Origin of the sequence: Streptomyces sp. NPDC002896, from assembly GCF_040295225.1 — a bacterium.
Taxonomy (GTDB): Bacteria; Actinomycetota; Actinomycetes; order Streptomycetales; family Streptomycetaceae; genus Streptomyces.
Map to the genome: position 1 here is coordinate 171415 of NZ_JBEOVA010000007.1, position 229114 is coordinate 400528.

The 229114-nt window shown below is 70.0% G+C and carries 212 protein-coding genes, 4 tRNA genes and 2 pseudogenes (2 of these 218 running past the window's edge); 53 read left to right on the forward strand and 165 right to left on the reverse strand.

From position 1 onward, the window contains the following. The 5 genes from ABT009_RS14575 to ABT009_RS14595 form a co-directional block, all read right to left on the reverse strand. Nucleotides 1–459, reverse strand: partial view of a serine/threonine-protein kinase gene (locus ABT009_RS14575; protein ID WP_351293322.1) — the 5' portion only. It extends 1428 nt beyond the left edge of the window; 459 of the gene's 1887 nt are visible here — the first part of the coding sequence; its start codon is at nt 457–459; its stop codon lies beyond the left edge, outside the window. Nucleotides 460–463: 4 nt separating this feature from the next. Next, nucleotides 464–2218 (reverse strand): serine/threonine-protein kinase, encoded by a 1755-nt coding sequence (locus tag ABT009_RS14580; RefSeq protein ID WP_351293325.1) that lies wholly within the window; start codon nt 2216–2218, stop codon nt 464–466. Between the two features lie 100 nt (nt 2219–2318). Further along, nucleotides 2319–4010 (reverse strand): serine/threonine-protein kinase, encoded by a 1692-nt coding sequence (locus tag ABT009_RS14585; protein ID WP_351293328.1) that lies wholly within the window; start codon nt 4008–4010, stop codon nt 2319–2321. A gap of 180 nt (nt 4011–4190) precedes the next feature. Then, nucleotides 4191–6995, reverse strand: a complete 2805-nt coding sequence (locus ABT009_RS14590) for a serine/threonine kinase C-terminal domain-containing protein (protein WP_351293331.1) — start codon at nt 6993–6995, stop codon at nt 4191–4193. A 242-nt stretch (nt 6996–7237) separates the two neighbouring features. After that, complete coding sequence (locus tag ABT009_RS14595) at nt 7238–9724, reverse strand: serine/threonine-protein kinase (protein WP_351293334.1); 2487 nt, start codon at nt 9722–9724, stop codon at nt 7238–7240. 112 nt (nt 9725–9836) lie between these two features. Here ABT009_RS14595 and ABT009_RS14600 point away from each other — a divergent pair, with 112 nt between their 5' ends. Further along, complete coding sequence (locus tag ABT009_RS14600; protein ID WP_351293337.1) at nt 9837–10880, forward strand: serine hydrolase domain-containing protein; 1044 nt, start codon at nt 9837–9839, stop codon at nt 10878–10880. Nucleotides 10881–10945: 65 nt separating this feature from the next. On the opposite strand, the gene ABT009_RS14605 is transcribed toward ABT009_RS14600, so the two are convergent. Next, entirely contained in the window at nt 10946–12652 is a 1707-nt protein-coding gene (locus ABT009_RS14605; protein ID WP_351293340.1) for a glycerol-3-phosphate dehydrogenase/oxidase, read from the reverse strand. Nucleotides 12653–12917: 265 nt separating this feature from the next. Here ABT009_RS14605 and ABT009_RS14610 point away from each other — a divergent pair, with 265 nt between their 5' ends. Next, nucleotides 12918–14210, forward strand: a complete 1293-nt coding sequence (locus ABT009_RS14610; protein ID WP_351293342.1) for a nucleotide sugar dehydrogenase — start codon at nt 12918–12920, stop codon at nt 14208–14210. Between the two features lie 88 nt (nt 14211–14298). Here the strand turns inward: ABT009_RS14610 and ABT009_RS14615 are convergent, their stop codons facing one another. From ABT009_RS14615 to ABT009_RS14630, 4 genes are all read right to left on the reverse strand, one after another. Then, nucleotides 14299–15423 carry a GuaB3 family IMP dehydrogenase-related protein gene (locus ABT009_RS14615; RefSeq protein WP_351293345.1) on the reverse strand — a complete coding sequence of 375 codons (1125 nt, stop codon included), beginning with the start codon at nt 15421–15423 and terminating at the stop codon, nt 14299–14301. Between the two features lie 102 nt (nt 15424–15525). Next, a complete protein-coding gene (gene guaB, locus ABT009_RS14620; protein ID WP_351293348.1) occupies nt 15526–17031 on the reverse strand; it encodes an IMP dehydrogenase in 1506 nt (501 codons plus the stop codon). 175 nt (nt 17032–17206) lie between these two features. After that, on the reverse strand, nt 17207–17782 hold the full coding sequence (locus tag ABT009_RS14625; protein WP_281399109.1) for a sigma-70 family RNA polymerase sigma factor: 576 nt from the start codon (nt 17780–17782) through the stop codon (nt 17207–17209). Between the two features lie 290 nt (nt 17783–18072). Then, on the reverse strand, nt 18073–18684 hold the full coding sequence (locus ABT009_RS14630; protein ID WP_003948568.1) for a response regulator transcription factor: 612 nt from the start codon (nt 18682–18684) through the stop codon (nt 18073–18075). A 390-nt stretch (nt 18685–19074) separates the two neighbouring features. On the opposite strand from ABT009_RS14630, the gene ABT009_RS14635 reads away from it, so the two are divergent. After that, nucleotides 19075–19404 (forward strand): WhiB family transcriptional regulator, encoded by a 330-nt coding sequence (locus tag ABT009_RS14635; RefSeq protein WP_351293352.1) that lies wholly within the window; start codon nt 19075–19077, stop codon nt 19402–19404. A 138-nt stretch (nt 19405–19542) separates the two neighbouring features. Here ABT009_RS14635 and ABT009_RS14640 read toward each other — a convergent pair whose 3' ends face one another. Beyond that, a complete protein-coding gene (locus ABT009_RS14640) occupies nt 19543–20439 on the reverse strand; it encodes a LysR family transcriptional regulator (protein WP_351293355.1) in 897 nt (298 codons plus the stop codon). Between the two features lie 81 nt (nt 20440–20520). On the opposite strand from ABT009_RS14640, the gene ABT009_RS14645 reads away from it, so the two are divergent. The 3 genes from ABT009_RS14645 (at nt 20521) to ABT009_RS14655 (ending at nt 22889) form a co-directional block, all read left to right on the forward strand. Next, nucleotides 20521–21189, forward strand: a complete 669-nt coding sequence (locus ABT009_RS14645; RefSeq protein WP_351293358.1) for an MOSC domain-containing protein — start codon at nt 20521–20523, stop codon at nt 21187–21189. A gap of 127 nt (nt 21190–21316) precedes the next feature. Continuing rightward, complete coding sequence (locus ABT009_RS14650; protein ID WP_351293361.1) at nt 21317–22090, forward strand: SDR family NAD(P)-dependent oxidoreductase; 774 nt, start codon at nt 21317–21319, stop codon at nt 22088–22090. Between the two features lie 100 nt (nt 22091–22190). Further along, on the forward strand, nt 22191–22889 hold the full coding sequence (locus tag ABT009_RS14655) for an ester cyclase (protein WP_351293364.1): 699 nt from the start codon (nt 22191–22193) through the stop codon (nt 22887–22889). A gap of 104 nt (nt 22890–22993) precedes the next feature. On the opposite strand, the gene groL is transcribed toward ABT009_RS14655, so the two are convergent. The 3 genes from groL to ABT009_RS14670 form a co-directional block, all read right to left on the reverse strand. After that, a complete protein-coding gene (groL, locus tag ABT009_RS14660; protein WP_351293367.1) occupies nt 22994–24622 on the reverse strand; it encodes a chaperonin GroEL in 1629 nt (542 codons plus the stop codon). 109 nt (nt 24623–24731) lie between these two features. Then, nucleotides 24732–25040 carry a co-chaperone GroES gene (gene groES / locus ABT009_RS14665; protein ID WP_015035628.1) on the reverse strand — a complete coding sequence of 103 codons (309 nt, stop codon included), beginning with the start codon at nt 25038–25040 and terminating at the stop codon, nt 24732–24734. A gap of 260 nt (nt 25041–25300) precedes the next feature. After that, the gene (locus ABT009_RS14670) at nt 25301–26269 is read right to left on the reverse strand and encodes a polysaccharide deacetylase family protein (RefSeq protein WP_351293973.1); all 969 of its coding nucleotides are present in this window, start codon (nt 26267–26269) and stop codon (nt 25301–25303) included. Between the two features lie 573 nt (nt 26270–26842). Here ABT009_RS14670 and ABT009_RS14675 point away from each other — a divergent pair. Further along, entirely contained in the window at nt 26843–28042 is a 1200-nt protein-coding gene (locus ABT009_RS14675) for a class I SAM-dependent methyltransferase (RefSeq protein WP_351293370.1), read from the forward strand. A gap of 84 nt (nt 28043–28126) precedes the next feature. Here the strand turns inward: ABT009_RS14675 and ABT009_RS14680 are convergent, their stop codons facing one another. The 5 genes from ABT009_RS14680 to tsaB all read right to left on the reverse strand — a co-directional run bounded on the left by ABT009_RS14680 (nt 28127) and on the right by tsaB (nt 31944). Continuing rightward, nucleotides 28127–29140: an LCP family protein gene (locus ABT009_RS14680; protein ID WP_351293977.1), complete on the reverse strand. Its 1014-nt coding sequence runs from the start codon at nt 29138–29140 to the stop codon at nt 28127–28129. Between the two features lie 204 nt (nt 29141–29344). Then, on the reverse strand, nt 29345–29605 hold the full coding sequence (locus ABT009_RS14685) for a hypothetical protein (RefSeq protein WP_351293373.1): 261 nt from the start codon (nt 29603–29605) through the stop codon (nt 29345–29347). After that, nucleotides 29602–30714 carry a tRNA (adenosine(37)-N6)-threonylcarbamoyltransferase complex transferase subunit TsaD gene (gene tsaD / locus ABT009_RS14690; RefSeq protein ID WP_351293376.1) on the reverse strand — a complete coding sequence of 371 codons (1113 nt, stop codon included), beginning with the start codon at nt 30712–30714 and terminating at the stop codon, nt 29602–29604. The genes ABT009_RS14685 and tsaD overlap by 4 nt, the downstream gene beginning before the upstream one ends. Then, nucleotides 30707–31294: a ribosomal protein S18-alanine N-acetyltransferase gene (gene rimI / locus ABT009_RS14695; protein ID WP_351293379.1), complete on the reverse strand. Its 588-nt coding sequence runs from the start codon at nt 31292–31294 to the stop codon at nt 30707–30709. The genes tsaD and rimI overlap by 8 nt, the downstream gene beginning before the upstream one ends. Beyond that, nucleotides 31291–31944 carry a tRNA (adenosine(37)-N6)-threonylcarbamoyltransferase complex dimerization subunit type 1 TsaB gene (gene tsaB / locus ABT009_RS14700; RefSeq protein WP_351293382.1) on the reverse strand — a complete coding sequence of 218 codons (654 nt, stop codon included), beginning with the start codon at nt 31942–31944 and terminating at the stop codon, nt 31291–31293. Before tsaB ends, rimI begins: the two co-directional genes overlap by 4 nt. 117 nt (nt 31945–32061) lie before the next feature. Here tsaB and ABT009_RS14705 point away from each other — a divergent pair, with 117 nt between their 5' ends. Continuing rightward, the gene (locus tag ABT009_RS14705; protein WP_351293384.1) at nt 32062–32628 is read left to right on the forward strand and encodes a hypothetical protein; all 567 of its coding nucleotides are present in this window, start codon (nt 32062–32064) and stop codon (nt 32626–32628) included. Between the two features lie 357 nt (nt 32629–32985). On the opposite strand, the gene tsaE is transcribed toward ABT009_RS14705, so the two are convergent. The 7 genes from tsaE to ABT009_RS14740 all read right to left on the reverse strand — a co-directional run bounded on the left by tsaE (nt 32986) and on the right by ABT009_RS14740 (nt 40611). Next, nucleotides 32986–33537 (reverse strand): tRNA (adenosine(37)-N6)-threonylcarbamoyltransferase complex ATPase subunit type 1 TsaE, encoded by a 552-nt coding sequence (tsaE, locus tag ABT009_RS14710; protein ID WP_351293387.1) that lies wholly within the window; start codon nt 33535–33537, stop codon nt 32986–32988. Next, entirely contained in the window at nt 33509–34753 is a 1245-nt protein-coding gene (locus ABT009_RS14715; protein WP_351293390.1) for an alpha/beta fold hydrolase, read from the reverse strand. The genes tsaE and ABT009_RS14715 overlap by 29 nt, the downstream gene beginning before the upstream one ends. 183 nt (nt 34754–34936) lie before the next feature. After that, nucleotides 34937–36187 (reverse strand): alanine racemase, encoded by a 1251-nt coding sequence (gene alr, locus ABT009_RS14720; protein WP_351293393.1) that lies wholly within the window; start codon nt 36185–36187, stop codon nt 34937–34939. Between the two features lie 205 nt (nt 36188–36392). Continuing rightward, entirely contained in the window at nt 36393–37826 is a 1434-nt protein-coding gene (locus ABT009_RS14725) for an NAD(P)H-hydrate dehydratase (RefSeq protein ID WP_351293396.1), read from the reverse strand. A gap of 138 nt (nt 37827–37964) precedes the next feature. Further along, on the reverse strand, nt 37965–38336 hold the full coding sequence (locus tag ABT009_RS14730; RefSeq protein WP_351293980.1) for a holo-ACP synthase: 372 nt from the start codon (nt 38334–38336) through the stop codon (nt 37965–37967). 46 nt (nt 38337–38382) lie between these two features. Continuing rightward, complete coding sequence (gene glmS / locus ABT009_RS14735; RefSeq protein WP_351293399.1) at nt 38383–40230, reverse strand: glutamine--fructose-6-phosphate transaminase (isomerizing); 1848 nt, start codon at nt 40228–40230, stop codon at nt 38383–38385. A gap of 120 nt (nt 40231–40350) precedes the next feature. Further along, complete coding sequence (locus ABT009_RS14740) at nt 40351–40611, reverse strand: hypothetical protein (RefSeq protein ID WP_502989875.1); 261 nt, start codon at nt 40609–40611, stop codon at nt 40351–40353. Nucleotides 40612–40785: 174 nt separating this feature from the next. On the opposite strand from ABT009_RS14740, the gene coaA reads away from it, so the two are divergent. Together coaA and ABT009_RS14750 are read left to right on the forward strand one after the other, a co-directional pair. After that, nucleotides 40786–41775: a type I pantothenate kinase gene (gene coaA, locus ABT009_RS14745; RefSeq protein WP_351293404.1), complete on the forward strand. Its 990-nt coding sequence runs from the start codon at nt 40786–40788 to the stop codon at nt 41773–41775. A gap of 120 nt (nt 41776–41895) precedes the next feature. After that, complete coding sequence (locus tag ABT009_RS14750) at nt 41896–42861, forward strand: DUF389 domain-containing protein (protein ID WP_351293407.1); 966 nt, start codon at nt 41896–41898, stop codon at nt 42859–42861. Nucleotides 42862–42969: 108 nt separating this feature from the next. Here ABT009_RS14750 and glmM read toward each other — a convergent pair whose 3' ends face one another. The 4 genes from glmM to ABT009_RS14770 all read right to left on the reverse strand — a co-directional run bounded on the left by glmM (nt 42970) and on the right by ABT009_RS14770 (nt 46956). Next, nucleotides 42970–44328 carry a phosphoglucosamine mutase gene (gene glmM / locus ABT009_RS14755; protein WP_351293410.1) on the reverse strand — a complete coding sequence of 453 codons (1359 nt, stop codon included), beginning with the start codon at nt 44326–44328 and terminating at the stop codon, nt 42970–42972. 179 nt (nt 44329–44507) lie between these two features. Next, nucleotides 44508–45020: a 30S ribosomal protein S9 gene (rpsI, locus tag ABT009_RS14760; protein WP_351293413.1), complete on the reverse strand. Its 513-nt coding sequence runs from the start codon at nt 45018–45020 to the stop codon at nt 44508–44510. Between the two features lie 42 nt (nt 45021–45062). Continuing rightward, the gene (rplM, locus tag ABT009_RS14765; protein WP_351293416.1) at nt 45063–45506 is read right to left on the reverse strand and encodes a 50S ribosomal protein L13; all 444 of its coding nucleotides are present in this window, start codon (nt 45504–45506) and stop codon (nt 45063–45065) included. A 208-nt stretch (nt 45507–45714) separates the two neighbouring features. Further along, nucleotides 45715–46956, reverse strand: a complete 1242-nt coding sequence (locus ABT009_RS14770) for a glycosyltransferase family 87 protein (RefSeq protein ID WP_351293419.1) — start codon at nt 46954–46956, stop codon at nt 45715–45717. Between the two features lie 112 nt (nt 46957–47068). On the opposite strand from ABT009_RS14770, the gene ABT009_RS14775 reads away from it, so the two are divergent. Then, nucleotides 47069–47944, forward strand: a complete 876-nt coding sequence (locus tag ABT009_RS14775; RefSeq protein WP_351293422.1) for a hypothetical protein — start codon at nt 47069–47071, stop codon at nt 47942–47944. 8 nt (nt 47945–47952) lie between these two features. Here ABT009_RS14775 and ABT009_RS14780 read toward each other — a convergent pair whose 3' ends face one another. From ABT009_RS14780 to ABT009_RS14800, 5 genes are all read right to left on the reverse strand, one after another. Continuing rightward, nucleotides 47953–48666: a polyprenol monophosphomannose synthase gene (locus ABT009_RS14780; RefSeq protein WP_351293983.1), complete on the reverse strand. Its 714-nt coding sequence runs from the start codon at nt 48664–48666 to the stop codon at nt 47953–47955. A gap of 64 nt (nt 48667–48730) precedes the next feature. Then, entirely contained in the window at nt 48731–50047 is a 1317-nt protein-coding gene (locus tag ABT009_RS14785; RefSeq protein WP_351293425.1) for a UDP-glucose dehydrogenase family protein, read from the reverse strand. Nucleotides 50048–50084: 37 nt separating this feature from the next. After that, nucleotides 50085–51899: a glycosyltransferase family 39 protein gene (locus tag ABT009_RS14790; RefSeq protein WP_351293428.1), complete on the reverse strand. Its 1815-nt coding sequence runs from the start codon at nt 51897–51899 to the stop codon at nt 50085–50087. Beyond that, on the reverse strand, nt 51899–52930 hold the full coding sequence (locus tag ABT009_RS14795) for a glycoside hydrolase family 26 protein (RefSeq protein WP_351293431.1): 1032 nt from the start codon (nt 52928–52930) through the stop codon (nt 51899–51901). Before ABT009_RS14795 ends, ABT009_RS14790 begins: the two co-directional genes overlap by 1 nt. Nucleotides 52931–52934: 4 nt before the next feature. Further along, entirely contained in the window at nt 52935–54350 is a 1416-nt protein-coding gene (locus ABT009_RS14800; RefSeq protein WP_351293986.1) for a glycosyltransferase family 2 protein, read from the reverse strand. 351 nt (nt 54351–54701) lie between these two features. On the opposite strand from ABT009_RS14800, the gene ABT009_RS14805 reads away from it, so the two are divergent. After that, on the forward strand, nt 54702–55934 hold the full coding sequence (locus tag ABT009_RS14805; protein ID WP_351293433.1) for a GH12 family glycosyl hydrolase domain-containing protein: 1233 nt from the start codon (nt 54702–54704) through the stop codon (nt 55932–55934). A gap of 104 nt (nt 55935–56038) precedes the next feature. Then, a complete protein-coding gene (locus ABT009_RS14810; protein ID WP_351293435.1) occupies nt 56039–57715 on the forward strand; it encodes an ArnT family glycosyltransferase in 1677 nt (558 codons plus the stop codon). 107 nt (nt 57716–57822) lie between these two features. Here the strand turns inward: ABT009_RS14810 and truA are convergent, their stop codons facing one another. The 37 genes from truA to rpsL form a co-directional block, all read right to left on the reverse strand. Beyond that, a complete protein-coding gene (gene truA, locus ABT009_RS14815) occupies nt 57823–58686 on the reverse strand; it encodes a tRNA pseudouridine(38-40) synthase TruA (protein ID WP_351293438.1) in 864 nt (287 codons plus the stop codon). Between the two features lie 71 nt (nt 58687–58757). Beyond that, nucleotides 58758–59288 carry a 50S ribosomal protein L17 gene (rplQ, locus tag ABT009_RS14820; RefSeq protein ID WP_351293441.1) on the reverse strand — a complete coding sequence of 177 codons (531 nt, stop codon included), beginning with the start codon at nt 59286–59288 and terminating at the stop codon, nt 58758–58760. A gap of 158 nt (nt 59289–59446) precedes the next feature. Further along, entirely contained in the window at nt 59447–60469 is a 1023-nt protein-coding gene (locus ABT009_RS14825) for a DNA-directed RNA polymerase subunit alpha (RefSeq protein ID WP_003966937.1), read from the reverse strand. Nucleotides 60470–60612: 143 nt separating this feature from the next. After that, a complete protein-coding gene (rpsK, locus tag ABT009_RS14830) occupies nt 60613–61017 on the reverse strand; it encodes a 30S ribosomal protein S11 (RefSeq protein WP_351293444.1) in 405 nt (134 codons plus the stop codon). A 65-nt stretch (nt 61018–61082) separates the two neighbouring features. Beyond that, a complete protein-coding gene (gene rpsM, locus ABT009_RS14835) occupies nt 61083–61463 on the reverse strand; it encodes a 30S ribosomal protein S13 (RefSeq protein WP_153289108.1) in 381 nt (126 codons plus the stop codon). A gap of 216 nt (nt 61464–61679) precedes the next feature. After that, complete coding sequence (rpmJ, locus tag ABT009_RS14840; RefSeq protein ID WP_003974245.1) at nt 61680–61793, reverse strand: 50S ribosomal protein L36; 114 nt, start codon at nt 61791–61793, stop codon at nt 61680–61682. A 76-nt stretch (nt 61794–61869) separates the two neighbouring features. Then, entirely contained in the window at nt 61870–62091 is a 222-nt protein-coding gene (gene infA, locus ABT009_RS14845; RefSeq protein ID WP_003948620.1) for a translation initiation factor IF-1, read from the reverse strand. 141 nt (nt 62092–62232) lie between these two features. Further along, entirely contained in the window at nt 62233–63069 is an 837-nt protein-coding gene (gene map / locus ABT009_RS14850; protein ID WP_351293447.1) for a type I methionyl aminopeptidase, read from the reverse strand. Nucleotides 63070–63378: 309 nt separating this feature from the next. Further along, nucleotides 63379–64035, reverse strand: a complete 657-nt coding sequence (locus tag ABT009_RS14855; RefSeq protein WP_351293450.1) for an adenylate kinase — start codon at nt 64033–64035, stop codon at nt 63379–63381. Beyond that, on the reverse strand, nt 64035–65348 hold the full coding sequence (gene secY / locus ABT009_RS14860) for a preprotein translocase subunit SecY (protein WP_351293453.1): 1314 nt from the start codon (nt 65346–65348) through the stop codon (nt 64035–64037). The genes ABT009_RS14855 and secY overlap by 1 nt, the downstream gene beginning before the upstream one ends. Nucleotides 65349–65582: 234 nt before the next feature. Further along, nucleotides 65583–66038, reverse strand: coding sequence for a 50S ribosomal protein L15 (rplO, locus tag ABT009_RS14865; RefSeq protein WP_030745257.1), 456 nt, complete (start codon nt 66036–66038; stop codon nt 65583–65585). Nucleotides 66039–66040: 2 nt separating this feature from the next. After that, nucleotides 66041–66223 carry a 50S ribosomal protein L30 gene (gene rpmD / locus ABT009_RS14870; protein ID WP_181659089.1) on the reverse strand — a complete coding sequence of 61 codons (183 nt, stop codon included), beginning with the start codon at nt 66221–66223 and terminating at the stop codon, nt 66041–66043. After that, entirely contained in the window at nt 66223–66828 is a 606-nt protein-coding gene (gene rpsE / locus ABT009_RS14875; protein WP_016434633.1) for a 30S ribosomal protein S5, read from the reverse strand. The genes rpmD and rpsE overlap by 1 nt, the downstream gene beginning before the upstream one ends. Nucleotides 66829–66871: 43 nt before the next feature. Beyond that, on the reverse strand, nt 66872–67255 hold the full coding sequence (gene rplR / locus ABT009_RS14880; protein ID WP_351293458.1) for a 50S ribosomal protein L18: 384 nt from the start codon (nt 67253–67255) through the stop codon (nt 66872–66874). Between the two features lie 3 nt (nt 67256–67258). Then, on the reverse strand, nt 67259–67798 hold the full coding sequence (gene rplF, locus ABT009_RS14885) for a 50S ribosomal protein L6 (RefSeq protein WP_351293461.1): 540 nt from the start codon (nt 67796–67798) through the stop codon (nt 67259–67261). A 24-nt stretch (nt 67799–67822) separates the two neighbouring features. After that, nucleotides 67823–68221 carry a 30S ribosomal protein S8 gene (gene rpsH, locus ABT009_RS14890; RefSeq protein WP_055706474.1) on the reverse strand — a complete coding sequence of 133 codons (399 nt, stop codon included), beginning with the start codon at nt 68219–68221 and terminating at the stop codon, nt 67823–67825. Nucleotides 68222–68431: 210 nt separating this feature from the next. Further along, entirely contained in the window at nt 68432–68617 is a 186-nt protein-coding gene (locus tag ABT009_RS14895; protein ID WP_003956452.1) for a type Z 30S ribosomal protein S14, read from the reverse strand. A 5-nt stretch (nt 68618–68622) separates the two neighbouring features. Beyond that, nucleotides 68623–69180, reverse strand: coding sequence for a 50S ribosomal protein L5 (rplE, locus tag ABT009_RS14900; protein ID WP_077796752.1), 558 nt, complete (start codon nt 69178–69180; stop codon nt 68623–68625). Then, entirely contained in the window at nt 69180–69503 is a 324-nt protein-coding gene (gene rplX / locus ABT009_RS14905) for a 50S ribosomal protein L24 (protein ID WP_053674523.1), read from the reverse strand. The genes rplE and rplX overlap by 1 nt, the downstream gene beginning before the upstream one ends. Before the next feature lie 2 nt (nt 69504–69505). Continuing rightward, nucleotides 69506–69874, reverse strand: coding sequence for a 50S ribosomal protein L14 (rplN, locus tag ABT009_RS14910; RefSeq protein ID WP_003956455.1), 369 nt, complete (start codon nt 69872–69874; stop codon nt 69506–69508). A gap of 97 nt (nt 69875–69971) precedes the next feature. Further along, nucleotides 69972–70256, reverse strand: coding sequence for a 30S ribosomal protein S17 (gene rpsQ / locus ABT009_RS14915; RefSeq protein WP_181659086.1), 285 nt, complete (start codon nt 70254–70256; stop codon nt 69972–69974). Beyond that, on the reverse strand, nt 70256–70480 hold the full coding sequence (gene rpmC, locus ABT009_RS14920) for a 50S ribosomal protein L29 (RefSeq protein ID WP_010036720.1): 225 nt from the start codon (nt 70478–70480) through the stop codon (nt 70256–70258). Before rpmC ends, rpsQ begins: the two co-directional genes overlap by 1 nt. Beyond that, nucleotides 70480–70899, reverse strand: a complete 420-nt coding sequence (gene rplP, locus ABT009_RS14925) for a 50S ribosomal protein L16 (protein WP_351293468.1) — start codon at nt 70897–70899, stop codon at nt 70480–70482. Before rplP ends, rpmC begins: the two co-directional genes overlap by 1 nt. Nucleotides 70900–70904: 5 nt before the next feature. Further along, complete coding sequence (gene rpsC, locus ABT009_RS14930; protein ID WP_351293471.1) at nt 70905–71741, reverse strand: 30S ribosomal protein S3; 837 nt, start codon at nt 71739–71741, stop codon at nt 70905–70907. Beyond that, nucleotides 71741–72088, reverse strand: coding sequence for a 50S ribosomal protein L22 (gene rplV / locus ABT009_RS14935; protein ID WP_003974262.1), 348 nt, complete (start codon nt 72086–72088; stop codon nt 71741–71743). Before rplV ends, rpsC begins: the two co-directional genes overlap by 1 nt. 42 nt (nt 72089–72130) lie before the next feature. Continuing rightward, nucleotides 72131–72412 (reverse strand): 30S ribosomal protein S19, encoded by a 282-nt coding sequence (gene rpsS / locus ABT009_RS14940; RefSeq protein WP_010986346.1) that lies wholly within the window; start codon nt 72410–72412, stop codon nt 72131–72133. A gap of 12 nt (nt 72413–72424) precedes the next feature. Then, nucleotides 72425–73261, reverse strand: coding sequence for a 50S ribosomal protein L2 (gene rplB / locus ABT009_RS14945; RefSeq protein WP_020132633.1), 837 nt, complete (start codon nt 73259–73261; stop codon nt 72425–72427). A 38-nt stretch (nt 73262–73299) separates the two neighbouring features. Then, nucleotides 73300–73716, reverse strand: coding sequence for a 50S ribosomal protein L23 (gene rplW, locus ABT009_RS14950; protein WP_351293476.1), 417 nt, complete (start codon nt 73714–73716; stop codon nt 73300–73302). After that, the gene (gene rplD, locus ABT009_RS14955; RefSeq protein WP_351293478.1) at nt 73716–74366 is read right to left on the reverse strand and encodes a 50S ribosomal protein L4; all 651 of its coding nucleotides are present in this window, start codon (nt 74364–74366) and stop codon (nt 73716–73718) included. The genes rplW and rplD overlap by 1 nt, the downstream gene beginning before the upstream one ends. A gap of 8 nt (nt 74367–74374) precedes the next feature. Beyond that, a complete protein-coding gene (gene rplC / locus ABT009_RS14960) occupies nt 74375–75019 on the reverse strand; it encodes a 50S ribosomal protein L3 (protein WP_351293481.1) in 645 nt (214 codons plus the stop codon). Nucleotides 75020–75037: 18 nt separating this feature from the next. Continuing rightward, nucleotides 75038–75346 carry a 30S ribosomal protein S10 gene (rpsJ, locus tag ABT009_RS14965; RefSeq protein ID WP_003948644.1) on the reverse strand — a complete coding sequence of 103 codons (309 nt, stop codon included), beginning with the start codon at nt 75344–75346 and terminating at the stop codon, nt 75038–75040. A gap of 472 nt (nt 75347–75818) precedes the next feature. After that, entirely contained in the window at nt 75819–76901 is a 1083-nt protein-coding gene (locus tag ABT009_RS14970; RefSeq protein ID WP_351293484.1) for an endo-1,4-beta-xylanase, read from the reverse strand. A 66-nt stretch (nt 76902–76967) separates the two neighbouring features. Then, nucleotides 76968–80165 carry a glycosyl hydrolase 115 family protein gene (locus tag ABT009_RS14975; protein WP_351293487.1) on the reverse strand — a complete coding sequence of 1066 codons (3198 nt, stop codon included), beginning with the start codon at nt 80163–80165 and terminating at the stop codon, nt 76968–76970. 234 nt (nt 80166–80399) lie between these two features. Beyond that, nucleotides 80400–81593 (reverse strand): elongation factor Tu, encoded by a 1194-nt coding sequence (gene tuf, locus ABT009_RS14980; protein WP_351293490.1) that lies wholly within the window; start codon nt 81591–81593, stop codon nt 80400–80402. A 153-nt stretch (nt 81594–81746) separates the two neighbouring features. After that, nucleotides 81747–83867 carry an elongation factor G gene (gene fusA / locus ABT009_RS14985; protein ID WP_351293493.1) on the reverse strand — a complete coding sequence of 707 codons (2121 nt, stop codon included), beginning with the start codon at nt 83865–83867 and terminating at the stop codon, nt 81747–81749. A gap of 39 nt (nt 83868–83906) precedes the next feature. Then, nucleotides 83907–84377 carry a 30S ribosomal protein S7 gene (gene rpsG / locus ABT009_RS14990; protein ID WP_003992340.1) on the reverse strand — a complete coding sequence of 157 codons (471 nt, stop codon included), beginning with the start codon at nt 84375–84377 and terminating at the stop codon, nt 83907–83909. Nucleotides 84378–84379: 2 nt separating this feature from the next. After that, entirely contained in the window at nt 84380–84751 is a 372-nt protein-coding gene (gene rpsL / locus ABT009_RS14995; RefSeq protein ID WP_003948652.1) for a 30S ribosomal protein S12, read from the reverse strand. Nucleotides 84752–85147: 396 nt separating this feature from the next. Here rpsL and ABT009_RS15000 point away from each other — a divergent pair. Together ABT009_RS15000 and ABT009_RS15005 are read left to right on the forward strand one after the other, a co-directional pair. After that, nucleotides 85148–85383: pseudogene (locus tag ABT009_RS15000) on the forward strand (Crp/Fnr family transcriptional regulator); the annotation flags it as partial. A gap of 193 nt (nt 85384–85576) precedes the next feature. Beyond that, nucleotides 85577–85846: a hypothetical protein gene (locus ABT009_RS15005; protein WP_351293496.1), complete on the forward strand. Its 270-nt coding sequence runs from the start codon at nt 85577–85579 to the stop codon at nt 85844–85846. 215 nt (nt 85847–86061) lie between these two features. Here the strand turns inward: ABT009_RS15005 and ABT009_RS15010 are convergent, their stop codons facing one another. The 10 genes from ABT009_RS15010 to ABT009_RS15055 form a co-directional block, all read right to left on the reverse strand. Next, nucleotides 86062–89961: a DNA-directed RNA polymerase subunit beta' gene (locus tag ABT009_RS15010; RefSeq protein ID WP_351293499.1), complete on the reverse strand. Its 3900-nt coding sequence runs from the start codon at nt 89959–89961 to the stop codon at nt 86062–86064. Nucleotides 89962–90058: 97 nt separating this feature from the next. After that, on the reverse strand, nt 90059–93544 hold the full coding sequence (gene rpoB / locus ABT009_RS15015) for a DNA-directed RNA polymerase subunit beta (RefSeq protein WP_351293502.1): 3486 nt from the start codon (nt 93542–93544) through the stop codon (nt 90059–90061). A gap of 610 nt (nt 93545–94154) precedes the next feature. Then, nucleotides 94155–94541, reverse strand: a complete 387-nt coding sequence (gene rplL, locus ABT009_RS15020; RefSeq protein ID WP_181659077.1) for a 50S ribosomal protein L7/L12 — start codon at nt 94539–94541, stop codon at nt 94155–94157. A gap of 124 nt (nt 94542–94665) precedes the next feature. Further along, nucleotides 94666–95196 carry a 50S ribosomal protein L10 gene (gene rplJ, locus ABT009_RS15025; protein WP_181659076.1) on the reverse strand — a complete coding sequence of 177 codons (531 nt, stop codon included), beginning with the start codon at nt 95194–95196 and terminating at the stop codon, nt 94666–94668. A gap of 327 nt (nt 95197–95523) precedes the next feature. Next, a complete protein-coding gene (locus ABT009_RS15030) occupies nt 95524–96420 on the reverse strand; it encodes an SCO4651 family lipoprotein (protein WP_351293507.1) in 897 nt (298 codons plus the stop codon). Between the two features lie 219 nt (nt 96421–96639). Continuing rightward, nucleotides 96640–97365 carry a 50S ribosomal protein L1 gene (gene rplA / locus ABT009_RS15035; RefSeq protein ID WP_351293510.1) on the reverse strand — a complete coding sequence of 242 codons (726 nt, stop codon included), beginning with the start codon at nt 97363–97365 and terminating at the stop codon, nt 96640–96642. Nucleotides 97366–97440: 75 nt separating this feature from the next. Further along, on the reverse strand, nt 97441–97875 hold the full coding sequence (rplK, locus tag ABT009_RS15040; protein ID WP_067282281.1) for a 50S ribosomal protein L11: 435 nt from the start codon (nt 97873–97875) through the stop codon (nt 97441–97443). A gap of 164 nt (nt 97876–98039) precedes the next feature. After that, a complete protein-coding gene (gene nusG, locus ABT009_RS15045) occupies nt 98040–98894 on the reverse strand; it encodes a transcription termination/antitermination protein NusG (protein ID WP_351293513.1) in 855 nt (284 codons plus the stop codon). 77 nt (nt 98895–98971) lie between these two features. Further along, nucleotides 98972–99259, reverse strand: a complete 288-nt coding sequence (gene secE / locus ABT009_RS15050) for a preprotein translocase subunit SecE (RefSeq protein WP_351293516.1) — start codon at nt 99257–99259, stop codon at nt 98972–98974. A 107-nt stretch (nt 99260–99366) separates the two neighbouring features. Then, nucleotides 99367–99439, reverse strand: a tRNA-Trp gene (locus ABT009_RS15055). A gap of 226 nt (nt 99440–99665) precedes the next feature. Between ABT009_RS15055 and ABT009_RS15060 the strand changes: the two genes are divergently transcribed. From ABT009_RS15060 to ABT009_RS15070, 3 genes are all read left to right on the forward strand, one after another. Next, entirely contained in the window at nt 99666–100892 is a 1227-nt protein-coding gene (locus ABT009_RS15060) for a pyridoxal phosphate-dependent aminotransferase (protein ID WP_351293519.1), read from the forward strand. A 138-nt stretch (nt 100893–101030) separates the two neighbouring features. Beyond that, entirely contained in the window at nt 101031–102053 is a 1023-nt protein-coding gene (locus ABT009_RS15065; RefSeq protein ID WP_351293522.1) for an adenosine deaminase, read from the forward strand. A gap of 28 nt (nt 102054–102081) precedes the next feature. Continuing rightward, complete coding sequence (locus ABT009_RS15070; protein WP_351293525.1) at nt 102082–102714, forward strand: NAD(P)-dependent oxidoreductase; 633 nt, start codon at nt 102082–102084, stop codon at nt 102712–102714. Between the two features lie 52 nt (nt 102715–102766). On the opposite strand, the gene ABT009_RS15075 is transcribed toward ABT009_RS15070, so the two are convergent. From ABT009_RS15075 to ABT009_RS15100, 6 genes are all read right to left on the reverse strand, one after another. After that, entirely contained in the window at nt 102767–103822 is a 1056-nt protein-coding gene (locus ABT009_RS15075; RefSeq protein ID WP_351293527.1) for a UDP-N-acetylmuramate dehydrogenase, read from the reverse strand. Between the two features lie 185 nt (nt 103823–104007). Continuing rightward, nucleotides 104008–104448 carry a MaoC family dehydratase gene (locus tag ABT009_RS15080; RefSeq protein ID WP_351293530.1) on the reverse strand — a complete coding sequence of 147 codons (441 nt, stop codon included), beginning with the start codon at nt 104446–104448 and terminating at the stop codon, nt 104008–104010. Continuing rightward, nucleotides 104445–104897, reverse strand: a complete 453-nt coding sequence (locus ABT009_RS15085) for an FAS1-like dehydratase domain-containing protein (protein WP_351293533.1) — start codon at nt 104895–104897, stop codon at nt 104445–104447. Before ABT009_RS15085 ends, ABT009_RS15080 begins: the two co-directional genes overlap by 4 nt. 157 nt (nt 104898–105054) lie before the next feature. Further along, a complete protein-coding gene (gene rpmG / locus ABT009_RS15090; RefSeq protein WP_003948671.1) occupies nt 105055–105219 on the reverse strand; it encodes a 50S ribosomal protein L33 in 165 nt (54 codons plus the stop codon). An 88-nt stretch (nt 105220–105307) separates the two neighbouring features. After that, nucleotides 105308–105380 (reverse strand) — tRNA-Met (locus ABT009_RS15095). Nucleotides 105381–105426: 46 nt separating this feature from the next. Further along, nucleotides 105427–105499 (reverse strand) — tRNA-Thr (locus ABT009_RS15100). 385 nt (nt 105500–105884) lie between these two features. Between ABT009_RS15100 and ABT009_RS15105 the strand changes: the two genes are divergently transcribed. The 3 genes from ABT009_RS15105 (at nt 105885) to ABT009_RS15115 (ending at nt 108699) form a co-directional block, all read left to right on the forward strand. Further along, nucleotides 105885–107225 carry an amidohydrolase family protein gene (locus tag ABT009_RS15105; RefSeq protein WP_351293536.1) on the forward strand — a complete coding sequence of 447 codons (1341 nt, stop codon included), beginning with the start codon at nt 105885–105887 and terminating at the stop codon, nt 107223–107225. 218 nt (nt 107226–107443) lie between these two features. Continuing rightward, nucleotides 107444–108100, forward strand: coding sequence for an NAD(P)H-binding protein (locus ABT009_RS15110; RefSeq protein WP_351293539.1), 657 nt, complete (start codon nt 107444–107446; stop codon nt 108098–108100). Between the two features lie 170 nt (nt 108101–108270). Continuing rightward, the gene (locus tag ABT009_RS15115; RefSeq protein WP_351293542.1) at nt 108271–108699 is read left to right on the forward strand and encodes a nuclear transport factor 2-like protein; all 429 of its coding nucleotides are present in this window, start codon (nt 108271–108273) and stop codon (nt 108697–108699) included. 114 nt (nt 108700–108813) lie between these two features. On the opposite strand, the gene ABT009_RS15120 is transcribed toward ABT009_RS15115, so the two are convergent. Then, nucleotides 108814–108895, reverse strand: a tRNA-Tyr gene (locus tag ABT009_RS15120). A 190-nt stretch (nt 108896–109085) separates the two neighbouring features. Between ABT009_RS15120 and ABT009_RS15125 the strand changes: the two genes are divergently transcribed. Next, entirely contained in the window at nt 109086–109574 is a 489-nt protein-coding gene (locus ABT009_RS15125) for a YajQ family cyclic di-GMP-binding protein (RefSeq protein WP_351293545.1), read from the forward strand. Between the two features lie 109 nt (nt 109575–109683). Here the strand turns inward: ABT009_RS15125 and ABT009_RS15130 are convergent, their stop codons facing one another. Next, a complete protein-coding gene (locus ABT009_RS15130; protein ID WP_067282302.1) occupies nt 109684–109950 on the reverse strand; it encodes a GlsB/YeaQ/YmgE family stress response membrane protein in 267 nt (88 codons plus the stop codon). Nucleotides 109951–110088: 138 nt separating this feature from the next. Between ABT009_RS15130 and ABT009_RS15135 the strand changes: the two genes are divergently transcribed. After that, nucleotides 110089–111312 carry an APC family permease gene (locus tag ABT009_RS15135; protein WP_351293549.1) on the forward strand — a complete coding sequence of 408 codons (1224 nt, stop codon included), beginning with the start codon at nt 110089–110091 and terminating at the stop codon, nt 111310–111312. 28 nt (nt 111313–111340) lie between these two features. Here ABT009_RS15135 and ABT009_RS15140 read toward each other — a convergent pair whose 3' ends face one another. The 13 genes from ABT009_RS15140 to ABT009_RS15200 all read right to left on the reverse strand — a co-directional run bounded on the left by ABT009_RS15140 (nt 111341) and on the right by ABT009_RS15200 (nt 124497). After that, nucleotides 111341–112480 (reverse strand): barstar family protein, encoded by a 1140-nt coding sequence (locus ABT009_RS15140; protein WP_351293552.1) that lies wholly within the window; start codon nt 112478–112480, stop codon nt 111341–111343. A 14-nt stretch (nt 112481–112494) separates the two neighbouring features. Beyond that, a complete protein-coding gene (locus ABT009_RS15145) occupies nt 112495–112893 on the reverse strand; it encodes a YccF domain-containing protein (RefSeq protein WP_351293555.1) in 399 nt (132 codons plus the stop codon). Further along, on the reverse strand, nt 112890–113753 hold the full coding sequence (htpX, locus tag ABT009_RS15150) for a zinc metalloprotease HtpX (RefSeq protein ID WP_351293558.1): 864 nt from the start codon (nt 113751–113753) through the stop codon (nt 112890–112892). Before htpX ends, ABT009_RS15145 begins: the two co-directional genes overlap by 4 nt. A gap of 204 nt (nt 113754–113957) precedes the next feature. Continuing rightward, nucleotides 113958–115466, reverse strand: a complete 1509-nt coding sequence (locus tag ABT009_RS15155; RefSeq protein WP_351293561.1) for an NADH-quinone oxidoreductase subunit N — start codon at nt 115464–115466, stop codon at nt 113958–113960. Continuing rightward, nucleotides 115463–117037: a complex I subunit 4 family protein gene (locus tag ABT009_RS15160; RefSeq protein ID WP_351293564.1), complete on the reverse strand. Its 1575-nt coding sequence runs from the start codon at nt 117035–117037 to the stop codon at nt 115463–115465. Before ABT009_RS15160 ends, ABT009_RS15155 begins: the two co-directional genes overlap by 4 nt. Nucleotides 117038–117043: 6 nt before the next feature. Next, nucleotides 117044–119026 (reverse strand): NADH-quinone oxidoreductase subunit 5 family protein, encoded by a 1983-nt coding sequence (locus tag ABT009_RS15165; RefSeq protein WP_351293566.1) that lies wholly within the window; start codon nt 119024–119026, stop codon nt 117044–117046. Continuing rightward, nucleotides 119023–119415, reverse strand: coding sequence for an NADH-quinone oxidoreductase subunit NuoK (gene nuoK, locus ABT009_RS15170; protein ID WP_351293569.1), 393 nt, complete (start codon nt 119413–119415; stop codon nt 119023–119025). The genes ABT009_RS15165 and nuoK (ABT009_RS15170) overlap by 4 nt, the downstream gene beginning before the upstream one ends. Further along, nucleotides 119415–120086: an NADH-quinone oxidoreductase subunit J family protein gene (locus tag ABT009_RS15175; RefSeq protein WP_351293571.1), complete on the reverse strand. Its 672-nt coding sequence runs from the start codon at nt 120084–120086 to the stop codon at nt 119415–119417. The genes nuoK (ABT009_RS15170) and ABT009_RS15175 overlap by 1 nt, the downstream gene beginning before the upstream one ends. After that, nucleotides 120083–120769 (reverse strand): 4Fe-4S binding protein, encoded by a 687-nt coding sequence (locus ABT009_RS15180; protein WP_351293574.1) that lies wholly within the window; start codon nt 120767–120769, stop codon nt 120083–120085. The genes ABT009_RS15175 and ABT009_RS15180 overlap by 4 nt, the downstream gene beginning before the upstream one ends. Nucleotides 120770–120771: 2 nt before the next feature. Then, nucleotides 120772–121740 carry a complex I subunit 1/NuoH family protein gene (locus ABT009_RS15185; RefSeq protein WP_351293577.1) on the reverse strand — a complete coding sequence of 323 codons (969 nt, stop codon included), beginning with the start codon at nt 121738–121740 and terminating at the stop codon, nt 120772–120774. Further along, entirely contained in the window at nt 121737–123371 is a 1635-nt protein-coding gene (locus tag ABT009_RS15190) for an NADH-quinone oxidoreductase subunit C (protein ID WP_351293580.1), read from the reverse strand. The genes ABT009_RS15185 and ABT009_RS15190 overlap by 4 nt, the downstream gene beginning before the upstream one ends. Next, nucleotides 123368–124054 carry an NADH-quinone oxidoreductase subunit B gene (locus tag ABT009_RS15195; RefSeq protein ID WP_351293582.1) on the reverse strand — a complete coding sequence of 229 codons (687 nt, stop codon included), beginning with the start codon at nt 124052–124054 and terminating at the stop codon, nt 123368–123370. The genes ABT009_RS15190 and ABT009_RS15195 overlap by 4 nt, the downstream gene beginning before the upstream one ends. Further along, nucleotides 124045–124497 carry an NADH-quinone oxidoreductase subunit A gene (locus ABT009_RS15200; RefSeq protein ID WP_502989876.1) on the reverse strand — a complete coding sequence of 151 codons (453 nt, stop codon included), beginning with the start codon at nt 124495–124497 and terminating at the stop codon, nt 124045–124047. Before ABT009_RS15200 ends, ABT009_RS15195 begins: the two co-directional genes overlap by 10 nt. Before the next feature lie 240 nt (nt 124498–124737). On the opposite strand from ABT009_RS15200, the gene ABT009_RS15205 reads away from it, so the two are divergent. The 5 genes from ABT009_RS15205 (at nt 124738) to ABT009_RS15225 (ending at nt 131786) form a co-directional block, all read left to right on the forward strand. Further along, entirely contained in the window at nt 124738–126012 is a 1275-nt protein-coding gene (locus ABT009_RS15205) for a sensor histidine kinase (protein WP_351293588.1), read from the forward strand. 202 nt (nt 126013–126214) lie between these two features. Beyond that, on the forward strand, nt 126215–127603 hold the full coding sequence (locus ABT009_RS15210) for a sensor histidine kinase (RefSeq protein ID WP_351293591.1): 1389 nt from the start codon (nt 126215–126217) through the stop codon (nt 127601–127603). A gap of 215 nt (nt 127604–127818) precedes the next feature. Then, a complete protein-coding gene (locus tag ABT009_RS15215; RefSeq protein WP_502989882.1) occupies nt 127819–128478 on the forward strand; it encodes a LuxR C-terminal-related transcriptional regulator in 660 nt (219 codons plus the stop codon). 292 nt (nt 128479–128770) lie between these two features. Next, nucleotides 128771–130720 (forward strand): 2-oxoacid:acceptor oxidoreductase subunit alpha, encoded by a 1950-nt coding sequence (locus tag ABT009_RS15220; RefSeq protein ID WP_351293597.1) that lies wholly within the window; start codon nt 128771–128773, stop codon nt 130718–130720. Beyond that, nucleotides 130713–131786 carry a 2-oxoacid:ferredoxin oxidoreductase subunit beta gene (locus ABT009_RS15225; RefSeq protein WP_351293599.1) on the forward strand — a complete coding sequence of 358 codons (1074 nt, stop codon included), beginning with the start codon at nt 130713–130715 and terminating at the stop codon, nt 131784–131786. Before ABT009_RS15220 ends, ABT009_RS15225 begins: the two co-directional genes overlap by 8 nt. 91 nt (nt 131787–131877) lie before the next feature. On the opposite strand, the gene ABT009_RS15230 is transcribed toward ABT009_RS15225, so the two are convergent. After that, on the reverse strand, nt 131878–132258 hold the full coding sequence (locus tag ABT009_RS15230) for a winged helix-turn-helix transcriptional regulator (protein WP_351293602.1): 381 nt from the start codon (nt 132256–132258) through the stop codon (nt 131878–131880). Nucleotides 132259–132348: 90 nt separating this feature from the next. On the opposite strand from ABT009_RS15230, the gene ABT009_RS15235 reads away from it, so the two are divergent. From ABT009_RS15235 to ABT009_RS15245, 3 genes are all read left to right on the forward strand, one after another. Further along, nucleotides 132349–133203 carry an SDR family oxidoreductase gene (locus ABT009_RS15235; RefSeq protein ID WP_351293604.1) on the forward strand — a complete coding sequence of 285 codons (855 nt, stop codon included), beginning with the start codon at nt 132349–132351 and terminating at the stop codon, nt 133201–133203. Nucleotides 133204–133329: 126 nt separating this feature from the next. Beyond that, a complete protein-coding gene (gene rarD / locus ABT009_RS15240) occupies nt 133330–134295 on the forward strand; it encodes an EamA family transporter RarD (protein WP_351293606.1) in 966 nt (321 codons plus the stop codon). Between the two features lie 82 nt (nt 134296–134377). Next, nucleotides 134378–134851 carry a VOC family protein gene (locus tag ABT009_RS15245; protein ID WP_351293608.1) on the forward strand — a complete coding sequence of 158 codons (474 nt, stop codon included), beginning with the start codon at nt 134378–134380 and terminating at the stop codon, nt 134849–134851. 50 nt (nt 134852–134901) lie between these two features. Here ABT009_RS15245 and ABT009_RS15250 read toward each other — a convergent pair whose 3' ends face one another. The 4 genes from ABT009_RS15250 to ABT009_RS15265 all read right to left on the reverse strand — a co-directional run bounded on the left by ABT009_RS15250 (nt 134902) and on the right by ABT009_RS15265 (nt 139402). Then, complete coding sequence (locus tag ABT009_RS15250; RefSeq protein ID WP_351293611.1) at nt 134902–135831, reverse strand: ABC transporter permease; 930 nt, start codon at nt 135829–135831, stop codon at nt 134902–134904. Continuing rightward, nucleotides 135818–136786, reverse strand: a complete 969-nt coding sequence (locus tag ABT009_RS15255; protein WP_351293614.1) for an ABC transporter ATP-binding protein — start codon at nt 136784–136786, stop codon at nt 135818–135820. The genes ABT009_RS15250 and ABT009_RS15255 overlap by 14 nt, the downstream gene beginning before the upstream one ends. Before the next feature lie 43 nt (nt 136787–136829). Then, nucleotides 136830–138086 (reverse strand): LolA family protein, encoded by a 1257-nt coding sequence (locus ABT009_RS15260; protein WP_351293617.1) that lies wholly within the window; start codon nt 138084–138086, stop codon nt 136830–136832. A 305-nt stretch (nt 138087–138391) separates the two neighbouring features. Continuing rightward, nucleotides 138392–139402 (reverse strand): polyprenyl synthetase family protein, encoded by a 1011-nt coding sequence (locus tag ABT009_RS15265; RefSeq protein ID WP_351293620.1) that lies wholly within the window; start codon nt 139400–139402, stop codon nt 138392–138394. A gap of 322 nt (nt 139403–139724) precedes the next feature. Here ABT009_RS15265 and ABT009_RS15270 point away from each other — a divergent pair, with 322 nt between their 5' ends. Further along, nucleotides 139725–141839: a CocE/NonD family hydrolase gene (locus ABT009_RS15270; protein ID WP_351293623.1), complete on the forward strand. Its 2115-nt coding sequence runs from the start codon at nt 139725–139727 to the stop codon at nt 141837–141839. A 76-nt stretch (nt 141840–141915) separates the two neighbouring features. On the opposite strand, the gene ABT009_RS15275 is transcribed toward ABT009_RS15270, so the two are convergent. From ABT009_RS15275 to ABT009_RS15290, 4 genes are all read right to left on the reverse strand, one after another. Then, nucleotides 141916–142443 carry a hypothetical protein gene (locus tag ABT009_RS15275; protein ID WP_351293626.1) on the reverse strand — a complete coding sequence of 176 codons (528 nt, stop codon included), beginning with the start codon at nt 142441–142443 and terminating at the stop codon, nt 141916–141918. A 189-nt stretch (nt 142444–142632) separates the two neighbouring features. Further along, nucleotides 142633–143877 carry an RNA polymerase sigma factor gene (locus ABT009_RS15280; RefSeq protein ID WP_351293629.1) on the reverse strand — a complete coding sequence of 415 codons (1245 nt, stop codon included), beginning with the start codon at nt 143875–143877 and terminating at the stop codon, nt 142633–142635. Nucleotides 143878–144030: 153 nt separating this feature from the next. Next, complete coding sequence (locus ABT009_RS15285; protein ID WP_351293632.1) at nt 144031–144846, reverse strand: HAD family hydrolase; 816 nt, start codon at nt 144844–144846, stop codon at nt 144031–144033. Nucleotides 144847–144944: 98 nt separating this feature from the next. Continuing rightward, on the reverse strand, nt 144945–146402 hold the full coding sequence (locus ABT009_RS15290; protein WP_351293989.1) for an MFS transporter: 1458 nt from the start codon (nt 146400–146402) through the stop codon (nt 144945–144947). 420 nt (nt 146403–146822) lie between these two features. On the opposite strand from ABT009_RS15290, the gene ABT009_RS15295 reads away from it, so the two are divergent. Continuing rightward, nucleotides 146823–148952, forward strand: a complete 2130-nt coding sequence (locus ABT009_RS15295) for a penicillin acylase family protein (RefSeq protein ID WP_351293635.1) — start codon at nt 146823–146825, stop codon at nt 148950–148952. Next, nucleotides 148949–149581, forward strand: coding sequence for a GNAT family N-acetyltransferase (locus tag ABT009_RS15300; protein WP_351293638.1), 633 nt, complete (start codon nt 148949–148951; stop codon nt 149579–149581). Before ABT009_RS15295 ends, ABT009_RS15300 begins: the two co-directional genes overlap by 4 nt. Before the next feature lie 59 nt (nt 149582–149640). Here ABT009_RS15300 and ABT009_RS15305 read toward each other — a convergent pair whose 3' ends face one another. Together ABT009_RS15305 and ABT009_RS15310 are read right to left on the reverse strand one after the other, a co-directional pair. Beyond that, the gene (locus tag ABT009_RS15305; protein ID WP_351293992.1) at nt 149641–150843 is read right to left on the reverse strand and encodes an FAD-dependent oxidoreductase; all 1203 of its coding nucleotides are present in this window, start codon (nt 150841–150843) and stop codon (nt 149641–149643) included. A 102-nt stretch (nt 150844–150945) separates the two neighbouring features. Beyond that, nucleotides 150946–152250 carry a carboxylate--amine ligase gene (locus tag ABT009_RS15310; RefSeq protein ID WP_502989883.1) on the reverse strand — a complete coding sequence of 435 codons (1305 nt, stop codon included), beginning with the start codon at nt 152248–152250 and terminating at the stop codon, nt 150946–150948. A gap of 211 nt (nt 152251–152461) precedes the next feature. Here ABT009_RS15310 and fahA point away from each other — a divergent pair, with 211 nt between their 5' ends. Then, nucleotides 152462–153793, forward strand: coding sequence for a fumarylacetoacetase (fahA, locus tag ABT009_RS15315; protein WP_351293643.1), 1332 nt, complete (start codon nt 152462–152464; stop codon nt 153791–153793). 60 nt (nt 153794–153853) lie between these two features. Here fahA and recQ read toward each other — a convergent pair whose 3' ends face one another. The 15 genes from recQ to ABT009_RS15390 form a co-directional block, all read right to left on the reverse strand. Next, nucleotides 153854–155950 (reverse strand): DNA helicase RecQ, encoded by a 2097-nt coding sequence (gene recQ, locus ABT009_RS15320; RefSeq protein WP_351293646.1) that lies wholly within the window; start codon nt 155948–155950, stop codon nt 153854–153856. Between the two features lie 278 nt (nt 155951–156228). Then, nucleotides 156229–157878: an NADH-quinone oxidoreductase subunit NuoN gene (gene nuoN / locus ABT009_RS15325; RefSeq protein ID WP_351293649.1), complete on the reverse strand. Its 1650-nt coding sequence runs from the start codon at nt 157876–157878 to the stop codon at nt 156229–156231. After that, nucleotides 157875–159464, reverse strand: coding sequence for an NADH-quinone oxidoreductase subunit M (locus tag ABT009_RS15330; RefSeq protein WP_351293651.1), 1590 nt, complete (start codon nt 159462–159464; stop codon nt 157875–157877). The genes nuoN and ABT009_RS15330 overlap by 4 nt, the downstream gene beginning before the upstream one ends. Nucleotides 159465–159469: 5 nt before the next feature. Continuing rightward, the gene (nuoL, locus tag ABT009_RS15335) at nt 159470–161413 is read right to left on the reverse strand and encodes an NADH-quinone oxidoreductase subunit L (RefSeq protein WP_351293654.1); all 1944 of its coding nucleotides are present in this window, start codon (nt 161411–161413) and stop codon (nt 159470–159472) included. 14 nt (nt 161414–161427) lie between these two features. Next, on the reverse strand, nt 161428–161727 hold the full coding sequence (gene nuoK, locus ABT009_RS15340) for an NADH-quinone oxidoreductase subunit NuoK (RefSeq protein WP_055529377.1): 300 nt from the start codon (nt 161725–161727) through the stop codon (nt 161428–161430). Beyond that, entirely contained in the window at nt 161724–162539 is an 816-nt protein-coding gene (locus tag ABT009_RS15345; protein WP_351293656.1) for an NADH-quinone oxidoreductase subunit J, read from the reverse strand. The genes nuoK (ABT009_RS15340) and ABT009_RS15345 overlap by 4 nt, the downstream gene beginning before the upstream one ends. After that, nucleotides 162536–163183, reverse strand: a complete 648-nt coding sequence (nuoI, locus tag ABT009_RS15350) for an NADH-quinone oxidoreductase subunit NuoI (RefSeq protein ID WP_351293659.1) — start codon at nt 163181–163183, stop codon at nt 162536–162538. Before nuoI ends, ABT009_RS15345 begins: the two co-directional genes overlap by 4 nt. Further along, nucleotides 163176–164537, reverse strand: a complete 1362-nt coding sequence (gene nuoH / locus ABT009_RS15355) for an NADH-quinone oxidoreductase subunit NuoH (RefSeq protein ID WP_351293995.1) — start codon at nt 164535–164537, stop codon at nt 163176–163178. The genes nuoI and nuoH overlap by 8 nt, the downstream gene beginning before the upstream one ends. A 26-nt stretch (nt 164538–164563) precedes the next feature. Then, nucleotides 164564–167074 (reverse strand): NADH-quinone oxidoreductase subunit G, encoded by a 2511-nt coding sequence (locus ABT009_RS15360; RefSeq protein WP_351293662.1) that lies wholly within the window; start codon nt 167072–167074, stop codon nt 164564–164566. Further along, a complete protein-coding gene (nuoF, locus tag ABT009_RS15365; protein WP_351293665.1) occupies nt 167071–168447 on the reverse strand; it encodes an NADH-quinone oxidoreductase subunit NuoF in 1377 nt (458 codons plus the stop codon). Before nuoF ends, ABT009_RS15360 begins: the two co-directional genes overlap by 4 nt. After that, complete coding sequence (gene nuoE, locus ABT009_RS15370) at nt 168447–169307, reverse strand: NADH-quinone oxidoreductase subunit NuoE (protein WP_351293668.1); 861 nt, start codon at nt 169305–169307, stop codon at nt 168447–168449. Before nuoE ends, nuoF begins: the two co-directional genes overlap by 1 nt. Then, entirely contained in the window at nt 169304–170626 is a 1323-nt protein-coding gene (locus tag ABT009_RS15375; protein ID WP_351293671.1) for an NADH-quinone oxidoreductase subunit D, read from the reverse strand. Before ABT009_RS15375 ends, nuoE begins: the two co-directional genes overlap by 4 nt. After that, on the reverse strand, nt 170623–171357 hold the full coding sequence (locus ABT009_RS15380; RefSeq protein WP_351293674.1) for an NADH-quinone oxidoreductase subunit C: 735 nt from the start codon (nt 171355–171357) through the stop codon (nt 170623–170625). Before ABT009_RS15380 ends, ABT009_RS15375 begins: the two co-directional genes overlap by 4 nt. Next, nucleotides 171354–171908 carry a NuoB/complex I 20 kDa subunit family protein gene (locus tag ABT009_RS15385; RefSeq protein ID WP_351293677.1) on the reverse strand — a complete coding sequence of 185 codons (555 nt, stop codon included), beginning with the start codon at nt 171906–171908 and terminating at the stop codon, nt 171354–171356. Before ABT009_RS15385 ends, ABT009_RS15380 begins: the two co-directional genes overlap by 4 nt. Nucleotides 171909–171944: 36 nt before the next feature. Then, on the reverse strand, nt 171945–172304 hold the full coding sequence (locus ABT009_RS15390; RefSeq protein ID WP_306321116.1) for an NADH-quinone oxidoreductase subunit A: 360 nt from the start codon (nt 172302–172304) through the stop codon (nt 171945–171947). Between the two features lie 774 nt (nt 172305–173078). Here ABT009_RS15390 and ABT009_RS15395 point away from each other — a divergent pair. Continuing rightward, the gene (locus ABT009_RS15395) at nt 173079–173873 is read left to right on the forward strand and encodes a C40 family peptidase (protein ID WP_351293680.1); all 795 of its coding nucleotides are present in this window, start codon (nt 173079–173081) and stop codon (nt 173871–173873) included. An 83-nt stretch (nt 173874–173956) separates the two neighbouring features. On the opposite strand, the gene ABT009_RS15400 is transcribed toward ABT009_RS15395, so the two are convergent. Together ABT009_RS15400 and ABT009_RS15405 are read right to left on the reverse strand one after the other, a co-directional pair. Further along, nucleotides 173957–175642 carry a hydroxysqualene dehydroxylase gene (locus ABT009_RS15400; RefSeq protein ID WP_351293683.1) on the reverse strand — a complete coding sequence of 562 codons (1686 nt, stop codon included), beginning with the start codon at nt 175640–175642 and terminating at the stop codon, nt 173957–173959. Nucleotides 175643–175929: 287 nt separating this feature from the next. Beyond that, complete coding sequence (locus ABT009_RS15405; protein WP_351293686.1) at nt 175930–177216, reverse strand: geranylgeranyl reductase family protein; 1287 nt, start codon at nt 177214–177216, stop codon at nt 175930–175932. A gap of 97 nt (nt 177217–177313) precedes the next feature. Here ABT009_RS15405 and ABT009_RS15410 point away from each other — a divergent pair, with 97 nt between their 5' ends. Both ABT009_RS15410 and ABT009_RS15415 read left to right on the forward strand, forming a co-directional pair. Beyond that, nucleotides 177314–177829 (forward strand): GNAT family N-acetyltransferase, encoded by a 516-nt coding sequence (locus ABT009_RS15410; protein WP_351293689.1) that lies wholly within the window; start codon nt 177314–177316, stop codon nt 177827–177829. 96 nt (nt 177830–177925) lie between these two features. Next, a complete protein-coding gene (locus ABT009_RS15415) occupies nt 177926–178270 on the forward strand; it encodes a PASTA domain-containing protein (protein WP_351293692.1) in 345 nt (114 codons plus the stop codon). Nucleotides 178271–178371: 101 nt separating this feature from the next. On the opposite strand, the gene ABT009_RS15420 is transcribed toward ABT009_RS15415, so the two are convergent. The 4 genes from ABT009_RS15420 to ABT009_RS15435 all read right to left on the reverse strand — a co-directional run bounded on the left by ABT009_RS15420 (nt 178372) and on the right by ABT009_RS15435 (nt 183149). Continuing rightward, the gene (locus ABT009_RS15420; protein ID WP_351293695.1) at nt 178372–179061 is read right to left on the reverse strand and encodes a demethylmenaquinone methyltransferase; all 690 of its coding nucleotides are present in this window, start codon (nt 179059–179061) and stop codon (nt 178372–178374) included. A gap of 109 nt (nt 179062–179170) precedes the next feature. Further along, nucleotides 179171–180289, reverse strand: coding sequence for an acyltransferase family protein (locus ABT009_RS15425; protein WP_351293697.1), 1119 nt, complete (start codon nt 180287–180289; stop codon nt 179171–179173). Between the two features lie 93 nt (nt 180290–180382). After that, nucleotides 180383–182728 (reverse strand): bifunctional polysaccharide deacetylase/glycosyltransferase family 2 protein, encoded by a 2346-nt coding sequence (locus ABT009_RS15430; RefSeq protein ID WP_351293700.1) that lies wholly within the window; start codon nt 182726–182728, stop codon nt 180383–180385. A gap of 19 nt (nt 182729–182747) precedes the next feature. Next, nucleotides 182748–183149 (reverse strand): hypothetical protein, encoded by a 402-nt coding sequence (locus ABT009_RS15435; protein ID WP_351293703.1) that lies wholly within the window; start codon nt 183147–183149, stop codon nt 182748–182750. 308 nt (nt 183150–183457) lie between these two features. On the opposite strand from ABT009_RS15435, the gene ABT009_RS15440 reads away from it, so the two are divergent. Then, complete coding sequence (locus ABT009_RS15440) at nt 183458–184504, forward strand: chitinase (RefSeq protein WP_351293706.1); 1047 nt, start codon at nt 183458–183460, stop codon at nt 184502–184504. Nucleotides 184505–184586: 82 nt separating this feature from the next. On the opposite strand, the gene ABT009_RS15445 is transcribed toward ABT009_RS15440, so the two are convergent. Both ABT009_RS15445 and mqnC read right to left on the reverse strand, forming a co-directional pair. Then, nucleotides 184587–185033: an imidazolonepropionase-like domain-containing protein gene (locus ABT009_RS15445; RefSeq protein ID WP_351293709.1), complete on the reverse strand. Its 447-nt coding sequence runs from the start codon at nt 185031–185033 to the stop codon at nt 184587–184589. A 28-nt stretch (nt 185034–185061) separates the two neighbouring features. Beyond that, nucleotides 185062–186276, reverse strand: a complete 1215-nt coding sequence (gene mqnC, locus ABT009_RS15450) for a cyclic dehypoxanthinyl futalosine synthase (protein ID WP_351293712.1) — start codon at nt 186274–186276, stop codon at nt 185062–185064. A 317-nt stretch (nt 186277–186593) separates the two neighbouring features. On the opposite strand from mqnC, the gene ABT009_RS15455 reads away from it, so the two are divergent. Then, complete coding sequence (locus ABT009_RS15455) at nt 186594–188549, forward strand: serine/threonine protein kinase (protein WP_351293715.1); 1956 nt, start codon at nt 186594–186596, stop codon at nt 188547–188549. Nucleotides 188550–188564: 15 nt separating this feature from the next. On the opposite strand, the gene ABT009_RS15460 is transcribed toward ABT009_RS15455, so the two are convergent. Continuing rightward, entirely contained in the window at nt 188565–189377 is an 813-nt protein-coding gene (locus tag ABT009_RS15460; protein WP_351293998.1) for a menaquinone biosynthetic enzyme MqnA/MqnD family protein, read from the reverse strand. 384 nt (nt 189378–189761) lie between these two features. Between ABT009_RS15460 and ABT009_RS15465 the strand changes: the two genes are divergently transcribed. Beyond that, nucleotides 189762–189965, forward strand: a complete 204-nt coding sequence (locus ABT009_RS15465; protein ID WP_067282429.1) for a cold-shock protein — start codon at nt 189762–189764, stop codon at nt 189963–189965. Between the two features lie 250 nt (nt 189966–190215). Here the strand turns inward: ABT009_RS15465 and ABT009_RS15470 are convergent, their stop codons facing one another. The 6 genes from ABT009_RS15470 to ABT009_RS15495 are packed head-to-tail and all read right to left on the reverse strand — an operon-like array spanning nt 190216 to nt 196657. Then, entirely contained in the window at nt 190216–191025 is an 810-nt protein-coding gene (locus ABT009_RS15470) for an ABC transporter ATP-binding protein (protein ID WP_502989884.1), read from the reverse strand. A gap of 38 nt (nt 191026–191063) precedes the next feature. Further along, nucleotides 191064–192020 (reverse strand): ABC transporter ATP-binding protein, encoded by a 957-nt coding sequence (locus ABT009_RS15475; RefSeq protein ID WP_351293721.1) that lies wholly within the window; start codon nt 192018–192020, stop codon nt 191064–191066. After that, on the reverse strand, nt 192020–192862 hold the full coding sequence (locus ABT009_RS15480; protein WP_351293724.1) for an ABC transporter permease: 843 nt from the start codon (nt 192860–192862) through the stop codon (nt 192020–192022). The genes ABT009_RS15475 and ABT009_RS15480 overlap by 1 nt, the downstream gene beginning before the upstream one ends. Beyond that, nucleotides 192859–193809: an ABC transporter permease gene (locus ABT009_RS15485; protein WP_351293727.1), complete on the reverse strand. Its 951-nt coding sequence runs from the start codon at nt 193807–193809 to the stop codon at nt 192859–192861. The genes ABT009_RS15480 and ABT009_RS15485 overlap by 4 nt, the downstream gene beginning before the upstream one ends. 6 nt (nt 193810–193815) lie before the next feature. After that, the gene (locus ABT009_RS15490) at nt 193816–195465 is read right to left on the reverse strand and encodes an ABC transporter substrate-binding protein (RefSeq protein WP_351293730.1); all 1650 of its coding nucleotides are present in this window, start codon (nt 195463–195465) and stop codon (nt 193816–193818) included. Nucleotides 195466–195481: 16 nt separating this feature from the next. After that, nucleotides 195482–196657, reverse strand: coding sequence for a C45 family autoproteolytic acyltransferase/hydrolase (locus tag ABT009_RS15495; RefSeq protein ID WP_351293733.1), 1176 nt, complete (start codon nt 196655–196657; stop codon nt 195482–195484). 124 nt (nt 196658–196781) lie between these two features. On the opposite strand from ABT009_RS15495, the gene ABT009_RS15500 reads away from it, so the two are divergent. Beyond that, a complete protein-coding gene (locus tag ABT009_RS15500; protein ID WP_351293735.1) occupies nt 196782–197678 on the forward strand; it encodes a MurR/RpiR family transcriptional regulator in 897 nt (298 codons plus the stop codon). Nucleotides 197679–197788: 110 nt separating this feature from the next. Here ABT009_RS15500 and ABT009_RS15505 read toward each other — a convergent pair whose 3' ends face one another. Together ABT009_RS15505 and ABT009_RS15510 are read right to left on the reverse strand one after the other, a co-directional pair. Next, a complete protein-coding gene (locus ABT009_RS15505; protein ID WP_502989877.1) occupies nt 197789–199696 on the reverse strand; it encodes an AMP-dependent synthetase/ligase in 1908 nt (635 codons plus the stop codon). 41 nt (nt 199697–199737) lie between these two features. Next, entirely contained in the window at nt 199738–201072 is a 1335-nt protein-coding gene (locus tag ABT009_RS15510) for an acetyl-CoA C-acetyltransferase (RefSeq protein WP_351293738.1), read from the reverse strand. Between the two features lie 71 nt (nt 201073–201143). Here ABT009_RS15510 and ABT009_RS15515 point away from each other — a divergent pair, with 71 nt between their 5' ends. Then, nucleotides 201144–202478: a 3-oxoacyl-ACP reductase gene (locus ABT009_RS15515; RefSeq protein WP_351293741.1), complete on the forward strand. Its 1335-nt coding sequence runs from the start codon at nt 201144–201146 to the stop codon at nt 202476–202478. Nucleotides 202479–202531: 53 nt separating this feature from the next. Further along, the gene (locus ABT009_RS15520; protein ID WP_351293744.1) at nt 202532–203407 is read left to right on the forward strand and encodes a MaoC family dehydratase; all 876 of its coding nucleotides are present in this window, start codon (nt 202532–202534) and stop codon (nt 203405–203407) included. A 21-nt stretch (nt 203408–203428) separates the two neighbouring features. Here the strand turns inward: ABT009_RS15520 and ABT009_RS15525 are convergent, their stop codons facing one another. The 8 genes from ABT009_RS15525 to ABT009_RS15560 form a co-directional block, all read right to left on the reverse strand. After that, nucleotides 203429–204121, reverse strand: coding sequence for a TetR/AcrR family transcriptional regulator (locus ABT009_RS15525; protein ID WP_351293747.1), 693 nt, complete (start codon nt 204119–204121; stop codon nt 203429–203431). A gap of 80 nt (nt 204122–204201) precedes the next feature. Continuing rightward, nucleotides 204202–205461: an MFS transporter gene (locus ABT009_RS15530; protein WP_351293750.1), complete on the reverse strand. Its 1260-nt coding sequence runs from the start codon at nt 205459–205461 to the stop codon at nt 204202–204204. A gap of 18 nt (nt 205462–205479) precedes the next feature. After that, entirely contained in the window at nt 205480–205782 is a 303-nt protein-coding gene (locus tag ABT009_RS15535; protein ID WP_351293753.1) for a DUF4229 domain-containing protein, read from the reverse strand. 85 nt (nt 205783–205867) lie between these two features. After that, nucleotides 205868–206461: a GNAT family N-acetyltransferase gene (locus ABT009_RS15540; RefSeq protein ID WP_351293756.1), complete on the reverse strand. Its 594-nt coding sequence runs from the start codon at nt 206459–206461 to the stop codon at nt 205868–205870. Nucleotides 206462–206584: 123 nt separating this feature from the next. Next, nucleotides 206585–207250: a UdgX family uracil-DNA binding protein gene (locus tag ABT009_RS15545; protein ID WP_351293759.1), complete on the reverse strand. Its 666-nt coding sequence runs from the start codon at nt 207248–207250 to the stop codon at nt 206585–206587. 165 nt (nt 207251–207415) lie between these two features. Then, nucleotides 207416–208579, reverse strand: a complete 1164-nt coding sequence (gene mqnE / locus ABT009_RS15550) for an aminofutalosine synthase MqnE (protein WP_351293762.1) — start codon at nt 208577–208579, stop codon at nt 207416–207418. 90 nt (nt 208580–208669) lie between these two features. Further along, nucleotides 208670–209125 carry an Lrp/AsnC family transcriptional regulator gene (locus ABT009_RS15555; protein WP_351293765.1) on the reverse strand — a complete coding sequence of 152 codons (456 nt, stop codon included), beginning with the start codon at nt 209123–209125 and terminating at the stop codon, nt 208670–208672. Nucleotides 209126–209388: 263 nt separating this feature from the next. Further along, a complete protein-coding gene (locus ABT009_RS15560; RefSeq protein WP_351293768.1) occupies nt 209389–210099 on the reverse strand; it encodes a UbiX family flavin prenyltransferase in 711 nt (236 codons plus the stop codon). A 154-nt stretch (nt 210100–210253) separates the two neighbouring features. Between ABT009_RS15560 and ABT009_RS15565 the strand changes: the two genes are divergently transcribed. Continuing rightward, nucleotides 210254–210895 carry a rhomboid family intramembrane serine protease gene (locus ABT009_RS15565; RefSeq protein ID WP_351293771.1) on the forward strand — a complete coding sequence of 214 codons (642 nt, stop codon included), beginning with the start codon at nt 210254–210256 and terminating at the stop codon, nt 210893–210895. 42 nt (nt 210896–210937) lie between these two features. On the opposite strand, the gene mqnP is transcribed toward ABT009_RS15565, so the two are convergent. Both mqnP and ABT009_RS15575 read right to left on the reverse strand, forming a co-directional pair. Continuing rightward, a complete protein-coding gene (gene mqnP, locus ABT009_RS15570) occupies nt 210938–211840 on the reverse strand; it encodes a menaquinone biosynthesis prenyltransferase MqnP (protein ID WP_351293774.1) in 903 nt (300 codons plus the stop codon). A gap of 79 nt (nt 211841–211919) precedes the next feature. Continuing rightward, a complete protein-coding gene (locus ABT009_RS15575) occupies nt 211920–213377 on the reverse strand; it encodes a menaquinone biosynthesis decarboxylase (protein ID WP_351293777.1) in 1458 nt (485 codons plus the stop codon). Between the two features lie 100 nt (nt 213378–213477). Here ABT009_RS15575 and ABT009_RS15580 point away from each other — a divergent pair, with 100 nt between their 5' ends. Then, entirely contained in the window at nt 213478–213888 is a 411-nt protein-coding gene (locus tag ABT009_RS15580) for a PLD nuclease N-terminal domain-containing protein (protein WP_351293780.1), read from the forward strand. Nucleotides 213889–214102: 214 nt separating this feature from the next. Beyond that, nucleotides 214103–215488 carry a purine-cytosine permease family protein gene (locus ABT009_RS15585; RefSeq protein ID WP_351293783.1) on the forward strand — a complete coding sequence of 462 codons (1386 nt, stop codon included), beginning with the start codon at nt 214103–214105 and terminating at the stop codon, nt 215486–215488. 99 nt (nt 215489–215587) lie between these two features. Here the strand turns inward: ABT009_RS15585 and ABT009_RS15590 are convergent, their stop codons facing one another. Then, nucleotides 215588–217354, reverse strand: a complete 1767-nt coding sequence (locus tag ABT009_RS15590) for a serine/threonine-protein kinase (protein ID WP_351293786.1) — start codon at nt 217352–217354, stop codon at nt 215588–215590. A 203-nt stretch (nt 217355–217557) separates the two neighbouring features. On the opposite strand from ABT009_RS15590, the gene ABT009_RS15595 reads away from it, so the two are divergent. Next, the gene (locus tag ABT009_RS15595; protein ID WP_351293789.1) at nt 217558–218160 is read left to right on the forward strand and encodes a TetR/AcrR family transcriptional regulator; all 603 of its coding nucleotides are present in this window, start codon (nt 217558–217560) and stop codon (nt 218158–218160) included. 5 nt (nt 218161–218165) lie between these two features. Then, nucleotides 218166–218240, forward strand: a pseudogene (locus ABT009_RS15600) (short-chain dehydrogenase); the annotation flags it as partial. A 31-nt stretch (nt 218241–218271) separates the two neighbouring features. On the opposite strand, the gene ABT009_RS15605 reads toward ABT009_RS15600, so the two are convergent. Further along, nucleotides 218272–218607, reverse strand: coding sequence for an ArsR/SmtB family transcription factor (locus ABT009_RS15605; protein ID WP_351294004.1), 336 nt, complete (start codon nt 218605–218607; stop codon nt 218272–218274). A gap of 145 nt (nt 218608–218752) precedes the next feature. Between ABT009_RS15605 and ABT009_RS15610 the strand changes: the two genes are divergently transcribed. Further along, nucleotides 218753–219778, forward strand: a complete 1026-nt coding sequence (locus ABT009_RS15610) for a quinone oxidoreductase family protein (protein WP_351293792.1) — start codon at nt 218753–218755, stop codon at nt 219776–219778. A gap of 37 nt (nt 219779–219815) precedes the next feature. Here the strand turns inward: ABT009_RS15610 and ABT009_RS15615 are convergent, their stop codons facing one another. Continuing rightward, nucleotides 219816–220649, reverse strand: coding sequence for a class I SAM-dependent methyltransferase (locus ABT009_RS15615; protein WP_351293795.1), 834 nt, complete (start codon nt 220647–220649; stop codon nt 219816–219818). 344 nt (nt 220650–220993) lie between these two features. On the opposite strand from ABT009_RS15615, the gene ABT009_RS15620 reads away from it, so the two are divergent. Beyond that, on the forward strand, nt 220994–222544 hold the full coding sequence (locus tag ABT009_RS15620) for a hypothetical protein (protein WP_351293798.1): 1551 nt from the start codon (nt 220994–220996) through the stop codon (nt 222542–222544). 16 nt (nt 222545–222560) lie between these two features. On the opposite strand, the gene ABT009_RS15625 is transcribed toward ABT009_RS15620, so the two are convergent. Then, entirely contained in the window at nt 222561–223856 is a 1296-nt protein-coding gene (locus ABT009_RS15625; RefSeq protein ID WP_351293801.1) for a PucR family transcriptional regulator, read from the reverse strand. Nucleotides 223857–223962: 106 nt separating this feature from the next. Here ABT009_RS15625 and ABT009_RS15630 point away from each other — a divergent pair, with 106 nt between their 5' ends. Together ABT009_RS15630 and ABT009_RS15635 are read left to right on the forward strand one after the other, a co-directional pair. Next, on the forward strand, nt 223963–224439 hold the full coding sequence (locus ABT009_RS15630; protein WP_351293804.1) for a nucleoside deaminase: 477 nt from the start codon (nt 223963–223965) through the stop codon (nt 224437–224439). Next, nucleotides 224432–225421 carry an isopenicillin N synthase family dioxygenase gene (locus ABT009_RS15635; RefSeq protein WP_351293807.1) on the forward strand — a complete coding sequence of 330 codons (990 nt, stop codon included), beginning with the start codon at nt 224432–224434 and terminating at the stop codon, nt 225419–225421. The genes ABT009_RS15630 and ABT009_RS15635 overlap by 8 nt, the downstream gene beginning before the upstream one ends. Before the next feature lie 17 nt (nt 225422–225438). Here ABT009_RS15635 and ABT009_RS15640 read toward each other — a convergent pair whose 3' ends face one another. The 5 genes from ABT009_RS15640 to resB form a co-directional block, all read right to left on the reverse strand. After that, complete coding sequence (locus ABT009_RS15640; RefSeq protein ID WP_351293810.1) at nt 225439–225948, reverse strand: SRPBCC domain-containing protein; 510 nt, start codon at nt 225946–225948, stop codon at nt 225439–225441. 38 nt (nt 225949–225986) lie between these two features. Then, nucleotides 225987–226898, reverse strand: coding sequence for a CU044_5270 family protein (locus ABT009_RS15645; RefSeq protein ID WP_502989878.1), 912 nt, complete (start codon nt 226896–226898; stop codon nt 225987–225989). A gap of 92 nt (nt 226899–226990) precedes the next feature. Then, complete coding sequence (locus tag ABT009_RS15650; protein WP_502989879.1) at nt 226991–227617, reverse strand: RNA polymerase sigma factor; 627 nt, start codon at nt 227615–227617, stop codon at nt 226991–226993. Between the two features lie 79 nt (nt 227618–227696). Further along, nucleotides 227697–228779 carry a c-type cytochrome biogenesis protein CcsB gene (gene ccsB, locus ABT009_RS15655; protein WP_351293816.1) on the reverse strand — a complete coding sequence of 361 codons (1083 nt, stop codon included), beginning with the start codon at nt 228777–228779 and terminating at the stop codon, nt 227697–227699. Continuing rightward, a protein-coding gene (gene resB, locus ABT009_RS15660; protein ID WP_351294010.1) for a cytochrome c biogenesis protein ResB crosses the window boundary here: on the reverse strand, nt 228776–229114 show its final stretch. It continues 1326 nt past the right edge of the window; only the last 339 of its 1665 coding nucleotides appear in the window; the start codon falls outside the window, past its right edge; its stop codon occupies nt 228776–228778. Before resB ends, ccsB begins: the two co-directional genes overlap by 4 nt.

Consider the following 229114-nt stretch of genomic DNA (forward strand, 5'->3'; position numbering starts at 1 on the left):
GCCGTGCGGGCCGAGCAGCACGTTCGCGGGCTTCACGTCGCGATGCACGATCCCCTTGGCGTGCGCGGCCGCCAGCGCGCCGACGACCGCGAGGCCGATGCGCGCCGACTCCGCCGGAGACAGGGCGCCCCGCCCCAGCACCTCGTGCAGCGACTCGCCTCGGATCAACTCCATGACGATCCAGGGGAGCCCGTCCTCGGTCACCACGTCGTGGATGGCGACCGCGCCCGGGTGCTCCACCAGCGCGGCGGCCCGCGCCTCGCGCTGCAGCCGCGCGTAGCTCCGCCGGTGCGCCGGATCCCGCGGATCGCCGGGCAGCCGCGGTTCCTTGACGGCGACCTCCCGTCCCACACGCTCGTCGACCGCGCGCCATACGGTGCCCATGCCGCCCGATCCGATGCGCTCGACCAGTCGATAGCGGCCGCCGACGAGCCGGGCCTCCTCCTCCGTGTCACCCATGCGGTCAGAGCTTCTCGAACTTCAGGTTCTCGATGGCCGCCTTCGCGACCTCCCGGCCCCGCTCCGTGAAGTCGCCCTTGCCCGGGTAGTCGATCCACAGCTTGTACAGGTCACCGGACTCGGTCATGTAGTAGAAGACCTTGGCCTCGCGCGGACGGGGCGTGGCCGAGTCGGTCTGGTCGTCGACGTAGGTGACGGTGTTCTCTGCCGCCTTACGCTCCTCGTGCGAGGTCTCCTTGGTGCTCCCCTTGGGCGCGGGCTTGTCCGCCATGAAGGAGAAGTCGCTGTCCTCGGTGTCCTCCATGGAGTCCATGTCGTCGTACGCCTCGGAGATCGCGGAGCCGGCGATCTCGTCGAGGGTGTCCTCGGACTTCTTGTAGAGGGTGAGAGCGACGGAGAGCGAGTAGCTGGGGTCGGTGTAGGTGACCCAGTGCTCCTTGTCGTTGGTGCCGTCCGGCACGGACCTGACGTAGTCCGCCGGCACGGCCAGCGTCGCACCCAGCGCCTTCTCCTTGGGGGTCTTCCAGCCGTCCGGCTGCGATCCCGCGAACGGGTTCGCGATCACGAGATACGCCGTCACGGCCGCGGCCACGACCGCGGCCCCCACGCCCAGCCAGGCCTTGCGGCCGAGTCGGATGCTTCTGCCTCCCGGACCGCCGCCGATCTGGACTACCTGCGTCGGCTGGGGCTGGGGCGGCTGCGCCGCCTGCTCCAGCAGGTGGCGGATCCGGGCGGCAGCGGGCCGGTGCGCGGGGTCCTTCTGGAGCAGCCCGTTGATCGCCTCGGCCAGCGGGCCCTGCGCGGACGCGGGCGCAGCGGGCGTGGCGTTGAGGACCGCCTGCAGCGTCGAGGGCGTGTTGTTGCGGCGGAACGGCGACACGCCCTCCGTCGCCGCGTACAGGACGACACCCAGCGACCATAGGTCGGAGGCCGGTCCCGGGCGCTGGCCCAGGACCCGCTCGGGGGCGATGAACTCGGGCGAGCCGACGAAGTTGCCGGTGTCCGTGAGGCTGGTCTCGCCCTCGATCTGGGCGATGCCGAAGTCGGTGAGGACGACCTTTCCGTACCGCCCGAGCATGACGTTGTCGGGCTTGACGTCGCGGTGCAGGATGCCCGCCTGGTGGGCCGCTTCCAGTGCGCCCAGGACCTCGAGGCCGATACGGGCGGCCTCGAGGGCACCCAGAGTGCCCTCCTTCAGCGCGTCGCCCAGCGACCGGCCCTGCACGAACTCCATGACGATCCACGGCCGTCCGTCCTCGACGGCCACGTCGTGCACGGTGACGACCGCCGGGTGATCGAGCCGGGCCGCGGCGCGCGCCTCGCGACGCATGCGCTCGAAGGCGTTGACGCGCTCCCGCTCGGGCAGGTGCTCGGGAACCCGGGGCTCCTTGACGGCCACCTCGCGGTCGACGGTCTCGTCCTTCGCCCGCCATACGGTGCCCATGCCGCCGTGGCCGAGCTTGGACAGCAGCCGGTAGCGGCCGGCTATCAGGCGGCCGGCGCCCGGGTCCTGCTGCGCCTGCGGGTGCTGGGGGTGCTGCGGCCGAGGGGGCTGCTGCTGGTGGGGCACCTGCTGCGGCTGCTGTTCGGCCGCGGCCTGGGTGGGCGCGGCGTACGGCGCCGCGGGCGGCTGCTCGGCGTACGGGTTGGGCTGCCCGTACCGGGGGTGCTGGGGGTGGGGGACGTTCTGCGGGCCCTGCTGCGGTGGCTGCAGCCCGTAGCTCGTCGGCTCGTTCGGCTGTCCCCCTTGGTTCATCATGGTCACATCCTGGCGAAGTGGAACCGCGGAGACCACCTGGGGCGGGGTTCGGATGCAGCACCGTGACAAACCCGGCTCGCCCGGCAGGGTCCGTCCCTGATCAGCCCCCGCCGGATCCTCCCGTCGCCCGCACGACGAACGAGTCGACCGCGGTGTCGAAATACCGTTTCGCCTGGTCGGAGCGGCCGACCGGCGCCGAGACCCACACGTCGTACATCCGGCCGCCCTCCTCCCAGCACAGGTCGTACGTGTGGCGGGCGCCCTCCGCCTCGGTGAAGCCGTCCCAGGTGAACTGCCAGAGGGCCGCGGGCCGTCCGTTGTGCGCGGTGGCGATGACCTCGCCGTCCCGGTAACCGGGGTTGTTCTCGGGGCCGTCGGCGTCGGAGCGGCGCATCACCTCGAGCGGGCCGCCCTCCTCCGGGTCGGCCACCTTGATGCCGATGCGGAAGGTGCCGCCCGGCGACATGTAGAAGACGCGCGACCCCTGCGGCTTGCGCGTGAAGCCGTCCGGCACGGCGAGCGAGAAGCCCTTCGGGTCCTTGGCGATGCGATAACCGGCCGGTGCCGCGGGCACCGGAGTCGCCGTCGTGGTCTCCGTCTGCTGCCGGGTCACGGTCACCGTCGGGGTGGGTCTGTCCGGGGAACCGGTGGGCGACGGCACCGAGGTGCCGGGCGCCCCCTCCCCCTCGCCGTCCCGGCCCAGGAGCAGCGTGGCCGAGACCCCGGCCCCGGCCACGACCAGGACCAGCACCGCGGCGGCCAGAATCGTACGGGCCGAGCGCCTCGGCCTCGCAGGCCCAACACCTGGCTCAGAACCATGCGGTGGACGCAGCCCAGGCACCTGAGAGCCCTGCCCGTGCATATGCGGCACGTGCGGAAGCGACACATGAGGGCGCGGCATGTGGTGGCGGGGCACATCGCGCTGCGTGGGGACGCGGTCGGTCGGCAGCATGGGGGTGCGGCCGGTCTCGACGTAGGCCCGCAGCATGCGTTCCGCCTCCGCCGCGGTCAGCCGCCGGTCGGGATCGCGCTCCAGCAGCCCGACGACGACCGGCTGCAGCGGAGCGGCCGCGTCCGGGAGCCGGATCTCGTCCATGACGACGGCGTGCAGGACACCGCCCAAGGAGTCGCGGTGGAAAGGGGATTCACCACTGAGCACCGTGCACAGCAGCGCTCCGAGCGACCACAGGTCGGATTCGGGGCCGGTTCGGTCGCCCGACATCCGCTCGGGCGACGTGTACTCGGGCGAGCCGACGAACGACCCGGTCTCGGTGAGCGTCGTCGCCCCCGTGACCTGCGCGATTCCGAAGTCCGTGAGCACGACGCGGCCGGTGCCCACCTCCATGAGGACGTTGGCCGGTTTGAGGTCGCGGTGCAGCACACCCGCCTGGTGCGCCTTCTGCAGAGCGGCCAGCAGCGCGAGGCCGATACGGGCTGCCTCGCCGGCGTCCACCGGTCCGTTCCGGGCGATCCGCTCCGCGAGCGAGCCGCCGTCGATCAACTCCATCACCATGTACGGGCGTTCGTCGTCTTCGACGACATCGTGCACGACGACCACGTTCGGATGGCTGAGCTGAGCGACCGCCCGCGCCTCGCGCAGCGTTCGCTCCCGCTGCAGCCGGGCCCCCTCCGGGGAGAGCGTCTCGTCGAGAGCGAGCTCCTTGACGGCCACCTGACGGCCGAGAAGCTGGTCGGTGGCGCGCCAGACGACGCCCATTCCGCCCCGTCCAAGGCGCGCCTGGAGCCGGTAGCGGCCGGCGATGACGCGGACGTTGTCCCCCTCGGTCCCCATGCGGCCCATCATGCCGCACGCGTGTGCACATGGAAGGTCATCCTCCGGCCGACGTGACCGGATCAGGTGTGCTGGCGGTTTCGCGTCGTTCCGATCCGTACGCAAGAGCGAACAACACCCGGTCGTCCGCGGCCGGACGGCGTCCCGCGACGACCGCCGTGCCGCTGCGACGGCGCCCCCTCAGCCGGTGACCTGATACGTCGCCGAAGCCTGCTCGTACAGCCTCGTGACCTCGTCGCGCTCCGCTTCCGGTCCGCGGACCTGGACGACGTGGTAGCGCCCGTCGATGACCATCGCGAGATTGCGTACGTAGATCTCCCGCCCCTTGGCGTCCTGCCAGGTGAACTGCCCCTCGGCCATGGTCCGGCCGCCCACCTCGATGGTGCGCATTCCGCTGGAGGTGGCCCAGCTGGAGTCGCGGAAGGGCTGCAGTTCCGGCTCCTTCTCGCGTTGGTACGTCATGGGGTCGCTGCCGTACACCGATGTGCTGTCCCGGCCGGATACGACGATCAGCGTGAAGTCGCCGTCCGTGTAGCGGACCTGATCCTGTTCGTCGTCCGGGTGCCGGTCCCAACCTCTGGCCACGGCGACCTGGAAGCCTTCCGGGTCCTTGCGCAGGACGAACCCCGCCGGCAGCTCCGGCCCCGTGGTCTGTGTGTGCTGTGAACCGCCGCTCGGAGAGGCGCCACTCGACTCGAAACCGCCGCTCGAGGCCGCGGAACCCGCCTCACCCGCGGTGCCCGAACGGTCCTGTCCCTGACTTCCGTCGCCGCGCGGCTCGGCCTTCGGCATGAACAGCATCGCGTAGGCGATGGCCGCGGCGAGTCCCAGCAGTATGAGCAGGAGCAGCGTCCGGCCGAGCGACCTCGGTCCTCGCTGCCGCGGCTGCCGGTCCGGCTTGGCCCGTTTGTGCCGGCCGCTGTGCCCGGTGGTGGCGGGCGGCTGGGCACGGCGCTTCCGTACGATCTCGCCGCGGCGGCGTACGACGGGCAGGCGGCCGGCGTCGTACGGCGGTGCTGCCACGACGTTGGCGCCCGCATCCGGCTCCGGCGCCGACCTGACGAGCGAGCGCAGCCAGCCGCGCAGCTCCTCGAAGTCGATCCGCTCGATGGGGTCCTGACGCAGCAGTGACTCGACGACGGGGCGCAGCGGTCCGCACTCCTCCGCGAACGCGGGCGGCTCCGCGCACACGAGCTGCACCAGTTCGGCGGTGGTCTCCTCCGGATACGGCGCGTGTCCCTGCACCGCACGGAACAGCAGCGCGCCCAGCGCCCACAGGTCCGTGGCCGGGCCGACGGGCGGCGCGAGCTGCCAGTTCTCGTGCACGGGGCCGGCCTGTTCCGGGGCCCATCGCTCGGTGACGGGTCCGACCACCACCATGCGGGCCTGCCGGGCGCGCTCGGCGGCCAGCGGCGTGGCGGGGCCGCGGCTTTGGCGACCGGGTGCGACGAGTTCGTTCCAACGCGTACCGGTGTGGGTGGATTTGCTGCCCGATTTGGTGAGTGCTGGTGCTTCGTCGTGGCGCGCCGCCGGGATCATGTCGCTACTGGGCGGGGCTTCAGCTCCGGTGCCTGCTCCGGTTCCGGTGCTTGTCTCGTTTGTGGCTTCGGTTCTGGTCTCGGCTTCAGCCCGGGCCTCGGGGCCGGTTCCCGTCTCGGGTCCGGTTCCGGCTGCGATTTCGCGTCCGTGTTTGTCGGTTCTGTCGGACGCGTCTCGGGTCTCGTCGGCCTGCCCCGCCACCCCGCGGGCTCGCGGAACCGCCCCGTGCCAGTACTGCTCCAGGCGCACTCCATGGGCCTGGTCGGGGCGTGGTGCATACGACTGACCGGGGTGCGGTGCATACGACTGACCGGGGTGCGGTGCATACGACTGACCGGGGTGCGGTGCATACGACTGACCGGGGTGCGGTGCATACGGCTGGTCGGGGTGCGGTGCCTGGTCGGAGCGAGGCGCGGGCAGGGACGGCGTCGCGTCGGGGCGCCGCTCCTGGGTGACCCGCGCGGCGGCCCGCGCACCGGCGCGATAGGCCGCGATGGCTCCGGCACGCGCCGCCCTGACGTCGACGTCACCACCGGCGTCGAGGGCGCGCCGCCCCAGAGCCGTGGTCGGGGACGTGCCGGACGGCGTGGGTGGCGACGTCGGCACCGCCGCCCGGGAGGAGGAGGGGGACGGGCCGATGGCGGGAGCGCCGACGGGCCGCGGGCCACCTGCCCCGCTGCCCCGGCCCGAAGCGCTCGTGTCGAAGTCGCCGGCCGCACTGGCCCCACCGACGTCGCCGGTCCCGCCGAAGTCCGCGGTTCGGCCATCAGCAGCGAAGTGATCGGCACCCGCATCGGCAGCATCGGCATGGGAGAAATCTCCGGCACCGGCGAAGTCTTCGGCCGGCCGAGGATCGTAGCCGCACAGGGCCTCCTCCGCCGCGCCGGCGGCCAGGCCCGTCAGCATCACACGGCCGTCGTCGCAGACCAGGACCGTGCGCGTGGTGATGTTGCCGTGCACCCAGCCATGGGCGTGCAGGGCACGCAGCGCGGTCAGCACGTCCGAGGCGACCTCAGCCGCCCGGTACGGCGTGAGCGGTTTCTCGGCGAGCAGCGCCGCGAGCGGCCGGGCCGCCACCAACTCGCTGACGATCCACAGCGAACCGCCGTCCGCGAACACGTCGAAGACCTGGTCGAGCCGCGGATGGTCGGGGACCTGTGCGGCTGCCTGCGCCGCCTCGATCGCGCGCCGCACCGCCGGGTCCGTGGGCCTGCGCGTCGCGCGACCGGGGGCGCGCCGCGGAGCCGCACCGACGAACCCCTCCGGCAGACCGTCGGCGTCGAGCACCTCCGCCTCGACGACCTCCGGCAACTGCACCTGCCTGACGAGGACTTCCTGCCCGCTGAAGGTGTCGAAGGCCCGCGTCTGCGCCAGTTCGTACTCGTCCGACGGCGGCAGCGGCAGGCGGTAGCGGTCGGCGAGCGCTCGCCCCGCGTAGTCGTCCACGACGCCTCCCCCGTCCCCGCACGGCGGTCAATTCCGTTCGTCTTATATACGTCTTGCGTACGGTTGCGGCCGGATGCGGCTGCGTACCGTCCGCAACCACTCACGATACGTGCCGAAGGCAATCCGCATTGACGGATTCGGGATCTCACGAAACGCGCCGCGAAATCGGACGGGTTGGGACGGGGATGGACGGTCGCGGACGGGATGGACGGGTGCGGACGGGATGGACGGGCTCGGACGGGTCAGGACTTGGGCGTGAACGTCCGGGCGAACGTCTGCCAGGTCTCACGCCTCTGCTCGCCGCTCCAGCCCTTCGCCTTCGCCGTGTACATGAGCGCATAGCCCTGGTGGGAGTTGACGACGAAGCCACGGTCTATCGACCGCCACTTGGTGCCGCCGTCCACATAGGTGAACTCCCAGTCCGCCGTGTTCCAGCCGCGGTAGTCCACCTTCTCGATCCGGATGCGGTGGTACTGGGAACGGGTCATGTACCGCTCCTGGTTCTCCCAGTCGCGCACCGCGTCGTCCTTGGGCGTCGTCGTCCAGCCGACCAGCAGCTTCTGTCCGTCCGGGCCGGTGAAACGCGCACCCGCGGCATCCGTGGAGACGTACTTCCAGCCCTTCGGCAGCCCGATCGAGAACCCCTGCTGGTGCTTGTACGTCGTCACCGCGTCGTACTTCGAGCCCGTGGCGTCGTCGCTGTCGCTCTCGGCGCCCGAGCTCTCTCCGGGGTCCGCACTCTGGCCTGCGGACTCGTTCGAACCGGTGTCCTCGCTCGGGCCCGTCTCCTCGGCGCTGCCCTTGTCCGTACCCGTATCGTTCCCGCTGCCCTTGCCTGCCTCGTCGCTCCCGGCGGTCGCACCGCTGGATGCGGCCTTGTCGCTGCCGTTGCCGTTGCCCTGCGCCGTGCCGCCGTCGTCGCCGCCCAGCGCGAACGCCAGCACGGTGCCCAGTACGGCGAGCGCGACGACCACGGCGACGGCCACGAGCGTGCGCCGCGGCACCACATCGGCGAGCGACGCCTTGGGCTGGGGACGCGGCGGGGTGGCCGGGGGCGTCGGAGTGGCCGGAAGCCCGGAAGCTCCGTGCGCCGCGGCCGGGTCCTCGCCCGCGGCACCCCGGGCTGCGGAGGTCCCACCCGTGCCGACACCAGCGGCGCCCGCAGCACCAGCGGTGCGGGCGGCGCCCGAGCCCGCGTCGGCGGCCGCATTCGAGACGCCGTCCCCGGTGGCGGACGCGGCATCCGCGCCGGTGGCGGCGGCCGTGGACTTGCCTGCGGCCGTTGACTTGCCTGCCGAAGCGTTTGTTCTGGCAGCGTCCGTCCCGGACGCGGTGGTGCGCGCCGCCTCGGGGCCGGCTACTCCAGCTCCACCGCCACGAGCATCCCTGGACGGGCCGGCCGCCCCTCCGGCAGTCCCGAGCGCTTCGGCGGAGTCGGCACGACCGCCCGAGCTCGCGGAACGGGAAGAACCGGCGGTACCAGCGGCGTCGGCAGCACCAGCGGCACCGCCACCGGACCCAGCCGCACCAGCAGCCGCCCCGCCGCCGAGCCCACTCCCAGAGGCCGCATCGGAACGGGTGACGGAATCCGAAGGCGCCGTGGCCGGCTCCGACGCCGCCGACGACGCCGTGGTGGTCTTGCGCGCCGGCCGCAGCGAACGCAGCGCGCCGCGCAGCCGCTCCGCCGCGTCCTCGGCCTTGCGTCCCGCGGAGCCCGCGGCGCCACCGGCCGACGCAGCAGCAGCGGAGGACGCCGCACACCCGGCCGCCGGACCGCCGCCCGACGCACCGCCCGCCTTCGGACCGCCCCTGCGCGGCCGCTTCTCCGGCACGGGCGGCAACGGCACGACCTTCGTGGCGTCGACCGGCTCCGGCTCGGGGGCGTGGATCACGTCGCTCAGCAACGCCCGCGCGCCCGCGTCATCGAGCCGCTGCTCGGGGTCCTTGGCGAGCAGGCCGTAGATGACCTTCTCCAGGGGACCCGCGTTCTTCGGCGGCTCCAGCGGCTCGGTCATCACGGCGGTGAGCGTCGCGATCGCGGAGCCCTTGTCGTACGGCGGGAAGCCCTCCACCGACGCGTACAGCAGACCGCCGAGCGACCACAGGTCGGCCGCGGGCCCGGGCTTGTGCCCGCGCGCCCGCTCTGGCGAGATGTACGAGGGCGCGCCGACGAGCATGCCGGTCGAGGTGATGGACGGGTCGCCCTCGACCTGGGCGATGCCGAAGTCGGTCAGCACGACCCGGCCGTCGTCCGCGATGAGCACGTTGGACGGCTTCACGTCGCGGTGCAGGATCCCCTCGCGGTGCGCCGAGCGGAGGACGTCGAGGATCGCGAGGCCGACCTCGGCCGCACGCTTCGGCGTCAGCAGCCCGTCCTCCCGGATGACCTCGGCGAGCGACTTGCCCTCGACGAGCTCCATCACGATCCACGGCCGGTCGTCCTCGTGGACCACGTCGAACACGGTCACCGCGCTCGTGTTGCGGATCCTCGCGATGGCCTTGGCCTCGCGCAGCGTGCGCGTGACGAGGCGGCGCTTCTCCTCCGCGTCGATGCTCGAGGGGAACCTCAGCTCCTTGACGGCGACCGCACGCCCCAATGTCTCGTCCAGGGCGCGCCAGACCGTGCCCATGCCGCCGCGGCCTAGGACCCCTCCCAGCCGGTAGCGCCCGGCGAGGAGACGTGCACTGTTGTCCTGACGGGCTTCGCCCGCTTGCTCCGCCTCCGACATGCGTCCCCTCTGCAACCCGCCCTGACAGAGCCTTCATTGTCCCTCACCCGGGGACCGGCCGACGCCCAGGGTCCGCCGTCCCGCATGATGGGTCGCACACATGGAGGACCGCATGCCCCTGCCACGGACACAGCTGGCCGTACTGCTGGCCGCGACCCTCCTCTGCCTGTCCACTGGCAGCGCCCCGGCCTCCGCGACACCGCCGGCGGACGCCGCTCTCACTCTGCTCGTCACCCGCGGCAAGGCCCCTGCGGCGGCCCTGCTGGCCCGCGAGGAAAAAGGCTCACGCTTCGCCCGTACGGGTCCCGCCATACGGCGTGCCGACCACTTCCGCGCGGGCAGCATCACCAAGACGTTCATCGCAACAGTAGTGCTGCAGCTCGCAGCCGAACACCGGCTCTCCCTGTCCGATACCGTGGACCGCCATCTCCCCGGCCTGATACGGGGCCACGGCAACGATGGCCGGATGCTGACCCTGCGGGCGCTGCTCACCCACACCAGCGGCCTCTACGACTTCACAGCAGACACCAAGGGCACCATCCCCGTCTCTCCCCTCCAGGCGGTCCGTACCGCGCTTGCGCACTCCCCGTCCCCGCGGGGCAGCTTCGCTTACTCGAACACCAACTACGTGCTGCTCGGCATGGTCATAAGGCAGGTCACCGGCCGTTCCTACGCCGCCGAGGCCGAGCACCGCATCATCACCCCTCTTCGTCTGACAGGCACCTCCTTTCCGGGCGCCCGCACCTCACTTCCCTCGCCGCACGGCCGCTCCTACACCTCCGACGGCACGGACGTCACCGCCCTGGACCCCCGGGTCGCCGGCGCGGCCGGAGAACTCGTCTCCACCCTCGCCGATCTGGGCCGCTTCTACGCCGCCCTGCTCGGCGGGAGGCTGCTCCCGCCCGCCGAACTGCACGAGATGCTCAACACCCGTGCGACGCACGGCCGCTATGGAATGGGCCTCTATCCCGTGCAGCTGCCCTGCGGCACCACGGTGTGGGGCCACAACGGACGCATAGCGGGCAGCTATGTGCGCACCGCGGCCACGCGCGACGGCCGACGCGTGCTCATACTGCGGGTCAACACGGACGCGATAGCGGACCCGAAGCTCGAACCGAGCGTGCTGACCGCCGAATTCTGCCCCCGGGCGCCCTGAGAGCGCTGCTGCCGGTTCTGAGAGCAGCTGCTGCCGGTCACCGGCCGCAGAGGCCCGGTCTCCGGCTACAGCGGCACGATGTCCGGCGCCCCCAGTCGCGCCGCGTCCGCCGTCAGGTCGTCCGGTTGGCGCTGGGACTCGCGCTCGGCCTCGACCCGCTTCTGATAGTGCTCCACCTCGCGCTCGATCTGGTCCTTGTCCCAGCCCAGCACCGGAGCCATCAGCTCCGCGGCCTCCCGGGCGCTGCGCGTGCCCCGGTCGAAGGTCTCTATGGATATCCGGGTGCGCCGCGTGAGGACGTCGTCGAGGTGCCGCGCACCCTCGTGCGAGGCGGCGTAGACGATCTCGGCCCGCAGATAGTCGTCCGCCGCATGGAGCGGCTCGCCCAGCGACGGGTCCGCGGCGATGAGGTCGAGGAGCTCCTCGGTCAGCGCGCCGTAACGGTTCAACAGGTGCTCCACGCGGGCCACATGGATGCCGGTGCGCGCCGCTATCCGTGCCCGCGCGTTCCACAGCGCCCGGTATCCCTCGGCTCCGACGAGCGGGATCTCCTCCGTGACGCAGTCCGCGACGCGCTGGTCGAGGCCGTGCACCGCCTCGTCCACCGCGTCCTTGGCCATCACCCGGTACGTCGTGTACTTGCCGCCCGCCACGACGACGAGACCGGGGGCCGGATGGGCCACCGTGTGCTCGCGGCTGAGCTTGCTCGTGGCCTCCGACTCCCCGGCGAGCAGGGGCCGCAGTCCCGCGTACACCCCCTGGACGTCGTCCTTCGAAAGCGGCACCGCGAGCACCGAGTTGACGTGCTCGAGCAGATAGTCGATGTCGGCGCTCGACGCCGCCGGGTGCGCCTTGTCCAGGTCCCAGTCCGTGTCCGTCGTCCCGATGATCCAGTGCCGCCCCCACGGGATCACGAACAGCACGGACTTCTCGGTCCGCAGGATCAGGCCCGTCGTGGAGTGGATGCGGTCCTTGGGCACGACGAGGTGGATGCCCTTGGAGGCCCTGACGTGGAACTGCCCCCTCTCGCCCACCATCGCCTGGGTGTCGTCCGTCCACACACCGGTGGCGTTGACGACCTGCTGGGCGCGGACCTCGTACTCCCCGCCGGCCTCCACGTCCTGCACCCGGGCGCCGACGACGCGCTCGCCCTCGCGCAGGAAGCCGGTCACCCGGGCGCGGTTGGCGACCTTCGCGCCGTACGCCGCGGCCGTGCGGACCAGGGTCGCCACATAGCGGGCGTCGTCCATCTGCGCGTCGTAGTACTGCAGGGCCCCCACCAGCGCCTCCTTCTTGAGGCACGGCGCGACCCGCAGTGCATGACTCCTGCTCAGGTGCCGGTGCATCGGCAGCCCTCGGCCGTGCCCGCGCGCCATCGACATGCCGTCGTACAGGGCCACGCCCGTTCCTGCGTAGAGCCGCTCCCAGCCCCTGTGCTGGAGCGGATAGAGGAACGGCACCGGCTTGACCAGATGAGGCGCGAGCCGCTCCAGGAGGAGGCCCCGCTCCTTCAGCGCCTCGCGCACCAGCGCGAAGTCGAGCATCTCCAGATAGCGCAGACCGCCATGGATCAGCTTGCTCGACCGGCTCGAGGTGCCGGAAGCCCAGTCCCTCGCTTCGACCAGGCCGGTCGACAGGCCGCGCGTCGCGGCGTCGAGTGCGGTGCCCGCGCCGACCACACCGGCGCCCACGACCAGGACGTCCAGCTCACGCTCGGCCATGCCCGCGAGTGACTCGGCGCGCTCCGCCGGCCCCAGTGTCGCTGTCCTCACTGCTGCCTCCCGTTTTCGTCGCGCTCGCTGCCGCACCCTTCGGGTGTGCCCGGGCCCGCATCCCCCATGCCCAAATTCTGACCGCGCCGCCCGACTTCAGCCACCGCCCACTCCTCAGCCTGTGGACAACACTCGGCGATCATCGGGCCAGCAATGCCGCATAACGGTCATATTTACTCCTAGTCTGACATTGCGCTGGTCCACCTTGTCCACAGGGCTTGCGCGATCCGCCCGCTCCGGTTATTGGGAAGGACGTCCCACCCCCATGCCCGCAGATCTCGCAGTCGTCGGACTCGGCCACATCGGCCTGCCCCTCGCCCAGGCCGCCGTCGCCGCCGGCATCGCCACGCTCGGTTACGATCCCGGCCTCGCCGCCGACCGCCCCGCCGCCCGACTCCCGGCCGACGGCGCGGACACCGGACCCCTGCTGGACCCCGGGGCCCTGGTCGACACCGGCGTCCTCACCGCCGCCGAACTGCGCCGGATGCTCTCGGGGGGCTTCCGGCCCATCACCGACCCCGCCGAGCTGGGCCGGGTCCGCACAGCCGTCATCTGCGCGCCGGTTCCGCAGGGCGCGGACGGCGCACTCGACCTGGGCCCGCTGTCCGGTGCGGCTCGCGCTCTGGCCGCCCGGCTGCGCCCGTACACCACCGTCATCCTCGAATCACCCGTGCCGCCGGGCACCACCGAGGGAGTCCTGCGCACCCTCCTCGAAGAGGGCTCCGGCCTCCGCGCGGGCCGCGACTTCCACCTCGCGTACTCCCCCAGCCGCACCGACCCCGGCAGCCGCACCCACGGCCACGCCAACACCCCCAAGGTCATCGGCGGCCTCACCCCCGCCTGTACCGAATCGGCCGCGGCCTTCTACGGCCGCCTCACCGACAAGGTGGTACGCGCGCGTGGCCTGCGCGAAGCCGAGACGGTCCAGCTCCTCGAGACCAACTACCGGCACGTCAACATCGCCCTGGTCAACGAAATGGCCGTCCTCTGCCACGACTTGGGCATCGACCTGTGGGACGTCATCCGCTGCGCGGAGACCAAGCCGTTCGGTTTCCAGGCCTTCCGGCCGGGGCCCGGCGTCGGCGGCCACAGCGTGCCCCAGGACCTGTCGGGGCCCCCGCACACCGTCCGCCCGCTGCGCATGGTGGAGCTCGCCCAGCAGGTCAACGGCCACATGCCCCGGTACGTCATCCAGCGCACCGCGACCCTCCTCAACGAGCACGGCAAGTCCGTGCGGGGCGCCCGCATCCTGCTGCTGGGCGTCACGTACAAGCCGGACCTCGCCGACCAACACGGCTCCCCCGCCCGTGAGATCGCCACCCGTCTGCTGGAACTGGGCGCCGCGGTCAGCTACCACGATCCGTACGTCGCCGCCTGGAGTGTGCTCGACCGCCCCGTTCCCCGCGCCGACTCGTTCTACGAGGCGGCGGCCGACGCGGACCTGACGCTCCTCCTCCAGCCCCACCGCACGTACGACCTGCAGGGCCTGGCCGTGAAGGCCCAGCTGCTGCTGGACACTCGGGGCGCCACGCCGGCGGGTGCGGCCCACCGGCTCTGAACGCCCCCGCCGTCGTGGGTCGGAAAAACGACCGGGGGCGCCCATCCGAAGAGGGCGCCCCCGAATTCAGCTCAGGCAGCGGCCGGCGTCACCGCTTGTGCTGCGAGTCCGCCACCGTGACCTCGACCCGCTGGAACTCCTTCAGCTCGCTGTAGCCCGTGGTCGCCATGGCGCGGCGCAGGGCGCCGAAGAAGTTCATCGAGCCGTCGGGGGTGTGCGACGGACCGGTGAGGACCTCCTCGATCGTGCCGACCGTGCCGAGGTCCACCTTCTTGCCACGCGGCAGCTCCTCGTTGACGGCCTCCATGCCCCAGTGGTGGCCCTTGCCCGGCGCGTCGGTCGCGCGCGCGAGCGGGGAGCCCATCATCACCGAGTCGGCGCCGCAGGCGATCGCCTTCGGCAGGTCGCCGGACCAGCCCACACCGCCGTCCGCGATCACGTGCACGTAGCGGCCGCCGGACTCGTCCATGTAGTCGCGGCGGGCGGCGGCCACGTCGGCGACCGCGGTCGCCATCGGGACCTGGATGCCGAGGACATTGCGCGTGGTGTGCGCGGCGCCGCCGCCGAAGCCGACCAGCACGCCCGCCGCACCCGTGCGCATCAGATGCAGGGCGGCGGTGTACGTGGCGCAGCCGCCGACGATCACCGGGACGTCCAGCTCGTAGATGAACTGCTTCAGGTTGAGGGGCTCGGCCGCGCCCGACACGTGCTCGGCCGACACCGTCGTACCGCGGATCACGAAGATGTCGACGCCCGCGTCCACGACGGCCTTGGAGAACTGGGCCGTACGCTGCGGCGACAGCGCGGCCGCGGTGACCACGCCGGAGTCGCGCACCTCCTTGATCCGCTGGCCGATCAGCTCCTCCTTGATCGGGGCGGCGTAGATCTCCTGGAGGCGGCGGGTCGCGGTGGCCGGGTCCAGCTCCGCGATCTCGTCGAGCAGCGGCTGCGGGTCCTCGTACCGCGTCCACAGGCCCTCGAGGTTCAGCACGCCCAGGCCACCGAGCTCGCCGATGCGGATCGCGGTGGCCGGGGAGACGACCGAGTCCATGGGGGCTGCCAGGAAGGGCAGCTCGAAGCGGTAGGCGTCGATCTGCCAGGCGATCGAGACCTCCTTCGGGTCCCGCGTGCGCCGGCTGGGGACGACGGCGATGTCGTCGAACGCATACGCCCGGCGGCCGCGCTTGCCGCGCCCGATCTCGATCTCAGTCACGTGTGTGGCCTTTCCCTCTGCGTTTCAGCGTCTTCCAGTATCCCCGACGCACACGACGAGGGCGGCCCCGGAATCTCCGGGACCGCCCTTCACGCGCGTGGCTCAGCCCTTGCGGCTGTAGTTCGGCGCCTCGACCGTCATCTGGATGTCGTGCGGGTGGCTCTCCTTGAGGCCCGCCGACGTGATCCGCACGAACCGGCCGCGCTCCTGCAGTTCGGCAACGGTCCGCCCGCCGACGTAGAACATCGACTGCCGCAGACCGCCGACCAGCTGGTGCACGACCGCCGAGAGCGGACCCCGGTAGGGAACCTGGCCCTCGATGCCCTCCGGAACCAGCTTCTCGTCGGAGGCGACACCCTCCTGGAAGTAGCGGTCCTTGGAGAAGGACTTCCGGTCGCCGCGGGTCTGCATCGCGCCCAGCGAGCCCATGCCGCGGTACGACTTGAACTGCTTGCCGTTGATGAAGAGCAGCTCGCCCGGCGACTCCTCGCAGCCCGCGAGCAGCGAGCCCAGCATCACCGTGTCCGCGCCGGCGACCAGCGCCTTCGCGATGTCACCGGAGTACTGCAGGCCGCCGTCGCCGATGACCGGGACCCCGGCCGCCTTGGCGGCGAGCGCCGCCTCGTAGATGGCCGTGACCTGCGGTACGCCGATGCCGGCGACGACACGGGTCGTGCAGATGGAGCCCGGGCCGACGCCCACCTTGATCGCGTCGACGCCGGAGTCGATGAGCGCCTGCGCACCGTCGCGCGTGGCGATGTTGCCACCGATGACGTCGACGCCGGACGAGTTCGACTTGATCTTGGCGACCATGTCGCCGACGAGTCGCGAGTGGCCGTGCGCGGTGTCGACGACGATGAAGTCGGCGCCCGCCTCGATCAGCGCCTGGGCGCGCTCGAAGGCGTCGCCCGCGACACCGACGGCGGCGCCGACGATGAGCCGCCCCTCCGCGTCCTTGGCGGCGTTCGGGTACTGCTCGGCCTTCACGAAGTCCTTGACGGTGATGAGGCCCTTGAGGACGCCGTTGTCGTCGACCAGCGGCAGCTTCTCGATCTTGTGGCGGCGCAGCAGCTCCATGGCCTCCACGCCGGAGATCCCGACGTTGCCGGTGACCAGCGGCATCGGCGTCATGACCTCGCGCACCTGGCGCGAGCGGTCGTTCTCGAAGGCCATGTCGCGGTTGGTGACGATGCCCAGCAGCTTGCCGGCGGGGTCGGTGACCGGGACGCCGCTGATGCGGAACTTGGCGCAGAGCGCGTCGGCCTCGGCGAGCGTCGCGTCCGGATGCACCGTGATCGGGTCGGCGACCATGCCGGACTCGGACCGCTTCACCAGGTCGACCTGGTTGGCCTGGTCCTCGATGGAGAGGTTGCGGTGCAGCACACCGGCGCCGCCCTGACGGGCCATGGCGATCGCCATGCGCGCCTCGGTGACCTTGTCCATGGCCGCGGACAGCAGCGGGACGTTGATCCGGACGTTCCGGGACAGATACGAGGAGGTGTCGATCTGGTCGGGCGCCATATCGGAAGCGCCCGGCAGCAGCAGCACATCGTCGTAGGTCAGCCCGAGTGTCGCGAATTTGTCGGGCACTCCGTCGATGGCAGTCATGACACCTTCTCCAAATGGCCTTGATCGGTGCGGATGTCCATGCTAACGGGAACCGGAGGCGTCTCATTCCACGAACAAGATCACCGAGCAGCTTTGTACGTTCATACGTGACGGCGGCCCGCTCCGGCGGGAACGGGCTCGAGCACTCCCCGGGGCCCGCCCCGACATGCCGTACCTACTGCTCAGCCAGGGCCCGCAGCCGGCTCAGCGCCCGGTGCTGGGCCACCCGCACCGCTCCCGGCGACATTCCCAGCATCTGCCCGGTCTCCTCGGCCGTGAGTCCGACGGCGATCCTCAGGAGCAGCAGCTCGCGCTGGTTCTCCGGCAGGTTCGCGAGGAGTTTCTTCGCCCACTCGGCATCGCTGCTCAGCACGGCCCGCTCCTCCGGGCCGAGTGAGTCGTCGGGCCGCTCGGGCATCTCGTCCGACGGGACGGCCGTGGAGCCCGGGTGGCGCATGGCGGCGCGCTGCAGGTCGGCGACCTTGTGCGCGGCGATGGCGAAGACGAAGGCCTCGAAGGGGCGCCCCGTGTCCTTGTAGCGCGGCAGGGCCAGCAGCACCGCCACGCACACCTCCTGCGCCAGGTCCTCGACGAAGTGACGGGCATCACCCGGCAGCCGGGACAGGCGCGTACGGCAGTAGCGAAGGGCGAGGGGGTGGACATGGGCGAGCAGGTCATGGGTGGCCTGCTCATCGCCCTCGACGGCACGGTGGACGAGCGCACCGATCACCGTCGTCCCGTCCTCGCGCATCGGTCCATGGTGCCTTGCGGCTGCTCGCTCCGTGGCACCACGTCCGTAGTTGTGCACCGAAGCGTTATGAGCAGGTGCGCCGGAACTCATCTCCTGCGCCCTCCCCTTCCGCTCGACCGACTTGTCCCCGAGGAACTCCACACCTCAAGGATGCGGCATCGGCCGCGAAGCGACATAAGCCGCTGCCGCGGCGGGGACACCAACCGCTGCCATGGCGGGCGGAAGCGGGCATCCGCCGCCCCGCCCACCGTACGGCGGGCGGGGATCGCCGTACCCCCGCGGCGGCACACCTAACGGACCAGGCCCCAGCGGAAACCGAGCGCCACCGCGTGCGCCCGGTCCGAGGCGCCGAGCTTCTTGAACAGCCGCCGGGCATGCGTCTTGACGGTGTCCTCGGAGAGAAAAAGCTCACGGCCGATCTCGGCGTTCGACCGGCCATGGCTCATGCCCTCAAGGACCTGGATCTCACGTGCGGTGAGCGTCGGCGCCGCCCCCATCTCGGCAGAGCGCAGCCTGCGCGGGGCGAGGCGCCAGGTGGGGTCGGCGAGCGCCTGCGTCACGGTGGCACGCAGTTCCGCACGTGAGGCGTCCTTGTGCAGATAGCCGCGGGCACCTGCCGCGACGGCGAGCGCGACGCCGTCCAGGTCCTCGGCGACGGTGAGCATGATGATCCGGGCACCCGGATCGGCGGAGAGCAACCGACGGACGGTCTCCACGCCCCCCAGACCGGGCATGCGTACGTCCATCAGAATCAGGTCCGAGCGGTCGGCCCCCCAGCGGCGGAGGACTTCCTCGCCGTTGGCCGCCGTCGTCACACGCTCGACGCCGGGCACGGTCGCGACCGCGCGGCGCAGCGCCTCTCGGGCAAGCGGGGAGTCGTCGCAGACGAGGACGGATGTCATGGCCGCCCTCCGCAGCTGATGCGCGTCACCTTGAACCTCCAGGCTGGTACGGATCGTCACCTGTGCGGTCGACACTCGAACAGCCGACACTGCCGTCTGCCCGAGCGCTTGTTCTTTCAACCGCTTCCGCAGACTCAACGACGGTCACTCGAAAGAGTTACGGGTCGGTCAGCCACCTTCGGCACTCTACGTGAGGGTACGGATACACCGCAGGTCGCGCGGCTACCGCTCGCAGTTCTGACGCCACCTATGCCCCATTCAGGCGCCTTTTCTTTCCATTTCCTGGTGTCTGCGACTAGATTCGCAAAGAGTCATATTTTCATCTCCTTAGACAGTAGATGTACGGTCGTGGGCACTGTCCGCGTCAGAACGGCTACAAGGGGACAAGCGATGGCAGATTTCTCCCGCCTTCCCGGACCGAACGCAGATCTGTGGGACTGGCAGTTGCTCGCGGCCTGCCGCGGAGTCGACAGTTCGCTCTTCTTCCACCCGGAGGGCGAGCGGGGAGCGGCGCGGAGCGCCCGCGAGAACTCGGCCAAAGAGGTCTGCATGCGATGCCCGGTGCGGGCAGAGTGCGCCGCCCACGCCCTTGCGGTGCGCGAGCCCTACGGCGTGTGGGGCGGGCTGACCGAGGACGAGCGCGAGGAGCTCATGGGTCGCGCGCGCAACAGGCTGGTGCCGGCTTCCACGGCGAGTGGCGGCAGCGCCGGCGAGGGTTGACGCGAAGCGTCAGCAGCTAATCGAAGGATCGTTTTTGCAGGAGGGGGCTCCTGCGAGGGGCACGCGCATGCGTGCCTGTTCTGTTTCCCGCCCTGATTCCCCGCGACCCTCGCGCCTGACGCGCCGCGGACCTGTCTCCTAACGCGCCGCGGCCCGAGCCAGGTGGTCGAGCGTCGCCGCCACCGCCGGTACCTGGGCCAGATCCGGCAGCGTCAGCGCGACGATCTCCCGTCGCACCGGGGGCTCGACCGCCACCGCCCGCACCCCCTTCGGGCGTACGGACTCCAGCGCGAGCTCGGGGAGTACCGCCACCCCGAGACCGGCCCCGACCAGCCCGACCACCGCCGGATAGTCGTCGGTGGCGAAGTCGATGCGGGGTGCGAAGCCCGCACTCTCGCAGACCTCGACCAGCTGTCGCCGGCAGCGCGGGCAGCCCGCGATCCACGGCTCGTCGGCGAGCTCCCCGATGGCGAGCGCGTCCGCCCCGGCGAGTCGGTGACCCTGGGGGACGAGACAGACGAGCCGGTCGGCGAGCAGGGGGCGCACCACCAGGTCGCCCCACTCCTCGGCGCCGGCCGCGCCCTCGTAGCGGAAGGCCAGCGTTACATCGCAGTCGCCCTCGCGGAGCATCTCGACCGAGCGCGGCGGCTCCGCCTCCACCAGCGAGACGCGGGTGCCGGGGTGTGCGGCGCGCAGCGCGGCCAGCGCGGAGGGAACGAGCGTGGAGCTGCCGCTGGGAAAGGAGACGAGCCGGACCCGGCCGGCCCGCAGGCCCGCGATGGCGGCGATCTCCTCCTCGGCCGCGGTGAGGCCGGCGAGGATGGTCGTGGCGTGCCGGACCAGCGCCTCGCCCGCCTGTGTGAGGCGCATCTCGCGGCCCGTGCGGATCAGCAGCGGCGTACCGGTGGAGGCTTCGAGGGCCTTCATCTGCTGGCTGACCGCGGGCTGGGTGCAGCCGAGTTCGCGGGCCGCCGCCGAGAAGGAACCCGTGGCGGCCACGGCACGCAGGACACGGAGATGACGGGCCTCGATCACACTTCGAGCATAAGCGTGTCTTGGGTACGACAGCGAATAATGAGTGGACGCTTTGGCGATCGATTACCTAGCGTTACCGCCATGAGGCTTCTCTCTGTGAATGTGGGCCGCCCCGAGTCCGTCGCGTACACGGATACGGAGAGCGGGCTGACCGGCATCGACAAGCGGCCGGCCGACGGCCCGGTCCGAGTGGTGGCCCCCGGCCCGAAGGGCGTGGGCGGCAGCGGGGTGGTCGGCGACGCGGTCTGCGACATGCGGCACCACGGCGGGGACGACCAGGCGGTGTACGCGTTCGCGCGCGAGGATCTGGACGCCTGGGAGCGCGAGCTCGGACGGCCGCTGCGGTCCGGCGCATTCGGTGAAAACCTCACGACGGAGGGGCTCGACGTGACCGGCGCGAAGATCGGCGAGCGCTGGCAGATCGGTCCCGATCTCGTGCTGGAGGTCACCTCCGGGCGGATCCCCTGCCGTACGTTTCAGGGGCATCTCGGGGAGAGGGGCTGGGTGAAGCGGTTCACGCGGCAGGGCTCCCCCGGTGCGTATCTGCGGGTGATCGAGCCCGGGGAGATACGGGCGGGCGACCCGATCGAGGTAGTGCACCGGCCGGATCACGAGGTGACCGTCGCCTTGCAGTTCCGGGCCGTCACGACCGAGCGTGAGCTGCTGCCGCGACTGCTTGCGGCGGCGGAGGGGCTGCACACGGGGGTGCTCAGGGACGCACGCGACTACGTGGCGAAGTACGGCTCCTGACGCTCCGTCATTGCACGGACCCCTGTCGTCCGTACGGTCTCCGCCACCCGTACGGACGAGGCGCCGCCGTGCGGCAGCGGGCGGACGGGCCCCGGCGCGGAAACCGGCAGTTGACTAGCCTTGATCCATGACAACGGCTCTGATTACGGGATCCACGGCGGGCATCGGCGCCGCCTTCGCGCGGCGCCTCGCCGCAGACGGCCGCAACCTGGTCCTGGTGGCGCGCGACACCAAGCGGCTTCGCGAGCAGGCCACCGAGTTGCACGATCGGCACGGCATCGAGGCGAAGGTGCTGACGGCGGACCTCGCGACGGAGGACGGCATCGAGGCGGTCGTCTCACGACTGAAGGACCGCAAGAGCCCGGTCGACCTGCTGGTCAACAACGCGGGCTTCGGCAACAAGGGCCGTTATCTGGAGGTCTCCATGGCCGACGAGCTGACGATGCTCAAGGTGCACTGCGAGGCCGTGCTCCGGCTGACGTCGGCGGCGGCGGAGGCGATGCGGGAGCGCGGCCGCGGAGCCGTGATCAACGTCGCCTCGGTGGCGGCGTTCGTCCCGCGCGGAACGTACGGGGCGTCGAAGGCGTGGGTCGTGCAGTTCACGCAGGGTGCCGCGAAGGACCTGGCCGGGTCGGGGGTACGGCTGATGGCGCTGTGCCCCGGCTTCGTACGGACGGAGTTCCACCAGCGTGCCGGGATGAGCACGGACAACATCCCCAAGTGGATGTGGCTCGACGCGGACAAGCTGGTCACGGCCGCGCTGGCCGATCTGTCCCGCGGGAAGACGCTGTCGATTCCGGACCCTCGGTACAAGGCGCTGATGGGCCTGGTGAAGGTGACCCCGCGGTCCCTGGTCGGCGGGATCTCGTCGAAGACGGGCCGGAAGTACGGGCCCCAGTGACGTCCAGGCCTCCGGGAATCCCATTGCGTCAAATCGGATGAATCGAATTCTTCACTAAAATGGAGGCATCCCACCGGGCCCGAGCACTTCGGGAGGCGTCATGACGTTCGTCCAGCTCATTGACTGCAAGACGAGCAGATTCGACGAGATGAACCGGCTCATGGACACATGGGTCGAGCAGACCAAGGGCAAGAGGACCGCCTCGCACAGCATCATCGGCAAGGACCGGTCCGACGACTCCCACTTCATCGAGATAGTCGAGTTCCCGTCGTACGAGGACGCGATGAGGAACTCGAACCTCCCGGAGACGGACCGGATCTTCCGGGAGATGGTGGCCCTCTGCGACGAGATGCCGACGTTCACCGACCTGGAGATCGTCCGCGACGAACAGCTCTACAAGGACACGTGCCGAGGGTTCTTCGCGACGATCGCCGCCAAGGGCGACCTTCCGCCGCTCGACGGCTTCCTGGCGGAGAACTACCACGACCACGATCCGGCCAACGACCCGGACAACATCGGGATGGACGCGATGCGCCGCGAGATAGAGATGTGGCGCGGCGGCTTCGATTTCGAGTTCACCATCGACGACCAGCTCGCCGAGGGCGACAGGGTCTGCACCCGCTGGACCTGGAACGCCACTCACACCGGCGAGTTCATGGGGATTCCGGCCAGCAACAAGCAGGTCACCATGACCGGCATCACCATCCACCGGTGCCGCGAGGACGGCAAGATCGTCGAGGGCTGGTGGCAGTACGACAGGCTGGGCCTTATGGGGCAGCTGGAGGCACTGGAGATGTAGCCGCGGTCCCGGCCGCCGACAAGACGTCAACAAGAGGAAGGTCCCCGTTCCCTGAGGGAACGGGGACCTTCCTTCGTCGTCAGCCGACGTGCGCCGACAAGACGTCAGTGCGCGTGGCCGTGGCCGTGACCGTGACCGGCCTCGGCCTCCTCCTCGGCCGGCTTCTCGACGACCAGGGTCTCGGTCGTGAGCAGCAGCGAGGCGATGGACGCGGCGTTCTCCAGGGCGGAGCGGGTGACCTTGACCGGGTCGATGACGCCGGACTTCACCAGGTCGCCGTACTCGCCGGTGGCGGCGTTGTAGCCGTTGCCCTTCTCGAGCTCGGCCACCTTGGAGACGATGACGTAGCCCTCGAGGCCGGCGTTCTCAGCGATCCAGCGCAGCGGCTCGACGGCGGCGCGGCGGACGACCGAGACACCGGTGGCCTCGTCGCCGGTCTTGCCGAGGTTGCCCTCGAGCACCTTCACGGCGTGGACGAGCGCGGAGCCACCACCGGAGACGATGCCCTCCTCGACCGCGGCGCGGGTCGCGGAGATGGCGTCCTCCAGACGGTGCTTCTTCTCCTTCAGCTCCACCTCGGTGGCGGCGCCGACCTTGATCACGCACACGCCGCCGGCCAGCTTCGCGAGGCGCTCCTGGAGCTTCTCGCGGTCCCAGTCGGAGTCGGTGTTCTCGATCTCGGCCTTGATCTGGTTGACGCGGCCCGCGACGTCCTCGGACTTGCCGCCGCCGTCGACGATGGTGGTGTCGTCCTTGGTGACGGTCACGCGGCGGGCGGTGCCGAGCACCTCGAGGCCGACCTGGTCGAGCTTGAGGCCGACCTCCTCGGCGATGACCTGGCCGCCGGTGAGGATCGCGATGTCCTGCAGCATCGCCTTGCGGCGGTCGCCGAAGCCGGGGGCCTTCACCGCGACGGCGTTGAAGGTGCCGCGGATCTTGTTCACGACGAGGGTGGACAGGGCCTCGCCCTCGACGTCCTCGGCGATGATCAGCAGCGGCTTGGAGGCACCGGCCTGGATGACCTTCTCGAGGAGCGGCAGCAGGTCCTGGATGGAGGAGATCTTGCCCTGGTTGATGAGGATGTACGGGTCCTCGAGGACGGCCTCCATGCGCTCCTGGTCCGTCACGAAGTACGGCGACAGGTAGCCCTTGTCGAAGGCCATGCCCTCGGTGAAGTCCAGCTCCAGACCGAAGGTGTTGGACTCCTCGACGGTGATGACACCGTCCTTGCCGACCTTGTCCATCGCCTCGGCGATGAGCTCGCCGACCTGCTGGTCCTGGGCGGACAGCGCGGCGACGGCGGCGATGTCGGACTTCTCGTCGATCGGGCGCGCGGTCGCGAGCAGCTCGTCGGAGACGGCGGCGACGGCGGCGTCGATGCCCTTCTTCAGGGCGGCCGGGGAAGCGCCCGCGGCGACGTTGCGCAGACCCTCCTTGACGAGGGCCTGGGCCAGCACGGTGGCGGTGGTGGTGCCGTCACCCGCGATGTCGTTGGTCTTGGTCGCCACCTCCTTCACCAGCTGGGCGCCGAGGTTCTCGTACGGGTCGTCGATCTCGACCTCACGGGCGATCGTGACACCGTCGTTGGTGATGGTGGGCGCGCCGAACTTCTTGTCGATGACGACGTTGCGGCCCTTGGGGCCGATCGTCACCTTGACCGTGTCGGCGAGCTTGTTGACGCCGCGCTCGAGGGCGCGACGGGCGTCCTCGTCGAACTTCAGGATCTTCGCCATGGGAGCGTTTCAGCCCTCTCGGAACTCGTATGAAAGAACTGCGCCCCTCGCCGCCCGGCTTCAGCGGGGTGGCCAGGGGCGCAGCTCACAAGCAAATCTTGCGGGTGACTTACTTCTCGACGATCGCGAGGACGTCGCGCGCCGAGAGGACGAGGTACTCCTCGCCGTTGTACTTCACCTCGGTGCCGCCGTACTTGCTGTACAGCACGACATCGCCGGTCTTCACGTCGAGCGGAAGGCGCTCGCCGTTCTCGAAGCGGCCCGGACCCACGGCGAGGACGACGCCCTCCTGGGGCTTCTCCTTCGCGGTGTCCGGGATGACCAGGCCAGAGGCCGTGGTCTGCTCGGCGTCCAGCGGCTGGACCACGATGCGGTCCTCGAGCGGCTTGATGGCAACCTTGGAGCTGGTGGTCGTCACGATCCGACCTCCCCCTTCGGAGATCTCACGGGGTTAACTGTCTGAGGTGGCGACCAGGTCGATCCGTCGTCGCGGGTGCCGGACCTGCCCGTCGCGTCTGGCACTCTCCAGGGGGGAGTGCCAGAGCCGAGACTATGACCGCGATTAGCACTCGGTCAAGCGGAGTGCCAACGCGGCGCAGACAACACCGCGAATCGCTCGTGCGGAGTGGTCGCGAGACGTTCGTACGAATCCGGCATACAGGGTCGGCGCAGCTTCCGTCAGAGGTAGTCCTCCAGCCTGGCCACGGCATATCCCTTGTCGGTGATCACCTTCATGACGTTCCGGATCATGTCGGGCATGGCGCCGTTCCACTCATCGCGGCCCCGGAAGTGGGTGAGGATGATGTCGCCGGGGTGGAGGTCGCGGTCCCACTCCCGCCACTCCATGTGGTCCACGAAGGCCTCGGCGTTCCACAGCGGAACGGCCTTGATGCCGCAGGACTTGGCGGCGCGCAGCGTGTCCCGGTTGTAGTTGCCGAAGGGCGGGCGGAAGACCGTGGGGCGCTTGCCGTACTGCTTCTCGATCACGTCCTGCATGCCGCAGATCTCACGCCGCTGCTCGTCGTACGAGAGGCCGGGCAGGTAGGGGTGGTTGAGCGTGTGGTTATTCAGCGTGACGCCGAGCCCCTGCATCTTCTTGAAGTATCCGTAGTCCTTCCTCACCAGGTAGTCGCTGAGGAAGGCGGTGTACGGGATCTTCAGCTCGCTCATCATCCTCAGCAGCGCCGGGTCCTTCTCAGCGCCGTCGTCGATGGTGAGGAAGACGACCTTGTCCTTCGTGGGGACGGTCGTGAAGACGGGCGGCAGGCCGTCGCCGTCCGTGACCTCGAAGCCCTCACGAGTCTCGATCCCCGGCTTGACGGCGGGCGGGGCGGGGGCCTGGAGTGGCGTCCCGGCCAGGCCCCAGCGCTTCGCGGCGGCGACCCGGGCGGCCTGCGAGTCGATCAGGTGCTGCGCGTACTCGTCGAGGGCGCGGGCGGGCGGGGCCTGGGGGTGGCGGCCCGGGCCGGGAAAGGGGCCGGGGCCGGGACCCGGCCGGGAGACGGCCCCCGAGCGGCCACCGGAGGCTTCGCCGCCATCGCCGCAGCCCGAGGCGACGGATGCGACGGCGAGTACGGCGAGACAGACCCGGAGCGGGGCTCGCCGAAGCCGCGTACGCCGCGCCGGCCCGCGCGCCGATCCTCGCAACGGCCCCTGCCCGACCCGCGCCTCGGGCGTGCCCTGCGGCAACCACCGCAGGACTTGCGCGCGTCGGGCCTGCGACTGCCCTGCGACCTGCGACGGCCCCGCGGCCTGCCATGAGCCAGTGGCCTTCGCCCAGCCTGCGACCCTCCCATGACCAGCGGACTTCTCCAGCCCAGGGACCCGCGCCAGCCCCGCGGCCTGCCTGCGCTGGTCGGTTTGCCTGCGCTGATCGGCGCCTCTGCGGCCGGAGGACGCCCCTCGCCGGTCCGCATCTCCTCGCCCGGCGGCCTCCACGCGCCGGTCGAAATACGCTCGCTCAGCGGCCTCCCCCTGCTGGTCGGCCTGCACGCGCCGGTTGACCTGTGCTCGGCCCGCGGCCGGTTCCCGCGCCGGGGTCTCCACCCGGCCGGACTTCGGCTTTCGCGGGCATGCCCTCCGATATCGGGAGCTTCGAGGGATCTTGTCTTTTTGTCGCATTTGACGCATGGCGTCGCATCCTGTCAGCGCCGCCGTTCCGGAACGGGTCGACACCGCCGCCGGACGCGCGCCATCCACCGGCTGGCCCACAATGGGCCGGTGAACGACCGTGCTCCCGCCTCCGCCGATTCCGTATCCGCCTTCTCCGCGCTGCTCACCGACGAGGGCCGCGCCCTCCTCGACGAGGTGCGCGACATCGATCCGGCGCAGGAGCTGACCGTGGCCACGCGGCTGCGCCGCGAGCACCCAGCCGCGCTGGTCTCGGCGGCCATCGGGCAGGCGCGGCTGCGGCAGCGGGCTGCCGCGAAGTTCGGTGCGGCGGACGCCGGGCGGATGTTCTTCACGCCGAACGGCGTGGAGCAGGCGACCCGCGCATCGGTCGCGACGTACCGCGCCGACCGGTTCGCCGCCCTCGGCGTACGCAGCGTCGCCGACCTGTGCTGCGGGATCGGCGGCGACGCGATCGCGCTGGCCCGCGCGGGTATCTCGGTGCTGGCCGTCGACCGCGACCCGCTGACGTGCGCGGTCGCCAGGGCGAATGCCGAGGCGCTCGGCCTCGACGGCCTGATCGAGGTGCGGGAGGCCGACGTGACCGAGGTGGACACCGGGTCGTACGACGCGGTCTTCGTGGACCCTGCGCGGCGCGGCGGACGCGGCCGCGTCTTCGACCCCGAGGCGTACTCGCCGCCGCTCTCCTGGGCCATCGGTGCGGCCCGCACGGCGCCCCGCGCCGCGTTGAAGATCGCTCCGGGCATCCCTCACGAGACGATCCCCGCCGACGCCGCGGCGGAGTGGATCTCGGACCACGGGGACGTGAAGGAGGCGGTGCTGTGGTTCGGCACGGAGCCCGGCACGGTCCGCGCGACGCTGCTGCCCGGCCCGCGCTCGCTGACGGGCCGCGGACTGCCCGATCCGGAGGTACGGCCCGTCGGCCGCTATCTCTACGAGGCGGACGGCGCCGTCATCCGCGCGCACCTGGTCGCCGAGGTCGCCCAGGACGTCGGCGGCGGACTGATCGACGAGACGATCGCGTACGTCACCGCGGACGAGCTGCGCCCCACCGCGTACGCCACCGCCTACGAGATCACCGACCAGCTGCCCTTCAACGTGAAGCGGCTGAAGGCGCTGCTACGGGAACGCGGGGTCGGGATCCTGACCGTCAAGAAGCGAGGGTCCGCCGTCGAGCCGGAGGAGTTGCGGCGGAAGGTGCGGCCGCAGGGGCCGAACTCGGCGACGGTCTTCCTGACGCGGGTGGCGGGGGCGCCGACCATGCTGGTCGGGCGGCCGGCGGCCGCTTAGCGCCCGGGGGCCACTGCTGCCCGCTGGTGGCGGGCAGTCGGCCGCCCTCCCAGTGCGAGGGCCTCTGCGCGAAGAGGCAGCCTCTCAGCGCAGCGACGCCCACAGCTCGCTCGCCTCCGGCTCGTTCGCCACCACCCGGTTGGGGTCGGAGGGGGCCGTCACGACCGGCATGGTGACCGTCTCCAGATCGTCCGCCGAGAAGCCGCTGAGCGCGTCCGCCAGGCCCATCAGCTCGCCGAGCGAGTCGAGGCCCGTGTCCGTCGTGAGGCTCCCCGTGACGGCGTCGGCCACGTCGTACAGCCGGGTCGGACTGGTGAGGAGGTCACTCGCCGTCGCCTCCTCGAGCATCGCCTTGATCAGCTGCTGCTGGAGGCCGATGCGCCCGAGGTCGCTGCCGTCCCCTATGCCGTGCCGGGTCCGGGCCAGCGCCAGGGCCTTCGTCCCGTCGAGGTGATGCGTGCCGGCGGCGAGGTGGAGGTGGCTCTTGTCGTCGTCGATGTCCTCTTTCGTGGTGACCGTGACCCCGCCGAGCGCGTCCACCAGATCCGCGAAACCGGCGAAGTCGATCTCGATGTAGTGGTCCATGCGCACGTCGGTGAGCTGCTCCACCGTCTTGACCGCGCACACCGGACCGCCTATGGAGTACGCGCTGTTGAACATGGCGTTGTACGCGACCGCCGTGCTGCCTCCCGACGCCGTGGGGCACGACGGGCGCGTGACCAGCGTGTCACGCGGGATGCTGACCACCGTCGCCTCGGTCCGGTCCGCGTCGATGTGGACGATCATCGCCGTGTCGGAGCGGGCGCCGGAGCTGTTGCCTCCGCCGAGTTCGGAGTTCCGCTTCCCGCTGCGCGAATCCGAGCCCAGGACAAGGATGTTCAGCGCTCCGGCGGGCAGGGCCGACACGGACGGATACGGGGAAGGGGAGGCGGAGTCGGAGGACGACACCGTGGGGGACGGGGTCGACACCGCCGCCGCCTTCTGCGGCCGGTCGTCGCCGAGCGCGCTGTCGATGTCCACGCTCTGGATGTTGTTGTCCAGTCGCCAGTACACCCAGCCCGCGCCTGCGCCGGTGAGCATGAGGAAGCAGCCGAGCATGACTCCGGCGGTCCTGAGCGCACGGGACCGCCGGCTGGGTCTCCTGCCGCCCGCGTCGCGGCTTCCGCTGCCTCTGTCTTCGGTCACGCGGAAGAACGTAAGTCCGATTTATTTCAACGGATACCGCTTCTCGGGTTTCCTTCGGAAACTCTCAGACTTCATTGAGAATTCTCAGGCGCGCCACGCCTCTTCACCCACGGGCTGCTACGCCTCTTCACCCACCGACTCGAACCGCCACCGATGCACCGCGCGCGTCACCAACTCCCCGGCCGGTTCGGGCAGTTCGGGCAGTTCGGCGTCGTACTCGGCGTCCCACCAGGTGATGACCAGGACCCGGTCCCCAGGTGCGCGGAACGTTTCGCGGCGCAGGGGCCGGCCCGCCAACTCCTGCGCCCGCGCCCAGGCCAGCAGTTCCTCGCCCCGGCCCGCGACCGCCCGCGCCTCCCACATCAAGGCGACCGTCATGAGTACAAGTTGTCCTTCGCGACCTCGTGCACGTGGTCGTGGCCATGTCCATGGGATGTACCGGGCACATGAGGGTCCGTCACCGGAAGCGAGGAGTCGGCGGACAGGTCCCAGTCCGATGCGGCGCGCCCGCGCGCCACCATCTCCGCGCCGAGCGCCGCGACCATCGCGCCGTTGTCGGTGCACAGTTTGGGCCGCGGCACGCGCAGCCGGATACCGGCGGCCTCGCAGCGCTCCTGGGCGAGCACCCGCAGCCGGGAGTTGGCCGCCACGCCGCCGCCGATCATGAGGTGGTCGACGCCCTGGTCCCGGCAGGCCCGGACGGCCTTCCGGGTCAGCACGTCCACGACGGCCTCCTGGAAGGACGCGGCGACATCGCGCACCGGCACCTCCTCGCCCGCCGCCCGCTTCGCCTCGATCCAGCGGGCCACGGCCGTCTTCAGCCCGGAGAACGAGAAGTCGTACGCGGGGTCGCGCGGCCCTGTGAGGCCGCGCGGGAACGCGATCGCCTCCGGGTCGCCCTCCTTCGCGTACCGGTCGATGACCGGGCCGCCCGGGAAGCCCAGGTTCAGCACGCGCGCGATCTTGTCGAAGGCCTCGCCCGCCGCGTCGTCGATGGTCGCGCCCATCGGCCGTACGTCCGAGGTGATGTCGGTGGAGAGCAGCAGCGACGAGTGCCCGCCGGAGACGAGCAGCGCCATCGTCGGCTCGGGCAGCGCGCCGTGCTCCAACTGGTCCACGCAGATGTGCGAGGCCAGATGGTTCACTCCGTAGAGCGGCTTGCCCAGCGCGTACGCGTACGCCTTCGCGGCCGAGACGCCGACCAGCAGCGCACCCGCGAGCCCGGGCCCGGCGGTCACCGCGATGCCGTCCAGGTCGCTGGCGGCGACCCCGGCCTCCTTCAGCGCGCGGTCGATGGTCGGCACCATCGCCTCCAGATGCGCCCGGCTCGCGACCTCCGGCACGACGCCGCCGAAGCGGGCGTGCTCGTCGACGCTCGACGCGACTGCGTCCGCGAGCAGCGTGGTGCCGCGCACGATGCCGACACCGGTCTCGTCGCAGGAGGTCTCGATGCCGAGTACGAGAGGGGCATCGCGTGAGTCAGCCATGGATCCGGTTTCCTTGTACGCCGTTCACGGGGGTGGAGGGATGGTGGGTCGCCGCGTCGGATGCGCCGTCGGCGGACGCGGGGCCAGGAGCGGAGGGGCCTGCCAGCCGCATGACCACGGCGTCGACGTTCCCCGGCTGGTAGTAGCCGCGCCGGAAGCCGATGGGTTCGAAGCCGAAGCGCTCGTAGAGCTTCTGGGCGCGGATGTTGTCGACGCGGCATTCGAGCAGCACCTCGGTGCACTCGAAGGCGGTCGCGGCCCGCAGCAGCTCGGTGAGCAGCCGCGCGCCGAGCCCGGTACCCCACTGGTCGCGGGCCACGGCGATGGTCTGTACGTCACCCACCACCGCGGAGCTCTCGTCGTCACCCGATCCGGTGACCGCGAGTCCCGCATAGCCGATGAGCCGATCGCCGGCCTCGGCCACGACATAGCAGCGTGTCGCGCCCGGGCCGCGCGCATGGGCGAGCTCCGACCAGAACATGCCTCGCGACCAGGCGTCGTCGGGAAACAGATCGCGCTCGAGCTCCAGCACGGGATCGATGTCCCACCAGCGCATCTCGCGCAGTACGAGAGCTGTCACTTCGGGGTGACCACCTTGTAGTTCTTGGGCACCTGAGCGTCAGGGCGCCGCAGGTACAGCGGCCGGGGTGCGGCCGGTTCCTCGCCCGCCTGCAGCTTCTCCACCGCCAGGGAGGCGAGTGCGGCCGCGGACACGTGCTCCGGCTCGTGCGCGTTCGGGAACGTGTCCGGGTAGAGCCGCGCGCCCGCGCCGACCGCCGGCAGCCCGGCGACCTGGTCCGCGATGTCGGCGGGCCGGTCCACGGCCGGCTCCGTGACGCGGGTGCGCCGGTCCGCGTACCGGGCCCAGTAGACCTCCTTGCGCCGGGCGTCCGTCGCCGCGACGAAGGGGCCCTCGAGGCACGAGGCGTACGCGAGGGCGTCGAGCGTGCACAGGCCGTACACGGGCACGCCAAGCACCAGGCCGAAGGTGTCGGCGGTCATCAGGCCGACGCGCAGCCCGGTGTACGGTCCCGGGCCGACGCCGACGGCGATGCCGGTGACCGCGTCGAGCTTCCGTCCGGCCTCGGCCAGCACACGGTCGACGGCCGGCAGCAGCAGCTCACCGTGGCGGCGGGCGTCCACCTGACTCGACGACGCGACGACGGACTCTCCGTCGTGCAGGGCGACAGTGACGGCGGGGGTGGCGGTATCCAGAGCGAGCAAGAGCACGCAAACAGCCTACGGCTTGGCCGCCCGGGGCACGGCCGCCCAGGTGTGCCGCACACCTGCTGCTACCGTCACCGTCAAGGGTCCCAGGACGCGCGTACGTACGAGAGGTGGGCACACGTGGCAAGGAGCAGCTCGGGATTCGTGGCCGGGCTCACCGCTGCGGCCATCGCCGCGGTGGGTTTCCTCGCCGTCCAGGCCGCGGCCAACGTGCCGGACACCCTCGGCAAGGCCGAAGCCTCCGCCTCCCCCACCGTGTCGCAGTCCCCCACGGAGAGCGCGGACAGCGCGAAGAAGAAGGAGTCCGCGACGCCCCCCGACGATTCCGGCACCGGTGAGCGGGTCGTCTACTCGCTGGAGGGCGACCGCGTGTGGCTGGTCGGGGCGGACGGCGAGACGAAGCGGACGTTCGAGGTCACGCCGAGCACGGTCGACCCCGAGGTGGACACCTACAGCGTCACGTCGCGCTCCAGCACGGTGACGGGCTCCGACGGCGTGCCGATCGAGCACGTGGTGCGCTTCACCGACGTCGACGGTGTGGTGATCGGCTTCAGCGCGGCCGTCAACGGCTCGACCCCGAAGCCCGACCCGGAGAAGCAGACGGGCGGCATCCGCGAGTCCCGCGAGGACGGCAACGCAATGTGGGCGTTCGCAACGGTGGGCACGAAGGTCGTAGTGGTGCCGTAACCGCACAATCAGGGGCGCCGCCCCACCGGATGGGGCGCCCAAGGCGGCGTAGAAACCGCAGCGGCCGCCGCACAGGCCGCAAGCAGATCCCGCATCGACGGCGGAGCCGGGCGCACAGACGGCCCCCCGGCCGCCGGAAGAGTCACCGGCCGATCCCCCGACTGCGCAGCAGTCGGCACATCACGTTCAGCAGCCGACATGGACGCCTCCTGGGACTCCCGGAGCAGCCGTGGTTAGGCAGACCTAACCCGTACGCGTGTCCATGTGACCACGCGCACCCCGCACCGCGCAATATCTTCCCGACGGCCTGTCGGTACCTTCGGGTGAACCTACGAGAATCCCCACAGAATCCGCCGGTCAGGCGGCCAGCACGGCCAGATCCGTCGCCGTCCACCGCTCGCCGTAGCCGGTGAGCGTGACCTCACGTACCTCGTCGGTGGTGTCCCCGGTGGCCCGGTGGATGAGGACCTGCAGCCGGTCGTCGGCGAGGCCCTCGACCTTGCCCTCGCCCCACTCCACGACGATCACGGAATCGGGCAGCGACACGTCGAGGTCGAGGTCCTCCATCTCGTCGAGCCCGCCCCCGAGCCGGTACGCGTCCACATGCACCAGCGGCGGTCCGTCGCCGAGCGGCGGGTGGACGCGGGCGATGACGAAGGTCGGCGAGGTGACCGCGCCGCGCACGTCCAGGCCCTCGCCGAGCCCGCGGGTCAGCGTCGTCTTGCCTGCCCCCAGCTCGCCCGTGAGCATCACGAGGTCGCCTGCGCGCAGCAGCTTGGCCAGGCGTCGGCCCAGCTCCTGCATCTGTTCGGGGGAGTTGACGGTGATGCGCACGGTGGTGGGGCTGCTGGTGCTGGTGCGGTCGACCGGCTCGGCCGGTTCAGCCGCCGGGCTGTGCGGTGCTTCCATGAGAGCCCACGTTAGCCCCTGCCGGGACGGCACCGACCTTTGCGAGCAGGTCCGCGAGGCGGTCCGTGACGACCTCGGCGTGCTCCAGCATCACCAGGTGCCCCGCGTCCGGTACGAGCACCAGCTCGGCGTCGGGCAGCAGGTCCGCGATCGCCTCGCTGTGCTCGCTGGGCGTGACCAGGTCCTGGTCTCCGGCCAGGACGAGGACGGGTATGTCGGCCAACCGCTTGAGCGCCTCGGTCTTGTCGTGCTCGTGGAACGCCGGATAGAACTCGGCGACCACGTCGATCGGCGTCCCCTCGATCATCCGCTCGGCGAACCGCGCGACCGCCGGGTCGACGTCCCTGGACGCGAACGAGTAGCGCTTGATGATCCCCGCGAACAGATCGGCCGTCGCGCGCCGCCCCCGCTCCACCAGCTCGGCCTGCTGCCCCAGCGCCTTCAGTACGCCGGGCAGGAAGCGCCGGATCGCGTTGACGCCCGCCACCGGAAGCCCGTAGTTCACCTCGCCGAGCCGCCCCGACGACGTACCGACGAGGGCCACGCCGACGACGCGGTCGCGGATCAGCTCCGGGTAGTGGCCGGCCAGCGCCATTATCGTCATGCCGCCCATGGAGTGGCCGACGAGCACCAGCGGCCCTTCGGGGGCGGCGGCATCTATGACGGCCTTGAGGTCGCGGCCCAGCTGGTCGATGGAGATCGGCACGCCGTCCCCGTCGGCGGTCGGCGCCTGCGCCACGCCGCGCCCGGAGCGGCCGTGGCTGCGCTGGTCCCAGTGCACGGTCCGCACGACCCCGCGCAGCGCGGCGCGTTGGAAGTGCCAGGAGTCCTGGTTGAGGCAGTAGCCGTGGCAGAAGACGACGGTGACGGGTGCCGGGGCCTTGCGGCCGAAGAGCCTCCGGCGGCGCGGCGCCGTCCCGCCGTCCGGCTCGACCTCGTCGATCTCGTAGTACAGCTCGGTGCCGTCGTCCGCGAACGCCTTGCCCGGTTTGCCGCGCAACGTGCCGTAGGGTCCCGTGGAATCCAGGGCGAGCCGGGCCTTCTGCCGCATTCCGCGGCCGACGGTCATCCGCTCGACGGCGACGCCGGCGGCTGCGCCCGCGGCGATCACGCCTATCGCGGTGCCCAGCAGCCCGGCGCGGCGCCAGCTGCCGGCGGCCGAGGCGGCGGCCGCCGTGGCCGCTTCCGCGACAGCCTCCGCGCTGCTCTCGCTCACGTGCCGCTCCTCACTCGGTACTCGGTCGTCGGGGTCGTGCTCGGTCATCGGCTGTGCGTTCGGTGCTGGGTGCCCGTCGTCGGGCATGGTGCTCGGTGCTCGGTACTTGCTGCTCGGTGGTCGGGCTCGGTGCTCGGTCCGCCGGCTCAGGGCCCTGTCGAAGGGCCGGTCGCCGGCACCGGGTCAGTCCGTGCCTGCGCGCCGTCCGCCGCCGGGGCCCGCATCACGGCCGGACCGCTCGCCGTCGCACCGTTCCTCGCCGTCGCACCGCTCGTCGCCCTCGGGCCGCTCGTTCACATAGACGCGTGGAACGCGCGTTCCGATGCGGGTGACGATCTCGTACGCGATGGTCCCCGCGGCCTGCGCCCAGTCCTCGGCGGTCGGTTCGCCCCGGTCGCCCGGCCCGAACAGCACCGCTTCCGCGCCCGCCGGCGGCTCGTCCCCTCCGAGATCCACCACGAACTGGTCCATCGCGATACGTCCCGCGACCGTCCGGAGTTTCCCCCCGACCAGCACAGGGCCGGTACCGGACGCATGACGCGGGATCCCGTCACCGTAGCCGACGGGGATGAGGCCGAGTGTCGTGCCCCCCGCTGTGACGTAGTGATGTCCGTAACTCACGCCGTGGCCCCCGGGTACGTGCTTCACGAGCGCGAGCGACGCGGAGAGCGTCATGACCGGACGCAGCCCGAGGTCCGCGGAGGTGCCGACGGCAGGGCTGGGCGAGATGCCGTACATCGCGATCCCCGGCCGTACGAGATCGAAGTGCGTCTCCGGAAGGGTCAGCGTGCCGGGTGAGTTGGCGATGTGCCGCACCTCCGGGCGCACGCCCCGCTCCTCGGCGTACGTCACCATCTCGCGGAAGAGGGCGAGCTGGGCCTGGATGGACGGGTGCCCCGGCTCGTCGGCGCATGCGAAGTGCGACCAGAGCCCGGTGACTTGGACGAGCCCCTCGGCCTGTGCGGCGAGGGACTCGCCGATCAGCTCGGGCCAGTCGGCGGGCTGGCAGCCGTTGCGCCCGAGGCCGGTGTCGGCCTTCAGCTGGATACGTGCGGGGCGGCCCGCCCGGCGCGCGGCGGCCGTGACCTCCCGCAGGGCCCACATGCCGCTCACCGCGATGTCCAGATCCGCCTCGATACCCTCGCGCCACGGGCCGCCCGGCGTCCAGAGCCAGCACATGACGCGCGCCTGGTCGGGCCCGAACCCGGCGGCGCGCAGCGCGAGCGCCTCCTCGGGCGTCGCGGTACCGAGCCAGGTCGCGCCCGCCTCCAGGGCGGCACGCGCGCAGGGGATCATCCCGTGCCCGTACGCGTCCGCCTTCACGACGGCCATGAACGCGGCCCCGGACGCCAGGGCACGCAGCGTCCGCACGTTGGCCCGCAGGGCGGACAGATCGATCTCGGCGCGTGCGCGCAGGGGGGCAGTCTCATTCATCGCGGACCCAGTGTCTCAGAGCCCCACGACACGGTAGGGCGACCGCCTGGGCAGTCGTGCCGCTCCGCCTGTGGGCAGGCGTTCCGCAGGGCTGGGGGCACCTCCCAGCGGTAGCTGGGGGAGGGTGGGCACAGGCTCACCGCGGCGCCGCACCGCTCCTACAACCCCCGCCCCGGACGGGGCGCGTCCGCCCCCTGGCGGAACGTCACGCAGTGACGTCCCGCCAGGCCCGAGGCAACGCCTCGGCCACCTCCAGCGCCCCCGTGGGCGCCCCGTCCGCCGCGAACCTCCCCGCCAGCCCATGGAGATACGCCGCAACAGACCCGGCGTCGCGCGCCTCCAGCCCCGCCGCGAGCAGCGACCCGGCAAGCCCCGACAGCACATCCCCGCTCCCCGCCGTGGCGAGCCACGGCGTCCCCGTCGGGTTCACCCGCACGGCACCCGCGTCCGGCCCCGCCACCAGCGTGGTCGCACCCTTGAGCAGCACCGTCGCCCCGTACCGCGACGCGAGCTCCCGTACGGACGCCAGCCGCGCGGCCTCCACCTCCGCGCGGTCGACACCGAGCAGCGCGGCCGCCTCGCCCGCGTGCGGCGTGAGCAGGGTCGGCGCGGTACGGCGCCGCACCGCGTCCGGGTCGGCGAGGCGCAGGCCGTCCGCGTCCACCAGCACCGGTACGTCGGCGTCGAGAACCTCCGCCACCGCCTGTGCGTTGTCACCGACGCCCGGTCCGACGACCCAGGCCTGCACGCGGCCCGCCTTCGCGGGTGGCCCGGCGGACACCAGGGTCTCGGGGAAGCGTGCGATCACGGCGTCGCCCGCGGGCCCGACGTATCGCACGGCCCCGGCCCCGCCCCGCAGTGCCCCCGCGACGGCCAGTACCGCCGCGCCGGGATAACGGGCTGACCCGGCGACGATGCCCACGACCCCCCGCCGGTACTTGTCGCTCTCGGCCGCCGGTACCGGCAACAGCCGCTCCACATCGGCGTACTGGAGCGCCTCCAGGTCCGCCTCGGCCGGCAGGCCGAGCCCGATGGGGACCAGCCGGACGGTGCCGGCGTGCTCCCGCGCGGGGTCGATGAGCAGACCCGGCTTGTATGTGCCGAATGTCACGGTCACATCGGCCCATACCGCCTCGCCGCGGACCTCGCCCGTGTCGGGCTCGATGCCGCTGGGCAGGTCGACGGCGACGACGGGCACGCCCGCGTCCCGGACGAGCGCCGCCAGTTGCGCGGCGTCCGGGCGGAGCCCGCCCTTGCCGCCGATGCCCACGATGCCGTCGACGACCAGGTCGGCGCGGTGGATCAGCGCCTCGGCGGCGGGCGGCCGGGCGGTGCTTCCGCCCGCCGCGCGCAGGGCCGCGAGGCCGCCCGGGTGGGTACGGTCCTCGGCCGCCAGCAGTACCGCCGTCACGCCCGCGCCGCGGCGGGCCAGGCGGGCGCCCGCGTACAGGGCGTCGCCGCCGTTGTCGCCACTGCCGATGAGGAGGACGACGCGGGTGGCGTAGACGCGGCCCAGCAACTCCGCGCATGCGGCGGCGAGGCCTGCGGCTGCGCGCTGCATGAGGGTTCCCTCCGGGAGCCTCGCCATGAGGGTGCGCTCGGCTGTCCTTACCGTTTCGACGCTGTACGCGGTACGCATGCCGTTCAGTCTCCCGTAGCAGGGGGTGTCCGTCCCTTTTCGCGGCACCGTAGCGAGTGGGCTGTGCCCACCCTCCCCCAGCTACCGCTGGGAGGTGCCCCCAGCCCTGCGGAACGCCTGCCCACAGCAGTGGGCAGGTCACCCCTCCGCGATCACCACCGCCGAAGCCACCCCCGCGTCATGGCTCAGCGAGACGTGCCAGGAGCGGACGCCGAGTTCGGCTGCGCGGGCGGCGACCGTGCCGCGTACGCGTACGCGTGGCTGGCCGCTGTCCTCCACGTAGACCTCCGCGTCCGTCCAGTGCAGACCGGCCGGGGCGCCGAGGGCCTTGGCGATGGCCTCCTTGGCCGCGAAACGGACGGCCAGTGAGGCTATGCCGCGCCGTTCCCCGCTGGGCAGCAGCAACTCCCGCTCCACGAACAGCCGTCGGGCCATCGCGGGCGTGCGCTCCATGGACTTGCGGAAACGGTCGATCTCGGCCACGTCGATGCCCACCCCGATGATCACGATCCCGCTCCCCCGGCAGCTCCCCCGGTGCCGACAGCGCGCGCCCTCATCACTCCACCGTCACAGACTTCGCAAGGTTGCGCGGCTGGTCCACCTCGTTGCCGCGGGCCGTGGCCAGCTCGCAGGCGAAGACCTGCAGCGGCACGGTGGCGACGAGCGGTTGCAGCAGCGTCGGCGTGGCCGGGATACGGATCAGATGGTCGGCATACGGGACGACCGTCTCGTCGCCCTCCTCCGCGATGACGATCGTGCGGGCACCCCGCGCTCGGATCTCCTGTATGTTCGAAACGATCTTGTCGTGCAAGACCGAGCGCCCGCGCGGCGACGGCACCACGACGACCACCGGCAGGTCGTCCTCGATGAGGGCGATCGGCCCGTGCTTCAGCTCGCCGGCGGCAAAGCCCTCGGCGTGCATGTACGCGAGTTCCTTCAGCTTCAACGCGCCTTCCAGGGCGACGGGGTAGCCCACATGGCGGCCCAGGAAGAGCACCGTGTCCTTGTCGGCGAGCGATCGCGCCAGATCCCGCACCGGTTCCATGGTCTCCAGGACCCGTTCCACCTGGTCGGCGATCTTCGCCAAGTCCCGCACGACGGCGTGGATTTCGTCGCCCCACTTGGTGCCGCGCACCTGGCCCAGATAGAGCGCCACCAGGTAGCAGGCGACGAGCTGCGTCAGGAACGCCTTCGTGGAGGCGACGGCGACCTCGGGACCCGCGTGCGTGTAGAGCACGGCGTCGGACTCGCGCGGGATCGTCGACCCGTTGGTGTTGCAGATCGCCAAGACCCTGGAGCCCTGCTCGCGGGCGTGCCGCAGCGCCATGAGGGTGTCCATGGTCTCGCCGGACTGCGAGATGGCGATGACGAGCGTCTGGGGGTCGAGGATGGGGTCGCGGTAGCGGAACTCGCTGGCGAGCTCCACCTCGCAGGGGATCCGGGTCCAGTGCTCGATGGCGTACTTCGCGATCATGCCGGCGTGGAAGGCCGTGCCGCACGCGATGATGACGACCTTGTCGACCTCCCGCAGCGCCTGGCCCGGGATCCGCACCTCGTCCAGCGTCAGCGAACCGGAGGCGTCGATGCGCCCCAGCAACGTATCGGCGACCGCCTTGGGCTGCTCGGCGATCTCCTTGAGCATGAAGTAGTCATAGCCCCCCTTTTCGGCCGCCTCGGCGTCCCAGTCCACGTGGTACGAGCGCACGTCGGCGGGCCGGCCGTCGAAGTCGGTGACCGTCACCCCGTCCCGCCGCAGTTCGACCACCTGGTCCTGTCCGAGCTCGATCGCCGAGCGCGTGTGGGCGATGAACGCGGCGACGTCCGATGCGAGGAAGGACTCACCCTCCCCAACGCCCACCACCAGCGGCGAGTTCCGCCGCGCGCCGACCACCACGTCGGGGTCGTCCGCGTGCACGGCGACCAGCGTGAACGCGCCCTCCAGACGCCGGCACACCAGCCGCATCGCCTCGGCGAGGTCCGCGCAGCCGGAGAACTCCTCGGCGAGCAGGTGCGCGACGACCTCAGTGTCCGTCTCGGACGCCAGTTCGTGCCCTCGCTCCGCCAGCTCGGCGCGCAGTGCGGCGAAGTTCTCGATGATGCCGTTGTGCACGACGGCGACGCGGCCCGCGTTGTCGAGGTGCGGATGCGCGTTCGCGTCCGTGGGGCCGCCGTGGGTGGCCCAGCGGGTGTGCCCGATGCCGGTGGTGCCGGTCGGCATCGGCCGCTCGACCAGCTCCTTCTCCAGGTTCCCGAGCTTCCCGGCCTTCTTGGCGGCGGCCATCCCGCCGTCGGCGAGCACGGCGACACCGGCCGAGTCGTAGCCCCGGTATTCCAGCCGCTTCAGCCCGGCCAGGACGACATCAAGCGCCGACTGCGAGCCGACGTAACCCACGATTCCGCACATGGCCGCAGCCTACGGCGAGCCCTCACCCCCCACGACTCGAAGGTCGTTTCACCCTCTTCACCGGCCGCGCGTTTCCGGCGGATCCACCCGTTTTGTGCTATGCGCACCACCGACGGGCGATCACTCCCCCCGTTCGATCCGCTCGATCGCCTCCTGCACGAGCTCCAGGTACTCGACCTCCTCGCACCGCGGCTTGCTGCCCATCTCGTAGAGGTCCAAGGCGTCGCCGAGGTTCTCGCCCAGGTCCTCGTCCGGGAGATCCGCGGACAGTTCGCTGCAGACCTTCCCCGCGAAATCCGCTCGCTCACCGGCCCGCACACCCGCCCGCGCACCTCGTAAGGCACCCCGGCGACGGGCGAAAACACGAAGATGTACGGACATCGCGACCCCCAGACCCCCTGCGGTACCGGTACGCGGCTCGGCACCGGGTGGCGGGACCGTATCCCTGCGCGGCACGCAGGTCCAGACCTCGTGCCGCAGACGGCCGGACGCCCGGGTATACCCGCGTGACCGACCCCACGCCCCGTGGCGTTCAAACTCCCGTAACAATGGACTGTGATCTCAACGGTCTTCACGCAGCCGCGGAGCGCCCACCGGTCCAGGCCGGAGGCGACTCCCTACGTCGACCTCACCCGTGCCGAATGGAGCGCCCTGCGCGACAAGACGCCACTGCCGCTGACCGCGCATGAGGTCGAGAAGCTGCGCGGCCTGGGCGACGTCATCGACCTCGACGAAGTGCGGGACATCTATCTGCCGCTGTCCCGGCTGCTCAATCTGTACGTCGGCTCGACCAGCAAGCTCCGCGGCGCACTCAACACCTTTCTCGGCGAGAAGGGCTCCCAGTCGGGCACACCGTTCGTCATAGGGATCGCGGGCTCTGTCGCGGTCGGCAAGTCCACCGTCGCGCGTCTGCTGCAGGCGCTGCTCTCCCGCTGGCCCGAGCACCCGCGCGTCGAACTGGTCACCACGGACGGCTTCCTGCTGCCCACCAAGGAGCTCGAGACGCGCGGCCTGATGTCACGCAAGGGCTTCCCCGAGTCGTACGACCGCCGCGCCCTCACCCGCTTCGTCGCCGACATCAAGGCCGGCAAGGACGAGGTGACGGCCCCCGTCTACTCGCACCTGATCTACGACATCATGCCCGGCCGGAAGCTCACGGTCCGCCGCCCCGACATCCTCATCGTCGAGGGCCTCAACGTCCTGCAGCCCGCGCTGCCCGGCAAGGACGGCCGCACCCGGGTCGGCCTCGCCGACTACTTCGACTTCAGCGTGTACGTGGACGCGCGCACCGAGGACATCGAGAGCTGGTATCTGAACCGCTTCCGCAAGCTGCGCGAGACCGCCTTCCAGAACCCGTCCTCGTACTTCCGCAAGTACACCCAGGTCTCCGAGGAGGAGGCCCTCGACTACGCACGCATGACCTGGCGGACCATCAACAAGCCCAATCTGCTGGAGAACGTGGCGCCCACGCGCGGCCGCGCCACGCTCGTCCTGCGCAAGGGCCCCGACCACAAGGTGCAGCGGCTGAGCCTGCGGAAGCTCTGACTGCTCCCCAGCCTGTGGACCATGCCCGAGCCATGACCGTGCCCGGCCCGTGACCATGCCCGGCCTGTGACCATGCCCAACCCGTGACCGTGCCGCAAACCTGCCGGTTACGCTGCCGCCATGCTGCATCTGCGCCTGATCACCCCGTCGGACCGCACCGACGAGGTGGTGCGCCTCATCGAGAGGACCACCGGCACGACGCATCTCGCCGTGCTGCCCGGCGCGGCCCGCAATCCCCCTGGCGACTTGGTGCTGTGCGACGTAGCCCGGGAGGCGGGCGACGAACTGCTCTCCGGGCTGCAGGCGTTGGGCATCGAGGAGCTCGGCTCGATCGCCGTCGAGAACATCGACCTGTCGCTGTCCAAGCGCGCCGACAAGGCAGAGGAGGAGGCGCCGGGCGAGGCCGCGGACGCGGTGCTGTGGGAGCACCTGACGGACGCGACGCACGAGGAGTCGACGCTCTCCTTCACCTACGTCGCCTTCATCACGCTCGCCACGATGATCGCGGCCTGCGGTGTGGTTCTCGACAACGCGATCCTGATCGTGGGCGCGATGGCCGTCGGCCCCGAGTTCGGGCCCCTCGCCGGGCTCTCGACCGCCCTGGTGCGCCGTGCGCCGCGGCTCGCGCTGCGGTCGCTGACCGCGCTGCTCGTGGGCTTCGCCGTAGCAATGCTGGTGACGGTGGTCTTCAGCTACTTCATGGACGCGGTGCACCTGTTCAGCGCCGAGCAGCTGGACGCCGAGCGTCCGAACACCAACTTCATCTACCGGCCGGACTGGTTCTCGTTCGTCGTGGCCGTCCTCGCGGGCGCCGCGGGCACCCTCTCTCTGACGTCCGCGAAGTCCGGCGCGCTGGTCGGCGTCGCCATCTCGGTGACGACGGTCCCGGCCGCCGCGAACGCCGCCGTCGCCTTCAGCTACGACGAGTACCGCCAGGCGTGGGGCTCCGCGGAACAGCTCCTGCTCAACCTGCTCGGCATCGTCCTCGCCGGCACGCTCACGCTCCTGGCGCAGATGCTCCTGTGGAACGCACAGCGCCGGCGCACCGCCCGCGGCCGGCAGCCGCTCCCGCCTCCGGCGCACTGAGCGCATCCCGCTGCAGCCGTGTGCCGGACCGGATCTGACGCCCCGACAAGACACCGGCGGAGAAACGCAGAGAGGCCACCCCTTGGGGTGGCCTCTCCATCAACAGGCCTAGCCGAGCGCCGACTTCACCACGTCGGCGAGCCGCCCGGCGACCGACCGCGCCTGGTCGATGTCGGCGGCCTCCACCATGACGCGTACCAGCGGCTCGGTGCCGGACGGGCGCAGCAACACACGTCCCGTGGCGCCCAGTTCGCGTTCCGCGTCGGCGACCGCGGTGGTCAGCTCGGCGGAGGTGTGCACCTTTGACTTGTCGACGTCCGGCACGTTGACGAGCACCTGCGGCAGCCGCTCCATGACGGCGGCCAGGTCCGCGAGCGTACGTCCCGTCTCGGCGACCCGCGCCGCAAGCAGCAGGCCGGTCAGCGTGCCGTCGCCGGTCGTGGCGTGGTCGAGGACGATCACGTGCCCGGACTGCTCGCCGCCGAGCGCGTAGCCGTTCTCCTTCATCTCCTCGAGCACATAGCGGTCGCCGACGGCGGTCTGCACGAGGAACAGACCCTCGCGCTCCATGGCGAGCTTGAAGCCCAGGTTGGACATGACCGTCGCGACGACGGTGTCCTCGCGCAGTTCGCCGTGCTCGCGCATCGCCAGGGCCAGCACGGCGAGGATCTGGTCGCCGTCGACCTCGGCTCCCGTGTGGTCCACGGCGAGGCAGCGGTCCGCGTCACCGTCGTGCGCGATGCCGAAGGCGGCGCCGTGCTCGACGACGGCGGCCTTCAGCAGATCCAGATGGGTGGAGCCGCAGCCGTCGTTGATGTTCAGCCCGTCGGGGTCGGTGCCGATCGTGACGACCTCGGCACCGGCCCGCCGGAACGCCTCGGGCGAGACGCCGGCAGCCGCGCCGTGCGCCTCGTCGAGGACGACCTTCAGCCCGTCGAGCCGGTTCGGCAGGACACCGAGGAGATGCGCGACGTACCGCTCGGACCCCTCGTCGTACGACTTGACCCGGCCGACGCCCGCGCCGGTCGGACGGTCCCAGGGAGCGCCGGTGCGGTGCTCCTCGTACACGGCCTCGATCTTGTCCTCGAGCTCGTCGGCGAGCTTGTGGCCGCCGCGGGCGAAGAACTTGACGCCGTTGTCGGGCATCGCGTTGTGGCTCGCGGAGAGCATCACGCCGAGGTCGGCGCCCAGCTCGCCGGTGAGATACGCCACCGCGGGGGTGGGCAGCACGCCGACACGCAGGACGTCGACACCGGCGCTGGCCAGGCCCGCGACCACGGCGGCCTCCAGGAACTCCCCGGACGCGCGCGGATCCCGACCGACCACCGCCACCGGCCGGTGGCCCTCGAAGGTGCCCGCCTCGGCGAGCACGTGCGCCGCCGCGACCGACAGACCGAGCGCGAGCTCAGCCGTCAGATCCGCGTTGGCGACACCGCGCACGCCGTCCGTGCCGAAGAGTCGTCCCACTGGTGTCCTCCGAACTTTCGCAGTCTTCGAAGCGGCTCAGAAGCTTCGGAAAGAGTCCGAACGTACAAGCGGCCTAACGCCCTTGCTCTTATGCCGTTATACGCCGCGTATCTGTGATAAACGAACGCCCCGGCAGCACACTGCGTGCCGCCGGGGCGAACGTGCTGTACAAACAGCGATTAGCGCTTGCTGTACTGCGGAGCCTTGCGGGCCTTCTTCAGACCGGCCTTCTTCCGCTCGACCGCGCGGTCGTCGCGGCGCAGGAAGCCGGCCTTCTTCAGCGCGCCGCGGTTGTTGTCCACGTCGGCCTCGTTCAGGGCACGGGCCACGCCGAGGCGCAGGGCGCCGGCCTGACCGGAGACGCCGCCACCCGCGATACGGGCGATGACGTCGTAGCGGCCCTCGAGCTCGAGCACCTTGAAGGGCTCGTTGACTTCCTGCTGGTGCACCTTGTTCGGGAAGTAGTCCTCGAGGGTGCGACCGTTGATCTTCCACTTGCCGGTGCCCGGAACGATCCGGACGCGGGCGATGGCGTTCTTGCGACGGCCCAGGCCGGCGGCCGGCTGGGGCTCGCCGAAGCGGGAAGCCAGGGACTCGGAGGTGTACTCGCCCTCGACGGGGACCTCGGTCTCGGTGGTGTAGCTCTCGATGTCGATCTCTTCGAGCGGCTGCTCGGCAGTGGTCTCGGCCACGATTCTCCTCAGATTCTCTTCAGTCTTAGGGGGTGGCCGGACTTACTGCGCGACCTGGGTGATCTCGAACGGCACCGGCTGCTGGGCAGCGTGCGGGTGCTGGTCGCCCGAGTAGACCTTCAGCTTGGAGAGCATCTGACGGCCCAGGGTGTTCTTGGGGAGCATGCCCTTGACGGCCTTCTCGATGGCCTTCTCCGGGTTCTTCGCGAGCAGCTCGTCGTAGCGGACGGAGCGCAGACCACCCGGGTAGCCCGAGTGGCGGTACGCCATCTTCTGGGTCCGCTTGTTGCCGGAGAGGTGCACCTTGTCGGCGTTGATGATGACGACGAAGTCACCAGCGTCGACGTGCGGCGCGTAGATCGGCTTGTGCTTGCCCCGCAGAAGGGTGGCGGCAGTCGACGCCAGACGGCCCAGGACAACGTCCTGAGCGTCGATGACGTGCCACTGGCGCGTGACATCGCCGGGCTTGGGGCTGTACGTACGCACGGTTCGTAGCCTTCGCTTCTTCAGTGAGTGGGTCCTGACAAGGCCACCACGGACGATCACGACAGCCCTTGCCGCACGTCGGTGACGCAAACCGAGTGCTTGCCGCTGGTCATCGGCCCGGTGGACCGGTGTAAGGGCCCCTCACGTGAGAATGAGCAAGCCAATACACATAACGAACAGGCAGGATACCTGGGCCAACACGGGCGGGTCAAAACGACCGGTCGCACAGGGACACCTGCCGTGTTTCAGGGTACCCCGGAGGCCTGGACGGCCGGGCACGCGCGCAGTGGACGCCGACAGTCGCCGCCAGGGCGCAGAGCGTGATGAAGTCCTTGAAGGCCCTGCGGGTCGCCCCCTCGAGATACGGCAGGGTGATCCCCTGGACCTGGGGAACGAGAGCGACCCAGAACCACGGGGACCGGGCAGCGGCCCCCGGCTGCAGGACCCCGGCGAGCAGCAGCGGCACGACGACGACCAGGTAGTGGTCGTACGAGGGCCTGGAGACGAGGAAGGCCGCCAGCATCAGCATCACGGCGGTCTCGACCAGCCGGGCAGGCCCCGGATCGCCGCGCCGCCAGCGCCGCCACGCACAGACCACACCTGCCGCCGCGGCCGCTGCCCCCACCACCACCGCCACCGTCTGCGGCACCCCGAGCCGTGGCAGCACCGCGACCGCCGACGCGTCGTAGGGCTGCATGAGGGCGTCCCCGCCGCGCAGCAGGAAGGGCAGCGTCCGGGTCAGGAAGCCGGACGGGTCCGGCATCATCAGCCCCGCGCACACCGAGGCCGCCGCGGGCACCGCCACCATCCAGCCCAGGGCCCGCCACTGCCGCGCGAAGACGAACAGCAACACGATCGGCGCGAGCAGCGGCTTCAGGGCGATGGCCGCCCCGACGACCGCGCCTGCGGCGGGCCAGCGCCCCCGGTCGGCGAGGAGCAGGGCGAGGGGCAGGGCGAGGGCGGCCGTCACGGTCCAGTTCCCGAGGTGGATGAGGTGCTCGAACGGCGCCCAGACCAAAAAGATTCCGAGCAGCCCGAGTGCGGCGAAGCGGCTGCGCCAGGCCACGTCGAAGATCCGCAGCGCGCAGGCCCACCCGGCGGTCAGCGCCGCGACGACGAGCAGCGGCACCACGATCCGTACCACTGACGTGGGCAGCATCGCCTGGGGTGCGGCGGCGATCACCGCACTTGGGAGATAGAGGAAGCGGCGGTCCGCATAGGGCGCTCCGCCGTCCAGCCAGGACGCCGCGGCGCGCACGACGAAGGCGTTGTCCATGCCCCCGCCCGCCGAGACCATGGCCACATATACCGCGCGGGCCACGAGCAGGAGGACGAGCAGAGTTCCGGCGAGCGGTCCGGCGGGCTGCAGCAACCAGTCACGGGCCCGGCACAACGGAACACTGTCCCTCTCGTCCGGTTCACCGGACATGCCGCCCTCGTCCTTGTTCATAACGATCACGCTAGGGCCCGCCGATCCCTGTTCCCGGAACGTGCCCCGGCGTGCCGGGATCGTGTCCCCGCCCGGGTCCTGGGGCGGTGGGCCCACGTCTAAGATTCGCCCCATGAGCTTTGGGCAAGGGGGGCCTCAGTGGGGTCCCGGGGGACCGAATTCGGGTACCCCCAACTGGGGTTCGGGTTCGGCGACACCCGACTGGGCGGCGCTCGCCGAGGCTTCGGAGGCGCGCGCACGCCGCCGCAGGTGGCTGTGGATAGGCGGCAGCGCGCTGGCCACGGTCGTGGTCGGTGCGCTCGTCGCGACGGCGGTCGTCTCCGCCAACAGCGGCGACTCGGCGTCGAACCAGCCCCCGGACAAGCTCCCCACCTCCGCGGACATCCCGAGCGACACGACACAGCCCGGCCCGTCCTTCGCGGAGACCACTCCCCCGCCCCCGCTGGACCCGAAGGACTTCGTCTCCAGCGCCAAGAAGGACACCGCACCCCTCAGCGCCGACACGCTCTTCCCCGGCAGCAGCCTGACGATGGGCGAGCGGGTCTACAAGAAGGGCGCCACCAGCAACACGACCAAGTGCGGCACGGCCGTCCAGGGCGACCTCGCCAAGGTCCTCACCGGCAACGACTGCACCCGCCTGATCCGCGCCACCTATTCCAGGAACGGCGTCGCGGTCACGGTCGGCGTCGCCGTGTTCGACACCGAGGCCAAGGCCACCAAGGCCAAGAACGCGGCGGACAAGGGCAACGTGGCCTCCCTGTCCGGCTCCGGCGTCCCGGCCTTCTGCCGTACGACGGTCTGCCGCACCACGACCAATTCGTACGGGCGCTACGTGTACCTCACCAACGCCGGTTTCACGAGCGGCAAGAACGTGACGCAGAAGGACAGCGCGGTCTTCACCACGGGCGACGACCTCGCCGAGTTCACGTTCCGGCAGATCCGCCGCCGCGGAGAGGCGCAAGCGTCGGCGGCCGCCAACGCCTCGTAACCCGCGGTCTAGCGGCTGTGCTTCATGCGCAGCCGGATCGGCACCACCGCCGACTCCAGCTGCGTACGAAGCGTCATCTTCGACACCCCTTCGGTCCGCTCCTCGAACCGGATCGGGATCTCGACCGCGCTGTGCCCCGCCCGTACCGCCTTGTACTTGAGCTCGACCTGGAAGCTGTAGCCGGCGCTGTCCAGGGAGTGCAGGTCGACGTCACGGAGCGTCTGGGCCGACCAGAGGTTGAAGCCGGCCGTGATGTCGCGGATCTTCGTGCCGAGCACGGTGCGCGCGTAGCGATTGGCGAAGCGGGACAGCAGGACGCGGTGCTTGCCCCACTCCTCGTCCAGCGAGCCGCCCTCGACGTACCGGCTGCCGACGACCAGTCCCACCCCCGAGGCCACGGCCGTGCCGAGCATGCGTGGGACCGCTTCCACCGGGTGGCTGCCGTCGGCGTCCATCTGGACGACGTACTCGGCGCCCTCCGCGAGCGCGGCGCTCATGCCCGCGACGTAGGCCCGCCCGAGGCCGTCCTTCTCGATGCGGTGCAGCACGCTCATGCGGCGGCGTCCGTCCCAGTTGTACTTCTCGGCGAGCTCCTCGGCGATCCGCCCGGTGCCGTCCGGGCTGGAGTCGTCGACGATCTTCAGGTGCAGCCCGTCGATCGGCAGGCTGAGCACCAGCTCGGCCATCCGGGGCAGGTTCGCCGCCTCGTTGTACGTCGGCATCACGATGGTGACCGGTACGCCGGGGTATCTGTCGTAGGCCGTCACGTCTTTCTCTTTCCCTCCCCTAGAGGCCCCGGATGGGCCTCTCCCCGACCGGCGCGGGTCTTCCCAGCGCCTGGAAATGCCAGCCCGCCGCGGTCCAGCGGTCCGCGTCGAGCACCCCCCGGCCGTCCACGATCCGCGGACGGGACACCAGCGACGCAGCCCACTCCGGATCGATCTCCCGGAACTCGGGCCACTCGGTCAGATGCAGCACGAGATCGGCCCCCCGCAGCGCCTCCTCGGCCGACATCGCGTACCCGAGGAGCGGGAATGCCTTGCGAGCGTTGTCCAGCGCCTCGGGGTCGTAGACCGCGACGTCGGCGCCGTCGAGACGCAGCCGCGCGGCCACGTTGAGCGCGGGCGAGTCACGGATGTCGTCGGAGTCGGGCTTGAAGGCCGCTCCGAGTACGGCGATACGGGCCCCCAGCACCGCTCCCCCGCACAGCTCGCGCGCCAGCCCGACAACCTTGTCGCGGCGGCGCATGTTGATCGCGTCCACCTCGCGCAGGAACGCCAGCGAGACCCCCAGCTCGTCGGCGCGGTGCGCGAAGGCGCGGATGTCCTTGGGCAGACAGCCGCCGCCGAAGCCGACGCCGGCGCGGAGGAACTTGCGGCCGATCCGGTCGTCGTAGCCGATCGCCTCGGCGAGGACGCCGACGTCGCCGCCCGCGGCCTCACAGACCTCGGCCATCGCGTTGATGAAGGAGATCTTGGTGGCGAGGAAGGCGTTGGCGGCCGTCTTGACCAGCTCGGCGGTTGGGAAGTCGGCGGTAACCAGCGGCGTCCCGGCGTCGAGGACGGGGGTGTACACCTGTCGGAGGATCGCTTCGGCGCGCTCGGATTGCACGCCGAACACCAGCCGGTCCGGCCGCAGCGTGTCCTCGACGGCGAAGCCCTCCCGCAGGAACTCCGGGTTCCAGGCGACCTCGGCATCAAGAGTTTCGGCCAGCCGGCCGGCCGTGCCGACCGGCACGGTCGACTTGCCGACCAGCAGCGAGCCCTCGGCCGCGTGCTCGGCGATCGCCGCGAAGGCCGCGTCGACGTATGTCAGGTCGGCACCCTCGGAGCCCTTGCGTTGCGGGGTTCCGACGCACACGAAGTGCACCTCGCCGAAGGCCCCGGCCTCCGCGTAGTCGGTCGTGAACCGGAGCCGTCCGCTCGCCGTGTGCTTCGCGATCAGCTCGGGCAGCCCGGGCTCATGGAACGGCACCCGGCCGGCCTGCAGCGCTGCGACCTTGTCGGGGTCCACGTCGACCCCGAGCACCTCGTGTCCGAGCTCCGCCATACAGGCGGCATGGGTGGCACCGAGGTAGCCGGTGCCGATGACAGTGAGCCGCATGGTCAGCGGCACCTCCTTGCGGATGGACCGGTTCGGCCTACTGCTTGACGTAGACCCGGTACACACCGGCCTCGCCGGTGACACGATGGGGCAACTGCGCGATCAGGCGGTAATGGCCGCCGGCGCGAATGGCCTTGGTGATGGCCTTGTCCCGGGCCGTCCCGGCGTCGGACGAGACCGTGTCGAGGACGATCAGGGCGTAGCGGCCCTTCGTGACGTCGCCGACGTGGCCCTCACGGAGGGAGATCCACTGGCCGGGGGTGGTGACGGAGCCCAGGTAGTACTGGGGCAGGCCGTCCACCTCGGTCAGGTACCTGCCCTTGGTGTCGACGTGGGCGCGCAGTACCTCGGCCAGGTTTCCGGAGCTCGCCCAGCTATCGAAGCGCTGGGCCGACTGGGAGATGCCCAGGGCGAGCATCAGGACCCAGACCAGGATGCCCAGTTGGGGGTGGCGGAAGTGGGCGCCGATCATGCGGGTGATGCCGAGCCCGGCCAGCGGCGCGGCCAGCAGCAGACCGAATGCGATGTGCCGGAACATCCCCGCCGACGTGTGCAGGTGGGCCTGGAGCAGCGGTACGAGGGCCGCTGTCGCGCACAGCGTCAGTCCGAGCGCCGCCCGGCGCAGCGGCGAGCCGGGGACGCTGTCCATGTCGACGGCCTCGTTCATCCGCTCCCGCCTGACCCACGCGATCGCCCCGCCACAGGCGAGCAGCAGGAACAAGCCGCTCCACTGGGCGGACGTGCTCAGGATGCTCAGGGAGCTCTCACTGCCCTGGCCGCGGGAGAGCGTTCCCTCCCTGATGGCGGTGAGCGCACCGGTGACCAGCAGCGGAGCAGCGATCCCCGCGCCCAGCACGACACCGCGCAGGATGCCCTTGGCGGGGCCCTTGTACGGCCAGGCCGTGTGTACCGCCAGCAGCAGCAGGGTGGGCAGGACGAGCACCGATGTGTGGTCCACGGCCGCCGCGAGCGCGGCCACCGGAGCCGCCGCCAGCACGACCAGCGCAGGGGCGCGGTCGGTGTAGACGACGATCCACGCCGCGAGGGCGACCAGCATCAGCGCCAGCGCGTCCGGCGACGCGTAGTAGCCCACGACGACGGTGGACTGGAGGACCGCGTACGCGGCGGCCGCACTGCTCGCCACGCGCTCGTTGAACATGCGGCGGGTCAGCGAGTACAGCAGCGCTGTGGCGACCAGGGCGAACAGCAGGCTGAGCAGCCGGGCCCCCGCCAGTCCGTGGAGCTTGTCGGCGGCGCCGGCCAGGACCGGGTACAGCGACGCGGAGCCGGGTACGCGATCCACGAGGTCGGTGGTGACGGCGGTGCCGTTGACCAGGTGGTCGAACTCCTGGCGGCCGACGACCAGGTTCGCGGCCTCCTCGGGGCTCGCGGAGTCGACCAGCCGAAGCGAGAGCAGCGCCTGCATGGCCAGCACGCCGAGCAGCAGGATCCGGCCGATCCAGCGGCGCCGGCGGCTGGGCGCCGCGGACCAGCCGGTCTCGGGGGTCGCGGGTATCTCGTACGCGGGCTTCTCGACGACCGGCGCCTCGTACCGCTCGTCGAACTGGACCTCGTAGTCGAACTGGCCCTCGTACATGTTGCTTTCCGTCCCCGGCACCACGGCCGCCGGGGCCGGCACAGGCCTCATGGCCGGGACTGGGGCCGGAGCCAGACCGCCGCGCGGGGCAGGAATCGGGTCCGGGTAGGCGTAGAAGGGCGGGTGGTCGGCAGGGCTTCGGTACTGGACCTGCTGCATCGCCGGATCGGCGTAGCGGTTCGGGTCGGCCTGCGCGGGATCCCAGTCGGGCGGCGGGCTGGCCGGACTGAACCAGGAATCAGTCTGCTCGTTCACTACTGCTTCCTGATGTCGAAGCCGAAGTCGGGGTCTTGCGCGCGCTTGCGGTACTGGGCGAGGGCGAGCGGGCTGATCTCGATCCGCCAGTCGGCGCGCTTGGGAATGTTGAACCAGATGAAGCCGATCACGTCGTCGCGGGCCTCGACGCCGTCGAAGAGGTCGTTGACGTCGGCCCGTCGGCGCTGCCCTTCCTGCGCGGCCGTCTCCGCTATGAAGATCGGCTTCTTGGTGAAGGTCCTGATCTCCCGCATCGTCGGGCCGTACAGGGTCTTGAAGGTGGTCGCCCCGGTAATGGTGTAGTAGCCGATCATCCCGGCCCAGTCCACGTAGGCGTCGCCGGGGTAGTACTGCTTGAGGTCGACGTTGGGCATCGGGTTGATGACGTTCGGCGTCCACACCCAGATCACGTTGGTCGCGCCCGCGTCCTGGAAGATGTCGTGGATGTGCCGCCAGGCCGCCACGAAGTCGGCGGGCGTGGCCTTGGTTCGACCCCAGGCGTACCAGTCGCCGTTCATCTCGTGCCCGAAGCTGATGGCGATGGGCAGATTGAGGCGCACGATGTCCCGCGCCATGGCCTTGACGTACGCGTCCGACTTGCCGTCCGCGATGGACTTCAGTGAGGGTTTGAAAGGCTCCCAGGCCATGAAGGGCAGCGCGCCCCTCTGGTAGATCCGGCGGACACCGCTGGTGTCGAAACCGTCGCCGAACGCCGCGTAGTACTCCAGAACGTTGGGGTGCTTGCCGATCCTTTTGGTGTACGTGTCGAGTGCCTTCAGCGACCTGGGCACGCCGTCCAGCGCGACCCCGAGGTACTTGTCCTTCGGCTTGAGCAGTGGGGTGACGTCGTAGGGCGTGACGGGAGTCGCGTCGTCGGCGCCGGAGGTTTCGCCCGGCTGGGCTTGCGAGTCGCCGGAGCGTCCGGAGGCGGCGGTGAGACCGCAGCCGGTCATCAGCATGAGGCAGGCCGTCAGCAGGGCCAGCAGCGGCAGAGCGCGCCGGAAGGCGGCGCCGGGATGGTGGGTGAACATCGGGTCACACCGCTTCCCGGCTGCGCGGCTGGACCAGCACACGCCCGACGACGACGGCGTAGAAGAGCCCGGAAGCCAGTACGAGGGCGAAGTCCAGCGGGTTCATGGTGAGCATGCGCCAGGTCGCGGCCCCCACCCAGACCGCGGCCGTGCCGCCGCCCCAGACGATCATGCCGATCCAGAAGCGCCGGGTCTTGTTCTTCTTGGCGCCGCTGGATCCGGTCGGCTGCCAGCCCATGCGGTTCTTGCGGAGGATGTCCCAGATGGCGAACAGATGCGCCCAGCCGTACATCATCCGGGCCGCCCAGGCCTCCAGGCGGTACGGGTTGCGGTGCCAGAGCGGAAAGATCAGCGTGGTGTACACCAGGCTCGGGAGCACCAGGCCCATGTATTCGATCTTCAGCATCTCCGGCATGGCCAGCAGCAGCACGATCGGGATCAGCGGCGAGACGACGGTGAACAGCGCCGTGTGAATGTAGTAGAAGAATCCGGACATGTAGCACAGCCGGGATTCCGGCCGAAGGTTGGCCTTCCAGAACTTCTCGCTGCCCAGCAGGCTCATCGATCCCGAGCACCAGCGGTACTGCTGGTTGAAGAAGGCCCCCGCCGTGTCCGGGCAGACGCCGGTGGACAGCGCGACGGGCACGTAGCGCAGGTCCCAGCCGAGGCCGCGCAGGTCGAACCCGGTGTGGACGTCCTCGGAGTGCTCGATCAGCGTGGTGCCGCCGTTGGTCTCCAGGGCGGCGCGCCGGTAGACGGCGCAGCTGCCGACGCAGATCGCGCCGTCGTTGTTCTGCCGGGAGACCTGGACGGAGCGGTAGAAGAGCTCCTGCACCGCGCCCGCGCCGCGCTCTATCCAGTTCTGCGAGTCGAGGATCCGGAAGAACTGCGGAGACTGGACAATTCCGACATCCGGATCCTTCTCCATGTACGGGAGAAGTTCCTCCAGAAGGTCCTCACGGGGGGCGAAGTCGGCGTCCAGGATGAGGATGTACTCACCGTCGGAGTTCTGGAATCCGAAGTGCAGATTCCCGGCCTTCTTGAACCAGCCCCGATTGCGACGAGTGCCGTACACGAAGCCGAAGTCCACCGCCATCGCCGCGAGTTGGTCGCTCGCCGAGTCGTCGAGGACGTACGGGGTCACCACACCGGGGTAGCGGTCGCGCAGCCGGGCCACATGGGTCCAGGTGTTGTGCAGCACCTCGATCGGCTCGCCGCACACAGGCAGGAACACATCCACGGTCGGGTAGCGCTCCGGCCGCCAGTCCCGCACCAGCTCACGGTGCGCCTTGAGGTCGAAGTCCTTGGTGAAGCCGTTCACCTTGAGGGAGACCAGGTAGTACAGCACCGTGAACAGCAGGAACGGCAGATAGATCCACAGCCACGAGGAGGACTGGGCGAGCGCCACCTGACTGGCCACCAGACAGCAGAAGCTGATGATGGAGCAGCAGGTGAGCACCCACAGGTGCCGGCTCGTGTAGGAGTACTTCTCCTCGTTGTCGGGCGGCTGCGGCAGCAGCCCGTGCAGCCTGCGGGAGGGTTGCCCGCGCCTCAGTCTGCGGTGAGAGGCCGCACCTCTGCTCCCACCCCCCACCGTGGGCCCGTCTATGACGGTCATTCCTATGCCCCCCCGGGCGCTCATGAGTATCCTCATCCGATTGAGTGAAGATAGTACGGTTTTTTTTCGACCTTTCGAGCGGGCTAGTTAAGGAACTGGTGAACAAATCGCCATGCATCCGGCATGGAAATATCTGCGACACAAGGTCGTGACATGCCGTACGGGGTGATCTACCTGTCAGTGAAAGCCTGGTTCCGGACGGTGACGTACTGTGCCGTTCTCACCCTGGTCGCGGGCTGCTCCGGCCATGCGGCCGCTCCCGCCGCGAAGCCCGGCACAAGCCCGTCCACCGCCGCGGCCACCCCCACCGGCGCCGCCACGGTGTGCACCTCCGCCGAGAAGCCGTATCCCCAACGGCTGGTGAAGGGCCACAAGTACAGCATCGAGCCCAACCGCTGGAACGCCTCCGCCGGCACCGTCTGCCTGAACACCCCCGGCGACGCCGGCTTCACCGTCTCCGAAGTGCGCGGTCTCGTCGCCAAGGACGCGAAGGCCCCTCGCGCCTACCCCAACATCGCCACCGTCCCCGGCACGGCGGGACTGCCCGTACCCGTCGCCGAGCTGGGCGACGCGACCAGTGACTGGTCGGCCTGGCCCGCCGCCTCCGGCTCGTACAACTTGGCGTACGACCTCTGGTACGGCCCGAGCAAGAGCGACTGCGACTCCGCCGACAGCGCCGAGCTGATGATCTGGCTGGACGCCACCGACAACGTCGTGCCCGCCGGCAGCCGGATGTCCGGGACGGTGACCCTCGGGGACGCGGCGTACGAGGTGTACAAGGCGCCCATCACCAGCGCCCACAGCGTGATCAGCTATGTCAGGACGAACCCGACCCGCACCGTCCGCGGGCTCAACCTGCGGCTGTTCACGGCGGACGCCCTCCAGCGCGGCTACATCCCGCCGGCGTCCTACCTGTGCAAGGTCGCGGCCGGCTTCGAGATCTGGAGCGGTGGCGTCGGCCTGCGCACCTTCTCCTTCGCCTTCCACAACCGCACCGGTCTGCCGAGCGGGGTCGTACGGTCCGGCGCGACGGGGGTCTGCCTGCGGGCGGACGGCGACGAGGTCGTCACCGGATCCTGTGGCGGCAGCGGCGGGAGAACGACCTGGACGGTGGCCAACGACGGTTCACTGCGTACCGGCGGACGCTGTCTCCAGCCGGGCGGCACCCACCGCGGCGTGACCACGGCGGTGCTGGCCGACTGCACCCGAAGCGTCGCCCAGCGCTGGGCGGCCGGCCCGGGCAACCGGCTCGTGAACTCCGCGTCCGGCCGCTGCCTGGACACCGACAAGGGCTCCTTGGCGGTCGGCATCACGGCGACGCTGCGGCCATGTCACGAGGGAACGTCGCAACGCTGGACGCTGCCCTACAACGGCCTGGCTTCCTGACGATGGCCTATCATCCGCACATCGTCCACACATTTGAGCGATAGACCTTGCGGGGGGGTTCCGTCGGGTCAGGGCTCCGAAGTCCGAGCGAGAGAGACGACCTGATGACGGCAGATGGCACCTGGATCAGACCCGAGGGCACCAGGCCCCGTCCGACGCGCACCCGGCCCGCCGTGGACACCACCATGCCGCTGGGGACGGTCGCCGACGAAGTCGCCGCGCGCCGTACCTCCGAGAGGCTGGCCCGCCGGCGTCTGGAGCCGGTCGCCAAGCCGCCGAAGGCCGCCTTCCGTACGGACTGGCTGCCGCTGCTGGCCGTCCTGCTGGTGCAGGCCGTGCTCGCCTACCGCCTCACCGACGACAACACGGCGTTCGTCGACGAAGGCACGTACATCTACGCCGGTTACAACCAGATCGCGCACCTGTTGCACGGCGATCCCGTCGCCGACTACGCGAGCTTCTTCTCCGGCTCTCCCATGATCTACCCGGTCGTGGTCGCGATGGCCGACATGGTCGGCGGCCTGCTCGGCGCCCGGCTGCTGAGCATGGCCTTCATGCTCACCGCCACCATCGCCCTCCACCTGGCCACCCGGCGGATGTACGGCTCCGTGGCGGCCTTCTTCGCGGCCGCGCTGTTCGTCGCGCTGGGCCCCACCCAGCTCCTCAGCAGCTACTCCACGTACGACGCGATGGCGCTCACGCTGCTGGCCTGGGCGGCCTATTTCACGGTCCGGCTCACCACCGGCGGCGGATACCCCAGCATGCTCGCGGCTGCCGTGATCATGGCTCTGGCCGACTGGACCAAGTACGCCTCCTTGCTGTGGACCCCGGTCGTCATCGGCATCGCGATCTTCGCCGGGCACGGCGGATCCGCCTGGTCGGCGATCCGCATACGGCGAGGGATCGAACTCACCGTCCTCTGGCTCGTCGCCCTCCTGATGCCCGCCGTCACGGCGAAGACCCACGTCGACGGCTTCACGCACACCACCCTCATGCGCAAGCCGGGCACCGATCCCGTCTCATACGTCGCGGGGGAAGCCGCCAAGTGGGTCGGCCCGCTGCTGGTCCTGGCCTTCATCGGGGTACTGGTGACCCTGGTAGCCAGCTGGCGCGGACGGGCCCACAAGGCCGACGTCTGGCTCGCGCTGGTGCTCTTCATCGGCGGTGTGCTCGCACCGGCCAACCAGATCCGCATCCACACCTGGCTGTCGCTGCAGAAGCACGTCGACTTCGGTGCCTGGTTCGCCTGCATCGCGGCCGGGTTGCTGCTCGCCCGGATCTTCGTCGCTCTACGCGACAAACTCCACGTCACCGTCGGTGTCTTGGTCACCGCCCTGGTGGTCGGCCCCCTCGGCTACTTCGGGGCGGGCCAGGCCGCACACATGTACGCCGAGTGGTCCGACTCCTCCGGCCTGGTGTCCGCGCTGCGCCCGTACGTCAAGAAGGGCAAGGAGGAGTACCTCGTCGAGAACTACAACGTCCCGGCGTACTACCTCAGGGCACAGACCAACTGGCCGCAGTGGCAGGACCTCGTCGGCAAGAGCTACACCGACCCGGGGACCAAGAAGACGCTGTCAGGCGCCCCGGCCCTCCAGGCCGCCGTCAAGGACCACTACTACTCGATCGTCGTCCTGGACTTCACCCAGACGCCGGACATCGACGTCGCGCTCCAGCCCACCCTCAAGGAGGCGGGATACCGGGTGCACAAGGTCGTCAAGAGCACCCGGACCGGCGACGGCGTGTACACGATCTACTTTGCGCCGGGCTTCGGGAAGAAGTGACGCGAGGGCCCGGGCAGCGCACCTGCGCGAACCGGGCCCTCGCCGGAATCCGTCAGCCGTGGCGGGTCGGGCGACGATCACCTCCGCACGCCGGCCCCCTGGCGGTCCTAGCCGCAGCACCCACCCCGCGACGGCAGAGACCGCCGATTCCGCGCCTCCTTGTTGCGCGCGGCCAGCAACTCGTCGGCCGGGTAGCCGACTTCTTCCAGCGTCAGCCCGTGCGGCCGCACGACATGCACGGCCGAGTCCCGTACGCCCGCGGCGAGCACTTTCCCAGGCCAGTCGGTCCCCCGATGCCCGTCCCCCACGAACAGCAGCGCGCCGATGAGGGACCGCACCATGTTGTGGCAGAACGCGTCGGCCCGCACGGTGGCGGTGATGATGCCGTCCTCGCCCTTGCGCAGGCTCAGCTCCTGCAGCGTACGAATGGTCGTCGCACCTTCCCGCTTCTTGCAGTAGGCGGCGAAGTCATGCTCCCCCAGCAACCGTTGAGCCGCCTCGTTCATCGCGTCGACGTCGAGCGGCCAGTCGTGCCAGAGGACGTGGTTGCGCAGCAGCGGGTCCACGCCCCCGGGGTTGTCGGTGACGCGATAGGCGTACCGCCGCCAGACGGCCGAGAACCGTGCGTTGAAGCCGCTGGGCGCCTCCCGCAGGGCCCACACCCGTACGTCCCTGGGCAGCCGCCCGGCGAGCCGCTTGAGCAGCTTCGAGTGATGCTCGCCCCAGACGTCCTGCGGCAGATCGACATGGGCGACCTGCCCGCGCGCGTGCACCCCGGCATCCGTCCGTCCCGCCACGGTCAGCTCGTACGTGGTGGCCCCGGAGCGCGTCACGGTCCGCAGGGCGTCCTCGATCTCCCCCTGCACGGTCCGCCGTCCCCCGGCCTGCTTGGCCCACCCGGAGAACTCGGTCCCGTCGTAGGAGAGATCCAACCGCACCCGCACGAACGCGGGCTCCACTTCGTCACTCACACAAAGATCCTCTCAGCAACGCGAAACGGGCCCGCCCCGAAGGGCGGACCCGCTCACAGCCAGGCAGAGCCTCAGGCGTCCTTGGACTCCTCGGCCGGGGCCTCGGCGGCCTCGTCCTTGGCCTCGACGACCTCGTCGGCCTTGGCCTCGGCGGCAGCCGGAGCCTCGTCCTTCTTCAGGGCGTCTTCCTTGACCGCACGCTTCGTCGCGGCCTCGGCCTCACCGGTGGCCTGCTGGGCCACGGTCAGCGCCTCCACCAGCTCGATGACGGCCATGGGCGCGTTGTCGCCACGGCGGTTACCGATCTTGGTGATCCGGGTGTAGCCACCCGGGCGGTTCTCGTACCGCGGGCCGATCTCGGTGAAGAGCGTGTGCACGATGCTCTTGTCCGTGATGACCTGGAGCACCTGACGGCGGTTGTGAAGGTCGCCCTTCTTCGCCTTGGTGACCAGACGCTCAGCGTACGGACGCAGCTTGCGCGCCTTCGCCTCGGTGGTGGTGATACGGCCGTGCTCGAACAGCGACTTCGCGAGGTTCGCGAGGAGCAGCTTCTCGTGCGCGGCGCTGCCGCCCAGACGGGCACCCTTGGTGGGCTTCGGCATGGTGTCTCTCCTAGGTGTCTGCCCCGGCCGTATCAGGTACCGGGGTCAGTATCCGAGCGGGCGGTTGCCCGTCGGAGACCCCGCGCCCCAAAGGGGCGCGGGGAACTGCGCGACCAGCCACAGCGGGCCCGCAGCTAAGAACGGTCCTCGCGGAGCGCTCAGTACTGCTCGGTCTCGACGAAGCCCGCATCCGCGTCGTCGTCGGCGCCGAAGGCGTCGGCCGCAGCGGTCGGGTCGAATCCGGGCGGGCTGTCCTTGAGGGCCAGGCCCATACCGGCCAGCTTCGCCTTGACCTCGTCGATCGACTTCGCACCGAAGTTGCGGATGTCGAGCAGGTCGGCCTCGGAACGAGCCACGAGCTCACCCACGGAGTGGATGCCCTCGCGCTTCAGGCAGTTGTACGAGCGAACGGTGAGCTCGAGCTCCTCGATCGGCAGCGCCAGGTCGGCAGCGAGCGCGGCGTCCGTCGGGGACGGACCCATGTCGATGCCCTCGGCGTCGATGTTGAGCTCGCGCGCCAGACCGAACAGCTCGACCAGGGTCTTACCGGCCGACGCCATGGCGTCACGCGGACGCATGGCCTGCTTGGTCTCGACGTCGACGATCAGCTTGTCGAAGTCGGTGCGCTGCTCGACACGGGTCGCCTCGACCTTGTACGTGACCTTGAGCACCGGCGAGTAGATCGAGTCGACCGGGATACGGCCGATCTCCTGGCCCACCTGCTTGTTCTGCACGGCGGAGACGTAGCCGCGACCGCGCTCGACGGTCAGCTCCATCTCCAGCTTGCCCTTGCCGTTGAGCGTGGCGAGGACGAGGTCGGGGTTGTGCACCTCGACACCGGCCGGCGGCGCGATGTCGGCGGCGGTGACCAGACCCGGGCCCTGCTTGCGCAGGTACATCACGACCGGCTCGTCGTGCTCCGAGGAGACGACCAGCTGCTTGATGTTGAGGATCAGGTCGGTGACGTCCTCCTTGACGCCCGGCACGGTGGTGAACTCGTGCAGGACACCGTCGATACGGATGGACGTGACCGCCGCACCCGGAATCGAGGACAGGAGCGTGCGACGCAGGGAGTTGCCGAGGGTGTAGCCGAAGCCCGGCTCCAGCGGCTCGATCACGAACCGGGAGCGGAACTCGTCGACGACCTCTTCGGTCAACGAGGGACGCTGAGCGATCAGCATGTGTGGATCAGATCCTTCAGTCGTGGGCGCCCGCTATTTGACGCCCGACGGAACCCGCGCGGTCACCCGGCGGGGTACTGCAAGGGTACGGGCGGCACGGCCCGAAGGGGACGTACCGCCCGAATCCTCAAGACAACCGGACCTCAGACGCGGCGGCGCTTGGGCTGACGGCAGCCGTTGTGCGGGGTGGGGGTGACGTCCTGGATGGAGCCGACCTCGAGACCGGTCGCCTGCAGCGAACGGATGGCCGTCTCACGACCCGAGCCCGGGCCCTTGACGAAGACGTCGACCTTGCGCATGCCGTGCTCCTGCGCGCGGCGGGCGGCCGACTCGGCGGCCATCTGCGCGGCGAACGGGGTGGACTTGCGCGAACCCTTGAAGCCGACGTGGCCGGCGGAGGCCCAGGAGATCACGTTGCCGGTCGGGTCGGTGATCGAAACGATGGTGTTGTTGAACGTGCTCTTGATGTGCGCGTGGCCGTGAGCGACGTTCTTCTTTTCCTTGCGGCGCACCTTCTTGGCAGCGCCCTGACGTCCCTTGGGGGGCATGTCTTAACTCCTACGGGAGGTGGTCGGTCCTACAGCGAAGACCGCTGGTGAGCGTCCGCTGTGGACTACTTCTTGCCCGGCTTCTTCTTACCGGCGATGGCGCGACGCGGGCCCTTGCGGGTGCGGGCGTTGGTGCTGGTGCGCTGACCGTGGACGGGCAGGCCACGGCGGTGGCGCAGACCCTGGTAGCAGCCGATCTCGACCTTGCGGCGGATGTCGGCCTGAACCTCACGACGGAGGTCACCCTCGGTCTTCAGGTTGGCGTCCACGTACTCGCGGATCTTGACCAGCTCCTCCTCGGAGAGGTCACGAACGCGGGTGTTCGGGTTCACGCCGGTCTCGGCCAGCGTCTGCTGGGAAAGGGTCCGGCCGATGCCGAACACGTAGGTGAGGGCAACCTCCACGCGCTTTTCGCGCGGGATGTCAACACCGGAAACGCGTGCCATTCAATGGCTCCAGTTGTCTGTCGGAGGTCTTCCGCAGAACCGAATCCCGCCCGCCGTCCTCTTCGCGTCTTTCAAAAAAGCCGCCGAAGAATCGGTACGAACCGGGTCCCCGGCCTCCGACCGGGGGTGTCGGATCACTCGGATCCGGGCCCTGCGTATGTACATATGTGCTTGCGTCGCGCGAGATCTGCGGTGTGCAGAGGGTGCGGTCGTGCGTCAGCCCTGGCGCTGCTTGTGGCGCGGGTTGTCGCAGATGACCATGACCCGGCCGTGACGGCGGATCACCCTGCACTTGTCGCAGATCTTCTTGACGCTCGGCTTGACCTTCATTAGGTGAGGTTCTCCGGGTCAGTGCCACCACCCCGTCCCGGTACCGGGAGGAACCGGGGAGGGGTGCGGGCAAGATCTACTTGTACCGGTAGACGATCCGGCCACGCGTCAGGTCGTACGGAGACAGCTCCACCACGACCCGGTCGTCAGGGAGGATGCGGATGTAGTGCATGCGCATCTTGCCGCTGATGTGTGCCAGGACCTGGTGGCCGTTCTGGAGCTCGACCTTGAACATGGCGTTCGGAAGAGACTCGACGACAGTGCCCTCGATCTCGATGGCACCTTGCTTCTTGGCCACGCTTCGCCCTTCGAATCGACTACCTTGATCGACTCCGCACGAGCGCATGCGGGCATGCGAGTGCACGAGAGCCGACGAGTCAGTCTACGTCAGCGCCCTCTGAAAGACGAATCGACAAAGAATGCCCGCATGGGGTGATCGTTACGCCAAGGGGTCCGGGGCCGCCGTGATCCCGTACTCCGCCAGCTTGGCCTTGCCACCGTCCGGGGCCGTCAGGACCAACGGACCGTCCCCCGTCAGAGCGACGGAGTGCTCCCAGTGGGACGACCAGGTGCCGTCGGTCGTGATGACCGTCCAGTCGTCCTCGAGGACCTGGGTCTTCGGTGTGCCGAGACTCACCATGGGCTCGATCGCGAGGCAGAAGCCGGGGACCAGCTTGGGGCCCTTGCCGCGTCGGCGCTCGACGTAGTTCAGCAGGTGCGGGTCCATGTGCATCTCGGTGCCGATGCCGTGGCCGCCGTAGTCCTCGATGATCCCGTACTTGCCGCCGCCGGGCTTGGGCTGGCGCCGGATGTACGTCTCGATGGCGCGGGAGATGTCCACGAGCCGGTTGCTGTTCTTCATCGCGGCGATCCCGGCCCACATCGACTCCTCGGTCACCCGCGAGAGCTCGATGAGCTCCGGAGCGTGACCGCCGCCCACGAACGCCGTGTACGCCGCGTCTCCGTGCCAGCCGTCGACGATGGCGCCGCAGTCGATGGAGATGATGTCGCCGTCCTTCAGGACGGTCTTGTCGTCCGGGATGCCGTGGACGACGACCTCGTTCACCGAGGTGCAGATGGTGGCGGGGAAGCCGCCGTAGCCCAGGAAGTTCGACTTCGCCCCATGCTCGTCGAGCACCTTGCGAGCGACCTCGTCCAGGTCACGGGTGGTAGCACCCGGCACCGCGGCCTCGCGGGTGGCCGCGTGGATGGCGGCGACGACAAGGCCCGCCGCCCGCATTTTGGCGATCTGCTCGGGGGTCTTGATCTGCACCATCTGCGGCTGACGCCTTTCTGAAGGGGAAGCACGGGCTACGTCAACGATACGGCCCCGTGACAACCCCGCCGCCCCCCGCTGTGGGCACCGGGCTAACCCGCTGTGGGCAATCGTTCCGCAAGGGGCGATGGGGGTCCCCCTGCTCGAGCGAAGCCGAGAGCTTGGGTGCGGGTGGGCACAGCGGAACCCCGCGACGCCGGCCACGCCCGTCGCACCCCGGGCAACCAAGGCCACGGGCACCCCGACATACACGTCGGCCGCGGCACCCCCGAAGGGATTGCCGCGGCCGACGCAACGTAAAGGTACGAACTAGCCCTCGTCGCCCTTCAGCGCGTCCATGGCCCGCTTAGTGACCTCGTCCACCTTCCCAAGCGCCGAGATCGTGATCAGCAGCCCCTGGTTCCGGTAGTAGTCGATGATCGGCTCGGTCTGCGTGTGGTAGACCTCGAGCCGCTTGCGGACGGTCTCCTCGCTGTCGTCGTCACGCTGGTAGAGCTCGCCACCGCAGACGTCGCAGACGCCTTCCTGCTTCGGCGGGCTGTACGTCACGTGGAAGACGTGGCTGGAGTCCTTGCGGCACACGCGGCGGCCGGCAATGCGCTTGACCACCTCGTCCTCGGGGACCTCGAGGTCGAGCACGGCGTCGAGCTTCATGCCCTCGGCCTTGAGCGTCTCGTCGAGCGCCTCGGCCTGGGACACGTTGCGCGGGAAGCCGTCGAGCAGGAAGCCCTGCTCGGCGTCCGGCTGCGACATGCGGTCCTTGGCCATCCCGATGGTGACCTCGTCCGGCACCAGATTGCCGGCGTCCATGTACGCCTTCGCCTGCTTGCCCAGTTCCGTGCCCTGGCTGATGTTGGCTCGGAACAGGTCGCCCGTGGAGATGTGCGGGATCGACAGGTTCTTGGCGAGGAACGCGGCCTGCGTTCCCTTACCCGCACCAGGCGGCCCGACAAGGACGATACGCATCAGCGGAGGAACCCTTCGTAGTTGCGCTGCTGGAGCTGGCTCTCGATCTGCTTCACGGTCTCCAGGCCCACACCCACGATGATGAGGATGCTCGTCCCGCCGAACGGGAAGTTCTGGTTCGCGCCGAAGCCGGCCAATGCCATCGTCGGAACGAGAGCGATCAGGCCCAGATACAGCGAGCCCGGCCAGGTGATCCGGTTGAGTACGTAGCTCAGGTACTCAGCGGTCGGTCGGCCAGCCCGGATGCCCGGGATGAAGCCACCATACTTCTTCATGTTGTCTGCAACTTCCTCGGGGTTGAACGAGATCGCCACGTAGAAGAAGGCGAAGAAGACGATCAACAGGAAGTAGCTGACGATGTAGTACGGGTGGTCACCCTTGGTGAGGTGCTGGTCGATCCACGTTTTCCAGCCCGAGTTCCCTCCGGCGAACTGAGCGATCAGCGCCGGGATGTAGAGCAGCGACGACGCGAAGATGACAGGAATCACACCCGCCTGGTTGACCTTGAGCGGGATGTACGTCGACGTGCCGCCGTACGAACGGCGGCCGATCATGCGCTTCGCGTACTGCACGGGGATACGGCGCTGGGCCTGCTCGACGAAGACCACCAGGGCCACCATGACGAGGCCGACGAGGATCACGATGCCGAACTCGATCCAGCCGTCCGCGAGCTTGCCCGACTTCTTGATGGCCCACATGGCGCTCGGGAAGGTGGCGGCGATCGAGATGAACATCAGGATCGACATGCCGTTGCCGATGCCGCGGTCGGTGATGAGCTCACCGAGCCACATCACGACGGCCGTGCCCGCGGTCATGGTGATGACCATGGTGATGGTCACGAAGATCGACTGGTCGGGGACGATCTGGCTGGCCACCGGGCAGCCCTGGAACAGCGCGCCGCTGCGCGCGGTGGCGACCAGGCCGGTGCCCTGCAGGATCGCGAGCGCCACGGTCAGATAGCGCGTGTACTGCGTGATCTTCGCCGTACCGGCCTGGCCCTCCTTCTTCAGGGCCTCGAGGCGCGGGATCACCACGGTCAGCAGCTGGAGAATGATGCTCGCCGTGATGTACGGCATGATGCCGAGCGCGAAGACCGTGATCTGCAGCAGAGCGCCGCCGCTGAACATGTTCACCAGGCCGAAGAGGCCCTGGTTGGCGTTCGCCTGGTCCATACACTGCTGGACGTTCTTATAGCTGACGCCCGGGATCGGGATGTGCGCCCCGATCCGGTAGACCACGATGATGCCGAGCGTGAAGAGCAGCTTCTTGCGCAGGTCGGGCGTCTTGAACGCCCGGGCGAACGCGGTGAGCACGGTGCCTCCTGCGACCCCCGCGCACATGCGTCAGAGGTGACGGTCTTGAGGTTCGACGAATACGTATCGGTCAAGCCGCCTGGCGCCCCCCTGGAGGCACACCAGGCGAAAAGTTAACAGTGCAGGCCACCTTACCGGCGTCCGTGCTCCCCTGGAACGACCAACCGGGGATACCCCTTTTGTGGAGCATCCCCGGTGGGATCGTTCAGGTCATCAAGCCCGTCGTCCGAAGGATCAGACGAGCTCGGTGACGGTACCGCCGGCGGCGGTGATCTTCTCCTTGGCGGAGCCGGAGACGGCGTCGACCGTCACCTGCAGCGCCACGGAGACCTCGCCCTGGCCGAGGACCTTGACGAGGCTGTTCTTGCGAACGGCACCCTTGGCCACCAGACCCTCGACGGTGACCTCGCCACCCTCGGGGTAGAGCGCGGCCAGCTTGTCGAGGTTCACGACCTGGTACTCGGTCTTGAACGGGTTCTTGAAGCCCTTCAGCTTCGGGAGGCGCATGTGCAGCGGCATCTGGCCACCCTCGAAGCGCTCCGGAACCTGGTAGCGGGCCTTGGTGCCCTTGGTACCACGACCGGCCGTCTTACCCTTCGACGCCTCACCACGACCGACGCGGGTCTTGGCGGTCTTGGCGCCCGGGGCGGGACGGAGGTTGTGGATCTTGAGCGGGTTCTGCTCCGCCATGATCAGTCGACCTCCTCGACCGTCACGAGGTGACGGACATGGCGAACCATGCCGCGGAACTCGGGGCGGTCCTCCTTGACGACCACGTCACCCAGGCGCTTGAGGCCCAGGGTCCGCAGGGTGTCACGGTGGTTCTGCTTGCTGCCGATGTACGACTTCGTCTGCGTGATCTTGAGGCGAGCCATTACGCACCCGCTCCCGCACGCGCACGCAGGAGAGCCGCGGGGGCGACGTCCTCGAGGGGCAGACCGCGGCGGGCCGCGACCTCCTCGGGACGCTGCAGGCCCTTCAGGGCCTCCACGGTCGCGTGCACGATGTTGATCGCGTTGTCGGAGCCGAGCGACTTCGACAGGATGTCGTGGATACCGGCGCACTCGAGCACGGCACGCACCGGACCACCGGCGATAACACCGGTACCCGGGGACGCGGGCTTGAGCAGCACGACGCCGGCAGCCTTCTCACCCTGGATCGGGTGCGGGATGGTGCCCTGGATACGGGGGACCTTGAAGAAGTGCTTCTTGGCCTCCTCAACACCCTTGGCGATGGCGGCCGGCACCTCCTTGGCCTTGCCGTAACCGACACCCACGGTGCCGTCACCGTCGCCCACCACGACCAGCGCGGTGAAGCTGAAGCGACGACCACCCTTCACAACCTTGGCGACGCGGTTGATCGCGACGACGCGCTCAACGTACGCGGTCTTCTCGGCGGCAGCTGCGCCGCCGTCACGGCCCTTCCGGTCCCGCCGCTCGCCGCCACCGGCACCGCTTCCGCGGCGCTGGGGTCCAGCCATTGGAATTACCTCTCTTCGTTTTCCGCTGAGCTACGGAACCGGCTCAGAACTTCAGGCCGGCTTCGCGGGCGGCGTCCGCCAGGGCGGCGATGCGCCCGGCGTACTTGTTGCCACCACGGTCGAACACGACGGCCTCGACACCCGCGGCCTTGGCACGCTCGGCGAGCAGGGCGCCGACCTTGCCGGCGGCCGCGGACTTGTCGCCGTCGCCACCGCGGATCGACGTGTCCAGGGTCGACGCCGACGCCAGGGTGTGACCCTTGATGTCGTCGATGACCTGGGCCACGATGTGGCGGTTCGAGCGCGTCACGACCAGGCGCGGACGCTCGGCCGTACCCGAGATCCTCTTGCGGATGCGGATGTGGCGGCGCTTGATGGCAGTCGCCTTGTAGGCATTGCCCTTGGCGATCTTCACACCGTATGCCATGGCTTACTTACCCGCCTTTCCGACCTTGCGGCGGATGACTTCGCCCTCGTACTTGACGCCCTTGGCCTTGTACGGGTCGGGCTTGCGCAGCTTGCGGATGTTGGCCGCAACCTCGCCGACCTTCTGCTTGTCGATGCCCTCGACGGAGAAGTGGGTCGGGTTCTCGACCTTGAACGAGATGCCCTCGGGCGCCTCGATCAGGATCGGGTGGCTGTAGCCGAGCGAGAACTCGAGGTTCGAGCCCTTCGCCACGACGCGGTAACCGACACCGCTGATCTCGAGCTTCTTCACGTAACCCTGGGTCACGCCGGTGATCATGTTCGCCACCAGCGTGCGGGACAGGCCGTGCAGGGCCTTGTTCTGACGCTCGTCGTTCGGACGGGTGACGTTGAGAACGCCGTCCTCGCCCTTAACGATGTCGATCGGCGCGGCAACGGTGTGAGAGAGGGCGCCCTTGGGGCCCTTCACCTGGACCGTACGGCCGTCGATGGTGACGTCCACGCCGGCGGGAACCGTGATGGGGAGCTTGCCAATACGCGACATAGCTGTTTCCTCCGTTCCCTTCCGCTACCAGACGTAGGCGAGGACTTCCCCACCCACGCCCTTCTTGCCGGCCTGCTTGTCGGTGAGGAGCCCGTGGGACGTGGAGATGATCGCCACGCCGAGGCCGCCGAGCACCTTCGGCAGGTTGGTGGACTTCGCGTACACCCGGAGACCGGGCTTGGAGATCCGCTTGATGCCCGCGATGGAGCGCTCACGGTTCGGGCCGAACTTCAGCTCGAGGACGAGGTTCTTGCCGACCTCGGCGTCCTCGACGCGCCAGCCCGTGATGAAGCCCTCCTGCTGGAGGATCTCCGCGATGTGCGACTTGATCTTGCTGTGCGGCATCGACACCGAGTCGTGGTATGCCGAGTTCGCGTTCCGCAGACGCGTAAGCATGTCTGCGATCGGATCAGTCATGGTCATGAATTGGCCTTCGGCCTCTCTCGCCGGGGTTTCCTGTATGCGCCATCCCTCTCCCCACTCATGGGCGGGACGGGTGCGGCGCGGGGACCTACGGCGTAGTAAGTCGTACGGGCGGCGGGCGCCCAACCCTCCTAGCCTAAGCCATGGAAGGCAGGGCACCCGACGACCCTCTGCTTACCGAGAGACTCCGGTCTCCCCTGAACTAGGGGATTACCAGGAGCTCTTGGTCACGCCCGGCAGCTCGCCGCGGTGAGCCATCTCACGAAGGCACACACGGCACAGGCCGAACTTGCGGTACACGGAGTGCGGACGGCCGCAGCGCTGGCAGCGGGTGTACGCACGCACACCGAACTTGGGCTTGCGAGCAGCCTTGGCAATCAGAGCCTTCTTCGCCATCTCGCTCACGCCTCCTTGAAGGGGAAGCCGAGGTGACGAAGGAGCGCACGGCCCTCAGCGTCGTTGGTCGCCGTGGTCACCACGGTGATGTCCATACCCCGGGTGCGGTCGATCTTGTCCTGGTCGATCTCGTGGAACATGACCTGCTCGGTGAGACCGAAGGTGTAGTTGCCACGGCCGTCGAACTGCTTGGGGGACAGACCACGGAAGTCGCGGATGCGCGGGAGCGCGAGCGACAGGGTGCGGTCCAGGAACTCCCACATGCGGTCGCCACGGAGCGTGACGTGGGCACCGATCGGCTGGCCCTCACGCAGCTTGAACTGCGCGATGGACTTGCGGGCCTTGGTGACGGCCGGCTTCTGGCCCGTGATCGTGGTGAGGTCGCGGATGGCGCCCTCGATCAGCTTGGAGTCGCGGGCGGCGTCGCCCACACCCATGTTGACCACGATCTTGACGAGGCCCGGAACCTGCATGACGTTCTCGTACGAGAACTCCTCACGCAGCTTGCCCGCGATCTCCTCGCGGTACTTCGTCTTGAGACGCGGAGTCGTGGTGGTAGCCATCAGATGTCCTCACCCGTCCGCTTGGCAACGCGGATCTTGTTGCCCTCGTCGTCGAAGCGGTAACCGACGCGAGTGACGACCTTGTTGCCGTCCTTCTCCACGACGAGCTGAACGTTGCTCACGTGGATCGGGGCCTCGGTCGTGACGATGCCGCCGGCCTGGGAGCCGCGGGCCGTCGGGCCGGCCTTGGTGTGCTTCTTGACCCGGTTGACACCCTCGACCAGGACACGCTCGTCGCGCGGGTAAGCGGCAATGACCTTGCCCTGCTTGCCCTTGTCCTTGCCGGTGATGACCTGGACCAGGTCACCCTTCTTGATCTTCATGCTTACAGCACCTCCGGCGCGAGCGAGATGATCTTCATGAACTTCTTCTCGCGCAGCTCACGGCCCACGGGGCCGAAGATACGGGTGCCGCGAGGGTCGCCGTCGTTCTTCAGAATGACGGCGGCGTTCTCGTCGAAGCGGATGTACGAGCCGTCCTGGCGGCGGCGCTCCTTGACGGTGCGAACGATGACCGCCTTGACGACGTCACCCTTCTTCACGTTGCCACCGGGGATCGCGTCCTTGACGGTGGCGACGATGACGTCACCGATGCCCGCGTAGCGGCGACCGGAACCACCGAGAACACGGATGCAAAGGATTTCCTTCGCACCAGTGTTGTCGGCGACGCGCAGTCGCGACTCCTGCTGGATCACGTCTATCTCCTGATCGTCTGCCGGTTCCCCGGGGGCTGTGGTTCACAGCCCCCGGAGCCTGGCGGAACTGGTCCGAGGGGGATGCCCCTCGGAGGGGTTACTTGGCCTTCTCGAGGATCTCGACGATGCGCCAGCGCTTCGTCGAGGACAGCGGCCGGGTCTCCATGAGGAGGACACGGTCGCCGACGCCTGCGGCGTTCTGCTCGTCGTGGGCCTTGAGCTTGCTGGTACGGCGGATGACCTTGCCGTACAGCGCGTGCTTGACGCGGTCCTCGACAGCGACGACGACGGTCTTGTCCATCTTGTCGCTGACGACCAGACCCTCACGGGTCTTGCGGAAACCGCGCTCGGTCTTGTTCTCAGTCACGTTGCTCTCGCTCATCAGGCGCTCTCCACCGTCTCGATGCCGAGCTCGCGCTCACGCATCAGGGTGTAGATCCGGGCGATGTCCTTACGGACCGCCTTCAGACGGCCGTGGTTCTCGAGCTGACCGGTCGCCGCCTGGAAGCGGAGGTTGAACAGCTCTTCCTTGGCCTCGCGGAGCTTGTTGAGGAGCTCCTCGTTGCCCAGCTCGCGCAGCTCGGACGCCTTGGTGCCGGCCGACATCACGCTTCACCTGCCTCGCGCCGCACGATGCGGCACTTCATCGGAAGCTTGTGAGCAGCGCGGGTAAGCGCCTCACGCGCAATCTTCTCGTTCGGGTAGGACAGCTCGAACATCACCCGGCCCGGGTGAACGTTCGCGACCCACCACTCCGGCGAACCCTTACCGGAACCCATGCGGGTCTCGGCAGGCTTCTTGGTCAGCGGGCGGTCCGGGTAGATGTTGATCCAGACCTTGCCGCCACGCTTGATGTGACGGGTCATCGCGATACGAGCCGCCTCGATCTGGCGGTTGGTCACGTACGCCGGCGTGATGGCCTGGATGCCGTACTCGCCGAACGCAACCGTCGTACCGCCCTTGGCCTGACCACGGCGCTTCGGGTGGTGCTGCTTGCGGTGCTTGACCCTACGGGGGATCAGCATGTCGGTCAGGCCTCCGTTCCGGTGCTCTCAGCCGGAGCGGCAGCGGCGGGAGCCTCGGCCTTGGGGGCCTCGGCAGCCGGAGCCGACTGCTGCTGCGGCTTACGACCGCGACCGCCACGCTCGCCACCGCGGCCACCACGGGCCGGGCGGTCGGCGCCGCCACGGGCCGGGCGGTTGCCGGCGCGGGCAGCAGCGTTCTCGGCGCGGACCTCGGCGATGTTCTTGACGTCGCCCTTGTAGATCCAGACCTTCACACCGATGCGGCCGAAGGTCGTCTTGGCCTCGAAGAAGCCGTAGTCGACGTTCGCGCGAAGCGTGTGCAGGGGCACGCGGCCCTCGCGGTAGAACTCCGAGCGGGACATCTCGGCGCCGCCGAGACGGCCACCACACTGGATCTTGATGCCCTTGGCGCCGGCCTTCATCGTGCCCTGCATGCTCTTACGCATGGCGCGACGGAAGGAGACGCGGGAGGACAGCTGCTCGGCAACGGCCTGAGCAACCAGCTGAGCGTCGGTCTCGGGGCTCTTGACCTCGAGGATGTTCAGCTGGACCTGCTTGCCCGTGAGCTTCTCGAGGTCACCGCGGATGCGGTCGGCCTCGGCGCCACGGCGGCCGATGACGATGCCGGGACGCGCGGTGTGGATGTCCACCCGCACGCGGTCACGGGTGCGCTCGATCTCAACCTTCGAGATACCGGCGCGCTCCATGCCGGACGTCATCATCCGACGGATGGCGACGTCTTCCTTGACGTAGTCCTTGTACAGCTTGTCGGCGTACCAGCGGGACTTGAAGTCCGTGGTGATGCCGAGCCGGAACCCATGCGGGTTAACCTTCTGGCCCATTACCGGGTTCCTTCCTTGCTGCTGACGACCACGGTGATGTGGCTGGTCCGCTTGCGGATCCGGTAGGCGCGGCCCTGGGCACGCGGACGGAACCGCTTCAGGGTCGGGCCCTCGTCGACGTACGCCTCGGAGATGAAGAGGCTGTCGGCGTCGGTGTGGTCGTAGTTGTGCGCGGCGTTGGCGATGGCGCTGTCAAGCACCTTGCCGACCGGCACGCTCGCGGCCTGCGGGGCGAAACGCAGGACCGCCTGAGCCTCCGTGGCATCCATGCCACGGATAAGGTCCACCACGCGGCGGGCCTTCATGGGCGTGACGCGGATGTACCGCGCCTGGGCCCTGGCTTCCATGGTTGTCCTTCCAGTGTCTGTCATGGTCATTCCACCCCGCTACTAGCGGCGCTTCGACTTCCGGTCGTCCTTGACGTGACCCCGGAAGGTGCGCGTCGGCGAGAACTCGCCGAGCTTGTGGCCGACCATCGACTCGGTGACAAACACCGGAATGTGGGTCTTGCCGTTGTGCACCGCGATCGTGTGGCCGAGCATGGCCGGGATGATCATCGAGCGACGGGACCAGGTCTTGATGACGTTCTTGGAACCGGCTTCGTTCTGGGCGTCCACCTTCTTGATCAGGTGGTCGTCGACGAAGGGCCCCTTCTTGAGACTGCGCGGCATCTAAACCCGCTCCTAGCGCTTCTTGTTCGTCTTGCGGCGGCGGACGATGTACTTGTTCGAAGCCTTCTTCGGCGAACGAGTACGACCCTCCTTCTGACCCCACGGCGAGACCGGGTGGCGACCACCGGAGGTCTTGCCCTCACCACCACCGTGCGGGTGGTCAACCGGGTTCATCGCCACACCGCGGACGGTCGGGCGGACACCCAGCCAGCGCTTACGACCGGCCTTGCCCCAGTTGATGTTCGACTGCTCGGCGTTGCCGACCTCGCCGACCGTGGCGCGGCAGCGCTGGTCGACCAGGCGGATCTCACCGGAGGGCATGCGGAGGTGGGCCATGGTGCCCTCCTTCGCGAGCAGCTGCACCGAGGCACCGGCGGAGCGGGCGAACTTGGCACCGCCACCGGGACGGATCTCGATCGCGTGGATCGTGGTACCGACCGGGATGTTGCGGAGCGCCAGGTTGTTGCCCGGCTTGATGTCGGCCCCGGGACCGTTCTCGACGCGGTCGCCCTGCGACAGGTTGCGCGGGGCGAGGATGTAGCGCTTCTCGCCGTCCGCGTAGTGCAGCAGCGCGATGCGCGCGGTGCGGTTGGGGTCGTACTCGATGTGCGCGACCTTCGCCGGCACGCCGTCCTTGTCGTGACGACGGAAGTCGATCACTCGGTAGGCGCGCTTGTGTCCGCCACCCTGGTGGCGAACGGTCACACGACCGGCGTTGTTACGGCCGCCCTTGCTGTGCAGCGGGCGGACCAGCGACTTCTCCGGCGTGGACCGCGTGACCTCGACGAAGTCGGCGACGCTGGAGCCACGACGGCCCGGAGTCGTCGGCTTGTACTTGCGGATTCCCATTTCTCAGTCCTCGTCCGATATCGGACCAGGGCGCTCCGTTAGGAGGCCTGGCCGAAGATGTCGATACGGTCGCCCTCGGCGAGGGTCACGATCGCGCGCTTGCTGTCGGCACGCTTGCCGAAGCCGCTCTTGGTCCGCTTGCGCTTGCCCTGGCGGTTGATCGTGTTGACCCCGGTGACCTTGACCGAGAAGACCGCCTGGACGGCCTGCTTGATCTGGGTCTTGTTCGCACGCGGGTCCACGACGAAGGTGTACTTGCCCTCGTCGAGAAGCGCGTAGCTCTTCTCGGAGACGACCGGCTTGAGGAGCACGTCACGGGGGTCCGTGAAGGACTTGCTCAGCGGGGTCTCAACGGTGTTCTTGCCCTCGGTGGCGTGGCGCTTCGCCTTGGCGATGCGCGCGGCCTTCGCGGCCTTGGCGGCCTTGGGGGCAATGCTCGGGTGACGCGTAGCCATCAGGCCTCGCTCCCTTCGGTCTCATCGGCCTTGGGGCCAGACACGAAGGACTCGAAGGCGGCCTGGGTGAAGACCACGTCGTCCGAGACGAGCACGTCGTACGTGTTCAGCTGGCCCGGCTCCAGGATGTGCACCTGGGGCAGGTTGCGGGCGGAGAGCAGCGCGGCCTCGTCGTTGCGCTCGACGACCAGGAGCACGTTCTTGCGCTCGCTGATCTTGCCAAGCAGCGTCTTCGCGGCCTTGGTGGAGATCTCGCCCTCGACCACGCCGGAGACGACGTGGATGCGGTTGTTGCGGGCCCGGTCGGTGAGGGCACCGCGCAGGGCGGCGGCCTTCATCTTCTTCGGGGTCCGCTGCGAGTAGTCACGCGGCTGCGGGCCGTGGACGACGCCACCGCCGGCGAACTGCGGCGCACGGGTCGAGCCCTGACGGGCGCGGCCGGTGCCCTTCTGGCGGTACGGCTTCTTGCCACCGCCGCGGACCTCGCCACGAGTCTTGGTCTTGTGCGTGCCCTGGCGGGCAGCGGCCAGCTGGGCGACGACGACCTGGTGGATCAGCGGAATGCTGACCTTGGCGTCGAAGATCTCCGCGGGGAGCTCGACGGTACCGGCCTTGTCGCCTGCCGGCGAAAGGATGTCAACAGTGCTCATCGGTTACCTCAGGCCCCCTTGGCCGCGGTGCGGACCAGGACGAGGCCGCCGTTCGGACCGGGAACCGCGCCCTTGATGAGCAGCAGACCCTTCTCCGCGTCAACGGCGTGGACGGTCAGGTTCTGGGTGGTGACCCGCTCGTTGCCCATGCGGCCCGCCATGCGGAGGCCCTTGAACACGCGGCCCGGGGTGGCGCAGCCACCGATGGAACCGGGAGAGCGGTGCTTGCGCTGGGTACCGTGCCCGGCGCCGAGGCCACGGAAGTTGTGGCGCTTCATGACACCGGCGAAGCCCTTGCCCTTGCTCTTGCCGGTGACGTCGACCTTCACGCCGGCCTCGAAGGTGTCGGCGCTGACCTCCTGGCCGAGGGTGTACTCGCTGGCGTCAGCGGTACGGATCTCGACGAGGTGGCGACGGGGGGTGACGTCGGCCTTGGCGAAGTGGCCCTTGAGGGGCTTGTTCACCTTGCGCGGGTCGATCTCGCCGAAGGCGATCTGGACCGACTCGTAGCCGTCACTGTCGTTCGTACGGACCTGGGTAACGACGCAGGGGCCGGCCTTGACGACGGTCACCGGGACGACACGGTTGTTCTCGTCCCATACCTGCGTCATGCCGAGCTTCTCGCCCAGGATGCCCTTGATCTGCTTAGCCATCTCTCAGATCACCGCGCCTCAGAGCTTGATCTCGATGTCGACACCGGCCGGGAGGTCGAGTCGCATCAGAGAGTCAACGGTCTTGGGAGTCGGGTCGAGGATGTCGATCAGGCGCTTGTGCGTGCGCATCTCGAAGTGCTCGCGCGAGTCCTTGTACTTGTGCGGCGACTTGATGACGCAGTACACGTTCTTCTCAGTGGGCAGCGGCACCGGGCCCGCGACCGACGCACCAGTACGGGTCACCGTCTCGACGATCTTCTTCGCCGAAGAGTCGATGACCTCGTGGTCGTAGGCCTTGAGCCGGATGCGGATCTTCTGTCCCGCCATGGCTACTTCGTAGTCCTGTCTCTCGAAAACGCTCTGGAACCCGGGGGCCGGCTCGTGAAAGCCGGGCCTCTTCTCCGACCCACGCGGTCGGGCGTGTCGCACCCCCGCTGACACGGATATCCATACGGATTTCCCTGCTAGGGGCTGCGATCGTCAACCGCGGGACGGGGGTGAGACCACCCGCCGGGCGCCTGGCCGGTACCCCGCTGACACTTCCCGGAAGATTCCCGTACTTCCGCCCCTGAGAAGAGGCGACGAGTACTGTGGGACTCGCTTCCGGTCCTCCCGGCGGGAGGCGCGCAGCATCGGCACTCAACCGAGCAACCCCGATAGTCTGCCATACGGGACGGGGCCATCGCCAATCGGGCCGAAGAGAGTACCCGGTGCCGAGCTCAGATCAAACCTTTGGGTGTCACCACACACCGGTGCCCCGGCCGAGCGCGGCCGGGGCACCGGTGTGTGGTCGGCAGGATCAGCGGCCCGAGGCCAGCTCCTCACGCACCGCGAAGTACGCCGGCTTCGGCACGAAGTTCTCGTCCAGCAGGTTCGACGCGCCCTGGCCGGTGAAGACGCCGGGGACCCAGCTGTACTTGTCGGTGTAGCCCCAGACCGTGAAGGACTTGCAGCTGGTCGCGGCGAGGCAGGCGTCGAGCAGGCCGCGGTAGTAGTCGGCCTGCTTCGCGAGCTTCGTGTCGTCCGCGGGCATGATCATCCGGATGTCGACCTCAGTGAAGGCAGTCTCCAGGCCCAGGTCCTCGAAGCGCTTCAGGTTCGCGGCGACATCGCCCGGGAAGCCGTACTGGATGCCGAGGTGGCCCTGGATGCCGAAGCCCTGGACCGGGACGCCCTCGGCGAGCAGCTCGCCGACCAGGTTGTAGTAGGCCGTGGACTTCGCGTTGACGCCCTCGACGTTGTAGTCGTTCACGAACAGCTTCGCCTTGGGGTCGGCCTCGTGGGCCCAGCGGAAGGCGTCGGCGATGTAGGACGGGCCGAGCTTCTGCAGCCAGATCGAGTTGCGCAGGGTGCCGTCGTCGTTGAAGACCTCGTTGACGACGTCCCACTGGTAGATCTTGCCCTTGAAGTGCTCGACCTGGGTGGTGATGTGGTTCTTCAGGATGCCGCGCAGCTCGTCCGCGTCGATCGACCCGTCGGCGACGCCGGAGGTCAGCCACTTCGGCAGCTGGTTGTGCCAGATGAGGGTGTGGCCGCGCACGGCCTGGTCGTTGTCCTTGGCGAAGCGCACGAGGGCGTCGGCCTTGGACCAGTCGTACACCCCGCGCTGCGGCTCTACGGCCTCCCACTTCATGACGTTCTCGGCGGTGAGCGAGGTGAACTCCCTCGCGGTCGTTCTCCTGTATGTCTTGTCCTCGGCCAGGGCCGTCATGTCCACGGCGGTGCCGATGCGTACGTCCGCACGGTCGGCGTACGCCCGGAGCGGGGCACCCGTCGTGGAGGAGGCGGACTCCGAGGCGACAGCGGCCGTCGGCGCCCCGGTGACCACGAGTGTGGCGCCGAGCAGCGCGAGGGCGGTGATGGGCGTGCGGAAACGCGTCATGTTCGTCCTTTGTAGATGCGGGTGGTACGGGTTCGTCGGTACGGGTGGTACGGGCCGTGGTGACCCTCAGCGCACGCGGTGGCTCTCCAGAGGCCCGAGGTACGTGGGCGTGAGGCCCCCGGTGTCGATCACCAGGCGCTGGAGGACGACGGTCGGGTCGACCATCCAGAAGTTGAGGCGGTGCACTCCGGCTTGGGCGAGGCTGTGCCGGGTGGCGGTGAGGTTGACGTTGTCGGAGGTGTTCCGGGCCCACTGGGCGTTCATCACTCCGTCGTCGGCACCGGTCACCGCGGTGATGTCGACGGTCTGGGGGGCGTCGTCGTCGAAGGAGACCGCGTAGCGCAGGCCGCCGGTCGGCAGGGCCGGGTTGCGCGGCGAGAGATACGCCCACACGGTGACCGGCCCTGCGGCGTGCAGGGTCACCTCGTACTCCAGGCGGGGCGAGCTACCGCCGGGCGCCTGGCGGGCGGCGGTGACGGGGACGGGCGTCATGCCGGCTCCCGTACGCCCGATGCGGTCGATGCGCTGCCAGCGGATGTCCCCGGCGCCGACCGCGCGCGTGCGGTGCTCCGCGTCGATCGCGACATAGCCGCCCGCCTCGACGAAACCGCTGAGGCCACGGGCGGACGTGTGCTCGGCGATCGCCTTGACGGTGACGGTGGCGCCGTCCGGCCCGTGCACGGCGATGTCCGCCTCCGTCCGGCCGCGCGGCGCCTTGGACCAGTCCACGGTCACGGTCGCCCGCACCTGCTGCTCGATCCGGCCCTCCGGACGGTCGACCGTGATCCACGGCACGGACGGCGTGATGCGGTAGTCGAAGGGCTCCCTGCCCCGGTTGAAGACCTCGATGTACTGGTCGGGGCGTGTCTGGTACGGGCTGAAGACGGGCAGCACCGCCGGGCCCTCGGCTCCCGGCCACCAGTCGTCGGAGCCGTCGATCGCCACGCCCATGTCCGCGGCGTCCGGCACCTCGATGCGCTTGACCGCCGGGAAGATCTCGTCCGGGAGGGCGACGTTGTTCTTCTCGGGCTGCTGCCAGGAGGCGTTCGGGCCGTAGCGTTCCACGTCGCCGTAGCCGATGTGCGGCTGGGTCTGGAAGCCCTTCCACTTGCCGCCCGCCACCTGGGAGTTGAAGCGGTCGGCGAGCGCGAAGTCCTCGGCGAGCCGGGCCTCGGCCGCAGCCGCCAGATCGTTGGTGGCGGCGCGTCCCTGTCTCGCGTAATGCAGGTTGGTGAACTGGGCCTCGCGCAGGGCGTAGACATTCGCGGTGGCCTGCACCTCGTAGCCGACGAGCTCGAACCAGGCGTCCTGGTCGGCCTCCGGAAGGTGCCGGGCGATCCGGTCGGCGGCCTTGGCGAGCTTGCGCCATTCGTCGGTGACCCGCTCCAGCTCCCGGTGGCCGGTGACCGAGAACGGCGTCGCCTTGTCGTCGAACACGATCGCCGAGGAGTCCTTGGCCGGGTCCTTCGCCGGGTTCAGGGTGATGCGGCGGTTGAGCGACTCGGGCTTGCGGCGCGACTGCAGCTGGGCATACGTGGCGAGCACCTCGGCGATGGCGGAGGTCTGGGCCTCACCGAAGTTCTGCCGGGCGTAGCGGCGCTCCCACTCGGGGATGTCCTCCTGGCCCCATCGGCTGGGGTTCCAGGCGTAGTCGAGGAAGAACTGGGTGGGCAGTTCGTTGCCCTTGAGATCGCCGACGTTGGTGACCCACAGGCCGTGGTTGCCGTAGGCGATGGCCTGGCGCAGCTGGTCCCACATGTTCGGCAGCGAGGTGGTGTCCACCCACTTGTAGTTGCGGCCGGCACCCACGTAGTCGAAGTGGTAGTAGAGGCCGTATCCGCCGCTCCGGGCGGGCTCCGACGGGTCGGGGTGCTTGCGGATGTTGCCCCAGTTGTCGTCGGTCAGGACGACGGTGACGTCGTCGGGGGCTCGCAGGCCGCGGTCCCAGTAGCGCTGGACCTCCTTGTAGAGGGTCCACACCTGCGGGATCGAGGCGGGGTCCTTGCCGGTGACCTCGGCGATGATCTCGCGCTGGGCGGCGATGATCTCCTGCATCAGCCCGATGCCGTCGCCGTCGGGCAGGCTCGTGTCGCCGTTGCCGCGCATGCCGAGGGTGACCACGCCCTCGAAGTCCTGGTCGACCATGCGGCGGATGCCGTCGGTCCAGTACGCCTTGATGGCCTCGGCGTTGCGCCGGAAGGACCATTCGCCGGTGCCGCCGTACGGGTCGTGGCCCGGGGTCGTGATGGTCCCGCTGCTGTCGCGCTTGGCGGCGACGGCATGCCGGTTCCACTCCTCGATGCCGCGCATCATCGGCGCCTCATGAGAGGTGCCCATGACAATCCCGTACTCCTTGGCGCGGGCGTGGTTCTGCGGGTCGTCCTCGGCGAAGGCGCGGCCCCACACCGCCGGCCACAGGTAGTTCGCCTTCAGGCGCAGCAGGACCTCGAAGACCTTGGCGTAGAAGTCGGCGTTGAAGCCGCCCGGGTAGCCCGAGGCCTTGCCGGCGCCGAAGTAGGCGGGCGCCCAGGTGCCGAGGGCCGGGTTCTCGTCGTTGATGAAGATGCCGCGGTACTTCACTGCCGGGGTGCCCTGGGTGTGGCGGCCCGGCAGGACGTACAGCGCGTCGCGGTGGACCGGGCGGACGTCGTCCCACCAGTACCAGGGCGAGACGCCGATCCCGAGCGAGACGTCGTACGCGCCGAAGATCGTGCCGCGCGGGTCGCTGCCCGCGATGACGAACGCCCGGTCGACGCCCGGCAGCGGCTGCTCGACCACGGTCTGCAGGGGCGTCTCCCACTTGCCCTTGATTCCGTCGACGTCGAGCTTGCCGGTCTCGACGAGACGGTCGATCAGCGGGCTGCGCCCGATGGTGCCGATCACGGTGATCTCGCGGGAGCCGCTCGGCACGTCGCCCTTCAGCAGGCGCGGACGCACGCCCGTGACTCGCTCGATGTCGTCCCGCAGGTCACCCACGACGCGCACGACGCCGGTGTGGTCGTCCGCGCTCACCACGAGTGGCACGGCCCGACCGTCGCGTACGAGCGGAAAGGCGCCCGCCTTCGCCGTGAAGGAGACGTAGGACCCGGGATCCGTCGGCCGGATCCCGTCGGCCTCCGCAGGCTCCGCTGAGGCCGCCTGCGCGACGCCGGAAAGCCCCGGAACGGTTCCGAGCCCGGTCAGCGTCAGGGCACCGAGACCGGCACCCGCGCCCGTCCCCAGTACGGCTCTGCGGCTCGGCCGTGGCGGGACAGACCTCTCCATGAAACGCTCCTCCGAGTTGGGGCGGCAGGTGCTTGCGCCGACTGCCGTGCCACATGGTGGAGCGATAATTTCCCGGAAACAATGGGTCTACAAGACCGAAAAGTTTTCAGTCTCCGCTGGCCTTGCAGCCCACCGCCTCGCGGAGACGCGGAAGGGCCCGCACGACCGAAGTCGTACGGGCCCTTCTCGATGCCCCTAGGAGCGCCGGGTCTCCCCGATCAAGAAGTAAGAAACTTACTTCGTGATCTTGGTGACCTGGCCGGCGCCCACGGTCCGGCCACCCTCACGGATGGCGAACTTCAGGCCCTCCTCCATGGCGACGGGCTGGATGAGCTCGACCTTCATCTCAGTGTTGTCGCCCGGCATGACCATCTCCGTGCCCTCGGGGAGGGTCACAACACCGGTCACGTCAGTCGTACGGAAGTAGAACTGCGGACGGTAGTTGTTGAAGAACGGCGTGTGGCGGCCACCCTCGTCCTTGGACAGGATGTAGGCCTGGGCCTCGAACTCGGTGTGCGGGGTGACCGAGCCCGGCTTGATGATGACCTGGCCGCGCTCGACGTCCTCGCGCTTGATGCCGCGGAGCAGCAGACCGACGTTCTCACCGGCCTGGCCCTCGTCGAGCAGCTTGCGGAACATCTCGATGCCGGTGACCGTGGTGGTGGTCTTCTCGGTCTTGATGCCGATGATGTCGACGGTCTCGTTGACCTTGAGGACACCGCGCTCGATACGACCGGTGACGACGGTGCCACGACCGGTGATCGTGAAGACGTCCTCGATCGGCATCAGGAACGGCTTGTCGACGTCGCGCTCGGGCTCCGGGATCGACTCGTCGACGGCCTTCATCAGGTCGAGGACGGTCTGGCCCCACTCCTTGTCGCCCTCAAGGGCCTTCAGAGCGGAGACCTTGACGACCGGAAGGTCGTCGCCCGGGAACTCGTACTCGGAGAGCAGCTCGCGGACCTCGAGCTCGACGAGCTCCAGGATCTCCTCGTCGTCCACCATGTCGGCCTTGTTCAGGGCGACAACGATGTACGGAACGCCGACCTGGCGGGCCAGGAGCACGTGCTCCTTGGTCTGCGGCATCGGGCCGTCGGTGGCGGCGACCACCAGGATGGCGCCGTCCATCTGCGCCGCACCGGTGATCATGTTCTTGATGTAGTCCGCGTGACCGGGGCAGTCGACGTGGGCGTAGTGACGCGTCTCGGTCTGGTACTCGACGTGCGCGATGGAGATGGTGATACCGCGCTGGCGCTCCTCAGGAGCCTTGTCGATCTGGTCGAAGGCCGAGGCCTCGTTCAGGTCCGGGTACGCGTCGTGCAGCACCTTGGTAATGGCGGCCGTGAGGGTCGTCTTACCGTGGTCGATGTGACCGATGGTGCCGATGTTGACGTGCGGCTTAGTCCGCTCGAACTTCGCCTTCGCCACTGGGGTCCTCCTGTGGAGTGGTTCTGTACGCCTTACTTCATCGGCGCCAGGTGATCTTTGCTGGAAAGCCGGGGCCCGGGGCATTCCTCCGCGGTTGCGGCGGAATGCCCCAGCAGGCTCCGGAGTCAAGCCTAAAGCGTGAACTCGGGTGAGTTACTCGCCCTTGGCCTTCGCGATGATCTCCTCGGCGACGTTCCGCGGAACCTCGGCGTAGGAGTCGAACTGCATCGAGTAGCTCGCGCGACCCGACGTCTTGCTGCGGAGGTCGCCGACGTAGCCGAACATCTCCGACAGCGGGACCAGGCCCGTGACGAGCTTGGCACCGTGACGGTCCTCCATGGACTGGATCTGACCGCGACGGGAGTTGATGTCGCCGATGACGTCGCCCATGTAGTCCTCGGGCGTCGTCACCTCGACCTTCATCATCGGCTCGAGCAGGGCCGGGGAGGCCTTGCGCGCGGCCTCCTTGAAGGCCATCGAACCGGCGACCTTGAAGGCCATCTCGGAGGAGTCGACCTCGTGGTAGCCACCGTCGAGAAGGACCACGCGGACACCCGTGAGCGGGTAACCGGCGAGCACACCGAACTCCATGGCCTCCTGGCAGCCCGCGTCCACCGAAGGAATGTATTCCTTCGGGATACGGCCACCGGTGACCTTGTTGACGAACTCGTAGCCGTCGCCCTCGAGAGGCTCGAGCGCGATCTGCACCTTCGCGAACTGACCGGAACCACCGGTCTGCTTCTTGTGGGTGTAGTCGTACCGGTCGACCGTCTTGCGGAGGGTCTCGCGGTACGCGACCTGCGGCTTGCCGACGTTGGCCTCGACCTTGAACTCGCGCTTCATGCGGTCGACCAGCACGTCCAGGTGCAGCTCGCCCATGCCCGCGATGATGGTCTGGCCGGTCTCCTCGTCGGTGTGCACCTTGAAGGAGGGGTCTTCCTCGGCCAGGCGCTGGATCGCGATGCCCAGCTTCTCCTGGTCGCCCTTCGACTTGGGCTCGATGGCGACCTGGATGACCGGGGCCGGGAAGTCCATCGACTCGAGGATCACCGGGTTCGCCGGGTCGCAGAGGGTCTCACCGGTGGTGGTCTGCTTCAGACCCATGACGGCGACGATGTCGCCGGCACCCACCGAGTCGATCTCCTCACGCTTGTTGGCGTGCATCCGGTAGATCTTGCCGATGCGCTCCTTCTTGCCCTTGACGGAGTTCTGCACCTGAGAACCCGCCTCGAGGCGGCCGGAGTACACCCGGACGAAGGTCAGCTTGCCGAGGTGCGGGTCGCTCGCGATCTTGAACGCCAGCGCCGACAGCGGCTCGTCCTCGGAGGGCTTGCGCTTGACGATCTCCTCCGGGTCGTTGACCGCGTGACCCTCGATCGCCTCGATGTCGAGCGGCGAGGGGAGGTAGCGGACAACGGCGTCGAGCAGCGGCTGGACACCCTTGTTCTTGAAGGCAGTGCCACAGAACACGGGGGTGACGGTGGTGCCGCCGCCCTTGCCGGAGCCGATGGTGATGCGACGGATCGCCGCGTACAGCTGCTCCACGGTGGGCTCCTCGCCCTCCAGGTACAGCTCCATCATCTCGTCGTCGTTCTCGGAGACGGTCTCGAGCAGCTTGCCGCGCCACTCGTCGGCGGCCTCGACGTGCGTGGCCGGGATGTCGACGACGTCGTACGCCTCGCCAAGGGCGGTCTCGGCGGACCACACGAGCGCCTTCATCTGGACCAGGTCCACGACGCCCTTGAAGTCGGCCTCAGCGCCGATCGGCAGCTGCATCACGATCGGGGTCGCACCCAGGCGGTCCGTGATCATGTCGACACAGCGGTGGAACTCGGCGCCGGTACGGTCGAGCTTGTTGACGAAGCAGATACGCGGGACGCCGTAGCGGTCCGCCTGACGCCACACGGTCTCGGACTGCGGCTCCACACCGGCGACGCCGTCGAACACCGTCACGGCACCGTCGAGCACGCGCAGCGAGCGCTCCACCTCGACGGTGAAGTCGACGTGGCCCGGGGTGTCGATGATGTTGATCGTGTGGTCGACGTTCTCGAGCGGCCAGTGACAGGTGGTGGCAGCAGACGTGATCGTGATGCCACGCTCCTGCTCCTGCTCCATCCAGTCCATGGTGGCAGCGCCGTCGTGGACCTCACCGATCTTGTACGAGACACCGGTGTAGTACAGGATCCGCTCGGTGGTCGTCGTCTTGCCCGCGTCGATGTGGGCCATGATCCCGATGTTGCGGACCTTGGCCAGGTCAAGTGAAGTGGTAGCCATAAGGCTTCAGTCTTCTCTCGGTTCTCGATGGGGTAGCGACTACCAGCGGTAGTGCGCGAAGGCCTTGTTGGACTCGGCCATCTTGTGGGTGTCCTCGCGCTTCTTCACAGCAGCGCCGAGGCCGTTGGAGGCGTCGAGCAGCTCGTTCAGGAGGCGCTCGGTCATGGTCTTCTCGCGACGGGCACGGGAGTAACCCACGAGCCAGCGGAGCGCGAGCGTGTTGGCGCGGCCGGGCTTGACCTCGATCGGCACCTGGTAGGTCGCGCCACCGACACGGCGGGACTTGACCTCGAGGGTGGGCTTGATGTTCTCAAGCGCACGCTTCAGGGTGATGATCGGGTCGTTGCCGGTCTTCTCGCGCAGGCCCTCCATGGCGCCGTACACGATGCGCTCGGCGGTGGAGCGCTTGCCGTTCAGCAGCACCTTGTTGATGAGGGAGGTCACCAGAGGAGAACCGTAGACCGGGTCGATGATGACCGGGCGCTTCGGGGCGGGGCCCTTACGAGGCATTCTTACTTCTCCTTCTTGGCGCCGTAGCGGCTGCGGGCCTGCTTGCGGTTCTTGACACCCTGGGTGTCGAGGGAGCCGCGGATGATCTTGTAGCGAACACCCGGCAGGTCCTTCACACGGCCGCCACGCACGAGCACGATGGAGTGCTCCTGCAGGTTGTGTCCCTCACCCGGAATGTAAGCAGTGACCTCGATACCGCTGGTCAGACGCACACGCGCGACCTTACGCAGGGCCGAGTTCGGCTTCTTCGGGGTGGTCGTGAACACACGCGTGCAGACGCCACGGCGCTGAGGGGAACCCTCGAGTGCGGGCGTCTTGTTCTTCTCGACCTTGTCCTGCCGGCCCTTCCGGACCAGCTGCTGGATCGTAGGCACTACTTCTCCGGTTTCTGTGTGCCGAATAGTAAAGCTAACCTGGAACTTTGCCGACCCACGCGGTCGGGTGTGTCGAATGCTGCAGACCCCCGCCGCGAGGCGGAAAGGGCGGCAGATTGCGGTGCGGCGCTTACGGCTTCCTCTACGGTTGAAGGCACGCAGGGGAGCCAGGGCACACCCCAGGCACAAGGTCTGAGCGTACCTACCTCATGGACTTCGGTCAAAACAAATGCGACCGGCCCCGACACGCCGGAACCATCCCCTTTGCGACGTCGGTCACCGGCCACGGGGCCGATGGGCGCCCGTTTCTTGCATGCCCCCTTCAAAAACTTCGGCCGTCGTCGAGATCCATGACATCTGTGCAGGTGAACGTGGGGGCGGCGGAATGGTCGGGGCGGCCGTTCCCTGCGTTGTCCGGCGCGGAGCGTGATCATGCGGCAAAACGAGCCATCCGCCCACGCACTGCTCCTACTGCACGGCTGGACCAAGGTCACAGCCATCGCGGCCTACGGTTACGAGACACTCCTCGCCTGCGTGGCCCCGGCGACATCGTCTGCGAGGGCGGGGCACTCAGCGGTCGCCACCGCTCGGCGACCGTGACGGCGCTGGAGCCGGTCGAGGCGGTCGCCGTGACGCCCTCAAGCAGCGGGACGGCGACGGCGTCCTGTGCGTGTCCGACGGCGTCTGTCACGGAGTGGTACGCCACTGCGACGGTGGCCTGGCTGCACGGGGAGCCCGGGTGCGGCGGGCTCCGCTGCGGCCTGCTCCATACGCGATGCCATCGAGCGGTACCACCAGGCCCGGCTACGGACCGCCCGGCACGAGGTGGAGGCCGCTGCCCCGGAGCACCGGGCGTCCCTGCTCCGCGAGCAGTACGAGGCCGAGCACAGGACAATCGACCAGGCCCTGGAGAGCAAACGGCCGGAGGACTACCAGCTCGACGAGCCCCGCCAGCTCATCGCAGAGCGCATGACGGCCATCTTGCGGGCGACGGCGCCCCCGAGGGAGACAAAGCGCCACCTCGGTACCCGGAGTTGCCATCCCGGTCAGCGTCCGACGGGCCAGCAGATGGATCTTCCCGATCCGCACTGCTGAAGGACCGCCCGGAGGCCGACACATGACCCTGGCGGCCATCGGCCCGCGGCGACCGGGCGCTCCACTCCCCCACGTGCTCGCCGGCCTTGGTGTCGTCTTCGTGGCGTCGTACATCGTCAACATGTCTGGCGCGAGGTCACGGGGAGGAGCAGACACTGACACGCCGAAGGGCGGCCACCCCAGGGGGTGACCGCCCTTCAACTCAAGCTGCTCGCTTACTGGTTGTACGGACCGTAGTCGTAGTCCTCCAGCGGAACGGCCTGGCCGGAGCCCGTGCCGAACGGCGAGTAGTCGATGTCGTCGTAGCCCACGGCCGAGTACATCGCGGCCTTGGCCTCCTCGGTCGGCTCGACCCGGATGTTGCGGTAGCGGGACAGGCCCGTACCGGCCGGGATGAGCTTACCGATGATGACGTTCTCCTTGAGGCCGATCAGGGAGTCGGACTTGGCGTTGATCGCCGCGTCCGTGAGGACCCTGGTCGTCTCCTGGAAGGACGCCGCCGACAGCCACGACTCGGTCGCCAGCGAGGCCTTGGTGATACCCATCAGCTGCGGACGGCCGGAGGCCGGGTGGCCGCCTTCCTGGACCACACGACGGTTCTCGGTCTCGAAGCGCGAGCGCTCCACGAGCTCGCCCGGCAGCAGCTCCGCGTCGCCGGACTCGATGATCGTCACACGGCGCAGCATCTGCCGGATGATGATCTCGATGTGCTTGTCGTGGATCGACACACCCTGCGAGTTGTAGACCTTCTGGACCTCGCCGACCAGGTGGACCTGGACGGCACGCTGACCCAGGATGCGCAGCACGTCGTGCGGGTTGGTGGCACCCACGGTGAGCTTCTGGCCCACCTCGACGTGCTCGCCCTCGCTCACGAGGAGTCGGGCACGCTTCGAGATCGGGAAAGCCGTCTCGTCGCTGCCGTCGTCCGGCGTGATGACGATCTTCTTGGTCTTCTCCGTCTCCTCGATGCGGACGCGACCGGCCGCCTCGGAGATCGGCGCGACACCCTTCGGCGTACGGGCCTCGAAGAGCTCGACGACACGCGGCAGACCCTGGGTGATGTCGTCACCGGCCACACCACCGGTGTGGAAGGTACGCATCGTCAGCTGGGTACCGGGCTCACCGATGGACTGGGCGGCGATGATGCCGACCGCCTCACCGATGTCGACCAGCTTGCCGGTGGCCAGCGAGCGGCCGTAGCACATGGCGCAGGTGCCGACGGCGGACTCGCAGGTCAGGACCGAGCGGGTCTTGACCTCCTCGACGCCGTGCTTGACCAGCTCGTCGATGAGGACGTCGCCCAGGTCGGTGTTGGCCGGGGCCAGCACCACGCCGTCGACGACGATGTCCTCGGCCAGCGCACGTGCGTAGACGCTGGTCTCGACGTTGTCCGCCTTGCGCAGGACGCCGTCCGCGCCGCGCTCCGCGATGTGCAGCTTGAGGCCGCGCTCGGTGCCGCAGTCCTCCTCGCGAATGATGACGTCCTGGGAGACGTCGACCAGACGACGCGTGAGGTAACCCGAGTCGGCGGTACGCAGAGCGGTGTCCGCCAGACCCTTACGGGCACCGTGCGTGGAGATGAAGTACTCCAGCACGGACAGACCCTCACGGAACGACGCCTTGATCGGACGCGGAATCGTCTCGTTCTTCGCGTTCGACACCAGACCACGCATACCGGCAATCTGACGCATCTGCATCATGTTGCCTCGTGCACCCGAGTTCACCATCATGAAGATCGGGTTGGTCTTCGGGAAGTTGTCGTTCATCGCCTCGGCGACCTCGTTGGTCGCCTTGGTCCAGATCGCGATGAGTTCCTGCGTGCGCTCGTCCTTGGTGATCAGACCGCGCTCGTACTGCTTCTGGACCTTCTCGTCCTGCGCCTCGTAGCCCTTGACGATCTCCTTCTTCGCCTCGGGAACGACGACGTCGGAGATGGCGACGGTGACGCCGGAACGGGTGGCCCAGTAGAAGCCGGCCGCCTTCAGGTTGTCGAGCGTCGCCGCAACGATGACCTTCGGGTAGCGCTCGGCGAGGTCGTTGACGATCTCGGAGAGCTGCTTCTTGCCGACCTCGTAGTCGACGAACGGGTAGTCCTCGGGCAGCAGCTCGTTGAAGAGCGCACGGCCGAGCGTGGTCTTCAGACGGAAGCTGTCACCCTGCTGCCACTCCGGCTCGCCCTCCTCCTGCGCCGGCGGGGTCCAGCCGCGCGGCGGGATGGTGCCCACCGGGAAGCGGATGTCCACGCGCGACTGCAGCGAAAGCTCGCCGGCGTCGAACGCCATGATCGCCTCGGCCACGGAGGAGAAGGAGCGCTCTTCGCCCTTCACGTTCCGCATCTCGCCGTCCGTGGTCAGGAAGAACAGACCGAGGACCATGTCCTGGGTCGGCATCGTGACCGGGCGGCCGTCGGCCGGCTTGAGGATGTTGTTCGAGGACAGCATCAGGATGCGGGCCTCGGCCTGCGCCTCCGCGGACAGCGGCAGGTGCACGGCCATCTGGTCACCGTCGAAGTCCGCGTTGAACGCGGTGCAGACGAGCGGGTGGATCTGGATGGCCTTGCCCTCGACCAGCTGCGGCTCGAAGGCCTGGATGCCGAGGCGGTGCAGGGTCGGTGCACGGTTCAGCAGCACCGGGTGCTCGGCGATGACCTCTTCGAGCACGTCGTACACGACCGTGCGGCCGCGCTCGACCATGCGCTTCGCCGACTTGATGTTCTGCGCGTGGTTCAGGTCGACCAGGCGCTTCATCACGAACGGCTTGAAGAGCTCCAGCGCCATGGCCTTCGGCAGACCGCACTGGTGCAGCTTGAGCTGCGGGCCGACGACGATGACGGAACGCGCCGAGTAGTCGACTCGCTTACCGAGCAGGTTCTGACGGAAGCGACCCTGCTTGCCCTTCAGCATGTCGCTGAGGGACTTCAGCGGGCGGTTACCCGGACCGGTGACCGGGCGGCCGCGACGACCGTTGTCGAAGAGGGCGTCAACAGCCTCCTGAAGCATGCGCTTCTCGTTGTTGACGATGATCTCCGGGGCACCGAGGTCCAGGAGCCTCTTCAGACGGTTGTTGCGGTTGATCACACGGCGGTACAGGTCGTTCAGGTCGGAGGTCGCGAAGCGGCCACCGTCCAGCTGCACCATCGGACGCAGGTCCGGCGGGATGACCGGCACGCAGTCGAGCACCATGCCCTTGGGGCTGTTGGAGGTCTGCAGGAAGGCAGACACGACCTTCAGCCGCTTCAGCGCACGGGTCTTCTTCTGGCCCTTGCCGGTACGGATGATCTCGCGGAGCTTCTCGGCCTCCTCGTCGAGGTCGAAGGACTCCAGGCGCTTCTGCAGCGCCGCGGCACCCATCGAGCCGTCGAAGTACGTGCCGAAGCGGTCGCGCAGCTCGCGGTAGAGCAGCTCATCGCCCTCGAGGTCCTGGACCTTGAGGTTCTTGAAGCGGTTCCACACCTCGTCGAGACGGTCGATCTCGCGCTGGGCACGGTCGCGCAGCTGCTTCATCTCGCGCTCGGCACCCTCGCGCACCTTGCGGCGCACGTCGGCCTTGGCGCCCTCGGCCTCGAGCTCGGCCAGGTCGGCCTCGAGCTTCTTGGCCCGGGCCTCGAGGTCGGCGTCGCGGCGGTTCTCGACCTGCTGGCGCTCGACGGAGACGTGGGCCTCCAGCGAGGGCAGGTCGCGCGTACGGCGCTCCTCGTCCACGTACGTGATCATGTACGCGGCGAAGTAGATGACCTTCTCGAGGTCCTTCGGGGCGAGGTCGAGCAGGTAGCCCAGACGCGACGGGACGCCCTTGAAGTACCAGATGTGGGTGACGGGAGCGGCAAGCTCGATGTGGCCCATCCGTTCACGGCGCACCTTCGCGCGCGTGACCTCAACGCCACAGCGCTCGCAGATGATGCCCTTGAAGCGGACGCGCTTGTACTTGCCGCAGTAGCACTCCCAGTCCCGGGTCGGACCGAAGATCTTCTCGCAGAAGAGTCCGTCCTTTTCGGGCTTCAGGGTGCGGTAGTTGATGGTCTCCGGCTTCTTGACCTCGCCGTGGGACCACTGTCGGATGTCGTCCGCGGTCGCCAGGCCGATCCGCAGCTCGTCGAAGAAGTTGACGTCGAGCACTTTGTCGTCAATCCCTCTTTCAGGGTCGTGTCTCAATCATGGTCTGTACGGGTCCGGGGACGGTGGGGGCTCCGGGGCGGAGCCCCCACCAGACCCGTCAGACCTCTTCGACGCTGCTCGGCTCGCGCCGGGACAGGTCGATACCGAGCTCCTCCGCGGCGCGGAAGACGTCCTCGTCCGTGTCGCGCATCTCGATGGACATGCCGTCCGAGGACAGCACCTCCACGTTGAGGCACAGGGACTGCATCTCCTTGATGAGCACCTTGAAGGACTCGGGGATGCCGGGCTCGGGGATGTTCTCGCCCTTGACGATGGCCTCGTAGACCTTCACGCGGCCGGTGACGTCGTCGGACTTGATGGTCAGCAGCTCCTGCAGGGCGTAGGCAGCGCCGTAGGCCTCGAGGGCCCACACCTCCATCTCACCGAAGCGCTGGCCACCGAACTGGGCCTTACCACCCAGCGGCTGCTGGGTGATCATCGAGTACGGACCGGTCGAGCGGGCGTGCAGCTTGTCGTCGACCAGGTGGTGCAGCTTGAGGATGTACATGTAGCCGACCGAGATCGGCTCCGGGAACGGCTCGCCGGAGCGGCCGTCGAACAGAGGCGCCTTACCGGTCGGGAGCACCATGCGCTCGCCGTCGCGGTTCGGGATCGTGTGCTGCAGCAGACCCGCGAGCTCGTCCTCACGCGCACCGTCGAAGACGGGGGTGGCGACGTTGGTGCCCGGGGCGACCTGGTCGGCCTCGATGGCCTGCAGGCGCTGCGCCCAGTCGTCCGCGAGGCCGGAGACGTCCCAGCCGCGGCTGGCGAGCCAGCCGAGGTGGATCTCCAGGACCTGTCCCGGGTTCATTCGGGACGGGACACCCAGCGGGTTGAGGATGATGTCGACCGGAGTTCCGTCCTCGAGGAACGGCATGTCCTCGATCGGAAGGATCTTCGAGATGACACCCTTGTTGCCGTGACGGCCGGCGAGCTTGTCACCGTCGGTGATCTTGCGCTTCTGCGCCACGTACACGCGCACCAGCTGGTTCACACCGGGCGGAAGCTCGTCGCCCTCCTCGCGGTCGAAGACGCGGACGCCGATGACCTTGCCGGTCTCGCCGTGCGGCACCTTCAGCGAGGTGTCACGGACCTCACGGGCCTTCTCACCGAAGATCGCGCGCAGCAGGCGCTCTTCGGGGGTCAGCTCGGTCTCACCCTTCGGGGTCACCTTGCCGACGAGGATGTCGCCGGCGATGACCTCGGCACCGATGCGGATGATGCCGCGCTCGTCGAGGTCGGCGAGGACCTCCTCGGAGACGTTCGGGATGTCCCGGGTGATCTCCTCCGGGCCGAGCTTGGTGTCACGGGCGTCGACCTCGTGCTCCTCGATGTGGATCGAGGAGAGGACGTCGTCCTGCACGAGGCGCTGCGACAGGATGATCGCGTCCTCGTAGTTGTGACCCTCCCACGGCATGAACGCCACGAGCAGGTTCTTGCCGAGCGCCATCTCGCCGTTCTCGGTCGCCGGACCGTCGGCCAGCACCTGGCTGGCGACGACCCGGTCGCCCTCGTCCACGACGACCTTCTGGTTGACAGAGGTGCCCTGGTTGGAGCGCGAGAACTTGGCGAGGCGGTACGTGGTGTACGTGCCGTCGTCGTTGGCGGTGGTGATGTAGTCCGCGGAGACCTCCTGGACCACACCGTCCTTCTCGGCCTTCAGCACGTCGCCGGCGTCGACCGCGCAGCGGTACTCCATGCCGGTGCCGACGAGCGGTGCCTCGGACTTGATCAGCGGCACGGCCTGACGCATCATGTTCGCGCCCATGAGGGCACGGTTGGCGTCGTCGTGCTCGAGGAACGGGATCATGGCGGTCGCGACCGACACCATCTGGCGCGGCGAGACGTCCATGTAGTCCACGTCGTCACCGGCGACGTAGTCGACCTCGCCGCCACGGCGGCGGACCAGCACGCGGGACTCGGCGAACCGGAGCTCGTCGGTCAGGGGCGCGTTGGCCTGCGCGATGACGAAGCGGTCTTCCTCGTCGGCGGTCAGGTAGTCGACCTCGTCGGTGACCTGGCCGTCGGTGACCTTGCGGTACGGCGTCTCGACGAAGCCGAACGCGTTGACGCGGCCGTACGAGGCGAGCGAACCGATCAGACCGATGTTCGGGCCTTCGGGGGTCTCGATCGGGCACATACGTCCGTAGTGGGACGGGTGCACGTCTCGGACCTCGAAGCCGGCCCGCTCACGGGAGAGACCACCCGGGCCAAGAGCCGACAGGCGGCGCTTGTGGGTGAGACCCGACAGCGGGTTGTTCTGGTCCATGAACTGGGACAGCTGGCTGGTGCCGAAGAACTCCTTGATGGAGGCGACGACCGGCCGGATGTTGATCAGCGTCTGCGGCGTGATCGCCTCGACGTCCTGAGTCGTCATGCGCTCGCGCACGACGCGCTCCATACGAGCCAGACCCGTGCGGACCTGGTTCTGGATGAGCTCGCCGACGTTGCGCAGACGACGGTTGCCGAAGTGGTCGATGTCGTCGGTCTCGACGACGATCGAGGTGCCGTTGTCGCCAACGGTCTCGGTCTCACCGGCGTGCAGCTTCACCAGGTACTTGATCGTCGAGATGATGTCCTCGACGGTCAGGATCCCGGCGTCCAGCGGAGCGTCGCCGCCCAGCTTCTTGTTGACCTTGTAGCGGCCGACCTTCGCGAGGTCGTAGCGCTTCGGGTTGAAGTAGAGGTTCTCGAGCAGCGTCTGCGCGGCCTCACGGGTCGGGGGCTCGCCCGGACGCAGCTTGCGGTAGATGTCGAGCAGCGCGTCGTCCTGGCCCTGGGTGTGGTCCTTCTCCAGGGTGGCGCGCATGGACTCGTACTCGCCGAACTCCTCGAGGATCTGCTCGGTGGTCCACCCGAGCGCCTTGAGCAGAACGGTCACGGACTGCTTGCGCTTGCGGTCGATGCGCACACCGACCATGTCGCGCTTGTCGATCTCCATCTCCAGCCAGGCACCACGGGACGGGATGACCTTGGCCGAGAAGATGTCCTTGTCGGACGTCTTGTCGATGGAGGAGTCGAAGTAGACACCGGGTGAACGGACCAGCTGCGACACCACGACACGCTCGGTGCCGTTGATGACGAAGGTGCCCTTGTTGGTCATGAGGGGGAAGTCACCCATGAAGACCGTCTGAGACTTGATCTCACCGGTCTCGTTGTTGGTGAATTCCGCAGTGACGAACAGCGGAGCCGCGTAGGTGAAGTCGCGCTCCTTGCACTCGTCGATGGAGTTCTTCGGGGGCTCGAAGCGGTGGTCGCGGAAGGTCAGCGACATCGACCCGGAGAAGTCCTCGATCGGGGAGATCTCCTCGAAGATCTCCTCCAGACCGGACTTGGTGGGGACGTCCTGTCCGCTTTCCAGGGCCGCCTCGACACGAGCCTTCCACGCGTCATTGCCGAGCAGCCAGTCAAAGCTCTCGGTCTGCAGAGCAAGAAGGTTCGGAACCTCGAGGGGCTCCTTGATCTTTGCAAAGGAGATGCGCAGCGGGGCGGTGCTGGCGCCGTTGTTCGTATTCGCGGTCGAGGCGTTGCGCGAGGCGGCCAAGAGGGGGTCCTTCCGAGGGCTCGGACTCACTACGCGCGTACCGGTCCCAGGCTGGGTACAGGGACAGAGAACCCCAGGCGGGGTCGCTTCGGTCCACTGTGCTCATACATGGGCATGCCCCTGGTGACGGGCAGGAGGCAGCTAACAGGCAGCGCAAAGGGTCAGTGTAGCCACTCGGCCCACTGATGTCCAGTGCGGGTTTTGGGAGACCCTCATTGTTCTCAACACCTGCGGCAAGCCACGCCCTCAGTGCACATCGATACTGCCCTCTTCGTCGTCGATCCATGCCTCGGATACGGATCGTTGTGACGACGCGTCCTGAGAATTGCGCGCTGCGTGCAGTTCGTCAAGGCCTTCCAAGCACTGACCGGGTGCTGCGATTGTCACGTGGAGTCCGTCACCCGGCGCCCGGAGGCGCAACGAAGATCACCATACTCGCCGCGGACGACAGTGCAAGGCATCCCTCGCTGGAGGCCGGGAACACCGAAGGGCGACCACCCGGATGGGTGATCGCCCTTCAGTGCGTATGCGTCAACAGCGCATTGACAGCGCTCGCACGCCTGAGCCGAGCCGGTCCCCGCCTAGCGGGGCGTGGCTACGACTCGTCGGGTCACTTGACCTCGACGGAGGCGCCGGCGCCCTTGAGGGACTCGGCGGCCTTCTCGGCGGCGTCCTTGGCGACCTTCTCGAGAACGGGCTTCGGGGCGCCGTCCACGAGGTCCTTGGCCTCCTTCAGGCCCAGGGAGGTCAGCTCGCGCACGACCTTGATGACCTGGATCTTCTTGTCGCCGGCGCCGGTGAGGATGACGTCGAACTCGTCCTTCTCCTCGGCGGCCTCGGCGGCCGGGGCACCCGGGGCGCCGGCGGCGGCAACGGCGACCGGGGCGGCGGCGGTGACGTCGAACTTCTCCTCGAACGCCTTCACGAACTCGGAGAGCTCGATGAGGGTCATCTCCTCGAACTGCGCGAGCAGGTCTTCCTGGCTGAGCTTCGCCATGATGGGCGATCCTTCCACTAATTCGGCTGGTGCCGGATGTACATGTCGGCGGGCGTACGTTGGGCCCGCTTCGACCGTTGCCTCAGGCGTACTGCCTCAGGCGGCGGTCAATGTGCGAGCCGAATTACTCGGCACCGCCCTGCTCGGCCTGCTTGGCGCGAAGCGCGTCCACGGTGCGGACGAGCTTCGACGGCAGCGCCTGGAAGAGCGCGGCAGCCTGGGACTGCTTGCCCTTCATGGCACCGGCCAGCTTGCTGAGCAGAACCTCGCGGGACTCGAGGTCCGCAAGCTTCTTGATCTCGTCGGCGGACAGCGCCTTGCCGTCAAGGACACCGCCCTTGATGACGAGGTTGGGGTTGTCCTTGGCGAAGTCACGAAGACCCTTCGCCGACTCCACCGGGTCACCGGTGATGAAGGCAACCGCCGTCGGACCGTTGAACAGGTCGTCGAGCGTGTTGATCCCGGCCTCGTTGGCCGCAATCTTGGTCAGCGTGTTCTTCACCACGGCGTACTGGGCGTTCTCACCGAGCGAACGACGCAGCGTCTTGAGCTGCGCCACGGTGAGACCCCGGTACTCGGTCAGCACGGCGGCGTTCGAGCTGCGGAACTGGTCCGTCAGCTCGGCTACCGCGGCAGCCTTGTCGGGCCTTGCCATAGAGCGTCGGCCTCCTTCCGGGTGATGAGGACCGCTCAGAAGGAGGCTTAAAACGAAACGCCCCGGCGCAGGCGCACGGGGCGTGAGCTCGACCGAGAACGACATCCGCGAGGGATCCCATCCGGGAGCACTTCCACTGTCACCTGCGCGGGTCGTCCGCAGTTCAGCGGATCCTTCGGCCACCGCACTCTCTTGCGAGGGCACGGCAACGACCAGCGGTCTTTGGCTTCTGGGGAAGAGTACGCGAACGGCTCCCCGTCGAGCAAATCCGACCCCAATGGTGGGGATCGGCCCGGTCCTCGTGGCCGTGGGGATCGCTCCGGGCGCTCAGCTCGCCGGCTGCTCCCGACCGACGAGGTCCCGGAAGTCGGCGGTGTCGGCAGCAGGCGGCTCCTCGGCCGAGACCTGGCTGCCGTAGTCGCTGTAGTACGCCGTGGAGGACACGGTGCCGGTCGTCGTCTCGGCCTTCTCGGTCTTCTTCACCAGCAGGTCCTCGTCGTCGACCCAGATGTCGACCTTCTCCGTGGTGATGCCGGCCTGCTCGAGCTGCCGCTTCAGGTCGGCCAGCTGGTCGTCGTCGAGGTACGAGTCCCCGCCCGCCAGCTCGGTGACGTCGACCGTGCCCGAGTAGTGCGTCGTCGTGGACCCTCGGACCTTCTCCTCGCCGACCTTCCGCACGTCCCCGGAGGCCAGCAGGAGCTTCACTGACTGGTTCGGGGTGGTGTTCTGCATCTGGTCCTTCAGATACGCGCCCGAGCCGCCGGCCAGATCCGCCAGGGCCTCGTACTCGTACTTGATCCAGTGCTTTCCGCCCGCCCGCGCCGCGAACCTGTCGCCCATCCGCGCGTAATAGGCGTCGTGCAGATACCGGGCCTCCATCGAGGTGCTGCCCAGCTGACGCATCGTGTCGGCCACCTGTCCGCCGGTGTACGTGATCGTCAGGGTGCCCTGGAGACCGTCGGCCCAGCCGAGCGCACCGTCCGCCGTCAGGGACATCGTCGTGCCCATGATCGTCGTCGACTCGACCTTGGCGGAATCGGCCTGGTCGGTGGTTCTCGCAACGGTGCGCAGCGCGGCGACGGAGCCTACGTGCGGGCCGCGGCCCTTGTGCCCGGACGCTCTGTCGTCCGCGTCCGAGTCGCCCGAGGAGTCGCAGCCTGCCGTCGTCAGAGCGGCGGACACCGCGACCGAAAGGGCTAAGCACCGCGCAGTCGTGCTCTTCATCCGTCCCGCCCCTCCGACGCTCCTGGTCCCGCACGCTAGCGCAGGCCACTGACACCCGCGTCCGGACAGGCTGACGGGCACAACGGGGACGAGCGAAACAGGCCAAAGGTGAAACAGACAGGTCACGGGCGAAAACGGGGACGGGCCCCGCACCTCGAAAGGTGCGGGGCCCGTCCACTTCAGCCCGTGCGCGACGCGGCTGCCGTGAGCGCTTCAGGCTCAGACGGCGGCCGGGTCCTCCTCGACGAGGAGGTTGCGGGTGCGGTTCGGGTCGAGCGGAATGCCGGGGCCCATCGTGGTGCTGATGGCGGCCTTCTTGATGTAGCGGCCCTTGGCGGCGGACGGCTTCAGACGGAGGATCTCCTCCAGCGCGGCGCCGTAGTTCTCCACCAGCTTGGCCTCCTCGAAGGAGGTCTTGCCGATGATGAAGTGCAGGTTCGAGTGCTTGTCGACGCGGAACTCGATCTTGCCGCCCTTGATGTCGTTGACAGCCTTGACGACGTCCGGGGTCACGGTGCCGGTCTTCGGGTTCGGCATCAGACCACGGGGACCGAGCACGCGGCCGAGGCGGCCGACCTTGCCCATGAGGTCCGGGGTGGCGACGACGGCGTCGAAGTCGAGACGGCCCTTCGAGACCTCGTCGATCAGTTCGTCGGAGCCGACGATGTCGGCGCCCGCGGCACGCGCGGCCTCGGCACGGTCACCGGTCGCGAAGACCAGGACCCGGGCGGTCTTACCGGTGCCGTGCGGAAGGTTCACGGTGCCACGGACCATCTGGTCGGCCTTGCGCGGGTCAACGCCCAGGCGGAAGGCCACCTCGACGGTGCCGTCGAACTTGGTGGTGGAGGTCTCCTTGGCGAGACGGACGGCCTCGAGCGGGGCGTAGAGCTTCTCCCGGTCGATCTTGGCGTCCGCAGCGCGGAGAGTCTTGCTGCGCTTGCTCACTGCTGCTCCTGTGTGTTCTGAGGAGTCGTGGTGTGGGCCGAGCGGGCCCTCCCACGGTTACTACGGAGGTTGGGGTCAGCCCTCGACCGTGATGCCCATGGAACGGGCGGTGCCGGCGATGATCTTCTCGGCGGCGTCCAGGTCGTTGGCGTTGAGGTCGGGCATCTTGGTGGTGGCGATCTCGCGGACCTGGTCACGCGTCAGCTTCGCGACCTTGGTCTTGTGCGGCTCGCCGGAGCCCTTCTCCACGCCCGCGGCCTTGAGGATCATCCTCGACGCCGGCGGAGTCTTGGTGATGAAGGTGAAGGAACGGTCCTCGTAGACCGTGATCTCCACCGGGATGACCCAGCCGCGCTGCGACTCGGTCGCGGCGTTGTAGGCCTTGCAGAACTCCATGATGTTGACGCCGTGCTGGCCCAGCGCGGGGCCGACCGGCGGGGCCGGGTTGGCTGCGCCGGCCTGGATCTGGAGCTTGATGAGCCCCGTGACCTTCTTCTTCTTGGGAGGCATTCCGGGTCCTGTCCTCTTCTGATCTTCCTTGTGCCCGATTGGCCCCGGGCACCAGGCATACCGCACAACGATAACGGGTATGGCTGCGCGGCCTGAAACCGAGCAGGTCAGACAAGCTTTGGCAGCTCGCCTGACCTGGTCGGAGGCAGTTGTTCCAGAAGCTACTAGTTCTTCTGGATCTGGTCGAAGCTGAGCTCGACCGGGGTCTCGCGGCCGAAGATCTCGACGAGGCCCTTGACCTTCTTCGAGTCGGCGTTGATCTCGTTGATGGTCGCCTGCAGCGTCGCGAACGGGCCGTCGGTGACGGTGACCGAGTCGCCGACCTCGAAGTCCAGCACCTGGACCTCGACCTTGCGCTGCGGAGCGGGCTTGCCCTCGGCCTCGGCGGCCTCGCGAGCGGCCTTCTCCTCGGCCTCCGGGGCGAGCATCTTGACGATCTCGTCCAGGGTCAGCGGGTACGGGTCGTAGGCGTTGCCCACGAAGCCGGTGACGCCGGGGGTGTTGCGGACGACGCCCCAGGACTCGTTCGTCAGGTCCATGCGCACCAGCACATAGCCGGGGAGCTTGTTCTGACGGATGGTCTTGCGGTCGCCGTTCTTGATCTGGACGACCTCTTCCTGCGGCACCTCGGCCTGGAAGATGTAGTCCTCGACGTTCAGCGAGACGGCTCGCTGCTCGAGGTTGGTCTTCACGCGGTTCTCGTAGCCCGCGTAGGTGTGGATCACGTACCACTCACCGGGGAGGGTGCGCAGCTCCTCGCGGAGCGCGACGACCGGGTCGACCGGCTCGGTCTCCTCCTCGGCCTCGGCCTCGGCGCCCGCTGCGGGGGCCTCGTCCTCGGCACCGGCCTCGTCCTCGTCCACGACGTGGATGGCGGCCTCTTCGGCGGGCTCTCCGGCAGCGGCGTCGGCAGCCTCGGCCTGGTCCGGGTCCACGGCGTCCGCCGCCTCGACGATGTCGAGCTCGTCCTCAGCGGACTCGACCGGCTCGATCGCCTCGTTCAGGTTCGGGTCAGACACTGTGGCTGCTTCTTCCTGGATACATAGGGGTGGAACACGCGAAATGGGCGCCGAGTACGGCGCCCTCCGCTCTCGGCTCAGCCGAAGACGTACTTGACGGCCTGGTTGAACCCATAGTCAATCACGGTCACCAGGGCGATCATGATGACGACGAAGACAATCACCACTGTGGTGTATGTCGTCAGCTGGCTGCGAGTAGGCCAGACGACCTTGCGGAGTTCCGCGATGACCTGGCGGTAGAAGAGCGCGAGCCGCTTCAGCGGGCCCTTCTTGCCGCGCTTGCCGCCCTTGCGGGTCTTCTTCCTGGACTCCGGCGCCTCGTCCTGGGCATCAGGCATGTCGATGGAGCCCACGGCGTCCGTCACTCGTCCTCACCTGATTCCGGGTCGTGGCCGTGCCGCGCCCGGTGGAGCCGCACGGCGGTGCATTGCAGTACGTACATGCGCACACATCCTGGCGAAGGTGTGTGTAGCAGGGCCGGAGGGACTTGAACCCCCAACCGCTGGTTTTGGAGACCAGTGCTCTACCAATTGAGCTACGACCCTTTGGTTCCCCCAACGTACCGCATCCATCCACATGCACGGAGTGCGTGGGACGAGTACGGCCGGTGAAGGCCAACGGGAAGAGAGTGTACGTGTTCTGGAGCCGGTCGTCGAACAGAAAGCGGCAGGTCCCACTCACTCCCCCGCTGCGCGCCCCGCTCCGTCCCGCAGTGCCCGGTGTGTGAAACCCGTGTGCCGCGCCGGTTTCCGGTCTGGAACGATGGGGTGTATGAGCGCTGCAACTCCTTCCACCGACCGCCGGGTCTCCGCCCGCATCGGCGCGATCTCCGAGTCCGCGACCCTCGCCGTCGACGCCAAGGCCAAGGCCCTCAAGGCCGCCGGCCGTCCGGTGATCGGTTTCGGCGCGGGCGAGCCCGACTTCCCGACCCCGGACTACATCGTCGAGGCGGCTGTCGAAGCCTGCAAGAACCCCAAGTACCACCGCTACACGCCGGCCGGCGGCCTGCCCGAGCTGAAGGCCGCGATCGCCGCGAAGACCCTGCGCGACTCCGGCTACGAGGTCGACCCGTCGCAGATCCTGGTCACCAACGGCGGCAAGCAGGCCATCTACGAAGCCTTCGCCGCGATCCTCGACCCGGGCGACGAGGTCATCGTCCCGGCGCCGTACTGGACGACCTACCCGGAGTCGATCCGGCTGGCCGGCGGTGTGCCGGTCGAGGTCGTCGCCGACGAGACGACCGGTTACCGGGTCTCCGTGGAGCAGCTGGAGGCCGCGCGCACGGAGCGTACGAAGGTCGTGCTGTTCGTGTCGCCGTCGAACCCGACCGGCGCCGTCTACAGCGAGGCCGAGACCGAGGCGATCGGCCGCTGGGCCGTCGAGCACGGCCTGTGGGTGCTGACCGACGAGATCTACGAGCACCTGGTCTACGGCGGCGCGTCCTCCGTGTCGCTGCCGGCGCTGCTGCCCGAGCTGCGCGACAAGTGCATCGTGGTCAACGGTGTGGCGAAGACCTACGCGATGACGGGCTGGCGTGTGGGCTGGATCATCGGCCCGAAGGACGTCGTGAAGGCCGCCACGAACCTGCAGTCGCACGCCACGTCGAACGTCGCGAACGTCTCGCAGGCCGCGGCCCTCGCCGCCGTCTCCGGCGATCTGACGGCCGTGGCGGAGATGCGTGAGGCCTTCGACCGGCGCCGCAAGACGATCGTGCGGATGCTCAACGAGATCGACGGCGTCGTCTGCCCGGAGCCGGAGGGCGCCTTCTACGCGTACCCGTCGGTGAAGGCCCTGATCGGCAAGGAGATCCGCGGCAAGCGCCCGCAGGACACGGTCGAGCTGGCCGCGCTGATCCTGGAGGAGGCCGAGGTCGCGGTGGTGCCGGGCGAGGCGTTCGGCACGCCGGGCTATCTGCGGCTGTCCTACGCGCTGGGCGACGAGGACCTGGTCGAGGGCGTCTCGCGGATCCAGAAGCTGCTCGCCGAGGCCCGCGACTGACGTTCCTTCCGGTTTTCGCGCTCCACGCGCGCGTCCGGGCCGTCTCCCTCCAGGGAGGCGGCCCGTTTCTTCGTTCGGGCAAGCCACGAACGGGGAAAGCCGCTACCGGACGACACCTGCTTGCGGCAAGATCCTTGGATGGAGCGCGTAGTACGTGATGTGAGTCAGCTGCCGAAAGCACATCTGCATCTGCACTTCACCGGGTCGATGCGGCCCACCACCCTGCTCGAACTGGCCGACAAGTACGGCATCCACCTGCCATCCGCGCTGACCGGCGGGGAACCGCCCAAGCTGCGGGCCACCGACGAACGCGGCTGGTTCCGCTTCCAGCGGCTGTACGACGCGGCGCGGGCCTGTCTGCGTGAGCCGGAGGACATCCAGCGGCTGGTGCGCGAGGCTGCCCAGGAGGACCTCAAGGACGGCTCGGAGTGGCTGGAGATCCAGGTCGATCCGACGTCCTACGCGCCACGCCTTGGCGGTCTCATCCCGGCCCTGGAGATCATCCTGGACGCCGTGGACAGCGCCTCGCGCGAGACGGGGCTCGGTATGCGCGTCCTGGTCGCCGCGAACCGTATGAAGCACCCGCTGGACGCCCGGACGCTGGCGCGGCTCGCGGTGCGCTATGCCGATCGCGGCATCGTGGGCTTCGGGCTGTCCAACGACGAGCGGCGGGGCATGGCGCGTGACTTCGACCGTGCCTTCGCCATCGCGCGCGAGGGCGGGCTGCTGTCCGCGCCGCACGGCGGGGAGCTGACCGGCCCGGCGTCCGTGCGTGACTGCCTGGACGACCTGCACGCGCACCGCATCGGGCACGGCGTGCGGGCCGTGGAGGACCCGCGCCTGCTGAAGCGGCTCGCGGACCGCGGAGTGACCTGCGAGGTGTGTCCGGCGTCGAACGTCGCCCTCGGCGTGTACGAGAAGCCCGAGGACGTGCCGCTGCGGACGCTGTTCGAGGCCGGGGTGCCGATGGCGCTGGGCGCCGACGACCCGCTGCTCTTCGGGTCGCGGCTGGCCGCACAGTACGAGATCGCGCGCACGCACCACGGCTTCACGGATGCCGAGCTGGCCGAACTGGCACGGCAGTCGGTCCGCGGCTCGGCCGCCCCCGCGGGCGTACAGGAGAAGATGCTGGCGGGGATCGACGCGTGGCTGGCCGGCTGACCGCATTGGGCCGGCGAGGAGGTGCGCAGTGAGGCTCACGGTGTTCGGCGCCACCGGCGGTGTCGGGCAGGAGATCGTCCGTCAGGGGCTGGCGGCGGGCCACCACGTGACGGCCGTGGTGCGCGATCCCGCGCGGCTCACCGTCACGGGTTCCGGCCTCCAGGTGCACCGCGCGGACCTGACGGACCCGGAGGCGCTGCGCGCCGCTGTGGCGGGGCGGGACGCCGTCCTCTCCGGCCTCGGGGCACGCACGCGTGCGGATGCCGGGATCACGTCGAAGCTGACTCGTTCGGTGCTGCGGGCGCTGGAGGCGGAAGGGACCCTGCGGCTGCTGGTGGTGAGCGCGTCACCGCTCGGACCGATGCCGGACGGCCAGCCGCTGATCGACCGTGCGTTCGTCGGCGTCGTGAACGTCGTATTCAGCAGCGTCTACGCCGATCTGCGGATCATGGAGGAGGAGCTGGCGGACAGCGCCACGGAGTGGACGTCGGTACGCCCGCCGAGGCTGCTGGACAGGCCGCTGACGGGCACGTACAGGACGGTCGTCGGCGGCAATCCGCGCAGCGGCAGGACCATCGGGCGCGCGGACGTCGCACACGCGATGCTGGCGATGACCGGCGATGCGGCGACCGTGCGGCAGGGGGTCGGGGTCGCTTACTGATCGAGGCCGCTCACCCGCGGCCCCTGAGCAGCGGGTCTCGGGTCAAGTCCCCTCAGAGGCTGACGCCCACCGTCACCGGCTCGTTGACCAGTGTGATGCCGAAGGCGTCCCGTACTCCGGCGACGACCTCGCGGGCGAGGGCGAGCAGGTCCTCGGTCGTGGCGGAGCCGCGGTTGGTGAGCGCCAGCGTGTGCTTGGTGGAGATCCGGGCGGGACCGTCGCCGTAGCCCTTGTGGAACCCTGCCTTGTCGATGAGCCAGGCGGCAGAGGTCTTGGTGAAGCCGTCACCCGCGGGATAGGCGGGCGCGGTGACGTCCGGGCCCAGACGCTCCGCCACGCGCGCGTGGAAGGCCGCGAGCTCCTGCGCGGTGAGGATCGGGTTGGTGAAGAACGACCCGGCCGACCAGGTGTCGTGGTCCTCGGGGTCGAGCACCATGCCCTTGCCCGTGCGCAGCTTGAGCACGGTCTCGCGGGCGTCGGCGAGCGGTACGCGGTCGCCGGGCTCCACACCCAGGGCGCGGGCCGTCTCGGCGTACTTGAGCGGAGCGGAGAGCCCTTCGGCGCCCTCCAGCCGGAACCGGACACGCAGCACCACGAACCGTTCGGGATCAGCCTTGAAGCGGCTGTGGCGGTACGAGAAGTCGCACTCGGCGTTCGGAATCGTGACCGTCTCGCGCGCCCTGCGGTCGTACGCGATCACTTCGGTGATCGTCGACGAGACCTCCTGACCGTACGCGCCGACGTTCTGGATGGGCGTCGCACCGGCGGAACCGGGGATTCCGGCCAGGCACTCGATGCCCGCCAGACCTGCCTCGACCGTACGGGCCACCGCGTCGGTCCACACCTCGCCGGCGGCCAGTTCCAGCTCCGGGCCATCGAGTGCGAAGCCGCGCGTCGCGATGCGCAGGGCCGTGCCGGCGAAGCCCTCGTCGCTGATGACCAGGTTCGAACCGCCGCCGATGAGCAGCAGCGGGGTGCCTGCCTCATCGGCCTCGCGGACGGCGGCGACCACCTCGTCGTCAGTGGTCGCCGTGATCAGGCGGCTCGCGGGGCCGCCGAGACGGAAGGTGGTCAGCGGGGCGAGTGGGGCGTCGTGGAGTTCCTGCACGCGCACCAGGGTACGAGAACGGCCCCGCGGGTCAGGGCGGGGCCGTTCGCGGGGCCGTGCTCGCGAGCAGCGGCCCAAGCGTGGAGGCCGTTGCTCGAGGCCGGTAAGGGGCGCCCCGCCATGGAGGACGCCCCTTACCTCTGGTGACACCTGTGTGCTCTACGGCACGAGCCCGCGCCGCTCCTCTAGGCCAGCTGTACGACCGCCCGGGACATGCCCAGCACCTTCTGGCCTCCGGAGGTGGCCGTCAGATCGACGCGTACGCGGTTGTCGTCGAGCTTGGCCGCGACCTTGCCGCTGACCTCGATCACCGCGCCCTCGTCGTCGTTCGGGACGACGACCGGCTTGGTGAACCGCACGCCGTACTCGACGACGGCGCCCGGGTCCCCCACCCAGTCGGTGACAACACGGATTGCCTCGGCCATGGTGAACATGCCGTGCGCGATGACGTCCGGCAGCCCGACCTCCTTGGCGAACTTCTCGTTCCAGTGGATCGGGTTGAAGTCGCCGGAGGCGCCCGCGTACTGCACCAGCGTCGCGCGGGTCACCGGGAAGGTCTGGGCCGGCAGTTCCGTGCCGACCTCGGCGTCGTCGTATGCGATCTTCGCCACGGTGCTCACCGTCATGCCTCCTCCGCCGCACGCGCCACGAGCTTGGTCCACGCCGTCACGACGTGCTCGCCGGCCTCGTCGTGGACCTCGCCGCGGATGTCCAGGATGTCGTTGCCCGCCAGGGACTTGATGGCCTCGATGGTTGAGGTGACCGTCAGCCGGTCGCCCGCACGCACCGGGCGCGTGTATGCGAACTTCTGGTCGCCGTGCACGACGCGGCTGTAGTCCAGGCCGAGCTGCGGGTCGGCGATGACCTGGCCCGCGGCCTTGAAAGTGATGGCGAACACAAAGGTCGGCGGCGCGATCACATCGGCGTGGCCGAGCGCCTTGGCGGCGTCCGGGTCGGTGTACGCGGGGTTGGCGTCTCCCACCGCCTCCGCGAACTCGCGGATCTTCTCCCGGCCGACCTCATAGGGGTCGGTGGGCGGGTAGGACCGCCCGACGAAGGACTGGTCGAGCGCCATGGGCTCGGCACCTCCTGGTTTCCACGGCTTTCACTGGCTCGCACCGGCCGGCTGCCCGGTCAGGGTTCCACGGATGCCCCGGTGGGGACGCGAGGCCACCCCCGGAACGACGCGAGGCCGTCCCCGGAGAGGGGACGGCCTCGCGTACGAGCCTGATTTATCGCGTCTCGCGATGCGCGGTGTGCGCATTGCAACGCGGGCAGTGCTTCTTCATCTCAAGACGGTCCGGGTTGTTGCGCCGGTTCTTCTTGGTGATGTAGTTCCGCTCCTTGCACTCCACGCAGGCCAGCGTGATCTTCGGGCGGACGTCGGTGGCAGCCACGTGAGTGCTCCTTGACGAACGGATGGGTCATTTAACGCAGAAAAGAGTAGCCGATCGAAGGACCGACCCCACAATCGGCTACTAAGAGTAGCGGTGACCGGACTTGAACCGGTGACACAGCGATTATGAGCCGCTTGCTCTACCGACTGAGCTACACCGCTGTGATGTGGAGGGCCTCCCGTCGAGACGAAAAGCCTTACACACCAGAGCCCCAATACGGAATCGAACCGTAGACCTTCTCCTTACCATGGAGACGCTCTGCCGACTGAGCTATTGGGGCGAGCGATGAAGACATTACACGCTCGCCCGCCGATCGCCCAAATCCGTTTCCCCGGCCCTGCCGTGCAGCGGTGAGGATGCCGCCTGCGAACCCCCAGCGGCCCCGCACCAGCGGACTCTCTCTGCGCCCAGGTGTCTCACCAGCCGCTGCCGCCACGCCGCGGGTCCCCCCTGCCTCGCCCGGCCCCGCCGTCGCACCGCAGCTCTTCACACCCGCGTCACGACGCAACGAGCCTCAGCGAGGTCGCACCACGCCGGTACGACTATTGCGCTCCTCCTCGAAGCCGACGAGCCCTCGCCATAGGCTCGACTCACGCTGCGTGATCTTGCGCGCGTCGCCGCGTTCGACATGACGCCTGCAGCCGTCCCCGAGCCCCAGGAGCGCGATGCCCGACAGCCAGCCGCAGCAGCCCGACTCCTCCGGCACCTCGGGCTCAGGGGGCCCGTCGGGCTCCCCGGGATCCGCGGGCTCGTCCGGTTCGTCGGGCCGGTCGGGCAGCGGCAAAGGTGATCGGGCGGTCGGCGACGGCACGGCACTGCTGCTCTGCGGCGCACGCCTGACCGATGGCCGGACGGTGGACGTGCGGCTCGGCGGAGGTCGCATCGAGGCGGTCGGCACGGCGGGCAGCCTGACCGCACCCGCTGCCCGCGTCGACCTGGCCGGATATCTCCTGCTGCCCGCACCCGCGGAGCCGCACGCACACAGCGACACGGCGCTCTCGGCCGAGACGCCAGGGCCGGTCTCGTACGACGTGCAGGACGTGCAGCGGCGGACCACCGAGGCCGCGTTGTTGCAGCTCGGGCACGGCGCGACGGCGCTGCGCTCGCACGTGCGGATCGGTGATGTGCAGGGGCTCGGGCCGATGGAGGCGGTGCTCCAGGCACGCCGGTCGCTGCGCGGACTGGTCGATCTGACGACGGTGGCGGTGCCTCGGCTCCTGACGGGCGTCGCCGGGGCGGACGGGCTCGCGATGCTGCGGGACGCGGTCAAGATGGGCGCCTCCGTGATCGGCGGCTGTCCCGACCTCGACCCCGATCCGGCGGGATACGTGGAGGCGGTACTTGAGGTTGCAGCCGAGCACGGCTGCCCTGTCGATCTGCACACCGACGCGGGCGATCCGGCGCGGCTCTCCCGACTCGCGGCCATGGTCGGCGGGCTGCGGCCCGGAGTGACGATCGGGCCGTGCACCCGGCTCGGGCGGCTGCCCGCCCAGACGGCGTCGCGCAGCGCGGACCAGCTCGCCACGGCCGGAGTGGCCGTGGTGTGCCTCCCGCAGGGCGGGTGCGGGGGCGGTGGCGTGCTGGGGGGCTGCGCGGCTCCGGTACGGCTGCTGCGGGCGGCCGGGGTGCGCGTCGCGGCCGGCAGCGGCGCTCTTCGGGACGTGTCCAATCCGGTCGGGCGCGGAGATCCACTGGAGGCCGCGTATCTGCTCGCCTCGCAGGAGGGGCTGCGACCCGAGGACGCCTACGACACGGTGAGCGCCCGGGCCCGGGCCGTGCTGGGACTGCCCGAGGTGCGTGTGGAAGCGGGTTTTCCGGCCGAGTTGCTGGCTGTCCGGGGAGATCAGCTCGCGGGCGCGCTCTCGCTCGCGTACAGCCGCATCGTGGTACATCGGGGGCGCGTGGTGGCGCGGACCAGCGCGGTGCGCGAGTACTGCGACTCGGCGGCTGCGGTGGCGCTGGACCTGCCGCGCCAGGGGCGCTCGAAGGGCTGCGATTCGCCGTGAGGGCCGCCCGAGTGCCATCCGTGCTGTCTGTGCCGTGAGGGTGCGTCGCGCGGGCGCGTCGTGAGGGCTGTGCTCGGGCGGCCCGGGGCGGGCGGACTGCGAGGCGGTCGTGCGGCCCGGCCGGCTCAACTCGCCGGGCGGGGTGGGCGAGTCGGCGACTGCGGGCGCGCGAACGAGCCGCGCGGCGAACTCGTGCGGCCCGGCGTACGGTCGGAAGCATGCGCATTGTCATTGCTGGAGGGCACGGTCAGATCGCGCTGCGGCTGGAGCGGTTGCTCGCCGCGCGCGGGGACGAGGTCGCGGGGCTCATCCGCAGCGCCGATCAGGCCACCGACCTGGAGGCCGCGGGGGCCGAACCGGTTCTGTGCGACCTCGAGTCCGCTCCCGTGGAGGAGGTTGCGGAGCATCTGCGGGGCGCCGACGCGGCCGTCTTCGCCGCGGGCGCGGGGCCGGGCAGCGGCGCCGCGCGCAAGGACACGGTGGACCGCGCGGCGGCGGTTCTCTTCGCGGACGCGGCGGAACGGGCCGGCGTACGGCGGTATCTGGTGGTCTCGTCGATGGGCGCGGATCCGGCCCACCAGGGCGACGAGGTCTTCGACGCGTACCTGCGGGCCAAGGGCGAGGCCGACGCCGACATCCGCGGGCGGAAGGACCTGGACTGGACGATCCTCCGGCCCGGGATGCTGACGAACGACGCCGGAACCGGTCTCGTACGCCTGGAGGCCCACACCGGGCGTGGGCCGGTCCCGCGGGACGACGTTGCGGCGGTGCTGGCGGAACTGGTCGACACGCCGGCGACGGCGGGCCTGACGCTGGAGCTGATCAGCGGCTCGGCGCCGGTGTCGGTGGCGGTCAAGTCCGTGGCGGGGAACTGAGGTGGCGAGGAACTGAGGCACGGCGAGGGTTCCGTTCGCCTTCGGCGTAAGGCGTTCGCTGTGGACGCAACCCGGAAGGCCCCGGAGAGGGCCGGTGCTTGGCTGAGGCATCCGGCCCTCTCGACGCCACACGTCCGTCACGCCTCTTTCCGAGCGAGGAGCGCCCGCCCATGAGCACCGACGATCCCCTGAGGCAGCAACAGGAAGTACCGGCGCAGCAGGCCGTCCTGCTCCATCGGATGTACGAGGTGTTCAGCACCGATGAGCGCGAGGCGGTCCTGGCCGTCGCGCTCGCCCCGGACGTGGACTGGCCGAACGTCCTCGACGGCGTCCGCCTCCACGGCCACGAGGAGGTACGCGCGTACTGGGCACGCCAGTTCGCCGCCGGAACGCCTCTCGTACGACTGGAGGGGCTGCGGCTCGACGAAAAGGAGCCGGGCGCGGCGGCGTCCCCGGGCGGATCCCGGAAGGTCGTCGGGACAGTCCGGACCGGCATGCGCGACGAGACGGGCGACCACTGGGCCGACGCCCCGGTCGAACACGTCTATTCCTTCACGACGGACGGGCGGGTGAGCAGGATGGATGTACGTCAGCCGTGAGCGGCGGCCACCGGCCACGAGCCCGACGGGACGCGCGGACTCGAGCAGGCCCAGGCATATGAAGAAACCCCCTCCGATCTGCGTAGTCGCAGTCGGAGGGGGTTTCCCTCAGCGTGGCGGCGCCAGGATTCGAACCTGGGAAGGCTGAGCCGGCAGATTTACAGTCTGCTCCCTTTGGCCGCTCGGGCACACCGCCGGGGGATTGCTGCCATTGAGCCGCTTTCGCTGTGCTCCGTGGCAACGACGTAAACGATACCCGATGCACGGGGGTGCTTCGCCACCCTATTGATCAGCACCTGCCCGCGGGCTGGTGGCTAGGCTTTGCTGATGCGGCCAATGGGACCGGCGGCCGCCCCTACGCACCCCGATACAAGGAGCCACAGGACATGGCCGACTCCAGTTTCGACATCGTCTCGAAGGTCGAGCGGCAGGAGGTCGACAACGCCCTCAACCAGGCCGCCAAGGAGATCTCGCAGCGCTACGACTTCAAGAACGTCGGCGCGTCGATCGCCTGGTCCGGCGACAAGATCCTGATGGAGGCGAACTCCGAGGACCGGGTGAAGGCTGTCCTCGACGTCTTCCAGTCCAAGCTGATCAAGCGCGGGATCTCGCTGAAGGCGCTGGATGCGGGCGAGCCGCAGCTGTCCGGCAAGGAGTACAAGATCTTCGCGTCCATCGAGGAGGGCATCTCCCAGGACAACGCGAAGAAGGTGGCGAAGATCATTCGCGATGAGGGCCCGAAGGGCGTGAAGGCACAGGTGCAGGGCGACGAGCTGCGCGTCAGCTCGAAGAGCCGCGACGACCTGCAGGCCGTGATCGCGCTGCTGAAGGGCAAGGACTTCGATTTCGCGCTGCAGTTTGTGAACTATCGGTAGTTCGTTCGATCACTCCTGGTTGATCGCGATGATTGCGGTTGATCCCACAGCGGAGGGCGGCACCCGGAGTTGGGTGCCGCCCTCCGCTGCTGCCGGCTGCGGTCCCGGGTCAGCGGCGGGAGTGCCCGAACAGGAGGCGGTAGGCGATCAGCAGGACGAGGGAGCCGCCGATCGCGGAGGCCCAGGTCGCTCCGTCGTAGAAGTCGTTGACGATCGGGCGGTGGAGGTAGCGGGCGGAGATCCAGCCACCGACGAAGGCGCCTGCGATGCCGATGAGGGTCGTGCCGATGAAGCCACCCGGATCGCGCCCTGGCAACAGAAGTTTGGCGATGGCACCGGCCAGCAACCCCAGAACGATCCAGCTGATGATGCTCATGCCCTGAACCTGCCTTTCCTGCGCGGCGTTCGTGCGCTGTTGTCTGGGATGACGTCTGGGGGCAGCGCCCGGTTGCGGTGATCAGTAGGGTGCGGCACATGACACACGAGCGCGACATATGACACGGGGGCGCGGCGCATGACGCAGGAGCTGCGGAGGACGCTGGGCGTCTTCGACGCCGTGGTCATCGGGCTGGGGTCGATGGTCGGGGCCGGAATCTTCGCGGCTCTCGCGCCGGCGGCGGGCGCGGCCGGATCGGGGCTGATGCTGGGGCTCGGGCTCGCCGCCGTGGTCGCGTACTGCAACGCCATGTCGTCGGCGCGGCTGGCCGCGCTGTATCCGGCCTCCGGTGGGACGTATGTGTACGGCCGGGAGCGGCTGGGCGAGTTCTGGGGGTATCTGGCGGGCTGGTCGTTCGTCGTCGGCAAGTCCGCCTCGTGCGCGGCGATGGCGCTGACCGTCGGAGCGTACGTCTGGCCGGGGCAGGCGCACGCGGTCGCCGTCGCCGCCGTAGTGGCGCTGACCGCCGTGAACTACGGCGGTATGCAGAAGTCCGCGTGGCTGACGCGGGCGATCGTCGCCGTGGTGGTGGCGGTCCTGGCGGCGGTCGCCGTGGTCTGTCTGGGAGCCGGGGAGGCGGGCTTCGGGCGGCTGGACGTCGGTGCCGACGCCACGGCTGCCGGGGTGCTTCAGGCGGCCGGGCTGCTGTTCTTCGCCTTCGCCGGGTACGCGCGTATCGCGACGCTGGGCGAGGAGGTGCGCGATCCGGCGCGCACGATTCCGCGCGCGATCCCGCTGGCTCTCGGTATCGCGCTCTGCATATACGCCGCCGTGGCTGTGGCAGCTCTCTCGGTGCTGGGGTCCGGCGGCCTGGCTGATGCGTCCGCTCCGCTGGTCGACGCGGTACGGGCCGCGGGAGTGCCGGATATGGCGCCCGTGGTGCGGGTGGGCGCGGCGGTGGCGGCGCTCGGGTCGCTGCTCGCGCTGATCCTGGGCGTGTCGCGGACGACGCTCGCTATGGCGCGGGACCGGCATCTGCCGGGCGCTCTGGCCGCCGTGCATCCGCGGTTCCAGGTGCCGCACCGGGCGGAGCTGGCCGTGGGCGGGGTGGTCGCGCTGCTTGCCGCGACGGTCGACGTGCGGGGGGCCATCGGCTTCTCCTCCTTCGGAGTGCTCGTCTACTACGCCATTGCCAACGTCTCGGCCTACACGTTGAGTTCCCGGCGAGCACTCCCCGTAGTCGGCCTGGTGGGCTGCCTCCTGCTGGCCTTCTCCCTGCCGTTCACATCGGTGGCCGCGGGTATCGGGGTACTGGCGGTGGGAACGGTCGCGTACGCGGTGCGGCGCCGGCCGGTGCAGTGAGCGTGCCGGCCCGCGTACCGTCGTCGGCCTAGGCCAGGACCACCTCGACGCCCATCTCGGCCAGACGGCAAAGCAGTTCTTCGAACGTCGGCGGGCGGCCGTGGGCCTGCGGGGTCACCCCGAGGCAGGTGCGGGCGACGTGGGCGTCGTGCCACACGAGGGTGAAGGGCCGCCGGGTGCCGAAGCCGCTGCGCAGGCAGTCGACGAGGGCGTCGAGGTTCCGGCCGAAGTACCCGCCGGGGCCGTTCACCGCCTCGCCGAGCGCGCAGTAGAAGCCGGGCCTGTCGGTGATGTGGCGGCCGTCGAGGTGGTAGGTGGCGCCGGGTGCTGCGTCCGGCCTGCGGCTGTCGTGGCTCGTCAGGGCGGTGCCGAGCCAGAAGTCGCGGCTCGCGGTGTCGCAGTGCGCCCACAGGTTCGGCTCGGCGGGGACGCCGTCCCACCACAGATCCCAGACCGTGCGTGCTGCGCGCGGGGGCCGCTGCGACCAGGGTTCGAGGGTGAGGTCCACCAGTCCGCGTCCGTGCGCCGACGGGATCCACGCGGTGATCTCGCCCTCGACGGCGTACTGGAGCGTGCGCCCTGAGGCGTCGAGACGCAGGACTTGGGCGTGGCCGAGTTCCTCGTCGCCCGCATCGAGGGCGGCGCGTAGGACGCCTCGCGGTGAGCAGCCGAGCAGCCGCAGCGGGGGCTCTTGCTGCTCGGGATACGGCTCGCTGACGTGGGCCAGGTCCCGGCAGCGGCCGTACAGTTCGTCCCGGCCGCCGAGCAGCCGGTAGCCCGGGGACAGCGGGGGTCGTGCCGGGTAGTCGCGCCGGCTGTCGTCCTCGCGCGCCTCCACGGTGATGTCGCGCAGCGAAAGGTCTCGGGCGCAGATGCGGTCGCCGAGGATGCGTACGTCCTCCAGGCACAACTCGTCGACGCGGTTGCCCGCCTCGTCGATGATCTCGAGGACCAGGAGACCGAGCGGTGCGGAGCCCTCGGACCGTGCCTGGGCGAGGGCGGCGCCCAGCTGTCCTTCCGGCGCGCAGCTCAGCAGTTCGAAGTGCACGCGCTCAGGGGGCGGTGGATCGGCGAAGAGGTCCTCCGCTTCCGCGCACAGGGCCCAGATCTGGTCGTGTTCGGGCTTTTCGGCGTCGTACGCGGCCAGGGCGTACTTCGGCGACTGCACCCCCGCGCCGCCCGCTACCAGCTTGTCCGTGCGAACGGCTGGTCGGTGCGTACGATTTCGCGGCCCAGCGGCCACAACGAGACCGGTATCAGCTTGAAGTTGGCTATGCCCAAGGGGATGCCGATGATCGTGAGGCAGAGGGCGATGCCGGTGGTGATGTGGCCGAGCGCGAGCCACCAGCCCGCGAGGACCAGCCAGAGGACGTTGCCGACGCAGGAGGGAGCGCCCACATCCCTGCGCTCGACTGTCGTATAGCCGAAGGGCCACAGGGCGTAGATGCCTATGCGGAAGGCCGCGATGCCGAACGGGATGCCGATGATCGTGATGCAGAGGATCAGGCCCGCGAGCACGTACCCGAGGAACAGCCAGAAGCCGCTCAGCACAAGCCAGATGACGTTCAGGATGGTCTTCACCGGCGTCGACCTGCCATCTGTTCGAGCCGGGCGATGCGCTCCGCCATCGGTGGGTGCGTGGAGAACAGCTTCGACATTCCCTTGCCGGGACCGAACGGGTTGGCGATCATCATGTGGCTCGCCGTCTCGAGGCGGGGCTCGGGCGGCAGCGGCAACTGCTTGGTCCCGGCGTCGAGTTTGCGCAGCGCACTGGCGAGGGCGAGCGGGTCGCCGGTGAGCTGGGCACCGGAGGCGTCCGCCTCGAACTCCCTGGAGCGGCTGATCGCCAGCTGGATGATGCTCGCGGCGAGCGGCCCCAAGAGCATGATCAGCAGCATGCCGAGGATGCCCGGGCCCTCGTCGTTGTCCGAGCGGCCGATCGGGATCAGCCAGGCGAAGTTGACCAGGAACATGATCACGGAGGCGAGGGCGCCCGCGACCGAGGAGATCAGGATGTCGCGGTTGTAGACATGGCTGAGCTCGTGGCCGATAACGGCCCGGAGCTCACGCTCGTCGAGGATCCGGAGGATGCCCTCGGTGACGCAGACGGCGGCGTTGCGCGGGTTGCGTCCGGTGGCGAACGCGTTCGGCGCCTCGGTCGGCGAGATGTACAGCCGGGGCATCGGCTGGCGCGCCTGTGTGGAGAGTTCTCGGACCATGCGGTACAGCGCCGGTGCCTCGAACTCGCTCACCGGGCGCGCACGCATGGCGCGCAGCGCGAGCTTGTCGCTGTTCCAGTACGCGTACGCGTTCGTGCCGATGGCCACGAAGAGCGCGACGATCAGGCCCGTACGCCCGAAGAGGCTGCCGATGACGAGGATGAGTGCGGACAGTCCCCCGAGGAGTACGGCGGTCTTCAGCCCGTTGTGCCGGCGGTGCACGGTACGCCCTCCTGGTGGTGCGGCAGGGGAACCCTCTGCTTTGTTGACGCTCGGGGTGCTTCCACTCTCCAGTGGACGCTCCCGTACGGGTCAACGCCAGGCGGGAAGTACTAGTTCCCTTGTGAGTGCGGCGGCGTGCGCGGGCCGTCCGGGTGACGGACCACGCACGCGTGCCGGTGAAGTCCTACGCGGGTACGCAGATGATCAGAAGAGCCCGGTGTCCGCGAAGCGCAGGACGAGCTGAGGTGCCCCGGAGAGGGCGATGCCGAGGACGGCCGTCAGTGCGATCGCGGCCGTCAGCGGCGCCGGGACGCGGAGCCTCTCGGGCTCTCCCTCGGGGGCACGGAAGAGCAGCGCGGTCCACTGCAGGTAGTAGTAGAGCGCGATCACGACATTGACGGCCATGACCACCGCGAGCCAGCCCAGGCCTGCGTCGACCGCAGCCGAGAAGACCGTGACCTTGGCGAAGAGCCCGATGATGCCCGGCGGCAGTCCGGCGAGGCAGAGCAGGAAGAAGGCGAGCACCAGGGCCGACACCGGCCTGGCGGCGTAGAGGCCGCGGTAGTCGCTGATGCGGTTGAGCGGCTTGGTGCGGGCGACGAGAGCGGCCACGGCGAAGGCGCCGAGGTTCACGGCGGCGTACATCAGGGCGTACGCGACGGTCGAGCCGATGGCCTTCTCCGCGTCCTTGGAGTAGCCGGCGGCAGCGATCGGCACCAGCAGGTAGCCGGCCTGGCCGACGGACGACCAGGCGAGCAGCCGGACAGCGCTGTACGCGCGCGTGGCCTGCTGCCGCAGCGCGCCGGCATTGCCCACCGTCATGGTGAGCGCGGCGAGGACGGCGAGCGCGGGGCCCCACACGTCCGCGTACGAGGGGAAGGCGACGACGGTGACGAGGATCAAACCGGAGAAGCCGACCGCCTTGCCGACGACGGACAGATACGCGGCGACCGGCAGGGGCGCGCCGATGTAGGTGTCGGGCACCCAGAAGTGGAAGGGCACGGCGGCCGTCTTGAAGGCGAAGCCGACGAGGGTGAGGACGACACCGGTCTGGGCGAGCGTGTGGAGCTGCCCGTCGACGTTCTGGAGTGCAGAAGCGATCTCGGTCAGATACAGGCTGCCTGTCGAGGCATAGAGGAAGCTGACGCCCATGAGCGTCACGGCGGTCGCTGCGACGGACGACAGGAAGAACTTCAGCGCCGCTTCGGCGGACCGCTTGTCGCCCCTCTTGAGGCCGACCAGGGCGAAGGCGGGCAGCGAGGCGACCTCGAGGGCGACGACGAGGGTCGCGAGGTCGCGGGATGCGGGTAGCAGGGCGGCGCCCGCCGCGGAGGAGAGCAGCAGGAACCAGAACTCCCCTTCGGGGAGTTCCCTTCCCGAGTCCTTCGCGTCCTTCAGTGTGCTTGCCGACAGCAGGGCCGCGAGCAGGGCTCCGCCGAGGACGAGGAACTGGATGACGAGCGTGAACCGGTCGGCGGTGTAGCTGCACACGGACGCGTCGCCCCGCAGGCAGAAGGTGGAGCGGTGGCCGTCGAGCAGGGGCAGCAGCGACAGCGTGGCCGCGGCCAGTCCCGCGATGGACACCCAGCCGAGGAGGGCCTTCCTGTCGTCGCGTACGAACAGGTCGGCGACCAGCACGAGGAGTCCGACGACCGCGGCGATGGTGGGCGGCGCGATCGCGAGCCAGTCGACGGACTGGACCAGGGAGCTCATCGGGTGCCTCCTGCGAGGAGCTGCTGCACGGCCGGGTCGGTCAGGCCGAGGAGGACCGCGGGCCAGAGTCCGGCGAGGACGGTGAGGGCGACGAGGGGCGTCCAGGCGGCGAACTCGTAGCCCTGGACGTCGATGACCGCTCGCGACTCCTGCTCAGTGGATCCCATGCAGACGCGGCGTACGACGACCAGCATGTACGCGGCGGTGAGCAGCGTGCCGATGCCGGCGAACACCATGAAGGTCAGGAACGCGGGGCGGCTGAGGCCGTCGGCGGGCTGGAACGCGCCGAACAGGGCGAGCATCTCGCCCCAGAACCCGGCGAGGCCCGGCAGGCCGAGCGAGGCGACGGCGCCGAAGGCGAGCAGGCCGCCGAAGCGGGGTGCGCGGCCGTAAAGCGCTGCCCCGGTCTCCTGCGCAAGGCTGTCGAGGTCCGTCGTGCCGGTGCGGTCCTTGAGGGCGCCGACGAGGAAGAACAGCAGGCCGGTGATGAGGCCGTGGGCGATGTTGGCGAACAGCGCGCCGTTGACGCCGGTCGGGGTCATCGTGGCGATGCCGAGCAGCACGAAGCCCATGTGGCCCACGGAGGAGTACGCGATGAGGCGCTTGAGGTCGCCCTTCGCGCCCTGCTTGGCGAGGGCGAGGCAGGCGAGGGATCCGTAGATGATGCCGACGACCGCGAAGGCGGCGAGGTAGGGCGCGAAGGTGTGCATGCCGTCGGGCGTGATCGGCAGCAGGATGCGCACGAACCCGTACGTGCCCATCTTCAGCAGGACGCCGGCGAGCAGGACCGAGCCGACCGTGGGCGCGGCGGTGTGTGCGTCCGGCAGCCAGCTGTGCAGCGGCCACATCGGGGTCTTGACCGCGAGCCCGATGCCGATCGCCAGAACGGCGATGACCTGCACGGATGCGGTGAGCGACCGACCGTTGTCAGTGGCGAGTGCCAGCATGTCGAACGTGCCGGAATTGAGCCCGACGAGGAGGAGGCCCAGCAGCATCACGACGGAGCCGAGCAGCGTGAAGAGGATGAACTTCCAGGCGGCCGGGCCCCGTCCCTCACCGCCCCAGCGGGCGATGAGGAAGTACATCGGGATGAGCACCATCTCGAAGGCGAGGAAGAACAGCAGCAGGTCGAGGACGGCGAAGGTGGCGAGGGTGCCGGACTCGAGGACGAGGAGCAGGGCGACGAATGCCTTGGGGGACGGGCCCGCGGGCATCTTGAAGTAGCTGTACAGCGCGCAGAGAAAGGTCAGCAGCACTGTCATGACGAGGAGGGGGAGCGAGATGCCGTCGATGCCGAGGTGGATCCGCACGTCGAGTGCGGGGATCCAGCTGATGTCGGTCGTGGCCTGCATCTTCGACGGCTGGTCGTGGTCGAAGCCGAGCGCGAGGACGATCGCGGCGGCGAGAACCGCGCCGGTCACGGTCACGCCGTGGCGGAGCACGGCCTGCTCGGGCGACTTCCCCTTCAACCCGGGCGGGGCCGGGAGGAGAGCGGCGGCGGCGCCGATGAGCGGGCCGACGACGACGAACGCAAGAAGGAACTGCATCACGGATTCGCTGATATCGATCACGGCTGCTCACGCTCCCCTGGTGGCGACGAGGACGGCGACGGCCGCCAGGACGGCCGAGCCGGCGAGCAGGACGCTGAGGTAGGTCTGCACATTGCCGGTCTGGGCGCGGCGCACGGCCGTGCCGAGCCAGCGGGGGGCGGTGCCCGCACCGCGTACGTAGGTCTCGACGACCTCGCGGTCGAGGAAGCGGACCAGCTCTGCGGCGGCGCGCACAGGGCGTACGAACAGGGCCGTATAGACGGCGTCGAGGTGGAAGCCGACGGCCGCGTGGCGGTGCAGCGGGCCGAGCAGCAGACGGCCGGGGTCGGGGGCGTAGGCCACGTCTCCGTACGCGGGGGCATGGCTCGCGATGGCTTCCGCCTCGACCACGCCGGCGTCCGCCTCGGGGTGGGCCGCGACCGCGCCGAGGGGGACGCGGGCGGCCAGCGCGGTGGTGTGCCGCCAGGCGCCGTAGGTGACCAGTCCGCCGACCAGGGCCAGGCCCGTGCCGAGAACGGAGGTGGTGAGGGTCGGGGTGAGGGCGTGCCCGTCGAACCAGTCGGGCAGCAGTCCAACGGTGAGCCCGAAGGCGAGGGACGGCACGGCGAGCACCCACAGGACGGCGTTCATGACGACGGGCTGCTTGCCGTGGTCCGGGGCCTCGGCGCCGTGGCCCCGGAAGGCGAAGAGCCACAGCCGGGTGGCGTAGGCGGCGGTGAGCAGGGCCGTGACCAGTCCCGAGACGAGCACGATCCAGCCCGCCGAGTCCGGGATGGCCCCGGCCTCTCCGGCGGCTGCGTGCTCGGCGGCACCCAGCACGGCCTCCTTGGAGAAGAAGCCGGCGAAGGGCGGGATCGCGGCGAGCGCGAGGAGCGCCACGGTCATCGTCCAGTAGGCGTCGGGGACGCGGCTGCGCAGGTCCCGCATGCGGGACATGGCGGCCAGCGAGTTGGTGCCGGCGGCGTGGATGATCACGCCTGCGGCGAGGAACAGCAGCGCCTTGAAGGCGCCGTGCGAGATGAGGTGGAAGACGGCGGCACCGCGGTCGCCGACGGCCAGGGCGCCGGTCATGTAGCCGAGCTGTCCGATGGTCGAGTAGGCGAGGACGCGCTTGATGTCGTCCTGGGCGAGCGCGGCCAGCGCCGAGCCGGTCATCGTGACGGCGGCCATGACGGCGAGGACTACCAGGGCGGCCGCCGAGGCGGCGAAGACGGGGAGGAGCCGGGCGATGAAGTAGACACCGGCGGCGACCATCGTCGCGGCGTGGATCAGCGCGGAGACCGGCGTTGGGCCGGCCATCGCGTCGGGCAGCCAGGTGTGGAGCGGGAACTGCGCGGACTTGCCCGCGACGCCCGCCAGGAGCAGCAGGGCGATCAGCGTCGGGTGGTCGAGCCCGCCGCTCGCGACGGCGCCGAGGACGGTCGTGATGCGGAACGACCCGGCGTCGGCGGCGAGGGCGAACAGGCCGAAAAGGAAGGGGACGTCGCCGAGCTTGGTGACCAGGAAGGCCTTCAGGGATGCGGCCCGCGCCTCAGGCGTCTCCCAGTAGTGGCCGACGAGGAAGTACGAGCAGATGCCCATGATCTCCCAGCCGACCAGCAGCACGATCAGGTCGCCGGAGTAGACGACGAGCAGCATCGCGGAGGTGAAGAGGGAGATGAGCGCCGCGTACGAGGGGTAGCGCGGGTCGTCGCGCAGATAGCCCGTGGAGTAGATCTGCACGCAGGACGCGATCACGCCGACCAGTACGGCGACGAGGACCGCGAAGCCGTCCAGGTGCAGGGCGAGTTCGATGGGGATCGAGCCGGTGGAGGTGAGCTCGGTGGCCGCGTTGATCGCCTGGCCGCCGCCCTGGCGAACGGCGACCAGCACCGCGAGGACCGTCGACAGCAGGGTGGGCAGGACAGCCAGGGGGCGTACGAAGCCCGGGGCGGTGCGGCCGAGCAGGAGGCCGGCCGCGGCACCCAGGAAGGGAAGGAGGGGGACGAGTACGGCAAGGGTGGTGGTCACGCGGCGGCCTCTGTGTTCTCTGCCATGGCGGGGGCGGCCGGTTCGGTGCCGGCGTCCCCGGGGCCGGGGCGCGTCTCGGCGGTGTCGCGGAGCTTGTCGATGTCCGAAGTGCCGCGGGCACGGTAGACGGCCAGCACGATCGCGAGGCCGATGCCGATCTCGGCGGCGGCGATGGTGATGGTGAAGAGGGTGAGCGCCTGGCCGGAGTGCAGGGTGTCGCGGACGGCCTGGCTGAGCCAGACGTCGAAGGCGACGAGGTTGAGGTTGACGGCGTTGAGCATGAGCTCGACGGACATCAGGACCAGGATCGCGTTGCGGCGGGCCAGGACGCCGTACAGGCCGGTGCAGAAAAGGAGGACGGAGAGCACGGCGGGATAGGCGAGGTGCATCAGCGGACCCCTTCCTTGCCGGACGCCGCCTTGTCCTTGGACGGCGCCTTGTCCTTGGACGGCGCTTGGTCGTTGGACGGCGCCTTGTCCGGTGAGCCCTGCGGTCGTTCGCCTTCGGCCGCCGCCTTGCGGGAGAGGACGATGGCGCCGACGAGGGCGGCGAGGAGCAGGACCGAGAGCGCCTCGAAGGGCAGCACCCAGTTCTGGAAGAGGCTGGCGCCGGTCACGGCGGTCGACCCGCCGGACCCGGCGGCCGCGGCTGCCGCGCCGTCCAGGTCGATCCAGGTCGTACGGAAGGCGTCGACGACGACCCAGACCAGGGCGGCTGCCGCGGCGACGGCCACGGTCAGCGCCGCCCACCGGTTGCCGGAGTCGGCGTCCGGGGAGCGGCCGATGGGCGCCCTGGTGAGCATCAGCCCGAACAGGAGGAGGACCACGACGGAACCGACATAGATGAGGACCTGCACCCAGGCGATGAACTCGGCTGTCAGCAGGAGGTACTCGACGGCCAGACCGCCGAGCGCCACCACCAGCCACAGGGCGGCGTGCACCAGCTGCTTGGTGGTGACGGTTATGACCGCCGCGCCGAGCGTGGCGATGCCGACCAGCAGGAAGGCGATCTCGACGCCGGTCGGGGAGAGGAAGCCGTGGCTGCTCGCTGCGAGGGTCACGCGGGTCCCTCCTGCCTGGCGGTGCCGGGAGTGTCGGGAGTGTCAGGGGTTGCGGGCCCACCGGAAGCCGGGCCGGCGGCGGAAGCCTCGGGAGCGCGGGGAGTGCCGGACTCCTCCTGCGCGCCGGGCTCCTGCTGCGCAGCGGCCAGTTTCTCCGCGGCCTTGCGGGCCCCGGCCAGTTCCTTGGGCTCCTCCGCCCCGGGGTCGAGGGCGGGCGGGGCCGGGACCGTCCACATCCACTCGCGGAGCTTGTCGCGCTCGTGGGTGAGGTCGCGGATGTCGGTCTCGGCGTACTCGAACTCCGGGGACCAGAAGAGCGCGTCGAAAGGACACACCTCGATGCAGATACCGCAGTACATGCAGAGCGAGAAGTCGATGGCGAAGCGGTCGAGGACGTTGCGGCTGCGTTCACGCCCCCCGGGCGTGGCAGCCGGGACCGTCTCCTTGTGGGAGTCGATGTAGATGCACCAGTCCGGGCACTCGCGTGCGCACAGCATGCAGACGGTGCAGTTCTCCTCGAACAGGCCGATGACGCCGCGGGTGCGCGGCGGGAGTTCGGGCTGGACGTCCGGGTACTGCGCGGTGACGGACTTCCTCGTCATCGTGCGGAGGGTGACGGCCAGGCCCTTGGCGAGGCCGGAACCCGGAATGCGGGACCGCGTGGGCGGGAGGGACTCGGCCACGGTTACTGGATCACCACCTTGACGACGCCGGTGAGGGCGATCTGGGCGAGGGCGAGCGGGATGAGGCAGGTCCAGGAGAGCTTCTGGAGCTGGTCCTCGCGCAGCCGCGGGTAGGTCACGCGCAGCCAGATCACGATGAAGGCGAGCACGGCCGTCTTGAGGAGGGTCCACACCCAGCCGAGCCCCTCGGCGCCCCACGGGCCGTGCCAGCCGCCGAGGAACAGGACGGTGGTGAGGCCGCACAGGACGACGATGCCGGCGTATTCGGCGAGCAGGAACAGAGCGAAACGGAGGCCCGTGTACTCGGTGTAGGCACCGAAGATGATCTCCGAGTCGGCGACAGGCATGTCGAAGGGCGGGCGCTGGAGTTCGGCGAGCCCGGCGACGAAGAAGACGATGGCGCCCACGATCTGCCAGGGCAGCCACCACCACTCGAAGGCGTTGACGATGCCCGGGAGCGAGACGGTCCCGGCCGCCATCGCCACCGAGGCGGCGGTGAGCAGCATCGGCAGCTCGTAGGCGAGGAGCTGCGCGGCGGTGCGGAGGCCGCCGAGGAGGGAGAACTTGTTGGCGGAGGCCCACCCGGCCATGAGGGAGCCGAGCACGCCGACGCCCATGACGGCGAGTACGAAGAAGATGCCCGCGTCGACGATCTGGCCGACCGCACCCTCGCTCGGGCCGATCGGGATGGCGACCAGGACGAGGAGGTAAGGGAGGAGGGCGACAGCCGGGGCGAGCTGGAAGATACGGCGGTCGGCGCCGGCCGGTACGACGTCTTCCTTCTGCGCGAACTTCACGCCGTCGGCGACGAGCTGCGCCCAGCCGTGGAAGCCGCCCGCGTACATGGGGCCGAGGCGGCCTTGCATGTGCGCCATCACCTTGTGCTCGGTCTGACCGATGACGAGGGGCAGCGTGAGGAAGACGACGAAGACGACGAGGAGTCGCAGAGCGACGTCGAGCGCGTCGTTCACTGCTGGCCTCCTGAGCGGTTGTCGGTGGTGTCCGTCGTGCCGGTGGTTTCGGTGGGGTTGTCCGGGGACTCGGGCTCCGGGTTGGTGCCGTCCTGCGATCCGTCCGGCGATGCGGAGTTCTCGGCGGTACCGGGCGACCCGGTGGTCTTGGTGGGCTCGGGGCCCTCCGGCTCCGGGGGCTCGGGCTCCGATTCGGATGCTTCGGCCGCTTCAGCCGGCGCCTCGTCAGCCGGCTCAGCCGACGGCTCGGCCGATGGCTGAGCCTGCACAGTGGCTGCTGGCGCCGCCGAGGGTTCGGCCGCCGACGGCCGTGCGGCTACTGCCTCGGACGGCGACTCGGCCGACTTCTGCGCGGACTCGTCGTCCGGCTCGTCGAAGGCGGGACGTGCATGGTGCCAGGGCGCGTCGGCGCTACGGGCAGGGCGAGATGCGCCCCCGCGCGCCGGGGCACCCTCTGCCTGCGTGCCGTCAGCCTGCGCAGCCCCAGCATCCGTGACCGCACCGCCCGCAGCCCCAGCATCCGTGGCCGCAGCGTCCGCAGCCGCAGCCCGCTGGCTCGCAGAGCCGTCACTCGCGCTCCGCGCCCGGCGCGGCACCGCTGCCCCCGCCGGCCCAGCCCCAGGCTCAGCCCCGGCGACCGGGCCACCCTCGGCCCGCGCTCCCTCAGCCTGCGCGCCCTCGGCCCGCTGGCTCGTCGAACCCTCACTCGCGCTCCGCGCCCGGCGCGGCACCGCTGCCCCCGCCGGCCCAGCCTCAGGCTGAGCCCCGGCAACCGGGGTCCCTGCAGCCTGCGCGCCCTCGGCCTGCGCACCCTCAGCCTGCCCAGCCGCAGCCCGCTGGCTCGCCGACCCCTGGCTCGCACTGCGCGACCGGCGCGGGGTCACCGCCCCCGCCTGCCCAGCCGCGGCACCAGCTCCAGACTCCGCCGCGGCGCCCGGCGTGGCCGCCCCCGCAGCCGCCGCCCCCGCCTGGCTGGCCGAGCCCTCGCTCGCCGGGCGCGTACGCCGAACCGGGCGGTCGCCCGCGGCGCGCGCGGCACCCCGCGCGGGACGGGCCGGAGCCGCGGGAAGCTGGCCCTTCAGCGGCCCCCACTCGTTCGGGTCGGGGACACCGGGCGGCAGCATCTGGCGGCGCTTGGGGCCGCCGTGCTCGGACTCCCCCGGCTCCTTGGCGCCCGGCCAGGCCTTGGCGACCCTTGCCGCGAGTACGAAGTCCTTGCGCAGCGGATGGCCCTCGAAACCGTCCGGCAAGAGGAGAGGTGCCAGCCCCGGGTGGCCCTCGAAGGCCACGCCGAACATCTCGTGGGTCTCGCGCTCGTGCCATGCCGCGCCCGCGTAGACGCCGACGGCGGACGGCAGTACGGGTGCGTCGTGCGGAACGGTCGTACGGACGAGAAGGCGGCGTACCGGCGACAGCGCCACCACGTGCGCGGACACGCGGAAGCCCGTGCCGGGCTCGTCGACGGCGCTCAGCCAGTCGAAGTAGGTGCAGCCGAGCACGGAACGCGCCGTCTCCAGAGCCGCTGTCCAGGAGGACGGGGGCACGTCGACGGTCAGCACGTCGTACGACTCCTCGGCCGTCGCGTCCGCACCGAAGAGTTCCTCGACGGGGGCGGTGAGCCAACCGGTCACTCGGACGCCTCCCCCGCAGCAGACGGCTGGACAGGCGGCTTCACCAGGCCGCTCTGCAGCGCCGCGGCCGAAGGCCGCCCCGCACCGGCGCCCGCACCAGCACCAGCACCAGCACCAGCACCCGAGCCGTACCGCTCCCCCAGCGACTCCCGAGCGATCTTCTCCTGGAGTTTGAGGATGCCCTGGAGCAGCGCCTCCGGGCGCGGCGGGCACCCGGGCACGTACACGTCCACCGGGATGATCTGGTCGACGCCCTTCGTCACGGAGTACGAGTCCCAGTACGGGCCGCCGCAGTTGCTGCAGGCGCCGAAGGAGATGACGTACTTGGGCTCGGGCATCTGCTCGTAGAGCCGCTTCACGGCCGGGGCCATCTTGTCCGTCACCGTGCCGGACACGACCATCAGGTCCGCCTGGCGCGGGCCGGGCGCGAACGGGATCACGCCGAGCCGGATGAAGTCGTGCCTGGCCATCGACGCGGCGATGAACTCGATCGCGCAGCAGGCGAGCCCGAAGTTGAACACCCACAGGCTGTAGCGGCGGCCCCAGTTGAGGATCACCTTCATCGGCTCGGGGGCGAGCCGGGCCAGCGCCCCCAGCCGCTTCGGCTCGGGAAGCAGCACGGGTTCGGGCTGGATCACGTCCGCGTTCTGGGCCAAGTCCATATCGGGCCGGGTCACGTCCATGTGAGGACGCCCTTCTTGTATGCGTACAGCAGGCCTACGGCGAGGAAGCCGAGGAAGATGAACATCTCCACCAGCGTCGTCGCTCCGTATCCGGGTGCGGCGAACACCGTGGCCCACGGGAACAGGAAGATCGAGTCCACGGCGAAGATCACGTAGAGGAAGGCGTAGACGTAGTAGCGGACCTGGGTGTGCGCCCAGCCCTCGCCGACCGGGTCGACGCCGCATTCGTACGTCAGCAGCTTCTCGGGCGTGGGGACGACGGGTCGCAGCAGCCGTCCCGCGCCGAAGGCGACGGCGACGAAGAGCACGCCGATGACGGCGAGCAGCCCGACGACGGAGTACGACTGGAAGTAGTCGGCTGCGATGTCGGCCACGGCGACGTGAACCCCCGCGACGTCGCCCGCAGCGACGTGGCCTGCCGCGAGAACGGTCGGTTCCGGCACGTCCGCCCCTCGTTCTCTCATTGCGCCCGTGACGGGCGTTTCGTTGCGCCCCGTGATGGGCCGTGTTCGACGATCTGTACGCACGGGAGTCTAGGGCCTGCTAAAGAAACGGTAAGCGGCCCGTCATGCGTGCAGTCGGCGGGTCCCCCGCGGCGGCCCGCACGAGGTGGGGTTATCCCCAGTTAACCGCGGCGGCGGACCTCATGGCGCAACGGCGCGCAACCGGGCACGCTGGCGGCCATGACCGCAGGAACCAGCACCAGCTCCAGCGCAGGCACCGCCGCCAACCGAACCGGCACCGCCGCCGCAGTTGCCGCCGCAGGCGCCCCGGATGACGGCGCCGAGCGCAGCGAGGAGCGGCTGCCGCCCGCCCGCTTCGCCTTCGACCGGCAGACCTGGAAGGAGATCGCGCACCTCCTCGCGAACCTGCCGGTTGCGCTGCTGGGCTTCACCTACGTGATGACGGTGCCTTTCACCGGCGCCTGGCTGACCGTGACGGTGATCGGGTTTCCGCTGCTCGCGGCCGGGCTGATGGGCGCACGGCAGCTCGGCAAGCTGGAGCGGGCGCGGGCCAGGCTGCTCCTCGGAGTGCGGGTCGACGAGCCGAGTCCCCTGCCGTTGCGCGGAGGCGGCGGCTTCTTCGCGCAGCTGTGGCTGGCCCTGAAGGACCCGGTCGGCTGGCGCACCGTGCTCTACGAGTTCATACGGCTGCCGTGGGGCGTGCTCACCTTCACGGTCACGTTCACCTCGCTGTTCGTCCTGTGGCCGGTCCTGCCGTACATCGCGCGCGGGCTCACCAACGCCGACCGGGCCATGGTGCGCGGGCTGCTGTCGCCCTCCGACGAGCTGGAGCGCCGCATCGCCGAGCTGGAGTCGGATCGGGGGGTCGTCGTCGACACGGCCGCAGCAGACCTGCGCCGTATCGAACGCGATCTGCACGACGGCGCGCAGGCCCGCCTGGTGAACCTCGCCATGGGCCTCGGCCTGGCCAAGGAGAAGCTCCTGGAGGACCCCGACGCGGCGGCGGCCATGGTCGAGGAGGCGCACGGCGAGGTGAAGCTGGCCCTGCAGGAGCTGCGCGACCTGGCGCGCGGCATCCACCCGGCCGTCCTCACCGACCGCGGCCTGGACGCGGCCCTCTCCTCGGTGGCGTCGCGCTGCACCGTGCCGGTGCAGGTGACAGCGGACCTGGACGCGCGCCCGGCGGCCGCCATCGAGGGCATCGCGTACTTCACGGTCTCCGAGCTGCTGCAGAACGTCAGCAAGCACAGCGGTGCGCGCTCCGCGTCCGTGGACGTGTGGCGCGCGGACCAGCGGCTGCTGGTCCAGGTACGGGACGACGGGCGCGGCGGTGCGCGCCTGGACGGCGGTACGGGGATGGCAGGGCTCGCCGAGCGGCTCGGCGCGGTCGACGGACTGTTCGTGATCGACTCCCCCGCGGGCGGGCCGACGACGATCACGGCGGAACTGCCGTGGCGGGACCGGACGGACGACCCCGGACCCAAGAAGCCGTAGCGCCCGCCCGGACCCAAGAAGGCATACCGCCCGCCCAGGCCAAGAAGCCGTACGGCCCGCCCGGGGTAGGGAAAACCCCCGCCCCAAGACGCCGACGGCCTGCATGGTCCGCAGGTTCCGCCGCCAGCACTGTTGAAGTACGACGACAGCCATTTGAGCAGCGATTCGGCGGAACACCGAGCAGAACGGACGGGCGACAGCGATGGCCACGGAGTACGAACAGGGGTACGGGCGGCTCGGCCGGCCCGGGTTCGGCGGGGCGGGCGACGGGGAACCGGAGCGGCGGCACCTTCTGCCGGCGGGGCTGCGCGCACCGTTCGAGGGGCGCACCTGGCGCGAGTTCGGCTATCTGATGCTGAGCCTGCCGGTCAGCATCCTTATGTTCACCTTCGCCGTCACGATGTTGTCCCTCGGCGCGGGCCTCCTGATCACCTTCCTCGGCATCCCGGTGCTCGCCGCGGCGCTCGCCGGCTGCCGCGGACTCGGCGCGCTGGAGCGGGCCCGGGCCAGGGCGCTGCTGCGCCTGGACGTGGCGGACCCGAAGCCGGTCCGCCGCCCGGAACGCCGCGGCGCGCTGTCATGGGTGACCGCGCTCCTGAGGAGCGGCACCTCCTGGCGGCATCTCGTCTACGCGATCGTGCACTTCCCGTGGGCGGTGTTCGCCTTCTCGGTGGCGATCTCCTTCTGGGCGTACGGCTGGGCGATGCTGACGTACCCGCTGTGGCAGTGGGTCTTCCCGATGTACGTGGGCGTCGGCGGCCTCCAGCTCTACGGCGACGGCACGCACAGCGTCTATCTGGACAACCCGTTCGAGATCACCGTGACCGCGCTGGTCGGGCTGCTGATCACGCTGGCGACGCCGTGGATCCTGCGGGCCCTGACCACCGTGGACCGGCTGCTGGTGTCGGGTCTGCTGGGGCCGTCGCGGCTGGCCACGCGGGTGGTGGAGCTGGAGTCGGACCGCGGTGTCGTCGTCGACACGGCCGCAGCAGACCTGCGCCGTATCGAACGCGATCTGCACGACGGCGCGCAGGCCCGCCTGGTGGCGCTGGCCATGGACCTGGGGCTCGCCAAGGAGAAGCTGGCTCAGGACCCGGAGGCCGCGGCGCGCATGGTGGACGAGGCGCACGGCGAGGTGAAGACGGCGCTGCAGGAGCTGCGCGACCTGGCACGCGGCATCCACCCGGCCGTCCTCACCGACCGCGGCCTGGACGCGGCCCTGTCCGCGGTGGCGTCCCGCTGCACGGTCCCGGTCCAGGTCGACGTGGACCTGCCGTCCCGCCCGGCCCCCGCGATCGAGGGCATCGCCTACTTCACGGTCTCCGAGCTGCTGCAGAACATCAGCAAGCACGCGCAGGCGACCCGGGCCACCGTCGACGTGTGGCGGGTCGAGGACCGGCTGCTGCTGCAGGTCACGGACGACGGCACGGGCGGCGCGACGGCACCCGGCAGCGGTTCCGCCGCGGGCGCGAGGGGCTCCGGCCTCGCGGGCCTCGCCGAGCGGATGGACGCCGTCGACGGCATCCTCCTCGTCGACTCCCCGCCCGGAGGCCCGACCCGCGTCACGGCCGAGCTGCCCTGGCGCGGCTGAGACTCCCTCCCGCTCGCCCGAAGGGCAGACCGCACCGGAGTCACACCCCCGATTCCCGTGCCTCAGGCCCTCTCCGTCCCGAATGCTGGGATGCTGGTCTCTGCCGTACGAACCCACGGGGCCGTACGGCAGAGACGTACCAGCAGAGCCGGGCGGGGACCGAGCCGGGCGAGCCGAGAGAGGCTATGGGGGGCCGGAGAATCGTGGAGGACAGGGTGCGGGTGGTCATCGCCGAGGATTCAGTGCTGCTCAGGGAGGGCCTGACCCGGTTGCTGACCGACCGCGGGCACGAGGTCGTCGCGGGCGTGGGCGACGCGGACGCGCTGATCAAGACCATCACCGAGCTCGCCGGCGAGGGCTCGCTGCCCGACGTGGTGGTCGCCGACGTGCGGATGCCGCCGACGCACACGGACGAGGGCGTACGGGCCGCGGTGCAGCTGCGGGCGCTCCATCCCGATCTCGGCGTGCTGGTGCTGTCGCAGTACGTGGAGGAGCGGTACGCGACGGAACTGCTCGCGGGCTCCAGCCGCGGCGTCGGGTACCTGCTGAAGGACCGGGTGGCCGAAGTACGCGAGTTCGTGGACGCCGTGGTGCGTGTGGCCGGGGGCGGAACGGCGCTCGACCCGGAGGTCGTGGCGCAGCTGCTGGGCCGCAGCCGCAAGCAGGATGTGCTCGCGGGCCTCACACCCCGCGAGCGGGAGGTCCTCGGTCTGATGGCCGAGGGCCGGACGAACTCGGCGATCGCCAGACAGCTCGTGGTGAGCGACGGCGCGGTCGAGAAGCACGTAAGCAACATCTTCCTGAAGCTCGGCCTGTCCCAGAGTGACGGGGATCACCGGCGTGTTCTGGCGGTCCTGACCTATCTGAACTCGTAGCCGACTGACACGCTGTCAGACATCAGTCACTACCTGCGACGAGTTACGGACGAGGCGAAGGCGAGCCACATCAGGCGTGAGCCCTAGAACCAAGGGATGAGCGGCCGGCGTCTTCTACAGGAAGGGTCAGGGGCGTGCAGAATATGTCAAACCGGGACAGTAGATCATCTCAAAAGTGCGTCCACCATGCGAACGGTCCAGGGAAGGACACCCTTACCGACGTAGGGTGGGCTATGGGGAGGTCGGTGGGCCGGCCACCTCGTACGAGCCGCCTCGAGGGAGGTCCAGTTCAGTGACCAGCCAGGTCAGTAGCCCAGCCGAGCAGACCGACGGCACCGTGGTCGGCGAGCAGCGCATGCCGCTGTCCGAGGCGGGGGCGACGGGCGACAAGGAAGTACGCCGTCTCGACCGTGTGATCATCCGCTTCGCGGGCGACTCCGGCGACGGTATGCAGCTCACGGGCGACCGCTTCACCTCGGAGACGGCATCCTTCGGCAACGACCTGTCGACGCTGCCGAACTTCCCCGCCGAGATCCGCGCCCCTGCAGGCACCCTGCCGGGTGTGTCGTCGTTCCAGCTGCACTTCGCCGACCACGACATCCTCACGCCGGGCGACGCGCCCAACGTGCTGGTCGCGATGAACCCCGCAGCACTGAAGGCGAACATCGGGGACGTGCCGCGCGGCGCGGAGATCATCGTCAACACGGACGAGTTCACCAAGCGTGCGATGCAGAAGGTCGGCTACGAGACGTCCCCGCTGGAGGACGGCTCGCTGGACGGCTACAGCGTGCACCCGGTGCCGCTGACCACGCTGACGGTGGAGGCGCTGAAGGAGTTCGACCTTTCGCGCAAGGACGCCGGCCGTAGCAAGAACATGTTCGCGCTGGGCCTGCTGAGCTGGATGTACCACCGCCCGACCGAGGGCACCGAGAAGTTCCTGCGGTCCAAGTTCGCCAAGAAGCCGGACATCGCCGAGGCGAACATCGCCGCGTTCCGCGCGGGCTGGAACTTCGGCGAGACGACCGAGGACTTCGCGGTCTCCTACGAGGTCGGCCCGGCCACGAAGGCCTTCCCCGCCGGCACGTACCGCAACATCTCCGGGAACCTGGCGCTGTCCTACGGACTGGTCGCCGCGTCTCGCCAGGCGGACCTGCCGCTGTACCTGGGCTCGTACCCGATCACCCCGGCGTCGGACATCCTGCACGAGCTGAGCAAGCACAAGAACTTCGGCGTGCGCACGTTTCAGGCCGAGGACGAGATCGCGGGCATCGGCGCGGCGCTGGGCGCGGCCTTCGGCGGCTCGCTTGCGGTGACGACGACGTCCGGTCCGGGTGTGGCGCTGAAGTCGGAGACGATCGGTCTCGCGGTCTCTCTCGAGCTGCCGCTGCTGGTCATCGACATTCAGCGCGGCGGCCCGTCCACCGGTCTGCCGACCAAGACCGAGCAGGCGGACCTGCTGCAGGCGATGTACGGGCGCAACGGCGAGGCGCCGGTCCCGGTGATCGCCCCGCAGACCCCGGCCGACTGCTTCGATGCCGCGCTCGAGGCGGCCCGGATCGCGCTGACCTACCGCACGCCGGTGATGCTGCTCTCCGACGGCTACCTGGCCAACGGCTCCGAGCCCTGGCGCATCCCGGAGCTCGACGAGCTGCCCGATCTGCAGGTGCAGTTCGCGCAGGGCCCGAACCACACGCTGGACGACGGCACCGAGGTCTTCTGGCCGTACAAGCGCGACCCGCAGACGCTGGCCCGTCCGTGGGCGGTGCCGGGCACGCCGGGTCTGGAGCACCGCATCGGCGGCATCGAGAAGCAGGACGGCACGGGCAACATCTCCTACGACCCGGCCAACCACGACTTCATGGTCCGCACCCGCCAGGCCAAGATCGACGGCATCGAGGTGCCCGACATCGAGGTCGACGACCCGACCGGGGACGCGAAGCTGCTCGTCCTGGGCTGGGGTTCGACGTACGGGCCGATCACCGCTGCCGTGCGCCGGCTGCGCAAGGCCGGCGAGAGCGTCGCCCAGGCCCATCTGCGCCACCTCAACCCGTTCCCGGGGAATCTGGGCGACGTCCTGAAGCGTTACGACAAGGTGGTGATTCCCGAGATGAACCTCGGTCAGCTCGCCACCCTGATCCGGGCGAAGTACCTGGTCGACGCCCACTCGCACAACCAGGTCAACGGAATGCCGTTCAAGGCGGAGCAGCTCGCCACGGCTCTCAAGGAGGCCATCGATGCCTGAGACCACCACCGAAGGGACCATCGAAGCGCTTTCGCTGGTCCCCAAGGCCGAGGCCAAGCAGTCCATGAAGGACTTCAAGTCCGATCAGGAAGTGCGCTGGTGCCCCGGTTGCGGTGACTACGCGATCCTCGCCGCCGTGCAGGGCTTTATGCCCGAGCTCGGCCTGGCGAAGGAGAACATCGTCTTCGTCTCGGGCATCGGCTGTTCCTCCCGCTTCCCGTACTACATGAACACGTACGGGATGCACTCCATCCACGGCCGCGCCCCGGCCATCGCGACCGGCCTTGCCTCCTCCCGCCGCGACCTGTCGGTGTGGGTCGTCACGGGTGACGGTGACGCGCTGTCGATCGGCGGCAACCACCTGATCCACGCGCTGCGCCGCAACGTCAACCTCAAGATCCTGCTGTTCAACAACCGGATCTACGGCCTGACCAAGGGCCAGTACTCGCCCACCTCCGAGGTCGGCAAGATCACCAAGTCGACGCCGATGGGCTCGCTGGACGCGCCCTTCAACCCGGTCTCGCTGGCGATCGGCGCGGAGGCGTCGTTCGTGGCGCGCACGGTCGACTCCGACCGCCAGCACCTCACGAGCGTGCTGCGCGAGGCGGCCGCCCACCCGGGCACGGCGCTGGTGGAGATCTACCAGAACTGCAACATCTTCAACGACGGCGCCTTCGACGCCCTCAAGGACAAGCAGCAGGCCGAGGAAGCCGTGATCCGCCTGGAGCACGGGCAGCCGATCCGCTTCGGCCACGAGCGCTCGAAGGGTGTCGTACGCGACGCGGCCACCGGCGATCTGAAGGTCGTCGCGGTCACGCCCGAGAACGAGTCGCAGATCCTCGTCCACGACGCGCACTCCGCCTCGCCGACGACGGCGTTCGCCCTGTCCCGCCTCGCCGACCCGGACACCCTGCACAACACCCCGATCGGCGTCTTCCGGTCCGTGGACCGGCCGGTCTACGACACGCAGATGGCCGACCAGCTGGACACCGCCATCGAGCAGAACGGCAAGGGCGACCTGAGCGCGCTGTTCGCCGGGGGCGACACCTGGACGGTGGTCGGCTGACCGCCGGCACCCAGTCCACACAAGGCATGAGGCCCGGACCCGAAGCCCTGACGCTTCAGGTCCGGGCCTCGCCGTGTTCGTACGACAGACTTCAGGCCCGCGCCTCGTCGTACGTCTGGCGGGCCTTCAGCACCTCGCCCATGCGCTGCTCGGTCCAGCTCGCCAGGGCCCGGACCTGTTCGGCGGCCTCCCTGCCGAGCGGGGTGAGCGAGTAGTCGACGCGCGGCGGGATCACCGGCTTGGCGTCCCGGTGCACCAGGCCGTCGCGCTCCAGCGTCTGCAGCGTCTGGGCCAGCATCTTCTCGCTGACGCGGCCGATCTCGCGGCGCAGCTCACTGAAGCGGTACGAGCGCTCCTGCAGCGCGATGAGGATGAGCACGCCCCAGCGGCTGGTGACGTGCTCGAGGACCAACCGGTACGGACACATGGCGGCGTCCTCGTCGATCTTGACGCCCTTGATGCTTACGGCCATGCCAGTACCTTACTTCAAAGTGGGTACTTTCCAATCCACAGCGCCCCTCTTAGGGTTAGCCGCAGAGCCACTCAAGAGGAGAGATCAGCCATGAGCATCGTCGTCACCGGAGCCACCGGCCACCTCGGCCGTTTCGTCATCGAGGGACTGCTGGAGAAGGTCCCGGCCGACCAGATCACCGCCGTCGTCCGCAGCGAGGAGAAGGCCGCCGGCTTCGCGGCCCGCGGTGTGAAGATCGCGGTCGCCGACTACAACACCCCCGAGACCTTCGACGGCCTGTTCTCCGCCGGTGACAAGGCGCTGCTCATCTCCGGCAACGAGTTCGACAAGGGCCGTGTCGGCCAGCACAAGGTCGTCCTCGACGCCGCCAAGGCGGCCGGTGTCGCGCTCTTCGCGTACACCAGCGCCCCCGGAACCCTGACGGCCGCGCTGGCCGACGACCACAAGGGCACCGAGGCCGCGATCGTCGAGTCCGGTGTGCCGTACGTGCTGCTGCGCAACGGCTGGTACAACGAGAACTACACCGAGCAGCTCGCCCCCGTCCTCGAGCACGGCGCCGTCGTCCAGGCCGCCGGTGAGGGCAAGGTGGCCTCCGCCGCCCGTGCGGACTACGCGGCCGCCGCCGTCGCCGTGCTGACCGGCGAGGGCCACGAGAACAAGACGTACGAGCTGAGCGGCGACACCGCGTGGAGCTTCGCCGAGTACGCCGCGGAGGTCGCCAAGCAGTCGGGCAAGGAGATCGTCTACAACCCCGTCTCCGTCGAGGTCTTCACCGGCATCCTGACCGGCGCCGGGCTGCCCGAGCCGCTCGCCGCGATCCTGGCGGGCGTGGACGCGTCCATCGAGCAGGGCCAGCTGGCCGTCACCAGCGGCGACCTGTCCCGCCTGACCGGCCGCCCGACCACGCCGATCGCGGAGTCGATCGCCGCCGCGCTCAAGGCCTGAGCGCCCCTGAGCCTCTCTCACGGCCACCCCGGGCCCCGCCTGTCATGACCGTATGGCAATACGTACATGACAGGCGGGGTCGTCCGGCGCTACCTTCGTGGAGTCGCCGTGCCCGGAGGAGGTCCCGTGAAGTCGAAGAGCGAGCAGCGGATAGGTCTGCTGAACGGCTTCGCGGCATACGGGGCATGGGGGCTCGTCCCTCTCTTCTGGCCCCTCCTCAAGCCCGCCGCGGCCGGCGAGATCCTCGCGCACCGCATGGTGTGGTCGCTCGGCGTCGTGGGCATCGCGCTGCTGGTGATGCGGCGCTGGGCCTGGGCCGGTGAGCTGATCCGGCAGCCGCGCAAGCTGGGACTGATAGCGGTCGCCGCGGCCGTGATCACCGTCAACTGGGGCGTCTACATCTGGGCCGTGAACGCCGGCCACGTGGTCGAGACCTCGCTCGGCTACTTCATCAATCCGCTGGTCACCATCGCCATGGGCGTCCTGCTGCTGAAGGAGCGTCTGCGGCGCGCCCAGTGGGCCGCGGTCGGCATCGCCTTCGCGGCGGTCGTGGTGCTCACCATCGGCTACGGCCGGCCGCCGTGGATCTCGCTCGTCCTCGCCTTCTCATTCGCGACCTACGGCCTGGCGAAGAAGAAGGTCAACCTCGGCGGACTCGAGTCGCTGGCTGCCGAGACCGCGATCCAGTTCCTGCCCGCGCTCGGCTATCTGCTGTGGCTCGGCTCGCAGGGGGACCTCACTTTCGGGACCGAGGGCACGGGCCACGCGGCGCTGCTGGCCGCGACGGGCATCGTGACGGCCGCTCCCCTGGTGTGCTTCGGGGCGGCCGCGATCCGGGTGCCGCTGTCCACGCTGGGTCTGCTGCAGTACCTGGCGCCGGTCTTCCAGTTCCTGCTGGGCATCCTCTACTTCCACGAGGCCATGCCGCCCGAGCGCTGGGCGGGATTCGCGCTGGTCTGGCTGGCCCTGGTCACGCTCACCTGGGACGCGCTGCGGACAGCGCACCGGTCGCGGGCCGAGGCCGAGGCCCTGCGCCTGGAGACCGCCCAGCGGGCCGCCGAACCCCCGGCGACGCGTGGCGCGACCGCCTGAACCGAGAAATCGGAAACGAGTGGGCAGCGGCTTTGCCGGGACACGGCGCGTCGCACGGCGCACGGGCCTATAAGTGGTGCGTATGACTCAGCAGAGCCACCACCGGCCGACGCTCCACTGGAAGCTCGTCATCGACGCCGCCGACCCCCAGGCCCAAGCGGCCTTCTGGGCCGAGACCCTCGGGTACGAGGTCGAGGACAACAGCGCCCTGATCGAACGACTCCTCGGCTTCGGCGCCGTCCCGGAGTCCCTCACGCTCGAGTTCCGCGGCCGGCGCGCCTGGCGGGACCTCATCGCGGTTCGGCACCCGGACGACCCGTACGAGGAGGAGACCGGCACCGGGCTCGGGCGCCGGATCCTCTTCCAGCGGGTGCCGGAGCCCAAGACCGCCAAGAACCGCCTCCACATCGACGTCCACTCCCCAGCCGGGCAGCGCGACACCGAGGTCGAACGGCTGGAGCGGCTGGGCGCGTCCGTGCTGCGCCGGGTGAAGGAGCCCGGGGGCGAGTGGGTGATCATGCAGGACCCGGAGGGCAACGAGTTCTGCGTCCACTGAGGCGCCGCCCGTGGCCCCCTCACCTGCTTCATGAGGCCGGGCGCCGACCGCTACGCGGTGATGTCCTTCGCCGTGAATCTCGCCCACGCCGCCGAGCCGAACACGGCCGCGTACAGGGCCTGCAGCCCGAGGTTGTGTGTCAGGTCGTCCCAGTAGACCGGGTCGCGCATCAGATCGGCGAAGGACAGCCAGTAGTGCGAGAAGAGGTACGGCTGGATCGCGTGCAGCTGGGGGATCTGGTCGAGGATCTGGACCGTGATCAGCAGGCCGACGGTCGTGGCCATCGCCGCGATGCCGCTGTTCGTCAGCGTCGAGACGAAGAGGCCGAGCGCCGCGATTCCGGTCAGTGACGCGGCGACCACCAGCGCGATCAGCAGGGCGCGCAGCAGCCCGTCGCCCATCCCGATGCGTGTGCCGGAGATCGTGGTGAGCTCGCCGAGCGGGAACAGCAGCGCGCCCACGGTCAGGGCGGACACGGCCACGACGAGGGTCGCCACGAGGCAGAACGCCATCGTGGTCGCGTACTTGGTGAGCAGCAGCCGCGTACGGCCCGCCGGGGCCACCAGCAGATAGCGCAGCGTGCCCGCGTTCGCCTCGCCCGCTATCGCGTCGCCCGCGATGACGCCGATCGCCATCGGCAGGAAGAACGGCAGCGTCGCGGCCAGCGAGGTGAACACCAGGAACAGGCCGTTGTTGGTGATCTGCGCGATGAACGCCGGGCCTGCTCCACCGCCGCCCCCGCCGCCGCCCATGCCGCCGCCGTCGCTCGTCTCGATCTTCACCGCGATACCGACGAGCACGGGCACGGCCGCGAGCACGCCGAGGAGGGCCAGGGTGCGCCAGCGGCGGAACGTGGTCGTCAGCTCGCTGCGGAACAGGCCGAGGGTCCACATCCGTCGTACGGAGAGTGCGGTCGCCGCGGTCGCCCTGGTCTGCGCGGTCTTCTCGGCGCGTACGGAGGTGTCCTCAGCCTGCGACATCGAAGCCCTCCCCCGTCAGCGCCACGAACGCGTCCTCCAGCGAGGCCCGCTCCAGACCGAAACCGCGCACCCGCACACCGGCCGTGACGAGCGCCGCGTTCACCTCCGCGAGGTCGCGGCCCGGGTCGGGCGGCTCGCCCGTCACCCGGTCGTCCGCGACGACGACGTCCGTCACGCCCTGCTCCTTCAGTACGCGGGCCGCGTCGCCCGGGTCCGGGGTCGTCACGACGAGACGGCCGCGCGCGCCCGCGGCGAGCTCGGCGACCGGGCCCTGGGTGATCAGGCGGCCGCGGGCCATCACGGCCGCGTGGGTGCACACCTGCTCGATCTCGTCCAGGAGGTGCGAGGAGAGAAAGACGGTCGTGCCGTCCGAGGCCAACTCCCTCACCAGCGCGCGAATTTCGCGCATGCCCTGCGGGTCGAGGCCGTTGGTCGGCTCGTCGAGGACGAGCAGTCGCCTCGGCTGCAGCAGGGCGGCCGCCAGCCCCAACCGCTGCTTCATGCCGAGCGAGTACGCCCTCGCCTTCTTGCCGGCGGCGGCCGTGAGGCCCACCCGGTCCAGGGCGGTGGCGACACGCGTCCGGCGGGTGCGCGGGTCGGCGGTCGGGTCGGCCGCGTCGTACCGCAGCAGGTTGTCGCGGCCGGACAGGAAGCCGTAGAGCGCCGGGCCCTCGATGAGCGCGCCCACGTGCGGGAGCACGTCGCGGGTGGAGCGGGGCATGGGGCGGCCGAGGACCCGGGCCGAGCCCGAAGTCGGCGCGATCAGTCCCATCAGCATCCGGATGGTGGTGGTCTTGCCCGAGCCGTTCGGCCCGAGGAACCCGAAGACGCTGCCCTCCGGGACGGTCAGGTCGAGCCCGTCCACGGCGAGCTGCCCGCCGCGGTAGCGCTTGGTGAGCGCACGGGTGGCGATCACCGCGCCCGTGTCGCTTTCCGCGGCGGACAGTTCCTCCATGGCTCTCCCAACCTGCCGTTGCCGTACCGTTCCCGACGCCGGGCTACTTCGCCGCGTTGGCCGCCTTCACCAGCGCGTCCTTCGTCACCGCGCCCGCGTAGACCTTGCCGTCGTCCGTGACGAGGGCGTTGACCAGGCGGGTCGAGAAGACCGTGCCGGAGCCGAACTTCCCGGACACCTTGTCGCCCAGCGCGTCGAGGAGTTGCTGTGCCTCCGGCGCGACATCGCCCGAGCCGGCCGACGGCAGACCCTTGCCGCCCGGCATCTCGAACTCGGCGATGGAGGCCCAGCCCTCACCGATGACCTTCAGGCCGCTCAGCCCGCTCATCCCGTCCTCGAGACCCTCGCCCGACTTGGGCGCCTTGTCGTGGGACTCCTGGGCCGCCGACTCGTCGCCCTCGGTGACCTTTGTGCCCTTGGGCGGGCTGAAGTCGAACGTGGACGCGGCCGGCTTGCCGAAGTCGACCTTGGTGAAGCCCGCGTCGACGACGGCGGCTCCGCCACTGGCCGGAGTCAGCGTGAACTTGAGCGGCGTGCCGGTCTTGGCGTCCACCGCCACCGAGATCGCGCCGATGGTCGAGCCGGACTGCTTCGGCTTGATGAGCAGCTTGTAGGCGTCGCGGCCCGCGACCTGCGCGGTGCCGTCGACCGTCACCGACGTCGTGTCGTCGACCGCCTTCAGCGCCTCATCGGCAAGCTCCTTGGGCGTGGCCGGGACGTCCTCAGGCGCGCTCTTGTCGCCCTTGTCGCCCTTCTCTGCGTGGTCCGCGCCCGTCGAGTGGTACGCCTCGTTCGACGCGCTGTCGTACGCCCACACCTCGTCGCCGTTGTGGATCACGCTGTACTCGGACGCGTCGTCGAGGACCGACAGCTTCTGCTTGTCGGGGCCGTCGGCCGCCACGCGCAGCGTGTGCGTACCGGACGCGAGCTCCGTCAACTTGGCCTGCGGATCGGCGGACGAACCGCTGCCGTCGCCGCTCGCGCCACCGCCCGGGGCGAAGCTCCCCGCGGCGCCGCCCAGCGAGGGGAGCCCGAGATCGGTGCTGATCTTCACCGTGCCGGAGAGCTGCTGCACATCCGACGCGGCGATCTTCTCGATGAGTTCCTGCGCGCTGATCTTCGGCAGATCGGGGTCACCGGAGTCGGCGAGCGCCGGGACGAGCCCGATGGTCGCCGCGGCCACCCCCACGACCGCCACCGGGACCGCGTAGCGCGCCGCCCTGCGGCGGCCCGCGCGCAGGTCATCGGCCTCCGCGGCGGCCCCTTCCGCTGACGTCTTGCCGGATTCGTACGGTGCCATCTGTGCCCTACCTCCGTGGTTCGGCGGCGGCCTGCCCTGTCCCTGTACTCGTCCACTCCGCGCCGCCATTCTCACCCGAATTGCTGTGAAGTGGTGTGGTCCATCTGACCAAATCCGCCATGAGGAATCGTCAGACCCCGGACCCAACTCCACGTACTCCTGCGGTATGACATGCGGCGGCGGCGCCTCCCCCAACCCGTAGGGGGAGGCGCCGCCGTGCATTCGGTCCGTGGGTTGAGGGCCATCAGAGCCGCTCGATGGGCGGGGTGAGAGGCCGTCAGCGCCGGTCAACAGGGGAAGCGGACTCAGCCCGCCCGGTGCACCACCGCGTCGCACAGCTCCACCAGCGCCGCCTTCGCATCGCACTCGGGCAGGGGCGCGAGCGCGGCCCGCGCCTCCTGCGCGTACCGCACGGTGTCCCGGCGGGCCTGCTCCAGCGCCGGGTGGACGCGGAGCTTGGCCAGCGCCTCCGCGTGGCGCGCGTCGTCGGTGAGGTCGGAGTCGAGGAGCTCACTCAGGGCGATGTCCTCGGGCAGGCCGAGCCGCTCCACGCGCTCGCGCAGCCGCAGCACCGGCAGTGTCGGAATGCCCTCGCGCAGATCCGTGCCCGGGGTCTTGCCGGACTCGCGCGTTTCGGAGGCGATGTCCAGGACGTCGTCGGCCAGCTGGAAGGCGACGCCGAGCCGCTCGCCGTACTGGGTCAGCACGTCCACGACCGTCTCGTCGGCGCCCGACATCATCGCGCCGAAACGACCCGCTACAGCGATCAGCGAGCCGGTCTTGCCGCCGATCACGTCCAGGTAGTGCTCGACGGGGTCGCGGCCGTCGCGCGGACCCGCGGTCTCCAGGATCTGTCCCGTGACGAGGCGCTCGAAGGCCTCGGCCTGGATGCGGACGGCCTCCGGGCCGAGGTCGGCCAGGATGTGCGAGGCGCGGGCGAAGAGGAAGTCGCCGGTCAGGACCGCGACGGAGTTGCCCCAGCGGCTGTTGGCGCTCTCGACGCCGCGGCGCACCTCGGCCTCGTCCATGACGTCGTCGTGGTAGAGGGTCGCCAGGTGCGTGAGCTCGACGACCACGGCGGAGGGCACGATGCCCGGCGCATACGGGTCGCCGAACTGCGCGGCGAGCATCACGAGCAGCGGGCGAAACCGCTTCCCGCCCGCGCGGACCAGATGCTGCGCGGCCTCCGTGATGAACGGGACCTCACTCTTGGTGGCCTCGAGGAGGCCCTCCTCGACAGCCGCCAATCCGGCCTGGACATCGGCTTCGAGAGCCTGGTCCCGCACGCTCAGCCCGAACGGCCCGACGACGGTCACGAGGGATCTCCTGTCTGCTGACGATCACAAGGTCGGTCACATGGGCGATGACACGGTTTTTCGCTGTGTTTGTCGATCTGTCGCTGCCATCACTCGAGTCAGCGTATCCGGTCGCCTTTCGATCACAGTGAGCGCCCGCCTGTCCAAGCCGGGCGCTGTGCGACCTCCCCCGGTATGTTCGTGATCATCCCCATACGTCCCCATATGCCGCAAAAATCCGCTGTACACCTTTGAAGCGCCCCCGGACACCTCACCCGGGTCCCACGCCTCACACGTCATACGCAGAAGTGGCCGCCGGAGTTCCAGCACCGCGGTCCCGCCCATGAAGATCCGCACCTCCTTTCCGTACGAGACGACCCGCCAGGACGTCCGGATTCCACTGTCGGACGGAACTCGGCTGTACGCGCGCGTGTGGCGCCCGATGACCGGTGAGCCCGTACCGGCGCTGCTCGAGTACCTCCCGCACCGCCTGACCGACTGGACCGCGCCCCGCGACTGGCAGCGGCATCCCTGGTACGCGGGGCACGGGTACGCGTCCGTGCGGGTGGACGTGCGCGGGCACGGCAACTCGGAGGGCATGCCGGGCGACGCGTACTCGCCCGCCGAGCTGGGCGACGGGGTCGAGGTGATCGAGTGGCTGGCCGCCCAGCCGTGGTGCAGCGGCAGGGTCGGCATGTTCGGCATCTCCTGGGGCGGCTGCAACGCCCTCCAGATCGCGGCCCTCGCACCCGAGCCGCTCAAGGCCGTCGTCACCGTCTGCTCCTCCGACGACCGCTACGACAACGACGTGCACTACATGGGCGGCTCCGTCCTCGCCGTGGACATGCACGCACGCGCCGCGGCGATGCTCGCGTCCGTGGCGCGTCCACCCGATCCGCTGTACGTGGGCGATGCGTGGCGCGACATGTGGCTGTGGCGCCTGGAGGCCGTCGAGCCCTTGATCCACACCTGGCTGAGCCACCAGACACGGGACGCCTACTGGCGGCACGGCAGCGTCTGCGAGGACTACGGCGCGATCAGGGCCGCCGTCCTCGCGGTCGGCGGCTGGCACGACCCGTACCGCGACACGGTCCTGCGGCTGGTGGAGAACCTCCGGCACCTTCCGGACGACCGGGTAGGGGGGCTGATCGGCCCCTGGTCGCACCAGTATCCGGACCGGGGGCTCCCGCCGGGGCCGGCGATCGGCTTCCTGCAGGAGACGCTCCGCTGGTGGGACCGGCATCTGAAGAGCATCGACACTGGTGCGTCTGGTGTGTCTGCGGAGCCGAGGCTCCGCTCCTGGATCAGCGACTCCCATCCACCGGCGACGGTGTACGAGGAGCTGCCGGGCCGCTGGGTGGGCGACCCGTCGTGGCCGTCGCCGAACGTCGGCTTCGTGTCGTACGGGCTGGAGGACGCGCGCGCCGGGGCATCCGGAGGGGCCGGGCGCCCGCCGGGGTCTGTCCAGGCCGGCGCCCCCGTCCTCGTACGGTCGCCGATGCACACCGGCCTGGACGCCGGCCGCTTCCGCCCCTCCGGCAACGACGCGGATCTGCCGCCGGACCAGCGCGAGGAGGACGGGAAGTCGGTGTGCTTCGACTTCGCGGTCGAGCAGGAGACGTGGGTCCTGGGCCGGCCGCGGGTGCGGCTGCGGCTGACATCGCCGACGCCCCGGGGACAGGTGATCGCCCGGCTCTGCGACGTGGCGCCGGACGGCGCGTCGACGCTGGTCACCCGCGGTGCGCTGAATTTCTCGGCACGGCGCGGCCGGGACAAGGCGGTCGAGTGGACGCCGGGCGCGACCGAGGACGTCGACTTCGAACTGAACGGCATCGGCCATGCCTTTCCGCCCGGCCACCGCGTCCGGCTCGCCGTCTCGTCCGCGTACTGGCCCTGGATCTGGCCGCAGCCCGGCTCCGAGGCGGGCTGCGCGCTGGACCCGGCGGGCAGCACGCTCGAACTCCCGGTCCGCGCGGTCACCGCCGACGACGTCACCTTCGCCTTCGCCTTCGCTGAACCGGAGCAGTCCGAGCCACTCGGCGTCGTCATCCCCCTGACGCTGAACGACCAGCGCCCGGAACGCCTCGTCGTCCGCGATGTCGCCGCGGGCGAGTGGCGCCTGGAGGTGGCCTCGCTCCCCCACTCTCGACTTCGCTCGAGCGGGGGGACCCCCATCGGCGGCACCCGCGTCTACCCCGACGGCCTCGAATACTCGGAGGACGCCGTCGACACGTACACGATCAACGACTCCGACCCGCTCTCGGCCCGTACCCGCTCGGACTGGTCGATCCGGCTGCACCGGCCTGAGCTGCACTGGGACGTGCGGATCGAGACGCGTTCGGAGATCACGTGCGACGCGACGTCCTTCACCACGTCGGACGAGGTCGTGTGCCGGGAGGGGGACGAGGTGGTGTTCCACCGGACGTGGGAACGCCGTATCCCGCGGACGGCGGGCTGATCCGCGGCCTCGGAGCCGTCAGGGTCGCCGCAGCGTCCGGCGACCCGTCACGAAACAGCCGGTGTCGGTGAAGGGGCTAACGACGGCTTGAAGAAAGCACCCGGCACAGCCGCACTTCCATGGCTTCGTCCCCCGGGCCGGCCGGCGATTCGGGCCTGGGCCACAGCTGGAACAGCCACTCTTCCTGGTGATCGACGGCGCCCGGGTGCTCGGGCGACCGTCGATGGGCGCGCAGTCGCCAGGCCCCTCGTCGACCTAGCCAGACGGTGGCCACGTTGTCTCCCATGATGTTCTGCAACTGGAGTTCCAGGCTGTCCCCCAGCGCGAAATCGCATTCCATGGCGTCGTGCGCCCACTCTGCGGCGAATACGGGTTCGGCGTCGTAGACCTCGAGGCTCACGGACGCATAGCGAATATCCGTGACGGCGCTGCGCGCGACCACGCCGGAGGGCGTGCAGACCAGCATTCTGCGGTAGTCGTCGTCCTGCCACAGCCGCAGATCGTCGTCCTGGTGGCAGGCCGGGGGATCGTAGAGGAGGAAACAGCCGTGGTCGACACGGGTTCTGGCCCATACGGTCTGGTGGGGCGAAGGGGAAGTGGGCATCGACGTCTCCGAGGACCGGGCTCTGCGCATGCTCTCCTGCCGGGCTGCGATGAACGAGGACACGACGGGTGCCGTGTCGTCTCCTTCACGCAGCGGGACGGCGCGTCCGCCGGTAGACACTCCCGCTTTTTTTGTGAGACAGCCTCACATTTCGGCATCGCGACCGTTATGGGCCCGAGACCGCGTCGTTCAACAGGGGCGGGACCAGGCCGTATCGATCAACACCGGCATGCCTGCCCCGCTGCCGAGGGCGGCGTGCTGGTGTCGACGGGGTTGCCGATCCGCGGACCCGGTGCGGCCGGGATCGGCCGGCGCCGGCGCCTTCCCGGGCAGCGAAGGCAGCGCGTTTGGTGGTACGGCTCCTCCGTCGGCTCCTGGGATCGGACGGATGGTCAGCCCGGGGGCGACGGGGAGCTTTCCGGGGTCCGCGGGCTTTCCTCGGTCCGCGGGCTTGCCCTTGTCCCCGGACTTGCCCATGTCCCCGGACTTGCTCTTGTCCCCTGACTTGCCTTTATCCGCGGACTTGCCCTTGCCCGCTGACTTGCCTTTATCCGCGGACTTGCCCTTGCCCGCAGCCTTCCCGCGACCCGCGGCCGCCGTCGGCGTCGCCGAGGCCGACGGCACCGACGCCGGTGATGACGACACGGACGGGGAGAGGGACGGGGACACGGACGGAAACGGAAACGGAGAGGGGGTCGAGCGCACATCGGCGGCTGTTTCCGCAGGCAGTACGCTCGGCCGGCGATGGTGCTGCGTCGGGTCAACCGTCGCAGGCACGGGCGCGATGACGATCGTCACGGCCACCGCGGTCGCGGCCGTCGTGGCGGCGACGGCCGGGTATGCGGGGGCGAGCCGGGCCGCGTCCGCCGCCCATCTCCACCACACGACGGCCAGTCCCAGTGTCGCCGCCAGCACCGCTTTCAGCGTGCTTCTCGCACGGGCCAGCAATGACTCGGCGGTCCGGTAGCTGACCTCGAGCTGCCGGGCCACTTGTAAGACGGTGAGCCCCTCCGCTCGCAGCCGCAGAGCCCTGGCCTGACGCGCAGGCAGTCGCGACATGGCCGCCGCCGCCCACGCGGCCTCCGCCTGATCGCACACCCGCTCGTCGAAGGACGCCGGATCCAGGGAAACGGGGAGGCGGGACCACCTGCGATGCTCGCGGACACGCTGCCGATGCGTGTCCGCGCACAGCCGCACCGTCACACGCATGAGCCAGGGCGCGAGCCCTTCCGCGTCACCGCGGTAGGACTCGGCGGCGCGGACCATCGCCTCCTGCACCACGTCTTCGGCGTCCTCCGCGGTGGCCGTGCGTGGACGGGCGATCCGCATGAGGGCTTCCCGCTGCCGCAACGCCGCGTGCCAACGCGCCGCTTCGGCGGTCCCGGCCTCGTCCGGCCCGCATCCGTCAATGCCGTCCTGGGCACCCACCGTCACCGGTCCACCCCTGGGGAAGTCCAACGACCCTGCGAAAGGGTAACGTTTCTGCACCCGCTTCGGTGACGGCCTCGGCGGGAGCGGACGGATATCGCGGGTACTGGCGCTCGACGAACTTGTCTGCAGGTCACGCGAGCGACATTGCCCAATAAGTCAACCGAACAACCGCTCAAGGACCACCGCGATCCCGTCCTCCTCGTTCGACAGGGTCACCTCGTCGGCCACCGCCTTGAGGTCGGGGTGTGCGTTGGCCATGGCGACGCCGCGGGCGGCCCAGCGGAACATGGGGATGTCGTTGGGCATGTCACCGAACGCGACCGTGCCGGACGGGGCCAGGCCCAGGCGATCGGCCGCCAGCGCCAGGCCGGTCGCCTTGTTTATTCCGCACGGCTGGAGCTCGACGGTGCCGGGACCGGACATCGTCACCGCGGCCATTGAGCCCACGGCCTCCCGGGCCGCCGCCGCCAACTCGTCGTCCGTCAGCCACGGGTGGCGCAGCAGCACCTTGCTGATGGGCTCGGACCACAGGTCGTCGCGCCGGTCCACCCGTACCGCCGGGAGCAGGGGGTGCGGCATGCGGTAACCGGGCTCGATGAGCGTGAGGCCGTCCACCCCGTCCTGGTCCACGGCCGCGTAGACCTCGCCGACCTCCGCCTCGATCTTGCCGAGCGCCGTCTCCGCCAGTTCGCGGTCCAGCGTCACGGACCAGACCATGCGGTCCGCTCCCGCGTCGTACAGCTGGGCTCCCTGGCCGCACACGGCCAGCCCACGGCAGCCGAGGTCGTCGAGCAGTGGCCGCACGCGCGGCGCCGGGCGTCCTGTCACCACGAGATGCCGGGCGCCGGCGGCGACCGCCTCCGCCAGCGCGTCCCGTGACCGGTCGGAGAGTGTGTCGTCACCGCGGAGCAGCGTTCCGTCCAGGTCTGTGGCGATAAGCGAATATGCGAGGGGTGCGGTGGGTGCGGCCATGATCCTGAGAATACGGACCATCGGCTCATCAGCCCCACGGGATGCAGAGGTTCGGTTCCATCACATGCGCACCGCGAGGACAGCTCGCCGCGTATGCCTCATTCCGCCTTCGTCCCGGCGTCCGCCCCCGGCCGTTCCGCCCTCCGCAGCAACAGCGCCGCCACGCAACCGCCGACGAGGACCGCCGCGGCCCCGGCCAGCTGGCTGGTCTCGATGCCGGAGGTGAAGGCGTCCATGACGGCGCCGCGTTCGGCGTCCGTTCCGGCGGCGGCGAGGGCGGCCGGCAGGGAGCCCGCGCCGGCGACGGCGGCCGGCAGGAGGGCGGTGAACCGGGCGTTCATGACGGCGCCCAGGACGGCGACGCCCAGGCTGGTGCCGAGTTCGGACATGGTGCCGTCCACCCCGGCGCCCGCCCCCGCCTTCTCCGGCGGGATGGCTCCCATGACCGCCTCGACGATGGCCGGGTTGGCGAGCGCACAGCCCGCGCCCATGAGGACGAGGCCGAGCAGCAGCACACCGTAGCCGTCGGCGGACGGCAGGGCGGCGACGATGAACCCGGCCGCCAGCAGGGCCATGCCGACGACTATGGACAGCGGCAGACCGAGGCGGCGCATCAACCGCGCGGAGACTCCCACGGAGTTGAGAGCGACGACGGTCAGCGCGAAGGGCGCGATGCGCAGGCCCGCCTCCAGGGGCGCGTACCCGCGTACGAACTGCAGCTGCTGCGTGAGCAGATAGAGCGTCCCGCCACTGCCGAAGGTGATGAGGACCACGCCCGCGACCGCCCCGACGAAGCGCCGGTCGCGGAAGAACTGCATGTCCAGCATGGGGTATGGGACACGGCGCTCCCACAGCGCGAACGCGCCGAGTACGAGGACGCCCACTGCGGCCGTGAGCAGCACCCGGCCGGAGCTCCAGCCATGCTCGGGCCCCGAGATGATGGCGTAGACGACCGCGGCCATGCCGACGGTGGACAGCAGCGCGCCGGGCAGGTCGGGGCGGTGACCGCCGGCGTTCCTGGACTCGGGTACGAGGGCCCGGACGGCGACGAGCGCGAGCACGACGACCGGGATGTTGATCAGGAAGATCGCGCCCCACCAGAAGTGGGCGAGCATCAGACCGCCGATCGGGGGCCCGGCCGCGAAGCCGAGGGCGTTCACCGCGGCCCAGATACCGATGGCCTTGGGGCGCTCTTCGGCGTCGAATATCTGTATAGCGACGGCGAGCGTGGTCGTCAGCAGCAGCGCGCCGCCGACGCCCATGCCCGCCCGCGCGGCGATCAACTGACCGCTGGACTGGGAGAGTCCGGCCGCCAGCGAGCCGACGCCGAACAGGGCGAGCCCGGCGAGCAGCAGCCTCTTGCGGCCGTACCGGTCGGAGGCGCTGCCCGCGGCGAGCAGCAGGCCGGCCTGGACGAGGGAGTACGCGTTGATGACCCACTGGATGTCGGCGGTGGTCGCGTCGAGATCCCTGCTGAGGGTGGGGATCGCGACGTTCAGGACCGTGTTGTCGAGCACCACCGTGAGCTGGGCGAGGCAGATCACGGCGAGGATCAGCCACCGCGTGGGAAGCCGGGCAGCCGCCGGGGCCGCGGTGGACGCTTCGGCGGCAGTGTCGGCGGCGGCGGTGGACCCGTCTGCGGCTGCGGCCCCGTCGGCGGCCGCGCTGGACCGGTCGGCGGCCGCGGTCACAGCTCGGTGCCGATCGGGCCGCGTCGGAGCAGGTCTGCGCTTCGGGCTCGATACATGGCAGCGTCTTCTCTTCTGATTCGTCCGACTCTGATACGGCTGACTCTGGTTCGCCCGGCCGACCAAGGGGCCACTGGACGCCGTGCGAAGTTAGGTTAACCTAACCGAAGTAAACGCGGTGGGCGGCGCCTGCTCGCCGGCCCCACACGGCTCGAAGGACCACATCCACCCGGCTCTGCCGTACGACGGTCAGCCTCGCCAAGAGGCCGAAAGGGATGGAGAAGTGGTGTGAGAATCCAGGTCTACCGGGACCCGTGGGGGATCCCCCATCTGCGCGCCGGCAGCGCGCTCGAACTCGCCTACGCCCAGGGGCGGAACGCCGCCCAGGACCGGGCCTGGCAAATCGAGGTCGAGCGGCACCGGTCGCAGGGCACGACGGCCGCCTTCCTGGGCGCCGACGCCGTCGGCTGGGACCGGTTCGCCCGGCAGGCGCGGCTGGACGACACCGCCCGGCGCTGCTTCGACAGGCTCGCCAGGCTCGATGCGGACACCGCCGCCTGGATCAGGAGTTACGTCGACGGGGTCAACGACGGTCTGGGCGACGGCGCGCGACGGGCGCCCCAGTTCGAGGCAACGGGGCTGACGCCCGGCCAGTGGCAGCCGTGGACTCCGCTGGGTGTCTGGCTGTCCACGCACATCCTGTTCGCGGGCTTCCCCACCAAGCTGTGGCGCGAGGAGGTCGTCCGCAGGCTCGGCGCCGAGGCGATCGAGCTGTTCGCCACCGACGGGCCCGGCACGTCGGGCAGCAACGGGTGGCTCGTCGCGGGCGACCGCACCACCACCGGGGCCGCCCTCATAGCGGGCGACCCGCACCGGTTCATCGAGGATCCGGGTGTCTACCAGCAGATCCGTCTTGCCTGCCCGGAGTTCGACGTGGTGGGGCTGGCCGTACCGGGCGTCCCGGGCATCGGTCATTTCGGGCACACCGGGCAGGTGGCCTGGGCGATCACCAATGCCATGGCCGACTACCAGGACCTCTACCGGGAACGGCTCCGGCGCCGTGGAGACCGCCGGCACGGCGGGGACGCGCTCGGGCGGGATGTCGAGGCGCTCGGGCCCGACGGCTGGCGTCCCGCCTCAGCTCACGTCGAGACGATCGAGGTCGCGGGCGCCGATCCCGTCGAGGTCGAGGTGATCGAGACCGAGCGCGGTCCGGTCGTGATCGGCGGCCCGGACGAATCGGTGGCCATCAGCCTCCGCTACCCGCCGCGCGTACGCGAGGACCTCGGGTTCTCCGCGCTCCCCGCGCTGCTGAGGGCCAGGAGCGTCGCCGATGTGGACCGGGCCTTCGACCAGTGGGCGGAGCCTGTCAACGTCGTGCAGGCCGCGGACACCGAGGGCGGGCTGCTGCACCGTGTGGCCGGTGCGGTGCCGCGCCGCCACCGGGACAACATGCTGCGTGTCGTGCCTGCCTGGGAGCCCGGGCACGAGTGGCATGGCTGGCACGAGCTGCCCCGCGAGGGCGTCGAGGGTGTCGCCGTGATGGCGAACCAGCGGGGCATCGCCGGGCCGCTCGGCGTGGAGTTCGCGCCACCGCACCGGCAGCGGCGGATCCAGCAGCTTCTCGACGAGCCGGCGTCCTGGTCCGGCAAGGGCATGGCGGCGATCCACACCGACACCCATCTGGCTTCCGCACGGCCCCTCATCGAGCTACTGGAGAGGATGGGCGGGCTGGAGGGGCCGGAAGGGCTCGAGGGGCTCAGCCCGGAGGCCGTGCGGCTGCGGGAGCGGCTGCTGCGCTGGGACCGCGGGATGGATGCCGGGAGCACCGACGCGACGGCATACGCGGCCGTCCGGGCGGCGGTCGTGCGGCGGCTGGCGGCTCATCCGGCCCTGTCCGGCCTGAGCGAGCCCCCGCCGTATCCCGCGATCTTCCAGCCATGGCTCGCGCTGGTGCCGCGGGTCGCCTACGCGCTGGAAGCACTGCTGACGTCCCGCCAGATCCCCGGTGTCGACGGGACGACCGATCGCCTGAGGGCCGACCTCGTCAGATCGGCCCTGGAGGACGTGGCCGCGGACGGAGGGGAACCGGTGCCATGGGGCGAGGTGCACCGGCTCGCACCCTGGCAGGCCCTGCCCGACGCGACGGACGAGCAGTGGCCGGGACTGTCCGGCGATCACGACTGCGTGCTGTCCACCTCGAGCGTTCCGGGTGTCACGGACCACAGCGCACGCGGGCCCGCCGCGCGCTACGTCTGGGACCTCGGGCGCCGCGAGGACAGCCTCTGGGTGGTCCCGTTCGGGGCCTCCGGCGTACCCGGTGACGCCCACCACCGCGACCAGCTGCCTCTGTGGCTCCAAGGCGAACTCGCCCCCGTGACCACCGACTGGAACCTTCTGACCGAGGAGAAGTCATGACCTCTGAGACCCCTGCTGAGACCCGCGTTGAGTCCCCTGCCCCCTGCGCTGTCGAGTCCCCGGCTCCTCCCCGGGAAGCCGTGTACGAGCAGACGGTCGACGGCTTCGGAACGGTCCGCGTCGTCCCGGTGGATCCGGCCGGCGACATCGACCTGATCCACGACTGGGTCTCCGAGGAGCGCGCCCGTTTCTGGGGCATGCGCGAGGTCGGCCGGGAGCGCGTCCTGGAGATCTACGAGTACCTGGACTCCCTCGCCACGCACCACGCGTACCTGATCCACCGGGACGACAAGCCGGTCGCCCTCTTCCAGACGTACGAACCGGAGTCCGACCCGGTCGGCGAGTGCTACGACGTCCAGCCCGGCGACTTCGGCATACATCTGATGGTGGGTCCTCCGGGCGCTGCCCCGGAGCCCGGCTTCACCGGCACCCTCCTTTCCGTCTTCCTCACCTTCGTGCTCTCGGTCCCGGGCCGGCAGCGGATCGTGGCCGAACCCGACGCCCGCAACGACAAGGCCATCGCGCGCCTGGTCCGACAGGGCTTCGCACGCGGGCCCCAGATCGACCTGCCGGAGAAGCGGGCGCAGCTGGTGTTTCTGAGCCGGGAGGCCTTCAAGAGCCGCGACTAAGCCGTACGCGCGGGGCGGGGCGAGCCGGGCTCGGCCTCCGCCCCGCCTCGGCCCCGAATTCAGCCGTGCGCCGCCGCCAAGTGCCTGGCCAGCCGCGGCGACGCGAACTCCGTCCCGCACACGAACCGCATCACCGGCCCGTACGACGCCGCCGCCGGAAGCCCCGTGAAGTACAGGCCCGGCACCGAGGACCGGTACCCCGCGCCCAGCTTCGGGGTGCCGCGGCTCACCGCCAGCTGCGTACGCAGTTCGTGCCCGAGGAAGTCCATGGCGGCGATGTCGACGCGGTAGCCCGTCGCGGCTATCACATGGTCCGCGGACAGCTCCTCGGTACGGCCGCCGAGCGTCTGGACGGCCAGCATCGGGCGGCCGCCCGGCGCCCCCGCCCGTACGATCCGGCTCACCTCGCGCACCTTCACCGCGCCCTCGAACCGGTCGCGCAGCCACCACGCACCGAGCGGCCCGAGGATGCGGCGCACCAGGAAGTGGCGTGCCGCCGCGGGCAGATAGCGGTACGGGTGGGGGTAGTAGCTGATCGCGTACAGCGACCAGGCCCGGCCGAACGGCGACTCGGGGCGCAGCCTCGGCTGCTCCCACGGCGGCGCCCCGAACGCCACCGCGCCCCTGCCACGCGCCACCACCCGCACCCGGGCCCCGGCCTCCGCGGCGAGCGCCGCCGTCTCGAGGGCGGACTGACCGGCGCCGACGACGATCAGATCCTTGCCCGCGAACCGCGTCAGGTCGTGGTGCTGCGAGCTGTGCGAGACCGCGGCCGTCGGCGCGGGTCCGTCGGGCGCGGCCGCGGCGAGCTCCTGCGGCAGGTACGAGAGGCCGGACAGGCCGGTCGCGACGACCACCGCGCGTGCCGTGAACTGCTCGCCCGAGTCCAGCTTCAGCTCGAACCCCCCGGCGCCGCGGCGGTCGACCGAGACGACCCGCACCCGCTCCAGATCCGGCACGAGCTTCTGCTGGAACCACTCCCCGTACGCCACGAACGTCTCGACCGGGATGATGTCCTCGTCGGTGACCAGGCGCCGTATCCCGGCCGCGGCGCAGTAGTCGCCGAGGGTGTGGCCGCGCTGCGGTGCGTCGATGTTCGAGGCCGCGGGGGTCGACTTGAGCAGCATCCCCGCGGGCATGTGCGCACGCCAGCTCACCATGGGCTCGCCGAAGGCCCGCACCGGAATGCCGCGCGCCCGCAGATGGGCGGCGGTGGACAGGCCGAAAGGTCCTGCTCCGATGACTGCTACCGGATGGTTCACGTTCACGAAGTCCCCTCCCCAGGACGTCACTTGCTTCGCGTCACGCCTACTTCGTTGATCCGCTCGCCGTTCGTCGCGTCTCCCGACCGGTCACCGCTCCTGTTACGGCGCGGTGGTGCCGGAGCGGCGGCCGGTCCGCCACAGCTGGTACAGATGCCTGGCGCCCGGCCCCACGAACCGGCCCAGCATCGTGAAGAACGGACGCATGTCGTCCCCAGCGAGCCACGCCAGCTCCGTGCCGCTCGCGCGGGCGGGGGCGTGCGGCGTCGTGTACCCGCTGCGGCGGTACGCGATGAGCGCGGGCAGGTCGATGTTCTCCACGAGGTAGCGGTGGCCGGCGCGCTGTTCCCCCTCCGGAACGGCCCGGCCGGTCAGGTGCAGATGCATGGCACGGACGACGTCGATGCCCGACTCGTTCTCGAAGAGCCGGAACTGGGCGCCCATGCGCGGGTTGAAGTCGAGCAGCTTGTACTGCCCGTCGCGGCGGTCGAACCGCAGATCAAGGTCCACGATGCCGGTGAAGCCGACCTGCTTGACGAAACGCGCGGCGATGTCCGCGAGTTCCGAGTTGTCGACCACGAAGGCCTGCGCGGTCATACCCGCGTGCGGCGGCCAGGAGCGAACCTTGACGCCGGTGAACATCGCGAGCGGTGTCGAGTCCGCGTCGAAGTACGCGTGGACGATCCAGTCCTCGGCCTCCTCTCTCGGCAGATACTCCTGAAGGATCACTCCCGGCCGCTCTCCCCAGTCGCGGGCAAGCGCGAGCAGCGCCTCGCGGCTGGCGACGCGCGTGGTGCCGTTCACCGCCGGCCGTCTACGGCGTACGAAGGCCTCGCGGTTCTTGGCGACCACCGGGAAGCGTGCCTCGGCGGCGAACTTCTCGATGTCCGTCTGCGATTCGGGGAACGCGGCCGCGGGGCTCGGGATGCCGTGCTCGACGCACAGCTCGTGCAGCCCCTGCTTACTGGCGAGGCGCCGCGGCAGGGCGGGGTCCACGCGCGGGAAGAGAAACCCTCCGAACCCACCCGGTCGCGATAACCCGCCCGACGCCCCGGGTCTCGCGGGTCCTCCTCCGCCGCCGCCGAGCTCTTCCTGATGCTCGGCGATGAGCACCGCCGCTTCTTCGTCGGTCGGGATGAGCACGGTCGGCCGGCCGATACGGCGGCCGATGCGCAGCAGTCCCTCGACGAGCCGCTCCGGCTCCTCCGTTCCGGTGGTCGGCCAGACGAAGGCGCGGCGCAGATAGCGGGAGGCCGCCGCGGGCGTGTAACGGTCCTCCGTGATCGCATACATCGGCACGCCGAGGCGCCCCAGGCTGCGTATCGCTCCCACCCCGCCGTGGTGCAGCGGATAGTGGCCGAACTTCACTATCAGGCCCGGCACTTCCCGGTCGGCGGCGAACGGCACGCCGCTGGCGCTCCTGGCCACGGGTCCCCCCACGTGTCCCCCCTACGGACCGGACCCCCACCCAGTCCGTGTCCCCCAAAGGACGCTAAGCCGGAATTGAACACTCCAGGCAATAACTATCCGGACATTGCGAACTCTTTAGACACTGCCCATCACCCGCAACTCCCCCGTAACGTGAGGCACAACCACACGGAAAGCGAGGCAGGAACAGATGCCCGAGCAGAACCCGCTCGATCCTCTCGGCCCGCTCCATCCTCTCGACCCGCGCGACGCTCTCGACCAGACCGACCCGACCGACCCCGTCGGGCCGTCCAGCCCCCTCGACCTCACCGAGGGCGATCCCTTCGGTCCGCACAACCTCCCCTACGGCGTGTTCTCCCGTCCCGGGCAGGGATCTCCGGAGCGGCGGGTCGGCGTACGGCTCGGCGAGTTCGTGCTGGACGCGGGTGCGGTGGCCGCCGCGCTCGGCTCGCCGTATGTCTCGCTGCTCGCGCAGCCGACCCTCAATCCGTTGCTGGCGGCGGGCCGCACCGCCTGGAGCGACGTGCGGCGCGCGCTCACCGCCTGGGTGACGGTGCCCGCCCACCGGGACGTGATCGAGCCGCTCCTGCACCCGCTGTCCGAGGTCACGCTGCACCTCCCCTTCGAGGTGGCGGACTACGTCGACTTCTACTCCTCCGAGAACCACGCCCGTAACGCCGGCCGGATCTTCCGCCCCGACGCCGCGGACCCGCTCACCCCCAACTGGAAGCATCTGCCGATCGGTTACCACGGCCGGTCCGGCACCGTTGTGGTGTCCGGGACTGACGTGGTACGGCCCTCCGGCCAGCGGAGGGCTCCGGCGGATCCCGCACCGGTCTTCGGACCCTCGGTGCGCCTGGACATCGAGGCCGAGGTCGGCTTCGTGGTCGGCGCGCCGTCGGACATGGGCACATCAGTGGCGCTGTCGGACTTCCGGGAGCACGTCTTCGGGCTGTGCCTGCTCAACGACTGGTCGGCCCGGGATCTGCAGGCCTGGGAGACCGTCCCGCTCGGGCCTTTCCTGGGCAAGTCCTTCGCCACGTCGGTCTCGGCATGGATCACGCCCCTGGAGGCGCTGGACGCGGCGCGCGTGCCACCCCCGGAACGCACACACCAGCTCCTTCCCTATCTCGACGACTCGGCGGAGTCCGCCGCGGACGAACCCGGCGGCTACGACCTGCGGATCTCCGTCGCGATCAACGGCCATGTGGTCTCCCGGCCTCCCTTCTCCACGATGTACTGGACGGCGGCCCAACAGCTGGCCCATATGACCGTCAACGGCGCCTCGCTGCGCACGGGCGACCTCTACGCCTCCGGCACCGTCAGCGGCCCCGGTGAGCGCGAGCGCGGTTCCCTGCTCGAACTCACCTGGAACGGCCGCGATGCCCTCGACCTCCCTGAGGGCAAGCGGACCTTCCTCGAGGACGGCGACGTGGTGACCCTGTCGGCGTGGGCGCCGGGACCAGGCGGAACGAAGGTGGGCCTGGGGGATGTGACCGGACGAGTCGCACCCAGGGCCTGACACGGGCCTGCCGACGCGCCGCGGGAGTCCTGGTACGGCACTGCCGCACTGGTGGTAGCGCTATATCCAGTCGTCCGGCTCGGGCTCGGCGTCCAGCTCGGGCCAGTCGGGGTCCGGTGCCGATGTCTCGGCGGTGCCGGGATCCGGAGCGTCCTGCCCGGCAGCCGCGTCCAGGGAAGCAAGCACCCCCAGTACGCCCTCTCCGTACGTCGCCAGCTTCTTCTCGCCCACCCCGCTGATGCCGCCCAGGTCGGCCACCGAGCGGGGGTGGGCCGTGGCGATCTCCCTGAGTGTGGCGTCGTGGAAGATGACGTAGGCCGGGACGCCCTGCTCACGGGCTTGTTCGGCGCGCCAGGAGCGCAGGGCCTCGAATACGGGCACGTGCTCCTCGGACAGGTCCGCCGCGGCCGTCTTGGCCTTGCGTTCCCCCTTCGCGGACGCCGACGACCGGGACGCGGCCGGCTTCTTCGGCTCCTTGCGCAGCGGCACTTCGCGCTCGCGCCGCAGCACCGTCCCGCTCGTGTCGGTCAGCACCAGCGTCCCGTACTCACCCTCGACGGCCAGCAGGCCCTGAGCCAGCAACTGCCGTACCACGCCGCGCCATTCGGCCTCCGACAGTTCCTCGCCGATGCCGAAGACGGACAGTTGGTCGTGGTCGAACTGGATGACCTTGGCGGTCCGGCGGCCCAGCACGATGTCGACGATCTGCCCCGTGCCGAACTTCTGGCCGCGCTCCCGCTGCAGCCGCACCACCGTGGAGAGCACCTTCTGCGCCGGGACCGTGCCGTCCCAGGTCTCGGGCGGTGTGAGGCAGGTGTCGCAGTTGCCGCACGCCGGGGCGCCGGGCTCCTGGCCGAAGTACGTCAGCAGCTGGCCGCGCCGGCAGTGGGCGGACTCGCACAGCGCGAGCATCGCGTCCAGGTGGGAGGCCGCCCGCCTCCTGAAGGACTCGTCGCCCTCGCCGCTCTGGATCAGCTTGCGCTGCTGGACGACGTCCTGCAGTCCGTATGCCATCCAGGCCGTCGACGGCAGGCCGTCGCGGCCCGCGCGGCCCGTCTCCTGGTAGTAGCCCTCGACGGACTTCGGCAGGTCGAGATGGGCGACGAACCGGACGTCCGGCTTGTCGATGCCCATGCCGAAGGCGATCGTCGCCACCACCACGAGGCCCTCTTCGCGCAGGAAGCGGGACTGGTGGGTGGCGCGGGTGCCCGCGTCCAGGCCCGCGTGGTACGGCACCGCTTCGATCCCGTTGCGGCACAGGAACTCGGCCGTCTTCTCCACCGAGTTACGCGAGAGGCAGTAGACGATGCCGGCGTCTCCCGTGTGCTCCTCGCGCAGGAAGGCCAGCAACTGCCGCTTCGGGTCGTCCTTCGGCACGATGCGGTACTGGATGTTGGGCCGGTCGAAGCTCGCCTCGAAGTGGCGGGCGTTCCGCATGTCGAGGCGCTGGGTGATCTCCTGGTGCGTGGCCCGCGTCGCCGTGGCCGTCAGGGCGATCCGCGGCACGTCCGGCCAGCGCTCGCCCAGCACCGACAGCGCCAGGTAGTCCGGCCGGAAGTCGTGCCCCCACTGCGCCACGCAGTGCGCCTCGTCGATCGCGAAGACGGAGATCTTGGTGCGGGAGAGCAGTTCGAGGGTGGCGTCCAGGCGCAGCCGCTCCGGAGCCAGATAGAGCAGGTCCAGCTCCCCCGCGATGAACTCCGCCTCGACCATGCGCCGCTCGTCGAAGTCCTGCGTGGAATTGATGAACCCGGCCCGCACGCCGAGGGCCCGGAGGGCGTCGACCTGGTCCTGCATGAGTGCGATCAGCGGGGATACGACGATTCCGGTGCCGGGGCGGACCAGTGCCGGGATCTGGTAGCAGAGGGACTTTCCGCCGCCCGTCGGCATGAGCACGACTGCGTCGCCGCCCGCCACCACGTGGTCGATGATCGCCTGCTGTTCGCCGCGGAATGCTTCGTAGCCGAAGACGCGGCGGAGTGTGCCCAGCGCGTCGCTCTCGGTCAGTCCCGCGGCACCGCCGCCCGCACGCACAGGCTCCGCGTGGCCGTCCTCCGGCGGCGCGAAGCCGTCCTCCGGCCCCGTGCCGAGCTCCGTGCCCGGGCCAGCGCCGGGGCCCGTGCTCGGCTCCGCGCCCGTCTCCGCTTCGGCCATCATGCCTGTTCCGCCCATCGCAATCATTGCCGTGCCCCCCGTAGGTCGTCCCTCGACCACCACAGCCACCATAGGGGTCAGCGCTGACACCGGGAGAGTTATCCACAGGCTGGGTGGAGGCTGGGTGGGGTGGGGCGCCCTGCGGGGCTTTCCCCCAATCCCGCCCCTTCCCGAAGCTGGGGGCTCCGCCCCCAGACCCCCGAGATCGCCCTTCGGGCTCGTCCTCAAACGCCGGACGGGCTGAGTGCCTCAGCCCGTCCGGCGTTCCAGAGCCCACAACCTCAGCGCACAAACACCCCCGCCTGCCCCGCCAGCTCCAGGAAGTACTGCGGCGCCACACCCAGTACCAGCGTGACCACCACTCCCAGCCCGATCGCCGTCATCGTCAGCGGCGACGGGACTGCGACCGTCGGGCCCTCCGGCTTCGGCTCGCTGAAGAACATCAGGACGATCACGCGGATGTAGAAGAAGGCCGCGACAGCCGACGAGATCACACCGATCACGACCAGCGGTGCCGCCCCGCCCTCCGCCGCCGCCTTGAACACGGCGAACTTCCCGGCGAAGCCGGACGTCAGCGGAATGCCCGCGAAGGCCAGCAGGAACACCGCGAAGACCGCCGCGACCAGCGGCGACCGCCGTCCGAGGCCCGCCCACTTGGACAGATGCGTGGCCTCGCCGCCCGCGTCCCGCACCAGCGTGACGACCGCGAACGCGCCGATCGTCACGAACGAGTACGCGGCCAGATAGAACAGCACGGAGGAGATGCCGTCCGGGGTCATGGCGATGACACCCGCCAGGATGAAGCCCGCATGCGCGATCGACGAGTACGCCAGGAGCCGCTTCATGTCGGTCTGGGTGATCGCGACGATCGCGCCGCCCAGCATCGTGACGATGGCGACAGCCCACATCACCGGCCGCCAGTCCCAGCGAAGACCCGGCAGGACGACGTAGAGCACCCGCAGCAGCGCACCGAACGCGGCCACCTTGGTCGCGGCCGCCATGAAGCCTGTGACCGGTGTCGGCGCTCCCTGGTACACGTCCGGGGTCCACATGTGGAACGGCACCGCGCCCACCTTGAACAGCAGGCCCATCACCAGCAGCGCCGCGCCGATGAGCAGCAGCGCGTCGTTGCCCATGGTGTCGGCGAGCGCGGGGCTGACGTTCTGGATGCTGCCGTCCACGACCTGCGCGATCGTCGCGTACGACACGGAGCCCGCGTAGCCGTAGAGCAGGGCGATGCCGAACAGCGTGAACGCGGAGGCGAAGGCGCCCAGCAGGAAGTACTTGACGGCGGCCTCCTGCGACACGAGCCGCTTGCGGCGGGCCAGGGCGCACAGGAGGTAAAGCGGCAGGGAGAAGACTTCGAGGGCGACGAACAGCGTCAGCAGGTCGTTCGCCGCGGGGAAGATCAGCATGCCGCCGATGGCGAACAGGACCAGCGGGAACACCTCGGTGGTGGTGAACCCCGCCTTCACCGCGGCCTTTTCGCTGTCGCTGCCCGGTACGGACGCGGCCTGCGCGGCGAACGAGTCGACACGGTGGGCGCCCGCCGCCGGATCGAGCCGCCGCTCGGCGAAGGTGAACACCGCGACCAGGCCCGCCAGGAGAATGGTGCCCTGCAGGAACAGTGCGGGCCCGTCGACGGCGATCGCGCCCATCGCCGAGATCCGCGCCTTCGTGGTGCCGTATCCGCCGGCCGCCAGCCCGACGACGGCGGCGAAGGCGGCGGCGAGCGCGACGACGGACGTGAACACCTGGACGTAGTAGCGCTGCTTGCGGGGCACGAAGGCCTCGACGAGCACCCCGACGATCGCCGCGCCCAGGACGATCAGGGTGGGCGACAGCTGCCCGTACTCGATCTTCGGCGCGTCGATCTTCGTGATCGGCTCCGCCGCGGTTGTCCACAGGCTGTGGACGGCTGATGCGCTCACTTGGCCGCCTCCACCTCGGGCTTGGGGTCCTGCTTCTGTACGTCGGACAGGGTGTGCCCGACGGCAGGGTTGACGATGTCGGTGACCGGCTTCGGATAGACGCCGAGGAAGATCAGCAGTGCGATCAGCGGGGCGACGACGACGAGTTCGCGCACCCTGAGGTCGGGCATCGCCGAGACCTCCGGCTTCACCGGGCCGGTCATCGTCCGCTGGTAGAGGACGAGGGTGTAGAGCGCGGCGAGCACGATGCCGAAGGTGGCGATGATGCCGATCACCGGGTAGCGGGTGAACGTGCCGACCAGGACGAGGAACTCACTCACGAAGGGGGCGAGTCCCGGCAGGGACAGGGTCGCCAGGCCGCCGATCAGGAAGGTGCCGGCGAGCACCGGGGCGACCTTCTGCACTCCTCCGTAGTCGGCGATGAGCCGCGAGCCGCGCCGCGAGATCAGGAAGCCGGCCACCAGCATCAGCGCGGCGGTCGAGATCCCGTGGTTGACCATGTAGAGCGTCGCGCCGGACTGACCCTGGCTGGTCATCGCGAAGATGCCCATGATGATGAAGCCGAAGTGCGAGATCGACGCGTACGCCACCAGGCGCTTGATGTCGCGCTGGCCGACGGCGAGCAGCGCCCCGTAGATGATGCTGATCAGGGCGAGGACGAGGATCGCGGGCGTCGCCCACTTGCTGGCCTCCGGGAAGAGCTGGAGGCAGAAGCGGAGCATCGCGAAGGTGCCGACCTTGTCGACGACCGCCGTGATCAGAACGGCGACCGGTGCGGTGGCCTCACCCATGGCGTTCGGCAGCCAGGTGTGCAGCGGCCACAGGGGCGCCTTCACCGCGAAGGCGAAGAAGAAGCCGAGGAAGAGCAGCCGCTCGGTGCTGGTCGCCATGTCCAGCGAACCGTTCGCCCGGGCCGCTGCGATCTCCTGGAGCGAGAAGTTCCCCGCCACCACGTACAGCCCGATCACCGCGGCCAGCATGATCAGGCCGCCGACCAGGTTGTAGAGGAGGAACTTCACCGCGGCGTACGAGCGTTGGGTGGCCGCGGCCTCGTCGCCGTGCGTGTGGGCCCGGTCCCCGAAGCCGCCGATGAGGAAGTACATCGGGATGAGCATGGCTTCGAAGAAGATGTAGAAGAGGAAGACGTCGGTGGCCTCGAAGGAGAGGATCACCATCGCCTCGACAGCGAGGATCAGGGCGAAGAAGCCCTGCGTCGGCCGCCACCTCTTCGACTTGGTCTCCAGCGGATCGGCGTCGTGCCATCCCGCCAGGATGATGAACGGGATCAGTACGGCGGTCAGCGCGATCAGCGCCACCGCGATGCCGTCCACGCCCAGCTCGTACCGCACCCCGAAGTCCTTGATCCAGGCGTGCGATTCGGCCATCTGGTAGCGGTCGCCGCCGGGGTCGAAGCGCACGAGCACGACCATGGCCAGCACGAGCGTGGCCAGCGAGACCAGCAGCGCCAGCCATTTGGCGGCGGTCCGCCGGGCGGCCGGGACGGCGGCCGTGACGATCGCACCGACCGCCGGGAGCACAGCCGTCGCCGTCAGGAGGGGGAACCCTGCGTTCACTACTTGCGACATCGTGGTCACACCGCCCTCATCAGCAGGGTCGCGGCGACCAGGACCGCCGCACCGCCGAACATCGAGACCGCATACGAGCGGGCGTAGCCGTTCTGCAGCCTGCGCAGCCGCCCGGACAGCCCGCCGACCGAGGCCGCCGTGCCGTTGACGACTCCGTCGACCAGCGAGTGGTCGAGGTACACCAGGGAGCGCGTGAGGTGCTCGCCGCCGCGAACCAGCACGACGTGGTTGAAGTCGTCCTGGAGGAGATCGCGCCGGGCCGCCCGGGTGAGGAGCGAGCCGCGCGGGGCGACGACGGGAACCGGACGGCGCCCGTACTGCAGGTAGGCGAGGCCCACGCCGAGCAGCAGCATCACCATCGTGGCGGTCGTGATGACCGGCACGCCGACCACCGGGTGCGGGTGTTCGAAGGACGTCACCGGCTCCAGCCAGTGCACGAACCGCTCGCCGATGCCGAAGTACGCGCCCGCGAAGACCGACCCGAAGGCCAGCACGATCATCGGGATCGTCATGGACCTGGGCGCCTCGTGCGGGTGCGGCATCTCGCCGGGGTGCACCTCGATGCCGGGCTCGACGCTGGGCGCCGTATCCGGGTCGGGCGCCGACTGCCAGCGCTTCTCACCGAAGAAGGTCAGGATCATCACCCGCGTCATGTAGTACGCGGTGATGCCCGCGCCCAGCAGCGCGACGCCACCGAAGATCCAGGACCGCAGATCGCTCTGCTGCGCGAAGGCCGCCTCGATGATCTTGTCCTTCGACCAGAAGCCGGAGAACGGCGGCAGTCCGATGATCGCGAGATAGCCGAGACCGAAGGTCACGAAGGTGACCGGCATGTACTTCCGCAGGCCGCCGTATTTCCTCATGTCGACTTCGTCGTTCATGCCGTGCATGACCGAGCCGGCGCCGAGGAACAGCCCGGCCTTGAAGAAGCCGTGCGTCACCAGGTGCATGATCGCGAAGGCGTAGCCGACCGGGCCGAGGCCGGCGGCCAGGATCATGTAGCCGATCTGCGACATCGTCGATCCGGCCAGGGCCTTCTTGATGTCGTCCTTCGCGCAACCGACGATCGCACCGAAGAGGAGCGTGACCGCGCCGACCACCACGACCGCGAGCTGCGCGTCGGGGGCGCCGTTGAAGATCGCGCCGGACCGGGTGATCAGGTACACGCCGGCCGTCACCATGGTGGCCGCGTGGATCAGGGCCGAGACCGGAGTCGGGCCCTCCATCGCGTCCCCGAGCCAGGACTGCAGCGGCACCTGCGCGGACTTGCCGCACGCGGCGAGCAGCAGCATCAGCGCGATCGCGGTGAGCATGCCCTCACTGGTCTTGTCGGTGGACTCGAGGACCGGGCCGAAGGCGAAGGTGCCGAAGGTGGTGAACATCAGCATGATCGCGATGGACAGGCCCATGTCGCCGACGCGGTTGACCAGGAAGGCCTTCTTCGCGGCGGTGGCGGCGCTGGGCTTGTGCTGCCAGAAGCCGATCAGCAGGTACGAGGCGAGACCGACGCCCTCCCAGCCGACGTACAGCAGCAGGTAGTTGTCGGCGAGGACCAGCAGCAGCATCGCCGCGAGGAACAGGTTCAGATAGCCGAAGAAGCGGCGGCGCCGCTCGTCGTGCTCCATGTACCCGACCGAGTACAGGTGGATCAGCGAGCCGACGCCGGTGATCAGCAGGACGAACGTCATCGACAGCTGATCGAGCTGGAAGGCGACATCCGCCTGGAAGCCCTCGACCGGGATCCAGCTGAACAGGTGCTGGGTGAGCGTCCGCTCCTCGGCTCCCTTGCCCAGCATGTCGGCGAAGAGCACGACTCCGATGACGAAGGAGAGGGCCGCGAGCACGGTGCCGATCCAGTGGCCCGCACGGTCGAGCCGACGGCCGCCGCACAGCAGGACGGCCGCTCCGAGCAGTGGCGCCGCTACCAGCAGCGCAATCAGGTTCTCCACGATTCAGCGACCCCTTACAGCTTCATCAGGCTGGCGTCGTCGACCGAGGCCGAGTGGCGGGAACGGAACAGCGACACGATGATCGCGAGCCCGACCACGACCTCCGCGGCGGCGACGACCATCGTGAAGAAGGCGATGATCTGGCCGTCGAGATTGCCGTGCATGCGGGAGAAGGCGACGAACGCGAGGTTGCAGGCGTTGAGCATGAGCTCGATGCACATGAACACGACGATCGCGTTCCGTCTGATGAGCACGCCGGTCGCGCCGATGGCGAACAACAGGGCGGCGAGATAGAGGTAATTGACCGGGTTCACTTCGATGCCTCCTCGGGCCGCGGCCGTTCAAGGCGGTCCTCCGCGCGCTGCTCGAGCGCCTTCAGATCGTTCAGCGCCTCACTGGACACGTCGCGGATCTGGCCCCGCGAGCGCAGCGTCTTGTTGACGGTGAGCTCGGAGGGGGTGCCGTCCGGGAGGAGGCCCGCGACGTCCACCGCGTTGTGCCGGGCGTAGACGCCGGGGGCGGGCAGCGGCGGCACGTTCTTGCCCTCGCGTACGCGCTGCTCGGACAGCTCGCGCTGGGTCCTGGCGCGCTCGGTGCGCTCGCGGTGCGTGAGCACCATCGCGCCGACCGCGGCGGTGATCAGCAGCGCGCCGGTCAGCTCGAAGGCGAAGACGTACTTGGTGAACATGAGCTGCGCCAGGCCCTGCACGTTCCCACCGGAGTTGGCCTGTCCGAGGCCGTTGAACTCCTTCAGCGAGGCGTTGCCGATGCCGCCGACCAGCAGCACCGCGAAGCCGAGCCCGCACAGGGCGGCCAGCCAGCGCTGGCCCTTGATGGTCTCCTTCAGCGAGTCCGCGGCCGTGACGCCGACGAGCATGACCACGAAGAGGAACAGCATCATGATCGCGCCGGTGTAGACGACGATCTGCACGATGCCGAGGAAGTACGCACCGTTGGTCAGGTAGAAGACCGCCAGGACGATCATGGTCCCGGCGAGGCACAGCGCGCTGTGCACGGCCTTCTTCATGAACACGGTGCACAGGGCGCCGATCACGGCGACCGTGCCGAGCACCCAGAACTGCAGGGCCTCGCCGGTCGAGGTGGTGTAGGCGGCGAGCTGGCTCATGTGTCCGCCCCTTCCTCTTCTGCCGCGCCCGAAGGGCCTGCCATTTGATGCAGCTCTCCCTTGGAGACCGCGACCTGCTGGACCGTCCCCGGTGCCGCCTCCGTCACCAGGCCCCGGTAGTAGTCCTGCTCGTCCGTGCCGGGGTAGATCGCGTGCGGCGTGTCGACCATGCCGTCCGTGAGGCCGGCGAGCAGCTGCTCCTTGGTGTAGATGAGGTTCTCGCGGCTGGAGTCGGCCAGTTCGAACTCGTTGGTCATCGTCAGCGCGCGCGTGGGGCACGCCTCGATGCACAGGCCGCAGAGGATGCAGCGGGCGTAGTTGATCTGGTAGACGCGGCCGTACCGCTCGCCGGGCGAGTAGCGCTCCTCGTCGGTGTTGTCCGCGCCCTCCACATAGATCGCGTCCGCGGGACAGGCCCAGGCGCAGAGCTCGCAGCCGATGCACTTCTCCAGGCCGTCCGGATGGCGGTTGAGCTGGTGCCGTCCGTGGAAGCGGGGAGCGGTGGTCTTCTTCTGCTCCGGGTACTGCTCGGTGAGCCGCTTCTTGAACATGGCCTTGAAGGTCACGCCGAAGCCGGCCACCGGGTTCTGGAACCCCTGGTCGGTCTCGCCGGACTTCCTGGGCTCCTTGGACTGCTCAGCCATCGGACGCCTCCTTTCCATCCGCAGGTCCGTCACTTGGAGTATCCGGGCCGCCACTGACAATGAGCTCCCGCTCCCGCCGCGAGCGCCGCCTCGGCACCGGCGGCAGGGTCTGCCCCGGCAGCGGCGGCACGGGGAATCCGCCCGCCATCGGGTCGAAGGCCGCGGGTTTCTCCTGCGACGCCTCCTCGGCGGGCTGCCTGGCGCGGAACATGTCGGCGACGAACGACAGCAGCAGGACGGCGAGGACGCCTCCGGCGACGTAGAGCGCGATGTCGCCGACGGCGTAGTTCTCGTTCCGCAGCGCCCTGACGGTCGCCACGAGCATCAGCCACACCACCGAGACGGGGATGAGGACCTTCCAGCCGAGCTTCATCAGCTGGTCGTAGCGGACGCGGGGCAGGGTGCCGCGCAGCCAGATGAAGAAGAAAAGCAGCAGCTGGACCTTGATGACGAACCAGAGCATCGGCCACCAGCCGTGGTTCGCGCCCTCCCAGAAGGTGCTGATCGGCCAGGGGGCCCGCCAGCCGCCGAGGAAGAGCGTCGCCGACACGGCCGAGACCGTCACCATGTTCACGTACTCGGCGAGCATGAACATCGCAAACTTGATCGACGAGTACTCGGTGTTGAAGCCGCCCACCAGGTCGCCCTCGGACTCCGGCATGTCGAACGGCGCGCGGTTGGTCTCGCCGACCATCGTGACGATGTAGACCACGAACGACACCGGCAGGAGCAGGATGTACCAGCGGTCCTGCTGCGACTCGACGATCGCCGAGGTCGACATCGACCCGGAGTACAGGAACACCGAGGCGAAGGCGGCGCCCATCGCGATCTCGTAGGAGATCATCTGCGCGCAGGAACGCAGCCCGCCGAGCAGCGGGTACGTCGATCCGGAGCTCCAGCCCGCGAGCACGATGCCGTAGATGCCGACGGAGGCGACCGCGAGGATGTAGAGCATCGCGATCGGCAGGTCGGTGAGCTGCAGCGCGGTGCGCTGCCCGAAGATCGATACCTCGTTGCCGGCCGGTCCGAAGGGGATCACCGCGATCGCCATGAAGGCCGGGATCGCCGCGACGATCGGGGCAAGGATGTAGACGGCCTTGTCCGCGCGCTTGACGATCACGTCTTCCTTGAGCATCAGCTTGATGCCGTCGGCGAGCGACTGGAGCATGCCCCAGGGGCCGTGCCGGTTGGGGCCGATGCGCAGCTGCATCCAGGCGACGACCTTGCGCTCCCACACGATGGAGAAGAGCACCGTCACCATCAGGAAGGCAAAGCAGAAGACCGCCTTGATCGCGACCAGCCACCAGGGATCGGTGCCGAACATCGACAGGTCCTCCACCGCGAGCGGCGTCAGCGCCCCTGGCGCCAGGGCCTGCGGCGTCATGACGTCACCTCCGTGACAGACGAGGCCTTCGGCTCCACCGCCGGGCCGATACGGACGAGTTCGCCGGGCCGTGCCCCGGTGTCCGAGGCGACGCCTGTCCCGGTGGAGTTCAGCGGGAGCCACACCACGCGGTCCGGCATCTCCGTGATCTGCAGCGGGAGTCGCGTGGCGCCCGCGGGGCCGGTGATGGCGAGGACGTCGCCGTCCTTGACGCCCGCTTCGACCGCGGTGGCCGCGGAGAGCCGGGCCACGGCCGCGTGCCGGGTTCCGGCGAGCGCCTCGTCGCCGTCCTGGAGGCGGCCCAGGTCGAGCAGCAGCCGGTGGCCGGCCAGTACGGCCTCTCCGGCGCCCGGCCTCGGCAGCGGCACCGCCGTCTCGAGGGGCTCGGTCGCCCGCGGCCCGTCCCAGGGGCCGAGCCGGTCCAGCTCGCCACGTGCGGTACGCAGATCCGGCAAGCCCAGATGGACGTCCATCGCGTCCGCCAGCATCTGCAGCACGCGCGCGTCGGTGGGCGCCAGGCGACGCGTCATGTGGTCCGGCTTGAGCGCGGCCTCGAACGGCCTTGCCCTGCCTTCCCAGTTGAGGAAAGTGCCCGCCTTCTCGGCGACCGCGGCTACCGGCAGGACGACGTCGGCCCGCTCCGTCACCTCGCTCGGGCGCTGCTCCAGCGAGACGAGGAAGCCCACCTCGTGAAGGGCTTCACGCGCGCGTGCCGGGTTCGGAAGATCGGCGACCTCGACGCCCGCGACGAGCAGCGCACCGAGCTCGCCCGTGGCGGCCGCCTCGACGATCTGTCCGGTGTCGCGGCCGTAGCGGTGCGGAAGCTCCGCGAGCCCCCAGGCGGCGGCGACCTCGTCCCGCGCGCGCGGGTCGGTCGCCGGACGCCCGCCGGGCAGCAGCGACGGCAGCGCACCCGCCTCGATGGCGCCGCGCTCACCGGCCCGGCGCGGGATCCACACCAGCCGTGCGCCGGTCGCCGTCGCGGCCCGTACGGCGGCGGTCAGCCCGCCCGCCACGGCGGCGAGCCGCTCGCCGACGACGATGACGGAGCCCTCGGCGCGCAGCGCCTCGCCGGCCCGCGCCCCGTCGCCCTCCAGACCGACGCCGCCCGCAAGCGCGTCCAGCCACTCGGTCTCGGTGCCGGGGGCCGCAGGAAGCAGCGTTCCGCCGGCCTTCTCCAAGCCGCGCGTGGCATACGCGGCGAGCGCGAAGGTGCGCTGCCCGTGCTTCCGCCACGCCTTGCGCAGCCGCAGGAAGACGCCGGGCGCCTCCTCCTCCGCCTCGATTCCCGCGAGCAGCACGGCGGGCGCCTTCTCCAGCGCGGAGTAGGTGACCCCCGCTCCGTCGAGGTCCTTGCCGCGGCCCGCGACCTGCGAGGCCAGGAAGTCGGCCTCCTCGCTGCTGTGCACACGCGCGCGGAAGTCGATGTCGTTCGTGTCGAGCGCCACGCGCGCGAACTTGCTGTAGGCGTAGGCGTCCTCGACGGTCAGCCGGCCACCGGTCAGCACGCCGGTCCTGCCGCGTGCCGCGGTCAGCCCGCGGGCCGCCGCCTCCAGGGCCTCCGGCCAGCTGGCCGGCTCCAGCTCACCGCTCTCCGCGTTCCGGACGAGGGGGTGTTCGATCCGGTCCGGCAGCTGCGCGTAGCGGAATCCGAACCGGCCCTTGTCGCAGACCCACTCCTCGTTGACCTCGGGGTCGTAGGCGGCGAGCCGCCGCATGACCTTGCCGCGCCGGTGGTCGGTACGTGTCGCGCAGCCGCCCGCGCAGTGCTCGCACACGGACGGGCTGGAGACGAGGTCGAAGGGGCGGGCGCGGAAGCGGTACGCCGCCGAGGTGAGCGCCCCCACCGGGCAGATCTGGATGGTGTTCCCGGAGAAGTACGACTCGAAGGGGTCGCCCTCTCCCGTGCCGACCTGCTGGAGCGCTCCCCGCTCGAGCAGCTCGATCATCGGGTCGCCGGCGATCTGGTTGGAGAAGCGGGTGCAGCGCGCGCACAGCACGCACCGTTCGCGGTCGAGCAGCACCTGCGTCGAGATCGGCACGGGCTTCTCGAACGTCCGCTTCTTGCCCTCGAAACGGCTCTCCGGGTCGCCGACCGACATCGCCTGGTTCTGCAGGGGGCACTCGCCGCCCTTGTCGCAGACCGGGCAGTCCAGCGGGTGGTTGATGAGCAGCAGCTCCATCACACCGCGCTGCGCCTTCTCGGCGACGGGCGAGGTGAGCTGCGTGTTCACGACCATCCCGTCCGTACACGTGATCGTGCAGGACGCCATGGGCTTGCGCTGGCCCTCGACCTCGACGATGCACTGGCGGCAGGCACCGGCCGGGTCGAGCAGCGGGTGGTCGCAGAACCGGGGGATCTCGATGCCGAGCATCTCGGCGGCCCGGATGACCAGGGTGCCCTTGGGCACGCTGATCTCGATGCCGTCGATCGTCAGCGTCACGAGGTCCTCGCGCGGCACCGCTGCCTCGCCGCCCCCGGAGGGAGCGCTTGTGGCGATGGTCATGCGTTCACCTCCGTACGGTGATCGGCCCAAGCGGTGGACTTGGCCGGGTCGAAGGGGCAGCCCCCGCCCGTGATGTGCTGCTCGTACTCCTCGCGGAAGTACTTGAGCGAGGAGAAGATCGGCGAGGCGGCGCCGTCGCCGAGGGCGCAGAAGGACTTGCCGTTGATGTTGTCGGCGATGTCCGCGAGCTTGTCGAGGTCGCTCATCGCGCCCTTGCCGGCCTCGATGTCGCGCAGCAACTGCACCAGCCAGTACGTTCCTTCACGGCACGGGGTGCACTTGCCGCAGGACTCGTGGGCGTAGAACTCGGTCCATCGGGTGACGGCCCGCACGACGCAGGTCGTCTCGTCGAAGCACTGCAGCGCCTTGGTGCCGAGCATGGAGCCGGCGGCGCCCACGCCCTCGTAGTCGAGGGGGACGTCGAGGTGCTCCTCGGTCAGCATCGGGGTCGACGAGCCGCCCGGTGTCCAGAACTTCAGCCGGTGTCCCGGCCTGATCCCGCCGCTCATCTCGAGCAGCTGACGCAGCGTGATGCCGAGCGGAGCCTCGTACTGGCCGGGGTTGGCGACATGGCCGCTGAGCGAGTAGAGCGTGAAGCCCGGGGACTTCTCGCTGCCCATCGACCTGAACCATTCCTTGCCCTTGTGCAGAATCGCGGGAACCGACGCGATGGACTCCACGTTGTTCACGACAGTGGGGCACGCGTAGAGGCCGGCGACAGCAGGGAAGGGGGGACGCAGTCGCGGCTGACCGCGGCGGCCTTCGAGCGAGTCGAGCAGCGCGGTCTCCTCACCGCAGATGTACGCGCCCGCGCCCGCGTGCACGGTGAGTTCGAGGTCGCTGCCGCTGCCCAGCACGTTCTTGCCGAGGTAGCCCGCCGCATACGCCTCGCGGACGGCCTCGTGCAGCCTGCGCAGGACAGGCACGACTTCGCCGCGCAGATAGATGAAGGCATGCGACGACCTGATCGCGTAACAGGCGATCACGATCCCCTCGATGAGGGCATGCGGGTTCGCGAAGAGGAGCGGGATGTCCTTGCAGGTTCCCGGCTCCGACTCGTCGGCGTTGACAACCAGATAGTGAGGCTTGCCGTCGCCCTGCGGGATGAACTGCCACTTCATGCCCGTGGGGAAGCCCGCGCCGCCGCGGCCGCGCAGGCCCGCGTCCTTGACGTAGGCGATGACGTCGTCCGGCGACATGGCGAGCGCCTTGCGCAGACCCTCGTACCCCTCGTGCCGCCGGTAGACGTCGAGCGTCCAGGACCCGTCCTCGTCCCAGTGCGCCGACAGGACGGGGGCGAGCAGCTTCTCCGGGCTCGACTCCCCGCCGGCATCCGGCCGGGAGGTCCCCCCGAATTCGGTGGACACGGTCATCACTCCCCCTCCTCGGTGACCGGGCCCGCGGGGTGCGCGGGGTCGGATGCCGATGTCTTCTGCGGCGCGTCGTGGGCGCTGAGGTGCTCGGCGTGCGGCTCGTCCTGGGGCGCCGGGTCCCTGCGCTCCTCGCCGCGCGGGTGCACGATGCGCGGCTCGGGCTGCTCGCCCTTGGCGAGGCGCAGTCCGATCAGCGAGGCCGGTCCCGCACTGCCGCTCGCGTCGACGGCGCCGGGCCGGGAGTCGGGGAATCCGGCGAGGATGCGGGCGGTCTCCTTGTACGTGCACAGGGGCGCGCCGCGGGTGGGCCGGACCTCGGAGCCCGCGCGCAGATCGTCGACGAGCCGCTTGGCGCTCTCGACGGTCTGGTTGTCGAAGAACTCCCAGTTGACCATCACCACGGGGGCGAAGTCGCAGGCCGCGTTGCACTCGATGTGCTCCAGGGTGACCTTGCCGTCGCCGGTGGTCTCGCCGTTGCCGACGCCCAGGTGCTCCTGGAGCGCGGAGAAGATGGCGTCGCCGCCCATGACCGCGCACAGCGTGTTGGTGCAGACACCCACCTGGTAGTCACCGCTCGGCTTCCGCCGGTACATGGTGTAGAAGGTCGCGACCGCCGTGACCTCGGCCGTGGTCAGGCCGAGCATGTCCGCGCAGAACTGCATCCCGGTGCGCGTGACGTACCCCTCCTCGGACTGCACCAGGTGCAGCAGCGGGAGCAGCGCGGACCGGGAGTCCGGGTAGCGGCCGATGATCTCGCGCGCGTCCGCTTCGAGCCGGGCTCGGACGTCGTCCGGGTACTCGGGCGCGGGCAGCTGCGGCATGCCCAGGCTGACGCCCTGTTCGGAAGGGGTGGTGGTCACCGGTCGACGCCTCCCATCACGGGGTCGATGGACGCGACGGCGACGATGACGTCGGCGACCTGGCCGCCCTCGCACATCGCCGCCATGGACTGCAGGTTGGTGAAGGACGGGTCGCGGAAGTGGACCCGGTACGGGCGGGTGCCGCCGTCGGACACGACGTGCACCCCGAGCTCGCCCTTGGGGGACTCGACCGCGGCGTAGGCCTGCCCGGGCGGGACCCGGAAACCTTCCGTCACCAGCTTGAAGTGGTGGATCAGGGCCTCCATGGAGGTGCCCATGATCTTCTTGATGTGGTCGAGCGAGTTGCCGAGACCGTCCGGGCCGAGGGCGAGCTGCGCGGGCCAGGCGATCTTCTTGTCGGCGACCATGACAGGACCGGGCTCCAGGCGGTCCAGGCACTGCTCGACGATCCGCAGCGACTGTCGCATCTCCTCGAGTCGGACGAGGAAGCGGCCGTAGGCGTCGCAGCTGTCGGCGGTCGGGACGTCGAAGTCGTACGTCTCGTAGCCGCAGTACGGCTGCGCCTTGCGCAGGTCGTGCGGGAGGCCGGCCGAGCGCAGGATCGGTCCTGTGGCGCCGAGCGCCATACAGCCGGCGAGATCGAGGTAGCCGATGTCCTGCATGCGGGCCTTGAAGATGGGGTTCCCGGTGGCGAGCTTGTCGTACTCGGGAAGGTTCTTGTTCATCTTCTTCACGAACTCGCGGATCTGGTCCACCGCGCCGGGCGGCAGGTCCTGGGCGAGTCCGCCGGGCCGGATGTACGCGTGGTTCATCCGCAGGCCGGTGATCAGCTCGTAGATGTCGAGAATCAGTTCACGATCACGGAAGCCATAGATCATGATCGTGGTCGCGCCGAGCTCCATGCCGCCGGTCGCGATGCACACCAGGTGCGAGGACAACCGGTTCAGCTCCATCAGGAGCACCCGGATGATCGTCGCCCGGTCGGGGATGTCGTCCTCGATACCGAGGAGATTCTCGACCGCGAGGCAGTACGCCGTCTCGTTGAAGAACGGCGTCAGATAGTCCATGCGCGTCACGAACGTGGTGCCCTGGGTCCACGTGCGGTACTCGAGGTTCTTCTCGATGCCCGTGTGCAGATAACCGATGCCGCAGCGGGCCTCGGTGACGGTCTCGCCCTCGATCTCCAGGATGAGCCGGAGCACACCATGGGTGGACGGATGCTGCGGACCCATGTTGACGATGAGGCGCTCGTCGTCGGCCTTGGCCGCGGTCTGGACGACCTCGTCCCAGTCGCCGCCGGTGACCGTATATACGGTGCCTTCGGTGGTCTCACGGGCTGAAGCTGACTGCGTGCTCATGAGTACGACCTCCGCTGGTCCGGAGCCGGGATCTGGGCGCCCTTGTACTCGACGGGGATGCCGCCGAGCGGGTAGTCCTTGCGCTGCGGGAAGCCCTGCCAGTCGTCCGGCATCATGATCCGCGTCAGCGCCGGATGGCCGTCGAAGACCAGCCCGAAGAAGTCGTACGTCTCGCGCTCGTGCCAGTCGTTCGTCGGATAGACGGACACGAGCGACGGGACGTGCGGATCGGCGTCGGGGGCGCTGGTCTCGATGCGGATCAGCCGGTTGTGGGTGATCGACCGCAGGTGGTAGACGGCGTGCAGCTCGCGGCCCTTGTCGCCGAGGTAGTGCACCCCGGAGACGCCGGTGCAGAGCTCGAAGCGGAGCGCCGGGTCGTCGCGCAGGGTCTGGGCGACGCGGAGCAGGTACTCGCGGGCGATGTGGAACGTGATCTCGCCGCGGTCGACGACGGTCTTCTCGATGGCGTTCTCGGGGACGAGGCCCTGCTCCTCCAGGGCGCCCTCGAGCTCGTCGGCGACCTCGTCGAACCAGCCGCCGTACGGACGCGCGGCCGGGCCGGGCAGCCGTACAGAGCGGACGAGCCCTCCGTACCCGGAGGTGTCGCCGCCGTTGTTCGCGCCGAACATTCCGCGCTGGACGCGGACCTCCTCGCCCTGGTCGCCCCGCTGGCCAGGGAGATTCGAGGCGTTGAGGTCCTTCTCGGGGTTCACGCCGTTCTGCTCGCTCATCGCAGCAGCCCCTTCATCTCGATGATGGGGAGCGCCTTGAGCGCCGCCTCCTCCGCCTCCTTGGCCGCCTCTTCGGCGTTCACGCCGAGCTTGGAGGTCTGGATCTTCTGGTGGAGCTTGAGGATCGCGTCCATCAGCATCTCGGGCCGCGGCGGGCAGCCCGGCAGATAGATGTCGACGGGGACGATGTGGTCCACGCCCTGCACGATCGCGTAGTTGTTGAACATGCCGCCGGACGAAGCGCAGACGCCCATGGAGATGACCCACTTGGGGTTCGGCATCTGGTCGTAGACCTGCCGCAGCACCGGCGCCATCTTCTGGCTCACGCGACCGGCCACGATCATCAGGTCGGCCTGGCGCGGCGAACCGCGGAAGACCTCCATGCCGAAGCGGGCCAGGTCGTAGCGCCCCGCGCCGGTCGTCATCATCTCGATGGCGCAGCAGGCCAGGCCGAAGGTGGCCGGGAAGACGGACGACTTGCGCACCCAGCCCGCGGCCTGTTCGACGGTGGTCAGCAGAAAACCGCTCGGCAGTTTCTCTTCGAGTCCCATTAGTGGCCCCTCAGACCCCTTTGTCCCTTGCGCGTGTCAGTCCCATTCCAGGCCGCCACGCCGCCACACGTATGCGTAGGCGACGAAGACGGTGAGCACGAAGAGCAGCATCTCCACGAGCCCGAAAACACCCAGGGCGTCGAAGGTGACGGCCCAGGGGTAGAGAAAGACGATCTCGATGTCGAAGACGATGAAGAGCATCGCCGTGAGGTAGTACTTGATCGGGAATCGTCCGCCGCCCGCCGGTGTCGGCGTCGGCTCGATACCGCACTCGTAGGCCTCGAGCTTGGCCCGGTTGTAGCGCTTTGGACCGACAAGCGTGGCCATCACCACGGAGAAGATCGCAAAGCCTGCCCCGAGGGCTCCCAGTACGAGGATGGGCGCATAGGCGTTCATCGCTCGTCGCTCCTCTCAGTCGGCACTGACTGTTTCGGCGGCGCCGAGCTGCTCCCCGCCTCTCAGTCACACGTGTCCCGCGAACCCCGATGGCCACAGGGGCTCCGGAAGCCCCGTAAGGCCCACAAGTCCCGTACGGACCCGCGGAGATCGTGTACATGTGAAGCAGGTCACAAGCCCAGCTGCCACGCATCCTATGCCTGTGGGTCTGTGATCTGCGACACGGGGTACGGCACGGACTTTGTGATCTCCACCACCCGTCGAAGGATCATGAAGTCGGATGAGCAGTGATCTTCACACGCGAAGCGCCTGAGTGATCACCAGAGGTGATGACTTGGCCCGTTTTTGCAGGTGGAGGCGGCGGGCTCATTATCAAGCGAGGGGACCCCGCAGCAAATTGGTGCTGGACGCGTCCCGCTGATATTGCGGCGCGGTCCGATACGGACGGGGCAAGGGCGGGCGGATGTCGAACGCGTGCATCCGTTCACGAGCCGGACGCACCCTCGACGGTGACCGTTCCGTGACCTGTGCCACATGGTCGGACGGTGTGAAGAAACCGGGCTTGGCCAACGGCCCCAACCGGTGGTAGGTGGCGGGCAATTCGGACGTAATGGCGAAAGACCGTGATCACAGGCCCGATCGCCCCTGCCCGCAATGTCCGTTACGGCGTCAATAAAGAGCGACACGCCCGGGATTCGGTGCCCGAAATGCGCAACTGTGGCGCACCACACGTTTCTTGAAGGTAACGGGGAGTCCCTGATAGCGCTTTTACACATGTCCCACACCGCTCACATACCCAGCCACCGGAAGCCCCGCCGCAGCGCGTCCAAACTCGCACTGCGCGCCGGAGTTGCCGGTGGCGTCCTCAGCACCCTGGCAGTGGCCGGTGCGTCCGGGCCGGCGACCGCCGCCGAGCCCGTGACCGAGACCATCGAGCTACCCACGCTCACCACAGGCCTGTCCGCGCAGATTGCCCAGTCCGCGGACGTCACCAAGCAGGCAGCAGACCAGTACGAGCTGCAGGCGGAGCAGGACGCGGCCGCCACGAAGGCCGCGAAGCAGGCCAAGAAGGACCTCGCCGAGGCCAAGCGCAAGGCGGAGGCCAAGAAGAAGGCCGAGGCAGAGGCCGAGCGCAAGGCCGCCGAGGAGCGCGCCTCGCGGTCCTCCGCACGCACCGTCCTGGCGGCCTCCTCCGACGTCGCCGCGCCCGCGAGCGGCAGCGTCGCGTCCGTCATCGGCTTCCTCAAGGCCCAGGTCGGCGACGCGTACGTCATGGGCGGCACGGGCCCCAACTCCTGGGACTGCTCCGGCCTCGTCCAGGCCGCGTTCAAGCAGGCCGGTGTGAGCCTGCCGCGCACCTCCCAGGCGCAGTCGACGGCCGGCACCCCGGTCTCGCTCTCCAGCGTCCAGGTCGGCGACATCCTGTACTGGGGCGGCGCCGGATCCGCGTACCACGTGGGCGTCTACATCGGCAACGGCCAGTACCTGGACGCCGCCAACCCCTCCAAGGGCGTCGTCATCCAGGATCTGTCGGGTTACCCGGCGAGCGGTGCGGTGCGCGTGCTCTGAGTCTCAGGCACGCTGAGCAGTTCGCGGGGCTGCCGCTCCCCTCTCGGGAGCGGCAGCCCTCCGGCATATCTGCCGTGGGGCCGTCACCCCAGGTCGAACGTGTTCGGCAGCCCCAGCTTGAAGCGGAGTTCGTCCACCCGCTTGAGGGGCTCCAGCTCCGGCGGCTGGTAGTGCCCCCACGTGGTGCACTGCTGGGCGCTGGAACCGTCCGCGTCCAGCAGCGCGTTGACGGCGTGGCGGGCCGCCTCGTTGGCGCCCTCCATGGACGCCAGGTTCATACCGGTACGGATGTAGTCGCCCGCCAGGAAGAAGTTGGGCACCACGGTCTTCGCCGAGGGACGGTCGTAGAGCGAGCCGACCGGGTGGATGAGCAGCTGCTCGCGATTCTGCGGGTTCGGGCTCCCCATGCCCGTCACGGCCGGGTCCAGGAACCAGCCAAGGCGGTCCTCGTCTCTCAGTACGGGGGCACCGGCGACGCCGACCGCATCCTTGAGTTGGGCCCAGACCTCGGCCACGAACTCCTCGCGCGTGCACTGCTTTGCAGTCTTCCCATACAGAATGCCGGGCTTGTCCCACTCGGAGGCGATGGCCGACACACAGTCGACGGCGCGCCCATCGCCGTACTCGGCCGGAAAGTCGTGCGCATCCCAGAACTGCGCCTGTCCTACCGCCGTCACCGACCAGGGTGAGTCCAGACAGTTGACGTGGCCGTGCACCATGGGGCTGGGCTTGCTCATGTAGAACTGCACGCCCACCATCCAGTCGGTGCGCAGGGCGTCACACCGCGCCAGCTGCGGATCGGCGGCCCGGAGCGCCTGCCCCCAGGTCGGCCGGGCGTGCTCGACGGGCAACGCGGAGACGTAGTGGTCCGCTGTGATGACGTGGGCGCCCGAGCCATCGGGTGCGCTCACCCGTACGCCGGTTATCCTGCCGTCCCCGTACAGCACCTCCCGTACGTGGGTGGAGAGTGCGAACTCCACGCCTAGCGAGCGCAGGTGGGCGACCCAGGCGTCGAGCCACGCCTCGTTGGTCGGACCGTTGAGCACACGGTCGATGTCGCCGTCGTGCCCCAGACCCAGGAGCCCGAAGACGAGGAAGTTCTCCATGTAGACACCGGCGACCGTGCGTGTGGAGGACTCCTCCGCCTTGGTCGCAGTGAGGTTGCGGCTCTGGCCGATGCCGAAGAATCGCCGGTACTCCTCGCTGAAGTCCTCGGCACGGATGAACTTCCACCACGGCACCGTCTCCCACTGCTCGTCGCGGCGCGCCTCGCAGCTGGTGAGATAGACCAGAAGCCGGTTCACGAAGTAGCCGAGTTCGTACGCAGGCATGTTCGTGGCCAGCTGCAGGACGGAGAGCAGTTGGTCACGGATCCAGGCCGGGGTGATGTCCTGCGGCCGCGGGGGCGTGGTGACGCGGCGCAGGGGGAAGTGAAGGTCGGCGCGGCCGCCTGCGCGGGCGAACAGGGTCTCGGTGCCGCTGCGCAGGTTGTCGTGGACGCCGTTCTCGTTGCCCGGGAACGGGATACGGCGCAGGGTGTCCGGCAGATTGCGGTAGAAGCCGGGGATGAATCGGAAGCCGTGCTCGCCGGGCAGCGGCTTGCGGCCGCCCTCACCCGTGCCGGGGACGTCCATCGAGCGCGCCTTGCCGCCGAGCACGTCGTAGTACTCGTAGACGGTGACCGCGTAGCCGCGCTCGGCGAGTTCGTGGGCGGCACTGAGGCCGGAGACGCCGCCACCGAGGACGGCGACGCTCCCCCAAGCTCTCAACTTCGTTCGAGCAGGGAGGTGCCCCCATCCGGATGCGGCGGCCGCGGTGCCGGCCGGCCATAACGCGGCGGCGCCGGCCGCGCCGCCCACCGCCGCCCCGGCGCCCCGGCGCCCGCCAGGAAGCGTCTGCGTGTGGGGCCGGGTTCCCCCGCGGACCCCATGGGCTCTGTTGTCATGGGTCCGTCAGGGTAGGGAGGGCCGCCACGACCCGGAAGAAGACCGGCCGGGCGCCCACAGCATCCTCACACCGTGTTCGCCCAGCCACGTAACGGAGCCGGACGCGGGGGTTACGCCTTCGGCGCCACCTTGCTCAGCCCGTTGATGATCCGGTCCATCGCGTCGCCGCCCGTCGGGTCCGTCAGGTTGGCCAGCAGCTTCAGCGTGAACTTCATCAGCACCGGGTGCGTCAGACCGCGCTGCGCCGCGATCTTCATGACCTTCGGGTTGCCGATGAGCTTCACGAAGGCGCGGCCCAGCGTGTAGTAGCCCCCGTAGGTCTCCTTGAGGATCTTGGGGTAGTTGTGCAGGGCGAGCTCGCGCTGGGCCGGGGTGGCGCGGGCGTGTGCCTGGACGATGACGTCGGCGGCGATCTGGCCGGACTCCATGGCGTACGCGATGCCCTCGCCGTTGAACGGGTTCACGAGGCCGCCCGCGTCACCGACGAGCAGCAGGCCCTTGGTGTAGTGCGGCTGGCGGTTGAAGGCCATCGGGAGGGCGGCGCCGCGGATCGGGCCGGTCATGTTCTCCGGTACGTAGCCCCACTCCTCGGGCATCGACGCGCACCAGGCCTTGAGCACCTCGCGCCAGTCGAGCTCCTTGAAGGAGGCGGAGGTGTTGAGGACGCCGAGGCCGACGTTCGACGTGCCGTCGCCCATGCCGAAGATCCAGCCGTAGCCGGGCAGCAGCCGGTCCTCGCCCGGGCCGCGCCGGTCCCACAGCTCCAGCCAGGACTCCAGGTAGTCGTCGTCGTGGCGGGGCGAGGTGAAGTACGTCCGCACCGCGACACCCATCGGGCGGTCCTCGCGGCGGTGCAGCCCCATGGCGAGGGACAGCCGCGTGGAGTTGCCGTCCGCGGCGACGACGAGCGGCGCGTGGAAGGTGACGTCCCGCTTCTCGTCGCCGAGCTTGGCCCGCACTCCGGTGATGTGGCCGGTGCGCTCGTCCACGATCGGCGCGCCGACATTGCACTGCTCGTACAGCCGCGCGCCGGCCTTCTGCGCCTGCCGCGCCAGCTGCTCGTCGAAGTCGTCCCGCTTCCTCACGAGCCCGTAGTCCGGGTAGGAGGCGAGATCCGGCCAGTCCAGCTGCAGCCGGACGCCGCCGCCGATGATGCGCAGACCCTTGTTACGCAGCCAGCCGGCCTCTTCGGAGATGTCGATGCCCATCGACACGAGCTGCTTGGTGGCGCGCGGGGTCAGCCCGTCACCGCACACCTTTTCGCGCGGGAACGAGGTCTTCTCCAGCAGGAGGACGTCGAGTCCGGCCTTCGCCAGGTAGTACGCGGTGGTGGAACCGGCTGGCCCGGCCCCGACGACGATCACATCAGCGGTGTGTTCGGTGACGGGCTCGGTCACAGCGGGATCTCCCCAAGACTCGAAATCTGTGTGCTGGGTGGCACCGGATACGGGCAGTCTATTCAGCAGCACTGATCACCCAGCCGAAGGGCCGCCCGTGAACCGAGCTCTCCCCGCCGTACAGCTGCGCGTCCCGACCGACGAGGACGCCTTCGCCTGGCACCGGGTCTTCGACCACCCGGACGTGATGGAGTTCCACGGCGGTCGGTCCGCCGAGCTGTCTGTGTACGAGGAGTTGACAGCCCGGCAGCGCAAGCACGATGCGGAGCACGGCTTCTGCTTCTGGACCATGCTCGACGAGGAGCGCTTCCCCGGCGAGGTGCTCGGCTTCACGGGCGCCCAGCCGTGGCCGCACGAGTGGGGGCCGAAGGGTGAGATCGAGATCGGCTGGCGGCTCGCCCGGTCGTACTGGGGCATGGGGTACGCGACGGCGGCCGCGCAGGCGACGCTGGAACGACTGCGGGCGGCGGGCGTCCCCAGCGTCGTCGCGATGGTCAACGCGCGCAACGAGCGCTCCGTCGCGGTGACGCGGCGGCTCGGCATGGAGCTCGCCGAGACGTTCATGACGCCCGTGTCGAAGCAGCAGGGGTACTGCTTCCGGCTGGAGCTCTGACGGCGGGCGCGACGAATCACGTGGACGGCCACCCCCGGCTGTTCCGGGATGCCCGGTTTGGGGTCTACCCTTCCGGTACCGCTGGGGGTGACGTCCGTGCGCCTTACACCGAAGACACCGGAAGTGCGCGTACCGCGGCTGGTCGGCCTGATGGCCGTGGACGCGCGCGAGAGAGCCGAGGCCGGCGGTGTGCTGCTGGCGGCTCCTGACCGGCCCGACTTCCATCTGACCGTCGTCGACTACGTGGTGCGGCAGTACCCGCTGCCGGGCGTCGAGGTGCCCCTCGGCGCCGTCGTCACCGTGTGGTTCGACCTCGGCGACGGTGAGGGCGGCGGCGGTGCGGGAGTGCGCGAGCCGCGCCGTCCCGGGCCCCCGATGGGCGGGCTGTACCGGGAGCTCGACGAGCCGGGCGAGGCGTTCGAGGCGCTCTGGCCTGCGTGATTCCGGGCTGCGGCGTAGATGCCGGTGCCGAGGTGCTCGCTCGGTTTCCGGCTGCTGCGGGGCCGGCTTCGGTTTCCGGCTGCTGCGGGGCCGGCTTGCGCCTACTTGACGCCGCGGTGCAGGGCCACGATCCCGCCCGTCAGGTTGCGCCACGCCACCTTCGACCAGCCCGCCTTCTGCAGCCGCTGCGCGAGCGCGGGCTGGTCGGGCCAGTCGCGGATGGACTCGGCGAGATAGACGTACGCGTCGGGGTTGGACGACACGGCGCGCGCCACGGGCGGCAGGGCGCGCATCAGGTACTCGGTGTAGACGGTGCGGAACGGCGCCCAGGTCGGGTGCGAGAACTCGCAGATCACGACCCGCCCGCCCGGCTTCGTCACGCGGTACAGCTCGCTCAGCGCGGCGTCCGTGTCCTGGACGTTGCGCAGACCGAAGGAGATCGTCACCGCGTCGAAGGTGTCGTCCCGGAACGGCAGCTTCGTCGCGTCGCCCGCCGTGAACGGCATCCAGGGGTGGCGCCGCTTGCCGACCTGGAGCATGCCGAGCGAGAAGTCGCACGGCACGACGTACGCGCCGGTCTGCGCGAACGGCAGCGAGGACGTCGCCGTACCGGCGGCCAGGTCCAGGATCTTCTGCGCGGGCCGGGCGTCGACGGCCTTCGCGACCTCCTTGCGCCACAGCCGGGCCTGGCCCAGGGACAGCACGTCGTTGGTGAGGTCGTACCGTTCCGCCACGACGTCGAACATCGAAGCGACTTCGTGCGGCTGCTTGTCCAGGGATGCGCGGGTCACGGGCCCATTGTGGCAGTACGGGCCGGGCAGCCCTCAGGCGCCCGGCCCGTACGGCCTCCTCCGGTCGGGTCGGATCGGATCGGATCGGATTGGGTCGGGTCCGGTCGGCTCAGGGCAGCAGCCGCGGCCTCCGCTTCGCCGCGACGTCCTCGACCCAGCCGAACAGCACGATCGCCACGCCGATCAGCACCCAGCCGATGCCGAACATGAACCACTGGCTCTCCAGCGGCAGATATTTCTCGAACGCGGGGACGTTCCAGAACTGGTCGATCAGCGGAACGGCCAGGATCAGCGCCACCTCGTGCCAGAGGTAGAGCGTGACGGCACGGCTGTTGAAGACCGTCACGATCCGGTCCAGCCGCTTGAAGCGGGCCAGCCACGCGAAGTCCATGTGGAAGTACGACTTGGAGTACATCAGCAGCGTCACGAAGCCCGCCGACCACAGGGCCTGGGCGAGCGGGATGTCGTCCAGGTCGTACGTGCCGTACTCCCCCTGGTGGCTGAAGGCCCACCAGCCGCCGATCGCGAGCAGCAACAGCGAGCCGGCGACCACCGGGCCCGGCTTCCAGCGCTGGAGCACGCCGTCGCGGTGCGCGAAGCCGAGCAGCCAGCAGAACAGGAAGGTGGCGAGGTCCGTGAGCGCGCTGCCGAGGCGGCCGTCCGGCGGGGTCCACACCGTCTCGAAGACGACGACGGGGACGAGGGACAGCAGCAGGACCGGTACGGGTGCCAGGCGGAACACTCTGAGCAGTACCGGGGAGAGCAGCACGAACCAGAGGTAGGTGCGGAGGTACCAGAGCACCGCCCAGGCCTGTTCGCCCCACGCGTTGCCCGGGGGGTCGCCGAGCGGGACCACCCAGTAGAGGATGTTCGCGCGCGGGATCCAGCCGTGGATCATCATCGCGATCACGATGAAGAAGCCGAAGACCCACAGGGGGATCAGGAGCCTGCGCATGCGGCTTCTGATCACCTTGAGTGCGGGGCGCTCCAGGGATCTGGCCATCAGGGTGCCGGCGAGGGCGAACATCACGCCCATGGAGGGGAAGACGAGGCCGGCCCAGGGCCATTCGAAGGTGTGGTACGCGACGACTCTTATCAGCGCGATTGCGCGTAGCGCGTCGAAGTAGCGGTCTCGGGTTTTGGGGGCGCCCTCTTGTTTGGGCGCGCCCTGCGAGCCCCCTACGTCGGGGTGGGCGCCGTTGTCGGGCGCACCCGCCGTCGTGGGCACAGCGGTAGCGGCGCTGCTGCCTTCGGCGGTACTGGTGCCACTGCCCGCAGCGGTAGCGGGCGGCAGCGCCACCCCTCGCCTGTGTGTCCCCACTCAGCTCACCCCCGCCGGGGTGCCGACCTCGCCCGTGCGCTTGAGTTTCTGCCAGCGCAGGCGGCCGCCTGTGAGGGCGGTGACGCAGGAGTGGATGAGGACGAGGTACATCATCTGGCGGTACGCGAGCTGCTGCAGCGGGAGCATCAGCAGATAGCGGTACTGCTCGCGGTCGAGCCGGAACGCGTAGGCCGCGCAGACGAGTTGGACGGCCAGGACAGCGAGCCAGGCGAGCAGCGACGCCTTGAAGTCCACGAAGATCATCGAGTAGACGGTGAACATGTCGATCAACGGGGCGAACACCGGCGTGACGATCTGGAAGAGCACCACGAGCGGCATGCCGACGCGGCCGAAGCGACCCGAAGGGCCCTTGTCCGTGAGCGACTTGCGGTGCTTCCACAGCGCCTGCATCGTGCCGTAGCTCCAGCGGTAGCGCTGGCTCCACAGCTGCTTCAGGGAACCGGGCGCCTCGGTCCAGGCCCGTGCGTGCTCCTCGTAGACGACCCGCCAGCCCTCGCGGTGCAGGGCGATGGTGATGTCCGTGTCCTCGGCGAGCGTGTCCTCGCTCATGCCGCCCACGGCGAGCACCGCGTCGCGGCGGAACGCGCCGATCGCGCCCGGGATGGTGGGCATGCAGCGCAGCAGGTCGTACATGCGGCGGTCGAGGTTGAAGCCCATGACGTACTCGATGTGCTGCCAGGCCCCGATCACGGTCCTGCGGTTGCCGACCTTGGCGTTGCCCGCCACGGCGCCGACCTCCGGATCGGCGAAGGGCTGCACGAGCCGGTGCACGGTGTCCGGCTCGAAGACCGTGTCGCCGTCCATCATCACGACGATGTCGTACGAGGCGTTGCGTACGCCGTTGTTGAGGGCGGCGGGCTTGCCCGCGTTCTCCTGGCGGATGACGCGGACGTTGGGCAGGCCGAGGGACTCGGCGATGTCCGAGGTGCCGTCCGTGGAGCCGTCGTCGACGACGATGATCTCGATCGGATGGGTGCTCTGCGCGAGCGAGTTGAGGGTGTTGGCGATGCACTCCTTCTCGTTGTACGCGGGCACGATCACGCTCACCGGGCGGGTGACCCCGGGCCCCCAGTTGAAGCGGCGTCTGTTGCGCTGTCTGTAGTGGCGGCGGGCGAGGATCAGCATCATCCCGAACCGGCCCATGACGGCGACGCCGACCACGGCGAGCCCGGTCGCGAGCCCCGGCACCGTCCACTCCGCGACGGCGACGGCCCAGAGGAGCGCCCTGCCCTCCCAGAGGGTGGCGCCGGTGGCGGTGCGGTGGGCGGCCGTGAGGGACGAGGCGTTGCCCTGCCGGCCGTCGCTCTGCCGGCCGTCGCTCTGCTGCCCGTTCGCCTGCTGCCCGCTCCCCTGCTGGCCGGTGGGCAGTTGACCTGCCGCCTGCTGCCCCGCGGCCTGCTGATCACCGGCCTGCTGACCGTCGTTCTGCCGGTCGGCGTTCTGCTCTTGCATGGCGCCGCTGATGGTGGTGAAGGTGTAGCCCTTCGCCTTCATCTTCTTGATGTACGTGCCGAGCGCCTTGACGGTCTGGGAGCGGTCGCCGCCCGCGTCGTGGAAGAGGACCGACGCGCCCTCGCCGTCCTCCGGCGTGGCCCACTTGATGATCTTCGAGACGCCAGGCTTCTTCCAGTCGTCGCTGTCGGTGTCGACGAAGACGCTGGTGTAGCCCTGGGCGCCGAGCTCCTTGTAGACGGGCCAGCTGAAGTTGTCGATGGCGTCCGTCTCCGAGGAGTACGGCGCGCGGAACAGGGTGGTCGTGATACCCGCGGCACCCGCCAGCGCCAGCTGCGTCTGCTGCATCTCGCGCGTGATCCGCGCACTGCTCTGGTACGAGAGGTCGACGTGCGTGAAGGTGTGGATGCCCACCTCGTTGCCCTGCTCCACGAGGTCCTTCACGATGCCCGGATAGCGCGAGACCATCGAGCCGACCAAGAAGAACGTGCCCGGTACGTCGTTCTCCTCGAGCACCTTGAGGACTTGCGGTGTCCACGTGGGGTTCGGGCCGTCGTCGAAGGTGAGCGCGATGGTCTTCTCCGGCACGGACCGGGTCTGCGCCTGACCGCCCCGGAAGGTCAGGATCGGTCCGCCGTCGAGGACGTCGTCGGGGACCTTGCTGGAGCTGGCTCCGGTGCGTACCCGCTGGTCGCCTCCGACCTCGGCGCGCAGATACCCGTCGAGCAGCATCACGCTGGTGAGCGCCAGGAGAAGCAGCGCGGCGAGGATCACGCGCGGTTTCTGCAGGGCCGCGGCCTTGCGGCCGGCCCACTCGATCCGGGTGGGGGCGCGCCGCCGACCGCGCTGGGGCGTCGTCGTGTGGGGGGTCATGAGTCTGAGTGCGTTCCGGTCAGTTGGCGCCTGCGGAGGCGGACGCGGCGGCGGAGGGGGCGGAGGTGGGCGCGGCGCCGGTGGGAAGGCCCGAGGGCGGGGTACCGGTGGGCTGCGCGGGGGGAGTGCCGGTGGGCGCGATGCCGCCCTGGGGCCCGGCTCCGGGGACATTGGAGCCGGCGGCGCCACCGAAGGGCAGGAGCGCCGACGGGGTGAGCGAGGTGCCCCACCCCATGAACGCCATGCCGAGTACGGCCGCGTAGCCGATGCAAACGACACCGACGAGAAGGCCGATACGGCGCAGCAGACGTGCCCTGCGCCCGGAGTTGTCAACGAACACGGGCCCCGCTTCGGACCCGTTGCCGCGCTTACGGCGGCGGCCGCGCGACGCGCGGTTTTCGATGGCAGGCTCAGAATGCATTCCCCGATGTTAGGACTTCTTTATTCGGCGAAAACCCTCATTTCGCTGTGCGAGGCCCATGAGAAGCGTCTTAACCTGTATTTTCGCTGAGAGATTCAACCCCACCGGGCGCGGGCATTTTTGACCTGCTAACAGATTTTGTGTCCCGATTTGTACGTCCGATTGGTACCGATTGAAGGGCCTCCCCTGTGAATTCCACAAAACCTTCCCGCCTTCGTCGAGGCCGCCCGAATGTGAGAAGTTCTCACTCCGGAAGCACAGTTTGTTTCCGTTCTGCGACACAAATCACGAGAGCGGGTGCGTACGCGATGAGGAGTTTCCTGAAGCCGGTTGCCGGGCTCGTCTGCCTGGTGGCTCTGGCCTGTGCCGGGTGCTCCTCGGGCGGAAACGGGTCTTCGGATGCGGCTGCCGGCAAGGCGCCGGCGGCCGGCACATCGCCTGAGCAAACGCAGTCGCCGTCGGAGTCGGGGACATCGACCACCGGGTACGAGCCCTACGTCAGCGCCACAACCGCATCGGACACGGACACCTCCGGCTCACCGTCGACGTACAACCTCGCGTTCGTGATCGCGGACGGCAGCGATTGCACTCCCGTGTGGGGCGGGACGACGGACATCGACAACTCGGCCGTGGCGTCCCGGATTTCGGAGCTGACCTCTTCGGGCGGCGGCGACATACGGGTCTCCTTCGGCGGCGCGTCCGGCAAGGAGCTCGCCTCTACCTGCGACAGCGCGTCCGAACTCGCCGACGCCTACGCGAAGGCGCTCGACGCCGCCGGTGCGACACAGGCGGACTTCGACATCGAGGGCGACGAACTCACCGACTCCGACTCCGTCGCCCTGCGCTCCGAAGCCATCGCGCTGCTGCAGAAGAAGCGCGATCTGCAGGTCTCGTTCACACTGCCCGTGATGCCCTCGGGCCTCGACGACGAGGGCCTGGCGCTGCTGGAGTCCGCCAACGACCACGGCGTGAAGGTCTCCACGGTCAACATCATGACGATGAACTACGGCGAGTCGTACGGCGGCGACATGGGCGACTACGCCATCACGTCGGCCAAGGCGGCCCACGACCAGCTGGAGGACGTCTTCGGCCTCTCGGACGCGAACGCCTGGAAGGGGCTCGCCCTCACGTCGATGATCGGCGACAACGACATCGTCGGCGAGACCTTCACGCTCGCCGACGCCGCCCAACTCCGGTCGTTCGCCGAGGAGAAGAGCATCGCCTGGCTCTCCATGTGGGCCACGTTCCGCGACCAGCAGTGCGACGACGATGACTCGTCGTCGGACGACGCGGCGACCGACTGCAGTGGCGTGACGCAGGCCGCCGGGGCGTTCGCGGAGGCCTTGTCGGGCTGAGAACCGGGCTGAGAGCCGGGGCTGAGAATCCGGCCGAGAGTCGGGCCGAGAATCCGGCTGAGAGTCGGCCCGAGAGCGGGGGCTACCGGCGCCGGTGCACCAACCGGCCCGCACACACCGTGGCGACGCACACCCTGTCCGCGTCGAAGACCGCGAGGTCGGCGCGCCCGCCGCCGGTGATCGCGGTCTTCCGCGCACCCGGCAGCACAGCGACATCGCTCCGCGCGGCGGCAGCCCGCAGCTCGCCCGTGCCGGCGTACTGCTCCAGGACCGCGGTCGCGCCCGACTTCAGTACCGCGTGCACCCGTTCACGCGGCGACGGCGCGTCGGGCAGCGGCCCCTCGTGGACGAGCGCGGGACCGAGCACTCCGGGCCACTGCCGCACCCGGGCGTCCGGAAACCGCGCGCGCAGCTCCTCGAGCGGGCCGACAGCGGCGACCCGGTCGCCGCGCACGGCGACGGCACCGCCCTTGACGGGCTCCGAATCCCAGCTCGGGCGGAGCTCGTCGGCGGCGTGAATGGTCAGCACAGGGACCCTGTCGGAACTGAGGCTCGGACTAGTTGGAGGCGAGGAGCTTCAGCTCCGGATGCGCCGTGCCGCCCTCGATCGCGGTGGACGAGATGTGCGAGACGACGCGGTCGTCGGCGGGGTCGTTCGCCGGGTCGTCGTGCACGACGAGGTGCTCGTAGGTCGTGCTCCGCTGAGCGGGGACGCGCCCTGCCTTCCTGATCAGGTCGATGATCTCGAGCCGGTTGGACCGGTGCTTGGCGCCGGCCGACGAGACCACGTTCTCCTCCAGCATGATCGACCCCAGGTCGTCCGCACCGTAGTGCAGCGAGAGCTGTCCGATCTCCTTGCCGGTGGTCAGCCACGAGCCCTGGATGTGGGCGACGTTGTCGAGGAAGAGCCGCGCGATCGCGATCATCCGCAGGTACTCGAAGATCGTGGCCTGCGTGCGGCCCTTCAGGTGGTTGTTCTCGGGCTGGTAGGTGTACGGGATGAAGGCCCGGAAGCCGCCCGTCCGGTCCTGTACGTCGCGGATCATCCGCAGGTGCTCGATGCGCTCGGCGTTGGTCTCGCCCGTGCCCATGAGCATGGTGGAGGTGGACTCGACACCGAGGTTGTGCGCCGCCTCCATGATCTCCAGCCAGCGCTCGCCGGACTCCTTGAGCGGCGCGATGGCCTTGCGTGGACGCGCGGGGAGCAGTTCCGCACCGGCACCGGCGAAGGAGTCGAGCCCGGCCTCGTGGATACGGGTGATGGCCTCCTCGACCGACACCTTCGAGATCCGGGCCATGTGCTCGACCTCGCTCGCCCCCAGGCTGTGGATGACGAGCTGCGGGAACTCCTTCTTGATGGCGGCGAAGTGCTTCTCGTAGTACTCGACGCCGAAGTCCGGGTGGTGGCCGCCCTGGAACATGATCTGCGTCCCGCCGAGCTCGACGGTCTCGGCGCAGCGCCGCAGGATGTCGTCGAGGTCGCGCGTCCAGCCCTTGGCGGTGTCCTTGGGCGCGGCGTAGAAGGCGCAGAACTTGCACGCCGTGACGCACACGTTCGTGTAGTTGATGTTGCGCTCGATGATGTACGTCGCGATGTGCTCGGTGCCCGCGTACCGGCGGCGGCGTACGGCGTCGGCGGCGGCGCCCAGTGCGTGCAGCGGCGCGTCGCGGTAGAGGACGAGCGCCTCTTCGGGAGTGATCCGTCCGCCCGAGGCAGCACGGTCGAGCACGGCTGTGACATCAGTTGAGGTGAGGTCGGCCTTCTCGGTCACCGGGCTCCCCTTCGTAGGGTTCGTAAGGCCTCTGGGGCTTTCGTGAGGCCCTCTGGGGCTCTGGACGGACCGATCCAGCGTACGCCAGCGCCTTCGGGCGGCTGACGTCAGGCCAGGTACGACCGCATGTCCGCCGAGGTCAGGCCCGGTACGAGCCGGGTACGCGCACCACTGGCCCGCCGCCCGGCCGCTTGCCCGGCTATTACTGCCTCCACCCCGCGCCGCGCCCCCGGAAGCCGCCGAATCCATGGGCCACAACCACCCCAAAGCCCCCTTCCGTACCATGGCCACTCCAACGACCGGGGGAGGACTCACCCATGGAAGCGCTGGCGCCGGACGACGCCCATGAGATAGCCGGTTACCCGCTGCGAGCCCGGCTGGGCGAGGGCGGCATGGGGATGGTGTATCTGTCGCACACCCGTGGCGGTCAGCCGGTGGCGCTGAAGGTGGTCCGGCGCGAGTACGCGCAGGACCCGGAGTTCCGGCGGCGCTTCACCCAGGAGGTCACGGCCGCGCGCCGGGTACAGGGCCCGTACACCGCGCCCGTGTTGGACAGCTTCACCGAGGGACCCGAGCCCTGGCTCGCCGTCAGCTACGTTCCGGGGCCGTCGCTTTCGTCCGCCGTGTACCAGCACGGGCCGCTCCCCCTGCGGACCGTGCTGCAGTTGACGGCGGGCATCGCGGAGGCCCTGGGGACCATCCACGCGGCAGGGGTCATCCACCGCGACCTCAAGCCCTCCAATGTGCTGCTCGCCTCCGACGGACCGCGCGTCATCGACTTCGGCATCGCCCGCGCCGCCGACACCACCGCCCTGACCGGCACGGACGTACGGCTCGGCACACCCGGCTACATGGCGCCGGAGCAGGCCATGGGCGGCGAGGTCACCCCAGCCCTGGACGTCTTCGCGCTCGGCCTCGTCGCCCACTTCGCCGCGACCCGCAGCCATCCGTACGGAGAGGGCTCCTCGCACGCGCTGCTGTACCGGATCGTCTCCGCCGACCCGGACCTCACCACGTGCCCAGCCGAGCTGCACGGCATCATCGCCGCCTGCCTCGCCAAGAACCCCGCCGACCGGCCCACTCCCGCCCAGATCATCGAGGCTTGTCATGCGCTCGCCGGGGCGGAGGGACTGGTACGCCACGAGGGCTGGTGGCTGCCGCCGGCCGTGGCGCAGCAGATAGCCCAGCAGGAACAGACGTTGCGCCTGCACCTCTCCAGTGCCGCCCCCGCGACGCCGGTGGCGGCCCCCACGCCTCAGCCGCCCCAAGCCGCGTACCAGAACCAGATGCCGGGGACCCCTCAGGCGTCTCCGATTCCGACGCAGCCCGCCCACTCCCCGGCGACCGCCTTCGCGGCCGCCGCCCCGACACAGCCCGCGCACTCTCCGGAGGGCTCCTTCGCGGCCGCACCCACCGCGCCGACGTATCAGCCGCTGTCCGGGCACTCGTCCGCACAGCCCTCGTATCAGCCGCCGTACCAGTCCCCGAACCAGCCGCCGCTTGCGCCCGCATCGGCTCCGACTGTTGCGTCGGCTCAGTCCGCTCCGGCAGCCGGCCGCCGTCGCACAGGGCTGATCGCGGCGATCGCGGTCGTGGGCGTGCTGGCCGTCGGCGGCGGCTCGGTCGCCGCATACCAGCTGATGGCGGACAACGCCGGGAACACCACGGCCTCCGGGAAATCCGGTTCGGATTCCAAGGCAGCGGACGACACGAGCGGCAATGCCGCCGACGCGGACGCCAGTCCGTCGGCGGACGAGGACGCGCCGAAGACGGAGCCCGGGTGGCAGGTCAGCGCCCAGAACAAGGTCCTGGTGCTGCGCGCCCCCAAGTACTACCCGAACGCCAAGGACGTCGGCTCGGGCACGCTGTGCGACCCCTCCGACGTCACGACGCTCGACATCAACAAGCTCACGGTCGAACTCAACGACGGTTACGTCCCGAGTTCCGGCCAGTGGCTCACCTACACGGACTGCCCCGACCCCATCGCCTACAACGGCATCCGCCTCGCCGACGAGAGCGGCGCCATCGGCATCACCACCGAACGCCGCCCCACGCCCAGCGAATGCCGCGCCACCGCGCGCGAGGCGAGCGTCCCCAACCCGATCCCGCTGAGCAAGATCAGGAACGACTCGCTGCTCAAGACCGGCACCGGTCTGTGCATCGAGTCCAGCGACGGACCCGTCATCCACCTGCGGATCACCAAGGTGAACAAGGACCAGAACGACAACCTCCGGACATACGTCTTCGAGGCCACCCAGTGGAAGCCCGAATGACGTGACCGGCTGGGCCTACGCCTGCAGCAGCTCCACCCGTACGTCCGCCGGGAAGCCCGTCGTCGGTCCGACCCGGCGGGCGAACTCCGAGACGCCCTTCAGCTGGGCGTCGCCGAGGCGGAAGTCGAGCGTCGTGAAGTAGCGCTCCAGCACGCTCTCGTCGAAGGCCTCCCAGCGGGCCGCCTGCTCCGCGACCTTGGTGACCTCCTCCAGCGAGAGGTCGCGGGAGGCGAGGAACGCCTCGTGGACCTTGCTCACGATGACGGGCTCGCGCTCCAGGTAGTCGCGCCGGGCCGCCCATACGGCGAAGACGAACGGCAGGCCCGTCCACTCCTTCCACATGGCGCCCAGATCGTGCACCTTCAGGCCCAGGCGCGGGGCGTCGTGCAGATTGGCGCGCAGCGCGGCATCCCCGATGAGCACGGCGGCCTCCGCCTCCTGCATCATCACGCCGAGGTCGGGCGGGCACGTGTAGTAGTCCGGCTGCACGCCGTAGCGCTCGGCCAGCAGCAGCTGGGCGAGGCGCACGGACGTACGCGAGGTCGAGCCGAGGGCGACGCGGGCGCCGTCGAGCTGCTCGAGCGGCACCTGCGTGACGATCACGCAGGACATGACAGGACCGTCGCAGCCGACCGCGATATCGGGGAAGGCGACGAGCCGGTCGGCGTTCCTGAGGAATTCCACGAGGGTGATGGGCCCGATGTCGAGTTCGCCCTGCACCAGTCGCTCGCTGAGCTTTTCAGGGGTGTCCTTGGTGAGCTCGAAGTCGAGGAGCGTTCCGGTCCGCGCAAGCCCCCAGTACAGGGGCAGGCAGTTCAGGAACTGGATGTGGCCGACACGCGGCCGGGAGCGACGAGGGCCGGTGCTGAAGCCCGGCCCGGTGGGTGAGTCCTGTGAGTCCGCGGGTGAGTTGTCCACATCGCGAGATTAGACCCATGGAGTACGGTGCAGGACGCGGGGTCCCCCATCTGGCACTTTTAGGGAGCAGCGTCAACCTTATTTGCATCACTCAAACATATGGGTGACGTGATCTTGCCCACTATTGCTTTCGGTGGCCTGCGTGCTACGCTCGCCGCAAGTTGCAGTTTGGTTTCCCTTGCAGTACAGAGCCTGCGGAGCATGTGACCGCGGGCTCTCGTCGTATTCAGACTTTTGCATTGTTTAACAAGGCAGGTTCTGGAGCAGGGCAACCCTTTGGCCCAAGGAGGGCTTATGGCTACCGGAACCGTTAAGTGGTTCAACGCCGAAAAGGGCTTTGGATTCATCGCCCAGGAAGGCGGGGGCCCCGACGTCTTCGTCCACTACTCCGCGATCAACGCGTCCGGGTTCCGTTCCCTCGAGGAGAACCAGGCCGTGAGCTTCGACGTCACGCAGGGTCCGAAGGGCCCGCAGGCGGAGAACGTCACCCCGATGTAGTCGGGGTCCCGAGGACACTCGGGATCTGATCCGGAACCGGATAGCAGTACCCAAGGAGCCCAGCGCCGACCCGGCGCAGGGCTCCTGCCTTTTTCTCGCTTCTCCCTGCCGTTCACGCCTTCTCGACCAGCGGCGCGACGCGCTTCGCCGGCGGGCCGTGCGCGTTCACCTCCGCGTGGCCCCCGTATCCGCGCCGCCACCCATACGTACGCGCCCCCACCCATGCGTACGCCGCCGGTCGTGGGGAATGTCAGGCGAGCGCCGCACGTGCCGCGACCGCGTCGTCCGGGTCCCAGCCGTCGCCGGGGACGGACGCGAGCAGCAGACGGGTGTACGGATCCGCCGGATCGGTGAGGACACAGCGGGTCGGGCCCTGTTCGACGACCCGGCCGCGGCGCATGACCAGTACCTCGTCGGTGATGTGCTGGACCACGGCCAGGTCGTGACTGACGAAGACCAGGGCGACTCCGGTGTCCCGGCGGATGTCGTCGAGCAGCTCCAGGATCTGCGCCTGGACCGAGACGTCCAGGGCGGCGACCGCCTCGTCCAGAACGAGCACCCGGGGCTCGACGGCCAGGGCGCGGGCAATCGCCAGCCGCTGCCGTTGGCCACCCGACAGCTGCCGGGGCCTCGCCCCCGCCTCCCGTCCGCCGAGCCCCACCCGCTCAAGGAGTTCGCCGGCCAGTGCCTCGTCGCGGCCGTGCAGCCGCAGTGCGGTCCGCAGGCACTGGCCGGCCGTGAGCCTGGGGTCGAGCGAGACGTACGGATCCTGGAAGACCATCTGGATCTCCCGCGCACGGGCCAGTCGTGCGGCCCGACTGCGCGGTGTCCGCGCGGCCCTTGGGCGGCCGCCGACGGTGACGGTCCCCGAATCCGGCCGCACCAGGCCGACCAGCATCCGCGCCACGGTCGTCTTGCCCGATCCGGACTCCCCGACGATGCCGACGGATCCGCCGGGTGCCACCCGGAACGACACGTCCTCCGCGGCCGTGAGCCGGCCGCCGCCGGGCAGGGGGTAGGTCTTGGCCAGGCCGTCCACGACGAGCAGCTCGTCCGCCATGTCGTCCTTGGCCGGCGGTCCGGCCGCCACACCGTTCGTCATCCGGTGCTCCTTTCCGCGGTGGCGGGCACCGCTGCGGGTATACGGCGGCACGCGGCCGTACCGCCGTCCGCCAGGGCCACCGGTGCCGGGGGCCAGGTCTCGCAGGCGGGCTCCGCGTCCGGGCAGCGTGACGCGAACGGGCAGCCCGTGAAGGCGTCCCCAAGGGACGGCGGACGTCCGGGGATGGGCTTCAGCCGGCGTGGGGCCGCGCCCAGGGTGGGCGAGCAGGACAGCAGACCGCGGGTGTAGGGGTGGGCGGGGTCCGAGAACAGGGCGCGGGCGGTGCGTTCCTCGACGACGCGGCCCGCGTACATCACGTACACACGGTCGCAGTAGGCGGCCGCCAGGTGCAGATCGTGGGTGATGAAGAGAAGACCGGCGCTGTGCTCCGCTCGCAGGGTGCGCAGCAGGACCAGGATCTCGGCCTGCGTGGTGACGTCGAGGGCGCTGGTCGCCTCGTCGGCGAGCAGCAGCCGTGGTCGCGCGGCCAGGGCGCCCGCGATGACGACGCGTTGGAGCATGCCGCCGGACAGTTCGTGCGGGCGCTGGCGCATCCGGCGCTCCGGATCGGACAGTCCGACCGCTTCGAGGAGGCCGACGGCCTGGCTCCGGTCGGCGCCGCGCTCGAGGAGGAAGTCGCCGATGCGGCGTACGGGGTTGAGGGCGGCGCGCGGGTCCTGGTGGACCATGGCGACGGTGCGGGCGCGGTGCCTGCGGAGGTCCTCGCCGGTGAGGGAGAGGACGTCGGCGCCCTCGACACGTACCGTGCCGGATGCCGCGGCTCCGCTCGGCAGCAGGCCCAGCGCGGCCTTCGCCGTCGTCGACTTGCCGGATCCGGACTCGCCGACGAGGCCGACGACCTCGCCCTCCCCGATGCGGAGGCCGACGTCGTCCAGGAGCGGCCGGGCGGCGCCCGGCACCTCCACGGTCAGCTGGTCGATGGTGAGCAGCATCAGCCCTCCCTCCCGAGCCGGTCGGCCGCCCAGACGCCGACCACGTTGAAGGACACGACCACCGCGGCGATGGCGGTGCCGGGGACGAGGGCGGGCAGCATGGCGCCCTGGACGACGGCGGCCTGCCCTTCCTGCACCATCAAGCCCCAGTCGGAGCTGGGGGGTTGGGCACCGAAGCCCAGGTAGGACAGGGTCGCGAGCGACATCAGCGCCTCGCCGAACAGCACCACGAGATAGCCGACGACGGCACGGCCCAGATTGGGCACGAGGTGCAGGGCGCAGATGCGGACGCCGCCCATGCCCTGGACCCGGTAGGCGTCGACGTACGGCTTGCGGGTCTCGGACAGGGCGAGCGAGCGGGTGTACTTGGCGACGGTCGGCGTGTACGCGAGGCCCAGGGCCAGCACGGACGTGGTCATGCCGGTGCCGAAGACGGCAATGATCAGGACGGTGAACAGCAGCCCGGGGAAGGCGTACATGACGTCCGTCAGCCGGGAGACGAAAGCGTCCACCCAGCCGCCGCGCCAGGCGGCGAGCACGCCGAGGGTGACACCGAGCAGTGCGGCCACCGCGAGCAGCAGCAGCGGCGCGACCAGGCTGGAGCGGGCCCCGTACAGGACGCGCGAGAGCAGGTCCTGGCCGGAGGAGTCGGTGCCCAGCAGATGGTCGGCGCTGGTGCCGGCGAGCGAGGCGGACAGGTCGATCGCGTCGGGGGCGTACGGCGCGAGGACGGGTGCCAGCGCCGCGGCGAGGACCACCAGGGCCAGGAATCCGGCGGCGATCGATACGCCGACGGGGCGGCGGGTCCGTATGCGGACCGGGGTGAGGGTGAGTGCGGTCATGCGGTGCGGGCCTCCCTCACGCGCGGGTCGAGGAGCGGGTGCACCAGGTCGACCAGGGTGGTGACCGCGATATAGCCGGTGACCATGAGCAGCAGGACGGCCTGGGCGACGGGGAAGTCATGGGTGTTGATCGCGCCGACGAGCAGGGAGCCGATCCCGCTGATGCCGAAGGCGGTCTCCACGACGACGGTGCCTGCGAGCATTCCGGCCATGACCAGGCCGCACATGGTGATGATCGGGCCGAGCGCGTTGCGCAGGACGTGCCGGCGGACGATCTCGCGCTCCGGGACACCGGAGGCACGTGCCGCCTCGACATGGTCGGAGGCGGCGGCGTCCGCCATGGCCTGCCGGGTAACCCGGCTGATGATGGCGAGGGCGCCGAGCGCCAGCGACAGCGCGGGCAGCGTGAGGTGGTGCAGCGTCCCGGCGAAGCCCTCGCCGGTGCCCGTCACCGGGAACCAGCCGAGCTGCACACCGAAGAGCGAGACGAGCGCGATCGCCGCGACGAAGGACGGTACGGACGCGGCGAGCGTCGTACCGCCGACCACCGCCGAGTCCACCCAGCTGGACTGCCTGACCGCGGCGAGGATGCCCGCGCCGACGCCGAACACCACGAACAGCAGCGTCGCGTAGGCGACGAGCTGCAGCGTCGTCGGCATGCGCGCCCCGACCAGGTCGGCCACCTGGTCTCCGTACTTGAAGGAGCGGCCGAGGTCCAAGTGCAGGCAGTCCCACAGCCACCGGCCGTACTGGACGACCAGCGGTTCGTCGAGGTGGTACTGCGCGCGGACGGCCGCGAGCCGGTCGGGCGTGAGCTTGTCGCGGCCGCCGGCCAGGAACACGGCGGGGTCGCCGGGCGCCGCGTACACGGCCGCGAAGATGACGAACGAGGCAGCGAACAGCGTGGCCAGGAATCCGGCCACGCGTCGCGCTATCCGGGCGGGCATGGTGCGTCAGCCCTTCTTGGCGCCCAGTGCGGCCGCCCATGGGTAGTAGAGGTACGCCTGCGAGGCGGGCGGGCCGGTCAGCTCGCTGTTGAGCACGAGCACGGACGGCACCTGCGCCACGGGGATCCACACTGCGGCGTCCGAGAACCGCTGCTCCACGTCGATCACGAGCTTCGCCCGCTCGGCGTCGTCGAGGGTGCCGAGGGCCTGGTGGACCTTCTCGTCGTACGTCGAGTCCTTGAATCCCACCCAGTTGTTGGACGAGTCGGACAGGCCGTTGTCGTAGAAGCCGATCGGGTCCGCCTTGGAGATGTACCAGTCACCCGCGAGCACATCGATGTCGGCGCGGGCCGCCGGGTCGCTGTAGAACTCCTCGAACTGCGCGGTCGGCACGGTCTTGATCTCGCCCTTGAGGCCGATGCGCTGGAGCGCGGCTCGTACGGCGTTGGCGATGACGGTGCGGCCCTGGCTGCTGTCGGTGCCGATGACGATGGGCTCGGTGGGCGCACCGGCATCCTTCACCAACTGCTTTGCCTCGGCGATGTCGTCGGCGTCGGGCGATGCGGGCGCCGCCTTGTCCAGCTCCTTCTGCGCGGCCTCGAACTCCGCCTTCTCGTAGCCCCAGGCGCCGGATCCCACCGGGCTCGCCCAGGGCTCCACGAGCCCGCCGTAGCCGGACTTGGCGATACCGGCCCGGTCGATGGCGAGCGACAGCGCCTGCCGGATCTTCGGGTCCTTGAGGCCGCCGCGGTCGGTGGGGATGAGGACGAGTGAGGCGGTCGAGGGGCCGTAGTACTGGCTGAGGCCCTTGGTGCCGCGCAGGGCGGAAGCGGTGTTGGGCGATTCGGCGTACGTGCCGTCGGCGGCCCCGGTCTTCAGGGCGTTGACCAGCGCGCTGTCGGCGGCCCAGCGGAAGACGACCTCCTGGGTGAGCGGCTTGGTGCCCCAGTACCCGTCGTACGCCCGGATGGTGATCGAGTCGCCGGACTTCCAGCTGCCCAGCTCGTACGGGCCGGAGCAGGCGTCGCCCTGGCCGGGTGTGCCGAAGTCCTTGCCGGCCTTCGTCACCTGCTCCTTGTTCCAGACGATGCCAGCGTCGCCCGCGAGCGCCTTGGTGAACAGGGCGTCGGGTGCCTTGAAGCGGATGGTGATCTCGTCGCCGCCGGTCTTCTTCATCGAGGCGACGTTGGTGAACTCGTCGCTCTGCTCCATGTCCGGGTCGGCGTGCCGCTTCAGGCTCCACAGCACGTCGTCTGCGGTGAGCTCGGAGCCGTCGTGGAAGGTGACGCCGTCGCGGACGGTCAGGACGAGGGTCTTGTCGTCGGGGGTCGCGGCCTTCTCGGCGAGGAAGGGCTTGACCGTCATGTCGGGCTGCAGCTGGTAGAGCCGTTCGCAGACGTTGGTGAGGACGACGCGTCCGGCGCTGGTGCCCTGCGAGTCGAGGTCGAGGGAGTCCGGTTCGTCCTCCAGCAGCCAGTTCACCTTGGTGACCTGGCCCTTGGCGGTGGGCGTGGTGGGGGTCAGCGCGAGCTTCGCGGCATCGGCGGGCTTGCCGGTGGTGGCCGCCGTGTCGGCGCCGCTGCAGCCCGCCGTGGTGAGCACGGTCGCGGCGACCAGGCCGGCGGCCGCCGCCATCCGCTTGTTCGTCGTCGTCATCGGATGAACTCCTGTGTCAGCTGGGACAGTCGGTGGGGACGTCGGCGCCCGGGCCGTCGTAGAGGTTCCAGGGCAGGTGCTGGTAGTCGCGGTCGCAGGGGGTGCCCGCGGTCACGTGGTAGTCGCCGCTGGTCAGGTCCACGCAGGAGGAGACGAGCGTGGCCCAGTGCTCCAGTGCGGGCTTGCGGGTGTCGGGGTGGGTGCAGAGCGACTCGGGCAGGCCGAGGTGGTCGGACATCGCCTGCTTGATCAGCTTGCGCGACTCGTCCGGGCCGGTGGAGGAGCGCAGGGCGCGCAGCCCCTGCTGGGCGCGGGGCACGCGTACGAGCGAGTCCGATGACAGCGGCCGGTAGTCGGCGGCTATCGCGGCGGGAATGCCCGCCTGGTAGTGGTTGCCGTGCACGAGCAGGCCGTCCTCCGGATACAGCCAGCCATGCCCGGCGGGGGTGGTCTCCAGGTCGACGGCGAACCCTTCGCGGCAGGTCAGCAGCGCGTTGGAGGCGATGTGCGCGCGCGTGCGGCACAGCACGTCGAGCGCGTCGGTGATGGTGTGCTGGTCCAGGACGCTGCGCCGTACGACGGTCTGCGGGAGGCCGACCGCGTCGCTGAAACGGCCGCCGAGGCCGTTGGCGTTGAGCGCGATACCCGCCGAGTTGGCGCCCTGACGGCCGATCTGCCCGGCCTCGACCTGCATGATCAGGGTGGGCGCCGGCGGCTGGACGATGCGCAGCATCACGACGGTGTCCGCGACACCGGCGCGCCAGTCCCAGTTCTGCCCGGCCCAGACGTGTCCGTCGCCGCTGGCCTCGCCGTACACGGCGAACGACGTGCAGCCCTCGGCCGGCTCCTCCTCGGCCACCGTCGCCGAGTCGGCCATGTCCGCGAACGAGCGGTCGTAGATCACCTCGCCTCGGGCGTTGAGAGCGAGGACGTCCAGGAGCCCCACCCCCGCCCCGTCGGCGATGCCCTGCATCTCCTCCAGCAGATGCGGCGCATACGAGCGCACCGGCTCCTGCCAGCGGGCGGCCCGGGCGGTGACCTGGTCCCAGGTCAGGCCCGCGGACCGGCCGAAGGCCTCCTCGTAGTAGGCGAGCGCGGCGCCCAGCTGGCGGCGTACGGCCTCGCCGTACTGGCGGCCGCGGTCGGCGGGAGTGCCGGAGATCTCGATGAGGGGCAGGGTGCGGGATGCCATTCTTCTCCTCGCGACGGAGGCTCCCGTGTCACCGACGTCCTGTAACGTCGGTTACGAGAAGCGCTCCTTCTGGAATGCGTTGCCCAGGAGAGTAACGACCATCACACGAAAGTCAATCGCTGTAATGGAAATTTCAGACGAGGAGGTGGGCGTGGCCCGCCTCCGCACGGCCGTACGCGACCAGTGGGAGACGCTGTCCACGTCCGAGCGCGCGGTCGCCCAATATCTGGCGAGCGCCCCTGTCGAGCACCTTCTCTTCGCCAGCGCCCAGGAGTTGGGCACGGCGAGCGGCACCAGCAACGCCACGGTCGTCCGCGCACTGCAGCGCCTCGGGTACGCCGGCCTGCCCGCCCTGAAGCGCGAGCTGGCCTCCGACTTCACATCGGCCGTGGCACCCGAGGTACGGCTGAAGCAGCGCATCGCGCACGTCGGCCGGGATCTCGGCAGCATCTGGGACGACGTGTTCGACGAAGCGCAGGAACGCATCGAGCACGCCCGGCGCCTCACCGAGCAGGACACCCTGCGCACCGCGGTGACGGCACTCGCCGAAGCCGGTGAGATCCACTGCTACGGGATCGCCGCCTCCGAACCGGCCGCCCGCCATCTGGCGCTGGCCCTGGGCCGCATCGGCCGCCGGGCACGCTTCGTGGGCGCGACGGGATTCGCACTCGCCGACCATCTCCTCGCCCTGCGCCAGGGCGACGCAGCTGTGATCTTCCAGCCCGGCCGCGCCCTGACCGAACTGACGGTGCTGATCGAGCGGGCGCGGGCGGTCGGCGCCCGCATCGTGCTGGTCACCGACGAGCTCGGAGAGCGGTTCGGCACGCGTGTGGACGCGGTCCTCACGGCGCCGCACACCCCGACCGGCATCACCGCGGAGGCGCTCACGGCCCTGGTCGTGGCGGACGCGCTGCTCCTGGCGCTCACGACCCTGGACGAGACGCGAGCCGTGGACACGTCGCACCAACTCAACGCTCTGCGCGAGCAGTTGCTGTCACCCAAGGCGGGCCGCAAGAGCTGATGGGCCGCGGGGACTGAGCAGCCGCACGGACCGCCGACGCCCACAGCATCCCCATGCTGCTGTGGGCGGTGTGGCGTAGGCCTGGGATCACTCGGCCAGCCGGTCTGTCGTCAGGAGCGCGGCTTGGCGTACAGCTCCTCGATCTCCTGGCCGAAGTCCCGTGCGATCGCCTCCCGGCGCAGCTTCAGCGACGGCGTCAGATGGCCCGCCTCCTCCGTGAAGTCGATCGGGAGGACGGTGAAGCGGCGGATGGACTCGGCGCGGGAGACCAGCTTGTTGGCCTCGTCGACGGCGCGCTGGAGGGTCTCGAGCAGTTCGGGGTCGTCGACCAGCTCGGTGACCGGCAGGTGCTCCTTCCCCTTCATCCGGCACCAGTGGGCGATGCCGTCCGGTTCGAGGGTGATCAGCGCGGTGATGTATGGGCGATCGTCGCCGACGACCATGCACTGGCCGACGAGCGGATGGGCGCGGAGCCAGTCCTCCAGCGGGGCCGGGGCGACGTTCTTGCCGCCGGTGGTGATGAGGATGTCCTTCTTGCGGCCGGTGATGCTGAGGTAGCCGTCGGCGTCGAGCCGGCCGATGTCACCGGTCGGGAACCAGCCGTCCGTGCTCGCGGGTGTCACTCCGCCGGCCTGCGGGTCCCAATAGCCGCGGAAGAGCTGTCCGCCGCGGAGCATGACCTCGCCGTCCCCCGCGATGCGCACCTTCGTACCGGGCAGGGGCCAGCCCACCGTGCCGAGGCGGGGTTTCAGCGGCGGGGTGACCGTCGCTGCGGCGGTGGTCTCGGTCAGACCGTAGCCCTCGAAGATCTCGATTCCGGCGCCCGCGTAGAAGGCCGCGAGCCGTCGGCCGAGCGGGGAGCCGCCGCAGATCGCGTACCGGACCTTGCCGCCGAGCGCCGCCCGGATACGGCGGTACACGAGCGGGTCGTACAGCGCCCGCGCCGCCCGCAGGGCGCGGCCGGGGCCCGGCCCGGTGCCGTGCTGCTGGGCCTCGACCGCCTCGCCGTACCGCCGCGCTATGGACGCCGCGCGGTCGAACGACGCGGCGCGGCCCATCCGTTCGGCGGTGGCGCGGCCCGTGTTGAAGACCTTCTCCAGGACGTACGGGATCGCGAGCAGGAACGTCGGGCGGAAACCGGCGAGGTCCGCGAGCAGGTCCTCGGTCTGGATGCTCGGCGCGTGGCCGAGGCGTACGCGTGCCCGCAGGCAGCCGACGGCGACCATGCGGCCGAAGACGTGCGACAGCGGGAGGAAGAGCAGCGTGGACGCCGGTTCCTTGCTGATGGACTTGAAGACGGGGTGCAGCAGTTCGATGGCGTTGTCGACCTCGGCGAAGAAGTTGCCGTGGGTCAGGGCGCAGCCCTTGGGGCGGCCGGTGGTGCCGGAGGTGTAGATGAGGGTGGCGAGCGAGTCCGGGCCGAGCATGCCGCGCCGTACGGTGACCTCCTCGTCCGGCACCTCCCGGCCCAGCTCGGCCAGGCGTTCCACATGCCCCTTCTCGAAGGCCCAAACGTGCTGCAGATCCGGCAGCCGGTCGCGCTCCGGTCCGAGCGCCGCGGCCTGCGCCGCGCTCTCGACGGCTATCGCGACGGCTCCCGAGTCCTGCAGGATCCACCGGGTCTGGAAGGCGGACGACGTCGGATACACCGGCACGGTGACCAGTCCGGCGGCCCAGGCGGCGAAGTCGAGCAACGTCCATTCGTACGTCGTACGGGCCATGATGGCGAGCCGGTCGCCGGGCACCAGACCCTCAGCGATCAGCCCCTTGGCGACGGCGTGGACCTCGTCCGCGAAGGCCGCGGCGGTCACGTCGGTCCACCGGCCGTTCCGCCCCTTCCGGCTGAGGACGGCTTCGGCGGGAGCCTGCCGGGCGTTGTCGAAGGGGATGTCCGCCAGCGATCCGTGGGTGACGGGCGGCGCGAGCGGAGGGACGGACACCTCGCGCACCACGCCGCCCAGCTGCCTGATCTCGGGCGGGGTGAGCGGGGGCGGGCTGGTGGTCTCACGGCGTGACACAGAGCGGCTCCTTGTCCTTGCCTGGCAGTACGGGGGACGGATCAGGTGCGTTCGAGGATCGCGGTCACGCCTTGGCCGCCGGCCGCGCAGACGGAGATCAGCCCGCGCCCGGGCCCATCGCGCTCCGCGAGCAGCTTGGCGAGGGTCGCGACGATGCGCGCCCCGGTCGCCGCGAAGGGATGCCCGGTCGCGAGGGACGAACCGGCCACGTTGAGCCGGTCCCGGTCCACCGGGGCGAGGCCGCGCTTCTCCCAGGCGGCCAGCGTCGCCAGCACCTGGGAGGCGAACGCCTCGTGGACCTCGACCAGATCGAAGTCCTCGATGCCGAGCCCGGCCCGCTCCAGCATCCGCGGGACGGCGTACGCGGGCGCCATCAGCAGCCCGTCCTCTCCCCCGCGGACATCGCCGCCGTCTCCGGCGAAGTCGACGGCCGCGGTCTCGTACGCGGTGAGGTACGCGAGCGGCTCGAACCCGCGCTCCCGCGCCCACTCCTCGCTCGCGAGCAGCACGGTCGCCGCGCCGTCCGTCAGGGGCGTCGAGTTCCCAGCGGTCATGGTGGGGTTCGGATCCTTCGTACCGAACACCGGCTTGAGCGCCGCCAGTTTCTCGACGGTCGTGCCGGGGCGGAGGTTCTGGTCCCGGGCGACGCCGCGGAACGGTACGACGAGGTCGTACAGCAGGCCCCTCTCGTACGCGGCGGCCAGCCGCTGGTGACTCGCCACGGCGAGCTCGTCCTGCGCCTCACGGGTGATTCCCCACGCGCGTGCCGTGACGGCCGCGTGCTCGCCCATCGACAGACCGGTGCGCGGCTCGGCGTTGCGGGGGATGTCGGGGACGAGGTGCCGGGGCCGGACACGGGCGAGCGCCTTCAGCCGCGCCCCCGCCGACCTGGCCCGCCGGGCCTCCAGAAGGATGCGGCGCAGCTCGTCGTTGACGCCGAGCGGTGCGTCGCTGGCGGTGTCCGCGCCGCCCGCGACCGCCGATTCGAGCTGCCCGAGCGTGATCTTGTTGGCGGCCGCGATGACGGCCTGGAGCCCGGTGCCGCATGCCTGCTGGATGTCGTACGCGGGGGTTCGCGGGTCGAGCCGGGAGCCCAGCACGGTCTCGCGGGCCAGGTTGAAGTCGCGGCTGTGCTTGAGGACGGCGCCCGCGACGAACTCGCCGACGGAGCCCGGCTGGTCGAGCCCGAAGCGGTCGGCGAGCCCGTCGACTGCGGCGGTGAGCATCTCCTGGTTGGAGGCCGTGGCATAGGGGCCGTCGGAGCGGGCGAAGGGGATACGGCTGCCGCCGATGACCGCCACGCGACGCGGCGTCGGCGGGAGCTGCGTACCCGGGCTGCGGGAATTTGCGGGTTGCGGGGGACCTGCGGGACTCATCTCGACCGGCACCTGACTCTTAAGTAACCTTACTCTGAAGTAAATTTACGATGATGCTGGGAGTTTGGACAATGGCCGACCGCTATCTGCAGTTCTCCCGTACCGCTCCCGGCCGTTTCCTCACCCGGCGCCTCGGTCTGCCCCAGCCCGCCGAACTGCACCGCTGGTCGGCCGAACGCCCTGCGCTGGAGGGGGCATTGCTGCACCTCACGGCGGGCGTCTCGCGCCTCGGGGGCTCGCTCGGCGAGGTGCTTGCCCGTACCGGTCTGGAGGTCCGGGCGGCCGCCGACCGTCCCGCCGCCGTCGTGCTCGACGCCACGGGTGTCGCAGACGTCGAGACGCTCGCCGAGGTTCATACGGCGCTGCACCCCGTGGCGCGCTCGGTCGCCGAGAGCGGCCGGGTCGTGGTGCTCGGGGCTCCGCTGGACCCGGCCGACCACCACCAGGCCGCCGTCCAGCAGGGACTCGAGGGGTTCGTACGGTCCCTCGGCAAGGAGATGGGGCGGGGGCGGACGGTTTCGCTCGTACGGATCGCGACCGAAGTCGAGGCCCGGGCCGGTGCCGACGCCGCCGAGTCGACGCTGCGTTTCCTGCTCTCCCCCAAGTCCGCTTTCGTGAGCGGTCAGGTGATCGAAGTGGGTGGTGGTGAGGTGACAGTGCCGGAGGACTGGGAACGGCCCCTCGCCGGGCGCACCGCCCTGGTCACCGGCGCCGCGCGCGGCATCGGCGAGGCGGTCGCCGAGACGCTGGCGCGGGACGGGGCGCGGGTCGTGTGCCTCGACATCCCCGCCGCACAGAGCGACCTGGAGAGGGTCGCGGACCGGCTCGGCGGGAGCGCGCTGCCGCTCGACATCACCACGGACGACGCGGGCGAGCGGATCGCGGCGGCGCTCCCCGACGGGCTCGACGTCCTCATCCACAACGCGGGGATCACACGCGACCGCAAGCTGGCCAACATGCCCGCCGAGCAGTGGAGCTCCGTCCTGGACGTCAACCTCGCGAGCGTGCTGCGTACGACGGACTCGCTGCTGAAGTCCGGGGCGCTGCGGAGGGGCGGACGGATCGTCGCCACCGCATCCATCGCCGGAATCGCCGGCAACGTCGGCCAGACCAACTACGCGGCGAGCAAGGCCGGCATCGTGGGCCTGGTGCGGGCGCTGGCGCCGCGGGCGGCGGCCGAGCACGGGGTGACGGTCAACGCCGTCGCCCCCGGGTTCATCGAGACGCGGATGACGGCCGCGGTTCCGCTGTTCATCCGGGAGGCGGGGCGGCGGATGAACTCCCTGGGGCAGGGCGGGCTTCCCGTCGATGTCGCCGAGACGACGGCGTGGTTCGCGAGTCCCGGGTCCGGGGGTGTGAACGGGCAGGTTGTGCGGGTTTGCGGGCAGAGCCTGTTGGGGGCGTAGGGCCTGGGCGCCCTGCATTGCGATGACCACAACAGCCCAAGGAGGCTTCGAACTTGCAGACTCTGACTCTTGCCGTGCCACCCTCGCTGCCTTCCGTTCTTGCCCGCGGTGCACTGTTGTCTCCCCTCAAGCGCGGGGCGCGGGCGGGTGATCGCGGGGTCGGTACGCGGCTTGTGCTGCGCGGGGTTCGGATCGACGGGGCGCGGCTCGCGGCGTATGAGCGGGTGTGCGGCTTCGCCGCCGGGCGGGATCAGGCCCTGCCGGTGACGTATCCGCACGTCCTCGGGTTTCCGCTCGCCATGCGGCTGATGGCCGCCCGTGACTTTCCGCTGCCGCTGCTCGGGCTCGTTCACACGTCGATCGAGATCGACCAGTGGCGCGCGCTCGGCCCGGCCGAGGAGTACGAACTCACCGTCTATGTCGATGGGTTGGTCCCGCACCGGCGCGGCACCGAGGCGAACGTGGTGACCGAGGTGCGGGTGGGCGGTGAGCTCGTATGGGAGTCGAGGAGCAGGTATCTGGCCCGGCACAGGACCGAGGCGGCCACCGCTCCCCGCGACCGGTCGTCCGAACCGGCGCGGAAGCCGCTGCCCGCCGTCGCCGAGTGGAAGCTCGGCGGGGATGTCGGCCGCCGCTACGGCGCCGCTTCCGGGGACCGCAACCCCATCCATCTGTACCCGCTCACCGCCCGCCTCTTCGGCTTCCCCCGGGCCATCGCCCACGGCATGTGGACCGTCGCGCGCTGCCTCGCGCAGCACGGCGTTCCCCAGGCGGCCCGCGTCCGCGCCGAGTTCAGGGCTCCGGTGCTGCTGCCCGGCACGGTGACGTATGCCGCCGAGGGAGCCGCCTTCGAGCTGCGCGGGCACGGTACGGGCGAGGACCGGATCCATGTCACGGGCGAGGTGCTGCCCCTGGACGGCCGGAGCTGAGGTTCAACCAGAGGCCGAGGTTCAGGCAGAAGCCGAGACAGAGGCAGGAGCAGGAGCCGGAACCTGAGCGGATCCTTCCGCCGGGGACCACGCCCGCCCCTCCATCAGGCCGCCCAGGCCCGCCCATGCGAAGTTCATCAGGGTCGCCGCGGCCTCCTTGGCGGAGACGTCCGGTGTGGCGTTCGCCCACGCGGCGAGCGACTCGGCGGCACCCACCAGGGCCTCGGCCAGGCCCGCGACCTCGCGCTCGGGCAGCGAGGGGTCACGGTGGGCCTCACGGGCGGCCACCGCGATCAACTGCGTGACCAGCGCGACGATTTCCTCCCGCATCGCGGCGGCCTCGGCCGCGAACGGCTCGCCGTGCGTACGCGCCTGGCGGTGCAGTACCGCCCAGCCGTCCGGGTTCTGCGCGGTGTGCGTGAAGAACGCGCGCAGCCCTCCCCAGAGCCGGCCGTCGGCGGGATCGTCGGGCCGGACCCCGGCGCGTACCGCCTCGATCAGGGCCCGGGCCTCACGCCGGATGCATGCCGTGAAGAGGTCTTCCTTGGAGTTCAGATACAGGTACACCAGCGGCTTGGAGACGCCCGCCAGGTCGGCGATCTCGTCCATGGACGCGGCCTGGTACCCGCGTTGCCCGAAGATCCGCACGGCGGCGTCCATCATCTGCTGCTCACGCACAGCACGCGGCATCCGCTTGTTCTTCACAGCACCCATACGGCTTAGCGTACGGTCCGTTCCAGCGCCCGCGGCTGAACGCGGCTGACGCCGGCAGGGTGCCGGGGAACTTCGGCGGATCACGGGTGGCTGGGTGCCGGTTCCCGTTCGTGTTGCGGCGCGTGGGCGTGCCGTGGCAGCAGGAGCGGGGTTGCCAGAAGGAGAAGACCGGCGATCGCGATCGCGGTGCGCGGCCCTGCGATGCCGGCCAGCAGGCCCCACAGCCCGGTCATGGCCGCGGTGGTCGCCTTGCCGGTGGCCGACCACGCGGACAGGGTGCGGGCGACTCGGTCGGCCCCCGTCTGTTCGAGCCGGTAGGTGGCGAACACCGGGTTGAACACGCCCGCGCAGGTGATCAGCCCGAACTCGACGGCCATGACGAGCACGAGCCCGGCGACGCCGGGGCGGACGAAGGCCAGCCCGAGCGACCAGCACGCGCGCAGTGCCCCGGTGGTGAGCATGACCTTGTGCTGCCCGAAGCGCGCGACGAGCGGGCGGGCCAGCCGTGAGCCGATCAGGCCGCCGAGGCAGGGCACCGCGAAGGCTAGGCCGTACTGCCAGGGCGCGAACCCGAGGTCGCCGAGCATGAGGACGGCGAGCAGCGGAGAGCTCGCCATGATCAGGCTGTTGACCAGGACGGTGTTGAAGAACAGCGGACGCAGCGCGGGGTTGGTCAGGATGTTCCGCCACCCGTCGAGGAGGTCGCCCGCCCGGAAGCGCGGCGGTGCACCGGGCGGTGTACCGGTTCGTGCGGGGCGCGGCTCCCTGCCGCCGATCGCGCGGATCCCCACTGCCGAGAGCAGGTAGCTCACCGCATCGGTCACCACGGTCATCACCGGCCCGAAGAGTCCGATCGCGGCTCCGCCGAGCGGCGGTCCGAGCACGGTGGCGGTCCAGGTCGTGGCCTCGAACCGCCCGTTCGCGACGAGCAGGTCCTGCGGTCGTACGAGTGCCTTCAGGCATGCGCCACTGGCCGCGGTGAAGGTGATGTCGGCCGCGGCGACGACGACCGAGACGACCAAGAGCTGGACGAAGCTGAGCCGGCCGAGCACGAACGCGGCGGGGATGCTCATCAACGCCGCGAACCGGACCAGGTCCATCGCGACCATCACCGGCCGCTTGCGGCGGAACTCCACCCACGGGCCGAGCGGCACCGACACCGCCGCACCCACCGCGAGCCCCGCGGCGGCCAGCGCCGCCACCTCCGTCGGCCCGGCGTGCAGCACCAGGATGGCGATCAAGGGGAACGCATCGAACGCGAGCCGCGTACCGAACGTGCTGACCGCGTACGCCGCCCACAGCCACCGGAACTGCCGCCCCAGCGACCGCCTGGCCCCCATGCGGAGCTTCCGCGCCGGCTAGCCCTGGGCCTGCCCCTGGGCGCGGGCCGCGTCGTCCGCGACGTCCTCCTGGCTGCGGTTGCTCTCCAGCGTGGCCTTGGCCCGGTCGACCCGCGCCACGATCTGCTCGGAGGCGCGGTCGCGCTGCTTGCGGAGGGCGATGAAGCTGATGGGCGCGGAGATCACCAGGGCGAGCAGGATGATCCACAGATCGTTGGAGCCGCCGAGTCCGCGCGGTGCGACGCCCGAGTAGACGAGGCCCCAGACGACCACGAAGCAACCCACGAAGATCCCGAGGCGCATCAGTGTGTAGCGGAGCATGTCATTCCACTCTTCCGTTCCGAACATTCCGAAATTGGGCGCTCCCCCAGTGAAGCACGCGGCCGGGAGTGCGCTGCCCGGGGGGTCATCCGCCGAGGGGCTCGGCCATCGAGTCGAGGAACTCAGCCGTCGAGGGGACCGGCTGTCGGCCCACCGTCCCGAGCGGCAGCAGCATCGTGATGTCGTCGCGGTCGTCGCCGGGCGCCACGCGGATGGCGCTGGGCACGCGTCCGACCTCCTTGTAGCCGCAGGAGCCGTAGAAGCGCTCGAGCCCCAGACCGCCGCGGCAGGTCAGCCGTATCGCCTCGATGCCCTCGAGACCGCGGGCCGCGTCCGCGGCGGCCGCCAGCAGGTCCCGTCCGTAGCCCTTGCCCTGGTGCCGCGGGTGCACCATCACCGTGTAGAGCCAGACCCAGTGCCGCATCAGCCGGTGAGTGTTGTACGTGAGGAACGCGGCCGCCGCGGCCTCGCCCGCCTCGTCGTGACCGACCAGGAGCCGGCTGCGCCCCTCGCTCATCGCGGCGAAATGCTTGACCAGCTCCGGACGTATCGCCTCGGCGGTCACGGGCGGCACGAAGCCGACGGCACCGCCGGCGTTGGACACGTCCATCCAGAGGGTGAGCAGTCCGTCGCGCAGGCCGGGCGTGATCGCGGGGTCGAGTTCGAAGGTGAGCGGCATGCGGCCGACCCTAACCGGCACCGCTGACAGCCGGGCCCGGCGTCTCGCGACGCGGACCGGGGCGCGGATCGGGGCGCGGATCGGGGCGCGGTCAGGGCACGGACCGTCGCGTGTCCAGGGCCGTCAGCCGAGTGCTCGCGCCGCCACCTTCAGGTCCGACACCAGCCCCTGGTACACCGCCTCGCGGTCGTCGGCGCGTAGCACCGCGGAGGGGTGGATCGTGGCGACCACGCGCGCGTGCCGCCCGTGGATCTCCTCCTCCAGCAGCATTCCGCGCTGCTTGGTGACCCGGAACGAAGAGCCGAGCAGCGCCTTGCCCGCCGTCGCACCGAGCACCACGATGATCTCGGGTTCCACGAGGGCCAGTTCGGCGGCCAGCCAGGGCCCGCACGCCGTCATCTCGCGCAGGCTGGGCGCCTTGTGGATACGGCGCTTGCCGCCGCCGGGGGGCTGGGTCCACTTGAAGTGCTTGACGGCGTTGGTGACGTAGGTCTGCGACGGGTCGATCCCCGCCTCGCCCAGGGCGCGGTCGAGCACCTTGCCGGCGGGCCCGACGAACGGCCGGCCCTGCCGGTCCTCCTGGTCGCCGGGCTGCTCACCGACGAGGAACACGCGCGCGTCGGTGTCCCCGGCGCCGAAGACGGTCTGGGTGGCGTCGCGGTGCAGCGGACAGCCGCGGCATTCGGCGGCCGCCTCGCGCAGGGCCTCCAGGCCACCGTCCTCGGGGAGGAACGGTTCCGCGGTGTACGCGTCCTCGGGGGCCGAGGCGGTACGAGTACGGGTACTCACGCGCGTCGGGTACCCCGCCCTTTGGGGCTAACCCCCGGGTCGCCGTTGTGGGCAGGCGTTCCGCAGGGCTGGGGGCACCGCCCAGCGGTAGCTGGGGGAGGGTGGGCAACAGCGGGGACGGCGCGGCTGGCCGCAGCGGCGGCGGAGGCGCCGAGGCGCCCCGCCTCAGACCCGCATCGGCTGCGGTGACTCCCGGCGCGCCGGATCCGGCCCCTCGTACTCGCGAATGATCTCGTACCGCGTGTTCCGCTCCACCGGCCGGAACCCCGCATCGCGGATCAGGTCCAGCAGATCCTCGCGCGTGAGCTTGTTCGGCGTGCCGTAGTTGTCCGCGTCGTGGGTGATCTTGTACTCGACGACCGAGCCGTCCATGTCGTCCGCGCCGTGCTGGAGGGCGAGCTGCGCGGTCTGGACGCCGTGCATGACCCAGAAGACCTTGACGTGCGGGACGTTGTCGAAGAGGAGGCGCGAGACCGCGAAGGTCTTCAGGGCCTCCGCGCCGGTCGCCATCGACGTACGGGCTTGAAGGCGGTTGCGGACCTTGCCGTCCTTCATGTCGACGAAGTCGTGCTGGTAGCGCAGCGGGATGAAGACCTGGAAGCCGCCGGTCTCGTCCTGCAGCTCACGCAGCCGCAGCACGTGGTCGACGCGGTGGCGCGGCTCCTCGATGTGCCCGTACAGCATCGTGCACGGGGTCTTCAGACCCTTCTCGTGCGCGAGCCGGTGGATGCGCGACCAGTCCTCCCAGTGGGTGCGGTGGTCGACGATGTGCTGCCGCACCTCCCAGTCGAAGATCTCCGCGCCGCCGCCGGTCAGCGACTCCAGACCGGCGTCGATCAGCTCGTCGAGGATCTCCGAGGCGGACAGCCCGGAGATCGTCTCGAAGTGGTGGATCTCCGTCGCCGTGAAGGCCTTCAGGGAGACGTTCGGCAGGGCCTTCTTCAGCTCGCTGAGCGAGCGCGGGTAGTACCGCCAGGGCAGGTTGGGGTGCAGGCCGTTGACGATGTGCAGCTCGGTGAGGTTCTCGTTCTCCATCGCCTTGGCGAGGCGGACGGCCTCCTCGATGCGCATCGTGTACGCGTCCTTCTCGCCCGGCTTGCGCTGGAACGAGCAGTAGGCGCACGACGCGGTGCACACGTTCGTCATGTTGAGGTGGCGGTTGACGTTGAAGTGCACGACGTCACCGTTCTTGCGGGTGCGCACCTCGTGGGCGAGACCACCGAGCCAGGCCAGGTCGTCCGACTCGTACAGCGCGATGCCGTCTTCGCGGGTCAGGCGCTCACCGGCCCGGACCTTCTCCTCCAGCTCGCGCTTCTGCCCCACGTCCATCCGGGCGCCTCCCATTGCCTGTACTGATCGAGCACTCAACCGTACTCCCCGCCGACTTCCGGGCCGCGGCACCCCCGTTGCCGCTCCGTGTCACACCTCTTCGGGTAGCTCCCCGACCCGGTTCTCCCACTTCGTGGAGAGCACGATCGTGGTACGCGTACGGGAGACGCCCTTGGTGCCGCTGAGCCGGCGGATGGTCTTCTCCAGGCCGTCCACGTCGTTGACCCGCACCTTGAGCATGAACGAGTCGTCGCCGGCGATGAACCAGCAGTCCTCGATCTCGGGCAGGTCCTTCAGCCGGCGGGCCACATCCTCGTGGTCGGCGGCATCGGAGAGCGAGATGCCGATGAGAGCCGTCACACCGAGGCCGAGGGATGCGGAGTTGACGGTCGCACGGTAGCCGGTGATGACGCCCGCGGCTTCGAGGCGGTTGATGCGATCGGTGACGCTGGGGCCGGAGAGCCCGACGAGCCGTCCCAGCTCGGCGTAGGAAGCCCTGCCGTTCTCCCGCAGGGCCTGGATGAGCTGCCTATCCACGGCGTCCATAGGTCCGAAGCCTTTCATTATTCAGCAGTCCCGCAAGTTTATGTGCAAAATCCAAGGCGCGCAGGGCGGACACCCTGTGAACCTTTCTCTACATCTCCTTGAGATGTCGGTACATGTCCCTGTCGACCAAAGCCGCCGACCAAAGGTGCCGACCAAAGGTGATCTTGCAGGAGCCGCCGGGCCCCCTCAAGGCACCGGACAAGAAACAACCCCCCGCGGCAGCAAGTCCCCGACCTGCCAGGACAGTCACAAGGCCCCTCCCGCTAGGCCCCCGTGTCCCGGCCACCTCCCCCGAGCTCCCCCTCCCAGCGGCGGTACAGCTGATGCGGCACCCCTGCCGCGTCCAGCACCCGGCCGGCGACGAAGTCCACCAGGTCCTGGATGTGCGTCGCCCCGGCGTAGAACGCCGGTGAGGCGGGCAACACGATCGCGCCCGCGTCGTCGAGCGCCACCAGATGCCGCAGCGTCTGACCGTTCAGCGGTGTCTCCCGCACCGCGACGACCAGCCTGCGTCCCTCCTTGAGCGTCACGCTCGCCGCGCGCTGCAGCAGGTCCTTCGACAGACCGAGCGCGACTCCGGCCACGCACGCCGTGGACGCGGGCACGATGATCATGCCCTTCGCCGGATACGACCCGGAGGACGGGCCGGCTGCGAGATCGCCGGCGGCCCAGTACCGCATGTCGCCCAGGTCGGGGCCAGGTCCGCCGGAATGTGGTCCGCCCGCCGATCCCGGCCGGAAGGGATACGGCTTCCCGTCGGCCCCACGCGCCAGCCATTCCCGCAGGTCGTCTTGCCAGTGCGCATCCCGGAACGCGATGCCGGTCTCGTCAAGGAGCGTCAGCCGCGACGCCCGCGACACCACCAGGTCCACGCTCTCGCCCGCCGCGAGCAGCGCGCGAAGCACGGCGGCGGCGTACGGCGTGCCGGATGCGCCGGACACCCCGACGATCCAGGGCCGACGCTGCGCGCTCACCGCGCCTTCCCCCTGTCCTTGTGCTGGGCGACCATCCTGACGGGAACTCACGCACCGAGCCTATCCGGCGCCCGGAACACCGGAACGAGGGCGGGGTGGCCGGAACCCTGACGGCGGTGCCGTGCGTTGTGCCAGGCAGAGGAGGGGGACGCCGATGTCGTACGAATTCACACAGCCGGCCCAGGTGCCGGAGCCTTCGCGGCGCGTGCGCGCCAAGGCCGCGGGAACCCTGGTGCTGGGCTGGGTGGCACTGCTGTGGCTGCTGGAGATCGTCGATACGGCGAGCGGCCACGCGCTGGACACCTTCGGCATCACCCCGCGGCACATAGGCGAGCTGCGCGACATCGTGCCCGCCGCGTTCCTGCACTTCGGCTTCGACCACCTGGCGGCCAACAGCCTGCCGCTGCTGGTGCTCGGCTTCCTCGCGGCCCTCTCGGGCATACGACGCTTCGTCGGCGTCGCCGCCCTGATCATCGTGACAAGCGGTCTGGGTGTCTGGCTGACGGCGCCGCCGTACTCGACGACCGCGGGCGCCTCGGGCGTCGTGTTCGGCCTCTTCGGCTATCTGCTGGTACGGGGCTTCGTGGACCGCCGTATCAGCGACATCCTCATAGGCCTGCTGGTCGCCGCGGTCTACGGCTCGATCCTGTGGGGCGTACTGCCCTCGGCGACGGGCGTGAGCTGGCAGGCCCACTTCTTCGGGCTGCTGGGCGGCGTGCTCGCGGCGATCGTGTTCCGCCGCCCGCGTGCGGTGGAGCGGGCGGAAGGGGCGGGCACCGGCCGCCTCATACCGTAGGCGGCAGGCCCGCCGGGCCTCACACCGTGAGGTCCCGGCGCCTCACACCGAGAGGCCGCGCACCAGCAGGTCCAGGAGCGCGCAGACGAACAGGGCGATGCCGATGAACCCGTTGACGCTGAAGAACGCCCGGTTCAGGCGGGACAGGTCGTTCGGTCGCGCGATGGAGTGCTCGTAGAGGAAGGCACCCGCGACGATCAGCAGACCGAGCCAGAGGAACGCGCCGCCGTCCGTGGCGAGGGCGTACCAGACGAACAGCGCCGTGGTGACGAGGTGGCAGCCGCGCGCGCCCCACATGGCGGCCGGGATGCCGAAGCGGGCCGGGACCGACTTCACGCCGATCTCACGGTCCGTCTCGACGTCCTGGCAGGCGTAGATCAGGTCGAAGCCGCCGATCCAGATGCCGACCGCGAGACCGAGGATCACGGCCTCCCAGGACCACTCGCCGGTGATCGCGATCCAGGCGCCGACCGGGCCCATGGCCTGGGCGAGTCCGAGGATCGCCTGCGGGAAGTTCGTGAACCGCTTGCCGTACGGATAGACCACCATCGGGATGACGGCGATCGGCGCGAGGGCCAGGCAGAGCGGGTTGAGCAGGGCGGCCGCGCCGAGGAAGAACACGAGCGCGATCAGCGCGCCGGTCCAGGCGGACTTCACCGACACGGCGCCGGTGACGAGTTCGCGGTGCGCAGTGCGCGGGTTACGGGCGTCGATCTCGCGGTCGATGATCCGGTTGGCGGCCATCGCGAAGGTGCGCAGGCCGACCATGGCGATGGTGACGAGGAGCAGCCGCCCCCAGTGGATGTCGCCGTCGAGCCGGAACATCGCGGTGAGCGAGGCGATATAGGCGAAGGGGAGCGCGAAGACCGAGTGCTCGATCATGACGAGGCGGAGGAACGCCTTGGTCCTGCCCGGCTGCGGAATCGCGGCGGATGCGCTGCTCACAGGCCGTACCCCGGCTCACCATCGGTGCCGCGGGGGTGTCCCGCCTCCGCGCTGTCGTATCCCTGCACTGCCTCGGACCTCACAGTCCATACTCCTTCCACCGGCGGTCGACCTTCGCCGCCGTCTCCGGGTCGGACAGCACCATGTCCGGCCAGCCGCCGTCTCGTGTGTAGCCCTCCTCGGGCCATTTCTTCGTCGCGTCGATGCCCGCCTTGCCACCCCAGAACTGCTGGTACGAGGCGTGGTCGAGGTGGTCGACCGGGCCTTCGACGACGGTGAGGTCTCGGGCGTAGTCGGTGTTGCCGAGCGCGCGCCACGCCACCTCGTGCAGATCGTGGACGTCGCAGTCGGAGTCGACGACCACGATGAGCTTGGTCAGGGACATCATGTGCGCGCCCCAGATCGCGTGCATCACCTTCTGGGCGTGCTTGGGGTACTTCTTGTCGATCGCGACGATCGCGCAGTTGTGGAAGCCGCCCGCCTCCGGCAGGTGGTAGTCCACGATGTCCGGGACGATGATCTTCAGCAGGGGCAGGAAGAACCGCTCCGTGGCGCGGCCCAGCGGGCCGTCCTCCGTGGGCGGCCGGCCGACCACGATGGACTGGAGCAGCGGCCGCTTCCGCATCGTGACGCAGTCGATGGTCAGCGCGGGGAACGGCTCCTGCGGCGTGTAGAAACCGGTGTGGTCGCCGAAGGGCCCCTCGGGGAGCATCTCGCCGGGCTCCAGCCAGCCCTCCAGTACGACCTCGGCCTGCGCCGGGACCTGCAGCGGCACCGTCTTGCAGTCGACCATCTCGATCCGCTTGCCCTGCACGAAACCGGCGAAGAGGTACTCGTCGATGTCGCCCGGCAGCGGCGCCGTGGCGGCGTACGTCACCGAGGGCGGGCAGCCGAAGGCGATGGCGACCGGCAGGCGTTCACCGCGCCGGGCCGCCACCTGGTAGTGGTTGCGGCTGTCCTTGTGGATCTGCCAGTGCATGCCGATGGTGCGCTTGTCGTGGCGCTGCAGGCGGTAGAGCCCGAGGTTCCTGATCCCGGACTCCGGGTCCTTGGTGTGCGTCAGGCCCAGGTTGAAGAACGAGCCGCCGTCCTTGGGCCACGTGAAGAGGGCCGGGAGCTGGTTCAGGTCCACGTCGTCGCCGCGCAGGACGACCTCCTGGACCGGCGCGTTGTCGGACTTCACCTTCTTCGGCGGTACGTGGGTCATGGCGCCGAGCTTCCCGAAGGCCTCACGCACACCCACGAACCCGTGCGGCAGCTCCGGCTTGAGCAGCCCGCCGATCTTCTCGGTGATGTCGCCGTACGACTTCAGGCCGAGGGCCTTCAGCAGCCGGCGGTCCGTACCGAAGACGTTCATCGCGAGCGGCATCGCGGAGCCGCGCACGTTCTCGAAGAGGAGAGCGGGGCCGCCGGACTTCTGGACCCGGTCGACGATCTCCCCGACCTCCAGATACGGATCGACCTCGGCCTTGATGCGCTTGAGGTCGCCTTCGCGCTCCAGCGCCCGGAGCAGGGACCGAAGATCGTCGTAAGCCATGCCGTCCAGTATCGGACACCGGCTACCCTGACCCCGTCACCGGGGCCGTGCTCCCCGCTGCCGCACTCACGTCCGACGTCTGCTGGGGGATCGCACGACCATGCTCAGGTATCTGCCCTTCCTGCTGGTCCTGGCGCTGTGGATCTACGCCTTCATCGACTGCCTGAACACCCCCGAGGAAGAGGTGCGGGGCCTGCCCAAGGTGGTCTGGGTCATCATCATCCTGCTCTTCGGCGAGGTGCTGATCGGACCCGTGGCCTGGCTCGTCGCGGGCAAGGCCCGCAAGGGTTCCGCCGGCGGCTCCACACCGTCCGAGTGGCACCGCAACCACCGGACGCAGTGGGTCGCACCGGACGACAACCCGGAGTTCCTGAAGTCCATCAAGGAAGAGGCTGCGTCTCCTGAAGATGTGAAGGACGAGTCGCTCCTGAAGGACTGGGAGGCCGACCTGCGCCGCCGCGAGGAGGAACTCAAGCGGCGCGAGCAGCAGAACGGGTCCGAGGACGAGTAACGGGTCCGAGGACGAGTAAAGAGGTCCGGAGACGCGTCGTGACATGGAGCTGCGGCGGCTCGTGACCTTCGAGCGGCCGGGCCGAAACGGCCGCCGGCGGCCGTCGCCGAAGTCCGCCGGACGTACGCGTCAGTACAAGGTGTACGCCCGCACGCACCGAGAAGCGGACAGTGCGCCTCTGGGCCGGGGCGCGAACGGCCCCGACACTTCGGTCATGACAACCGCGCCCACCAGTACGCCCGTGGAACTCGGCCCCGAGTACGGCGACAAGGTCATCGCCGTCGAGACGGCCGGTTCCGAGCCGATTCCGCTCGCCGAACGGCACGGCAGCCCGCGGGGGCTGCTGTGGACGTGGGCCTCGCCGAACATCGAGTTCGCGACGGTGTACATCGGCGTCATCTCGGTGCTCTTCTTCGGCCTGAACTTCTGGCAGGCGTCGGCCGCGCTGCTGCTCGGCACGGCGCTCGGTGCCGTCACGCACGGGGTACTGAGCCTGGACGGGCCCCGGTTCGGGGTGCCGCAGATGGCGATCGGCCGGTTCGCCTTCGGCTACAAGGGCAACGCCCTGCCGTCCGGCGTCAACGCCCTTGTCGCAGGCGTCGGCTGGTTCGCGGTCAACAGCGTCAGCGCGGCCTTCGCGCTCAACACCCTGACGGGCCTGCGTCCGCTGCCGTCGCTGCTGCTCGTGGTCGTCGCGGAGATCGTGATCGGCTTCATCGGCCACAACTTCGTGCACGCCTTCGAGCGTTACGCGCTGCCCGTCCTTGCGGTGATCTTCCTGCTGGCGGGTGTCTGGACGTTCCGCGAGGCCGACCTCGGTGCGCCCGGCGCGGGCGGCGGGATGGGCGGGTTCCTGCTCGCGTTCAGCGCGGCGTGGGGGTACGCGGCGGGCTGGAACCCGGGAGCGACCGACTACTCGCGCTATCTGCCGCCGACCGCAACGCGCTGGAAGGTGGCGCTGTACCCGGCGCTCGGCCTGTTCGTGTCGATCTCCGCGGTCTCCCTGATCGGCGCGGCGTCGGCGACGATCGTGGCCCCGCAGAGCGCCACGCCGACGGCCGCCTTCACCGGCCACCTGCCGTCCTGGCTCGGCAACCTGGTACTGCTCGCGATCATCCTGGGCGCGGTCTCCGCGAACGCGCTCAACGTCTACTCCTCCGCCATGTCGATCACCTCGCTGGGCCTGAAGCTGCCGACGTGGCTCGGCCGCAGCGCGATCGTCGTGCTGTGCGGCCTCGCGGGTACGGCGGCGGCGTGGGCGTCGCTGGCGGACGCGGGCCATGCGTACGAGGCGTTCCTACTCGTCATCGCGTACTGGGTGGGGCCCTGGCTGGGCGTCGTACTGGTGGAGCGGTGGCTCCAGGCCCGTACGCCGGACGCGGAGCTGACGCAGCGGCTGGGCGACCGCGCCTTCAGCAACTGGCCCGGCATCGCTTCCCTGTTGCTGGGCGTGGCGGTGTCGGTCCCGCTCTTCTCCAACCAGGAGAAGTACGTCGGCTGGGTGCCGGAGCAGTGGCCGTCCTTCGGTGACATCACCTGCCTCGTCGGCTTCGCGGTGAGCGCGGGGCTGTACGCGGCGCTGCGGCGGGCGCCGCGCTGAGGTCGGCTGGGCAGCCGGTGGGCGCGTCGGCCTGCTCGACGTAGCCGGCGGGTCAACCGGTGAGCCCGTCGGCCTGCTCGACCAAGCCGCCGAAGCCCGTCATTCCTTCGTCCAGCGCTGTCCCGCCTTCCCGGACTCGCAGGTCTGGGTGGTCGGCCAGCCGGAGGCATCGTCGAGGCACCCGCTGTTGTACATGCTCTGCAGGGTGCTGCCGGAGCCGGTGCGCCAGGACTGCTCGGTGGTCGAGCCGCAGGCGGCCATCGTCGTGTAGCCGCCGGTGCTCGCGGTCAGGCACTGGCCGGTGTGCTCGTTGACCAGCTGGAAGGTGCCGTTCGACTTGCTCTTGAAGGCCCAGGAGGTCGAGGGGCTATCCGAACAGCCGGCGAAGACCGCGCCGTAGCCGCCGGCGCCTGCGGCCAGGCACTTGCCGGTGCCGCCGTTCCTGATCTGGTAGAAACCGCCGGAGGCGCTGCTTCCGCCCGAGCTGCTCGATCCACCAGAGCTACTGCTTCCGCCCGAGTCGCCCGAACCGACTGAACTGGTTCCGTCCGAGCCGCCCGAGCCGCCCGAGTCGTCCTGCTTACCCCCGTCTGCCGCTTGGGATCCTCCTGCCCCCTTTCCCTCGTCCGGCGACGAGGACGGGGACTTCCTCGGCTTCGCCGTCTCGGAGGCGCTCGCGCCGGTCGCGGACGGCGTGGGGAGGAGCGACGACGAGACCGAGGGGGACGGTGTTGACCCCGCTTCGGCCCCCGGCGAGGAGGCGTACGGCAGGAGCTGGACGGCGAGGGTCGTGCCGGTCACCACGACGACGGGGACGACGGCGAACAGGATGCGGGTCCGGCGGCGGTCGCGTCGCTCCGGGCGGGACGCGGACTTCCGCTCGCCCTCGGGCTCCGGCTCCGGCCCGGCGGACGGCAGGGTCCGGACAGGCTCGGGCAGCTCGTCGGCCACCGGCACCGTCGCAGCGAAGGCGGCCCGCGCGGAAAGCCGCTCGGTGATGGCCTCCGGCCACAGGGGATCGGCGAACGGCCCTTGTTGTGTGGCGAGTTCGACGAGCTCGGCGGCGGTGGGCCGGCCTTCGGGGTCCTTGTCGAGGCAGGACGCGACGAGCTCGGCGAGTTCCGGATCCAGGTCGCGCAGCGGAGCCAGGTCGGGCTCCTCGTGCACGATGCGGTACAGCACGCCGTGTCCGGACTCGTCGCCGAAGGGCGGTCGACCGCAGGCCGCGTACGCGATCACCGAACCCAGCGCGAACACATCGACAGCCCCGGTCTGCAGGGCCCCCGAGGCCTGTTCGGGTGACATGTAGGCGGGCGTGCCCACCACCATGCCGGTCCGGGTCAGCTGGCTCTGTTCCGCGGCACGGGCGACGCCGAAGTCGATGAGGGTGAGGCCGTCGAGGGTCAACATGACGTTGGACGGCTTGAGGTCCCGGTGCACCATGTCCCGCGCGTGCACCTCGGCCAGTCCCGCGGCCGCCTCCCGCAGCAGCAGCCACAGCGCGTCGGCGGGCAGCGGATACCCGTGCAGCTCGACTGCCTCGCGCAGGGTGAGCCCGGGGACGTACGCGGTGGCGAACCACGGAGGGCGCCCGGTGCGGTCACTGGCGAGCAGCGGCGCGGTGGCCCCCTCGGGCAGCCGGGAGAGGTTGTCCAGCTCGTGCCCGAAGCGTCGCAGGAAGTCCTTGTCCTCGGCGACGACGGAGGGCAGCACCTGCTTGACGGCGGCGTACCGCCCCTCATGTACGCCGAGGTACACCCGCCCCATGCCGCCGGACCCGAGCCGCCCGACCAGCGCGATCGTCCCGATCCGCCGCGGATCCTCCTCCTCCAGCGGCTCGGCCCCGCTGCCGCTCAGCTCTAACACGTCTGCCCCGTTTTCCCGTTCGCGGTCACTGCCAGGCCGGCGGCGGCCCGCCCGATCCCCCCTCAGACGGGCGGACGCGCACGTCCGGCAGCGATCAGTCTGGCCAGAGGGCAGTAGAATTGGAAGTGTTTTCTAGAAACCTGCTCTAGAAAACCACTCCTGGAGACGACAGAACCACTTACGACGACGAGGACGGCCCTCCGATGAGCCCCAAGCAGCATCGCGGCGAGGTGACCTCCGACCTGCTCCTGGATGCCGCGCTGCGCGTATACGGGGAGTCGGGCGAGCAGGGCCTCACCGTCAACGCCGTCACCAAGGCCAGCGGTGTCAGCCTCGGCAGTCTGTACCACCACTTCGGCAGCCTCGACGGTCTGTTCGCCGCGCTCGCGCATCGCTGGCTGGGCCGGCTGCTGGGCGAGCTGGTCACGGCCCTGGAGCATTCCCGCACCGCCCGCACAGGCATCCGCGCCGTCGTACGCACCTATCTCACCTTCGTCCAGGAGCACCGGGACGCCGCCCTGCTCCTGCACTCCCCCATGGCCGACCGTTACGGGATGGCGCAGGGCAAGGAGCTCCGCGACGCCCAGGAGGCCAGGCTGTCACCGCTCGCCGACTGGATGCGCACGCACATCGAGTCCGGCGAGGTCGCCCCACTCCCCCCGGCCCTGATCGAGGCCCTGGTCCTGGGCCCTGTCGTCGGCGTCGCCCGCCGCTGGCTGTCCGGCATGGGCGACGTCGACCTCGACGAGGCCGCGCGGGTCCTTCCGGACAGGATCTGGCGGTCGGTCAGCGCAGAGCCGACGTGAACGCCCTCGTCTCCGACCGCGCCTCAGCCATCGTCGGCGCCGAGCACGTCATCGACGGCGGCACCACGCCCACCGTCTGATCCGCCTGCCCAACCACCTCGAGCGCCTTGACTATCCCAGCGGGTCCGGGCGCAGCACCAGGTCCAGCAGCCCCGGAAAGCGGGCGTCGAACTCCTCGCGGCGCAGGCGGTTGACGCGCTTGGGGCCCTCGTCGCGCTGTTCCACGAGGCCGGCGGCGCGTAGGACGCCGAAGTGGTGGCTGAGGGCCGCCTTGCCGACGGGTACGTCGAAGCTGCCGCAGGCGCGCGTCCATTCCGGGGAGCCCGCCAGCTCGCGTACCAGCTGGATGCGTACGGGATCCGCGAGTGCGGCGAGCGCGGTGAGGACCGGGACCTCGTCGGGGTGGGCGTGGACGGGGGCGGGTCGGTGGCTCGCGCGTTCCGCCATGGCCATGTCTGGTTCCTCTCCCTCTGCCCAGGTCCGCCGCCTCCGCCTGAGCCCTCGGCGTGGTTCGCTTGCGGAGTGTTCGATGAAGACCATACAGTCACCAGTGTTCGCTTTTCATTGAACACTCGTTGAGGGGTGTTGTGCCATGCGCACTGTCCGGATCCAGGAGTACGGCGGTCCCGAGGTTCTGAAGGTGGTGGAGGCGGAGGTGCCCGAGCCGGGTCCCGGGCAGGTGAGCATCGACGTCGCGTACGCCGGTGTGAACTTCGCCGACCTCAAGGCGCGTGCCGAGGGGTACCGGGTGACCTCGCTTCCGTTCGTGCCCGGCCTTGAGGTGTCCGGGCGGATCCGTGCCGTGGGCGCGGACGTCACGGGGTTCGTGGTCGGGCAGGAGGTGGCCGCGCTGACGGACGGCGGCGCCTACGCGGACGTGGCCGTCGCCGACGCCGCCACCGTCTTCACGCTGCCGGACGGCGTGGATCTGCGCACGGGCGCCACCCTCCCCACCGTGCTGCCGACCGCGCACGCCCTGCTCCACGAGGTGGGCCGGCTGCGCGAGGGCGAGACGGTGCTGGTGCAGGGCGCGGCGGGCGGCATCGGCACGGTGGCCGGGCAGTTGGCGAAGGCGGCCGGTGCGGGGGCCGTGTACGGCGTGGTGTCGGGTGCCGCGAAGGCCGAGTACGCGCTCAAGCACGGGTACGACGAGGTGTTCGTCGGATGGGGGTCCCCCCTGCTCGAGCGAAGCCGAGAGCTTGGGGGAGGGTGGCCGGACGGGGTACGGCAGGCGACCGGCGGGCGCGGCGTCGATCTCGCGCTCGACCCCGTCGGCGGCGACACGTTCCGCCGGAGCCTGGAGGCGCTCGCGGTCTTCGGGCGCCTGGTGTCCTTCGGCAACGCGAGCTCGGCGGAACCCTGGCGGGTGGGGCAGCCGGAGCTCTACCCCGGCGGGCGCTCCGTCGCGGGATTCTCGATCCTGCTGCTGGCCCGGACGGCCCCGGCCGTACTGCGGGAGGTGGCGGAACGCGCGTTCGGCACCGTGGTCGACGGGACCGTCACCATCCCCGTGACCGAGGAGTTCCCGCTGTCCGGGGCCGCGGAGGCACACCGCCTGATGGGCTCCCGTACCAGCACGGGGAAGCTTCTGCTCCGGGTGGCGGACCAGGTCCGCTGAGCCGGGGCCCGCGCAGACAGGCCCCGGCCGACGGGGCCTAGGCCCGGACGGCATCCGCCGGACGCTCACCGGCCGGGTCGGGCGTGGGGTGACTGATGCGCAGCTTCGACTGGGGATGCCATGTGCTCTCCCAGTCCTCCATGAAGCGGGCGACGAGCCCGTGCTTCTCGGCCAGCCGGATCAGCGTCTCCGTGCGGTAGTAGAAGTCCTCGCGCAGCACCTGGTGTTCGGCGCCCTCGGTACGGTCGAACGTGAAGTCGAAGAAGCCGTCGGGGGCCAGCACCCGTCCGACGTGCGACAGGCACTCGTCGATGACCTCCAGCGGCGAGTGCGAGAACACGCTGTGCGCGTGCACCACCGCGAAGTACGCGTCGGGGAGGAAGTCCAGCTTCAGGTTGTCGACGGGCGTCAGGTGCGGCACCTTCTCCTGGAGGCCGTAGCGGACCAGCGTCTTCTTGGCCTCGATGAGGATGTCGGGCGAGATGTCGATGCCGTAGTAGTGGCCGGGCTCCAGATACTGGATGAACCGCCATCCGGCGCGCAGATTGCCGCACCCGATCTCCAGCATCCGGTCCTCGGGCTTCAGCCCGTGCCCCACCAGGTAGTCGTGCTGCAGCTGTCCGATGGCGAGCCACCGGTCGTGCGACGGCGCGCCGCCGACCGCCGCCTCCGGGCTCCGCGCGGTGTCCGACGCCATCACGGCCCGGTAGTACGCGACGTGGCTCCCGCGGTGCCGCAGCCGCAGCCAGCCGTCCCGGCCCGCCCGTCGCAGATACGGCAGCACGCGCTCCGGATGCTGCAGCGCGTAACGCGCCTTGTGTCCGAGTCGTGCACGATTCGTCCGCAGGCGCAAAGCGGATGTTTTCTGCATGACGGCCTCCGTGCCATTCGTGGGCTGCCCCTGCGCGGATGCTAGCGACGCACGCCGCGCCCGTCCCATTTCCGCGTCACCCGTTCGGCCGCGGGGCGTCGCACGGCCCGGCTCGGTATCGCCTCGGCACCGCCTCGGCCTGCCGGTACGTGTCGTGGAGGCCCTGCACTCGGACCTGCACTCGGCCGTGCGCTCGGCCGTTCGGGAGAGTCGTTCGGCAGAGTGGCGCGTCGTCGTGGTGGACGGGGGCGACCACGGCAGCGTGGAGGGGTCACGACGGGATCGCCCGGCCGGGACCACCGGCGCGACCGAGACCCTCCGCACCCTGCGAGCGAGGCCAGGCCATGCAGCAATCACGCTTGATCTCCGGCGCGTGGACCCGTATCCCGGGCGAGGTCCAGGAGAGGGCGCGAGGACGTGGGGGGCGCCGATGGATCCCTCGGGCCGCCGCGGGCCCGCTCCCCTGGCTCGCGGCCGTCGCCGCCGCCTTCACGCTCGCCCAGCTCGTCCTGGTGGTCCCCGGTCTCGGCCTCGGCTGGGACGAGACCGTGTACGTCAGCCAGGTAAGCCCCCAGGCCCCGGCGGCGTTCTTCAGCGCGCCCCGCGCCCGGGGCATCACCTTGCTCGTCGCTCCCGTCGCGGCGCTGACCACTTCCACCGGGGCCCTCCGTGTGTACCTGGCCGTGCTGTCCGGCGCCGGGCTGTTCGGGGCACTGTGGGTGTGGCGGCGGCTGCTGCCCGCACCCGTGCTCGCCGTCGCCGGGGCCCTGTTCGCGAGCCTGTGGGTCACGCTGTTCTACGGTCCGTCGGCGATGCCGAACCTCTGGGTCGCGTACGGAGCCCTCGCCGCGACCGGCTGTCTCCTGCGCGCGGCCCGTGACCCCGGCGACCGCCTCGCCCTGGCCGGCCTGGGCGCCGCGGTGGCGCTGGCCGCGCTGATGCGCCCGATCGACGCGGTGTGGCTGGCCCTGCCGCTCGCCGGGGCGGCCCTGCTGGTACGCAGGCACCGCATCCGTCCGCGCCGCCGGCTGCTGCTGCTCGCCGTGCTCGCCGCCGGCCTGGCGGTGGGCAGCGCGGAGTGGGTCGTCGAGGCGTACGTCCGCTACGGCGGGCTGGTCGCGCGGCTGCACCGCGCCAGCGAGATCCAGGGCAGCCTGGGCTGGTACTTCGCCGTCGACGATCACGTACGCGCGCTGAGCGGGCGCACGCTGTGCCGGCCCTGCGACGTGCCGTGGCGGCACCCAGCCAGCGCCCTCTGGTTCTTCGCGCTGCCGGTGCTCGTCGCCGGCGGCGTCTGGGCGGCGGCCCGCACCCGCCACCGCGCCGCCGCCGTCCTGGCGACCGTCGTCGGGTCGGCGCTGGCCGCGCCCTATCTGTTCACCGTCGGCTATGCGGCGCCGCGCTTCCTGCTCCCGGCGTACGCGCTGCTCGCCCTGCCCGTGGCGTACGGCCTGGTCCGCGTCTGCAATGTCCGGCGGTGGTTGCGCCCGGCCGTCCTGGCCCTCTTCGCCGTGGCCGCCGCCGGGCACCTGGCGGTCCAGTACCGCGTGCTCGAGGGGGTTGCCGACCGCGTACGCGCCGACAGCGCCGACTACACGCGTGTCGCGGCCGATCTGCGGGTGCAGGGCGTGCGGCCGCCCTGCACGGTCAGCGGGAAGGAGGCGATCCGGGTCGCCTTCCGTACGGGGTGTGCGTCCCGCCAGGTAGGGGGGCACGACGCGAGCATCACGGCGGCGGGGCTCGCCGCCGTGGGGGTGCGTGAGCCGGTTGCCGTTCTGGTCTCCGGCGACCAGGACGCGCCCTCGTACGCCCGCGGGTGGCGTCGGCACGCCTTGCCGGATCTGGGGCGGGTGACCGATTACCGGGCGTATCTGTCACCGGCCACGACCCGGTGACCGGGAACGTGCTTGATTACGCCACCGTCCGCAGCCGCCCCGCAGCCGCCGCCGGAACCCCCCGCACCACCCGATGCGCGCACGTCGCCGCCAGTAGTTCGCCCAGCAGGTCCGGGTCGTCGACCTCCAGGCCCAGCAGGGACTCGATGCGTTCGAGCCGCTGGTAGAGGGACTGGCGGCCGATGTGCAGGAGGGCGGCCGTGCGGGTCGGGGAGCAGCCGTGGCGGAGGTGGACCTCCAGGGTGCGTACCAGGTCGCTGGGGTGGGCGGCCTCCCATTCGAGGAGCGGGCCGAGGGTGTGCTGGACGAGGCGGGCGAGGCGGTCGCGGTTGGCGTCGACGCCGCCGCGGGTGAGCTCCCGTTCGAGGGCGAGCGCGCGGGACGACGTCACCAAGGGGCCCTGCCCGTCGCCGGGTTCGGCCGCCGGCACGGTGAGGGCCAGCTCCAGCGCCGTACGGGCGGCCCGGAGCGTCTCGCTCCAGCGCAGCCACCCAGCGCCCGCCGCCACGGCGTGCCCGACCGCGACGGTCAGCCCCGGCTCGGCGGGCGCCCGGAACGCGTCCTGCACCGCGCGTACCGGATCCCGCGAGCTCCCGGGCCGCGTCCCCGCGCTCGGCATACCGGCCGCGGCGGGCAGCGCGAGCAGGGCGAGTACGTCGCCGGGGAACGCGGCGCGCAGCGCCCCGGCCCCGCCGAGGACGCGGACCGCGCGGTCGACTGCGGCCAGGCCGACGTGCCCCGGCCCGTGCACGGACACCCCGACGAGCCGGGCGCCGGGCGCGGGATGGAAGTCCGCGAGGGCGGCCCGCGCCTCGACCTCCGGCTGGTTGAGCGCCTGCCCGTCCGCGAGGTCGGCGAGCAGGGCCGCCGTGTGGTCGGCGCCCCAGGGGCGTACGGAACGGCCGGAGAGCCCCCGTGTGACGATCGCGCGGTTCGCGGCCTCCGTGATCCGTACGAAGGGGACGACGCGCCGCAGCGCGAGCAGCGGCAGACCCACCGAGCGGGCCTCGTCGGCGACCTCGTCCGGCATCCGCGGCAGGGACCGGCCGACCTCGATGGCGAGGCCCGCGGCGCCGCGGGCGGCGAGCTCACGGACGTAGCGGCGCCGGGTCGCCTCGTCGGCGTCGGTCAGGCCGAAGCCGTTGGTGAGCAGCAGTTCGCCGCCGTCGAGGAAGTTCGCGCCCTCGTACACCTCGCTGGAGTGGACCCAGCGCACCGGCCGGTCGAGCGCCTCCTCGCCCGCCACCAGCTCGGGTTCGGTGTCGCGGAGGGCGTCGAGGGCGAGGATCTCGCGGAGCGTGAGTGCGGGCACGAGGACCTCCTGGGGCGGGCCGCTGACAGTTCGTCCGGCTGCGGGCTGCCCGGAGAGTACTTTCCGCACGTTGCCCTGGTGTTTCGACCACAGGAGAGTGGAGGGCATGGAGCTACGCAGCAAGCCCACGGACGATCTCGAGCAGGCGCGGCAGTGGCTCGCCACGGCCGTCGCCGAGGCGCGGGCCGGGCTCGCGGAGGGCGGCATCCCCATCGGTGCGGCGCTGTACGGGCCCGACGGGCAGCTGCTCGGCCGCGGCCACAACCGCCGCGTCCAGGACGGCGACCCGTCGATGCACGCGGAGACGGCGGCGTTCCGCAACGCCGGGCGGCAGCGGACCTACCGCGGTACGACGATGGTGACGACCCTGTCCCCCTGCTGGTACTGCAGCGGTCTCGTACGGCAGTTCGGGATCTCGCGGGTCGTCATCGGCGAGTCCGAGACCTTCCAGGGCGGCCACGACTGGCTGGCTCAGCACGGCGTGGAGATCGTGCAGCTCGACGACCCCGAGTGCATCGCCCTGATGCGCGACTTCATCAAGAACAACCCCGCTCTGTGGAACGAGGACATCGGCGATGACTGAGCAGTCGGCTGAACCGCAGCCCCAGCCCCGTATCCCCACCATCGATCTGAGGCCCTGGCTCACCGGCGGCCCCGAGACGCGTGCGGAGATCGCCCGCACCGTCGACGAGGCCCTGCAGACCGCCGGGTTCCTGCTGGTGACCGGGCACGGCGTGGACCCGTCACTGCGGGCGCGGATCCGGGCGGCCGCCCGCGAGTTCTTCACGCTTCAGGCGTCCGTCAAGGAGCCGTACTCGGCGAAGGTCGGCGGCCGCGGCTGGCTCGGCCCCGGCGCGGAGGCCAACGGCTACTCGGAGGGTACGGAGACGCCGCCCGACCTGAAGGAGTCGCTGACCTTCGCGACGCACGAGCCCTTCGAGGATCCCGAGATCAACGCGGAGTGGTACGCGCCCAACGTGTGGCCGGCGGAGGTGCCGGAACTCCAGAAGCTGTGCGAGGAGTACCTGGCGCGGATGGGCGAGCTGGAGAACCAGCTCCTCGCCCTGCTCGGCGAGGCCCTCGGGCTCGAACCGGACTACTTCACTCGGCACATGTCGCACCCGACCTACGGCTTCAACATCAACTGGTATCCGGGCACGGAGGTCGTCGGCGAGCCGGAGCCCGGCCAGTTCCGCATCGGCCCGCACACCGACTTCGGCACCGTCACGATCCTCGACCGGCAGGCCGGCAAGGGCGGACTCCAGGTGTTCACGGACGAGGGCGGCTGGGAGGACGCGCCGTACGACCCGGAGGCCTTCACCATCAACATCGGTGATCTGATGGCGCGTTGGACCGGCGACCGCTGGCGCTCCGGCCGCCACCGTGTCCTGCCGCCGCCCGCGGACGCGCCCGCCGAGGAGCTGATGTCCCTCGTGTACTTCGGCGAGTGCACGCCGGGCACGCTGGTGGAGTCGGTTCCCGCGCCGGTGGGCCGGGTCGCGTACGAGCCCGTGGACTCGCACACGTATCTGCGTGCGCAGCTGGACTCGATCACGGTCGGCTGACCGCCGCCTCGGCGCGGCTACCTCCCGGCGTACGCGGCCCTCAGCTCACGCCACCGGTCCGGCGTCCAGGCCGACCAGTACACGGGCCGGCCGTCGAGAGCGTCGAGCAGGTACTCGAAGTGGTTGTGCCAGGCGGCCAGGCAGTCGAGACGCAGGTCGTCGTCGCCCCGGAACTCGTTGGTGAAGCGGAGTGTGGCGCCGCCGGGGCCGACGGGTTCCAGGTGGAAGCGGATACGGCCGTGGAACGACGCCATCGTGTACTCGGCGACCCGTTCCCCGTCCCAAGCGGTGATGCGGCCCGTGGCGACGGTCGCCTCGCCCTCGCCGGTCGTCAGCCAGTGCAGCGCGATCGCACCGCCGAGCCGGGGTTCGAGCACATCGGCGGCGGCGAGCCAGCCGCGCAGCCCCTCCGGCGTGGCCAGCGCCGGCCAGACCTCCTCCACAGGGTGGGGAAGGTGCAGCAGAAAATGGAGCGTATGGGTGTCCCCCACGGTCCGGCTGGTCCCGTGCTCGATTGACTCGCTCATGGCACCAGCCTGGCCCGCTTCCCGGCTCCACGCACCCCCTAGGGCCGCTGACCTGCTTTGTTTACGACTTCTCGGTCCAGGACGGCGGTAGCGCTGACGACGTCTCCGATGTCCGTGCCGTCGCATTTGTTCTTGGGGGCGGAGTGGTCGATGGTGCTGTCCCCCAAGTAGGCGAGGCTCTGCGCGTCGAAGACCAGGACGGCACGGTTGCCCTGGGTCACCTTCATCATGACGCCGACTCCGGCACGGCCCGCGACGTCCTCGGCTCCCTCGACGACGGTGAGGCCGGGAATGCGGGCGAGCGCCCGGTACAGGGCGGCCTGGGTCCTCGGCGGCAGCAGACTGTCGTCGAGCAGCCGGGCGGCGGTCTGGAACCCCGCCATCTCGTCGCCGGACCTGCCCTGGCGCGCCTGCGTGAGCCAGCGGTACATCGCCTCCGGGTCGGTGGGGAGCTCCTCCGCCTGCCGGTAGTAGTTGGGCATGCGCTTGCCCGGCAGTTGGTGGGCGATCGGCCGCTCCACGGTCCTGCCGTTGTCCCTGTGCTCGCGCGACAGGCCCACATGCCGGCCGTCGACCGATTCCCAGAGCTCCCGTACGCCGTAGTCATAGGCCTCACTGGTCGAGGCGCAGCCCTCCGGCAGTGTCTTGTCGGGGTCCATCTTCCAGTGGTAGCTCTCCCGCTTCGTGTAGACGAACTGGTCGTCCCGGATATCCGGGAGCTGCCGCTTCTCGGCCGCCCGCGCGATCCGCTCCAGCAGCCGGGCGGCGCTCTGTGTACTCGGCGTCTGCGTCATCGCGGTTTCCGGCCGCGGCGGCGCCGCGGAGTCCCGTGTCACCGTGACGCCCACGACGACGGCGACCGACAGGGCCGCGGCCACCGCGGGCGCCACGAAGGCCGGGCGGCGCCACGTTTTCGGCGCACCGGCCGGCTCGGACCTGATCTCACGCATCAGCTGCTCCCTCAGGACGCGGTGACGGCCCGGCGGGAGGTCCCTGTCGCGGGAAGGCGGGATGTCGTTCACTGCTTCCCCTTCCTGGACGTTCACTGGTTTCCCTCCTGGATGGGCCCGGCCACGGATGTGCGGCCGTCTCTCATCTGTCCGCGCCCCGCGGCGAGTTCCGCCGCGAGCTTCCCGCGCGCCCGGGAGAGGCGGGAGCGCACCGTTCCGACGGGGATGCCGAGCACCCTGGCCGCCGTCGCGTAGTCGAGCTCGCCCCAGACGCACAGGGCCAGCACCTCGCGTTCGGGACGGCGCAGCCGGTCGACCGCCGCGCGTACGGCCCGCAGGTACGCGGCGTCGTCGAGCTGCTCGGCGACGTCGTCGGCGATGTCGCGCACGGGATCGGGCCGCGGCAGCCGGGCCACGGCGGCCGCATGGCGCCGGGTGGCCCGGCGCGTGTTGCGGGCCACGTTGGTGGCGATACCGAGCAGCCACGGCCGCAGCGATCCCCCGTCCGCGTCGACCCGGCCGCGCAGCCGCCAGGCCTCCAGGAACGTCAGCGACACGATGTCCTCGGCGGCCGACCAGTCCCCCGTCAGCCGGAAGGCGTGGTTGTAGACGGAGCGCGCGTACGCGTCGAAGAGCTCACCGACCGCGTCCGCGTCGCCGTCCCTGATGCGGGCGCGCAGCTCGCGCCGGTCCCGCGGTTCCCCCTGATTCGTGTCCACGTCCCCCCACCTGTCCGTACGACAAAGGCCGGTTCCCGTGACTCATGTCACATGGAACCGGCCCGGTCGTACGAGGGTGTCAGACGCCCGCGTACGAGTGCTTGCCGGTGACGAAGATGTTCACGCCGTAGTAGTTGAACAGCCAGCAGCCGAAGGCGATCAGCGCCAGGTAGGCGGCCTTGCGGCCCTTCCAGCCGGCGGTGGCGCGGGCGTGCAGGTAGCAGGCGTACGCGACCCAGGTGATGAACGACCAGGTCTCCTTGGGGTCCCAGCCCCAGTAGCGGCCCCAGGCATCGCCGGCCCAGATGGCGCCCGCGATGATCGTGAACGTCCACAGCGGGAAGACGGCGGCGTTGACGCGGTAGGAGAACTTGTCGAGCGTCGCGGCGGCCGGGAGGCGCTCCATGACGGAGGTCGCGAACCGGCCGGGCTGCCCGCCGTTCGCCAGCTTGTTCTCGTACGAGTCGCGGAACAGGTAGAGCAGCGTGCCGACCGCACCCACGTAGAAGACGGCGCCGCAGAAGATGGCGGTGGAGACGTGGATCCACAGCCAGTACGAGTGCAGGGCGGGGACCAGCTGGTCGCTGGCGGTGTAGAGGACCGTGACGGCGAGGCCGAGGTCGAGCAGGACCGTGGTGACCAGCGGCAGGCCCATCCAGCGGACGTTCTTCTTCAGCACGAGCAGCGCGAGGTACACGCCGACGGCGACCGTGGAGAAGGTGATGTTGAACTCGTACATGTTGCCCCACGGCGCACGCTGCACCGACAGGGCGCGGGTGAGCACACCGCCCGCCTCGACGAGGAAGGCGAGCACCGTGAGGGACACGGCGATGCGGCCGTAGAGGTCACCCTGCTCGTCGCCGCCGTGCGCGCCGGGACCGTCCGGCACGTCGCGGGTGCCGGACGCGGAGCGGGTGACGACCTTGGGGCGCTCCAGGACGGCGGTGCCGCCCTTGGACTTGACCGTCACGGCGGGCGCCTCGCGCGTGGCTGCGCCCTTGTCGGTCAGCGCGGCGGCCGTGCGGCTGACCTTGCTGCGGCTGCCGAAGAGCCACTCGGCGATGTGCGCGAAGAACGCCAGGGTGTAGACGGCCATCGCGGAGTAGATCAGCACATTGCTGATCTGCGCGAGATTCTCGTTGGTTGCGGCGGCGAGATTCACTTCTCAGCCCCTTCGGCAGGTACGGCTTGGGGGTCGGGGGTGGGGTCGGGGTCGCTTTCTGCGGGTGGCGGCGACTTGTCGTACAGGACCGCTGCGAGGTCGCCCAGTTCCTCGGGGAGCTTCGCGGACTCGCTGCGGCCGAGGCCCGCCATCTCGACGACGGTGACGCCGTCCTCCCCCGTGGTGGCGCGGACCCACGCCCGGCGGCGCTGGATGAACAGCGAGCCGGCGAGACCCGCGATGGCGGCGATGGCTCCGCCGAGCGCCCAGCCGTCGCCGGGCTGGTGCGAGATCTGGAAGCTGGCCCACTCCTTGACGTCCTTCTCGAAGGTGAT

Bases quoted from the DNA above. Each gene is read 5' to 3' on its own strand.
- ABT009_RS14580 (WP_351293325.1), bottom strand. From the start codon at position 2,218: ATGATGAACCAAGGGGGACAGCCGAACGAGCCGACGAGCTACGGGCTG.
- ABT009_RS14585 (WP_351293328.1), bottom strand. From the start codon at position 4,010: ATGGGGACCGAGGGGGACAACGTCCGCGTCATCGCCGGCCGCTACCGG.
- ABT009_RS14595 (WP_351293334.1), bottom strand. From the start codon at position 9,724: ATGTCGGAGGCGGAGCAAGCGGGCGAAGCCCGTCAGGACAACAGTGCA.
- ABT009_RS14600 (WP_351293337.1), top strand. From the start codon at position 9,837: ATGCCCCTGCCACGGACACAGCTGGCCGTACTGCTGGCCGCGACCCTC.
- ABT009_RS14610 (WP_351293342.1), top strand. From the start codon at position 12,918: ATGCCCGCAGATCTCGCAGTCGTCGGACTCGGCCACATCGGCCTGCCC.
- guaB (WP_351293348.1), bottom strand. From the start codon at position 17,031: ATGACTGCCATCGACGGAGTGCCCGACAAATTCGCGACACTCGGGCTG.
- ABT009_RS14625 (WP_281399109.1), bottom strand. From the start codon at position 17,782: ATGCGCGAGGACGGGACGACGGTGATCGGTGCGCTCGTCCACCGTGCC.
- ABT009_RS14630 (WP_003948568.1), bottom strand. From the start codon at position 18,684: ATGACATCCGTCCTCGTCTGCGACGACTCCCCGCTTGCCCGAGAGGCG.
- ABT009_RS14635 (WP_351293352.1), top strand. From the start codon at position 19,075: ATGGCAGATTTCTCCCGCCTTCCCGGACCGAACGCAGATCTGTGGGAC.
- ABT009_RS14645 (WP_351293358.1), top strand. From the start codon at position 20,521: ATGAGGCTTCTCTCTGTGAATGTGGGCCGCCCCGAGTCCGTCGCGTAC.
- ABT009_RS14650 (WP_351293361.1), top strand. From the start codon at position 21,317: ATGACAACGGCTCTGATTACGGGATCCACGGCGGGCATCGGCGCCGCC.
- ABT009_RS14655 (WP_351293364.1), top strand. From the start codon at position 22,191: ATGACGTTCGTCCAGCTCATTGACTGCAAGACGAGCAGATTCGACGAG.
- groL (WP_351293367.1), bottom strand. From the start codon at position 24,622: ATGGCGAAGATCCTGAAGTTCGACGAGGACGCCCGTCGCGCCCTCGAG.
- ABT009_RS14680 (WP_351293977.1), bottom strand. From the start codon at position 29,140: ATGCTCGGCTGCTTCCTCATGCTCACCGGCGCAGGCGCGGGCTGGGTG.
- ABT009_RS14685 (WP_351293373.1), bottom strand. From the start codon at position 29,605: ATGACGGTCGCCTTGATGTGGGAGGCGCGGGCGGTCGCGGGCCGGGGC.
- tsaD (WP_351293376.1), bottom strand. From the start codon at position 30,714: ATGGCTGACTCACGCGATGCCCCTCTCGTACTCGGCATCGAGACCTCC.
- tsaE (WP_351293387.1), bottom strand. From the start codon at position 33,537: ATGGAAGCACCGCACAGCCCGGCGGCTGAACCGGCCGAGCCGGTCGAC.
- alr (WP_351293393.1), bottom strand. From the start codon at position 36,187: ATGAATGAGACTGCCCCCCTGCGCGCACGCGCCGAGATCGATCTGTCC.
- ABT009_RS14725 (WP_351293396.1), bottom strand. From the start codon at position 37,826: ATGCGTACCGCGTACAGCGTCGAAACGGTAAGGACAGCCGAGCGCACC.
- glmS (WP_351293399.1), bottom strand. From the start codon at position 40,230: ATGTGCGGAATCGTGGGTTACGTCGGCTCGCAGTCGGCGCTTGATGTC.
- ABT009_RS14740 (WP_502989875.1), bottom strand. From the start codon at position 40,611: ATGTCCGTACATCTTCGTGTTTTCGCCCGTCGCCGGGGTGCCTTACGA.
- ABT009_RS14750 (WP_351293407.1), top strand. From the start codon at position 41,896: ATGCTGCATCTGCGCCTGATCACCCCGTCGGACCGCACCGACGAGGTG.
- ABT009_RS14770 (WP_351293419.1), bottom strand. From the start codon at position 46,956: ATGAACAAGGACGAGGGCGGCATGTCCGGTGAACCGGACGAGAGGGAC.
- ABT009_RS14775 (WP_351293422.1), top strand. From the start codon at position 47,069: ATGAGCTTTGGGCAAGGGGGGCCTCAGTGGGGTCCCGGGGGACCGAAT.
- ABT009_RS14780 (WP_351293983.1), bottom strand. From the start codon at position 48,666: ATGCCGACGTACAACGAGGCGGCGAACCTGCCCCGGATGGCCGAGCTG.
- ABT009_RS14785 (WP_351293425.1), bottom strand. From the start codon at position 50,047: ATGCGGCTCACTGTCATCGGCACCGGCTACCTCGGTGCCACCCATGCC.
- ABT009_RS14795 (WP_351293431.1), bottom strand. From the start codon at position 52,930: ATGTTCACCCACCATCCCGGCGCCGCCTTCCGGCGCGCTCTGCCGCTG.
- ABT009_RS14805 (WP_351293433.1), top strand. From the start codon at position 54,702: ATGCCGTACGGGGTGATCTACCTGTCAGTGAAAGCCTGGTTCCGGACG.
- ABT009_RS14810 (WP_351293435.1), top strand. From the start codon at position 56,039: ATGACGGCAGATGGCACCTGGATCAGACCCGAGGGCACCAGGCCCCGT.
- rplQ (WP_351293441.1), bottom strand. From the start codon at position 59,288: ATGCCGAAGCCCACCAAGGGTGCCCGTCTGGGCGGCAGCGCCGCGCAC.
- ABT009_RS14825 (WP_003966937.1), bottom strand. From the start codon at position 60,469: ATGCTGATCGCTCAGCGTCCCTCGTTGACCGAAGAGGTCGTCGACGAG.
- rpsK (WP_351293444.1), bottom strand. From the start codon at position 61,017: ATGCCCCCCAAGGGACGTCAGGGCGCTGCCAAGAAGGTGCGCCGCAAG.
- rpsM (WP_153289108.1), bottom strand. From the start codon at position 61,463: ATGGCACGCGTTTCCGGTGTTGACATCCCGCGCGAAAAGCGCGTGGAG.
- rpmJ (WP_003974245.1), bottom strand. From the start codon at position 61,793: ATGAAGGTCAAGCCGAGCGTCAAGAAGATCTGCGACAAGTGCAGGGTG.
- map (WP_351293447.1), bottom strand. From the start codon at position 63,069: ATGGTGCAGATCAAGACCCCCGAGCAGATCGCCAAAATGCGGGCGGCG.
- ABT009_RS14855 (WP_351293450.1), bottom strand. From the start codon at position 64,035: ATGCGTATCGTCCTTGTCGGGCCGCCTGGTGCGGGTAAGGGAACGCAG.
- rplO (WP_030745257.1), bottom strand. From the start codon at position 66,038: ATGGCGGAGCAGAACCCGCTCAAGATCCACAACCTCCGTCCCGCCCCG.
- rpmD (WP_181659089.1), bottom strand. From the start codon at position 66,223: ATGGCTCGCCTCAAGATCACGCAGACGAAGTCGTACATCGGCAGCAAG.
- rpsE (WP_016434633.1), bottom strand. From the start codon at position 66,828: ATGGCTGGACCCCAGCGCCGCGGAAGCGGTGCCGGTGGCGGCGAGCGG.
- rplR (WP_351293458.1), bottom strand. From the start codon at position 67,255: ATGGCATACGGTGTGAAGATCGCCAAGGGCAATGCCTACAAGGCGACT.
- rplF (WP_351293461.1), bottom strand. From the start codon at position 67,798: ATGTCGCGTATTGGCAAGCTCCCCATCACGGTTCCCGCCGGCGTGGAC.
- rpsH (WP_055706474.1), bottom strand. From the start codon at position 68,221: ATGACCATGACTGATCCGATCGCAGACATGCTTACGCGTCTGCGGAAC.
- ABT009_RS14895 (WP_003956452.1), bottom strand. From the start codon at position 68,617: ATGGCGAAGAAGGCTCTGATTGCCAAGGCTGCTCGCAAGCCCAAGTTC.
- rplE (WP_077796752.1), bottom strand. From the start codon at position 69,180: ATGGCTACCACCACGACTCCGCGTCTCAAGACGAAGTACCGCGAGGAG.
- rplX (WP_053674523.1), bottom strand. From the start codon at position 69,503: ATGAAGATCAAGAAGGGTGACCTGGTCCAGGTCATCACCGGCAAGGAC.
- rpsQ (WP_181659086.1), bottom strand. From the start codon at position 70,256: ATGAGCGAGAGCAACGTGACTGAGAACAAGACCGAGCGCGGTTTCCGC.
- rpmC (WP_010036720.1), bottom strand. From the start codon at position 70,480: ATGTCGGCCGGCACCAAGGCGTCCGAGCTGCGCGAGCTGGGCAACGAG.
- rplP (WP_351293468.1), bottom strand. From the start codon at position 70,899: ATGCTGATCCCCCGTAGGGTCAAGCACCGCAAGCAGCACCACCCGAAG.
- rpsC (WP_351293471.1), bottom strand. From the start codon at position 71,741: ATGGGCCAGAAGGTTAACCCGCATGGGTTCCGGCTCGGCATCACCACG.
- rplV (WP_003974262.1), bottom strand. From the start codon at position 72,088: ATGGAAGCCAGGGCCCAGGCGCGGTACATCCGCGTCACGCCCATGAAG.
- rpsS (WP_010986346.1), bottom strand. From the start codon at position 72,412: ATGCCGCGCAGTCTCAAGAAGGGGCCCTTCGTCGACGACCACCTGATC.
- rplB (WP_020132633.1), bottom strand. From the start codon at position 73,261: ATGGGAATCCGCAAGTACAAGCCGACGACTCCGGGCCGTCGTGGCTCC.
- rplW (WP_351293476.1), bottom strand. From the start codon at position 73,716: ATGGCTACGCGTCACCCGAGCATTGCCCCCAAGGCCGCCAAGGCCGCG.
- rplD (WP_351293478.1), bottom strand. From the start codon at position 74,366: ATGAGCACTGTTGACATCCTTTCGCCGGCAGGCGACAAGGCCGGTACC.
- rplC (WP_351293481.1), bottom strand. From the start codon at position 75,019: ATGGCTAAGCAGATCAAGGGCATCCTGGGCGAGAAGCTCGGCATGACG.
- rpsJ (WP_003948644.1), bottom strand. From the start codon at position 75,346: ATGGCGGGACAGAAGATCCGCATCCGGCTCAAGGCCTACGACCACGAG.
- ABT009_RS14970 (WP_351293484.1), bottom strand. From the start codon at position 76,901: ATGACGCGTTTCCGCACGCCCATCACCGCCCTCGCGCTGCTCGGCGCC.
- ABT009_RS14975 (WP_351293487.1), bottom strand. From the start codon at position 80,165: ATGGAGAGGTCTGTCCCGCCACGGCCGAGCCGCAGAGCCGTACTGGGG.
- fusA (WP_351293493.1), bottom strand. From the start codon at position 83,867: ATGGCTACCACTTCACTTGACCTGGCCAAGGTCCGCAACATCGGGATC.
- rpsG (WP_003992340.1), bottom strand. From the start codon at position 84,377: ATGCCTCGTAAGGGCCCCGCCCCGAAGCGCCCGGTCATCATCGACCCG.
- rplL (WP_181659077.1), bottom strand. From the start codon at position 94,541: ATGGCGAAGCTCAGCCAGGAAGACCTGCTCGCGCAGTTCGAGGAGATG.
- rplJ (WP_181659076.1), bottom strand. From the start codon at position 95,196: ATGGCAAGGCCCGACAAGGCTGCCGCGGTAGCCGAGCTGACGGACCAG.
- ABT009_RS15030 (WP_351293507.1), bottom strand. From the start codon at position 96,420: ATGAAGAGCACGACTGCGCGGTGCTTAGCCCTTTCGGTCGCGGTGTCC.
- rplK (WP_067282281.1), bottom strand. From the start codon at position 97,875: ATGCCTCCCAAGAAGAAGAAGGTCACGGGGCTCATCAAGCTCCAGATC.
- ABT009_RS15060 (WP_351293519.1), top strand. From the start codon at position 99,666: ATGAGCGCTGCAACTCCTTCCACCGACCGCCGGGTCTCCGCCCGCATC.
- ABT009_RS15065 (WP_351293522.1), top strand. From the start codon at position 101,031: ATGGAGCGCGTAGTACGTGATGTGAGTCAGCTGCCGAAAGCACATCTG.
- ABT009_RS15080 (WP_351293530.1), bottom strand. From the start codon at position 104,448: ATGACGGTGAGCACCGTGGCGAAGATCGCATACGACGACGCCGAGGTC.
- ABT009_RS15085 (WP_351293533.1), bottom strand. From the start codon at position 104,897: ATGGCGCTCGACCAGTCCTTCGTCGGGCGGTCCTACCCGCCCACCGAC.
- ABT009_RS15105 (WP_351293536.1), top strand. From the start codon at position 105,885: ATGCCCGACAGCCAGCCGCAGCAGCCCGACTCCTCCGGCACCTCGGGC.
- ABT009_RS15110 (WP_351293539.1), top strand. From the start codon at position 107,444: ATGCGCATTGTCATTGCTGGAGGGCACGGTCAGATCGCGCTGCGGCTG.
- ABT009_RS15115 (WP_351293542.1), top strand. From the start codon at position 108,271: ATGAGCACCGACGATCCCCTGAGGCAGCAACAGGAAGTACCGGCGCAG.
- ABT009_RS15125 (WP_351293545.1), top strand. From the start codon at position 109,086: ATGGCCGACTCCAGTTTCGACATCGTCTCGAAGGTCGAGCGGCAGGAG.
- ABT009_RS15130 (WP_067282302.1), bottom strand. From the start codon at position 109,950: ATGAGCATCATCAGCTGGATCGTTCTGGGGTTGCTGGCCGGTGCCATC.
- ABT009_RS15135 (WP_351293549.1), top strand. From the start codon at position 110,089: ATGACGCAGGAGCTGCGGAGGACGCTGGGCGTCTTCGACGCCGTGGTC.
- ABT009_RS15155 (WP_351293561.1), bottom strand. From the start codon at position 115,466: ATGAGCTCCCTGGTCCAGTCCGTCGACTGGCTCGCGATCGCGCCGCCC.
- nuoK (WP_351293569.1), bottom strand. From the start codon at position 119,415: ATGCACCTCGCCTATCCCGCCGTGCTCTCCGTCCTCCTTTTCTGCACC.
- ABT009_RS15195 (WP_351293582.1), bottom strand. From the start codon at position 124,054: ATGGACGTGACCCGGCCCGATATGGACTTGGCCCAGAACGCGGACGTG.
- ABT009_RS15205 (WP_351293588.1), top strand. From the start codon at position 124,738: ATGACCGCAGGAACCAGCACCAGCTCCAGCGCAGGCACCGCCGCCAAC.
- ABT009_RS15210 (WP_351293591.1), top strand. From the start codon at position 126,215: ATGGCCACGGAGTACGAACAGGGGTACGGGCGGCTCGGCCGGCCCGGG.
- ABT009_RS15225 (WP_351293599.1), top strand. From the start codon at position 130,713: ATGCCTGAGACCACCACCGAAGGGACCATCGAAGCGCTTTCGCTGGTC.
- ABT009_RS15230 (WP_351293602.1), bottom strand. From the start codon at position 132,258: ATGGCCGTAAGCATCAAGGGCGTCAAGATCGACGAGGACGCCGCCATG.
- ABT009_RS15235 (WP_351293604.1), top strand. From the start codon at position 132,349: ATGAGCATCGTCGTCACCGGAGCCACCGGCCACCTCGGCCGTTTCGTC.
- ABT009_RS15245 (WP_351293608.1), top strand. From the start codon at position 134,378: ATGACTCAGCAGAGCCACCACCGGCCGACGCTCCACTGGAAGCTCGTC.
- ABT009_RS15250 (WP_351293611.1), bottom strand. From the start codon at position 135,831: ATGTCGCAGGCTGAGGACACCTCCGTACGCGCCGAGAAGACCGCGCAG.
- ABT009_RS15255 (WP_351293614.1), bottom strand. From the start codon at position 136,786: ATGGAGGAACTGTCCGCCGCGGAAAGCGACACGGGCGCGGTGATCGCC.
- ABT009_RS15260 (WP_351293617.1), bottom strand. From the start codon at position 138,086: ATGGCACCGTACGAATCCGGCAAGACGTCAGCGGAAGGGGCCGCCGCG.
- ABT009_RS15270 (WP_351293623.1), top strand. From the start codon at position 139,725: ATGAAGATCCGCACCTCCTTTCCGTACGAGACGACCCGCCAGGACGTC.
- ABT009_RS15275 (WP_351293626.1), bottom strand. From the start codon at position 142,443: ATGCCCACTTCCCCTTCGCCCCACCAGACCGTATGGGCCAGAACCCGT.
- ABT009_RS15285 (WP_351293632.1), bottom strand. From the start codon at position 144,846: ATGGCCGCACCCACCGCACCCCTCGCATATTCGCTTATCGCCACAGAC.
- ABT009_RS15300 (WP_351293638.1), top strand. From the start codon at position 148,949: ATGACCTCTGAGACCCCTGCTGAGACCCGCGTTGAGTCCCCTGCCCCC.
- fahA (WP_351293643.1), top strand. From the start codon at position 152,462: ATGCCCGAGCAGAACCCGCTCGATCCTCTCGGCCCGCTCCATCCTCTC.
- recQ (WP_351293646.1), bottom strand. From the start codon at position 155,950: ATGATGGCCGAAGCGGAGACGGGCGCGGAGCCGAGCACGGGCCCCGGC.
- ABT009_RS15330 (WP_351293651.1), bottom strand. From the start codon at position 159,464: ATGTCGCAAGTAGTGAACGCAGGGTTCCCCCTCCTGACGGCGACGGCT.
- ABT009_RS15345 (WP_351293656.1), bottom strand. From the start codon at position 162,539: ATGAGCCAGCTCGCCGCCTACACCACCTCGACCGGCGAGGCCCTGCAG.
- nuoI (WP_351293659.1), bottom strand. From the start codon at position 163,183: ATGGCTGAGCAGTCCAAGGAGCCCAGGAAGTCCGGCGAGACCGACCAG.
- ABT009_RS15360 (WP_351293662.1), bottom strand. From the start codon at position 167,074: ATGACCATCGCCACAAGCGCTCCCTCCGGGGGCGGCGAGGCAGCGGTG.
- nuoF (WP_351293665.1), bottom strand. From the start codon at position 168,447: ATGACCGTGTCCACCGAATTCGGGGGGACCTCCCGGCCGGATGCCGGC.
- ABT009_RS15375 (WP_351293671.1), bottom strand. From the start codon at position 170,626: ATGAGCACGCAGTCAGCTTCAGCCCGTGAGACCACCGAAGGCACCGTA.
- ABT009_RS15380 (WP_351293674.1), bottom strand. From the start codon at position 171,357: ATGAGCGAGCAGAACGGCGTGAACCCCGAGAAGGACCTCAACGCCTCG.
- ABT009_RS15385 (WP_351293677.1), bottom strand. From the start codon at position 171,908: ATGGGACTCGAAGAGAAACTGCCGAGCGGTTTTCTGCTGACCACCGTC.
- ABT009_RS15390 (WP_306321116.1), bottom strand. From the start codon at position 172,304: ATGAACGCCTATGCGCCCATCCTCGTACTGGGAGCCCTCGGGGCAGGC.
- ABT009_RS15395 (WP_351293680.1), top strand. From the start codon at position 173,079: ATGTCCCACACCGCTCACATACCCAGCCACCGGAAGCCCCGCCGCAGC.
- ABT009_RS15430 (WP_351293700.1), bottom strand. From the start codon at position 182,728: ATGACCCCCCACACGACGACGCCCCAGCGCGGTCGGCGGCGCGCCCCC.
- ABT009_RS15435 (WP_351293703.1), bottom strand. From the start codon at position 183,149: ATGCATTCTGAGCCTGCCATCGAAAACCGCGCGTCGCGCGGCCGCCGC.
- ABT009_RS15440 (WP_351293706.1), top strand. From the start codon at position 183,458: ATGAGGAGTTTCCTGAAGCCGGTTGCCGGGCTCGTCTGCCTGGTGGCT.
- ABT009_RS15455 (WP_351293715.1), top strand. From the start codon at position 186,594: ATGGAAGCGCTGGCGCCGGACGACGCCCATGAGATAGCCGGTTACCCG.
- ABT009_RS15465 (WP_067282429.1), top strand. From the start codon at position 189,762: ATGGCTACCGGAACCGTTAAGTGGTTCAACGCCGAAAAGGGCTTTGGA.
- ABT009_RS15470 (WP_502989884.1), bottom strand. From the start codon at position 191,025: ATGGCGGACGAGCTGCTCGTCGTGGACGGCCTGGCCAAGACCTACCCC.
- ABT009_RS15475 (WP_351293721.1), bottom strand. From the start codon at position 192,020: ATGCTGCTCACCATCGACCAGCTGACCGTGGAGGTGCCGGGCGCCGCC.
- ABT009_RS15480 (WP_351293724.1), bottom strand. From the start codon at position 192,862: ATGACCGCACTCACCCTCACCCCGGTCCGCATACGGACCCGCCGCCCC.
- ABT009_RS15485 (WP_351293727.1), bottom strand. From the start codon at position 193,809: ATGCCCGCCCGGATAGCGCGACGCGTGGCCGGATTCCTGGCCACGCTG.
- ABT009_RS15490 (WP_351293730.1), bottom strand. From the start codon at position 195,465: ATGACGACGACGAACAAGCGGATGGCGGCGGCCGCCGGCCTGGTCGCC.
- ABT009_RS15495 (WP_351293733.1), bottom strand. From the start codon at position 196,657: ATGGCATCCCGCACCCTGCCCCTCATCGAGATCTCCGGCACTCCCGCC.
- ABT009_RS15500 (WP_351293735.1), top strand. From the start codon at position 196,782: ATGGAAATTTCAGACGAGGAGGTGGGCGTGGCCCGCCTCCGCACGGCC.
- ABT009_RS15510 (WP_351293738.1), bottom strand. From the start codon at position 201,072: ATGAGTCCCGCAGGTCCCCCGCAACCCGCAAATTCCCGCAGCCCGGGT.
- ABT009_RS15515 (WP_351293741.1), top strand. From the start codon at position 201,144: ATGGCCGACCGCTATCTGCAGTTCTCCCGTACCGCTCCCGGCCGTTTC.
- ABT009_RS15525 (WP_351293747.1), bottom strand. From the start codon at position 204,121: ATGGGTGCTGTGAAGAACAAGCGGATGCCGCGTGCTGTGCGTGAGCAG.
- ABT009_RS15530 (WP_351293750.1), bottom strand. From the start codon at position 205,461: ATGGGGGCCAGGCGGTCGCTGGGGCGGCAGTTCCGGTGGCTGTGGGCG.
- ABT009_RS15535 (WP_351293753.1), bottom strand. From the start codon at position 205,782: ATGCTCCGCTACACACTGATGCGCCTCGGGATCTTCGTGGGTTGCTTC.
- ABT009_RS15540 (WP_351293756.1), bottom strand. From the start codon at position 206,461: ATGCCGCTCACCTTCGAACTCGACCCCGCGATCACGCCCGGCCTGCGC.
- mqnE (WP_351293762.1), bottom strand. From the start codon at position 208,579: ATGGACGTGGGGCAGAAGCGCGAGCTGGAGGAGAAGGTCCGGGCCGGT.
- ABT009_RS15555 (WP_351293765.1), bottom strand. From the start codon at position 209,125: ATGGACGCCGTGGATAGGCAGCTCATCCAGGCCCTGCGGGAGAACGGC.
- ABT009_RS15565 (WP_351293771.1), top strand. From the start codon at position 210,254: ATGTCGTACGAATTCACACAGCCGGCCCAGGTGCCGGAGCCTTCGCGG.
- ABT009_RS15575 (WP_351293777.1), bottom strand. From the start codon at position 213,377: ATGGCTTACGACGATCTTCGGTCCCTGCTCCGGGCGCTGGAGCGCGAA.
- ABT009_RS15580 (WP_351293780.1), top strand. From the start codon at position 213,478: ATGCTCAGGTATCTGCCCTTCCTGCTGGTCCTGGCGCTGTGGATCTAC.
- ABT009_RS15585 (WP_351293783.1), top strand. From the start codon at position 214,103: ATGACAACCGCGCCCACCAGTACGCCCGTGGAACTCGGCCCCGAGTAC.
- ABT009_RS15595 (WP_351293789.1), top strand. From the start codon at position 217,558: ATGAGCCCCAAGCAGCATCGCGGCGAGGTGACCTCCGACCTGCTCCTG.
- ABT009_RS15605 (WP_351294004.1), bottom strand. From the start codon at position 218,607: ATGGCGGAACGCGCGAGCCACCGACCCGCCCCCGTCCACGCCCACCCC.
- ABT009_RS15610 (WP_351293792.1), top strand. From the start codon at position 218,753: ATGCGCACTGTCCGGATCCAGGAGTACGGCGGTCCCGAGGTTCTGAAG.
- ABT009_RS15615 (WP_351293795.1), bottom strand. From the start codon at position 220,649: ATGCAGAAAACATCCGCTTTGCGCCTGCGGACGAATCGTGCACGACTC.
- ABT009_RS15620 (WP_351293798.1), top strand. From the start codon at position 220,994: ATGCAGCAATCACGCTTGATCTCCGGCGCGTGGACCCGTATCCCGGGC.
- ABT009_RS15630 (WP_351293804.1), top strand. From the start codon at position 223,963: ATGGAGCTACGCAGCAAGCCCACGGACGATCTCGAGCAGGCGCGGCAG.
- ABT009_RS15635 (WP_351293807.1), top strand. From the start codon at position 224,432: ATGACTGAGCAGTCGGCTGAACCGCAGCCCCAGCCCCGTATCCCCACC.
- ABT009_RS15640 (WP_351293810.1), bottom strand. From the start codon at position 225,948: ATGAGCGAGTCAATCGAGCACGGGACCAGCCGGACCGTGGGGGACACC.
- ABT009_RS15645 (WP_502989878.1), bottom strand. From the start codon at position 226,898: ATGCGTGAGATCAGGTCCGAGCCGGCCGGTGCGCCGAAAACGTGGCGC.